We start from the raw sequence: 230,686 nt of genomic DNA, 5'->3' as shown, positions 1-230,686 counted from the left end.
TATAACTCCTCATGTTCCCGAATTGTTTTAATTCTTTCCAATCTTTCCGAAGCCAGCGAACTGGTTTCGTAGATTTTGACGAGCAGCATAAAGTACGAGAGCAACAGTGGGCCAAACACCAGTCCCAATATACCAAATAAAGGAATACCAATAACCACGCCAATTACCGTAATTATGGGATGAATATTTCCAACTTTTTTGGCAATCATGAAACGCAACACATTATCGATGTTAATGATAACCACAAAACCGAAGATGAGCATGGCCCAGGCGGCAAAATTATTACCGTTGGCCATTTGCAACAGGGCGGCCGGCACAAACACCACCGGCGGACCCAAAACGGGCACAAAAGAAATAAAAGTGGTAACCACGCCCCAAAACAACGGGTCTTTGTAGCCCAGCACGTAAAACGACAAGCTGACCAGCGAGCCCTGCACCAAACAGATGAATCCCTGCCCCACTACATTGGCATAGGTGGTATTGCGCATTTCTTCGGCAAAGCGTTGCGCATTCTGCTCTCTAAACGGGGCATATTTGATTAGCGCCCGCTCAAAGGTTTCGCGCTCTACTAGCATGAAATAAAGAATAAAGTACATGAGCAACAGGCCCAGCACCGTGTTAAAAATACCCGAAATAAGCGATGGGAAAAGCCCTGTTGCCCAGGCTCCCGCTTTTTTGAGGCCGTCTTCAATAATCACCTGCACGTTTTCCTCTACCGGTAAAAGATGTTTTACCTTATACAGGATGTTCTTGAAATAAAGCTCGTCGTTTCGCAGCTCTGTTATTTTCTCAATCACCATGCTGCTTAATGCGTAAAAAGGCAACACCAGCACAACCAGCGACAGAAAGAGCAGGAGAATGGCCGTAAAGCTCTTGTTCCAGCCCCTTACTTCGGCCAAATAGATATAGCCTGGGCGCAAAATGGTATAAAGCACCAAAGCGCTTAACAAGGAACTAAAAATGCCGAGCAGGGAATAGGCAATTAAACAGCCCAGGGCAATAATAATGACCAGGTTGATGTTATTGCGCTGTTTGTAGTTAAATAAAGACATATAGAGCTTTAGCGGTTAAAAGCAATAATAGCAAAAGCCCCCAAAATGTTTTTAGAATCTTTAAATTTAATAGGCCAAGGCCACAATTAGCCTAGTTGCCCAGATCTATCGCCTTCATTTTGTTGTAAAGCGTTTTGCGGTCGATATTTAAAAGCTTGGCGGCTTTGGTTTTGTTAAAATTCACTTCGCGCAGCACATTTAAAATGGTTTCGTACTCTGCTTCGAGTGCGGCATTTTTCAAATCGCGGGGCCTATTGGTTCCTGCCGAACGGATAATGGTGTTCTCTACGGCATTTTCGATAGCAGTGGCCTTGGCGTAGGTAGAAATCTCCAAAGGCAGTGCCTTGAGCTGGATTTCTTCGCTTTCTGTAAGCAAGGTGGCTCTTCTTACCACATTTTTAAGTTCGCGCACGTTACCGGGCCAGTTATAGGTTAAAATACATTCTTCTACCTCTTCCGAAAAGCGCTGCACGTTGCGATTAAGCTCGGCATTAGCCTGCGCCAAAAACGTGTTGGCAAACACCATAATGTCGGTACCCCTTAAGTGCAAGGGTGGCAAATGGATAGAAAATTCGTTAAACCGATGGTACAAGTCTTCCCTAAAACGGCCTTTTTGGATAGCTTCGCCCAAGTTTTCGTTGGTTGCTACGATAATGCGAACATCCAGGTCGATTTCCTTGGTGCTGCCAATACGCTTGATTTTACGTTCCTGTACTGTTCTTAGCAGGGCTGCCTGGATGTCGTAAGAAAGGTTACCTACTTCATCCAAAAACAAGGTGCCTCCATTGGCCATCTCAAAATGGCCTATCTTGGTGTAGAGCGCTCCAGTAAACGAGCCTTTCTCGTGACCGAAAAACTCGCTTCCCGCCAATTCTTTGGTTAACGATCCGCAATCCATGGCAATAAACGGCTTGTCTTTTCTCGGGCTGTTCATGTGGATGGTTTTGGCCACCGATTCTTTTCCCGTACCGCTTTCGCCGGTTAGGATAACACTATAGGAAGTTGGGGCTACCAACATGATCTGACGCATCAAGTCTCTCGAAGCCGCACCTTGGCCCACCACAAATTCGCCGGTTTCGGCTTGTATCTGCTTGTTATTGCTTTTGTCTTTCTTGTTTCCGGTTTCAACAGGATCGTTGGCTGCTGCATTCAAGGCAATCTGCGTTTCGATAGCCTTATTAATCGTATTGAGAATCTCGTCGGGATAAAGTGGTTTGGTGATATAGTCGTACGCCCCCAATTTGATCAGTTCTACAGCCAGCTTGATATCAGAATAGCCGGTAATGATAATCACACCGGTTGTAGGGTATCTTTCCTTGATTTTGATGAGCATTTCCTTGCCGTCTGTATCCTCCAAGCGATAATCACACAGCACGAGGTCAAAACTTTGCTTAGAAAGATAGTCCATGGCAGAGGCACCACTGGTAGCAGTTTCTACGGCAAATGAATTTCTGGTTAAGAATTTAGACAGCAAAAGGCCTATATTAACCTCATCATCAACAATTAATATTTTTTTCATACGAAATATGCGCCAGTCAAATAATAGCTAAATATAGCTAAAAAATTACTGTGGGAAATATTTTCTACACCATTTTTAAGTTTTTTTACAATTAATTCACAGCGGGAATTTTTTTCTCGTTTAAATTAAAGTTATTTTTCCTTTAAGTTAAAAATCAGGCAATTGCAAAAAATATTGTCTTAAAAAAAGAAAGCCTGCCTGCATTTCTTGCAGACAGGCCATAACTTTGGAGCGGCTCTTATTTACCGCTGAAAACAGGTTTTCTTTTTTCTAAAAATGCCGTTACGCCTTCTTTAAAATCGGCCGTACCAAAGCATTTGCTAAATTCTTCTATCTCTACCTGAAAGCCATTGCCTGTTTTGTTACCACCTGCCGCATTGATGGCTTTAATGGCACTGGCCACGGCCAATGGAGCCCTGAGTTTGATTTTGCCTAGTATTTCTTCGGCTTTGGCTATCAGCATAGTTTGTGGAACGACTTCATTTACCAAGCCCATTTGCGCCGCTTTTTCGGCGGTAACCATATCGGCAGTGGCGATCATTTCCATAGCCCTGCCTTTGCCCACCAGTTGCGTTAATCGTTGCGTACCGCCATAACCCGGAATAAGGCCTAAAGTAACTTCAGGCAGACCCAATTTGGCATTTTCGCTGGCAACGCGTATGTGGCAAGCCATGGCCAATTCCAAGCCGCCACCTAGTGCAAAGCCATTGATAGCCGCCACTACCGGTTTCGGACAGTTCTCGATGGCATTGAATACATTTTCCTGTCCTTTTTGGGCCAGTTCTTTGCCCTCGGCCAGGTTATAGTTTTGAAATTCGGAGATATCCGCACCCGCGACAAAGGCCTTTTCGCCTGCACCAGTTAGCAAAACACCACGCACTTCTGGATTCGAAGTAGCATTGGCAATGACATCGGCAAGCTCGGCTAGCACTTCCTTGTTTAGTGCATTGAGTTTTTGCTCGCGGTTGATGGTCACGTAAAGTATATTTTCCTTGATTTCGGTTAACAGTTGTTGATAGGTCATAACTTAAAAATTTCGATGGGTAACTACCCAGTTTTCAATATATTGAACGATGCTTGTCATGGGGGTGCCGGGGGCAAACAACTCGCCCACACCTATTTCCTGGAGTTTTTTCATATCGGCTTCCGGGATAATGCCTCCACCGGTGAGCAACACATCGTTCAGTTCTTTCTTTTTCATGATTTCTACAATCTTCGGAAAAACGGTCATGTGCGCTCCCGAAAGAATCGAAATCCCGATGGCATCTACATCCTCTTGCAGGGCTGTATTCACCACCATTTCAGGGGTTTGGCGCAAGCCGGTATAAATCACCTCCATTCCGGCATCGCGCAGGGAAGTAGCAATAACCTTGGCGCCACGATCGTGCCCATCTAAGCCTACCTTTGCCACTAAAACACGGATGGGCCTATTCAATGTCTTGTTCATATTTGATTGTAAAATAGGATGTAAATGTAAAGAAATTAGCCGTTTTATTCATTAATCCTTGCAAACAAGCTCAAAAAATAGCCCTATTCTTCGTAACTTTGACATTTAAGATAGATAATTTTATGAGTGAAGAGAAATCATTAAACTTTATTGAAGAGCTAATAGAGAATGATTTAAGCAGCGGCAAATACAAGACGTTGGTTACACGTTTTCCGCCCGAGCCTAATGGATACCTGCATATTGGCCATGCCAAAGCCATCTGCCTTAATTTTGGGTTAACCCAGAAATACGGTGGCTATACGAATTTGCGTTTCGACGATACCAACCCGGTAACGGAGAAAACCGAATACGTAAACAGCCAGCAGGAAGATATCCAATGGTTGGGCTTCCAGTGGAAAAACGAACTGTATGCTTCTGATTATTTTGACCAGCTGCACGGCTTTGCTGTAAAATTAATTGAAAAGGGCCTGGCTTATGTAGACCATAGCACAGCCGAAGAAATTGCTGCCCAGAAAGGCACGCCTACCGAACCGGGAACGCCAAGTGCCTACCGCGGCCGCAGCATCGCTGAAAACCTCGATTGGTTTGCCCGCATGAAAAACGGCGAGCTGCCCGATGGCGCCTGTACCTTGCGTGCCAAGATCGATTTGGCGAGTTCGAACATGCTGATGCGCGATCCGATCATTTACCGCATTAAACATGCCCACCACCACCGTACCGGCGATGCCTGGTGCATTTACCCAATGTACGATTTCGCCCACGGCCAAAGCGACAGCATCGAGCACATTACACACTCGATTTGTACCCTGGAATATGTGGCACACCGTGAGCTGTACGATTGGTTTATTGAGCAATTGGAGATTTTTCCATCTAAACAATATGAGTTTGCCCGTTTAAACCTCACCTATACCGTCATGAGCAAGCGCAAGCTGCTGCAATTGGTTAACGAAGGTTTGGTGAGTGGCTGGGATGATCCACGTATGCCTACCATCAGTGGTCTGCGCAGACGCGGCTACACGCCAGAGAGTATCCGCGAGTTTTGCGAACGTATTGGCATTGCCAAGCGCGAAAACCTGATCGAACTGAGCTTATTGGAGTTCTGCATCCGCGAAGATTTGAACAAACGCGCCAACCGGGTGATGGCGGTGTTGGATCCGATCAAATTGGTGATTACCAACTATCCGGAAGGACAAGAAGAAATATTGATCGGCGAAAACAACCCTGAAGCAGAAGATAAAGGCGGTACCCGTGAAATTCCTTTCAGCAATGAATTATGGATAGAGCGCGAAGACTTTATGGAAGAACCTGCCAAAAAATGGTTCAGGCTGGCGCCAGGCGCTACGGTAAGGTTAAAACATGCCTATATTGTACAGTGCCATGACTTTAAAAAGGATGAAAACGACAACATAACCGAGGTTCATTGTACTTATATTCCAGAATCGAAAAGTGGTGCCGACACCAGTGGCATCAACGTAAAAGGTACCATCCACTGGGTGAGCACCAAACATGCACATACCGCAGAGGTTCGTTTGTACGACAGGCTGTTTACCGTGGAATCGCCAGATAGCGAGGAAGGCGATTTTAAGGACTACCTGAACCCGAACAGCATGGAAGTGATCAAGGCCGCTTATATCGAACCTTATTTGGCCAACGCGACCACCGGGTTGGGCTATCAGTTCATCCGCAAGGGTTATTTCAGCTTAGATAAGGACTCGACGCCAGGCAAGCTTATTTTTAACCGTACAGTTGGCTTGAAGGATTCGTTTAAGGTGAAGTAATGCGAATTGAGTATAGCGTAGTGCGATAAACGTTTGGTAACTTGCGTTGAACGTTTTATAGACAATAAACAAAAAGCTCCCGCCAAATTTGGCGGGAGCTTTTTTCTAAATTAGACTGGCTGAGGACACAACAAATCTATACACGGTTATTTATGTTAAAATTGAGCAATAGATCCCTCGGTGAAAAGCGAAAAACGAACTGGCTTACGAGCTATATATACAATTAATATCTCAGCTATATTCTCTTCCCCAACACAGAGATTACTTCAAAAGGCCTATAATAGATTAGTTCTTTATTAACGCAACATGAATATAAAAGTTAATTATAGCCGGATCGGCAATATTGGTAATCTCAACTAGTGAATCGACATTTAATCTTGTCCTAATTGCTATCATTTTTTCTTGTTATACACTAGATTCCTTAAACTTGATATCGGCACACATCTTAGGGTCATTTGCGTTTTCTAGTAATAATCCTACGGAGATTTTTTTAGACTTGCCAGCTTGAAATGCAGCAATTATCAAATTTGATATTTCCTATTACCTAAAGAAATACAGAATAAAAATTATTTTTATCTAAGGTATACCAATTACCATTTATATAGTAATATTTATCTTTCTCAATAACAACAATGGGGCAATTATTTTTTAGATATTTCTTTTGATTATTCTGATTATTTAATTCGCTAAATGTATAATATCCAACTACGTTTTCGTAGTTACTATAAAATACTCTATTTTTTTTATCGAAGAATAGATATTTAATTTTATTGTAACTATAATTAACCCTAGGATTGTTATCGGTTTTTTTTTCGCTATGGACATTTATGGTCAACTTATACTTGTCTATATTGGACCCTGTTAATCTAACGCCTAGCTTAAAAAGAGAATATTCACTTGGTTGATTTTTGACATTAGAAATATTTCTCATGTCATACCTTCTAAAGGATTCGACGTGGAGTGCTTGTCCAAGTTTGCCATTATAAACACACAGCCATAACTGTTTCATATAATCTTGATTAGACCCGATTCTTTTTACATAATTCACTTTCAAAAACACTCTATTTACAACTTCTGCACTTTCTAATGCTAAATAATTGTTTATCAATATTGTATCTTTCCCATAACTAATCGTCAGCATTCCACTGCCTGGTTCATAATAAAGTTCGATTTTTACTTTGTCTCCTTCAAAAGAATCTAGAGAATAAGATTGTGCTCTTGAAAAGGTAATCGTAAAACATAGACTAATCAATAATAGAATTTTTATTTTTATCATAGTGTTAAAGATTTCTAACTATTTGTTCGTAAAATTAAAATATGTTGTATTTCTCCCTACAGTTGTAATATATAACTCTCCTCTATCAAGAGCTTGAAAATTTTGATCTTTAGCTCTATCCTTCGCTGATTTAGGCGTAGCGCTCCATTTTATTGCCCCATTAGAATAGTCTACTTTGCCCCAAGCATAATAAGCCTGAAGTGCTCCCTGAATATACGGCAGGCTACTTTCCATAATTTCATCTATTCTCATTCCTATAACCATCTTAAATTCGTATTGGTTAGGGTGGTTAAGTATTTGGTAGTTCCCCTTAACCGTTCCTCCAAGGCCTTTTGAGCGTATTGAAACAGCCTTCCAATCAGGATTATTTAAATCTGTCTTAGCCCTAACCATTCTATTTATCATAGAACTTGCAATGTTTCTCGAATCAATACGACTTCCAGCTGCTTCACCTGATGCTATTGCAATAAACTCTTTTAATCCAACCGGATAAGCAACGGCTCCTTCGATGGTTGTATAATTATACCCACTTTCATCTAGGGACGCAGAAAACTGAGCAGTAATTAACCCAACTGAGCCATTGTTATTATACACCATCTGAAAGCCCTCTTGGTATCCTAAACGGGACCAGGCTTGATATATTTGCCGAACTCCACCCCCAGAAACTAAAGCGTCATGCTTCCCATCAAATGCACTAGATAAGAAATCTCCCCAAAAATTCGCATAAGCCCCTCCACCAAACGATCCGGGCGCATACAATTCTCCTCCCCAATCTTGATACCCCATTGCTATTCCAGCCCTATAAGAAGCGCTTCCATCCCATGCATTCCAATCGCTCCTCCCAATCCCGTCACTCCAAGCGTTTCCAGATCCAGCTCCAATTCTTCCATATCCCCCATGCATACCGCCGTAGCTTTGTGTTATTGGGTCAACTTTATCACCCAAAGGATCATTAAACATGATAGGGTTATTTAGCGCATAATTAAAGGTACTCAAACTTTCGCTTGCCTCTGCTATAGGATCTACTCCTACAAATCGACCTAAAGCGGCATCGTACATTCTATAAAAAGTCTGTTGCAGGTCGGGCAAATCGGCAAAATCGTCTTGCCATTCGCTACCGCTATTGTATAACTGTTTATTTGCCATAGTTGGCAATACATTGCCCGGCATACTCAAGCCAAATGGGTAGTAGCTGTTCTCTTGCCTTACCAAGGCTGTACCGCCGTTGTCTTCAAAACTTACCCTCGCATTACCCTGTTGGTCCTTAATGACGTATTCGTTTACCAAAGTTCCGCTACTGTTTCTCACACGCCCTTCTGTCATTCCAAAATAAGCCAAAGTGCCATTTTCATAAACAAAGCCACCGATATAGTCGGTTGTCTTAACCAGACCTCCATTGTCAAAGGCCTGCTTACGCAACAATGTACCGTCTGAAGCATAACTATAATCGATGTACCTGTTAGTGGCCGTCGTAATGGTAATGCGTTCGGTACGGTTGAGTGTGTTATAGCTTAAAGTCAACCCCTTCTTAGGGTCGGCAGCCAAATTGCCATTGGCATCATAGCTGTAAGCTGTGCTTGAACCCGTCAAGTTTTTAAAACCAAATAGACCGTAGCTCCCACCTGAGCCATCGCTTACATTATCTAGCTTATTGCCATCGTAGCTATAGTTAAGGTCGTCAACTGCTGTAGCTACCCCGCTTAAGACCGCATTTCGTTTCAAGGTTAAAATGTTGCCATTTTCATCGTAACTGATGCCCTTTTCGTCAAAAGCTCCTGTATTGCCCCAACTTCCTGTTCCACTTCTATCTGCATAATTCGCATTTTTCAAGCGCATCAGCTTGTCATAATCAAACTTATAGCTTCTTTCATTGCTTGTTGTTACCCCCGGCGCATTCGTTTTCCATTTAATGGCCGAGATCAAGCCATTATAATAGGCCGTATTGCCCAAACCGGCGTCAGCTGTATGATATAGGATATTCATTCCAAACACATCGTTGGTATCGTCATTATCATCACCAACCGAAAGTGTACTGTTGTTGATGCTGGCCAACTGACCGCGAATGGTGTAGCGATAGTCGACAGATTGCAAATAGGTGCCCGAAGAGATACTCGCAGAAAATATCGAGCCTTGTGCCGCTACAAAACCGTCTGATAGGGTAATGCTATTGGTAGCTTGAATATTACTTGTATTTCCGTTAGCCACACTATTATTCTGATCAAGAACTACATCTGCTTGAAGGCTTGAACCTGGGTTGGTATTGTGTAGTTTTTTATCAACCAATTGGCCTAGCTCGTTATATTCATAAGCGGCCACTCTGATAAAACTCCCACTATTATATTTTTCATCAACGGTTTTTACCCTGCCTACGTGATCATAGGTAAATTCGCTGAAAACAGTAAGCGTAGCACTAGTAGCCTGAATTGATTTGGTTCTAATGGTTTTCCCTGTAAAGTCGGGCACTATGGTTTGGCTACTGGCAACAGTGCTATTCAACTGATTATTTCCTTGGCTTTGAATCACATTACCACGCTTATCATAAAATACAATTGAAGTTAACCATACATTAGATAAGCCATTGCCAATGGTCCTTTTTCTCGATATGGTTAACAGACCACGGGTACGGTCGGTGGCTGTTCCTTCGCCAACCAATCCTTGTGTTTGGTAACTGTAATCGGCAGTCCCATTGCCATCCAAATCGTAATCATCAAAATAGCTGTAGGCCAAAGGCTCAATGGCAGTGGTAGGAAAGGCTAAATTGGTGTAATAACCTGTACTAGCTACACCATTGCGGTCTTCGAAGTAAGTGGCATAGCTTTGATTATTTACATGATCTTGCATAGCCGAACGACCGATATTGGTAGCATCAGTATAAATCCCTTGACTGATGGCCACACCTTTACTATCGTACTTGATATAGTTCCATTTATTAGTAGTGCGTAAATTAGCATCTTGAGCCAAAATTAAGCGATCAAGTGGATCATAAATCAAATAGGCTACTCCACCCCCAGGAACCGTACGCTCTACTTGGCGACCTTTAAAATCATATACGTACTTGAAGAGTAATTTGTCTACAGCTATTTGTAAAAGACTGTAATTCCCTGTGCTCTCCATTGCCTTTATTGCCTTTGGCGGTACTGCATAAACTACTTGTCCAACATCATTGTATACATAATAAGTTTCTGTATACGTTGTTCCGCCCTCATTCAGGTATTGTTTCTTCAGAACTGTTTGGCCACTGTTATTTGCATACACAATAGTTTGATTCTCTTCTTCGTCTGTACCTATGCTTACATTCAAGGTTCCTGCATCGTAAACTCCTGCATAGGTACCATCGGCATTCCAGCGCCTAATGGTTTCTGTGCTTAGATTGGTCCGCTGTTCGTAACTCTTGTAATGTTCCGTTGGTTGAAAACCACTACCTACCGAACCTTGCCTTAACAAGCGTTGCAACGGGCTGTTATCAAACACCTGCTGGGCATACGGAGCTGCATCTGTAGCATGTTTTTGGCCCGTAGTATTATAAAAAGAGCCTTGTTCTGTAATGGCGTTATCGCGATAAGTACCAGATGCAGTGTTAGAAGCATAGGGCAAATAGTTTATCGTTTGTCTGCCCAAGGCATCGTACGCCATTGGCTGAATAATATCCTTTTGATTAGGACTCGCTCCAACGGCCACACTTTGAATAGGCCTGCCCAAGCCATCAACATACATACGGTTGGTGTTTCGGTCGGTTTGCCCTAAAGAAAACACTTGTGCACTTGTTGTTGCACCTGGCACTTTAATTATATCTTCTTGTACAAAACTGCGTTGGGCTGAAGCTTCATTTGAAAAACAGGCCAAAGAACCCATCAGTATCAACACTATATATCTTTTCATGAGAATCGTTTCAATTTTTAAATAACAACATCAACTTTATTGGACTTCTTCTATTACACATTCGGTAGTACTTGTAGTAAAGTAATATTGACGCCCTGGTAATATATTTAGGCTAAAAGTAGTGCTATGTGAACTAGACGATGATGGGAAACAATTTTCCAGTTGATAACCTGATCCAGATGTATTGTAAAGCGCATAAACATATTTTTTATAGCCGTATGGATTACTGCCCGCATTATAAGGATTATCTGTAGTACTAAATTGGATAGAATAAGTTCCCGGAGCTACGCTCGCCGTAGCATTCCAAAGAGAACTTCCAGAGAAGGTATACATTAGCGATCCTCCTTGAAAAAAGGACAATGTAATTGGGCCAGCTCCACCAATAACTGCGGCTGTATTGTTTGTATTTACTGTGACTGATTGAGTAACTGTTTTAGTGCCCAATAGCTCTGAAGACTTGGTAAGTGTAATTGTATAAGTGCCTGTATTAGCATAAGTATGATTAATTTGGCCAATTAAAGCGCTGGTACTTTGTATAGGTGTTCCATCTCCAAAATCCCAAGTATATTTTACGACATCGTCCGTGCTAACAAGACTTCCCCCATCATAAAGTGTTGCCTCGGCTCCTGCTAAAAGATTTTCATACCCACGTATCCAAGCACTAAAACCACCCACTTCACTACCTCTTACATAAGATTTTTTGAGTACAATGTTCTTATCTTGGTCAAGTACATGCTTAACCCTTCCTCTACTGTCATATTCAAAATATTGAGAAACTCCGTTTGAATTGGTTTCGGCTGTTTTCAGAAAAGAGCTCGGATCATAAGCCATTGTATTCACTGATGCATCAGATGGGTAAAACAACACATCATCTATAAGAATACTGGCATCACTTTGAAATTTCGCAGTAAATGCATCTGACATGGCCACAACAGGCACTTTAATTTCATAATATTTCCAAGCACCACTTGTATTTGTAAAAGGTAAGTTATAGGTAAGCGTGCTACTTGAGCTGTTAGTTAAAGAAAGTGTAATATTTCCAGTTGAAGATGAATTGATCCAAATGGAGAAAATATAATTCTTGCGTGTAGGCGCTTTTGTGATATTTCTCGTAAAATAATTGGTTGGGTCTATAGACAATGACGATGTTCCTGAACGTTTATTGGTGCTGAAATTAGAAGTACCGCTATTTACAAACTTATATTCCGAGTAAATATCATCAAAATCATTATAAGCTACTTCCTCTATAGCTGCATTTGAAAAAACAGCAGTAGGGCGCGACATTTGAAGATTTGTAATGACAGCATTTACGTTTCGATTATTGTCGTCGCTAGTAAGTAACTGACCATAATGATTATAGCTTTGAAAATTCTCTTTCACTAGGTATCGGCTATCGTTGGAGAAGGAACCGCCAGAGGTATTGGATGGAACAAAATCAGCCAAACCTGAGGCACTTACCAAAGCAAGGCGTTGCTGAGGAAGATTTAGCGTAGGAAAACCGCCAAATATCCATGGTTTCAATTTTATTAAAGAGGCAGAAATGGTTTTATTTTGACCACTCCTTTCTATTTGGCTATAAGTCTCAATTGGGAAATTAACTCCTTTTTGCTGTAAATTATATAAGGAAATAGTCTGCTGATCTGATGCAGAAGCTGTGCTATAATCTTTAATATATTTAGTGTATACTCTTGAAATACTTCCATCGCTATTGGTGCGCTGTATCAATGTTGGCTCTTTATGTACACTACTTGCATAACTATAATTGGTACTTGTCTGGTTATATTGAGTAATAGATGGCGCATCGTAAACAATATTGCTTTCTGTTTGTATCAAATTACCTACCGAAGAATAGATGCTGTACTTGGCATAGGCCTTAACGGTTACATTATCATCAAACTTTAACGCATTGATAATCAAAGGAGAACCACTACGCATATAATTATAGGTCGATTCAGTTACTTTATTACCACTTTCATTATACTGAATTACCTTGCTCAATAAACCGCGTTCAAAATCAAAATTAGTATTAGGCACAAATGGATAGGTGTTCACCTCATTACTTGTAAACCCTCCAGAAACTGAGACAGGACGGGCTATATTGACAATAGTAGGCATCCAATCTGGAGCAGCACTAGCATCCCAATAGGTTGCTGGAACTTTGTATTCGAAGAGTGTACTTCCTTCGCCTGTTCGTGCTACTTTTACATGAGAATAAACAATGGCATTGTCTTCTTGAGAAATATTCTCTTCTAAACGCACTATCGAATTCTGCCACTGCGACTCTGTAGTACCAGACCCTACATAAGGCCTTGTGAAAGTCAATAACGGAAGCGCAATAGGTTTACCGCTTGACAGTCCAGTAGAAGGGTTTATATAACTATAGTTTGTTACTCTATTATTTGCCGTACTGATACCGTCATAATCGATCAGTTGCTTTACCCTTATGCCCCCGCCAACAGTTACTCCACCAGCTGTAGGATCGTAATAATCTCTTGGCTCATAAACAATCGTTGTACTTCCCCCATGCTCATAGTTTATCTTTTTAAGCGAGCCATTTATAATAACCGAGGCATTCACATAACGATCGAAACCTGTTACGCCATAAGGGAAACTAGAACTAGCGCTTCCTGTTGGCATATTGCGATAGTGCTCATACCCAACATTTCCAGGGTTAATATAAACATTGGGCAAAAGAGATGTGGCACTAGTCGCATTGTTATAATAACCCCATAAATCAATTTCTTTAGATAGAGAATCTGGTAAGGCAATATTATAGCCTTCTAACCCATAGTAGTCAAAGCTTAAAGGATTATCTCCACCAACGCTATTTAAAAAAGATTTATATTCGGTAGCGCTTCCTATTCTTTGTGCATCGGTATAACCCAAGCTAATGGTTTTGCCTTGAGCAACAATAGAAGTAACCATAGAAACCGAAGATGGGTAAGCCTTCCTATAGGTAAAATTCGCTATGGGATAATCGTTAGCCTGTATCTGGAACAGATTTATTTGATTTGTCCCAATTGAATAGGTAAATGGGTAAGTTGGTGTAGTATTAGTGCCTTCGAACATGGCCATACGATCAGTAGAGGAAACTGCACCCGATGCTTCTTGATAGAATAAGTCTATGTTGTTTCCATTAATATCAACTATGCTACTGAGTTTCCATGCGCTTACATAAGTAATTCCGTTTTTGTACTGTTCGTATTCACGTTTAAAATACTGGATGTTACTTGGAGTAGAGCTCAGTGACATCTTTCTTGTAATCTCTAGGGCACTAAAAATATAAGTTGTCCCTGTCGCTGTAGTAATGGTAAAGCTCTTTATTCTTCCGTAGCTATCCCATGTATTAGGCACTGTAGTCTCTATTTCATAGGTAACCTTTATATCTTGATAGGGAATAGTACGAATATTATGATCACTGTCGAAAACTAGCTTACAGCTTAACCCGGGAGCATTTACATAAAAAATATCAGGTTCTGTGTCGGAGAAATCTGAAAAATTGGCCGAAAGATAGGCAAGATCAGCGCTTTCATCTGTAGTGGTAGCAGGGTTATTATCGTTGGCAATATTAAAACTATTAATCTTGCTTCCATTGGTATTGTAAATCCACCCTAACCTAACGGCCGTAAAGTTATCTTGTTTTGTATCGTCAGGAATGCCTCGCACTTGCCTAGATATTTGTCCGCCAGCAAATAAATTCCAGCCCATACCTGCAGAGCCTTCCACGTCTTTCACACGTATTCCTCCTCCATTATAGCTAATCCCTATTGGCATTGATATTCCACCATACTGCAGGCTTACTAATGGAATGGACAAGTTAGCTGAGCCAGAAAAGTTGTCAACAGAAACACTTTGTGCATTTACAGTATTATAAAAAAGTGCACTTGATAGTATTACCGATAGAATCGGCAAGAAGATTTTTTTCATAAATAGCGTTAATTTCGAAACGTTAAGTTATTTCCAATTTTAAAGAACCTTTTTCACTTAAAAAAATTTTTGGCCCAATAGTCATTTTCGCAGGACGAACATATCAGATTTCAGGATGAACATGCGTTTTGGAAGGATATTACGAATCACAAAAAGAGACATAAAAGTCTCTTTTTGCCAAAGGGATTAAGGAAATTCTGCGCGAAACGACTCTATGCGGGCAATGGATACTTTCTATCATACAAAACTCTCGAGATGTATTGATAGGAGTACTACAAATACTTCTTATACACATTATACAAAATCAGCTTATCTGTATCGGTCAATGTTTGCGAGATATCGGTCTGCACAAAATGGATCTTAAATGCCTCGATGGCATAGTTGAGGTTCTTGACGTTATAGCCGATAATCCGCAAGGCATTGGTTGTATCAAAGTCGGCAGGTGGTAGCTGCAGCACATCATCGTACCAATAGCCGAATCCCTTTTTGGCCAGGGTTTTCCACGGGAAGTTTTTAGGATCGTTTTTGCGACCTGGGGCGTAATCGGCGTGACCGATAAAATTAGCCGTCGGGATGTTATATTTCTTTTTCAAGGTAGCCAGCAAAGCACACAAACTATTGATCTGCGCATCGGTAAATACATCGGTAGTACCGTTGTTGTCTAATTCAATGCCTATAGATGAAGAGTTCAGATCGGTATCATTGCCCCACTTGCCTGCTCCGGCATGTTGCGCGCGCAGGTAATCATTTACCATGTGCACCACCTTACCATCCCTGCCTACTACATAATGCGCACTTACCTGGGTCCGGGCAATGGTAAAGGTTTTGAGCGTTTGCTCGGTAGAGTCTTGTGCGGTATGATGGATCACCACGAAATTGGGCTTACGCATCCCCATGTTTACGGTACCTACCCAATATTGCTGTTGGCTATTAAGCGAGTCTATCTGCTGGTTTACCGGTGGCGCCGCTTTAATGACTTTGGAAAAATCTTTGGCCATATTTTTATAAACCTTGTCTGTGGCGGCATATTTGCTGCTGCTGCAGTTGGTTAGCAAGAGTACACCGGCAACAAGGGCTGCTGCTTTAGCATGGGTTGGTCTGATCAACATCTTTTGTATTTTAAAGAGTAAGAATGAGTTAAGTGCCCGCCATTAAATCTAAATTACGCAGGCTTATATTTTTTGCTAATTTAGTAGATTGATATAAAACGACGAACATTTTTTACCAAACGATAAATCGTATGCGGATTAAACCTATACATCAAACCATGGGCCTATTGTTGGGCCTTTCTATAGCTACTGGCCTTACTGCCTGCAACCAGACCGAAAAAGCTGGAACAGACCAAAGCGCCAACAAGGCCAAAGATACCCTGCAGGAATATGTAGACCAGCGATTAGCGGGTTATGAGCGGGTAAAATTAACCACTAACCTCAATCAGTTGAGCGCCAACGAACGCCAGGTATTGCCTTTGCTTATCCAAGCGGCAGAAATTATGGACGACCTGTACTGGAAACAAACCTATCCGCAACGCGATAGCCTGCTCAATACCATCAAAGACCAAAAAACCAAGGATTTTGTATGGATCAACTACGGCCCTTGGGACAGACTGAACGGCGACAAGCCTTTTGTGGCTGGCGTGGGGCCGAAATCTGAAACGGGCACTTTCTATCCGGCAGGCATGACCAAAGAGCAGTTGGAAAAATCGGATGTGAAAGACAAGTTTGGACTTTACTCGGTCATCAGAAAAGAAAAAGGCAAACTGATTTCGGTTCCTTACCACGTTGTTTTTGCTGCTGAACTGCAAAAGGCAAGCGCCTTGCTGAAACAGGCCGGCCTGATCACCACAGATCCTGGCTTAAAAAAATACCTAAACCTACGCGCCGATGCTCTGGTAACCGACGATTATACGGCCAGCGACTATGCCTGGCTGGATATGAAAACCAATGGTCTCGACATCATCATCGGTCCGATAGAAAATTATGAAGACAAGCTGTTCAATGCCCGCGCCGCTTTCGAATCGTATGTATTGGTTAAAGACAAAGCCTGGAGCAAGCGCTTGGCCAAATATGTCAAAATGCTGCCCGAGCTACAAAAGGGGCTTCCGGTTGCCGACAATTATAAAAAAGAGGTGCCAGGAACCGATTCGGAACTGAATGCCTATGACGTGGTTTACTATGCCGGCGACTGCAATGCGGGCTCTAAAACCATTGCGGTAAACCTGCCCAATGATGAAACGATCCAGCAAAAGAAAGGCACCCGCCGTTCGCAATTGAAAAATGCCATGCAGGCCAAATTCGATAAGATCCTGGTGCCGATAGCCAAAGAGCTGATTGACAAGGACCAACAGCAATACATTAAATTCGATGCCTTTTTTGCCAATGTGATGTTCCACGAAGTGGCACACGGGTTAGGCATTAAAAACACCGTTAACGGCAAAGGCACGGTACGCTCGGCCCTGAAAGAGCAATATTCGTGGCTTGAAGAAGGCAAAGCCGACATTTTAGGCCTTTACATGGTTACCGGCCTGTTAAAAAAAGGCGAACTTACCGGCGATATCAAGGATTATTACACCACTTTTATGGCTGGCATCCTGCGCTCGGTACGCTTTGGCGCTTCGGAGGCCCACGGAAAAGCCAACATGCAATGCTTCAATTTCTTTAAGGAAAAGGGAGCCTTTGAAAGATCGGCCAATGGCACCTACCGTGTAAATTTCGACCAATTTGCCAAAGCCATGAACGAGCTGAGCGCTTTCATCATCAAGCTGCAGGGCGATGGCGATAAGAGCGCCGTAGAAAAAGCCCAAAAAGAAAAAGGCATCATCCAGCCCGAACTACAGGCCGACTTGGATCGCCTGAGCAAAAAAGGCATTCCGGTCGACTTGGTTTTTGACCAGGGCGCCGATGTTTTAGGCATGAAATAGCCAAAAAATATTTCTTCAATAAAGGCCTGTGTAGTTGAACTATACGGGCCTTTTTCGTTTAAAGAAATTTCTAAATCTAAAAAAAAGCCGATTTTCTTGTAACCTTTTAAACTTTGGGCTCGTCTATAAGACAACAAACTATAAAAAGAGCCTCCGGCTTTTTAAACTAAATTAAAATTTATGGCAGGAGAAAAAATTGCGCGAGAGCGCAACAGGATTTTTTTGCCCTATTTTTTGAACCTTAAACAACACAAAATGAAAACTATTTACTCTCTATTCCTTGTTTTACTAAGCTTTTGCTTGGGTAATACCCTGCTGGCGCAGGAAAAGCCTGCCCAAGGCACCATTAACGGAACCATCCTCGACGACCAGAACAAACCGGTTGATTATGCCACGATTGGTCTTTTTAAAACTGCCGATTCGTCGCTGGTTAAAACAGCATTGACCACGCCCGATGGCAAATTCCAATTCGCTAACATCAAACCAGGCAGCTATTACATCAAAACCAATATGATGGGGTTCGAAATTTACAAGGGAAAGCCTTTTAATGCTCCGGAGAGCGTGCTTAACCTCGAAAACATCCACCTCAAGTCGAACAGCAAAACGCTCAATGCGGTAAGCATTACTACCACCAAGCCCTTAATTGAAAGAAAGGCCGACAAATTGGTAATGAATGTAGAAAATAGCACGGTAGCCGTGGGCTCAAATGCTTTGGAAGTATTGCAAAAAGCTCCTGGCGTAAGCGTTGACCAAAACGACAACATTTCGATGCAGGGCAAACAAGGCGTATTGATTATGCTCGACGGCAAACAAACCTACATGAGCAATGCCGATGTAGCCAACCTGCTCAGAAACATGCAAAGCTCTGAACTGGAAACCATCGAGCTGATTACCAACCCATCTTCAAAATACGATGCTTCTGGCAATTCTGGCATCATCAACATCAAAACCAAGAAAAGCAAAAACGGCGGCACCAACGGCAACCTGAACTTAACAGCTGGCTACGGCAAAAACCTGAGAGGCAATGCGGGCATCAGCCTTAACCACAGAACCAAAAACGTAAACGTATTCGGCAACTACAACTATGGCCAGCAAGGCAGAGACAACCTCATTACCATCGACCGTATTTCTAACGGAACGCCCGACACCTATTTTATGCAGGTTGGCGAAATGTATCGTAAAAACCACAACAACAACTTTAAAGCAGGCGTAGATTTCTTCTTAGACAAAAAGAACACCTTGGGCGTGCTGGTTAATGGATATTTTAACAATGGAAGGGAATTTGACAGCAACAATACCATTATAGGCCCTTCTTTTAATCAAATAGATTCGACCTTGGTTGCCAAAAGCCTTCAGACCAACAAATACAACAACGTTTCTTATAACCTGAACTATAAATCTATTTTAGATACCGCCGGCCAAGAGCTTTCGGCAGATTTAGATTATTCGAGATATAATGGCAACGAAGGTTCTATGTACGATAATACCTATCGATTTGCCAATGGCAACCTGATCAGACCTACCGAATACACCCGCAACGGAACCCCGTCCAACATCCAAATCAAAGCCTTTAAATTGGATTATACTTTGCCCATCAATAAAACCATGAGACTAGAGGCTGGTGCCAAAAGCAGCTGGGTTAAAACCGACAACAACCTGATTGCCGAGGCTTACCTGAGCAACGCCTGGACAAACGACGTGCGCCGCAGCAACCGCTTTATTTACGACGAGAACGTCAATGCTGTTTATACCAACTTTAACAAACAGTTTAAAAACACGACCGTACAAGTAGGTTTAAGAATGGAACAAACCAATTCTAAAGGTAACCTGATCACTACCAACAATGTTGTAGAACGCAGCTATTGGGATTTCTTTCCAACCTTTTTCCTGCAACAAAACCTGTCTGAAAACAACCAGGTTGGCTTCTCTTATAGCCGCAGGATAGATAGGCCAAGCTACGATGCCCTTAACCCTTTTGTTTACTATCTTGACCAGTATACCTACAACAAGGGTAACCCGTTCTTGAACCCGCAATACACGCACAGCTTTGAATTATCGTACACCTTTATGCAAAAATACCTGCTAAGCTTGAGCTATAGCCGTGTAAACGATGTAATTACTGAAGTGCTTTTGCCAGATGCCAGTCAAAAAGCATTGTACCAAACCAATGCCAACCTGGCCAAAAACATTACCTATGCCGCGAACCTGAACGTACCGGTTAAAGTGGCTAAATGGTGGAGTATGAATAACAACCTGAATGTATTTTACCTCAGCTTTAAATCGCCCGACCTTGCCGGACAAGCTTTGAGCACAGGCAAAACCTCGTTCCAATTCAAATCGCAGCAAAGTTTTATCATTATGGATGGCTTGACCGCCGAACTATTCGGCAGCTACGAATCGCCGTTGGATTATGGTACGTTGAGCCTCGGCTCGCGCTATTCGGTTGATGCCGGCATCAGCAAATCGTTGTTGAAGAAAAAAGCCACTTTGAAATTGGCCATGAGCGATGTATTCAACATTTACGAAACCAACCTGAAAAGTGCCTATCCTGGCTTAAAATACAGCGTTTACCAGAAAAATGAAACGCAGATTGGCAAAATCAGCTTTACTTACCGTTTTGGAAAGAATGAAATCAAACCCGCACGCCGTCGTTCTACCGGTACAGAAGACGAGCAAGGCAGGATGAAGAACTAACATTGAGCTAATCTCACTTCGAACAGGGCAATCTACCTAACGGTAGGTTGCTTTGTTGTTTAGTGCTGGGCGGCAAGTATTAAGCGTGCTGCGAATAGCGCTAAGGATTGATCATAGTGGCACGACCGAAGCCACTTCATTCGGGACAGCTTGCCCGCGTTCGGCAGGTTGCTCTATTTGCCGATATAATTGCCTACTATTTCTTCGAGCGCCTCGATATCAAAAGGCTTGGGCAGATAGGTATCGGCACCGGCTTGTTGCGCCAGGGCCTTTACATCGTTGTTGGCCGAGAAATAAATCACGGGAATATGCTTGAGGTCGGGATGGTTTTTCAGTGCCTGCGTAGCTTCTATACCGCCTATATCGGGCAGCCAGTTGTCCATGAAAATCAAATCGGGCATGAAGGCCCTAACCTGATCTACAATATGGTTCGAACTGGCCGAAGTCTTGATTTCGTAGCCTGCATCTTCCAGAATCAGGGTACAAAGTTCCAGAATATCTGTGTTATCGTCAAAAATAAAAACCTTTTTATTCATCGTTTCGAACGTTTTAAGCCAGCGAATTTATGTAAGCGGCCATTTCCTCTATTTTTAGTATTCGGTTTACCTCGGCCCTTGCAATAGCCTGTGCAGGCATGTAATCTACCTGTGCGCTTTCCGGGTCTTGCACCGCTGTTTGTCCGCCATAACTGTTTACGGTAATCAATCCGTTTACCCCATCGGCATTAGAGCCTGACAGCAACAAGCATACCAAACCTTCTTCGTACACTTCGGCCGCCGACTGAAAAGTAACATCAATAGAAGGCCGTGAATAGTTTATTTTTTCTGAATAGTCTAAAGAAAAAGACCCATCCCTTTCAATCAGCAAATGATAGTCTGAGGGAGCCAAATAAACCGTTCCGACCATTATTTTTTCCTTTTCTTCGGCTTCTTTAACCTCAAGCTTTGTTTTTTTGGAGATCAGGTCGGCCAGCAGAAAATCTGTTCCCTGTTTGCGGTGCACCACAATTATAATGGAAAAAGGCAGGTCTTCCCTAAGGTCGGGGAAAACCCGGAGCAACACTTCAAGGCTGCCTGCCGAACCTCCAATAACCAATGCCCTACAATTCTTCATCAACGTATAATTTGTTTTTAGCTGGTTTTCCTCCATATTTTTTCGGTGCCCAGTCTTTTGTAGTGTTTGCTGATGGGCGAAAAATCTACCGTTTCTTTGGTGCCCAAGGCCAAATAGCCTAAATTATCCAAACTGCTATCGAACAGCTGCAACACCTTATACTGCAGTTCTCGGTCGAAATAGATGAGCACGTTACGGCACAATATAAGCTGAAATTCGTTAAATGAGTGATCAGAAACCAAATTATGGGTAGAAAAAATCATTTTTTCCTTCAAATCGCTATCAAACTTGGCTAGCGAATAATTGGCACTGTAATAGGATGAAAAATCCTGTGGCCCGCCAGAGGCAATATAATTTTCGGAATACTGTTTCATCTGGCTTAGCGGAAAAAGGCCTTGTGCCGCCTTTTCGAGCACCGTGGGATTGATATCTGTAGCGTAAATCAGCGATTTTTGCAAGAGGTTCAGCTCTTTGAGCAGAATGGCAATCGAATAGGCCTCCTCGCCGGTTGAACAACCCGCCAGCCAAATGCGGATAAAGGGATACGTGCCCAAATTAGGCAACACTTCGGTACGCAAGGTGCGGTAAAACCCAGGATCCCTGAACATCTCGGTTACGTTTACGGTAATCTGCTCTACAAAACGTTTAAAATAGCCGTTATCGCTGATGATCCTATACCTGAATTCGGCAAAGCTCACCTGCTTGTCTAACCCATACAGCCGCAATACCCTTCTTTTAAGCGATGCCCTCGAATAGCCGGTAAAATCATAGCCGTACTGTTCCAAAACATCACCAATCAGGATTTCTACCTGTTCGTCGGATATGGCAGTTAACTGAGCCACTAGATGTATTTTTTTAATAGCATAATCAATTCGTCTACATTTACGGGCTTTGAAATATAGCCGGTTGCACCGGCATTGAGGCAGCGCTCCCTATCGCCCAGCATGGCCTGCGCGGTAACCGCAATAACAGGGATGTTTTTTAAGGTTTCGTCTGCCTTCATTTTGGCCATGGCCTGATAGCCATCCATATCGGGCATCATCATATCCATCAGCACCACGGCAATGTCGCCGTCGTTGGCCATCATATCAAAACCTTGCTGGGCACTGCTGGCCGCCACACAATGATATTTTTTTGCTTTTAGAACAGCCGTTAATGCAAATATGTTTCTGCTATCGTCGTCAACGATGAGTATTTTTTTTGTCCTTGTATCCATAAAATCCTAGAACACTATTTTATGCTTTATCATATAACCAAACCCTTAACAAAGAAATCAACTGATCAACATCAACGGGCTTCGAGATGTAATCGGAGGCTCCGGCAGCGATGCATTTTTCGCGATCGCCCATCATCGCCTTGGCGGTTACCGCCAAAATCGGCAGCTGTTTGTAGCCGGCCATGGCCCTAATGGCCCTGGTAGTTTCATAGCCGTCAAGTTCAGGCATCATCATATCCATCAGCACTACATCTACCTTGGGGTTTTCGTCCAGCACCTTCAGGGCTTCCTTGCCATCAATTGCCGGCAATACTTTCATCTGGTGCTGTTCCAAGGCTTTGGTTAGCGAGAAGATATTACGCACGTCATCGTCGGCAATGAGCACGGTCTTGCCTTTAAGCACATCGTTTAAGCCGCCCAGGTTATCTTTGAGCAAGGGTTTTTGTTGTTTTTCTTTTTGTTCTACCAGGTGCAGAAACAACCCGGCTTCGTCTAAAATCCGCTGGTAAGAATGGGCGGTTTTAACCACGATGGAATCCGCATATTGCTTGATGCGGCTTTCTTCGCCTTTGGAGAGGTTCTTACCGGTAAAGATAATGATCGGCAGGTTTTCCAGTCCGTCGTTCTTTTTAATGGTTTCGAGGGTTTCATAGGCATTTTTATCAGGAATACCCATATCGAGGATAACGCAGTCTACTTCTTTTTTTTGCAGCGCCTCGATGCTTTCGCTCACATTCCTGGCAACCATGGTTTGGATGTTAGAGTTGCTCAGGAAGTAACTCAGCGCCTTGGCATGCTGTTCGTTTTCTTCAACTATAAGCACTTTTTTGGGATAACGGCTCAGCGCATCTTCCAGTTTTTCAAAAATCTGTTTCATGTGCTCGAGCGCCACGGGCTTGTTAATGAAATCGACAGCGCCTTTCAGCAGGCTTTCTTTTTTAACCGAAAGCGACGACATGATGTGCACCGGGATAGGCCTTGTTACAGGGTTCGATTTCAGCTCTTCCATCACCTGCCAACCGTCTTTGATCGGCAATTGGATATCGAGCAAAATAGCCAGCGGGTTATACTGGTTGGCCATTTCTATGCCTACATCGCCCCTAACGGCCACAATGCCTTTGTAGTTGCGTTTACGGGTAAAATTGAGCAGGGTTTTGGCAAAGGCGGTATCATCTTCAATGATCAGGATGACCTTGTCTTTTTCACCGATGCTGTTGCGGTCGTCGGCTACTTCGCCTGGTATCAAATCAACGGTATAGTTTGGCAAAGGGGCCACCACAGGCTCCACATACCTAATTTTATCCTGGCTTTCGCGGTTGGCCAATTGCTCTTCCAGATAGGCCTCCTTATCTACGTAGTTGAACGGGATGGTCAGGGTAAATTCGCTGCCCACGTTTTCTTCGCTTTCCAAGTAGATATCGCCACCCAGCAATTTAGCCAGCTCGCGACTGATAGAAAGCCCCAGGCCGGTACCGCCAAATTTGCGGCGGGTAGAGCCATCGGCCTGCTGAAAGGCTTCGAATACCATGCCCAACTTGTCTTTGGCAATGCCAATTCCGGTGTCTTTTACCTTAAAAACAAGGGTTTTATAGTTGAGGTTTGCCGATACGGCCAGGCTTACCTTCCCTTCGTTCGTAAACTTTAGCGCATTGGAGAGCAGGTTTTTCAAAATCTGCTCCAAGCGCATTTTATCGGTTTCGATAATGGCGGGCACCTCTTTTTCAACCTGTATTTCGAGGGCCAGTTTCCTGTCTTTGGCAATAGGCATAAACAAGGCGCGCATATCGGTAATTACTTCTTCTGTTTGCACTTCGGCAATATCGAGGTCCATTTTACCGGCTTCGATTTTAGAAAGATCCAGGATTTCGTCGATTAGGCTTAAAAGCCCTTGTCCCGAGCTTTGGATAACCGAGGCATATTCGGTGTATTCTTTGTCGAGCTCCTCGTTGTCGGCCATGAGCTTAGAAAGGAGCAGGATAGAATTTAAAGGCGTACGCAGTTCGTGGCTCATGTTGGCCAAAAATTCTGATTTATAACGGGTGCTTTGCTCCAGTTCTGCTGCCTTTTGCTGGATGTCGAGGTTGCGTTCCTGGATCAGCTGGTTCTTTTCTTCGAGCAGGCTGGTACGCTCTTCCAATTCCTGGTTGCTTTGCAGCAGTTCTTCCTGCTGTACGCGCAGCTCTTCTTCCGAGGCTTGTATTTTCTGTGTCTGTGCTTCCAATTCGGCATTTAAGCCTTCGAGCTCCGAATGCTGGGCCTGTAGTTCTTCGGCTTGGGCCTGGGTTTCCTCTAAAAACTCCTGCAACTTTTTGCGGTTCTGCGCTACATGAATGGCCGTACCGATGTTGCCCGAAATGCTGTTTAAAAACTCCAGTTTACGGGGCGTATAGGCATTTAAGGAAGCCAATTCGATTACACCGATGAGTAAGCCATCGCGTTGCAGCGGAAAGGCCACTACGTTTTTGGGCTTGGTTTGGCCCGTAGCGTAGCTAATGGTAATCTCGCCTTCCGGAATTTCGTCGAGCAAAATGAGCTTGCCCATTTCCATGCACTGGCCAATCAATCCTTCGCCCATGGCAAACTGCTCTTTCATTTCGTTGCCCATTAAGGCGTAGCCTCCGGTGAGGTATAGTTTTTTATCGTCTTCTACAAGGTAAAGGGCCGCTACATGGCTTTTGGTATGTTCTACAATATTGATGAGCATATCGTTTGCCAAGGTTCTGATGTCTTTTTCGCCTACCATTTGATCGTTCAGCTTGGCAATACCCGACTGCAGCCATTCTTTGTCTTCTAAAAGCCCAAACGAATACTGCAGCGCTTCGGCCATATTGTTGAGCGAGCCGGCCAAACTGCCGAGACCATCCTTAGTAGCATCGTCCATCCTGATTTTATAGTCGCCTTTAGAAATTTGTTGGGCTATGCCCTGGATTACGTTGATCCTTTCGGCGGTTTCGTAATTGATGGTCTGCAGTTCCTGTTGCAATAACTGGCGCTCGTCGAAATCCGAAGCTACCTTTCTGTAAAAGAAAATGGTAATGAGCAGCGAAAGAACGGCGGCCAGAATAATGAGCAGCGGCGTATACCCCGCCAAGGTATTCATATCGGCGGTACGCGTGTTCAAGAGACGTCTTTCTTCGGCCTGCATATCTTTAATGATCTGCCTTACACTGTCCATGTACGATTTGCCGTCGAGCAGGTTTTTTTCGGTAACCGTACCCCCATTCATTTTTTGGTCGACGGTTTTTTCGAGAATGGTTAGCCGAGTATCCAGTATCTGTTTCAGTTCGCTTAATTTGCGTTGCTGGTAACTATTGTCTTTTGTGGTTTCTTCCAGTTGCTTAAACAGGGCGTTTACCTTTTCTTTGGCACCCATATAAGGTTGCAGGAAAACCTGGTTATTGGTTAGCAAAAAGCCTCGTTGGCCCGTTTCGGCATCTTTAAGGGTAGAGATGATGTTGTCGAGGTTGTTCATGACCTCGTTGCTATGAGACACTAAATCCGATGACTTGATGAGATTCCTGATGCTCACGTACGAAGCCAAAGAGCTCAGGATGAGAATAAGCAGCGACAGGCCCAGACCTAATCGGAGGTTACTTTTAAGAGATAATTTCATTAAATAGTAGTTTTAGCATTAAACTTCGGTTGTTGAATCGACAGGTATGATAAAGTAAAACTCTGATCCCGCTCCATAGGTGCTGTTCACGCCCACTTTTCCGCCATGGCGCCTGATAATTTCGGCCGAAATGTAAAGGCCGATGCCCAAGCCTTGAAAGCGCTGCGAGGTTTCTTCTACCCGGTAAAACTTATCGAAAACGTGGGGCAGCTGCTCGGGCGAAATGCCAATGCCCGAGTCTTTGACGGCTACATAAAGCGATCCTTCGTTTACATTTACCGTTAAATGGATCTCGCTGGTTCCGGGCGAATATTTGATGGCGTTGGTAAGAAAATTGACCAGCACCTGCTCAATACGCATCTCGTCGCCATAGATTTCGCAACTTGCACTTCCCTTTTTGTGCACCTTAAACTCTGGGTTCGATTGGTGCATGACTTCAATCACGTTGTCGATGAGGCAATCGATGGCAAAATGCTGCTTATTGAACTTGAGCTTGCCACTTTCGATTTTAGAAATATCTAAAAGGTCGGCAATAAGGCCATTGAGCTTTTCGAGCTGTACCTGAGCCTTGCCCAAATGCTTTTTAACGGTTTCGATATCGCCTTTGTTTACGCTGCGCTCTAAAAGCTGTACATAGCCTTTTACGCTGGTAAGGGGCGTTTTGAGTTCGTGACTGGCAATGCTGATGAATTCGTCTTTTTTGCGTTCGGCCTCTTTCCTGAACTCGATTTCTTCGAGCAGCGATTCCTGCATTTCGTTCAGCTTCCTGCTCTGCTCGTAAATACGGTAAAAGGTTTTTACCTTGAGCAGCAACAGGTTCATATCAACCGGTTTGGTAATGTAATCTAGCCCTCCAGAAGAGTAGCCTTTGGCAATAAATTTGAACTCGGTATTCACGGCCGACAAGAAAATAATGGCAGTTTCTTTGGCCTTGCTGTAGCCCGATATAGCCTCTGCCACTTCGAAACCATCCATACCTGGCATCTGCACGTCTAAAATAATGAGCACATAAGAGTTTTTGAGGACTTTTTTAAGTGCTTCTTCGCCAGATGAAGCGGTATCGATTTCAAAATGGTGTTTTTCCAGAACCTTTTTTAAAGAAATCAGGTTCTCTGGCGTATCGTCGACAATAAGGATCATTCCCAAAAATAGTTAAAGCTTGGCAACATTTGTTATGGTATGGTATTGATTTTTTAAGAAGACCAATACGAATAAAAGAGAACAAAAAACAAATGAGATTTGTTTGGATGGATTTGTAAAATATTTTGTCGGCCATCCTTTAACCTATGCGAATTGTTTTTTAGCCTTAACAGATGCCCCGTTTGCAGGTTTTACAGGTTGGGCGAATTAAAGGTATCGCCCTGTTTCATATCGCCGGTATCAAAGCCTTTTTTAAACCAGTACATCCTTTGTGCCGATGTACCATGGGTAAAAGCATCGGGGACCACTTCGCCCTGGGCCTGTTTTTGGAGCTTGTCGTCGCCAATGGCGTTGGCCGCGGTCAAGGCTTCTTCCAAATCGCCGGGATCTAAGCGAAAATCTTTCAGGTTTTGGGCGTGATGTGCCCAAAGGCCGGCGTAAAAATCAGCCTGCAGCTCTAGCTTAACCGAGAGTTTGTTGTATTCTACTTCGCTCAGTCTTCTTCTGGCCTGCTCCATTTGAGCCGACACGCCCAATAAGTTCTGAACGTGATGGCCAACTTCGTGCGCAATGACATAAGCCTGGGCAAAATCGCCAGCCGCGCCGAAACGGTTTTTCAGTTCGTCGTAAAAAGAAAGATCGATGTATACTTTATGATCGCCTGGGCAATAAAACGGGCCCACAGCTGCCGTGGCTCCGCCACAAGCAGATTGCACGGCCCCATCAAACAGCTTGAGCTTCGGATATTCGTATTGCAAACCCATGGCAGCAAATTCCTGATCCCAAACCTGCTCGGTCGATTCCAAAACGCCTTTCACGAATTTCTTCTGTGGGTCGTCAGCCTTTCCTGTTTGTTCTGTAGGTGTTGTTGCGGGCATCTGGCTTACCAGCCCCGTTAAATCCTTGCCAAATAGCAAACCCAGGATTACAATAACAATCCCCACGCCGCCACCCAAGGCTACACGGCCGCCACCGCCTCTACCATCTTCAACATTATCGCTTCCTTTACCGAACCACTGCATAATTTCTGTTTTAGGTTAAAAAAATAATGAAACAATTTTGATACCAATTTACTGATTATATCTATATCTCAAATACAGTTAGCCTCAGCGATGCAGATTTTAAAAGACCGCCTTTCCAACGGCCTATTTAAAGTTCAGTTTTTGTAGCTGTGGCTAACAATACATAACAAAAACGGCCCCAACCTCAGTTAGCGCCGTTCCGTTCATTTTTAGCGGTTTAATCGACCAGTTTGATTCCAAATCGGCCACCCCAAGGATCACCAATGGTCATTGCGGTCCACCTGTCCATTTCCATGTTTTTTGATCCTTGCCCAGTCCATTTCATGCCGCCCATAATTTTGCGCTGCTCTTCTTTAGTCAAAGCGGTTAGGTTGCTGGCCAGCTTTTCGAATTTATCGTCTTTGCTTTTCATCATTTTAGGGTTTAAGTGGTTAAACATATACCCTTACCTAACAATCGATCGGCGTTTTAAGTTTTAGGCGAAAGTATTCTACACAGTTTAACTAAATGCTTCCACGCCTAGCGCTATTCTTTTTTGTGTTTCGGCTTTGCCCAATACGTTGGCGATATCAAATACGCCCGGACCAAACTTACCTCCTACCAGCATGATGCGCAAAGGCAGCATCAGTTCGCCGGGTTTAAATCCCTTACTTTCGGCCAGGCCCTTAAATTGGGCCTCCCAATCTGTAGCTGTGGCCCCGTCTTGTAGCCCTGCAGCAAACTCTTGGAAAAATTCGCCTTTTGCTGCCGACCATTTTGGTTTTACCGATGCCACATCATACGCAGCTGGAATTGCAAAAAAGTATGCGGCCTGCGAAGCAAAATCGCCCAAAAGCGTACAACGGTCTTTCACCATATCGATCACTTTAAGCAGATAAGCATTGTCAGCCACCTCAATGCCCAAGCTTTGCAAGTCGGTTTTAACGCTTGGCGCCAAAACTTCGGCACTGGCGGTTTTGATCCACTCGTGGTTATACCATTTGGCTTTCTCGAAATCGAATTTGGCCCCGGCTTTGCTGATCCTGTCTATCGAAAACGAAGCAATCAGTTCGCCGAGCGTAAAAATTTCCTTGTCGGTGCCATCATTCCAGCCCAACATCGCCAAGAGGTTGACGAAGGCTTCGGGCATGAAACCCATTTCCTTAAATCCCTTGGTTACATCGCCGGTTTTTGGATCGGTCCAGTTCATGGCATATACCGGAAAGCCGAGGCGGTCGCCATCGCGCTTGCTCAGTTTGCCATTGCCATCGGGTTTTAAAATCAATGGCAGGTGCGCCCACTGTGGCATACTGTCTTTCCAGCCCAGGTATTCCCACAGTAGAATATGGATCGGCGCCGAAGGCAGCCATTCTTCGCCCCTAAAAGCGTGGCTTATTTCCATGGCCTTGTCGTCAACAACTACAGCCAAATGATAGGTAGGCATGCCGTCGGCTTTCAATAGTACCTTATCGTCGACCAAATTGGTATCAAAGCTCACTACGCCACGAATCATGTCGTTAAAAGACACCTGTTCGTTGGCCGGCATTTTAATGCGGATGGTATGTGGCGTGCCGCTGGCCAGCAACTCGCTGGTTTCGGTTTGCGAGAGCGTTAGCGAATTGCGCATTTGCATACGGGTTTGCTGACCATACAAAAAGTTAGGTTGCGCACTGCGCTTTTCGTTAAGTTCTTCGGGTGTATCGAAAGCATAATAGGCATAGCCGCTGGCCACCAATTGCTCGGCATACTGCCTGTAGCTGGGCTTGCGCTCGCTTTGGCGGTAAGGTCCAAAAGCGCCGGGGTTCTGCGGACTTTCATCGGGCGTTAGGCCACACCAGTTGAGGCAGTTGACGATGTATTCTTCGGCGCCCTCTACAAAACGGGTCTGATCGGTGTCTTCAACGCGCAGGATGAAGCTGCCATTGTGCTTTTTAGCAAACAAATAATTAAATAAAGCTGTGCGTACGCCACCCAAGTGCAAGCCACCTGTTGGGCTTGGTGCAAATCTTACTCTAACTTTCTTTTCCATTACAGCGCAAAGATATATTTTTTAGTCCGTTTACGTTTCTGTAGGTATATTTTTGATTGCTATTTTGTAATTTGCCTCCACTCCCATATGAACCCGTATCAAAAAAAGCGCCGCTGGAAATTGTTTCTCCTTATTTTTGCCATTGTAATTGGCGGAGCCTCTGTGGTTTATTCGAATTTTTTCGTGAAGAAAATGGAGCGCGAAGAAGCGGCACAGTTCCAATTGCGGCTCAAGGTACTCGAACAGCAGATGCGGGTATACGAAAACGAGCGGCTGACCGGCATTTTTGAAACCATCAAGAAAAACAATACCATGGACATCATCATTACCAAAACCGATGGTTCCATTTACCTTTGGTATGGCCTTGATACCACCAAAACCCTCTATCCGGATATCAAAACCAAGGAATACGATTCGCTTTACTTTGCCAAGCAGTTGGCTAAAATGAAGCGGCAGCACAAGCCTGCCATGATGAAAGACCCCGACGATACGCCCCTGATTGCATATTACAAGGACTCCTTTATCTTAACCCAGCTCAGGTATTTCCCTTATATCCAGCTAGGCGTAATCTTTCTCTTTCTATTAACAGCCTACGTGGCTTTTAGCTCGGCCCGCCGAGCCGAACAAGACCAGGTTTGGGTAGGTTTGGCCAAAGAAACCGCCCACCAACTGGGCACGCCCATTTCTTCGCTCATGGCCTGGGTTGAGCTCATCAAATCGAAATTTGACGCCGAAGACGATGCCCTGATTGCCGAAATGGAAAACGATATCCACCGGCTGGAGATTGTGACCGACCGTTTCTCTAAAATTGGCTCGAAACCCATCCTCGAAGACCATATCGTGTATATCGTTATTCAGAATTTTGTGGATTATTTCAAGATCCGCACTTCCGATAAGATCAACTTTGCGGTTATCGGCGATAAACAGGTAAGGGCCATGCTCAGCATCCCCTTGTTTGACTGGGTGATTGAAAACCTGCTCAAAAATGCCGCTAACGCCATCGAAAACGAAGGCAACATTACCATTAACATTATCGAAAACCTGGCTAAGGAGGAAGTGTTTATCGATGTAACCGATACCGGCCGGGGCATTCAGCGCTCGAGGTTCGACACCGTTTTCCAGCCGGGCTATACCACCCGCAAAAGGGGCTGGGGCTTGGGCCTTTCGCTAACCAAGAGGATCATCGAAAACTACCACCGCGGACAGATTTTTGTAAAGGAATCGGAACTGGGCAAGGGCACCACATTCAGGATTGTATTAAAAAGCAGCATAACTTATGAACCGACCACAAACACAGGAATACCCCGAGTGGTATGACAAATACATCAGCCTGGTAGCGGGAGATGTAATCGAGATTTTGGAAAAACAAGTAACCGAATTTTCAGACTTCATCAACAGTTTGGTGGGCAAAGGCGATTATGCTTATGCGCCAGGCAAATGGACCATCAAAGAGCTTATTGGCCACATTATCGATACCGAACGCATCATGGTGTTTAGGCTGTTGTGCTTTGCCAGAGGCGAAAAAGCGAGCATTCCCGGTTTTGACGAAGACGAGTACGTAGCCGCCGCACATTTTAACGACCGCAGCTTGCTGAGCCTTTCGGAAGAGTTTTCGCTCTTGCGAAAATCAAACCTCTACCTCATTAAATCCCTCAACGACGAAGAACTGGCCAAATCGGGCACTTCTAATGGCAACAGCATGACGGTAAAGGCTTTTGTTTATGTTTTGGCTGGCCATATCATGCACCACGTTAACGTCATTAAAGAACGCTACCTATGATCTGGTTTAAGGAATTTACGCCAGCCATGCTCAACGATAGGCCCAAAAACCATATCGGGGCCTTGTTGGGCATCGAGTTTACGGCAGTTGGCGATGATTACATTGAAGCAACCATGCCTGTTGACGAGCGCACACATCAGCCCGCAGGCATTTTGCACGGAGGCGCATCGGTAGTACTGGCCGAGACCTTGGGCAGCATTGCTTCGTACATGTGCATTGACCCACAGCAACAGATTGCCGTTGGTTTAGAGGTCAATGCCAATCACCTGCGTCCGGTAAGTTCGGGACTCGTCAAAGGCATTTGCAAGCCCCTGCATATCGGTGGCAAGACCCACATTTGGGAAATCAAGATGTACAACGACAAAGGAAAAATGAATTGTGTGAGCCGCTTAACGGTAGCCATTTTGCCAAAGCCGTTGTAGTAAAATTATTTAGATCCAAATTACAGGCCATTGGCCAAAACCAATGCCGCAATATCCCTGGTTACCTGTGTTGGCGAGTTGCATTCGCAATTGCTTAAGCCGATGACATAGATATCTTTGCTTGGCACATAAACGCCCATGGTTTTGAAACCGAAAACGCTGCCTCCATGCTCTCTGGTAGGCGTTCCATTTATAGCTTTCAAATGCCAGCCATAGCCATAGGCAAATTCTTCGCCATTGTTCAGTTTGTATTTGGAAAAAGCCAGATTAGCGGTACTGGCATTGAGCAACAGGTTTTGGCGCAGCGCATTTTGCCACAGCAACATATCGTCTACGGTAGACATCAGGGCACCCGACGAGAAAGGGATGCTGAAGCTGATCGTTGGTTTATTGAGGTACGTTGCCCCTTTTTTGCGATAGCCATAAGCTCTTTTGTTAATTACAGCAACATCGCTCGCGTAGCGCGAATGGCTCATGCCCGCCTTGTCGAAAATATGCTTTTGGATATAATTTTCGTAGGTTTCGCCCGAAATCAATTCGATGATATAACCCAAAACCACATAGCCCGAGTTGTTGTAGTCGAATTGCGCGCCGGGTGCGAAATCAATGGGTTCGTTTTTAAAGAAATCGACCATTTCCTTGGGCGACAAGTCTTTTTGCGCAATGCTATTTAGCGATTTCATTTTGGTAAAATCCTTAATCCCCGACGTATGCGTCAGCAATTGGTGGATGGTTATTTTATCGCCATCGGGATAATCGGGAATATATGCCGAAATAGGTACGTTGAGCTTCAACTTTCCCTGTTCGGCCAGCTGCAGGATGGCTACTGCAGTAAATTGCTTGGTCATTGAGCCCAGCTGAAACACATTATCGGGCGTTAAATCAACTCCCAGTTCTACATTGGCCTTGCCAAATGCCTTCCGGTAAATAGGCTTTCCGTTTTTAGCCACCAGCAAAGCAACCCCTGGACCGTTTTTATCTTGGAAAACGCTGGCCAGCAAGCTGTCTATTTGTGTTTCTAGCTTTTGCGCCGGCGCCAGCAGCGGGATGAATGCCATCAACAGCAACACCCAGATTAGTTTAAAATATCTCATGTTTGGGATAGTGGTTTACAAAAAAGTCCGATAATTGTTTTGATTATCGGACTCTCCATTTTAAGTTTTCGGTTATTTCTGCTCGTCGAGCCATTTCTTTTCAATGGCATAGGAAACAATCAGGCCCAAGCCGCCAAAGATGCCAAGACAGCCAAAATAAATGGCTACGGCCTGTCCTTCTTCGTTGTGGTTCATATTGCCGCTAAACATGCCTCTCGACAAGAACAAGGCAACAATCAGCCCAATGCCTAAGCCCACCAGCAACAACCCGAATTTTAAGCTCAAAAAGGGCTTTGGTGTAGCTTTGTGAATGCCTGGATCGATGCCACGCTCAATCATGGCCATTTTTTCCTTGTTAGAAAAATACCTGATGCCGAATACCATTGCAAAGGCACCTAAAAAAAGTGATATTGGGATTAACTCTTCCATAATTTTATTTCTTTATTCGATTTATAATCTTTTAATTCTTGAACCGTGTTCTGCATACTATGACAACATCCTTTTTTTTTAGGTTACACCCTTAGCGAAAAAATTTTCATCATTTGTTATCTTTAGCCAATGCAAGCCGAATTAGCGCCAATTACAGCCAAGATAAACAGCATCTATCCTTTGCCCCAGGCAGAGCTGCAGCTGCTTATCAATTCGCTAGAGCGTGTAACCTATCCTAAAAACCAGCTGATTATTTGCACCACCAAAGTAGAAAACCACCTCTATTTTATTGCCAAAGGCATCGCGCGCGCCTATTGCCATACCGAAAATCAACAAGTTACCTTTTGGTTTGGCCAAGAAACAGACCTGATTCTTTCATACCATAGTTACATTAACCAGCAGCCGGGCTACGAAAACATAGAGCTGCTCGAAAATGGCATATTGTACCGCATTTCAGACCAGGCTTTGCAAAAGCTTTACCAAAACCATATCAATTTGGCCAATTGGGGCCGCAAGTTTGTAGAGCTGGAACTGATCAAGACCGAAGAAAGGCTCATCAACCGCCAATTCAAGTCGGCTGCCGAAAGATACCAGGAGCTGCTGGCGCAAAGCCCAAGCCTGCTTAAGCGTGTTTCGCTTAAGCACATTGCTTCCTACTTGGGTGTTACGCAGGTTACCCTAAGCCGGATCAGGGCCGAGCGGTGAGTGATGGTTGCGGGACTCGAGTTATGGGTTATGGGTTACGGGTTATGGGTTATGGGTTATGGGTTACAAGCCAAGTTAACTGAAAACGGCTAACCGAAACCTGTCAATTGAATTATTTAACATTTGTTAAAGGATGCCCGTTTGGAGATGCCGACCTTTGTCAAAAAAAAATACACAATGAGTTGGTTCTATTTAATTATTGCTGGCCTGTTAGAGATCGGCTTTACGACCTGTTTAAAATTATCAGACAATTTTACTAACCTGAAATGGGGCGCAGGCTTTTTGGTTTGCGCAGTAATGAGCTTTGTTTTTTTGAACAAGGCAACCGTAACCCTGCCTATGGGTACGGCCTACGCGGTATGGACGGGCATTGGCGCCATCGGTACCGTATTGGTGGGCATTATCTTTTTTAAGGAATCTTATAGCTTCTGGCGCATCTTCTTTTTAACTACCCTCATCATTTCTATTTTGGGCCTTAAGTTTTTTGCTGAAGCCAAAGCCTAATATTTTTGTAAATTGCTGTAACCTGTCGGCAAAACATCGCGTCATAGCCGATAACGTATGCAGCAAAAGGAAACAGATTTAGCTTTAATCAATGCCGTTCTGGCGGGTAACACCTCGGTTTATGCCGATTTGGTGAAACGCCATCAGCGCTTTGTGTTTACCTTGGCGCTGCGTTTTGCCAAGAACAGGGAAGATGCTGAAGAAATTGCGCAAGACTGTTTTGTAAAAGCCTATAAGGCACTGGGTACGTTTAAGCAAGATTCGAAGTTTACGACTTGGCTGTATACCATTACCTACACTACCGCCATGACCTTTTTGCGCAAGAAAAGACTGGCAACCAGTTCGATCAACGACGAAGAACAAGCATTTCAGGTGGCCAATAGCGATGCCAGTTTCGATGCCAATCTGGTTGAAAAGAAGTCGAGCTATGTGTACCTGAACCAGGCCATCGACTTGTTGCTGCCCGACGATGCCGCCATTATTACCTTGTTTTATAAAGGCGAGCAGAGCTTGGAGGAAATTGGCCAGACCCTGCACATGGAAGCCAACACCATTAAGGTTAAGCTGCACCGCGCCAGACAAAGGCTAAAGGAAAAATTACAACATTTGTTAAAAGACGAAGTTAAAGAGCTGATATGAATACAATAGAAGAACAACTTTGGAACTACATCGACAATAACTGCACGACCGAAGAACGCGCAACTGTTGAAGCCAGGCTGGCCTTGGACAAAACCTACCAGCAAGTTTATCAGGAATTGTTGGCTGTACACCACGAATTGGGCATGATGGAATTAGACGAGCCCTCAATGTCTTTTACGCGCAACGTGATGGAACAGGTAAAACTTGAGCCTAGGCCCATCGCCTTAAAAACTAAGGTAGACCAGCGTATCATCGGCTTTATCGGGGCATTTTTTGTGCTCTCTATTTTAGCCGTATTTGTACTGGCCATTGCCAACAGCAAAACAAGCTTTGATTTCACCTTGCCCAAGTTCAACTGGAATCTCGGTGCCGGCAAACTGGCCAACCCCACCGTCTTAAACGTATTCCTTTTGGTTGATCTGGTGCTGGCTTTGATTTATATCGACAGCCTGCTCAGGAAAAAAAGGACACAAAAAAAGGGAGTTTAAGCTCCCTTTTTTTATCGATTCCTATTTAGAAATTTTATTTTTTGAATAAGATAGGCAAGCTTACCTGCGTAGTGTCCCAAGCCATAATCAGGTTGGCACCGTCGGTACGATCGGTAAATGTCATCGAAAAAACCTCTAAAGGCTTCTCTAGTTTGGCTATCGGTACCTCTACCCTTACCACGTCTTTGCCTTGGTCGTAGGTAAAAGCACCCCACCTATCCGTTTGTTTGTTTACAATAATGGTCCATTTGTCTTTGCTCGGAATAGCGAAAAGGCTATAACGGCCTTTTTTTACCTTCTTGGTGCCAATGGTTACGTTCTTATCGAAATAGATTTCGGTGTTTTCATTGGCGCCCAAGCGCCAAACCTTGTCAAACTGCTCTAAGATGCCGAAAATCTCTCTTCCTTTTTTCTGCGGGCGAGAATAAAGTACCTTGATCACAGGCATCGAATCATCTTTAACCTTGGTGGCATTTAACGGATAGTAGAGCGCATCCATCGGACTATCGTCTGGTTTCGGAAACTTAATCGCTGCTTCCTGCGCATTTGCTGCAAAACCGAACAATGCCAGGCATAGGCATAAACTCCATTTTTTCATACTCATTGGTTTTTTTTGCGGAAGACTAGTATTCGCGTCCTTTTACAATTTTATTCAGGAATAAACCTGCGAAAATCAGGCCTAAGATGCCACCTAAAAGGATCCAGCCCAAGCTAGTGGTTACGGCAATTACAGCCAACATACCGGTTAATAAACCTAAAACGTAGTAAACCCACTCAAAACTGTTTTTATTTTCTTCTGTGCTCATTTTGCTATTATGATTTGCGCCAAAGGTAAATATTTTATTTTAAAATTTTTGCGCTGTTTGTGGCTCCGTTCTTAATAAATCGTTGACCCTGACCATTTCATAACCTTGTTTTTTGAGGTATTTAATCAAGTTGGGCAACTGGTTATAGAATTTGTCTTTTCTTCTCGGATCAGTTCCGATATGCAACAATAGCATAAAGCCGTTCAATCCGTTGGCCTGTTTTTGGTCGTAATCTACAATAGATTGGTAAATTTCCTCGCTGCTCCGGTAGGATTTGCCCATTTCGGGATAGGTATAATCGGCATTAGAACGGGTTCCGGGCGTAAAGTTGACTAATTGCAGGCCCATTTCGCTGGTCCAGTTGGTAATGGTTTCATTGTACCACTCGTAGGGAGGCAAAAAGAAAAGCGCTTCTTTCTTTGCGATCCCGAATTTCGCCATGGCGCTGTAATTGGCCATCAAATCAGCTTTAAACTGGGGTTTACCAACTAATAGGCTATCTCTTTTGTTCCAGTCGTTGTACAGCAAGTGTTCGTTAGAATGAGCACCCAAGTAATGTCCACCTGCTTTGAGTTTCGTAATAAGTGGCGCAAAAGCCGGGTTGCGGTAAAACCTGCCCGTCAGAAAGAAAGAGCCCTTAACCTTGTTTTGCGCCAGCGTTTGGGCAATGCTTTGGCCTCCGTCGGCAAATTCATCGCCGGTAAAAACCAATGCCAATTTCTTTTGGGCGCTGTTGCCTCGAATAATAGCTCCATAAGATTTGGCAACCTTCGGTTTTGCGACTTCGGCCTTCGAATCGAAAGCGGCCAGCAGGTAAACCAAGGACGCCGTGCCATCCATGGTAGGTTCGTTGGTACTGTAGTCGCCATAATCGTCGTGGTAGACGGCCAAATCGCTCTGAAACTCGGCATATTCGTCAGGCTCACCCAGTTGTATGCCAATCAGGCTTTTATAGATATTGGTATAAACCGGGCCGTCTACCAGGCCGCCATCAATCGGATATTGTTTAAGGTGGGTAAAGGCCGAATGCGGATCAACGGGCGTATCGCCCCAGCTGGGCAAACCATATACCATGCTTGTTCCCCAGGGATTGCAGCCCAACAGCCAGTCGAAATTAGCCTGCTCCAATGCCGAAAAGCTCGAATCGCCACTCAATTCCCTATACCAAAAACACTGCATGGCAAAAGCCACGGTCAGGTTGTTGCTGCACCAGATAAAAGGCACGCCCCGGTAAAAGGCGTTTTGCCTGGCCCTGTTCCATACCTGCTCAATGCCTTGTTTGTAATAACCGATAAGCTGCTGCTTGTTACGTCCGCTACTTTGCTTGGCTAATTCATAATGCCCAATGTTTATAAAAGGGTACCATTGGTAATGCTTGGCGGTATCGGCTTTGAGCCAAGGCGTAACGGGTTCTTGTTTGGCATAAAAAAAGGCCGAATCTAGCGTGCCTTTGCCCTGCTTGGGCCTGTATAGATCGGCAACTTCAGGTTGGGGTTTCAACATGGCCAAGGCCAATTCCATATCGTCAACCCAATTGTCTTCGGCGTAAATGTAGGGCGATTTTACAGAAACCGTTTGGGTTACGCCCTTTTTGCGCAAGGCAAACTGGTAAGCGCTGTTCGACTTGGCATGAAGCAATGCTGAAAAATTGATATTCAAAGGATAAAAAACCTGGCTACCCAGCGCAAAGGCACTGGCAAATTTGGCTGCCGTAGAACTGGTACCGGTAGTATTATTCATGAACTTGCCCCTTTGTTGAGGTTCGCCGTCAATAAAATACAATGGGCGTTCAAATCCTTTCCCATATTGGCTGTCTTCCTTGGGGATGCGCATGGTGAGGTGGTCGCGGTCGTCGGCCAGCTGGTTAAACATCACCTGGGCCGAAGGGTGCATTTTCAATAGCCAGTCGAGTCCCCATTTCGCTTCATCGAGCACATCGGGCAAGCCGTTTTTGCCATCCAAACCATTGGCCTGTTTCTCATCGCCAAAAGCCTGCGGAAAATCGCGATAAGCCATCAGCAGATGGTAGGTGGCATTAGCCGAAGTAGTCGAATACTGCAGGTAATCGCTGGCATCGTGCCAACCGCCCGAGGCATCAACATGCGTACTGTCTTTGATTCCGGCCTTGGCGCCGTAAAGCGCAAAGCCATCGTGTGTGTGGCAGCTGTCTCTTAAAAAAGGATTGAAACCGCTCCGTTGCTGGCGCAGGTAGCGCAGAGCGAAATCGGCCGTGTGCCGATACACCTCGTTATTGATGATTACCGTAGGCGAAACGATCGTTCCTACCCTGATCAAATAGCGCCCCGGCGTTTTAAAATCCGAAAAATCAAGCCGTGCTGTACTGGAAAATGGACCATAGGCGCCAAATTTGGCAATTTTGGCAGATGAAAAAACCACTTGGCCACTCCGCTCGTCAAGCAATTCGAAACCATTAGGCGGCAACTGTTCCTTGCTGGCCCAAACAGCTACTTTGACTGCATTGGGCAAATAGCCCAGCAAATTGATGCGCACCCAGGTCTTGGGGTCGTCTTTTGTTGCTTTTTTACCGCTAAACGAAAGCAGCAACAAGCCAACCGTCGTTAAAAAGAACAATAGGATAATTTTTTTTCTCATCGCAAAACCCTGTTTTATGCATGGGCAGGGCATTAAAGGTAATGAATTATCATCCATTTGTAAAACAGGAGCAAGTAGATTTGGAAATTAATCAATCGATTGATTAATTTTGCTGCGTCAAAACAAGAAATGGAAAAAACAGATAAAAGAACTGATATCCTGAGGGCGGCCGAAAAGCTATTTGCCGAGTTTGGCTACGAGGGGACTTCCACCCGTCAGATCTCGAAGGAATCGGGCGCCAATATGGCGATGATCAATTACTATTTTGGTAGTAAGGAGGGGGTTTTCTTGGAAATTATGGAAGATCGGATTTCTGGTTTCAAATCGCAGCTCAATTTGATTGCCGAAGAGCAGATACCGGCCAAGGAAAAACTGCTGAAAGTGGTAGAACAATACACCCACCGTATTTTTTCTAATGTGTGCTTTCATAAAATGATGCACAGAGAACTGTCGCTCACGCAACGCCCCGAAATGTTTACGCAGATCAAGGAGGCGATGGCACAAAACCTGAACGTGATCGAATCCATCATCAGCAGCGGCATCAAAGAAGGCCATTTTAGACCGGTAGACGTGCGCATGAGCATTGTCAGCATCATGGGCACCATCAGCATGGCGGCTACATCGCCCAACAAAGTAAATCCGGATATAGATTTCGACATCAAAAACGACGAACAAAGAGCCCAACTTGAAAAGAGATTGGTAAACCATTTAAAAGATCTCATCATTACCCATTTAACAATCCCAAAAAATGATAAACAATAAATTCAAAATCCTGATTGCGACGTTACTACTACCCGCGGCTTTACAGGCGCAATCGCTCAGAAAGCTCAGTTTGCAGGAGGCTATCGATCTAGGCGTAGCCAATAGCAAAAACCTGAAGCTGGCGCAAAACAAAATAGACGAATCCGTGGCTAAACTGGCGATCATTAAAGACAATTCGCTGCCTACGGCTACGGCCAGCTTTTTGTATAACCACGCCGAAATCCCGACCAATACCCTCAGCATTGGGGGCGGCAACCCCATCCATTTGCCTAACCGGGCCGATGCCTTTGTAGGTACCGCAGCCGTACAAGAATTGGTTTATGGCGGTGGCAAGTACAAATTGGCGCAAGAATCGACCAAGCTTTTAACCGAGGTGGCCAAATTGGATGCCGATAAAAGCAAGGAAGAAATCAGCTACGCGGTGATCAACACCTATTTTTCGCTGTACAAGGTGATGCAGAGCAAAAAAGTAGTGGCCCAAAACCTAGAAGCCATTGCCAGTCAGCTGAAACAGGCCCAACGCTTTTTTGAGCAGGGCATTGTAACCAAAAACGATGTGTTGAGGTTCCAGTTGCAACAAGCCAACGTCTCTTTAACCGATATGGAAATTGAGAACAACCGCAAAATCATCAACTACAACCTCGATATTCTGCTAGGCTTACCCGAAGATACCGAGATTGCCTTGGGCGAAACCGAACTGCCTTTGCAAAACGTAGAACCTTTGTCAAGCTACATCAGCTTGGCCATGGCCAACCGCCAGGAACTGCAGCAACTAGACCTGCAAAACAAAGTAGCTGGCGTGAATATCAAATCGATCAAAGCCAATACATTGCCAACCGTTGGCGTAGGTGCCAATCTGTATTACATTAACCCGAGCGGCAAATTTATTCCGCCAGCAGAGCAGTATATCATGCCGGTTACCGTTGGCGCTACCATTTCGTGGAATGTAGCTTCGTTGTGGACCAACAAGAACAAAATATCGGAGGCCAAAATCCAGCAACAGGAAATCGGCATACAGAAAGATATTTTGAGCGATAACGTGAAAACAGAGTTGAACAAAAACTACCAGAACTATAAACTGGCCGTTCAGAGGATCGGCGTGTTGGAAACTTCTATTGCCCAAGCTACCGAAAACGACAGGTTACTGGAATCGAAGTACAAAAACAACATTGCTTCGGCTACCGACAGGATCGATGCCGAAACCTTGCTTTACCAAGCCAAAATCAACCTCGAATTGGCCAAGGCCGATGCCCGTTTGGCTTATTATACCTTATTAAAATCAACAGGAAAAATTTCTCAATAAAATCTTAACCCAACAAATAATGACAACACCGAAAAAAAAGAAAAACAAAGTTATTCCCATTATACTTGGCGTACTGATCTTGATTGGTGCCATATTCGGAATTAACGAATACCTGTATTTCAGCAAACACGTGGATACAGACGACGCCCAAATTGATGGCGATATCAGTCCGGTGGTAGCCCGCGTTGGCGGCTATGTAAAGGACATCAACTTTGAAGAAAACACAAAAGTTAGCCAAGACCAGGTTTTGGTTACCTTAGACGACCGCGATTACAAAATCAAGGTAGAGCAAGCCGAAGCTGGCCAGGTTGGTGCCCATGCAGGTGTTGGCGTATCGCAGGCGCAAATTGTAGCCACCCAAGCCAATACCAGTACGGCCAAGGCCAATATAGAAGCCGCCAGGGTAAAACTGGCACTAGCCCAAAAAGACTACGACCGTTATGCCAATCTGATTAAAGATGGCTCGATTACGCAACAGGCTTTTGACCAGGCTAAAGCATCGAAAGAAACCGCACAAGCGGCCTATACCGCTGCCGTAGACCAGTACAACGCCGCCGTTAAGCAAGTGGGAACTACCCAATCGCAATTGAGCGTAAGCAGCTCGGGTGTTACCCAACGCCAATCTGATGTAGATTTTGCCAAACTGCAATTGTCGTACACTCAAATCAAAGCGCCAGCTACGGGTATCGTTTCTAAAAAGAATGTGCAAAAAGGCCAGTTGGTACAAGCCGGACAGTCGCTGTTTGCCATCGTTAACGAAAACAGCCTGTACGTAACCGCCAACTTTAAAGAAACCCAGCTAGAAAAGCTGCACTCGGGCCTAAAAGTTAAAATCGTTGTGGATGCTTATCCGAAAGACGAGATTGAAGGCGAGGTATACAATTTTGCCCCAATTACAGGCGCAAAGGGATCGCTTTTGCCTCCAGATAATGCGACCGGCAACTTCGTAAAAGTGGTACAAAGGGTACCTGTAAAAATCAAAATCCAAACCAAAGACAAAGCAATTTTAGAAAAACTGCGCCCAGGCATGAGCGTTAAAGTTTCTGTGTCTATTTAAAAAATCATCAGATGCCTGAAGTAGGTTTAAAAAAATGGGTAATTACATTTACCGTGATCACGGCTTCCTTGCTGGAGCTGATTGATACCACGATTGTAAACGTAGCCATACCCCAAATACAGGGTAACCTGGGCGCGACGCTTGAAGATGTGGCCTGGTTATCTACAGGATACGCTGTTGCGAACGTTATCGTACTGCCCATGTCGGGTTGGCTGGGCAGCCGCTTTGGCCGAAAAAATTATTTCCTCACCTCGATTATTGTTTTTACCATTGCTTCTTTCCTCTGCGGCAACGCAACCTCGTTAGAAGAACTGGTGCTTTTCCGTATCCTGCAGGGCTTGGCCGGCGGGGGTTTGATTTCTACCGCACAGGCTATTCTTTTAGAAACCTGGCCTAGAGAAGACGTGGGTATTGCCACGGCCTTGTTTGGCTTGGGCGCCGTTGTGGGTCCAACCGTAGGTCCAACCATTGGGGGCTATATTTTAGAGGTAAGCGACTGGCCTTGGATCTTTTACGTAAACATTCCCGTCGGCATACTGGCCGCCTATTGTACGTACACCTTTGTCAAGGCTACGCCTAAAGACGGTAAAGGCCTTCCGGTCGACTGGTGGGGCATTGCCTTGCTGGCTATTGCGGTAGGCAGTTTGCAAACCGTACTGGAAAAAGGCGAGAGCGAAGATTGGTTTGCCACCCCTTATATCATCGTATTAAGCGTTACTTCCGTACTGGGGCTGCTCTTGTTCATTTGGCGCGAACTGAGTACGAGCCATCCGATCGTGAACTTTAAGATTATGCGGCACCGAAGCTTTTCTATCGGCATGTTCACGTCCTTTATTTTGGGTTTTGGTCTGTACGGTTCGGTATTCGTGTTTCCGGTGTTCTGCCAAAACTTGTTGGGCTTCTCGCCACTCCAAACCGGCGAGCTTTTGTTTCCGGGTGGTTTGTGTACCATTGCCATGATGCCTTTTATCGGTATGTTCCTCAAAAAGGGGATTCCGGCACAGTTCATGGCTACCATCGGCATGTTCCTGTTCTTCGTTTTCTGCGATATGTTAAGCAAATCGACCTTGTCATCGGGAACCGGACAATTCTTCCTGCCCTTGGTGATCAGGGGTATCGGCATGGCCTTGTTGTTTGTGCCTTTAACCACTTTGGCCATCCAGGATTTGAAAGGTCCTGAAATTGGACAAGGTTCTGGTTTGAACAACATGATGCGTCAATTGGGTGGTTCGTTCGGTATTGCCGCGCTAACCACTTTGATCCATACCCGTCAAGGTTTCCACCGAAATAACCTTTTAACCAACGTCAACGAATACAATCCTGCCTTTACCGATCGCCTCAATGGCTTGATCCATACCTTTATGGCTAAAGGCGCGAGCTTTTTAGATGCCAAATTAATGGCCATGAAAGCCATCGAAGGTGCCGTTGTTAAACAAACGTTGCTGTTAACCTACAGCGATGCCTATTGGGTAGCTGGCATGATCCTTTTATGTTCAATTCCTTTACTGTACCTGCAGAAGTTCAAAAAGAACGTAGAAGTGCCTACAGATGCCCATTAATAAACAAAGCCGGTCGATTGACCGGCTTTGTTTTTCCCAAAAAATTAACAATTAATTACAAAATTTTTCTTGCGAGAAATCTTGCTGATACTTTTAAAAGATTTGATTAACCTTTAATAAGATACAAGGTACGGATTTTTTACATAAGTCCAAAATTTATCCTGGTCATCTTTTTCTGATTTCCGATTTTTTTTGTTCATAAGGTCTAATATGCGTACCTTTTCAGCATGCAAGCACTTCAACCTACCAGTCAGCGCGAAACAATTTTTAACAACGAAGTTATTTCCCGCTTCGAATTATACAATAGTTTATTCCTTACCCTTCCTTTTTATAAAGTAAAAGATACGGGCACCTTATTGCCCTTGTTTATCAAAAGTTGCGAAGATGGCGTAAAAAACCACGAAACGCCACAAAAGCTTATCGAAGAGTTCTTTGCCAAGTATACGCCCAACACCAATCCTCAGGACATCATCGACCTGCTGTTCAGGTTTATCCAGTACATAGAGCGTCAGGTTGTGCTTTTTGATGCTGTGGAAGACGCTTCTTTCAACAAGCTCAACGTAGCCGACGAGCAGACTTCCTTAAGGGCGCTGTTCCTCAAAGCCAATGACGATAAAAAACTGCACCGCAAGGTTGACCACCTGATTGAAGAATTTTCGCTGCGCCTGGTGCTTACCGCCCACCCTACCCAGTTCTATCCGGGCAGTGTGCTGGCCATTATCAACGACCTGACTACCGCCATCAGAAGCAACGATATCAGCACCATTAACCAGTTGTTGCAACAGTTGGGCAAAACGCCGTTTTTTAACAAGAAATCGCCAACCCCTGTTGATGAGGCCCTGAGCCTCGCCTGGTATCTCGAGAACGTGTTTTACTTTGCCGCCGCCAATATCCAGGCGGGCTTGAACCAGCTGTTGAGCGAATACCATATCGATCCCAAAAAAGTAATCGAACTGGGCTTTTGGCCAGGTGGCGACAGAGACGGCAACCCTAACGTGCACCCCGAAACTACTTTGCAGGTTTCGCGTATGCTGCGCCAAATCCTGTTCCGTTGCTATTACCGCGATTTCAGAAACCTGAAACGCCGCATCACTTTTAGGGGCGTTGAAGACCATATTGCCACCCTGCACGATGTGCTGTACAAAAACGCTTTCGACAGCAATATTGAGCTGAAAGATATTTCGCCATTCATTATCGAAAACCTCAACAAGATTAAACAAACCCTGGTTAGTGACCACGGTGGCTTGTTTAGCGATTTGGTTGACGATTTGCTGCGCAAGGTAGAACTGTACCGAAGCCATTTTGCCTCGCTCGACATCAGGCAAGACAGCCGCATCCTGCGCAAGGTACACGCCTATTGCCGCGAGCAAAAGCCCATTAATTCTTTGTTCAGCAAAGATTACGACCAACTGCCCGAAGCTGAAAAACTAAAGGCGCTTACTTTTAAAAATGCCAAGATCATTTACAGCGGCCAGCAAGACAACCTGATTGAAGATACCCTGCAAACGATTGCCCAGTTGCAACAGATGCAGGCCGAGAACGGCGAAGAGGCCTGCCATCGTTTCATTATCAGCAATTGCCAACAGGCCAGCGACATTTTGCAGCTGATGGAACTGTTTTTATGGAATGGCTGGGAAGCCGAAACGCTGACTATTGATTTTGTGCCTTTGTTCGAAACCGTAAACGATTTGGCCGGCGCCGGCGAGATTATGGAGGCGCTTTATACACACCCTTTTTACCTACAGCACCTAAAACGTCGCGGAGGCAAGCAAGATATCATGCTCGGTTTCTCTGATAGCACCAAAGATGGCGGTTATTTAATGGCCAATTGGTCAATCTTTAAAGCCAAAGTGGCCTTAACCAAGGTATCAGAAGAACATAACATTAAATTGGCTTTTTTCGATGGCCGTGGAGGTCCGCCTGCACGTGGCGGAGGCAAAACCCATCGCTTTTATGCCTCAATGGGCAAGGAAATTGCCAACAAGAACATCCAGCTGACCATACAGGGGCAAACCATCAGTTCCCAGTATGGCTCGGTAGACAGCGCCGCCTTTAACATCGAGCAGCTCATCAATGCGGGCATCTCGTCGGGTGTAAAAGAAAAGCACAACGTATTGCTAGATAAAGCCAACTACAACATTTTAGACAGCATGGCCAAAGACAGCTACGATGCCTTTTTGGCTTTGCGCCAGCATCCTTTGTTTTTGCCTTACCTCGAAACCCTATCGCCGTTGAGCTTGCTGTCTAAAATCACCATCAGCAGCAGACCTGTCAAAAGAAATGGCGGCGAAGCCCTCAAACTCGACGATTTAAGGGCTATCAGCTTCGTAACTTCCTGGAGCCAGCTGAAACAGAACATCCCGGGATTTTATGGCGTGGGAACGGCTTTGAAAAACCAAGAAGATGCCGGTAACTGGGAACAGGTCAAAAACACTTATCAGGAATCGGGCTATTTCAAAACAATTGTCGACAACTGTATGATGTCTATGAGCAAATCTGATTTTGCCATTACCGCCTATCTGGCCAAAGACAAAAAATTCGGTGAATTTTGGAAGGTATTGCACAACGAATTCGAATTGAGCAAGAAAATGCTCCTCAAACTTTCGGGCCACCATGCCTTGATGGAGAATTATCCCGTTGAGAAGCGTTCTATTGCCATTAGAGAGAAGATTATACTGCCCTTGGTGCTGATCCAGCATTTTGCCCTAGAGAAGCTCCAGCACGACCTAAACGACGAAAAAAGACAAGCCTACGAAAAGCTGGCCATCCGTACGGTTTATGGTATTGTAAATGCAGGACGGAATTTGGCCTAATTTGAGGTGGATGTAGGGAAGGCCGAGGGCGGGAAGGTCTATAAAGAAAAACACCAACAATTAAAGCCAACATGGCGAAGCCTTCAAGACTTCGTAAACGCCCTAGTGCAAGTTTCAACAACAAAGCAAACCGTAACAATAAGTTAGTAAATTTATCTTATAGTTAACCTAAAACTATAAACTGATGAAACCCTACAAATTTTTGATCGCCGTTGTGCTATTGCTTTTATGCCTAACCGATATTGCCTGGTGGTTTACGATTACCGATCGAGAGATAAGCTATGAAGCGATGCAGGCCTCTTATCTTTCTATTTTTCCGCCATTTTTACAAAGCCTCTCCTTACTTACCTGGCTCATGATAGCCTTCCTGGTTATCGCAGCTGTGTTTTTTATGCAGTCGAGAAAAGAGAAAGGCCTAAAACTCGTAGCCAATGGCGGCATGATCTTGAGCTTTATCCTGGCCTTTTGGCAATTGTTTTCGCTCATGTAGCTTTAAGCCCGTATCTTTATGGGACAAGCCTAAACCATGGAACTGAACTGGACCTATAAAAATTTTGACGACTTAAGCGTCGCCGAACTATATGCCATTTTACAACTGCGAAGTGAAGTTTTTGTGGTTGAACAAAATTGCGTTTACCTCGACCTTGACAACAAGGATAAAAAATCAATCCATTTAATGGCTTGGCAGGACGATGATTTGGTAGCTTACACGCGTTTGGTGCCTCCCGGTGTTTCTTTTGCCGAAGCCAGCATTGGCCGGGTAGTTACTTCGCCACGCCATAGGGGCACGGGCATTGGCATCGAGCTGATGCAAAAAAGCATTGCGCATTGCCTAGCCACTTACCAAACCCAAAGCATCAAAATCGGCGCACAGCTTTATCTTCAAAAATTCTACACCAACCTGGGCTTTGTACAAAGCAGCGAGCCATACGATGAAGATGGCATTCCACATATTGAAATGATACTTTCAATGGCTTAACCTGTTCGATCAACATTTACAGCGTTTTTAAACGATGTAACCTCCATCACCGTTAAAATCCCTGGCATTTTGTTGGTATTCTTCGCCAACGGTTTAAATAGCCCTCTGCTTGTTGGTGATGAACACCAATCTGTACGGCGCGCATAAAAAAGGTCCAATCCTCACGGATCGGACCTTTACGGGACAATACAAAAATCTTTATTTGTCTATAGATCCCATTACACGTTGTGCAAAGGCATTTAGGGCATCTTTTTCGGCCATGCCTCCTTTTACCTGTGCATGTACATCGAGTGCGCCACAAATATTGGTGATCAGTTCGCCCGCCACATCAATCTCTGCTTCGTGTACGCCCCTAAACTCGCAGAAAGCTTCTAGTACTTCTAGGGTAGCCTCCAACTGTTCAGGGCTGCTGCTTTGAAACAGCTGTCTTATCACTGGAACTTTCATCTCTTCTTATTTTATCTTGTCGAACAACTCGGTTAAAACTTCCGCTTTATTGGTTTGTACCTGCCCTACCAAAGCTCCGCCATCAAAGGCTGCGAAAGTTGGCAAGTTATCTACATTGGCCAATTTGCGCGATTCTGGTAGTTTTTCAGCATCAACAATCAAAAAAGCAACGTCTTCGTTTTCGGCCGCCAATTTTTTAAACTTAGGTTTCATGATCCTGCAGTTGCCGCACCAAGACGCCGCATACTGAACCATCACCTTTTTGTTGTCGGCTACGTATTGCTGCAAATTATCTTCTGTTAATTCTAAAAACATGTGATCTGATTTAAATTAGTTAGCGCTTAAGTACTCGGCTACGCCAGTTCTGTTGGCGTTCATGGCTTGCTTGCCTTCTTCCCAGTTTGCCGGACAAACCTCGCCGTGTTTTTGTACGTGGCTATAAGCATCGATCAAACGAAGATACTCTCTAACGTTTCTGCCCAATGGCATATCGTTTACGCTTTCGTGGAATACTTTACCAGTTTCGTCGATCAGGTAAGTAGCTCTGTAAGTTACGTTCGAACCTGAATAGGTTTCGTTGCCTTCCTCATCGTACTCTACCTCTTGATCTAAAATACCCAAGATGTTGGCCAAATGCCTGTGGGTATCGGCCAAAAGCGGATAAGTTACGCCTTCGATACCGCCATTGTCTTTTGCGGTATTTAACCAGGCAAAGTGCACTTCGTTGGTGTCGCATGAAGCGCCAACTACCATGGTGTTTCTGCTTTCGAACTCAGGCAAAGCTGCTTGGAAAGCATGTAGTTCTGTAGGGCAAACAAAAGTAAAATCTTTAGGATACCAGAATAATAAAATCTTGGTTTGTTTATTTACCGCTTCTTCAAATAAGTTGATCTTTAAATCGTCTCCCATTTCTGAGATCGCATCGATACTAACGCTCGGGAATTTTTTACCTACTATTGCCATAATTTTTGGTTTTTTCTAAAATTTGATGGCGCAAAGGTACGGCTATTCGGCTTCAAAAACAACCAAGTTCGGCTTATTGTACATCTATAATATTGATGGCCATATAGAGAGAAACTATATGGCCATCATAACAAATTAGAGCATGTCTATTTTTTCAAAATGCCATTTGAAGCACAAACAATCTATCGGCATTTTCTTCCCCTGCCTATTCCAAACGAGACAGAAGGTGAGGATTATTTCTTCAACGTGCTTTCAAACAGCTTGAAAATACGTTTGTATTCGTCGGTCCAGCTGCTCGGCTCAACAAAGCCATGATCTTCTACCGGATAAACCGCCAGCTCCCAATTGTCTTTACCCAACTCGATCAGGCGTTGGCTCAGGCGAACAATATCCTGAAAATGTACGTTTACATCAACCATGCCATGCAGCATTACCAAATCGCCTTTCAATTTATCAGCGTAGTAAATCGGCGAGCTGCGCTTGTAGGCCTCCGGATCGTTGAAAGGTTCGTTCAGGATGTTTGCGGTATAACCATGGTTGTAATGCGCCCAGTCTGTAACCGAACGCAAGGCCGCTCCTGCCGAGAAAACCTCCGGTTCCTTAAACATGCCCATTAAGGTGATGAAACCTCCGTACGAGCCTCCGTACAGGCCTACATGCTTAGGATTGACGCCATACTTCTCTACCAGCATCTTCACGCCGTCTACCTGGTCGGTTAAATCCTTGCCGCCCATGTTGCGGTAAATACCCGTGCGGTGATCACGGCCATAGCCCGAACTTGCGGTATAATCGATATCAATTACCGTATAGCCATTATCGGCCAACAGGTTATTGAACATGTATTCGCGGAAATATTGGCTCCACCAGTAATGCACGTTCTGTAAATAACCTGCGCCATGCACAAATACCACTGCTGGCTTGTTAGGATGCGGATTGGTGGCTGGATACACCCTGGCATACACGTCGGCACCATAACGGTTCTTAAACGAAACCAGATCTGGCTGGCGCCATTTGTAGCTGTCGAATTCGGCACTTGTTGATTTGGTGATCTGTACCGCCTTGGCGCCTGGTTTGTTTGGCTGGATGTACAGTTCCCAAGGCTTGTCCATGTACGAATAGTTGATGGCAATCCATTTTTCATCAGGCGACATGGTAATCTCGTTGCCACCTTTCATCGAGGTAAGCTGCACCAAATCGCCACCATTTACGCTCAGCTTATAGAAATGGGTAATGCCCGGGTGTTCTTTGTTGGCTGTGATGTAAAAAGTGGTTTTATCTTTCGAAAGGTCAACGCGCTGCACTTCCCACTTGCCAGAAGTGAGCTGCTTTTTCTCGCCCGTGGCCACGTTGAATGTATACAGGTGCGAATAGCCCGTCGCTTCGCTTTGGAAATAGAAGCGGTTGTTGTCTATCCATTGGATGCCGCGGCCTATGCCTGGCCCGCCGATCCAGGCTTCGTCGCGCTGACGATCAATGATGCTCACGCTACCGGTGGCGGCATCGAGTTTCAAAATCCAAAGGTCTTTGTTGTCTTGCGCATCGGCCACAATAACTGCGGTAGAACCTGTTTCGTTCCAGATTGGCGCGCTCAAACTCACTTTACGGTCTTCGTTCTTTTTGGTGCGCTCCTCCAGTTCTTTAGGATAATCCTTTACATAATCAGGTAAATCTTTAATGCCTGGTATTTGAGCGGTTTTTACCGTATAAACACTGTCTTTATCGGTGTTGTAGATAAAAGTTTCCGATACATTAAGATTTTCGCCCACCTTGGTGCGCCCCGGAATATCTTCGGTATAGCCCGAAGCAGTAACATAGTTGGGCACAATGGTGTTGTGGTTGGTGGTTGGCGTAGTTAGGCGATAACTTACGTATTTGCCATCGGGACTTACCACAATGGCCGAAAGGAATTTATCTTCTAAGTAAACTGGTTTCATAACGCGCTGGCTGGCATCGGCACCACCAAAAGCACGACGTGGCCCGCCTCCGTTAAGCCCTCCCCTTGGGCCTTGCTTGTTTCTTTTTTTGATGATGTCGAACAAATCGGTCTGCTCGTTTCTGAGCCAGGTATCCTGAACACTTGGTGCCGTACTACCTGGTGTGCTACCCGGTGCACCCGGCCCCGGCCTTTTGCCTTTTACAAAATTGGTAAGCTGCTTCAGTTCGTTTGTTGCCATGTTGAGCTGGAACATATTGTCGCCACGCTGAAACACCACATCGTTGTTGTACAGAAAACGGGCGCCATTTTCACGCTCTACCGTGTTGGTCAGCCTCGATTCCTTTTTGGTTTTGAAGTTATAGAAATAGATGTCGCCACCCTTTTCAGACAAGCCCAGCGACTTGTCTTTGTTGTAGGCATAATTGGTCTCGGCCGCTTTTTCGGCCGCGTTGTCTTCGGTAGGCTCTGGCTTGTTGGTTAATACGCTGACCTTATAAGACTGGTCTTTTTCCTTGTTTTCGGGGTTCCAGCTAAAGAAAACGGTTTTGCTATCGGCCGACCAGCGGTAATTGCTGGGCGAAGTGCCCATCCATTTAGGATCGCGCATGATTTTTTGCACGGTTAACGGCGCCAATTGCTGTGCCTGTGCGATGGCCGCGCCCGATAGTAAAAAGAATACGAAGTACTTTTTCATTTTTATTTTTTTGTGCCCCAAGCCGAACTTAACCTGGGGCGTTGATGCTTAATTTGACTTGCTGGCTACACCGCCTTTTTTGCTGCTTACGTTTACGGTAAATTTGCTGCCACCTTTGACCAGCCAGCGCACGGTGACATAAGAATTGCCTGCAATGTTGCCTACCTTGATGTTGGCCGGATCCAGTTTTTGTTCGGTGGTTATTCCCAAATCGCGGTTGTTGACCACCATGCCCGCTACTACGGTTCCGCCGGTTAGCGAAATGATGTCAGGGGTTTCGATGTTGTTTTTCACATCTTGACTCGAGTGGGTAGGAATCATCCTTTCGTTGCTTACAACAGCCGTTACTTGTGTTAATCCGCCACCAATTTCTTTCACCTCAATTTCGCCGACACTTAGCTTAGGCGTATTGTAGGCATGAAAAATACTGAAGGCCATGTTGCGGTGCGCATCGCTTTCGAGCAGGAAGCCCGGATGCAAACGGGTATAGGTTTTCTTGAACCCACCGATTTCGATATCTCCATATTGCGGATGTTTAAACGGATGCCAATCTACGAAGGCATCTTTCATCAGCAGGTCTTTATCGAAGCTGTATAGCTGCGCCTGACTGTCTTCGCCATCGGTTTTGTTGTACATCGAATAGCCTGTCCACAACTCGTTAGAGAACGTGTAGATGCCACGTCCACCGTAAAACCAATCGAGTTCGCCACCAAAAACCGAATACAGGTCTTTGTAAACCACCAAATACTTGTAACCCGGCAACATTTCTTCGCCTTTTTTGCCCAAGGCATCGTATACGCGAACATCTAAGGCATTGTAGGTGTCTAAATCTTCCAAAGCGCCTGGCCCTCTCAAAATCATACCGCCATTGTTGTGGTACGACTGTGCGGCGGCGATGTTCGGATGTTTCATCACAAAATCAACAATAGCCCTGTTTTCAGGTAAAGAGAAAGGATATTTGTAGGCTCCGCTTTGGATGTAATTAGGTTGCCAGTTCCAGCCCCAATCGCGGTTCGGATCGTAGGCCCCTTCGCCGTCTTCGTTTACGAAACCATCGCCATCGTTGTCAATTCCTTCCGAACCCAGAAGTTCATAAAAATCGCCTTTTTCGTCGTTGCCTACCATAATCATGCGGCGCGGATCGCTTGGATCTACCTTGAAACGTCCGGTTGGGCTTTTGCGACGCATCATGACAATGTGGCCATCGCCATCCAAATCGTCGAAACCGTCTTCATTGGTAGCCCCATCACGGTCGTTATCGATTGGAATCATGCCCGAGCGTGGCGAGTGCGCCGTATTAGCCTGGTGAATGAAGTTATCCCTTGCATCAGGATTGATGGTTGGCGCAATATAAAATGTTTTATCAGCCAGCAGCGATTGAATGGTTTTATTGCCGGCATTGAACATCTCGGCCAGATACCAAGCAGTGTACAAGGCAAATTCGCTGCCCTGTATTTCGTTAGAGTGGATGTTGCCATCGATGTACATGGCCGGTTTTTTATCGGCGTTGCCTACTTTGGTATCGGTAATGGTCATTACCCAAAGGTCTTTGCCCTGAAACGATTTGCCCATCGATTCGAGCTTAACCAGGTTAGGGTGCGCCGCGGCTAGTTTTTTGCAGATATCGGTAATGGCCGCATAGTCGTTATAGCGGTTCCAGCTTACCATTACTTTGGGATTGGGTGGCGTACCTACCGCAGCCAATATATTTTCGGGTTTTTGAGCCCTCGAAACTCCGGCGCACAAAATCATTGCAGCCAGAAGAATAGTTTGTTTAATTCTCATTGTGTTTTGATTATAGTGCTACCTCAATTGATTTGCTGCCTGTGGTTGGACTGCCGGCATCGATGGTTACCTTGCCTGTACCCTTAATTAGCCAGGTCAATTCCTTAAAATCTTTACCGGCTATGCTTTCCAGCGTTTGCGACTTACGGCCGCTTACCACGGTTTGGTTGGCATTGGTATTTACTTTTACGGCAATTTTTTTGAGAAAGTAACTGCGATCGCCCACTTTGGTATAGGTTGGCAAATCGCCATTGTTCATCACCTTTAGGGTTACGCGGGTTAAGCCATCGGCTAATTTTTCGGTTTTAAGGCCAATCAGTTCAAGCTGTGGCGCCATGGCGGCCAAGCCAATCAGGAAATCGGTGTGCTTGCCCACAATGCCATCCACCATTTTGTAGGGCGGATTGTTGAGCACAAACGGATCCAGGCCGCCTACTTCAACGGTCTGTCCCGGAAAATCAGGATGTTGAACCGCTTTCCAAGGCGTAAAGGTATCGGTAATGCCTTGGCTGGCTGCCCAACGCAGGTAGGAAGCTACGGCATCGTCATTGGTTAGTTTCTTTTCTTTTTTAGCCGAATCGGGGGCTACTTTCGGCACCCACCATCCCGGTGTGCTGAGGCTCAATCTGCCATAATGGAAATAGGCCCATTGCGAAAAGTCGCCGCTTTCGGCCTGTGTTTTCGGGGCGTCTTTGGTTTTGGTGATTTTATTGTAACGCTCCGAAACCAGCGCGTTGCTTTTCACATCGGCATCGAACCAGCTGGTAATTACGCGTTTGGCTACTCCGGCAGGGTTAAAAGTTACCGGGGCCGAAAGGTTGTTTACCGGACCGAAGGTAACTACAGCGTATACATTAAAAGCGTCGAACAGGAAATCGAACAAAGCCCTGTTCTCTTTTTCTGAAACGGCATATTCGCCGGCGCCCGGAATAAAGTTTTTGTAGTTGTAGCTTGAGTTTTTGTTGAAATGTACTCCTCCCTCGCCATCTTCGTTAAAATCGCCGTCTTTATCATTATCGATACCTTCTGGCAACAGGATGTACTTGCCGTTTTCGCCTTTGTTGGGGTCGGCCAGGATCAGCGAGCGCTGATCGTCTGGATTAAGTTTGTACTTGCCGGTTGGGTCTAGCACGCGCATCCAGGTAATTTTGCCGTTGCCATCCAAATCGTCAACATCGTCTTCGTTCAGTTTGCCATCGCGGTCATCGTCGGTTTTGGTGGCATTGCCACTGCGCTCTGATCTGACCTTAGCAAAATACTGCTCGGTTGCATCGGGGCTCATGTTTGGAAAAACATAGAAGGTCTGTTTGTTCAGCAGGTTTTTGATGCTATCTGTTTGGGCCGCTGCCATTAGTTTTTCGGCAAAGCCAATAGCCATTTCAACACCCAAGAGGTGCTTGCCTTCTACGCCGCCAACTACGGCAATAGCAGGTTTCTGATCAGCCTTTGCGCCACCAATGGTGAGCATCCAGATGTCTTTGCCACCTGCGGTTTGGGTTAGCGATTTCGATTTAACCCATTGCGGGTATTTTTCGGCCAGGGCTTTAACCCTTTGGGCTAAACGGGCGCTGTTGCTGTAATCTTGTTGCTGTGCGAGGACAGGGCACAGCAAAGCCAGAAAAAACAGTTGAAAAAGGTAAAGTTTCTTCATATTTGTTTGAGGTTATGCGTGCAATTTATAGAAAAAAGCATTGACCTAACCTAAAGTACGGCAAGATTTTACAAATGTTACAGTGTGGCTTTTCTAGCGCACCACTTTGCCTTTGGGATCTACGTTTACATTAAATGGAGGCATGTAATCCTGTAGCAAAACTGCAAGCTCACGCCGACTGATCTGCCTGGCCGGATCGAGCTTGGTTGCGAATTTATAAGTGGCATTCCATTTTTTTTCTAATTCTTTTTTGGTGGTTTCTGGCGATTTATTGCCCACGTAGCAAATCATTTCGATGGCGCCGCCGATGGTTAGCTGGCTGTTCTTGTAATCGTCGAACCAGATTTGAGCCTTGTAATAGAAATCCTTGATCGGCTGCTTCACTTCTTCGGTACCAACCAAGTTATCAGGCAAAAACTTGGCGCCCGTGCTTCCAATCCCGGCTTTGATTACACCTGTGAGGCCTACCATCTGGATGGCTTTCCAATTCGGATCATCATTTTTGATGTCTTCGAAGGGCATCAGGTTTAATTTGTAGCCGATGAGTTCGCCTTGAATCTTTTTTAAATCGGAAAGCGAGGTTTTGGTTTTGAAAAACGCCGCATAGGCTGCGGTTGCACCACCGGCCTGTCCGAGCAGCATACTTTGCTCATCCTTCATCCAAATCAGGTTTTCTTGTTGCGGAATCAGCAACTGATAGAGCGAAAAAATATGAGCCGTATTATCGCCAAGGCTTTTGCCAGCGGCTATATTTGTTCGGTAAATGGTGTTCGAATAGTCGAGTTTTTCCCAATATTGGGCCGGAGCCGTAATTTTAAGTGCATCATTAAGTTTTGCATCGCCTGGATTGATGAGTACTTGTGGTTTTAGCGTGCGTCCATCGCTGAGCTTAAAGTACCAGTTATTGCCAGAACGTTCGGCTTTGGTCCACATCACGTTTTTGATTACCGTTAAATTCTTGATGCTATCTGTCCATTTAATCAGCACCTCGTTGGCGGTTTGCTTATCAAAAGCAACAGACTGGGTGCTGTCTGTTATTTGTTTGGCTATACGCAGTTTTTTAAGGAAAGTGGCTTGAATGCCCGAGCTGAGGTCTGCTCCGATTGGCGAAATATCAAAACCTCCGGCCTGTAATAAAATGGTGGTTTTTACGCCCGAATTGGCCGATTGTATGGCTGCGGCTACTGCAGCATTTCCATTGCCAACTACCAATACACCTGGCTTTAGCGTCTGTGCTTTTACGGTAGTGGTGGTGATCAGCAGGCCAAAGGCAAAAAATAAAAGTTTCTTCATGCTCAAAAGGGAGTGTATTATTTATGCAATATGCTGTAATAAGATGTATTTTTCATGAATTTACTGATCGTTTAACTATATTTAACAATGTCAACCCCTAGCTGTAAGGTATGATGCACCAAAAAATCGATTTTGTTTTTGAAGCACAACAAGTGTACAAATATACGCTTAGAAAGCAAAATGCGGCCTCGCGAATGGCCAAACTTAAACTGCTGAAAGAAGCCATCGCAAGGCATGAAGACGAAATTAACCTGGCCCTGCACAAAGACCTCAGAAAAAGCCAGTTCGAAACCGCCGTTACCGAGCTCCTTTTCGTTTATGGCGAGCTCGATTTTGCCATTAAAAACCTTCGCGATTGGATGCGCCCCAAACGGGCAGGCAAAACCCTGAGCAATCCTTTTTCAAAAAACAGGATTTATTACGAACCCAAAGGCGTTTGCCTGATTATGGCGCCATGGAACTATCCTTTTCAATTGACCATGAGCCCGCTCATTTCGGCCATTGCCGCCGGTAACTGCGTGATGCTGAAGCCCTCCGAAATCAGTCAGGCAACCAGCGCCGTTGTGGGCAAGATCATCGCCAGTGTTTTTGACGAGCAGGAGGTAGCTTGCTTTGAGGGCAATGCCGATTTGGCTACGGCGCTGCTCAAACTCCCTTTCGATCATATTTTTTTTACCGGGAGCACGGCCATCGGCAAAATTGTGATGGAAGCCGCCGCCAAAAACCTGTGTTCGGTTACGCTAGAACTGGGGGGCAAATCGCCTACGCTTATTGACCGTGAGGTTGACCTGCCAAAAGCCGTAGAGAAGATTGCCTGGGGCAAACTGATCAACAGTGGCCAAACCTGCATTGCACCCGATTACGTTTTTGTTCCCCAAGAACGGGTTGACGAATTTATTGGCCTGTACAAAAGCGCCGCCGAAAAGCTGTTTTTCAAAAGTCAGGCGCAAATTGAGCCCCGGGCTTATGCCAAGATCATTAGCCCCAAACACTTTAGTCGTTTAAAGCACCTGGTTGACGAAGCCGTTGAAAAAGGAGCAAGAATTAATTGGGGAGGTACTTTCGACGAAAAAAGTCAAACCATTTATCCCGTGCTGCTCAGCCAGATACCAGCCAACGCACAAGTAATGAAAGAAGAAATTTTTGGCCCGGTCCTTCCTATCATCGCTTACCAGGATATTGACGAGGCTATGGCGCAGCTTAACGCAAAAAGCAAGCCTTTGGCCCTCTACATTTTCAGCAAAAACGCTAAAAACATTAAAAAAATCATTAAAAACACCAGTTCGGGTGGGGTTTGCGTAAACGATGTGCTGGTTCATATTGCCAATCCCAAACTGCCTTTTGGCGGGGTAAACAGCAGCGGCATAGGCAGCAGCCATGGTGTTTTCGGATTCAGGAATTTTTCGCACGAACGGGCTGTGGTTTTTCAGTCGAAGCTCAATTTTAACCGTATGGTTTATCCGCCCTACCAAGGGAAGGAATGGCTGCTTAAACTCTTACGGAAAATTATGTAATTTGGCTTTATGCAAGATTTGGAGCTCCTCAGGTATCCCATTGGAAAATATCTGCCACCAACCACAATAAACATTGGACATATTCAGTTATGGATAGAAGATTTGATCGAATTGCCACAATTGATTGCACAAGCCACCATTCATTTAAGCGAAGAAGAGCTCGAAACCCCTTATCGCCCTGACGGCTGGACGGTTAGACAGGTGGTGCATCATTTGGCCGATAGCCATATCAATGCCTATACGAGGGTAAGGCTTACGCTAACTGAAGATGATCCAACCATCAGGCCTTATTTTGAAGAGCGTTGGGCCGAGCTGCCAGATGCCAAAAATGGCGATATCCAGCTGTCTATTGCTCTTTTAACGGCCATCCATCAAAGATGGGTTGTGCTTTTAAAAACCTTGTTTCCTGAAGATTTCGAGCGGCGCTATTTCCACCCCGAATCCAAGCAACAGCATACATTAGGCTACCTGATAGGCAATTATGCCTGGCATGGCAAACACCATTTGGCCCACATTGAAGCGGCCTTAAAAATTAACCATCAACAAAATATAAACCGATGAAAAAAAGTTTTTCTCTTGCCCTTATCGCATTAGGGCTTTGCATTGGCCAGCTTGCCGCTGCGCAAACACCTGCGCTAAAGCAGTTTAATTTTATGCTGGGCTATTGGCAAACCAAAACACCTAAAGGCAAAATAACCGAAAACTGGCAAACAACGCCCGAAGGCCTGACTGGCAAAAGCTACCGCCACGACCTTAAAGGCGACAGCACGATGATGGAAAGCGTGGAGCTTAAAAAAGCTGGAAACGATATTGTTTTTGTCGTTACCGGAATGGAGAAAGACAATGAAGGAACCACCAGCTTTAAATTGGTTTCGGGCGCCAAGAACCGCTTTGTTTTCGAAAACAAGGCCCATGATTTTCCGCAGCGCATTGTGTACGAAAACCAGGGAAAAGATAAGCTCCTGGCCTGGATTGAAGGCAGCGTAAGCGGCAAGCTGATCAAGTCTGAATTTAACTACAAAAGGAAGAAATATTAACGATAAGACTCTTTCATGGTCTGTGTCTCACAGACCATTTACATTATTTATTCCAATCTATCACCACCTCTTGTGCTTCGCATGAGGTGTAGAGGCAAAATGCCTAATCGGCAACCGACATCACAAATCTTCCTTAGTAGCTCAACGCCAATCCGGCTCCAAAACCCATATCGCTGTCGTAGTGTGCACCCACAGCGATATTCTTAGTGGCAATAAAACGTAGGCCACCCATGTACTCTTTATCGGTGTTGATCATAAAGCTTGCCCTCAAGCGTTTAGAAACCGGAATATCTTCGCGCATCAGCTGCAAACGTACATTGCCATCGTGGTACACTTCGGCCCTGGCCTGCAACAGCATCGGCAAGGTATATTGAACCCCGAGGCTCACTACCGCCCTGTTGTCTTTGGTGTTCTTTTGGCCAAAAATATTTTTTTCCTGTTCATCTTCGCCCATGCGTCGATAGCGCCAATCGAAGCCAACAAAGGGCATCAGCCATTGCATGCGGTCAAGATAGCGGCCAATGTGGGTTTCGGTTTCGAAGCCGTGCATTTTGTTATAGCCCAAGCGCCATTCGGTACTGATGTTCCAACGGGTATTGGCCAACATGGCCATACCATCGTTGCCGTTGCTGGCAAAATCGTTTTCGGCCATGAAATGGAACATCCGGTCGTCGGCAAAAAGCTTGCGCTGCGCCAATTTGGGGTTTGGTATTTCCGGATTAGGTGGCGAGTTTTCGTAGCTAAAAACCCGTCCCATGCCACTCATCATGTGGTACAAAATATGGCAGTGGAAAAACCAGTCGCCACTTTCTGAAGCCGCAAATTCGATGGTATCTCTTTCCATCGGCATAATATCGAGCACGTTTTTCAACGGTGCATATTCGCCTTGCTTGTTCAATATCCTGAAATCGTGGCCATGCAAGTGCATCGGATGCCGCATCATGCTGTTGTTGTAGAGCACAATACGCACGTTTTCTCCTTTTTTAATCAAGATCCTGTCTGCTTCGGAAACCGTTTTATTATCCATGGTCCACACATACCTGTTCATGTTGCCAGTGAGCTCGAATTTGAGCTCTTTGGTAGGCCCTTTGGGCAAGGTAGTTTTAACCAGCGACCGCAGCATTTCGTAATTGAGCGTAACGATGTTCGAGTTGCTCATAGGCATATCCATGCCTTCCATATCGTGTCCGGCCATGGGTTCGTCCATTTCGGGGTACATTACGGTATTCATGTCCATGATTTGATTCTGCATTTTCATGCCTTTCATCTCGATCATGTTGCCGTTCATGTCCATCATGTCGTTCATCATTTTCATCCCTTCAAAATACTTGAGTTTAGGCATTTTTTGGGCGCTTATTTTTTCGCCCTGCCCTAGCCAAAGCGAAGCCGATTTGGTGCGGTCTTCGGGGGTAACCAAAAACTCGTAGCTTTTATTTTCGGGTATGGTTACCACCACATCATACGTTTCTGATACGGCAATGATCAAGCGGTCTACCTCAACCGGTAACACGTCGTTGCCATCGCTGGCCACTACGGTTATTTTACCACCGGCATAACTGAGCCAGAAATAGGACGATGCGCCGGCATTGGCAATGCGCAGCCGCACCTTATCTCCAGCCTTAAAGTTTTGGGCATTAAACTGTGGCTGTCCATTGATCAGAAAGCGATCGTAGTAAACATCGCTTACGTCCATGGCGTTCATGCGTTTCCATTCGTTGGTCACTTTCGTACCAAAATGACCTTCTCTGATGGCTTCGGCATAGCTTTGGGTGGTTCCTTTTTTAATGGCAAACCAGTCTGTGGCATTATGCAGGCCACGGTCTATCTGCTCGGGCTTCCTATCGGCCCATTCGCTCAGCACTATCGGGAGGGTCGGAATATCGGGTTCTTCGCGCTTGTTCAAAATCATGGCGCCATACATGCCTATCTGTTCCTGCAATTCGGTGTGGCTGTGGTACCAATGCGTGCCGCTTTGAATGATCGGGAACCTGTATACATAAGTGCTATGAGGCTTAATGGGCATTTGCGTTAAGTTGGGCACGCCATCGTAGCGATTGGGCAAAAACAAGCCATGCCAATGCAGCGACGTTTCCTCGTCGAGGTTGTTGTGCACATAGATTTCGGCAGTATCACCTTCGGTAAAGGTTAAGGTAGGCATCGGGATGCTTCCGTTTACGGCAATAGCGCGCTTAGGCTTGCCGGTAAAATTAACGATGGTATCGGCCACATACAGATCATAACGAACAGTTCGAGGCTTATTGGTGCTTTTAGCCGTTTTAAAGGTCAGCGGTGCCGAGACCATGGCCTTTTTTTCCGTCTTTTTTTCGGGCACCAGCTTCATGCCACACTTAGGGCATTTGCCCGGTTTTTCTTCCCTAATTTCGGGATGCATTGGGCAGGTATATATTTCTTTTTCTTGTGCAAAGGCTTGTTTGACCATCGCAAAAATGCTGATCATACAGATTAAGCTTAAAAAAACGAGCTTTTTCATAGGCAATTGAACGCGCAAGATCGACCTGCCGCTAGGGTTGTTAGTTAATGGTATCGGTTATTTTGCCACAGGTAAGCATGCTTTTCCCATAATATGGATTTTTGATGGCTTGTTCGCTGCTTAGCCAGTACATTTTTTTCATGGGGCAATATTCTTGGTAAATGGGCTGGGCCGACAATTTGATAGCCTTGGCCAAAGCATACAGGTTAGCAGAAAAAGTAGCGAAATGATCCCGCTGATGGACAATGTCCTTGCTTTCTGAAATATGTTCGGCATCAAAAGCCAGCTTTTCCTTCAGCGTTAGAAAGGCTTTTCGGTTGGGCTCGGCCAGGCTTTTACCATCGATGGTCTTAATCGTAGTCAAAAATTCGGTTGCTTTGGCTCCGGCCTCGGTGGCATTACCGTTTACCAGGGCATCTTTAACGCCATAGTAGCTGGCTAGCAATTGGGCGGGTTCGTTTTTAACCTGTGCAAAAGCACTAATCAAGGCCACGCCTATTAATGCCAAGGTTAATGTTAGTTTTTTCATGATTTTATGTTTTGGGTTATGAATTTGACTAAATCCGAGCCTAAATTGGCTTGCTAGAAGCAATAGCAGAAACTTGGTATTTGGAACTGGCACCACCAAGAGCTTCCTGCAGGACGTCAAGACCAATAGGCCTATCCATGGTTATGGTAGCCGTGTTGTCGGTTTTAGAAACTTCTACTTCGGTAATTTCGGGCAACAAAAGCAGGTTGCTTTTTACTTTATTTTCGCAATGCGAACAGGTCATGCCTGTTACTTGATAGGTATGTGTCATTCTTTATTTTTGATAGACAAAATTACCTACAAGCCAAGCCTTTGCTGTTATATCCTGACCAAAAAGATTTATATAATTACAGGTGTTTAAGCGCCAATTTTTACCGAAGTCATGGTTAGTGAACCCCCTACGGCCTTGTCGTTGAACAGGCTTGCTTCTTCGTTTGCCTGTTGCAGGCCCAAAGCATACATCAAAGGCAGGTAGTGCTCGGGGGTTGGGATGGCCAATAAGGCCGCGCTGCCCATTTGTTGGTAATTGATGAGCGGCTTATGGTCTCTGTTCAGGATCAGCGATTTGAATTTTTCGTCCATTTCCAAAGCCCAATCATAGCCGCCGCCATTGATCATTTCCCAACTCATCATCCTCAAGTTGTGCACCATGTTGCCGCTGCCCAAAATCAACACCCCTTTACGTCTCAACGCAGCTAATTCTTGGGCTAATTCATAATGGTAGCGGGCATCTTTGGTATAATCGATGCTGAGCTGCAGGACTGGAATATTGGCTTCGGGATACATGTTTTTGACCACCGACCAAGCACCGTGGTCCAGGCCCCAATCGTGGTCGAGAATTACCGAGGCTCCCTTGATCAATTCGGCGGTTTCCTGCGCCAATTGCGGATTGCCGGGAGCCGGATATTGCACATCGAACAAAGCCTGCGGAAAGCCCCCAAAATCGTGGATGGTTGGTGGAAAATCCATCGCAGTAATCCTCGTGCCACGGGTAAACCAATGCGCCGAAACCACCAATACAGCCTGTGGCACGGGGATATTTTTTGCTATTTCGGCCCATTTGGCACTAAACTCATTTACTTCTATCCCGTTCATGGGCGAGCCATGCCCCATAAAAAGTACGGGCATCAGTTCGGTTGCGCTTAATCCGGAAGTGAAGTTTTTAAATTGGTTTAATGTGTTCATGGACTTAAAAATTTAGGGCTTATTTTGCCTGTACAAATTCGAGGTTCAACGTAATCTTTACGTCTTTGGCCACGCCAGCACCTGTTGGATCGTATTTAATGTTATAATCCAAGCGGTTGATGGTGGTTGTGGCCTGAAAACCTAGCTTGGTGTTTCCTTGCTGGTCTTTAGCAGTGCCACCATAATTCACCCGAAAATCTACGTCTTTGGTCACATCCCTAATGGTCAGCTTGCCCTTCAGTACATAGTTGCCGGTTGTTTGTTTCGATGATTTTGTGGACACTTTTTTAAACGAAGTGCTCTCAAAAGTCATTTTCGGGAATTTCTCGGCATTGAAGAAATCGTCGGTTTTCAAGTGGTTGTCGCGCATTTCCACGCTGGTGCTGATGCTGGCCACATCAACCGTAAAGTTGATCTTGGCATCGCTAAAATCGGCTTTGCTGGCCGTAAAAGAACCGTCGAATTTTTTAAACGAACCTTCTACAAAAGAAATGCCCATGTGTTTAACGTCGAAGCCTACAAAAGAGTGCATCGGATCTACCGTGTATTTGGTTTGGGCAAAAACAGCCATGCTGATGCTGCTCGCCACTAGAAACAGGAATAACTTTTTCATTGTATTTGAGTTTATGTTTTGAGTAATAAACAAAAGTACAACCTGTTATGTTCGTTGTGGTTGACCTATGGTAAGAAAACAAAAACCCTAGATTTCGTCTAGGGTTCTGCGCGATGCCTGTTGAGACTGCTTATAAGCCGATGGCGTTTGCCCGCTTATTTTCTTAAACTGGGCCGACAAATGCGCTACGCTGCTGTAATTGAGCAGGTAGGCCATTTCGCTTAACGAGCTTTCGCCATAGGTAAGCAGCTCTTTTACTTTCTCTATCTTTTGCTGGATTACATATTTTTCGATGGTATTGTGCTCCGTTTCAGAAAACACCGCGCTTAGCGTGCCGTATTCTATGCCCAGCTTTTGGCTCAGGTAATCTGAAAAGTTAACTTTTAAAGGTTCGGTAGCATAATGCACCTGCTCAATAATTGCCGTTTTGGCCTGCTCTACCAATTGTTTCTTTTTATCGGCCAGCAGCTCAAAGCCAAATTTGGCCAATGCCTCGGCAATCGTGTTTGTTTGTGCCTGCGTCAAGCTTTCCTGCGAGAGCTCTACTTCGCCCAAATTAACGGCAACAGGGTTAAAGCCCAGCTGTTCGAGCTCGGCCTTAACCACCATTTTGCACCGGGTGCACACCATATTTTTGACATGCAGTACCATCTACTTTTTGGCAATAGTTTCGGTTACTTCGCCGCAATCGTACATTTTGCTGCCGTAAAACGGATTTTGCACCGCTTCTACTTCGTTTAGCCAACTTCTTTTTACCATCGGACAGTATTGTACATAAACCTCATTGCTATTTAAATTTACGGCTTTTACCAGTTTAATCATGGCCGAAGAAACATTTTCGAAGCTTTTTCTTTGAGCTTTCAGGTCTTTTTCGGCGACCATCGGAGCTGCGTATTTCTTCAGTTCGTCGCTCTGTTTTTTCCACTCGGCCTGTTGTGCAGCAGGCAACGTTTTTACCGGAAAAGCGGCCAAGTTGGCCAACAGGCTTTTGGCGCCCACGCCAGCTTTGGCCACATTATCGGTAGCCAAGGCATTTTTGGCCTCGAAATAAGCCTGCAGGGTTTTGCCAAAGGCCGTTTGGGTTGCGGTTTGTGCCTGAGCGGCGAAGATTGTTACGCTGCATACAGCGATCATTAAAAATACTCTTTTCATTGTTGTTTATTTTAAGACGTTAAAAAAATTAAATTCTACCCTGGCCATATACATGTTTTTAAGGTACCTGTTGTCGAGGTTACCGGCAGCCTGAAAGCGGTAACCCAGGTCGATACGCGTTTGGCTGTTGAGGATGAGCTGTACCGCCGGGGCCAAATCTACATAAGAATGGCCGTTGCCCGGATTGGTTTTGCCCAAAACTTCCAGGTACAGGTTAAAGTTGGGCTGCTTATAGTTCTTGTACACCACAGGCAGCAACAAATAGCCCGACGAAAGGCTGTAGTTGAGCATCTGATCGGGTGCGGGCATGCCAGCCACCTGCTTGCTGGGCCTATCAAAAGCCTGGCTATAGCCCAAAGTGGCCGAAAGGGCCAGTTTATGCAACAGTTGGGTAAAAATCAGGCCGCCTTGCCAGCCGCTGTTATCGCCTTCTAAGTTGATATCTTCGGTAAATGTTGGCCTTTTGCTGGTGCTGATTCTGCCATAAGCGGCCGCGCGGAAATGGCTGTGGGCATCGTCGAGCGACAAAAACCTGTATTTGGCGTAAAAACTGCCTCCTTCTAAACGGTAATTGCCGTCCATATCAGACAGAAAGCCTTGGGCATGGAACATCAGGTTCTTGTTGAAACCCAACATTACCTCGCCTATGGTACGGCTTCTGAAATCGGGACTGAACATACCCTCGTTGGTTAGCCTTACGCCGATAGACTTGGCGGGCATATTGCTGGCCGGTTCAGTATAAACATATAACTCTTGTGCAAACAGGCCCTGTGCACTGCATAGGCAAAGCACAGCAAAGATGATTTTCTTCATCATGCCCAATTAAATGCTAAGGTGGTAAATCCTGGTTTTTTTGCCGTTAACCACCCCCATGCCACTGGCATAAGAATCGAACTTAACCGTACTGGCTTTTTGTTTGAACGCGCTGTTCGAGATAAAGTTTTTGTCGATTATGCTAACCTTAACCGGCCCATTAAGCACCTTGCTTTTGGCATTGGCAAAACGATAAACATTATTGCCCACAATGGCTTGTCCGTTATCGTCTATCTGCGCCTGGTTAAAATTGATGGTGGCTTCTAATTTTCCAACCGAAAAGCCTGCATCCTGAACCTTTTTGTTCAATTGGTCAAAGCTTACAGCCTCGCCTTTTTTAAAGGTCAATACAAAAAGGTTTCTGTTTAAGTCGGGCGTTACCTCGCTGATGTATGGCAGGGTACGCAATGATTTTTCGGTAGCCTGAGAGCACATAGAGCAGGTTAATCCGGTTACCTGCATCTCTACGTTGGTAATTTGTTGGGCCGATGCTTTGTTTATCGCCAAAAGCATCAAAAAAGCGATCGTGATTTTAATCGTTTTCATGTCTGAATTTTTATAAATGAACGGTAATACATCATCTCCCCATGGGGAAATTAATAAACCTACCACGGCCATGCCGTTGCAGGTCGGGGTTCATTTAGGCTAATTCCTGAAAACGCAGTTGAGCAGATGCAGAGAAATCCGCGTGGATTTGGGTGGCGCCTTGTTTTCTACCTTATTGAAGAAATTGGGAAAGTACGGCCTGAAAAAATCGGCCAATCGTTGGCCAAGAATGGTTTCTAAGCTAAAAAGCTTAGGCCATTTAAACGAGCTTTCGGCTTTGTGGTTGTCTTTTACCTTAACTTCTACCTTGGTATTCTTGCAGCAGCCGTCGTCTTTTTGGGTTACCGGTTCGGCTTTGCAGTATTGGCAGGCCACCTCGTTGGTAAACATCGAAACCGATGCCAGTTTGCCCCCGCAAAAGTGCATGCTCAAAGCCACGCCAATTACGCTGCATACGTAAAAGACGGAAAGACCAAGGGCAAGTTTTTGCTTCAGCTTCATGGCAGCAAAGCTATAGATAAATTTTTGAAACCAATGGGGAATAATTGTTAAAAAATGGTAAATATGGTTTGGTGCACTTATTTTGATTATTTTTAAACAACAGATTAACAGCTATTTAACTTACACCTTGACGCTTTAAGCAATGCATCCATCTTTCCAACATTTCAACCTTTCAACATCAACAATAAGCCGAACTAGCGAACCAATTATTTAATTTTATAACTTAGCGCCAACCAAGTCCAAACATGAAAAAGCTTTTTACCTTTTTGCTTTGCCTCTGCTTTGCGCAGGCTTTTGCCGCCAAGCCCAAAAACCAATATATTAGGATAACCACCGCTAAAGGCGAGTGCATCATCAAATTGTACAATGAAACGCCTTTGCACCGCGATAATTTTATCAAACTGGCCAAAGAGGGCTATTACAATGGCACCTTGTTTCACCGGGTTATCAAAGCCTTTATGATCCAAGGTGGCGACCCCGATTCGAAAAATGCCAAGCCTGATTCGCTTTTGGGCAACGGCGGTCCGAAATATACCATACCCGCCGAATTCCGCGACAGCCTTTTCCACAAAAAAGGCGTTTTGGCGGCCGCCAGGGAAGGCGACAACACCAATCCGGAAAAAGCATCCAGTGGCAGCCAGTTCTACATTGTACAAGGCAAGGTTTTTACCGACTCGATGCTCAACGTGCTCGAAGAAAAACGACTGAAATTCAAAATCCCAACCTGGCAACGCGAAGTATATAAAACCATTGGCGGCGTACCGCACCTGGACCGTAACTATACCGTTTATGGCGAAGTGGTTAAAGGCCTGGAAATGGTCGACCAAATTGCCGAGGCTGTTACCGACAAGAACAATCGCCCAAAGGAAGATATCAAAATGACCGTTTCGGTACTTACCAATCGCGAAGCCAGAAAGCTTGAAAGAAAGCTGGCCAAAAAGGCCCGCCAAAAGAATACATAATACATGAAAATCATTTCCTATAACGTTAACGGCATCAGAGCCGCTGCCACCAAAGGTCTTTTCAACTGGCTACAGGCCACCGATGCCGATATGGTCTGCCTGCAGGAAGTAAAGGCCCTTCAAGAGCAGATTCCGGATATTTTAGCGCTCATTGAGCAGCTGGGTTATCATCATTACTGGTTTCCGGCCGAGAAAAAAGGCTATAGTGGTGTTGCCATCCTCACCAAAATTAAGCCCAACCACATCGCCTATGGCTGTGGCGAAGCCTGGATTGATGCCGAAGGCCGAATTTTAAGAGCCGATTTTGATGATTTTTCGCTGATGAGCCTCTACATGCCCTCGGGTTCGAGCGGCGATGAAAGGCAATTGAAAAAATACGAATTCATGCGCTTTTTCGATGTGTACATCGACGAGTTGCGCAAGCTCCATCCCAATTTGATCATTTCGGGCGATTACAACATCTGCCACAAACCTATTGATATCCATAACCCTAAGTCAAATGCCAACTCGTCGGGATTTTTGCCCGAAGAACGCGAGTGGATGGAACTGTTTATGAACAATGGTTTTATCGATTCGTTCAGGCACTTTAACAAAGACCCGCACCACTACACCTGGTGGAGCTACCGTGCCGGTGCACGTGGCAAGAACCTGGGCTGGCGCATCGACTACCATTTGGCTTCGCTGCCGATGGAGCATCGTTTAAAAAATGTAAGGATTTTACCCGATGCCCTGCATTCAGACCATTGTCCGGTTTTATTAGAAATTGATTGATAAACAGGCGGGCTTACTGCCGGCTACTTGATCCTACGTTATGCTGATTACAAACATTAAAGGCCTGGTTGGCGTTCATCCCAAAGAAAAGCTGTCGCTCCGCGGACAAGAGCTGGCCGATTTGCCCGTTTTGGAAGATGCATGGATCCTGTTAGAAGACGGCTTAATCAAAGATTTTGGCACGATGGATTCGATTCCGGCCCAAATCTCAACCCTCCCGTCTCAAATCTCGGCAAAAGGCCGTTACGTTTTCCCTTCCTGGTGCGATAGCCACACGCATATTGTTTTTGCCGCTCCACGCGAAGAGGAATTTGCCCTCAAAATTGCCGGAAAAAGCTATGAGGAAATTGCCGCTGCTGGGGGAGGAATCCTCAACTCTGCCCGCAAGCTACAGGATGCCAGCGAAGACGATCTTTTTGAAAGTGCCAGTGCCCGGTTGCGCGACATGATCAAACAAGGCACGGGTGCCGTAGAAATCAAGAGCGGCTATGGTTTGAGCGTGGCCAGCGAACTGAAAATGTTGCGGGTCATTCAGCGTTTAAAGCAAACTTTCCCTATTCCGATCAAAGCCACTTTATTGGCGGCGCATGCCTATCCGCAAGCCTATAAAAATAATCATACCGGCTATATCAGGCTCATTATCGAAGAATTGTTGCCTGCCGTAGCCAAAGAAAACCTGGCCAACTACATGGATGTCTTTTGCGAGCAGGGTTTCTTTTCCATCAGCGAAACCGACGAATTGCTCAGCGCAGGTGCCCAGTATGGCCTCAAACCCAAAATACACGCCAACCAGCTTTCGGTTTCGGGCGGGGTACAAATCGGTGTACAGCACCATGCCGTATCGGTCGACCATTTGGAAGAAACCGATGGTTCGGTACTGGCTTGTTTATCGAGCAGCGACACCATCGCTACCCTTTTGCCTTCGTGTTCTTTTTACTTGGGTATTCCGTTTGCCAATGCCCGAGGCTTGGTCAATGCCAATGCCATTGTGGCTTTAGCAAGCGATTATAATCCAGGTTCTACCCCATCGGGCAATATGAATTTTGTGGTTTCGTTAGGGTGTATCAAGCTAAAACTACAGCCACAAGAAGCCATTAATGCCTGTACCTTGAATGGCGCAGCAGCAATGGAAATGAGCCACGAACTGGGCAGTATCGCCTTGGGCAAAAGGGCCAATTTATTCATCACCAGGCCCATGCCTTCCTTAGCATTTTTGCCTTACAGCTTTGGTCAATCACAAGTAGAAACGGTTATTTTAAACGGAGAGGTTTACCATGGATAGACTCCGGATCTATACGCAGGGCGATATTCTGGAGCTGGTAAATACCCGTCACGGCGAAACCAAATTGGGCGAAAAAGTACAGGTCTATCATCATGACCATCGCGAAACTGCCCCGGAAGATGGCATCACCTTAACAAGCCTCAAAAATTCTACGGCCAAATTTGTGTTGCTGGGCATCCCCGAAGACATTGGCGTAAGGGCAAATTATGGAACCGGCGGCACAGCCAGCGCCTGGCCAGCAGCCTTGAAAACCCTGCTTAATATCCAAAGCAATCCGTTTTTAAGTGGCGAAGAAATTTTGGTGCTTGGCCATTTTGATATAGCCGAGCCCTTGGATCAATTGGTAACGGCGTTAAGAGGCAAAACCGTAGCGATAGACCTTTTGGTTTACCCTGTAATCCAGTTGATTGTGGCGGCCGGTAAAATTCCAATTGTGATTGGCGGAGGCCACAACAATGCTTTTCCTATCATCTGGGGCGCTTTTTTAGCGCAACAACAAGCACTTAACGTGGTTAATATCGATGCCCATGCCGACTTGCGAAACACCGAAGAAGGCAGGCACAGCGGCAACGGCTTTAGCCATGCCCTAGCCAATGGCTATTTAAACCAATACCGCATTTTTGGCCTGCACCAAAACTACGTAAACAAAGCACTGCCAAGCCATATAGCAAACAGTAGCAACCTAAAAGCACGTTATTTTGAAGATCTGTTGCAAAGCCCGTCGATCTGCCATGAATGGCAATCGTTTATCGAAGACCTCGATACGCCATTAGGTCTCGAGATTGATTTAGACAGCATCGAAAACGTATTGTCGAGCGCCAGCAGTCCGTCTGGGTTTGCCCTGAACGATATTCGCCGCATGCTTTTACACAACCGCAAAAAATGGAGCTATTTGCATATTTGCGAAGGAGCCACTAAATTGGCCAACGGCCGCGAAGATTTAGGCACCGGTAAAACCATAGCCTATTTGGTGACCGATTTTATTAAAAACTACCTGAACAGTAACGTTTAACCTGATATACATCACCTATGAAAAAAATCATCCTGGCCTTTGCTTTTGCAACGGCCTTAGTTGGGCATGCCTTAGCCCAGCAAAAAACCATGTACACCAAGCCCAACGTCATTTACATTTACGCTGATGATTTGGGCTACGGCGACCTGAGTTGCTACGGCGCCACCAAGCTCCATACGCCTAACCTTGACAAGCTGGCCAAGCAGGGGCTGCGTTTTACCAATGGCAATGCCACTTCTTCAACCTGTACGCCTTCTCGCTATGCCTTAATGACGGGCCAATATCCGTGGCGCAAACAGGGCACAGGGGTATTGCCCGGCGATGCGGCCCTGATTATTCCGACAGACAAAATGACCCTGCCCAAGGTATTCAAACAAGCAGGATATGCCACCGGCATTGTAGGCAAATGGCACCTTGGATTAGGAACGCAAGTGGCCAAAGACTGGAACGGCGAGATCAAGCCAGGTCCAAACGAGGTGGGTTTCGATTATTCCTTTATTTTTCCGGCAACGGCCGATCGCGTACCTACCGTATTTTTAGAGAACCAAAAGGTATTGGCGCTCGACTTGAAAGATCCAATTGAGGTGAACTATAAAACCAAGGTGGGCAATGACCCAACGGGTAAAGAGCACCCTGAGCTGCTTAAAATGAAGTCGTCGCCAGGCCAGGGCCACGATGCCACCATTGTAAACGGCATTGGCCGCATTGGTTTCATGAGTGGTGGCCAAAGGGCGCGTTGGGTTGACGAAGAGGTATCGACGACCTTTTTATCCAAAGCCAAAAATTTCATCGCCACACATACGGCTAAGCCGTATTTCCTTTATTTCTGCTTAACCGAGCCTCATGTGCCGCGCATGCCTGCCACCATGTTCAAAGGCAAGAGCGGCTTGGGCTACCGTGGCGATGCCATTCTGCAGCTCGACTGGACCGTAGGCGAAATCATGAAGCAAGTGGAAGCAAGCGGACAAAGCAAAAACACGTTGATTATTTTCAGCAGCGATAACGGCCCCGTATTAGACGACGGCTATCAAGATGAGGCTGTAACCCAACTTAACGGACATACGCCAACAGGGCCTTTAAGAGGGGGCAAATACAGCTCGCTGGAAGCCGGAACACGGGTGCCTTTTGTGGTAAGCTGGCCAGGCACGGTTAAGCCCGGCGTTTCTGCGGCCATGGTTTGCCAAATGGACCTGATCGCCTCTTTTGCCAGCCTTCTTCATGTGAAAATACCTGCCGGCGAAGCCACAGACAGCGAAAACACACTAAACGCCCTTCTGGGCAAAAGCGACAAAGGGCGAACCACTTTGGTTAAGCACTCCCGTTCACTATCATTGGTAAAAGATGGCTGGAAATACATTTCGCCAAATAATGGGCCCGCTATGGATAAGCTGGTCGATATCGAAACAGGCAACTACCCTACGCCACAACTTTACCATTTAACAGAAGATATAGCCGAAAAAAGCAACCTGGCTGAAAAGTATCCTGAAAAAGTAAAGGAATTGGCCGATTTGCTCGAAGCGATTAAAAAGAAGCCCTAGGCTTGCTACACTTGCGGAGTTTTAGGGATTTCGCAAGTGTACGCTATTGCCCAATAATCACAACAATTTAAAGCTCTTCTTCCTCGTAACGCTCGGCGGCTTTCATCATGATTTCCATGTCGGCCTTTTGCTGGGCGTTAAGCGGCTCTTCCTGCTCCTGCATTTCGAAAATGGTGATCATGGTTTCTTCGTACTGCTTGGCAGAGGTAATTCTAAAGTCCTTTTCCATGGTTGTTAAGCGTAAAGTCGATAATTCGGTCGGGGGTAATGCATTTATCCAAGCGGATATCATTCAAATGTACATCATTAATTTGTGCTGCCGCATCAAAAAAAGATAATCCTATTTTTTGGGTATCTAAATTTTCCAAAAAGCGGTCGTAAAAGCCCTTGCCATAGCCCACGCGGTAGCCTCGCTCGTCAAAAGCCAGCAAAGGCACCAGCACCATATCGGGCGTTCCTTCAAAAGCATCGGCATTTTGAGGCTCGGGAATGCCAAACCGGTTAAGGGCTAAATCAGACTGGCCCTGGTAATGGAAATGGCTCATCAGGTTCGATTCGAAATCGGCCTTGGGCACAATTATTTTTATCTCCGGGTGTTGGCGCCGCAACCAATCGATCAACGGCCAAGTATTGGGTTCTTTATGCCTGAGGATGGGCAAAAAGATATGAAGACTTTTTACGTTGGAAAAATCGAGTGTTTTAAAGCGCTCCAACAGCTTTTTGTTCAATTCGGCGAGCTCTTGTTCGCCTAGCGAATTTCGTTGCCGTAAGGCTTGTTTGCGGAGGTCGGCTTTGCGCATGGCGATGGATGTTTGGGCCAATATAAAAAAAATATGGCTTCGGGAACCACTCCGAAGCCACAATCAACCTAAACCTAAAACTAAACTATGAAAATTTATTATTTTACTCTTTCAATATAGTCTCCTGTGCGTGTATCAACCTTAACTTTGTCGCCTTGGTTAATAAACATTGGGACTTTAATTTCTACCCCTGTTTCTACAGTTGCGTATTTCATCGCGTTGGTAGAAGTATTGCCTTTTACTGCAGGCTCAGAATAGGTAATTTCCAACTCCACGTTCGAAGGCAATTGCGCCATGATTGGCTCGTCGCTTTCAAAGGCTACGATTACGTTCAAGCCTTCTTTCAAGAACTTTACCCCTTCGCCAAATAAGAACTTAGGCACGGTGTATTGTTCGTAACTGGTGTTGTCCATTACCACCAACGAATCGCCATCTTCGTAAAGATATTGGTAGTCGTTGGTTTCCACACGGCAAATCTCCACCTCTTCGTCAACACGGAAACGGTACTCTACCGATTTTCCTGTTTTAACATTGCGCATTTTAGCTTGATAAAAAGCTCTTAAATTGCCCGGCGTACGATGAATAAATTCTTCTACTTGTACCAAATCTCCGTTGAAGCGAAGAATGTTGCCGTTTTTAATGTCTGATGCTTTTGCCATTTGGTTTGAAATTGCGCCTATTCCTATGTCGCTTTTTCGTGGCGCAAAGGTATAGACTATTTTTTAATTATACAATAGTAATTTTAAAATATTTTTTAATGTTGCTTTTAAACAGAAATAGGCCATTTTTTGACCGAAATTTCTAAGGTAAAAGTATTTATTTATCGGTAATTATAGAACATATTTTGTCATCTTCTTCATCCTGTCCGGCTTACTTATAATCTGTAATGTTTAGCCGATGCTCGCAAAAATCGTATTCGTGAGCCTGGTTGGAACCGATAACCGTAATCCTGTTGCCGGCAAAACGGCCCATCAGCTCATGATACCAGGCCACCCCCTGCTCGTCGAGATTGGAGGTAGGCTCATCTAAAATCAAGATCGGCGTATCGGCGCAACAGGCCAAAGCCAGCTTGGTGCGTTGCTTCATGCCCGACGAAAAATGCTTCAGCGCCTTGTCTTTGGCTTTTTCGAGCCCCAAAATGTCAATCAGTGCCCTGGAATCGAGGCCTTGGGCGTAGTTTTTAAACTGGAAATGAAAGTTGATGGTTTCGGTTAGGCTAAACTCCTCTACCAAGTCGAGGTAAGGTCCGGCAAAGCTCAGATGCTGGTACACTTTCTCTACCGGCGTATCGGGGTTGCTGTATTTCAATTCGCCTTCCGATGGCGTAAGATTGCCCAGCAAAATACTCAATAAGGTCGACTTTCCAGAGCCATTGGGCCCCAAAACCGCATATTTTTGACCCAAAACAAAGCGATAATCTACATTTCTGAAGATCCATTCCTTGTTAAAGCGCCTGCCAATATGATCGAGCTTGATTTCCATTAATGATTTACGCCGGGATTGGCAAAGCTTTGAGCAATTTAACCGCTGGTTCCGAAGCCTCTCATTACGCCGCGGTTCGAGTTGCGGATAAAATCAACGATTTCATCGCGGATTTCGGTTGGCTGAAACTCGGCTTCAATAATGTCTAATGCCTTGGTTACGTTGTTGTTCTTTACAAAAAGTACGCGATAAATTTCTTGTATCTCGTTTATTTTTTCTGGCGAGAAACCTCTGCGACGCAAGCCTACCGAGTTGATACCCACGTAAGATAGCGGCTCCCGTGCGGCCTTTACATAAGGGGGAACATCTTTACGCACCAACGAACCACCGGTTACAAAGGCGTGCGAACCCACTTTTACAAACTGGTGGATGGCCACCAAGCCTGCCAGCACCACATAATCGCCAATGGTAATGTGTCCGGCCAAGGTAGTACTGTTAGAAAAGATACAGTTGTTGCCTACTTCGCAGTCGTGTGCAATGTGCGAATAAGCCTGAATCAGACAGTTGCTGCCAATTACCGTTTTCCATTTGTCTTTGGTGCCGCGGTTAATGGTTACGCATTCGCGAATGGTGGTATTGTCGCCGATTTCTGCAGTGGTTACTTCGCCGGCAAACTTCAAATCCTGCGGAATGCCCGAAATAACCGAGCCCGGGAAAATACGGCAGTTTTTACCGATGCGCGCACCGTCCATAATGACTACGTTAGACCCAATCCAAGTTCCTTCGCCAATTTCTACGTCTTTATGAATAACCGCAAAGGGCTCAACAACTACATTGTCCGCAATTTTTGCTTGGGGGTGTATATAAGCTAGAGGTTGTATCATTATGCTGTTTCGCTGTCTTTAACTTTTACTATTTGGGCCATCATTTCGGCCTCTACTACTACTTTATCGCCAACCATGCCTACGCCCTTCATTTGGGCAATGCCCCTGCGCATGGGCTCCATCAGGTCGCACCTGAATATTAGGGTATCTCCAGGCAATACTTGCGCCCTAAAACGCACATTGTCTATTTTAAGGAAATAGGTTAGGTAGTTTCTTGGGTCGGGCACGGTGCTGAGCACCAAAATGCCACCCACTTGAGCCATCGATTCGATTTGTATTACCCCTGGCATTACCGGTGCACCCGGAAAATGCCCTTTAAAGAACTCCTCGTTCATGGTTACGTTCTTTACGCCAACCACGTGGGTTTTCGAAAGCTCTATAACTTTATCCACAAACAAGAACGGCTGCCTGTGCGGCAGGATATCCATTACCTGTACCACATCAAAAATAGGCTTGGTGTTGGGATCGTATACTTTTTGTATTTTTTTGCCTTTTTCCTTTTTAATGGCTGCCTTAATCCTTTTGGCAAAGGCAACGTTAGCGGCATGACCTGGCCTGGCCGCCATGATGTGGCCTTTCAGGTGAACGCCTACCAAAGCCAGATCGCCAATCATGTCTAACAGTTTATGACGGGCAGGCTCGTTTTGGTAACGGAGCTCCATGTTATTTAAAATACCTTGTGGCGCTACTTCGATGGCTTTTCTTTTAAAGATGGTGGCCAAATGGTCGAGCTCCTCGCGGGTTACCTCCTTGTCAACAATAACGATGGCATTGTTCAGGTCGCCTCCTTTAATCAAGTTATTTTTAAGCTGGTACTCCAGTTCGTGCAGAAAGCAGAAGGTACGGCACGAGGCGATTTCCTTCTTAAACTCGGCAATGCTCGAGATCCCGGCGTGCTGGCTGCCCAAAACCGGCGAATTGTAGTCGATCATGCAGGTAAAACGGTAATCGTCAAGCGGCATGGCCACAATTTCTACCTTTCTGTCGGCCTCGGTATAGGTAATGTTATGTGGAATGGTAAAATATTCTCTGTCGGCACTTTGCGAAACTACGCCCACCTCTTCCAAAGCCTCGATAAACTGAATGGCGCTTCCATCCATAATCGGGGTTTCGGGACCGTCGAGCTTCAGCAACACGTTGTCTAGGTCCATGCCCACCAACGATGCCATAACGTGTTCTACGGTACTTACGCTTGCTCCGTTTTGGCTAATGGTAGTGCCACGGGCCGTATCGGTTACATTGTCGCAGTCGGCTTCAACAATCGGCTGACCTGGAAGGTCGATCCGCTGAAATTTAAACCCGTGGTTTTCTGGAGCGGGACAAAATGTTAACGTCACATTTGCACCAGTATGCAAGCCTACGCCTTTAACTGATATTTCGCCCTTTATCGTCTTTTGCTTAACGTTCATTATCTATTCTGTGTTGTCGTAATCTGTTCGATGAGCGCATTAAGTTCAGCAATTTTGGCCTCTAATTCGCGTACCCGTTTTTCTACCTCGGGCAGCTTCTTAAATATAACGGTAGAACGCATCCATTCTTTTAACGGCTGCGCCGGACTTCCGTGCCATTGTTTATTGTCTTCTGTATTGAAATTGATCCCGGCTTGTGCACCCACTTGTGTGCCTTTGCCCAAATTCAAGTGGCCCGCAATGCCTACCTGGCCTCCGATTACCGAATTATCGCCAAGTTTGGTGCTGCCCGAAATGCCGCTCTGTGCCGCCACCACCGAGTGTGCGCCCACATCAACATTGTGCGCAATTTGGATCAGGTTGTCGAGCTTGGCGCCTTTACGGATAAAGGTAGAGCCCATAGTGGCCCTATCTATGGTGGTATTGGCCCCAATTTCTACGTCATCTTCAACCACTACATTGCCAATCTGGGCAATTTTATTGTAAGTACCATCGGGCTGGGGCGCAAAGCCAAAGCCATCGCTGCCAATTACCGCATTGGCATGAATGGTTATGCGATTGCCCAAAATGGTACGGTTGTATATTTTAACGCCGGGATAAAGCATTACATCATTGCCAATCTGGGTGTCGGCACCGATATAAGCCTGGGTATAGATTTTGCAGTTATCGCCAATCACCACGTTTTCTTCGATGGTACAAAAGGCCCCGATATAAACGTTCTTGCCAATTTTTGCCGAAGGATGTATAAAACAAGGCTGATCGATGCCTGGTGTGGTGCGGTCTTGGTTAACTACTTCGTTGTATTTTTCTAAAAGGATAGAAAAAGAGCTGTAAGGATCCTTTACCTTGATCAGCGTACAATTTACGGGCTGCGCGGGCACAAAATCCCTCGATACGATCACTACAGAAGCCTGTGTAGTGTACAAGTAGCTTTCGTACTTGGGGTTGGATAAAAAGCATAGCGAACCAGCACCTCCACTTTCTATTTTGGAGAGCTCTTTGACCGTAGCGGTCTCATCTCCTTCAATAGTTCCATCTAAAAATTCGCTTATCTGCTTGGCAGTAAATTGCATCTTACAAAGTTAAATGTTAAATTGATATGAACAAATAAACAACGGCTGTTAATTGTTACAAGGATAAGACAAAAACGGCTTTTGCGCCCTTTAATTTTGTTAAAAAATGCTAAATGCCTCTCACGTAACAAAGAATATGTTTTTTTACCGTCTTATCCAAAGATTCTAAGTTAGATAAATCCGAGGCTTTTGCAATATCAACCAGCTCATTATTCTTCATCAGGATGTTAATATTGCTATTGCCTGCGTTGTAAGCTCTGTTTCTGATGGTATCGGTAAATACAAAATAGGCTACGTCGTCTTCGTCTACATGCAGGGCCAGCATGGTTTTATCGGCCAGCGCGGCTATCCTTTCTGGAGCAGGCTCGGCATTGCTGATCTCTACCTTATACAGCTTGCGGGCATTGAGCATTTGACACAAACGCGACAAAATCGGGTCGTCGTGGTCGGCCCAAACCTTTACCGAGGCGTAGATATCCTGGTCGTCGAGCTTGGCAAACTGCTGCAGATGGGTTTCGTCGTCAAAGAAGTTGAGTTCGGTAATATCGTTCTGCAGAAAATGCTGCAGCGCCGGCGTGGCAAAAAGCTCGACCCCGCCAGAAGCCAGCTCTTTGGCCCTTTCCAAGATCTTTACCAACAGCTGTTCGCCGGCAATGACGGTTTTGTGCAGGTAAACCTGCCAATACATCAGCCTGCGGGCAATCAGAAATTTTTCGATCGAATAAATGCCCTTCTCCTCAATCACCAGCTGATCGTCAACCACGTTGAACATTTTAATGATGCGGTCGAAACTGATCACCCCTTCGCTTACCCCGGTAAAAAAGCTGTCGCGGTTCAGGTAATCCATGCGGTCGAGGTCTAACTGGCCAGAAATCAGCTGGCAAAAGAAGCGGCGGTGGTATTTGCCCCTGAAAATATGGATGGCGGTAGTGAGCTGCCCGTCAAACTCCTCGTTCAGCTGGTCCATCATCAGCATCGAAATATCTTCGTGCATCACGCCGGTAATGAGCGTATGCTCCAGTGCATGCGAAAAAGGACCGTGTCCTATATCGTGTAGCAAAATGGCGATGGTGGCGGCCTCTTCCTCTTCAAAACTGATGTGATGGCCCTTGCTGCGCAGCACTTCTATGGCCAGGCCCATCAGGTGCATGGCGCCCAACGCGTGGTGAAAACGGGTATGCAAAGCGCCGGGATATACCAAGTGGGTCATTCCCAATTGCTTGATGTACCTGAGCCGCTGAAAATACGGATGGGAAATGAGGTCATAAATCAACGCCGATGGGATGCTGATGAAGCCGTACACCGGGTCGTTTATTATTTTCTTTTTATTCAATTCTCAAAATTAAATTATACGGTACAAAAATTGCTATTTTTATCGATAGTAAAAAGCCTAGCGCTTTGAATGGAATTAATTTACATAAAAAACAGATATAATGCAGGAAACCAAAATTCTATGGGCCGACGACGAAATCAACTTGCTGAAGCCACACATTCTGCTGCTGAACGAAAAAGGCTATCAGGTAACTACGTTTACCAATGGCAACGATGCGCTGGAGGCCTTTGGAAAGGAACATTTCGACCTTGTGTTTTTAGACGAGAACATGCCTGGAATGAGCGGATTGGAAACGCTTTCTGCCATCAAAAACATCCGGTCTGATGTGCCTGTGGTACTGATTACCAAAAGCGAAGAAGAAAACCTGATGGAAGACGCCATCGGTTCGAAAATAGACGACTACCTGATCAAGCCGGTTAATCCGAAGCAGGTTTTGCTCACCATCAAGAAAATTATCGACAACAAACGCCTGGTGAGCGAGCGTACCTCATCGGCCTACCAGCAGGATTTTAGGCGTTTGGGCATGACCTTAAACGACAAGCTGAGCTATGAAGAATGGGTAGAGGTTTATAAAAAATTGGTTTTTTGGGAACTGGAACTCGAAAAGCTCGACGATCCGCAGATGCATGAGATTTTGACCATGCAAAAATCGGAGGCCAACATGCAGTTCTCTAAATTTATTGAAAACCATTATTTGGATTGGGTAAACGGCAAGGGAAACCCGCCATTGTTATCCAACGAGCTGCTGAAAAAGAAGGTTTTTCCGCTCATCAACAGCACTACCCCCGTGTTCTTTATTTTGATAGACAACCTGAGGTACGACCAATGGAAAATCATCAATCCGCTGATTACCGAATATTTCCGCCTGGATGAAGAAGATACCTATTCGAGTATTTTGCCTACGGCTACCCAATATGCCCGTAACGCCATTTTTTCGGGCCTCATGCCTTTAGAAATGGAGAAGCGTTTTCCGGCATTGTGGCAAAACGACGACGACGAAGGGGGCAAAAACCTGCACGAGGAAACGTTTTTGGGCGAGCAGATCAAGCGCAGCCTGCGCAAGGACTGCAAATTCAGCTACCATAAGATCCTGACTTTCGACCAGGGGAAAGAGCTTACCGAACAGGTAAACAACCTGATGCAAAACGAGTTTAATGCCCTGGTTTACAACTTTGTGGATATGCTTTCTCATGCCCGCACCGATATGCAGATGATCCGCGAGCTGGCCAACGACGATGCAGCCTACCGTTCTTTGACCTTGTCGTGGTTCGAGCACTCGCCTTTGCTAGACCTGCTTAAAAAAATCTCTCAAAAACGGGTAAAACTGATCATTACAACAGATCATGGTACCATTAGGGTAAAGCATCCGAGCAAGGTAATCGGCGATAGGAATACCAATACCAACCTGCGCTACAAACAGGGGCGCAACCTTAATTTTAATCCGAAAGAAGTGTTCCTGATCAAAAATCCGCACGAGGCGCAATTGCCGAAGATCAACATCAGCTCCAACTATATTTTTGCCAAGGAAGACCAGTATTTCGTTTACCAGAACAACTACAACCAGTTTGTGAACTATTACAACGAAACCTTCCAGCACGGAGGCATTTCGCTGGAGGAGATGATCATTCCGGTTGTCACGTATAGTTCGAGGTAATCCTATCTTATTCTACCACCTCAGACATCTTAGATTTCTGAGGCGGTAATATTATCTTTGCTGCATGAACACTTCCATTACCATCGATAGCATTAACGAATTGGGCATCGTAGCCGAGCAATTGCTCGGTTTTGCCAATGGCGAGCGTTTTTTTGTTTTTGAAGGCGATATGGCCGCAGGCAAAACCACTTTCATCAAATCGCTTTGCCAGGCCCTGGGCATAACCGATGTGGTGAGCAGCCCTACATTTTCTATCGTTAACGAATACGAAAGCCCTGCCGGGCCGGTTTACCATTTCGATTTTTACCGCCTAAAAAACCTGCAAGAGGCTTTCGACATCGGCTACGAAGAGTACTTTTACAGCGGCAGCTATTGCTTGGTAGAATGGCCACAAAAAGTAGCCGAGCTTTTGCCCGATCGTTACATCAAGGTGGCCATCTCCATTACGGGCAGCGAGCAGCGCCACTTCGATTTGGAGCGCATAGGCGCCTAAAACCATTGCCGGTTTTGTCAGGGGTAACTCTTTTCTATGTATTTCATTGTGAGCTATTCGCAGATTTTGCGTAACTTCAAGCACCTAAATAAAAAACTACCCAACTTATCATGGCTACAGGATTACGTGAAGGCATGGCTGCCATAGCCCAAAGAGGCTTGATGCAGCCCCAGGAGTCAATGTTAGAAACCAACAAGAAGAGCAACAGTTTATACATCGGTATCCCCAAAGAAATTTCCTTTCAAGAGTGCAGGATAGCGCTTACGCCCTTATCGGTAGCTCTTTTGGTAAACAATGGGCACCGGGTGGTTATCGAATCGGGAGCCGGCAACGGCGCCAACTTTACCGACAAGGATTATAGCGAACAGGGCGCACAGATTTCGTTCAGCAAGAAAGACGTGTACGCGGCCGACATCATCGTTAAAATAGCCCCGCCTACTTTAGAAGAAATCGGGTTGATGCACAAAGGCCAGACCTTGATTTCGGCCCTGCAGATCGGCACGCTTAAAGAGGCCAATCTCAAGGCCATCCTCCATAAAAAAATCAATGCGCTTTGCTTCGAAAACCTGCGCGACGAAGGCAATGTGCTGAGCGTGGTGCGCGCCATGGGCGAAATTGTAGGGTCGGCTTCTATTTTCATCGCCGCAGAGTACCTGAGTTCGGCATTTGGCGGCAAGGGCCTGATGCTGGGCGGCTTTACGGGTGTACCACCTACCGAGATCGTGATTTTGGGTGCCGGAACCGTTGGCGAATATGCCGCGCGCACGGCGCTTTCGCTGGGTGCAGAGGTGAAGGTTTTTGACAGTTCGATATTTAAGCTCCGCCGTTTGCAGAACAACCTGGGCAGCCGCGTTTTTACCTCGGTTATGCAACCCATTGTGCTGGCCAAGGCCATTACTACCTGCGATGTGGTAATTGGCGCCATCCGTTCGCAGCACGGCCGCAGCCCCTGCTTGGTGATGGAAGAAACCGTTAGCCGCATGAAACCCCATTCGGTGGTGGTAGATGTGAGCATTGACCAAGGTGGCTGTTTCGAAACCTCGGAAGTAACCAACCACAAAGACCCGGTTTTTATCAAACACGACGTGATCCATTACTGCGTGCCCAATATTGCCTCGAGGGTGCCCCGCACGGCATCTTATGCCCTAACCAATATCTTTGCCCCTATTTTGATCGATATTGGCGAAATGGGCGGCCTGATGAACATGGCCTGGAACAGGCCCGGCATCCGCGAAGCGCTGTACTGCTACCAGGGCCATTTAACCAATAAAGACCTGGCCAATATGTATAATTTGCCGTTCAAGGATCTGGAACTGCTTGTGGTGGCCAATCAATAATTATGAAACGACTTTTATCGCTGGCCCTGGTGGCCGCCTGCTTAAGCTCCTGCGCCCAAAAGAATGCGCAAAACCCCTACGGCCTGGCCATTGTAAGCAATTACAAAACCTACAAGGCCGATTTAAAGGCCCACCCCAACAACGAGCTGGTCGAAATCAAGAAGGCCATCCCATCGGTGGTACTCGATATCAGGTATGCCACTGCCAACAACTTCATGCAACAGGTAATGTACAAGCAGGCCCGCGCCTTTGCCCGCAAACCCGTGGTTGAGCAACTGAAAAAGATACAGGCCATCCTCAACAAACAGGGCTATGGCTTAAAAATATTCGACGGCTACAGGCCCTACGCCATTACCATGGCCTTTTACCAGAAGGCCAGCGACAAGAACTTTGTGGCCAACCCCAACAAAGGCTCTAAGCATAACCGCGGCTGCGCGGTAGACCTGACCATCATAGACCTGAAAACTGGCAAAGACGTACCCATGCCAACCCCTTACGACAGCTTTGCGCCCGAAGCCGCCCCGCACTACCAGAAGCTGCCTGCCAACGTAATTAAAAACCGCGATTTTTTGATTGCCACCATGCAGGCCAACGGTTTTAAGGTTATTTACAACGAATGGTGGCATTTCGATTTTAACGGCTGGCAGGAGTATGATTTGATGGATATTCCGTTTGAGCAGCTTTAAGCCGCGTGCACAACCGGCCACAACCGTGGTGCCGTCTGTTTGGTTTCGCCAAACCCAATCTGCTTACCCTTAATAACCTGGGCATTACCCGAAATTATTTGTTCATAATCTTTGCTTTTTTGGATTCTTTTTAAGTTTTATATAGCTTGGAATTTAAGTAAAACAAACGCTCAACTATAAAGCTCTTGATTAGATTCATAACAATAAACGAACTTAAAGAACTTCTTGATGAATTTCTAAACCGCTGGCCAATCGATAAATTAGAAGCTCTAACTCTGCAAGAGTATGTAGGCGTTAATAACAAGGACACCTTTTGCCAATGGGTTGAAACTAGAACAAGGATGTTGGGAAGCATAAAGGGTCTAACATCAATTAAGTTTGGGATTTACGAAAGGACAAATTCTGCTAAAACCCCAAAAAATTATAAAAACGATGAAAAATACTCTTGGTTAAAAGCTTATGGTAACGACAGAAAAACTGCTTTTGACAACGTAAAAAGAGACATCATTAAAGTCATAAAGCTCTCTGAAATTGGCGGTTTTGACCAGATCGATCATATACGTCTACCTGACCTATTTAAATGGAAAGTAGCTTTTTTATATTCTAATGAAAGACTCATCCCGATTTATAAACGCGATGTTTTATTTAAGATCGCAGATTATTTTGGTTTGCAGGTAGGCAAGAGCACTACTATCTCGGAAATACAGACATTAATGATGATGAATAAGCCCGCGCACTTGGATGTGTATGCTTTTATGCGAAAGCTTTATGACCAGTTTGGGGACAGGAAGGAAAGAAAAGAAATTATCGCGAACACAAGCACGCGAATACCAAGAACAAAAAGACGAGCAACAGGAACAAAAGACATAGCTCCACAGGTGAGAACCGTAACCCGTTCTTACATCGCAGAACAACGACATAATAAAATTCAGGAAGCACTTAAAGCTCAATTAATAGAGCAATTTGGAGAGGAAAATGTCCTGTTGGAAGAAAATCATGTCGATGTAAAGCTAATCCAACCGGATTTTATTTCGTTTTACGAAGTTAAATCCTCTCCTTACGCATCACAATGTATAAAGGAAGCACTAGGACAAGTCCTATTATATTCGTCCAATGATGAAGACAAGAGGAAAAAAAACCATATTGTTGTAGGTCAGTATCCTGCTACAGCCAATGATGAAAAATATATTAACTTTCTAAAAGAAAACCTAAAGATTGATTTTGAATATCTAAACGTGGAAATCATATAATAGATATATTCCGGGGTTTTTACTTAGATCAACTGAGCATTAAATAATTATCTTATTAACCACTACTTTTGTCCAAACTTTCTCGTTATTTGATATAGGCAACCGCCTATTCATTAACCATGTAGAGCCTAGCATCCTTAAAGCCAAAAACATAAAAGCCTCATGCAATGCAAAAACAAGCTTTTTAGACTTAAATAATGAGATCCCTAATATCCTCATAGTTTGTTTGCTATGGCTTTTCCTTCCTCAGAATTCTTCAATCGGTTAGATAAGCTATTGTAATACGAAGCACAATCTATACCTGCGCCCATGCTGGTTTTGCTAATGTTGATTAAAACCCTGAGGTATAGCAGCGAAACAGGCGAATCGGGGTATTTTAAAAAGAACTCGCCATAGTTTCTTTTGCTATTGGCAAGGTACATGTCGTTAAGGGCCTTGTTTAAAGGACCGCCCGTTACAACAGCTTCTTTCATGTTTTCGGTAGCCACATAAACATTAACCGAATCCTCTATGGCTAAAATCTTTTCGTCAAATATTCTTTCGGCTTTTTTTTCGAGCAGGGTGTTATAATTCATTAAAGAATCCATGCCAAAAAACAGGCTGGCTAAGGTCAGCTCCTCGTATCTTACGGCGTTAAACCTGAAATGGCTAAGCACTACAGGCGCTTTTAGCATGATGTTCTTTTTTGAATTGTACAGGTAGGCATATTTGTATGGCAGGCTCTTGTTTACCGTTCCGGCAATCGTACAGCCTGTAGCCTGGCCATACAGGCTACAGGCCGTAGCAAATACCATCATTATGGTTAAACCAATATTAGGCAGGGTTTTCGTCATAATACTTTATGCACAAATCATAGTATACGTCCATCTGGATCACGTCGGCATTGGCATCGCCGGTAGGTTCAAGGCTTGCTGCTTCCTGTAGGCATTTGGCCTGTGCCCAGGCAGGGCATCCGCCACCCGTTGCGTTTTTAAGCTCGGCTTTGCTGAGCAATGTTAGGTTTTTCATTTGATTGATTTATGGGTCTGGCTGTTTTTTTACCACGTAAAAACATAAAACGGCAAGCTTTTACAACACCTTGCGCCGGTTGTTTAGGGATGACGCTTTTTATCCATTAAAACATATCGTTTTTAAAACAGCTAAAAAAGGCAGGTCAGCAACCCTAGGGACGCGAGGTAAAGCCCAGCCATAGATCTTGAATAAAATCAAAAGGGATAATTGAAAATACAAATAATACTTTGTATCCGTTTAGCCAGGCCTAAAATGTAAAAAGATAGAGCATTTTAAATGCGCACCCAGCCCCTTTTAAGGCACCGGCACACAAGATTCACTATTAAAATCATGAAAAAGGCTTTTTTGACCTGAAAACGCGATTTTAAGTCCAAACTAAGCAGCTCCGAGTACCGACAAAGCTCCATTGCGATGCCTCAAAGAAACGCTGCGGGTACGCCGCGTGTTGTTGCGTACCCGCAAAGACGTTTTGTCAACCCGCAGCGTGCAATTGCGTGCAAACAATGCCATGCAGAGAGTACGCAACACCTTATCGAGTGTCCGCAGTGCGATTTTGAAGGTACGCGGCGCCACATCGAGGATACGCGATGAAGCGATTAAGCCCCTAAACACCCAAAGTTTTGACCGCCTTAGACACCTAAGAACAGCTAAGACTTGAGCAATAGAAGGCTTCACTAAGGTGTCTTAGGTGGTGAAACCAGGGCGTTGGCTCCAATCAGGCCAAATTTACAACGACTGAAGTAACGGTTTTGACCACCTCAGTCACCTAAGAACGGCTAAGTATTGAACAATATGTTTAGCTAGAACCAACGCAAAAAAACAACACCAGCTCAAACAATGGCTAAGGCGTCTTAGGTGGTGAAATCAAGGCGTTGGCCCTAATCCGACTGGGTTTACAACGAGTTATGATTTGGGTTTAGTGGCAGGCTCCTGTTGGGTATGATGCGCGGCTCCGTAATGATCTACGCTCACATCGGCCTTATCGCCTTTAACCGTCAGCGAAAAGATATAGTCGTAATCATCATCGGTAAGTTCTTTTATCGGCCGGGTGCCTCCAAAGGCCTCGATCAGCTCCAGCACGGTGTTAGAATGGCCCACAATCAGTATTTTTTTGCCCTTGGCATTGGCCATCAGCTGCTTGGCCAGTTCTTTCTGGTAGTTTGGGCTATAGGTTTTAAGCGAAATGCCTTGCCTATCGGCCAACTGAAAAGCGGTTAGTTTGCTTCTTTTGTAGCCCGTTGTAAAAATCGAATCGAGTTTCTGGCCCTTTAGGTACTTGAAAAGGTCGTCTGCACGCACCTTGCCTTCGGGCGACAAATCCGGATCATTGTCTTTCGGGTTGTCGGTCAGTTTTTCGGCATGCCTAACAATCCATACTTTCACTGTTTTTTGCGCGCTCAGGTTCTGTTGTCCCAACAAAAGCGCCAGAAATACCAATACAAGGGTTCTCATCTTCAAAATTATAATGCGGTTATCAATTCTTTTAGGTCTGTTTCGCTGTGCCAGCTGCTCAGCACGATCCTGTTGATGATTTCGCCATCCTTATCGGGATAGGGAAACGAGGAAATCAGGATGTTCTTGGCCAGCAACCGTTGGCTAAGGTCTGCATTTTTGCAGAAAAAAACAGGAAAATCGGGTATAAAATGCCAGCCTTTTTTACCGGCCAGCGCCGTGGCCATGCGTTTAGCAAGTACTTGGAGCTTGTCGAGTTCCGCTGCATAAAGCGCGTCGGCCTGCATCAGGGCAAAAAGCCCGGCGGCGGCAGGCGGCGAAGCCCCCAGAAATTCGTTACTCTGCTTCAGCTTACCAATGGTTTTTTCAGACCCCAAAACCAATCCCGCATCTACGCCCAATGCCTTGGCCATAGATGCCACCACAACCGTTTCTACGTGTTTGGCTGTGGGCAGGGCCGAAAAAGCGCCCAGGCCCTTGTTATTGAGCCCCAGGCCATGCGAATCATCAACAATGAGCAGCACTTGCTTTTGTGGGTCAATCTGCGCTACAAACGAAAAATCGTAAATCTCCGGAAAGAGGTTGTTCATCGAGTTGCTGATGAGCACCCAACGCTCCTGTTCGCTCTGGTTAATGGTCTCGATTAGCGTTTGGGCCCAGGCGCCAAACGAGGTTTCGGCCGTTCGGGGTTCTTCGGCCAGCCACAAAGCCGGATGGCAGGCCGGCGCATAGCAAACCGTACCCCAGCTGCTCAGGTTCTTTACCGCCAGCTGCGCGGCCAGGTAGCCGCTCGAGCTCACCAAGGCCGCTTCGGCGCCGAATTTTTTAGCCAGGTGTTTTTCGGCTTCGTCGTAAATGCCCAACTGGATGTTGTTGTTTCGGCTGGTGCCGTTGTTCAGGCCAAATTGCTCAAGACCTTTGATGTAACTGCGCAAAAAGGCTTCGTTTTTCGGGATGCCCAAATAGGCCGTGCCCCCAAAATAGAGATAGCTTTTTCCGGCAACCGCTATCCTGGGCGCCAATGAGCCCTGTAACTGGTTAAACGTTGGTTGGTTAGACATTAATAGCTTCTTCCCAATTGGTCGTTGGCCGCTTTGATCAAAGAGTTGGCATTGTTCGTATCGAACGAAAACTCCCAAAACATGATGCCGTTGGCGCGGTCTTTGGCCAGCTGCGCTTTCTGTTTTACCAAATTGATGCCGTTAAAATAATAATCGACACCAGCTACCTTGCCCTCATTGCCGTTTACATCGACCCCGGCAGCCTCGATATCGCGATAGCCCTTGGCCGCGTTTTGCACGTTTTTGCCATAAGTTGGAATGCCTACAACGGCTTTTAGCCTGTCTAGGCCTTTTACGTTCAAGTATTGGTCTAAACTGGCCACGCTCATTTTGTACGAGGCGTGCTGGTAAGGATCTGAAGTATCGTAACCGATTCCGTCGTACTGCATGATGTTGAAGAAGTCTACATATTGGAATACCTCTGGCTTGATGCCTTCTCTAATTCCTCCGGAATATACTGCCGGGGTAACCGCAGCACTTAAAAACTTGTTGATTTTGTGCAGCTCGGCAGAAAGCTCCTTCATGAGCAATACAAAATTATCTGCCGATGGCGCAGTACCGGAGGTGCTCGGGTATTCCCAATCGATATCGACCCCGTTAAGGCTGTTGTTTTTGGCAAAATTAACCACGTTGGTTACAAACTTGGTCCTTGCCGTGGCCGTACTGGCCATGGTAGCAAAGCTGGCGCTGCTGCCCGAAACCGAGATGCCCACTTTTACGTTGTTGGCCCTGGCGCGCTGCATTACTGTTTCGAAGCGTGTGGGCTGCGAAAGCGGCTTTAACGTACCATCGGCAATGGCATCGATTTCTAAAAAGGCGTAGAACAGATGGGTAATCATCTTGTACTTGCTCATGTCTACCGTTTCTGGGTCTTTATAGCTCGGCATATAGGCCACGATCTTGAAGCTGTTGTCGGGCACATAGGGCGTTGGGGTTACCGGCGTAGTATTGTTGTCGGGGTTTGAAGGCGTGCTATCATCGCTTTTCTTACAGGCGCCGAACGCCAAAAGGCCCAGGGAACAAATGAGGAGTAGATTTTTTAATTTCATGCGGTTACTTCAATTGGTTCTTAAAAAACTCAAACTGCTGGCGGATAGATTTTGCCCAGTAGGCCTTGTTATGCGCTCCCGGCTGAGAAATGTAGGTGGCGTTTAACTTCAGGCTGTCGCACTTCTGCTTCAGCTCGTTGTTAGAGGCATAGAAAAAATCGTTGGCGCCGCAATCGAAAATAATGGGCTTGGCATTGCCTTTTAGTTGCCCGATATTGTCGATAACGGAATATTTTTTCCAAGCTTCGTCTGTTGCCGGCGGGTTTCCCAGTAAATCTCCCAAGCCAAACTTACCAAATCCATCTGATAATTTAATGCCCCCACTGGTACTGCCTGCTCCTGCAAACAATTCGGGCCGCCGTATAAACAGGTGCAGGGCTCCATGCCCGCCCATGCTCAGGCCAGTTATGAAGACGTTTTGTGTATCTGTTTTATACTTTTTTTGAATGTCGGGATACAGCTCGTCGAAGAAGAAGCTTTCAAACTGCCAGTCTTTTTTTATCGGACTATTGAGGTACCAGCTGCTGAACAGGCCATCGGGACAAATTAGGATAAAACCGTATTGGTCGGCATATTTTTGGGCATCCATAATGTTGTTCCACTGCTTGTAATTGCCCGAATAGCCGTGCAGCAGGAAAATAACCGGAAACTTATCCTGTTGCTTGTAATTTTTGGGCTTAAACACCCAGGTCGTATCCGCCTTGGGCAGGTTCTTGCTCTGGTAAATAAGCTGGTCTTGTGCCGAAGCACCAAGCCCCAGCAGCAGCAATAGGCCCAGTAAATGGTTTTTCATCATTTCAGTTCTTAAAAATTATCATGGATATAGGTCATCAGCCGTACCATTTCGTTCCTCACCTCTGACGTTGGCTGTACAAAATTATTGTTCATGAAAGAAAAAATAAGTACCCTGCCCTTTTGGGTTACCACATAGCCGCTTTGGTTGTGGTTGTTTGAGAGACTACCGGTTTTGCCAAACACAAAGGGCTTGTCGGTTTTGGGGTAGGCATTTTTCAGGGTTCCCGTTTTGCCCCCTGCGGGCAACAGGCCAAAGAGCCTTTCCTTGTTGTTTACTTCGGTATAAATAAGCTCCAATAGCTTCACCATGTCTCTGGGCGTAAACAAATTGCCTCTCGATAGGCCCGAACCATCTACCCATTTCGGTTTATCTGGCAGGCTGGTTAAATAGTGCTGTTCGATGTAGGCAATGATTTTGGCCGTATTCAGTTCTTCGCCAACCTGATTGGCATAGGTAAGCAGCAGCTGTTCGGCAATAAAGTTATCGCTGGGCTGCAGCATTTGCTTAAACACCGAATCGCTTTTTACGTTGTAGATGGTTTGGGCATTGGCCGGCATCTTGAAGTTGATGATGCCCACATACTTGTGCAGCGTATCGGCCAAAAGGTTTACCGTGGTTGCGGTACTCACCTTAAAGGGCACTTGCTGGGCCGTTTTGGTGGTTATGGGTACTTTAGGATAGGTGAAATGGTTGCTGTTAAAATCACGGGTTACCTTAAAAGCCTTGGCCTGGCTTGCGCTGTCTGCGGCGAAGCAGCTGGCAAAGATTTGGGGCGTGATGTTAATCTGGCCATTGGCCGTTGTGCTAACCAGCACCATGTTATCCATCAGAGGCAATTCGTTAATTTCGGCCTGGTAATATTCGTTGTAATCGTCCCATTGCCAGCCGTTGCCGTAAAAATTGCCGGTATACCTGCCCGGGGCGAAGAACAGTTTTTTGCTGCTGTTTTTTAAAAAATTGTAGGCCTTGGTGCCTTTCAGTTGCGAGTGCAGGAAAGAAGGGTCGCCGGTTCCCCAAAAAATAAGCGAATCTCCCCTTTCTACATAACGTAGCGAGGGAATGGAATCGGGAGCCATTTTCAGGCCCGCATAAAAAGTAAAGAGTTTGGTATTGGAGGCTGGCGTAAAATACTTATCGGCATCTTGCTGAAAAAGCAGCTCTTTTTGATCTATATCGTACAAAGCAAAGCCCACCTGGTATTTTTTGATCAATTGGGAATGCTGGAATTCTTTTTTTACTTTCCTTGAAATCATCCGGTTTGGCGTGCAGGCCAATTGGCAGGCAACAAAAAAGAACAAGAGGCAGGTAAGCAGCTTTAAACTGGTTTTTTCCATTAAGTATTGGGCTATAGCAAAAATGTGCGTCCTAATTTATTAATTTAGTTTTATGAAATATTGGCATCGGGCAATAAAAATATACCTACTATTTGCTTTTTTTGGCTCAATTGTACTGCAAACCTTGTTGGCAGATGCCTGTTATGCCCAAAATTTTGTTTTTGAAGGGAAGCGCAAAAAAGACGCCTTAACCTTTGAGCAAATCAAGAATCTGATTGTAGTGCCGCTCTACCTCAACGGCAAAGGCCCTTACAATTTTATCCTCGACACGGGCGTAGGTTCGCTGATCATAACGGATCCTGGGTTATTGGATACTTTACGGATCAAAAACCCCAGAACCATTAAAGTGTATGGCTTTGGCCAGGGCGAAGAAATTGATGCTTTTTTAACCAACGACGTCGGCGTAAAGATTTCGGAGGCCAGCGCCGCACATGTGCCAACCGCCATTTTAAAGAAGGATATTTTTGACCTTTCGAGTTATTTGGGGCAAAAGATATATGGTTTGATCGGCTATCCGTTTTTCAACAGCTTTGTGGTCAAGATAAACTACAGCACCAGCAGGCTTAGCTTTTCGCTACCCAGCGCAAAAGTGAAGAAAAGAGGACATCAAATTCCGATATTCATCGAGAACAACCGGCCTTATCTTTTTGCCGATCTGGAAGATGCGCACAAACGGCCATTTAGGGTAAAACTTATTATTGACTGTGGCGCCAGCCATCCCTTATCGATGTATGCCTTGGCGGGCAAACCCTTTCCGATACCCAAAGACACCATTTCGGCCAATTTGGGAGTGGGCTTAAGCGGGGTGATCAATGGCAGCATGGGGCGGCTCTCCTCGCTAACCCTAGGCAAATATTCCTTTAAAAACATCCTTTCGGGCTTTCCGGCCTACGAAGCTTTGGCCAAACAGGTGGGCTACGACAAAAACGACGGCAATTTGGGGGCCGAAGTGCTCAAACGCTTCACCGTGATTTTCGATTATCCCAACCTTTCGATGTACCTCAAACCCAACTCCAACTACAGCACTCCTTTCGAACACGACATGTCGGGCATTGAGGTATACATGGACCCCAACAACAAAAAGCATGTTTTTATAGGCCGCATCGAACCCGGATCTCCTGCAGAAAAGGCTGGGTTTTTAGAGCAGGACGAAATTGTTTCGCTGAATATGCGCTTTATCCAGGAGTATTCGCTGGAAGATATTTCGAAGCTCTTCAAGTCTGACGACGGCCGTACCATTTTGGTAGAGATTGTGCGCAACAACCGAAACCTCATCAAATTGCTCCGACTGAAACGAAGGATTTAGTTTTGTCATCGTAGTGTAACATTCGCCTTTCACGATTTCCTTTGCAAGGACACAATTCTATTTTAGCCTTTTATCACCAAACTAACTTTTTATAAAACATGATCAAAAACCAAAACTTATTAGCGGCAGCTAGTTTGTTTTTTTTATGCGCATTGGGCAGCACCGCCAGCTTTGCGCAGCAAAAGAAAACCACTACACCTCCATCTACCGCAGCACCGGCCGCAACAACACCTGCGGCTCCCCCTAAAAAAGAGGGTATCAAGCCTTTTGCCGAGGTTATTACGGCTAAGGCCAAAACCAAAAGCGGCTTATTTAAAACGCACCGTTTAGACGATAAATGGTATTTTGAAATCCCTGATTCGATTTTAAACCGCGAAATGCTCGTGGTAACCCGCTTGGCCAAAGTACCTGCAGGCGTTAAAGTTGGCAACCAGCAATATGGCGGCGAACAACTGAACGAACAAGTTTGGCAATGGGAACGTCGCGGCAAGCAGATTTTTATCCGCGTACCGAGTTATGCCATCAGGGCCGAAGAAAATACCGACATGTACCAGTCGGTTAAAAATTCGAATCTTTCTACCATCCTGGCTTCTTTCGATATCAAAGCCTATAACAAAGACACTACAGGCGTGGTTATTGACGTAACCGATTTCTACAATGGTGATATTTTGGCCATCGGCGCCAGCGATGCCTTGAGAAAAGCCTACAAAACCACGGTTTACGACAATACCCGTTCTTATATCGACACCATCAAAACCTATCCGTTGAACATTGAAGTGGGAACGGCCAAAACCTACCGTTCGGCCGAATCGCCAATCGACAACAGCATTGGTGCAGTTACCTTCGAGTTCAACACCTCGATGTTATTGTTGCCAAAAACACCGGTTAAGCCTCGCTTTATGGATGCCCGCGTAGGGTTCTTTGGCCAGTCGCAGATTGATTTCGGTACCGACGCCCAAAAGTCAGAACGTACCGCTTATATCCACCGCTGGAATTTGGTGCCTAAAGATACCGTGGCCTACAAACGTGGCGAACTGGTTGAACCAGTTAAGCCGATTGTGATCTACATCGATCCGGCTACGCCTAAAAAATGGGTGCCATACCTGATTGCGGGTATTAACGATTGGCAAAAAGCTTTTGAGGCCGCGGGCTTTAAAAATGCCATTATTGGCAAGGAAGCGCCAACGCCTCAGCAAGATCCTGAATTTAGCGTAGACGATTCGCGTTACTCGGTAGTGCGTTATTTCGCTTCTGATATTCAGAATGCCTACGGTCCGCATGTTGCAGACCCACGCACCGGACAGATTTTAGAGACACACATCGGCTGGTACCACAACGTCATGAGCTTGTTGAGAAACTGGTTCTTCGTACAAACCGCGGCCATCAATCCAGAAGCCCGCAAAGCCAAATTCAGCGATGCGCAAATGGGCGAATTGATCCGCTTCGTGTCTTCTCACGAAATTGGCCACACTTTGGGCTTGCCGCACAACTTTGGTTCGAGCTACGCTTATCCGGTTGATTCGCTGCGCTCAAAAGCCTTTACCGATAAATATGCCACTGCACCTTCTATCATGGACTATGCCCGTTTCAACTACGTGGCCCAACCTGGCGATGGCGTGGTAAGAATGTACCCAGGCATCGGCGAATACGATAAATGGGCTGTTAAATGGGGCTACACTTGGTTTCCTGGCAACTTGACCGCTCAACAGGAAAAAGACAAGTTAGATGTATGGACCAAAGAAAAAGCAGGTAATCCGATGTATTTCTATGGCCGCCAAGGCAATGCCTACGATCCGCGCGACCAAAGCGAAGACTTGGGCGACAACGCCATGAAAGCCAGTGGCTATGGTATTGCCAACCTGAAACGCATTTTGCCTAACGTAGAAAAATGGACTTTCGAAAAAGGCAAAGACTTTAGCAACCTGAGCGAAATTTATGGCGAAATTGTAGGCCAATATAACCGTTACATGGGCCATGTTACCTACAATGTGGGTGGCTTGTACGAAAACTTCAAAACCTACGACCAAGCTGGTGCCGTTTACAAATACCTAGACAAAGCAAAGCAAAAAGAAGCCATTGCTTTCTTGAACCAACAATTGTTTACCACGCCGTTATGGCTCATCAACAGCGAGCAATTGAACAAATTCGATAATGGTGCTATGCTAACCCGCATCAAAGGCGTACAAACCGGTACCATCAACAACATCTTCACTTCGTCGAGGTTGCTGCGCATGTTGGATAACGAAGCCAAAAACGGAGCTACTGCTTATACCATTCCTGAGTTGTTTACCGATTTGCGTGGTACTATTTTCGCTGCTGGCAGACCAGATGCCTTTAAACGCAATTTGCAAAGAGGCTATATCGATCGTTTGGGAAGCTTAATGGTTGATGCCCCTGCACCGCAAGGCCTGCCTCCAGGCTTTACCTTTACCCCGGTAAACATTTCGGTAACCGATATCAGACCTTTGGTTAGAGCCGAGCTTAAAACCTTATTGGCTACCGCAAAAGCCCGCGGCGTTGCCGGCGATGCCAACACCAAGGCACACTACGAAGATCTGGCCGTTAGAATTAACGACATTTTGGATCCGAAAAAATAATACCAGCAAAGCCCCGAAAGTTTCGGGGCTTTTTTATTTTAGTACCATGCTTAAATCCTTCCTATTTTCCCTGGCCTTTGTTGTCTTCGGCCACGTTGCCTTGGCCCAAAACGCCGATTCGCTGACCCTGGTTAAAGCCAAGTGGCAAAAAAAGCGCATTGCGCCCAAAACCAGGCTCTTTACCTTCTATTTTAAGCAAAACAGTCTTTTTCAGGCTAACGAGCAGCTTTCTTTTGTCGAGGTAAAAAACAGCAAAAGAGCCCCGCTTTTTGCCTTTGGCGGCGAGCCCAAAGAGCTTAAAACCACATCCACGTTTGGAAGAGCCAATCAAGCCATTGCCGCTATTAACGGTACTTTTTTCGACGTAAAAAATGGTGGGTCTGTAGATTTCATCAAGGTTAACGGGCAAGTGATTAGCCCAAACCGCTTGGAAAAAGGCAATAAAAGAGCCCGTCACCAGCAAGCCGCCGTGGTGATAGCAAACGGCAGGCTCAGCTTAAAAAAATGGGATGGAACAAGCAACTGGGAAGAGACGCTAAGCGAAAACGACGTGATGCTCAGTGGCCCGCTTTTGCGGCTTAACCAAATTGACGAAAGTTTGGATACCGCCGCCTTTAACCGCTTGCGCCATCCCAGAAGCGCCATTGGCCTTAAGCCCGACGGCACCGTGCTGCTCCTGACCGTAGATGGCCGCCACGAAAATTCGGCCGGCATGAGCCTGTTCGAGCTGACCAAGGTCATGAAATGGCTGGGTTGTACCAGCGCCATCAACCTCGACGGTGGCGGTTCCACTACCTTGTGGTTGGCCGATGCGCCCGGAAACGGCATTGTAAACTTCCCTTCCGACAATAAAAAGTGGGACCACGAGGGCGAAAGAAAAGTAGCCAATGTGATTATGCTTAAACCTAAAAAATAAGTTATTAGGTGTATTTTACGTTAGTTGGGAAAGGCTTTCCCAAAACTATGATATATTTGCCTCCACAATCTGGTGCCCTTTAAAATGAAGTCGAAATACCTTTTAGTTCCCGCTTTTGTTTGTTCCCTGTTTTTCCTGGCCTGCAATTCTGATTCGAAAAAGCAAGCTACAGACGGTTCGAAGTCCGGACAGCAAACCGAAGAGCTCGGCTTTAGCGACGTAAACGGCATCCGGTTCTACGAGGTAAAACGACGCTTTAAAAACGGCCTTTCCTTTAACAAAATCGGCTTTCAGCAGGAGCCCACCTGGATTATCCAGTTTAAGGCGCCCGATACCATGCTAGCCTACAGTCCCGAAAAAAAAGGCATGGAAGCTTTTTATCTGCAATTTGACCATGGCAAGGTATACAACTTTGCCCGCGAATTTTTCAGGGCCATTACCATTACCAAAGACAGCCTGGTTTTACAGCGACTGCAGGTTGACGGACGCGTAATTGCCGGCGACGACGATGAGCGCTCCGACGTTTTCTGCACCTATTATACCCGCGATTATATCGAAAACAAACTGCATACAACAGTTGGCGAACTGCAGCGCCCTACCAGGGCCGATACGCTCTTTATCAAATCACTGGCCGAAAAGGCCGCTAAAGATCCCGCCAATCCAGAAACCGCATTCGCCGCCCGGCAACCGGTGGACTTTAAGCCTAAAGGGCCTTATGTTACAGTAGAAAAAATAAGCAATGTAGACCCGCTCAATAACAGAACGCTCTCTTACGATTACCTTTACCCAGAATACCGTTTGGTTATCGAGAAATCGTATAAAGCCTTTGCCTACCGTTTCTCGGTAGTGGTCGATACCAAGGGCAAATTAACGGTTAACCGCGTAGAAGGCGTGATGAAAGAAGACCTCGAGCCAAGAAAGCGCCTGATCCAAGGCATTTTAGATGTTTATGTGCGCAATCTTTACCAGATAAGCCCTGGAACGACGCTGGGCATACCCCATTCTAGCGAAATTACCCTTAACCTGGTGGGCAAACTGGCGAAATAATCTGTTCTATTTTTTGACCATATTGCTCAAACATTTGTTTTGTTGATTTTTAACTGTACCTTGCAGCTCATTTAATTACAATACAATGCAAGAAGGAACAGTAAAATTTTTCAATGTAACTAAAGGTTTCGGCTTTATTATCCCTGCAAACGGCGATAGCGAAATCTTTGTACATTCAACAGGCCTTATCGACGAAATTCGTGAAAACGACAAAGTTCAATACGACGTTGAAAACGGTAGAAAAGGCTTAAACGCCGTTAATGTGAAAGTAATCTAATTATTATCATATTTTACCAAAAAAGCCCCGGCAAATGCCGGGGCTTTTTTATTGCTGGATTATTTTCTACCGCTGGTAAACCCTCACGTAATCTATCTTCATGCTTGCCGGAAAAATAGATTCGTCTATTCCCTTGGCGCCACCCCAGTTGCCTCCTACCGCTACATTGAGCAATACGTGGAACTGCTGGTCAAAAGGCCAATCGGCCATGCCCTTGCCACTGTTTTTAAAGGTCAGGTATTTCTGATCGTCGATAAAGAAATCGATACGGTCGGCAAACCACTCGATGGCATAAACATGGTACTGCGTATAAATATCGTTTACTTTTAGCGCTTTGCCTACCTGGGTACCTTTAACATGGTTAAACGCTTCGGTATGTACGGTTCCGTGCACCGTATCAGGCGCATAACCTACGTGCTCCATGATGTCGATTTCGCCACTTTTTGGCCAGTTTCCGTACTTCCAGTCGGTAGGCAGCATCCAAATGGCCGGCCAAATCCCTCTGCCTTTTGGCAAGATGGCGCGAACTTCTACGCGACCGTATTTCACGTCGAATTTGTTTTTGCTCACCAACCTGGCCGAAGTAAACTTCATTTGCTCTTGATCGGCTTTGCGCGCAGTAATATTCAACGCCCCTTTTTCTACATTGGCGTTCAGGGTATCAGCCTTGGTATAAAATTGCTTTTCGTTGTTGCCCCAACCGGTACCTCCTACATCATAGCCCCAATTATGCGAATCGGGTAATCCTTTGCCGTTAAACTCGTCGGCCCACTTTAACTTCCAGCCCTTAGCTACTGGTGTTTTTTTAATGGTTTCGAACAATAATTCTGGCTCGTTGGTGGTAATGTAATCCACTTCATTGGCCAATAGCCATTCCATTTCAGGAACCGTATTTACCGTCCAGGCGTTAATGGTCAATCCGAGTTTTTTGGAAGGCTCGAACCAGTTGTTTTTCTGAAAAACCGAATAGTGATAATCAGAGCCGGCAAAGCCGTCGGCTTTTAGCTTTTCAGGCGCTACTTCGCCAGCTAAATAGGCAACTTTGGCGTTTGGCATGTGTTGGATAATGTAGGTGCAGATGTCGTAACCAAAGCTGATGTACTCTACCCAGACTTCGGCTTTTAGTTTTTTAATGAGCTGCAGGGTGCTTTCGGTCAAAAACATATCGCGCTCTTTGCCCATATTCTGTGGTTTAATTTCTAGAATAAGCTTGGTTTTCTTTTGGGCCATTCCCACTTTGAGGTAATTCTCCAAGGTAGGGATTGATTCGCCGTTGGAAAGCTTCTTGCTCAGCAATTGCGCATAAGTAGATTTTGAAATGGGCATACCCAAAAAATTAGGGTCGTGGTTGACAACCATTACGCTATCCAAAGTCATGTGCACATCAAACTCGGAACCAAAACATTGGATCCGGATGGCTTCTTTAAGCGAAGCGATAGAGTTTTCGGGCAGGCCGTTCTTCTTCCAGGCGCCGCGGTGGGCAATTACCTGGTTTTTGTTCCAGCTGGTGATGGCCTTTTGGGCGATGGCCTGTGTTGAAATCATGGCGCTCAGCAAAATTACAGTTGTAAATCGTTTCATTTGTGTAGTTTAATCGACTAAAAGTAGAGATTTGAGACCAAAATTGTATTGATTTTTTGTTAACTTATCCCTGTCAATTTTAAAACTATTAAATTAGGGCAATTATTGGCCAACCAGCACACATTTTTTACCTTAATTTTCGTTAACAACGATATGGGCACCAGCTACGATCTGCTGATCGACAAGATCAATGAGTTTACGCGCAAGTTTTACCTCAATCAGCTTTTGCGTGGAAGCATTTATGCGGCGGCCAGCATTTTGGGGCTTTACCTGATGCTGTTTGTGTTGGTTTACTATGCCCACCCTGGTGTTGGTGCCAAAACGGCGCTCTTCTTTTCTTTTGTGCTGGTTGCCTTGGCCATTATTGGCTTTTGGATTGTGAAACCGGCACTGGCTTACCTGAAGCTGGGCAAAACCCTAAGTTTGGAACAGGCTGCCGGCCTGATTGGCAATCATTTTTTTAACGTAAAAGACCGCCTGCTCAATACTTTGCAACTCAAGGCGCTCGCCGATACTTCGCCACAGCAAAGCCAATTGATCTTGGCCGGAATTGACCAAAAGATAAACACCCTTAGGCCTATTCCCTTTGCCAGCGCCATTAACCTGGGCGAAAACAAAAGACACATCAAATACATCCTGATTCCTTTGGGCATCATCATGGCCATCGGCCTCATTGCGCCGGCCGTACTGCGCGAAGGAACCGATAGCTTTATCCGCTACAACCAGGAAATTTTGCCCAAAGCACCTTTTGATTTTGTAGTGGCCAACAAAAGCCTTACCGTTACACAAGGCGATGATTTTAAGGTGCAGCTCGAGCTTAAAGGCGACGAATTTCCGCAAGATGTTTACATCGAAGACGGGCCCAATACCTATAAACTGGAAAAAGAAAACATCAGCCATTTCAGCTATACCTTTAAAAACCTGCAAAAAAACAAATCTTTGCGCTTTTTTGGCGGTGGTTTTAACTCGGCTACCTTCGTGATCGAAGTCAGGCCTCGTCCATCATTGCTCCAAATGAGCGCCCAGTTGCTTTATCCGGCCTACCTGCAACGCAAAAACGAAACCCTGAACAATGTAGGCGACATGCTCATTCCCGAAGGCACCAAAGTGATTTGGCAGCTGCATACCGAAAACAGCGACGAACTTTCTTTTATGTTGCAAAACCAGGTCTTTAACCTCAAGGTAAACGATAATGCGGCCAACTTTGCCTCGGTAATCCGCAAAAACAGCGCTTACCGCGTAGTGCCCAAAAATGCCTTTGTCAGCAACAGCGATTCGCTTAGTCACCAAATCAACGTAATTGCCGATCAGTTTCCGAGCATTTCGGTTGTCGAAACCCCGGATTCGCTGAGCAGCAAGGCGCTTTATTTTTCGGGCAGCATTGCCGACGATTATGGCTTTTCGTCGCTTAAATTCAAATATAGCATTAAGGAAAATGGCAAAACCGTGAGCGAGCAAAGCAAAGCGATTACCATCAAAAACAACCAAACGGAAAACGCCTTTTTCTACCTGTGGAATTTGAACGATAGCAACACCAAACCAGGGCAGCTTATCGAATACCACTTTGAAGTTGCCGATAATGACGGCGTAAACGGCGCAAAGGTTTCCAAATCAGAGATCAAAACCTACCAGGTGCCTACCCAGCAACAACTGGCCGAAAAGCTGGCCAAAGGCAGTGAAACGCTCAAGCAAAAAATGGAATCGACCATCAAGCTGGCCAATACCATCGAAAAAGACAGCAAAAAACTGAGCCAGAACCTGCTCGATAAAAAACAGCTTTCTTTTGAAGACAAAAAGCAGATCGAACAATTGCTCGACAAGCAAAAACAACTGGAGGAAGCCGTAAAGGATATCAAGCAGCAGAACCAGAAAAACACTTTCGAAAAACAGGAAAATAATGCCTTGAACGAAGAGCTGAAGGAAAAGCAAAAGCAGATAGACAACCTCTTCAACAACGTGCTCGATGAGAAGACCAAAGAACTATTGCAAAAACTGCAGCAGCTGATGGAAATGAACAACAAGGACCTGACCCGTGACGAGCTTTCGAAAATGCAAATGGACAACAAAACCCTCAAAAACGAGCTCGACCGCATTTTGGAACTTTACAAGCAACTGGAGTTTGAGCAGAACTTGCAGAACAAAATAGACCGCTTAAACGAAATGGCCAAAGACCAAAAGGAACTGAGCCAGCAAAGCAAGGATAAAAACAGTTCGCTCAACGATGTTAAAGACAAGCAAGACCAATTGAATAAGGATTTTAAAGATCTGCAAAAAGAACTGAAAGACTTGGCCGCCAAAAACGAGCAGCTCGACAAGCCCAACAACTTTAAAAATCCCGAAAAGGAAACCAAACAGATTGAGCAGCAACAACAAGACAGCCAAGAGCAACTGAACAAAAACAACCGCCAAAAAGCTTCCGACAGCCAAAAACAGGCGGCCGAGCAAATGCAGCAACTGGCCCAGCAAATGAAAGAAGACCAGCAACAGGGCGAAGAAAAGGAATCGAAAGTGAATGCCCAGGAATTGCGTAAACTGCTGGAAAACTTGCTTAACACTTCTTTTGAACAGGAAAAAGTGATGCTGGCCTTGAGGCGGATGAATAGCAACGATCCTTCGTACACCACCAATGTACAGCAGCAGAATACGATTAAAGACAACATGAAAACCATTGCCGACAGTTTGCATTCGCTCAGCAAGCGCGTACCGCAGATTGAAAGCGTGGTAAATGCCGAGGTCGACAAAATCAACTTCAACATCGGCAAGGCGCTCGAATATTTGGGCGACAGGCGTACGCCCGAGGCCAATCGCTCGCAGCAGTTTGCCATGACTTCGCTCAACAACCTGGCGCTTATGCTTAACGAAGCCTTAGACCAGCTTCAAAATGCCAAAAAGAACGGCAAATCTGGCGGCAAAGGCAAGCAAAGCATGCAACAGCTGCAACAAATGCAGGACGAGCTGAACAAGAGAATGCAGAATGCCCGCGAAAAAATGAAACGCGAAGGCAATATGGGTACCGTGCCCAAGGGCCAACAAAGCGAAGAATATGCCCGCATGGCCCAACAACAGCAAATGATTAGGGAAGCCCTGCAAAAAATAAACAAAGAAGAAAACAAGGATGGCAAGGGCAGCATGGGCAATCTGAACCAAATGGTGCAGGACATGAAAAAAACCGAATCGGATTTGGTAAATAAGCAAATAACCGAAGAAACCATGAACAGGCAGAAGAACCTGACGGTTAAACTGCTCGATGCCCAAAAAGCGCAGCGCGAACAGGATGAGGATTCGAAGCGGGAAAGCAATGTTGGCAAGGATTTTCCGCCGTCGTACAAACAGATGATGGACAAGTTCAAAAAGCAGCAGCAAAGCGAAACCGAACTGATCCAAAAATTGCCGCCAAGCTTGAACTACTACTACAAAAACAAGATTGCGGAATATTTTAAATTGCTAAATTCGCCGAAATAATTATCGTCAATGCAATCCCGAAGTGGGCAAAGTGCTCATTTTGCAATGGCGAGCATCAAGACAGGAGCAAATGGCAAAAATCAATTTCTTTACCGAAGACATCACGTATACCCTTAAACAGAAGACCCTGATTAGGCAATGGATCGAAGCCACTATTGTGAAAGAAGGCTATCAATTGGAGGAGCTCAATTTTATTTTGTGTTCTGACGCGTATTTGCTGCGTATAAACCAAGATTACCTTCGGCATGACGATTATACCGACGTGATTACTTTCGACAACTCAGAGGCCTTAAAAACGATTGTTGGCGACATCTTCATCAGCTTGGAACGAATCCGCGAAAATGCATCGGCTTTTAACGCCAATGTAGTGGATGAGCTTTGCCGGGTAATGATACACGGAACTTTGCATCTTTTGGGCTATAAAGACAAAACAAAAGCCGCCAAAACATTAATGACGGCCAAAGAAGACGAGTACTTGGCCAAAAGGCCTTAAAACAAAAAGGACTTGCGAAGTTTTGAATACCTCGCAAGTCGCTCAAGCCCTTTGGCCTTCTTACTTTCAGCCTTCAGCCTCTTAAGGCACCAGCCAAACATAAAGCAGGTAGCACAACAACAGGCCAATGATGGCCGAAACCAGGCCAGAAACCCGTTTCTTTTTCAAGAACAGCATCAGGATAAGTCCGGTTAACGAAACCAGCGTTAAAAAAACCGCCGAAATATCGATTACCCAGCCCCAGCCCGTTCCCGAGTCACGGCCTTTGTGCAAGTCGTTCATAATGGCCACGATGCCCATCTTGATTTCTGAAAGCTCGTAAGTGCCCTTTTCACGGTCAATAAAGGCATCGGCCGAATAAGCCGGGCCCTTAAACGTAACCGTTACCTCCGAATCGTCGATCCTGAATTCGCTTACTGCACCTTTTACCTGGTGTTTGTTGCGCATCCACTCTACGATTTCGAGCTTGGCCACCTTGTTGGTATCAGGGTTATTGACCCATTTTGCATCCAGTTTACCTTTCAGCTTGCTTTCAATTTGCTTATCGCCACCAAGCCAACTGGGGTGGTTCAGCGTTAAACCAGTTACGGCAAAGAAAAGCACGATGGCAAAACTGACCATCGAAAGGTAGATATGCAGCCAGCGCGAAAGCTTGGCTACATCCTTTTTTGCACTTTTTCCCGATTTTTGGGCAACCGTCTTCTTGGAAGTCAGCGCCCTTGGCGTTGGATTATTTTTTGTAGAAGTCAAAAGTTACGTTTGAGATTTCAACATTGCCTTCTGCCGTGGCTTTCTTGGCGGCTTTCTTTAATTCCATTGGCTGACGAAGGATCTCGTCTGTACCGTGTTCTTTAGAGGTTTCGATAATGATGGTGTACTTGCCTTGCGCTACATAGTTGCCTTTGTCGTCTTTACCGTCCCATTTAATGGTGTATTTGCCTGGAGAACGGGTTGCTCCGGTTACCGAAGCAAAATTGGCCTTGTCGGCTTTAAAGCTTTCGCCATTGATGCGGTACCAGTTTTTTAAATCGGGTACCCATTTGGTTTTGTTATACCATAAAGCCAAATTGCGAACCGCCTCTTTTTTCTCATTCTCAACCCAAATAGCGGCAAATGGCCTATGGCTGTTGCCTTGGATGGCATTAAACTCGAAATTGATGGCCAATTCGTAATTAGGGTCCCATGGCTTGTCTTTTCCATAAGCAACCGGAGTTACGTTATTGGTTTTGCTTGCTTTAACCGTTGGATCAACCAAAGCAGCCCAACCCTCGCTTTCTATGCGTTTGCCATCTTTGGTGATGATCAGATACTCTGCATCCTTTACGGTTCTGGCCAAGGCCTCGCTTTCTTTAACCGACAACACGTTAAATGCGGTTGCCAAGGCCCCGGCATCTGTTGCGTTAGGCGCGATAACGGTAGCGCTGATTACGCCTTCAACCGGTTTGCCTGTACGCGGGTCAACAATATGCGAGTACCAGTGCTTGCCAATCTGCTCGCCTCTGCGGTAATTACCACTGGTAGCTACGGCCCTGTTGCTAACCAACAAATGGGCTAAAGGGGCGTCGTTTTCGGCGTTGGCCAAGGGATTGGTTACATTTACATGGTCTTTTACATCGCCTTTAATTACCAAATCGCCACCAATGTTTACCACAACGGCATCAACTTTGGCTCCAGCCAGGGCGGCATCGCAAGCCAAATTAATGATGTAGCTTTTGGCAAAGGTATTCATCACTAAAGGCACATTGCTCAACCGTGTGGCCGTTAGGTTTTTGGCATCAAGTGTATAATGAGCCTGTTGCATGGCCGCCACCGCCGCGCCGATTTCGGCTTTGCTAGGCAACTGCTGTTTTTTAGCCGCATCGCTCCACAATTTGCCAGCTACAGCCGCCGAAGCATCAAGGGCCCCGTTGGTACGCGATTTCCAGTCGGCAAACAGATTCAACATGTCAAAAAGCTCTTTTGAAACTTTTACGGGCTTGTTCAAGTCCTGTTTCATCCACTGACTGAACTCGCTATTTGTATCGTAGGCACTAAAAATAGCCGAAAGGCGGTTGATTTCGGCTAAAGCAGCCACTTCTGCCTTTTCGGCTTCAGCTTCCGAAGTGCTGGTCATCTTAAATTCTAAAGATGTTCCCAATACATTTTCGTAATGCGAAACATACAGCTGCTGGTTGTTTTTTTTAGGGCCTTTGGTAAGAGGCTGTCCGCCAATCATCAAAAAAGCCATGCAAAGAGAGGCAAATACTTTCATATCGTTATTAAGTTTAATTCTAAATAATGTGCAAATGTAAAATCTAAATCTGAATTTATGCTTTTTAGGACTGTATTTTTTACATTAAGGTTTAAACAGGGCGATAATTAAACCATTTTAGGCTTTGGCAAATGCGAGGGCTTCCTTAAATGATTCGAAGATCAGCTGGTTGCTTCTCCTCAGCAGCGTTAGATTGATTTTGATCTTGACCTGGCCATCTTCTTTAGGCATGCCAAATACAATATTATGCTCCGTCCGCAGCCGCTTGTTTAGTTTCTCTGCATCAATCCCCTTTTCTAGGCTTACGTTAAAAAGATTTGTTCCGTTGGTCAGCGCATTTACTTTCATTCCCTTTAGGTTGTTGAGCAAGACAAACAGTTCTTTGGCCTTTGCCTTGATTTGCTGCATGTCCTCGTCGATGGTATTTAAATGGTGCAAGGCAATGGCAGCGCTTGGCCAATTGGTAAAAACACCGCCGCCATGAATTTTAATCAGGTGGTGCATTTGGTTTATCAGGGCTTTATCGCCACACAAAACCGCGCCTCCCGTAGCGCCCAGGTATTTGTAGAGGCAGAGGTAAACAGTATCAAAGTAAGATGCGTATTCCTTTACTGTCGAGTTGGTAAAAGCCGTGGCCATGTGCAGTCTTGCTCCGTCCAAATGCATTTTATAGCCTTGTTCTTTGCAATAGGCCGAAATCCGTTTGATCTCTTCCAAAGGAAAAAGCTGGCCTTCGCATCTTCTCACCGGCGTTTCTATCGATACCGCCCCTACACCGCCCACAAAATATTCGCCCTGCTTATGGTAGGCGATGGACTGCTGAAGTTCTTCTAACGTAAAATAGGCCCTTTCTTTGGCCAAGGGGATGAGTCTTTTGTTGAAAAGGGTTTGCGCAGCATCGCCTTCATCACGGTAAACATGACTGGTTTCTTGTACAAAAGCCTTGGTGTTTTGGCCACAGAGCACGCTAATGGCCAATTGGTTAGCCAAGGTTCCACTAGGCAGGTATACAGCGGCCTCTTTTCCGGTAATGGCTATAAATTTCTTTAGCAGCGAGTCTATCGTACCTCCTTCGGCATAGCTATCTCTTTCAATAGGATTGGTGCTATTGATTTCCTGCAATTTGGCGATTAGGTCTTCGGGCCGATAAAAAATACCGTCGTTGATGAAGTAAACCGCTTCCGAATCCTTAGAAAACCGCTGAGGGGTTGAGGCTATTGCCTGAAAAGGGATGGCCGGAGCCAGCAAGGGCAAAGCCGAAAGGCTGGAGAGCTTTAAAAAATCGCGACGCTTGAAATTTGACATGCCAAAGGGATTGTTGGTTTCGATAAATTTGGGTTTTTCTTTTTTTAATTCCAAAAATGCTGTTGGTGCTTCTTTAATTAACCCGATTAGGCATAAGAGTTCGTGTTTTTCGTTAACCTCACCTCCTTAGGGCTTTATCTGTTCTTATGGAAAAGCTTCCTTTGGCATTTTGTCTGCCTTTGGACCGGTACTTTATATTTGCCTCCATATTTTACGCTAGCAGGAGTCCATCCCGTTCAATCCAAAAGATGCGCCAGCCTGAATCAAAGCTTAGGCATGATGATACTTTTATATCTCCAACACCTCAATCTTAGGTCTTATAGATGATCATTAGTCAAAGACCCTCAGGCTAAACAACTGATTAACAAAGACATTTCGCTGACAATTCTGAGAGCGTTTATCTCTCCTCCCCCTCTTTTCGCCGAAAAATTTAATGCCTGTTGGTCGAAAAATTACAGGCGTTCGTCGAGAGTTACCCCTCGCTGGTATAATACGGGCATTTCTGGTGCAACCTTTTTAAATTCTTGCAGTCTTATTTACGAAACCAGCCTGATAGGGGCGGTTCAAAAAACCCAAAAATTAACAATTATATCAACAACGATTTTAAAAAAATAAGAATATGAAAACTGCTATCAAAACTTTATTCGCCATCGCTTTAACCACCGTATTATCAACTACAGTTGCTTCAACCGTTAAAGCTGCCGACAACAATACCATTACCGTATTATCGGAAGTTAAAAAAGTAAACAAAATCAACGTATCTGGAAACGTAGAAGTAATCCTGGTACAAAGCCCTAACGAAAGCGTAAAGGTATACGACAACTACTATGCAAAAAATGCATTGGTACAACAACAAGATGGCGAGTTGCGCATCAGCTCGTTCAACAAAGAAACCTTAACTGTTGTGGTTTATGTAAGCAATTTGTCGACGATTACAGCTTCTGATAACGCAAAAGTGAGCACCTATGGCAAATTCAATACCTTGAGCTTAGAGGTTAACCTAAAAGACAATGCGGTTGCCAATTTGAATACCAACACCATCAACCTGAACAGCAACTTGAGCGGACAAGCCAACCTAACCTTGGCTGGTTCAACTTCGGCCTACAATGCTACAATGGGCAGCGTGGCTAAGGTAAACCTAGATCAGTTTGCTGCCGAAAGCACCAGCATTCAATCGCAAAATGTAGTGGTGGCCAAAACTGTTGCCACACTCAACGATATTGAAACCGCTGATTTAGTTACCCTATAAAATTCATAATCCATCATAAATTTAGTTTAGTTTTTAGTTTAGTTAAGTAAAAAAGCGGATGGATGTCCGCTTTTTTTATGCCTCCTCTCTTCATCCAGCCATTTTGCCACAAATAATGCCTATCTTTAGCTATTTTGTTTCTATTCCCAACTAACCAGGTAGCCATGAAATTTTCTTATTCGCTTAAACAAAAAACCAAGATTGCCCTGTTGCTTTTCTGCATTATGGCCTGCACCATTTTAATCAGGGTATTGGAAGATAAGAGCATTAAGGACATGGGGACTTCCTTTGTTTCGATGTACAACGACCGCTTGGTACCGGCTACCGACCTGTTTATGGTGGCCGAAAAGGTACATGCCAAACGACACTTATTGGCTAGCCATACGGCCATGGATCTGCAACAGTCCAAAAACATAGACCAAAGCATTGATTCGCTACTGGACAAATATGCCAAGACCTTCTTGGTTAAAAGCGAAAAAAGCCAGTTGCAAAACCTTAAAAACAGCTTGGCGCAAAGCAGGGCGATAGAAAAACGATTAGTAAACCCTAAGGTTGATCCTTCTGATCTCGAATTGGCCAAGAAATCCTATGCACAGATTTCGGCACAGCTGTTAGCCCTCACCCAAATCCAAAACAAGGTTGGCAACGAACTGATGACCGAATCAAAAGAGATTTTAACCGGAAGCCAGTTCTATTCTGCGGTTCAGCTTGCCTTGGCCATCGTCATCGGTATTTTGATTGTGTCGATTATTTTTGCTTCGAATGTGTTGAAGGTAAACCAAGAGAAGTTTAATTTGAATTAGGGCCTTTGGTTGGATTATGGCTAAAATCCAGTTTTTGTAAAGTATATCGTAACAAACAACTATTCAGCAATTTTATAATAAGTATTTACAAATATTATAAATGAGCGAAAATACGCCAGCAAGAACAAAATAAATCCAGTACCTTTTGTAAGATGACCACCCATCATTTACCGAGAACTTTAGCATTATGCCTAAGAAGATCATCAAAAAAGGACTAAGGAAGGCTAGTAAGATTGAAAAATTCATGCTATCATTTAATCATAAAACCTATGCTTCATTAAGTCAATGATTAGGCTTAAGTCTATGCACTAAAGATAGTCATTTCACTTCTTTTTGTCACTCATCCCTCCTATTTGTCCAGAACAATCATTATCAGCACCATAGGCCGATTTTATTGATTACTTTTGCAGCAATTTTTAATCCGATAAACCGTTACAAAAGACTTTGAGTACACTAATCGCAGCCGAAGGCCTTGGCCATGGCTATCACCAAGAATGGCTTTTTAAAAATCTTACCCTGGGCATCAATGCAGGTCAGCGCGTAGCGTTGGTTGGCATTAACGGTGCTGGCAAAAGTACGCTCCTTAAACTGCTGGCCGAGCGCTTCGAACCGCTGGAAGGAAAAATAGTAAAAAACAAATCTGTTAAGATCGGATTCCTCGATCAAGAACCCGTTTTTCCAGAAGGCTACTCGATCAGCGACTTTATTTTCTCTATGAATAACAAGCAGCAACAGTTAATTAGAGAATATGAAGAATTAATTGAACAAGAGCATCCTAATGAAGAAAAGCTCAATCACTTATATGGTGAACTAAGTGAGCATAATGCTTGGGAATACGAACACCAAATCAAGACGATTTTAAGCAGAATGGGCATCAACCATCTGCAGCAAAAAATAAATACCTTGTCTGGTGGACAGAAAAAACGTTTGGCTTTGGCCAAATTGCTCATCGAAGATCCTGAAATCTATGTTTTGGATGAGCCAACCAACCATTTGGACATCGATACCATCGAATGGTTGGAAAAACTGCTGACTACCGGAAGCAAAACCATTTTGTTGGTTACGCACGACCGCTATTTTTTGGATAATGTTTGCAATACCATTGTAGAACTCGACAGAGGAAAAATATTTAACTACAACGGCAATTATGCTTATTTTTTGGAAAAGAAAGCTGAAAGAGAAGCGGCAGACGAAAGCACCTTTCAAAAGAACAAAAATTTATTAAAAAAAGAGCTGGAGTGGATGCGCCGGATGCCGGCTGCCCGTACCACCAAATCGCGCTCAAGAATTGATGCCTTTTACGACTTGGAAGAAAAAACCAAACAGCGTGCAGACAACAAGCAAGTAACGTTGAATGTCAAGATGTCGAGGCAAGGGAGCAAAATTTTAGAGCTAGAGCATATTGCACAATCTTTTGGCGACAAAAAAATCATCAACGATTTTTCTTATACCTTTAAAAGGGGAGATCGGATTGGCCTAGCCGGGAAAAACGGTACTGGGAAATCTACCTTGCTTAACATCATTACCAATCACCTCCAGCCTGAAAAAGGAAAAGTTGATATTGGCGAGACCACGGTTTACGGCTATTACAAACAGGGCGGTTTAGCTTTCAATGAAAAAGAGCGGGTGATTGATATTGTCAAATCAGACGCAGAATACATCAAGATGGCCGATGGCCAAACCATTTCGGCCTCTGCCCTACTTACCCTGTTCTTATTTCCGCCAAAAAAACAACATGGCCTGGTCGAAAAACTAAGTGGTGGAGAGAAAAAGCGTTTACATTTAATGAAGGTCTTGATGCAAAATCCAAACTTCCTGATTTTGGATGAGCCGACCAATGACCTCGATATTGATACATTGAACGTATTGGAAGAATTTTTAGAAAACTTTCCAGGTGTACTGATCTTGGTTTCGCACGACAGGTATTTGTTAGATAAGATGAGCGAGCAATTGTTTATCATGGAAGGCGATGGCGAAGTAACCATTTACAACGGAAACTACTCAGAGCATCGTTTGAGTTTAGAGGTGGCCAAAGACGCTACGCCTAAAAAAACAAAACAAGAAAACATACCCGCTCCTATTGCGGTGGTCGCCAAAAAATTAAGTTTCAAAGAGCAAAAAGAACTGGAAGATATTGAGCAGGAAATGGCGAAGAAAGAAAGCAGGATTGCTGAGTTAACCAAAACACTGGATGAAATAAACAGTGCTGATTATTTAAAAATTCAAGAAGTTTCTCAAACCATAGCAAAAATCAACGAAGAGCTCAATCCCTTGATGGAACGCTGGATTGAGCTTTCCGAAAAAACAAACTAAGCATGAGACCATCAGATTTAATTGCTACCATAGGCGTAAGCCTCCTACTAATTGCCTTCTTTTTGCAAAGCCTGAAGCTAATCAAAGCAGAAAGCTGGAGTTATGGCATATTAAATCTGTTGGGTGCAGGCATTGCAGGATATGCTTCTTGGCTGATTTTCTTTATGCCTTTTGTGATTTTAGAAAGCGTTTGGAGCGCTGTCGCGCTCTACGGACTTTTTAAATTATTTGTCAAAAAGAAAAGTTCCACGTGAAACAATGGATTTTTCTGCTTGAATTTTGATTAATTTTGTACTGTTTCACGTGAAACACAAAAATAAATAGATGTTTAAAGAATACGATGTTATTGTTGTGGGGGCTGGCCATGCCGGTTGCGAAGCCGCTGCTGCCGCCGCAAACCTAGGATCGTCGGTGTTATTGATTACCATGAATATGGAAACCATTGCACAGATGAGCTGTAATCCGGCTATGGGCGGTGTAGCCAAAGGACAGATTGTTAGAGAAATTGATGCTATGGGTGGTTATTCGGGTATTATAGCCGACAAAACCACGCTCCAATTCCGCATGCTCAACAAGTCGAAAGGACCTGCTATGTGGAGCCCAAGGACGCAAAATGACAGAAAACGCTTTGCCGAAGAGTGGCGCCTAGCGTTGGAAAGAACACCAAACGTAGATTTTTGGCAGGAAATGGTGGGCAGTTTATTGATTAAAAACAATACCGTTGTTGGCGTGAAAACAGCCCTTGGCGTAGAAATTTACGGCAAAGCTGTTGTGTTGACCAATGGTACTTTTTTGAATGGCATTATCCATGTTGGCGAAAAGAAATTTGGAGGTGGGCGCACAGGCGAGAAAGCGGCTACTGGCTTAACCGAGCAATTAACCGAATTAGGTTTTGAAGCCGGCCGGATGAAGACTGGAACCCCTCCCCGAGTGGATGGCAGGTCGCTTGATTATACCTTAATGGAAGAGCAATGGGGCGACGAGAATCCGGGGCGTTTTTCTTATACCAATGTAGAAATTCCAAAAGATCAACGTTGCTGCTGGATTACTTATACCAATGCCAATGTACACGAAACGCTCAAAGAAGGTTTCGAAAAATCGCCCATGTTTACTGGCCGAATCAAAGGTCTGGGCCCTCGTTATTGTCCATCTATAGAAGACAAAATCAATCGCTTTGCTGAGCGCGAAAGGCACCAGATCTTCGTAGAACCAGAAGGATGGAACACCTGCGAAATCTATGTCAATGGTTTCTCTACCTCCCTACCCGAAGATGTACAATATAAGGCCTTAACCCAAATCCCAGGCTTCGAAAAAGCCAAGATGTTCAGACCGGGCTATGCCATTGAATACGATTATTTTCCGCCTACCCAACTCTCCTTGACTCTCGAAACCAAATTGATCAGCAATTTGTTCTTTGCCGGCCAAATTAATGGAACTACAGGCTATGAAGAGGCTGCTAGTCAGGGGTTTATAGCCGGAATCAATGCCCATCAGAAAGTAAATGACGCCCACGAGCTCATTATGAAGCGTTCCGAGTCTTATATCGGTGTTTTGATTGACGATTTGGTTACCAAAGGTACGGAAGAACCTTATCGGATGTTTACTTCGAGGGCCGAACACCGTTTGCTCCTTAGACAGGATAACGCCGATATCAGGCTCTCCCCTATTGCCCATAAACTTGGCCTCATCAGCGACGAACGCTTGGCCATTGTTAACCAAAAGATAGCCAACGCCGATGCCATCGTTGCCTTTACCAAAGAGCAAGCCGTACAAATGAGCGAAGCCAACAGCCTGCTCGAAAGCTTAGGTACAGCGCCGCTTAATCAAAATGTAAAACTTTTCAGTGTGTTGAGCAGACCTCAGGTCAGTATCGAAGACATCAGAAAAGTAAGTTCTTCGTTTGATCAACTTTTAAATAACTTTGATCAGGAAACGGTTGAACAGGCAGAAATCAAAATCAAGTACGAAAGCTATTTTGAAAAAGAAAACGAGATTGTAAACAAAATGCAGAAGATGGAAGACAAATCCATCAACCCTGATTTCGATTACAACCAGCTGGTTTCACTATCCAAAGAGGCGCGTGAAAAGTTGTTGAAAATCAAACCGCGAACTTTAGGACAAGCTTCTCGCATTTCTGGCGTTTCTCCTTCGGATATTTCGGTTTTAATGGTACATATCTCGAAATAATCGTAAATTGATTGATAATCAACTATTTAATTATAAAATTACAGACTTCATTAAAAGCGATATAAGCGATTTTTAAATATTTTTAATATAATCGTTCCAAAATGAGGTAAAAATCAACAGAGGTCCTATAAATGCCGAAAAACGCAAAGCATTCAAAAAATCAGATTTTATACCTGGGTATTTTTCTAACTTCCCTTATTTTGGGCTGTGCCACCATGAGAACTCCTGAAGGTGGACCCAGAGATAAGAATCCACCCAAGGTTTTGAAAATGGAACCAAAAAATTTGACCACCAATTTCAACACCAAGAAAATCGTAATAGAATTTGACGAATACATCAAACTCAACAACGAGTTTAAGGAATTTTCGATTTCACCCGAACAGGAAAAACCACCGGTACTCAAAGCCAAGCTCAAGCGCCTGGAAGTTACGCTTCAGGACAGTCTCGAAAAAAACACTACTTATACCTTAAATTTTGGTAAGGCTATTACCGATGTAAACGAAGGAAATATCCTGAAGAATTTTACCTACGTGCTTTCTACCGGTCCTACCCTTGATTCGTTGAGCATTAGTGGCAAGGTAAGAAATTCGCTCACCGGTGCGCCCGAAATAGATGCTACTGTTTTTATTTTTCCTTTAGAACGCGATAGTTTATTTGGCAAAAAGAAACCTTCTATTTTTACCGCCACCGACAGTAGCGGCAACTATAAACTAAACAACCTTAAAAAAGGATCATATAAAATCTACGCACTAAAGGAAAAAAGCGGTGACAGGATTTACCAGCAACTTAATGACGAAGTTGGTTTTATCAAAACGCCTTTGGTATTGGATAAAAACAATTTAGATAGCATCAACCTCCAAATATTTAAGGAATTGGCCGTTAATTTTAGGGTGCTGGATAAAAAGCTAAACAACGACGGTAGCATCAGCATGACTTTTAACCAGCAACTCAAAAAGCCCGAGCTTACTGTAACCGAGCCTGCCAATATAGACCTCAATAAGAAGGTAAAATTTAACAAAACCAACGACTCAGTTAAGGTTTGGCTTACCGATATGGGTTTCGATTCGGTTAAGATTGCTATTAAAGATGAAGGCAAATTACTGGAAACCGAAAAATTTACCCGTGGAAAAAGGGATACCTACAGCCGAAGCATACAGGCTACAGACAATTTGGAATCCAATTCACTTAATCCTTACAAGCCTTTGCAGCTTCATTTTAACCTACCTATAGAGAATATTGATATTAGTAAGGTAACTTTATTGGAGGATTCTATTCCGCGCAAAGGTTTTACCCTTACCAAAGACAGTACCGATATATTAAGCTATAATGTGGGCTATAAATGGCAGAAGAAGGAAGAATACATATTGGTATTTGCCGAGGGCGCCATTACAGGTATTTTCAATACCAAAAACAAGGAAATAAGAAAGAGTTTTAAGCTTGGCAGCGCTGATGATTATGGCACTTTAACCTTAAAGGTAGAAGTTCCAGACACCTCAAAAAACTATATATTACAGCTGGTTAACGAGAAAAAAGACCAAGTAGTGTATAGCGAAAGCCTGCGCCAGAACAAGACCGTTATTTTCAGCAAATACAGACAAGGCATTTATTACATCAGGGTAGTTTACGACACCAACAAAAATGGCATTTGGGACACCGGAAATGTATCGAAGGGCCTGCAACCAGAAAAAATTTGGTACGAACCCCAAGAACTTTCCATTAAAGCCAACTGGGACCGCAATGCCGTAGTAACCATTCCGAAAGAATAAATAGGTTACCTGAACCAGTCTGAATACATGATATAATTATCTGGTAATTTCTTTAATAAAGCCTTTTGCTCATCGGTAAGAGGCTTTATCTTTTTGGCAGGCATGCCTGCATACAAAAATCCGCTTTCGCAGATGGTATTTTCCAAAACCACTGCTCCTGCGGCTATAATGCAGCATTCTTCAACCACTGCATGGTCCATTACAATAGCTCCCATACCAATCAGCACATGGTCTTTTACCTCACAGCCATGAACAATGGCATTGTGGCCTACTGAAACCCTGTTGCCAATGTGCGTACTTGCCTTTAAATAGGTGGCATGGATAACAGCTCCATCCTGTATATTGGTGTCGTTGCCTATGGTGATGGTATTTACATCTCCCCTGATTACGGCATTGAACCAAACCGAGCAGTTATCGCCCATGGTTACATCGCCAACTATGGTGGCATTAGGTGCAATAAAACTGTTGTCGCCCCACTTCGGGTGGATATCTTTAACTGGTAAAATAACTGGCATTTGTTGTTGGATTTGAGATGTGAGTATTAAGCTATGATAACTGAAAATTTCGAGCTGAAAACTGCAAACTAAATAATTGTATCCACCAATTGATCGGCATGATACGGGTAATCGGTGGTATAATGCAATCCCCGGCTTTCTTTCCTGGCCTTGGCCGATTTGATGATCATATAGGCCACCTGGATCACATTGCGCAGTTCGCATAGCTTAACGGATACCTTGTTGGCCTTATAAAATTCTTCTGTTTCTTCAAACAAGAGATATAAACGACGCATAGCACGATCTAGCCTAAAATCAGAACGCACAATACCCACATAATCGCTCATGATCTTTTGGGTTTCGCGCAGGTTGTGCGTTACCAAAATATCTTCGTTTGATTGGGTTACGCCATGCGCATCCCAGTCTGGAATATTGTCTGGAATTACATTATTTTTATAGTTCTCGATGGCCGATACAAAAATGCGATGTGCAAAAACCGTAGCTTCTAACAATGAATTGGATGCCAATCGGTTAGCACCATGTAATCCGGTAGACGATACTTCTCCACAAGCATAGAGGTTATTGATCGATGATTTTCCATATTCGTCAACCATAATGCCACCACACATGTAATGCGCCGCAGGAGTAACCGGAATAAAATCTTTGGTCATGTCAATACCAATCGACAGGCATTTGGCATAGATGTTAGGAAAATGGGTCAGAATATCTGCCTTTTTTCTCATGGTAATGTCCAGGTATACAAAATCATCGCCCGATTTTTTCATTTCGGCATCTATGGCACGAGCTACAATATCGCGTGGAGCCAATGAACCCCGTTTATCATACTCATACATAAATTCTTCGCCATTTCTTCTTCTCAATACGCCACCAAATCCACGAACCGCCTCAGAAATCAGAAAGGAAGGATATTCGCCAGGATTATACAAAGCGGTGGGATGGAACTGTATAAATTCCATGTTTCTGATCTTACCTTTAGCCCGATAAACCATTGCCATGCCATCGCCTGTGGCTATAACCGGATTGGTGGTAGTCGAATATACATGACCGGCACCACCCGATGCCATTACCGTAACACTTGCCAATATCTTTTCCACATCGTTAAGTTCTGTGTTAAAGGCATATATACCGTAACAGTTAATATCTTCACTGCTCTTATCCACATGCACACCCAGGTGATGTTGGGTAATCAGCTCCAAACAGAAGTAATGTGTTAATATCTCTATGTTCTTATTCTCGTGTATTTGCTTCAATAAAACACTCTCAATTTCATAGCCGGTAATATCTTTATAGTGCAAAACCCGATGTTCGGAATGTCCGCCTTCCTTAGCCAGATCGAAGAAGCCAGAAGTATTTTTATCAAAGTTAATCCCGTAATCTATAATCTCTTGGATGCGTTGCGGACCTTCTTTCACCACGATTTCCACAATCTTTTCATCGCACAATCCATCGCCGGCAATCAGGGTATCTTCTATATGTTTTTCGAACGAATCGGACTCGTCAACTACCACTGCCACACCGCCTTGAGCATATTTGGTATTGGATTCGTCTTCGTTTGATTTGGTTACGATCAGTACCTTTCCATACTGCGCCGCCTTTAGGGCGAAACTCAATCCGGCAATGCCCGATCCGATCACCAAAAAATCTACTTTCTTCATTAAATTAACGTTATTCAAGCAATTGTTAACAATTTCAACATTAATGTTGGTAGCCTGTCTAAATAAAACCAACAAAATTATTTGGATGTTTAAAGCTAAGGCAAAATCGCAATTTGACACAATCTTTTGCATAATTTTTGAGCAGCTTTATATAGTTTATTAACTTTTTACACACCCGTTAAGAATACACATTTTAATATTGATAAATTTATAGGTCTAAAAATACCACACTGAAAATCAAGCTCTAATTAAAATAAAAAAGCAGGATAAATGTTGGTAAGTATGTGATAAGTTATTTTCGACAAGATTTTAGGAGAATTTCTTCACAATACCAACATCCTAATAAACAACAAGATTCTTTTTATAAAAAGTAATTATGATTTATTGATGCGTTGAAAGCTGCGTATCTTTGGGTTCGATTAATGGCAGCAGGAGTAAATGACAGCATGAATGAATGAAACAAATTTTGGATAAAAATCATTCGGAATTCAATCATTCAACAATTAAAAACAAAACAATGGATATTATAGAAGAACTGAGCATCAAGGGCTTTGTAGAAGAAGAGATAGATCCAACGCTTGATCTTTTTGAAGAGATTGAGAAACTGAAAAAGGAAAAAAATGCCATTATATTGGCACATTATTACCAAGAACCTGATATACAGGATATTGCCGATTACATTGGCGATAGCTTGGGCTTGTCGCAGGAAGCAGCGAAAACCGAAGCCGATGTGATTGTGTTTGCGGGGGTTCATTTTATGGCTGAAACTGCCAAGATCCTATCGCCCAACAAAAAGGTTTTATTGCCCGACTTAAAAGCAGGTTGTTCTTTGGCCGACAGTTGTCCGCCGCACCTGTTTAAAAAATTCAAGGAAAAATATCCCGATCATATCGTCATTACCTATGTAAACTGTACGGCAGAACTCAAAGCCTTGAGCGATATCGTTTGTACATCAACCAATGCGGTACAGATTGTAGAAAGCTTGCCTAAAGACCAGCAGATTATTTTTGGTCCGGATAAAAACTTGGGGGCCTGGGTGGCAAAGAAAACCGGTCGCAATTTGGTATTGTGGAACGGAGCCTGTATGGTGCACGAAATTTTCTCGAGAGAAAAGATTACCAAACTTAAAGAGCGCCATCCTCATGCGCAGTTTATTGCCCATCCGGAGTGTGAAGAGGCTGTTTTGGCTATGGCCGATTATATCGGATCGACTACCGGATTGCTTAAATATGCCATTAACAGCGATGCCAAAGAGTTTATCGTAGCTACAGAGAGTGGCATTATCCACCAAATGGAAAAGGCCTGTCCGGATAAAACCTTTATTCCGGCACCGCCAAACAATACCTGTGCCTGCAACGATTGCGCGTATATGAAAAGAAATACACTCGAAAAACTGTATTTGTGTATTAAAAATGGCTTGCCAGAGGTAAATGTTCCGGCCGATATTATTGTGGAGGCTCGTAAACCGATTGAAAGGATGTTGGAAATTTCGGCCAAGCTGGGATTGTAATACCGTATTGTTAAGAAAGAAAAAATTATGTTTGAAAATAAAGAGCGTACCGATATTGCCGAACTGGGTGAATTTGGATTGATCAAGCACCTGACTCAAAACTTTAAAATACAGCACGAAAGCAGCGTTAAAGGTGTGGGCGATGATGCCGCTGTGCTCGATTTTAGCGATCAGCAGGTCTTGGTTTCTACCGATCTGCTGTTGGAAGGCATCCATTTTGACCTGGCCTATGTGCCACTGATCCATTTGGGTTACAAAGCCGTACAGGTAAACCTGAGCGATATTTATGCCATGAACGGCGTAGCTACCCAGATTACGGTTTCTATCGGCATTTCGAGCAAATTTCCTTTAGAAGCGGTAGAAGATATTTACAAAGGCATTGAACTGGCCTGCAATAAATTTAACATCGATTTGATAGGTGGCGATACTTCTTCGAGCAAGCAAGGGTTGGTGATTAGCATTACCAGTATCGGACATGCCAAAAAAGAGGATATCTGCTATAGAAACGGTGCGCAGGAAGGCGATTTGCTATGTGTATCGGGCGATTTGGGTGGTGCTTATGTAGGTTTGCAGATTTTGGAGCGTGAAAAACTTATCTTTTTGGAAAATCCGCAGATACAGCCCGATTTGGAAGGCAAGGATTATATCATTGAACGCCAATTGAAGCCAGAAGGCAGGCGGGATGTGGTTGATTTATTGGCCCAGCTGAAAATCAAACCTACGTCGATGATTGATGTATCTGATGGCTTGGCTTCTGAAATTTTGCATATCTGTACCCAGTCTGATAAAGGCTGCACCATTTACGAAGACAAATTGCCTATTGATCCGGTAACTTACGAAACCGCCCGAGAATTGGGCTTGGATCCGACGGTATGTGCCTTAAACGGTGGCGAAGACTACGAGTTGTTATTCACCATCAAACAAGCTGATTACGAGAAAATCAAAAACGATGTGGATATCAGTATTATTGGACACATCACCGACAAAAATTCGGGTTGCCGGATGATTTCAAAATCGGATGTAGTTCACGAATTGAAAGCCCAGGGCTGGAATGCTTTTAAGAAATAAAGCGCAATTTGTTATTTTTTAACAGGTATCAACCGAATCAATGAGCGTATTATTCAAAAAGCATAAAAACTTGATTCCCCTTATTATTTTAGGGTTATGCTGTATTTATACTTTCCTGAATTCTTATTTCAATAGCTATGAAGCAAGTGACGGTTCAGTTTATTTCTATTCGCTCAAACTGGAGCATTATTTGGCTTTAGCGGCACTTGTTATTGATTTTCTGGTCTATTTCCTTTGGAAAAGCTATTTCAGATATGTGGTCATTCTTACACTTGTGTTGGGTTTGTTCAATGTATTGATCTATTTGCCTATCAATATTAACATTGTTTTTATTGTCTCTTTTCAGGCCCTTTCTTTTATGATGGGCTTGTTCTATATTTTTTTGAACTATGGCTCTATCTACAAAAAAGGGATCTCGAAGGCTGAACAAATAGATATGGGCAAGATTGAAAAATTGAAACTTAAATATCTTGAAATGACCAATGAGGAATTAAAGGAAATTAATGAAGATAAGAGATTTACAGCCGAAGCTAAGATGGCAGTTGAGGAGGTAATTAAGGAGAGAAAGAAGGTTGAAAACGATAAGATTACAAATGATTTTTTTAGCTAAAAGCATTTAAAAATCTATATGGCCTTTAGTATTATTATATTAAGATCTAAATCATTGAAAAAGCTAATCAACCTGGTTTGTTTACTGTTAACTGTAAGTCTGACCTCGGCACAGACTCCTTTTGTACTGGGTAAAGTTGAAAAAATCAAATCGACCTTGCTTAAGGAAGAAAGAACCCTGAATATTTATCTGCCTGAAGGCTACAATGCAAAATCACTCGAAAAATATCCTGTAATTTATCTTTTAGACGGATCGGCTAATGAAGATTTTATCCATGTAGTTGGCGTAGTCCAGTTTTTGGGCATGATCGAATTTATGCCTAAAGCTATTGTGGTAGGCATTGCCAACGTAGATAGAAAGAGAGATTTTACTTTTCCCACTACTGTAAGCGAAGACAAAAAGGATTTTCCAACCACGGGAAGTTCGGCTGCCTTTATTGATTTTTTAGCCAAGGAACTGCAGCCCTTTATCGAAAAAAGGTATCGCGTAGGTAATAAAACCCTCATTGGCCAATCGCTGGGTGGTTTGTTGGCTACCGAAATTTTCTTAAAAAAAACCGATTTATTCGATAATTACATCATTGTAAGCCCGAGTTTATGGTGGGATAAAGAATCGCTGTTAAACCAGGCGCCTGGTTTATTGGCTAAGCAGGTTGATGGCAAACAGGTGTATCTGGCTGTAGGCAACGAGCATAAACAAATGGTAGCCGAAGCCGAAAAATTTGGAAATTTGCTTAAGAAAGCAAAGGTCCACTCAAAGTTCGAATACCTAGAAAAGGAAGACCATTTAACCATTTTACACCATGCAGTTTACAATGGTTTACAAGTTTTATTTCCCCAAAAAACCAATTAACTTAATGGTCTGTTGTAGGATCATTACCTAAAAACCTGGGATCGATTTGTTTGCCAGATTTGGTTTTGGCACCTAGTTTCTTGATTTTTTCGGCTTTACCAATCAGGTTACCACTGCCATATTGCAGTTTTTTAAAGGCATCTTCATGAGCCTTTTGGGTCAGGTCTATATGTTTGCCTATTTTTTCCATATCGGCCAAAAAGCCAACAAATTTATCGTAAAGTGCACCGGCTTCTTCGGCAATTTCAAAAACGTTTTTGTTTTGGCGGTCTACTTTCCAAATGCTGGCAATGGTACGCAAAGTAGCCAACAGCGTGGTCGGACTTACAATGACCACTTTTCGGTCCCAGGCATAATTGAACAATTCGGTATCGGCTTGTAGGGTCACGCTAAACGACGATTCGATTGGCATAAAGAGCAATACAAAATCAGGAGAATTGATTTGATAAAGGTTTTGGTAGTTTTTGCCGGCCAATACATCAATATGGTTTTTGATAGAAAGCAGGTGCTGCTTAAGGCTGATTAATTTTTCTTCTTCGCTTTCGGCATTCACTAAACGCTCGTAGGCAACCAACGAAATTTTAGCGTCTACAATCAAATGTTTTTCGTCGGGCAGGTCAATGACCACATCGGGTTGCAAACGCGCGCCTTCGGCGCTATTTAGGCTTGCCTGGATGCGGTATTCCCTATCCTTGATGAGGCCCGAACGTTCCAGGATCCTTTCGAGGATAACCTCGCCCCAGTTACCCTGTCTTTTATTGTCGCCTTTGAGGGCTCTGGTTAGGTTGTTGGCATCGCTTTGGATCTGTTTACTCTGATCCATCAGCTGAAAAATAACGCCTTTTAAATGGTTTCGTTCGGCCGCTTCGGCTTGGTAAACCTTATCTACTTTTTCTTCGAAGGATTTGATGTTGGCTTTGAGCGGATTTAAAATGGTATCGAGGTTGATTTGGTTCTGTGCAGTGAACTTGGCTGTTTTTTCGTCGAGGATTTTATTGGCCAGGTTGGCAAATTCCAAGCTGAATTTTTGTTGCAGCTCTTCCAGGTTTTTGCCTTGTTCGGCCAGTTTATCGCGGTAAGAATGAGCTAAGGCTTCGGCTTTGATAAAGTTGGCTTTTTCTTCGCTGAGGCGCTCACGCAAGTCGTTGTTTTCGTCTTGCAGGCGCTGGTTCTCCGTCTTGAAAAAATTCAAGGTTTCATTGGCTTGTGTATTCGGTTTTTTGAATAAAATAATAAATAATACGATTAGAATTACGACCAATAAAGCTATACCTACAAGTTCCATTTTGCTAATATTTTTATCAAAATTATGAAAATAAAAATAATTTTGCTAATGGATTACTATCGGATAATTACTTAACTATTGACAGATTTGCTTTGTATATTAGTCCATAAAAATCAACGCGATGAGATTGATATTTGGTTTATGTATTTTGATATTGGTTTCGTCTGCTGTTTTTGCGCAAAGACGGAAGGAGCCACCACCTGTAGGTGAAACCCCATTATCGGCAAAATACATATTTGGCAAAAAATATAACCTGAGTTTTTCAAAACGTTTGTTGAAATATCCATTCAATAAAGCTACTCAAATCCAATTGGTTTCATTTAACGGAAATGGCGGTCAGAGGCAACCCCAAGACAAGATTAAGGAGGATATGCCACAAATGTGGATGAATATTTGTACCAAACCATTTCAAGAGCGAAAAACACTAACGCTTAGGCAAATAGATAGGTTATCAGCTATTATATATAATTATGGTTATATCAAAGCACCAGAAATTGTAGAGCTAACTAAGTGCTATGAACCTAGAAACGGTATTCTCTTTTTAGATGTTAATGGTAAGGTATTCGAATTTATAGAAATCTGCTTCAGTTGCCGATATAATATACTGAGTTGGGGAAAAATGGGAAATGAAGATTTTGAAAGGCCTAAATTCGATCTTATTAAAAATTTCTTTACATCGGTGGGTATTGAATATGGAATTACTAAAAAGTTCAATAACCAAATGATCGACAATTGATGGCTGTTAATCTTTTTAAGCACCAAATGCATAGCGTTCAGACCTCAAGAAAATTAATGGGATAAATCCGTGGCTATCCAAATAGATTAAAGACTTTGCAACACCAGGGCAGCAGCCTCCTGTCCGGTTTGGGTACCTATGGCAATGCCCATACCGTTGCAGCGCACCGCGCAAAATACATTGGGTTTTACTTCTTCAATAATAGGCGATAGCTCCGGGCCAAAAGCCATAATGCCACTCCATTTGTATTCGAGTTCGAAAGGGGTGTCGGGTAAGATAACTTCTTTGAGCAGCTTCTCTAGAGCTTCTTGAACCAAAGGCGTTTCTCCAAAATCAGTGGTTTCTTCAGCTTTGAAATCAAGGTTACGCCCACCGCCCAGCAATACCCTGTTGGCGATATTTCTGAAGTAGTAAAAGCCCTTATCATAATGGAAGGTTCCTTTAAGCTTCAGGTTCGGAATAGGCTGGGTTACTACAACCTGCCCGCGGCCGGGTACCAAGGCTAAATCTGGCCAAAGCGCCTTGGCAAAGGCATTGGTACACATTAGTATTTTTTTGCTTTTAAATTGGCCTTGATTGGTTTGGAGCACGACATGGCTGGCTTCATGTTCAATCGAGTTGACGGCGCAATTGTTCAGCACCGATATGCCCAAGGAATTGGCTAGGGCCAACAGAGATTTCATCATCATGCCTGGATTAAGTTGCCCCTCGAGCTTGTTTTCGATAAATAGGCTTACATCTTTCAAACCAAATATGCCAATTTTACCATTGTTAAGGCCAAATACGTCACTTTCTAGGACAATATCTTTAATTAAAGCATTAAAATGGCTTATTTTTGATACACAATTGTTGGCCAGTTGTTGTTGACTGGGCATAAATAATTCGTAACCCCCAAAGTTGTAAAAATCAAGGCTTTTGTCGCCTAACAATTTACGCAGTTTCAAGAGGCCCTGCCACCGCTTGGCAATGAGTTGGTGCAGGCCATCGGTACCACTAAGCTTTTCTTGTTCAATGAGCTCAGAAATGCTTCCGAAGCAGGCAAAACCAGCATTTTTGGTGCTGGCTCCACTAGGTAAAAAACCGCGTTCCAATACCAGTACACTAAGCCCAGGTTGTGCGGTTTTTATGGCAATGGCAGCATTTAAACCTACTATGCCACTGCCTACTATCACGATATCGGCATGGAAGAAATTTTGCTGTTCCCAGTATGATAAGCCCTGCTGCATCATTAAATGTAATGTAAATTTTTCATGATGCTTAAATATGGGAACGCTTTTTGTTTTAAGCAAGCCGAAACATACATATAGCGATATGGGAACCTATTTAATTTTAATCATCCCGGTACTGTTATTGAGCATGTTTGTGCAGTGGCGATTTAGGAATAAATTTTCAAAATATGCCGAGATGCAACTCAATTCGGGTTTATCGGGAAAAGAAGTGGCTGAGAAGATGTTGGCAGATAACGGCATCTACAATGTGAAAGTGATGAGTTTGGAGGGACAGTTAACAGACCATTATAATCCTGCAAGTTATACCGTAAATTTAAGCACCGACGTTTATTACGGACGGAGCGTAGCCGCCGCTGCTGTGGCGGCCCACGAGTGCGGACATGCGGTACAACATGCCAAATCATACCACTGGCTACAGTTGCGCTCCAATATGGTGCCTGTAGTGAGTATTTCATCAAACCTTTTGCAATGGGTATTATTGATCGGCGTTTTGCTGATTGGTTTTACCGGAAATCCGATTGTACTGGGTATAGGGGTAGCCGGATTGGCTATTGTAACGCTGTTTAGCATTATTACCCTACCTGTAGAATTTGATGCCAGCAATAGGGCGTTGGTGTGGCTAAAAAACAACAGCAGCGTTATGTACACCGACGAGGAAAACGTACAGGCAAAAGATGCACTTTGGTGGGCGGCCATGACCTATGTGGTTGCGGCGCTAGGTGCCCTGGCCAATCTTTTGTACTACGCATCGATGCTGTTTGGCAGAAGCAGGGAATAGCATTCAAGCACAATGAAACTGAAGAAGGACGGCAAATGGCCGTCCTTTTTTTTGCGCCTTCTTTTTTAAATTGATGAACAAAAGATCGATTTTTGGCTAACAATTTGTCGGCAAGAATCTATCTTAGTCATCAATCTACACCAACGAAACAAAAAAGAGCATGCAGCATATCATTAACCAGGTATTTGAAATAGAAAACAAGATCAAGGAAACCGACAAAGCGCTGTTTACGCGTAATTTTGAGCGGCTGTATCACGAGTTTGAACAAGAGGGCTTCATGGTCATCAATCCGTTGGGGCAGCGCTACGATGAAAGAGATGTAGCTATAGAGGCCAATATTCTCAACGAAAACGGAAGCGACCTCAAAATAACCAAGGTGCTTAAACCAACCATCTATAAACAGGAAGGAACGCACAGGGCGTTGGTTCAGAAGGCGGTTGTAATTGTAGAATAAGGCTATGGAAAACATCAATTTTGGCATTGACTTGGGAACAACCAATTCGGGAATCGGAAAATTCGAGTCGGGCAAGGTAAATATCTATAAAAACCCGGTCGGATTTAGGGAAGTGCTGCCTTCGGTAGTAGCCTATAGAAACGGAAGGATTTTGGTAGGAGACAAGGCCAGAGAGCTGACCACCATGCAGCCCGAACACGTTTTTTCGAGCTTTAAGCGGAAAATGGGCAGCGAGCACAACTATTTTGTTTCGGCCATTAACGAAAATAAAACAGCGATCGATTTTTCGGTATTGGTACTGAAAGAACTGCTCAGCTTTACAGGCACGCCAAAACCAACAGCTGCGGTTATTACCATACCCGCGTCTTTCGGAACGGTACAATCCAACGCCACCAAAACGGCGGGCTACCAGGCAGGCCTGGAAGAAGTGGTGTTGCTGCAAGAACCCATAGCAGCCTGTTTGGCCTATGCCAATACCCAAAACCTATCGCTTGATCAGGAAAAAAAATGGCTGGTGTACGATTTTGGTGGCGGTACCTTTGATGTGGCCCTGGTTAGGATAAACCATCGCGAACTAAGGGTGCTGGATCATGAAGGAAACAACTTTTTAGGAGGCCTTGATATAGACAACCTCATGCTCGAGCATTTATTTTGCCCAGTACTAGAGCAGAAAATGGGCATTACAAACTTGTGGAAACAGATGGTGGGTGCCGATGCGCCTTATTACAAGCTGTTTGTAGAACTACTTTACAAAGCCGAAGAAGCCAAGAAGGAACTATCGCTAAAAGAAGAGGTTTTTGTGGAGCTCGATAGACCTGACGGTTTTATCGAATTTTCGATTAGTCGACAGGCATTCAACCAGTTGATCAAACAAAAAGTAGAAGAAACAATTAAGCTTACCAAAAGTCTGTTGGCAAAAAACCAAATTGAAGACGGTGCCATAGAACGCATTGTTTTGGTGGGTGGTACGACCTACATTCCCTATGTAAGGGAAACCCTGCAGCAGCAGTTCAACACCATTGTCGATTCGAGCATCGATCCCTCTACGGCCATTATGGTGGGCGCCAGCTACTATGCAGGCACTAAAAACAGACAACCAAAGGAAATCAAGACCGAAAGCCCAACAACAGCTCCGGCCGTTCCAGCCCAAGAAATAAAGCTGGTTTACGAAGTGAACTCGCAAGACGCGGAAGAACTCGTTACCGGTGTACTGGCCAACAACTTTTCGGGATACTACCGGCTAACCCGCACCGACGGCGGATTTGATACCGGACTGATTGCCTTTCATTCTAAATTCAACGAGTTTGTTAAACTGGTTCCCAAAGCCATCAATCAGTTTCAGTTGAGGGTTTTTGATAAATACCAGCAAATGGTGTTGGAAAAAAACGATATCAGCATAAACCATGGCCTTTACAATATTTCGGGCCAGCCTTTGCCTAATGATATCTGCCTCGAAATAGATGATACCATCGGAACAACTTACCTCGAGCGCATCTTCAAAAAGAACGACACCTTGCCTCTTTCCAAAAGAATATACAAAACCGCGTCTAAAACGATCATGAAGGGATCTGGCGAGCAATTGGTAATCAATGTGGTTGAGGGTTTGGCCACCGCATCGCCAGCTAGTAACGTGTGTATCGGCTATATCGAGATTTCTTCGGAAGAGTTGCCGACCAACCTGCTCAAAGGTACAGACATCGAAATCAATTTTAAGGTCAGCGAATCGAGAGACCTGATCATTGATATTTTTATTAGTTCCATTGGCCTCGAAATCAATCAGGTTTTCAATGCCACAAGCAGGCAGGTTTCGGTACGTAAAATTCAGGCCGAACTGGAAAATGCCCTGCAAAAAATAGAACGTGATGGGCCAGACCTGATCGATACCGATTCGATGGCCCAAATGCTCGAAGAGCTGCGTATCACCATTATCGAATTGTTGGAGGAGCTGATCCACCTGGAAGACGACTTTATAACCGATAAGATCTATAACTTGGATGAGCGCAAAATCAAATTGCTGCAACAGGTAGACAGCTTGCTCAGAAACAAGGAGCTTTATGTGGAAATAGAGGAATACCAGAGCTTGAAGGCTTATATCAGAGAGCACCTGTTGTTGAAACCAGATTTAAAAATAGACCAGGTTTTTCAAACAGCCATTAAAAACGAAGCTCAGTTTTTAAACTCAGGACAGCTTTCGCTGATCAAGGCCAAAATCAGGGATTTGCATCGCTTGGTCAGGGAAATATACTACCAAAACGACGATTCCTACATCGAGCTGTTTTATCAGTATGCCTATATCGATGCAGACAACTACCAAGATACAAACAAGCTGAAGGTGCTTATTGAAAGAGGCCAAAACGCTTGTACCAAGAAAGATTATGCCGAAGTAAAAGCCATTATTTTGCAAATGTATAACCTGTTGAAGGTCAAACCCGAAGATTCGCTCAAAGACCAGAATGGCACGCTTGGCCTTAAATAGGCTAACGGATATTTCTGCTGGCCAAACGGGCGATTGCAATAACAATGGGTACGAATATACTTACGCCACCCACCCCTGCAGCCATTAAAATAATGATTAAGATGGCGGCTACGATGTAAGAAACAAAGATTATGGTATGGTTATCGCGGCCACTGCTGGTGCTTGGGCCCATCGAAGCCCATTTGAGCGCCACCGGCTGATTATTGGCCAGGGTAGCCTGTAAATCTTCCGAATGGGCATTATAATAGGTAAGGGCATAAAGCACCTCGCCAAGCAATTTGAGCCTTTCTATGGAGGTTTCCTGGTTTTGGTAGATGGCATTATTGATTTCGAGGATATCCTGGTCGAAATAAGAAGGATCTACGATACTCAGTATGCCATAGTAGCCGGCATCTCTGCAAAAGCGATTAAAATCTATGAAGGAAACAAACTGATGGGTATAAATGGCTTGTATAATCGATTTGTTTTTAAGCGTTAAAAGTTGCCGGATGTTTTCACGGGTCGAATCCTGCACCAAAAAAGAATAATTGATGAATAGGCTCTTCAGACTAAACCAGGCACCTGCCCGTATACATTCCCTCAGATAGCCTTCCACGTTGGAAGCAAAGGTTTCGGCAAAGCTGTTCAAGGTTTCTTCGCTAAGGCCACGGCGGTCGAAAGGCGCAAAGTTGATTGTTTCGCCCTTGGCATTCAAAATGGTCCGAATGGTTTTGTTTTGGAAAAAAACAGCAAATTTTCCGCCGTCTTTTCTCAAAAAATCCAGCAGCTGCTCTACATCATTGATGTTGATGTGGTTGTTGAGCTTGATTTCGGCCTTTAATATTTTCTCTAGCCTAATCACATCGCTTTCTTGGTTCAAGTCCAAGTTGGGCATCTGTTTTCGGGCAAGATCTAGGAGTTCGAACTGGATCACGTTAATGGCAAATGGTTACCCTAAAGGTATCAAAAAAGGGGTTAACCAAAAGGGTTAAAGGAAAATAAGGGTTAGTTGAGTTTGTAGGGAACGATAAGCTGAAATTCTGGAATATCAACGTTAAAGCTGGTATTGTCAAAAAGACGGTTCATCACGTAGTGGCCGCGCATGCTGCCCATATCTGTTTTCAGGTTGCAACCTGATACATAGGCATAGCTTTGGCCGGGCTCGATCACAGGCTGTACGCCTACTACGCCTTCGCCATCTACTTCGCGCAAAGTACCATTCGAATCGAAGATGATCCATTGACGGCGCATCAACTGGATGCCATAGTCAGACAGGTTCTCTATCTCGATGCGGTAGGCGAACATGTAATGCTCGTTGGCTGGATTAGAGTGCTCATCTTGATAAATGGTATCTACCGAGATTTTTACGCCTTGTGTGATTGCTGTAACCATGACTAAAATTAAGAAATGCAATTCAATAATCAAGCCATTTCTACAAAAGGCATGTCATTTGCATATTTTTCTGACACTTCGTCCAAAATGGCATGAATGGTGTCGATATTTTCTTCTTTGACCAACTGCATCCGGTAAGGTTTAAAATCGGGCAGGCCTTTAAAATAATTGGCATAATGTCTCCTCATTTCGAATACGCCTACTTTTGGTCCTTTCCATTCGATTGATTTGTTGAGGTGGGTGCGGCAGGCCAGCATCCTTTCATCGAGGGTTGGGCCGGGCAAAAGCTGGCCGGTTTTGAAAAAGTGCTTTACTTCCCTGAATATCCAGGGATAGCCAATAGCCGCACGGCCAATCATAATGCCATCTACTTCGTATTCCAGGCGCCAGTTGGCGGCTTTTTGTGGACTGTCTACGTCGCCATTGCCAAAAATAGGGATTTTGATACGCGGGTTGCGTTTTATTTCCCTGATCAAAGTCCAATCGGCCTCGCCTTTGTACAATTGCGCACGGGTACGTCCATGTATGGTCAGGGCCTGTATGCCTACATCCTGCAGGCGTTCGGCCACTTCGTAAACGTTTTTGGTATTATCGTCCCAGCCCAGGCGGGTTTTTACGGTAACGGGCAAATGGGTTGCCTTGACTACGGCTGCTGTCATTTTTACCATCTTGTCCACATCCTGTAGCAAGCTGGCTCCCGCGCCGCGGCAGGCAACGTTTTTAACAGGGCAACCATAGTTGATATCCATCAGGTCGGGTTTGGCCAGGGTCGCAATTTCGGTAGCTTCGCGCATGCTCTCGATGTCGCTGCCAAAAATCTGGATGCCAATGGGCCTTTCATATTCGAAAATATCGAGTTTCTGACGGCTTTTGGCGGCATCGCGGATAAGCCCTTCAGAAGAGATGAATTCGGTGTACATCAAATCGGCACCGCCCTGTTTGCATACGTAGCGGAAAGGTGGATCGCTCACATCTTCCATAGGCGCCAACAACAAGGGGAACTCTCCTAAATCTATATTTCCTATCTTTACCGACATTTGTCTATCTTCAACTAATTTTTACAAAGGTACAAACTTTGTTTTTAATGCGCTTTTAACAGCCAAATACTTGAGCATCTTTACATTGAAATGGATTTTATAAAAGAAACGGCCACAGAGAAGCACCCATTTGTACAATTGGTGTTTTTGGGCTTGCTAGTTGGGATGGGGTTCATTGCCTGCATTGTGGTTAGCGTACTCATTATTTATATTGGCTATGGCTCCGAGTCGATGATGGCTATATTTAGTGGCCAGCTGGATTTAAATGGAAGCGTGAATGCGACTAAAATATTGCTAACCGCACAGCAGCTTTTTTTCTTTTTGGCTCCGGCACTGATGCTGGGGGTAACAGAAGGCAAAAACCCTAATCGGTTTTATGGCACTACAGCCCCCAAGATAAATTGGCTGAGCCTTGTTTTTTTGATCATGTTGGCCGCTGTGCCTTTTATGGGCTGGGTAACCGAGCTGAACCAAAAGATGCATCTTCCAGTGGTGCTAAAAAAAGTTGAAGACTGGATGCGCTATTTAGAAAACCAAGGCGAGGAAACGACCAAGGCGATTTTAAAAATGTCATCAATAGGCGCACTTTTGGTCAACATCACCGTAGTAGCCCTCATACCGGCCATTTGCGAAGAATTTATTTTTAGGGGGGCTTTGCAGCGATGCTTTTTGCGCTGGATTAAAAATCCGCATGTGGCCATTTGGATCTCGGCGGCCATTTTCAGCACCATCCATTTTCAGTTCTTCGGCTTTTTTCCGAGGATGTTTTTGGGCGCTATGTTTGGTTATATCTATTGGTGGACCAAAAGCATTTGGTATACGGTTTTTGCCCATTTTTTAAACAACGCCTATGCCGTTTGCGTGGCGTTTTACATGCAAAAAAACAATTTGCCCATAGATCGGGATGATACCGCTGGACTGCCCTGGTATTTGGCCTTGATTAGTCTGGCATTAACCGTAGCTTTGTTCGGCTATTTAAAACAGCAAACCAAACCCAAAGAATCGACAGTAGGCATTGAGCCACATCCTAACCCTTAATTTATACCGTTTTAACTTTTATGAAAACCCGGGCCATTACCGCTTTTTTCTTTACCATCGTGATGTTAGGCTCCATTTTTTTGGGCGCCTATACCTTTACCTTTTTCTATTTGGCCTTGAGTTTGGTGGCTTTGCTCGAGTTTTATAAACTGGTTAAGATAGGGGGGATCAGGCCCCACCGGAACATGGGCGTACTGGCGGCGGCAGTTATTTTTGGCCTTACGGCTGGCTATCATTTTTTCCAGTATGAACTGAAATATCTTCTGCTCATTGTGCCGCTGCTGTTTTCGATCTTTATTGTGGAGCTCTACAAAAAGAACAAAATTCCCTTTGCCAATATATCCTATACTTTTATTGGTTTTGTTTATGTAACCATACCTTTCTGCTTCTTTTATTCGCTGGGGTTTCTCAACGATTTTAACCACTACAATTTCCATTTGCCCCTGGCCTTTTTATTGATGCTTTGGGCCAGTGATACGGGCGCCTACCTGTTTGGGATGAAATTTGGCAAGCACAGGCTGTTCGAACGCCATTCGCCCAAAAAATCGTGGGAAGGCTTTTTTGGAGGCTTGTTTACCAGTGTGCTGGTTTCTTATGTAATCTCTACCCAATTTACCGAGCAGGCCAGTTGGGTCTGGGCGGGCATGGCGGTACTTATCGTATGTTTTGGTACTTTGGGCGATTTGGTTGAATCGATGCTGAAAAGAAGTTTGGACGCTAAGGATTCGGGCAGCTTTTTGCCGGGCCATGGGGGCTTTTTAGACCGCTTTGACGGACTTTTGATTGCTGCACCGGTAGTATACGTGTACTTGTACCTGATTTTGTATTAAGTAGGGCCGCTCTTGTAACAAAATCAATAGCTGCGAGCCTACCAAAGCCCAAGCGAGCTATATTTAACCAACAAAACTAATTTTATGGCAAAATTTCATCTTCGTGGCTTAGGGCTGCTGCTGTTGCTTTTTAGCGTGCAAATAGTAGGGGCAAAACAAAAAATTTCCAAGAAGCAGGAAATTGTTACAGGTGCAGACCAAACCGAAAAATATTTGCCTTACCTCAAGGGAAAACGGATTGGACTGGTTGCCAACCAGAGCTCGATAATAGGCAAGAAAAGCAGCGTAGACAGCTTATTGAGCCTTGGAATTAAAATTGTAAAAGTGTTTGGCCCCGAACATGGCTTTAGGGGTAATGCCAGCAATGGAGCGGCGGTGGGCAATGAGAAAGATGCGAAAACCGGCCTTCCGATCATCTCTTTGTATGGCCGAAATGAGAAGCCTACAAAAGAACAGCTGGCAGATATAGACTTGATGGTATTTGATATCCAGGATGTGGGCTGCCGCTATTACACCAATATCAATACGCTCGAGCATGTAATGGAAGCCTGTGCAGAAAACGGCAAAGAACTGCTCATTCTCGATAGGCCCAATCCGAACGGCTATGTGGTTGACGGGCCAGTAATGACCGAAGACAAGTACAAATCGGCCATTGGAATACATTACACCCCCATGACCCACGGGATGACTATAGGAGAGTTTGCACAATACCTTAACGGCGAAGGCTATTTGAAGGAGAAATGCAAAATCAAAATCATAAAAGTTGCCAATTATAACCACAGCATGCCTTACGTGCTGCCGGTTAACCCCTCTCCAAATTTGAATACGCAACAAGCCGTGATGCTTTTTCCAAGCTTATGCATGTTTGAGGGAACGGCGATCAATGAAGGCCGCGGAACTTATATGCCCTTTACCATTTTGGGCGCACCTGCACTAAAGGGCAAGTATTCGTTTTCGTACAAACCGGTTAGTATTGCCGGAATGAGCGAGCGGCCAAACCACAAAGACACGGTTTGCTATGGCCTCGACCTTCGCAACTACGACATCGGCATCTTAAGGAAAAGCCGTAAGCTTAATTTAAAATGGCTGATAGAGCTCTATAAGGCCTATCCAGACAAAGCCAATTTCTTTGGCAAAGAAAGAGCGAATGGGGTATCTCCTTTCGATTTGCGCATAGGTACAGACCAGCTGAGAAAACAGATTATAGCGGGAATGTCTGAAGCCGAAATCAGAAGAAGCTGGGAACCGGGATTAGGAAAGTTCAAGACAATACGCGCAAAATATCTCTTATATCCAGATTGATTTATCGGGCAGCTTAGGCCAGGTGGCACCATTGTGCGCAACATTCTTGTAACAAATCAATCGCAGCAATACGTTCAAGGCCAAAGCAGTTTATATTTGATATAACTAACAAAACTTAATTTATGGCAAAATTTTACCCGCGTAGCCTGTGGCTGTTGGCCTTGCTTTTTAGCGTGCAAACCGTCTGGGCACAAACCGTTCCTACGCCGAAATCTCATTTTGGCTTTGACATTGGCGACGATTACCAGCTGGCCAATTACACCCAAACCGAAGCTTATTTTAAAAAATTGGCCGCCAGCTCCAACCGTGTAAAGCTGGTTGATATCGGCAAAACCGAAGAAGGAAGAAGCCAATACATGCTCATCATTACCTCGCCAGAAAACCAAAAAAACCTGGAGAAGTATAAAGAAATTTCACAAAAACTAGCGCATGCCGAAGACTTGACCAAAGACCAGGCCAAAGCCCTGGCGGCCGAAGGCAAAGCGGTAGTATGGATTGATGGCGGCTTGCACGCCAATGAAGTGGTTGGTGCACATCAGCTCATCCAAATGGCCTATAACCTGGCCAGTCGTACCGATGCCGAAACCACCAAGATATTGGATAAGGTAATTGTATTGATGACCCACGCCAATCCTGATGGACAAGAGCTGGTGAGCGATTGGTACATGCGCGAAAAAGACCCTAAAAAACGTTCGATCAACGGCTTACCCCGCTTGTACGAAAAATATGCCGGGCACGATAACAACCGCGATTTTTTCATGCTGAACCTGAAGGAAACGCAAAACATGGGCCGTCAGTTGTTTGTTGAATGGATTCCGCAGATCATGTATAACCACCATCAGGCTGGTCCTGCAGGTACTGTGGTAGCAGGCCCTCCTTACCGCGATCCTTACAACTATGTATTCGATCCAATTATTTTAACCAGTATCGATGCCGTGGGCGCAGCCATGCACAACCGCATGAACGTAGAAGCCAAGCCAGGCTATACCCAACGTGGCGGATCGGTATTTTCTACCTGGTATAACGGCGGTTTGCGCACCACGACGTATTTCCACAACATGATTGGCTTGCTGACCGAAATTGTAGGCAGTCCAACCCCTTCCGATATTCCATTGGTGCCTTCTCGCCTGTTGCCAAACGGCGATTCGCCAAACCCGGTCCTGCCGCAAAAATGGTATTTCAAAAACTCGATCGACTATTCGATTTCGTTGAACTATGCGGTATTGAACTATGCGCAACGCTACGGCGACGAATTGTTGTACAATATTTACCAAATGGGCCGCAACTCTATTGAGCGTGGCGGCAAAGACACCTGGTCTTTCTCGCCCAAAAAGATCGATGCCATTAACGAAGCCTATCAAAAAGATAAAAAAGCAACAACCACGGGTCCTGGTGGCGAGTTCAATCGTGGAGGCATGCCGATTAAATACTTGGATACGGTTATGAAAGCGCCTAAAAACAGGGATGCAAGAGGCTATATCCTTTCGGCCGACCAACAGGATTTTACAACAGCCATTCGTTTCTTAAACGCGCTGATCAGGACCGGGATTCGTGTGCAAAAAGCCACGGAACCTTTTACGGTAGCTGGCAAATCCTATCCGGCAGGTTCTTATGTGGTAAAAACCGATCAGGCTTTCCGTCCGCATGTTTTGGATATGTTTGAGCCACAAGACCATCCTAACGATTTTAAATACGAAGGAGGCCCCCCAATTGCGCCTTACGATGCGGCAGGCTGGACCTTGGCTTATTTGATGAATGTGAAATTTGATCGTATTCTGGAGCCTTTTGATGGCCCCTTTGAAAAACTGCCTTATGGCGAACTGATCAAAGCTACGCCAAAGGCATTGCCAAGCGGCAGCGGCTATGTGTTGAGCGCCAAGGCCAACGAAAGTTTCTTGGCGGTAAACGAACTATTAAAAGGCGGCGCCGAAGTATACAGAAACACAGCCGACGGTTCTTTCTACGTACCGGCATCGGCCAAGGCGAAAAGCATTTTGGATAAAGCGGAACATGGCTTTGGCATGCGCGTAATGGCGGCTCAAAAACCAGCCAAGGCGGTAAAAATTGCCCCTGCCCGTATTGCCCTTTGGGACACTTACGGGGGCTCTATGGATTCGGGCTGGATCCGTTTCATTATGGAACAGTACCATTTTGATGCAACGGTTATTTACGCACCAGACATTGATGCGGGCAACCTGAAAGATAAATACGATGTCATTGTTTTTGTTGATGGTTCTATCCCGGCCTTCAATCCAAATCCGGCCAATGCCGGCGGAAGAGGCTTTGGCCCGGCACCAGAAACCGTTCCCGCAGAATATAGAGGCAGAATTGGAAGGATGACGCAAGAAAAATCAATTCCGCAACTGAAAAAATTCTTGGAAGCCGGTGGCGATATCGTAACCATTGGCAGCGCTACGAATTTGGCAAACCACCTCGAGCTGCCGGTTCGCAATGCGATTGTAGAATTGGTTGGCGGTGTAGAAAAAAGACTGCCTGCAGAGAAATATTATGTGCCAGGAAGCGTGTTGAATGTGGCATTAGATAGCAAGCAACCTGCCAATTGGGGCATGGATAGCACCGCTGATGTTTATTTTGACAACAGTCCGGTGTTTAAATTAAGTGCCGACGCCGTTTCGAGTGGAAAAATCAAACCATTGGCTTGGTTTGCCAATGCCACACCATTGCGCAGCGGCTGGGCCTGGGGCCAAAGCTACCTGCAAGATGGCGTAACCGCTTTCGAAGCCGATTACGGCAAAGGAAAACTATTCGCCTTCGGACCAGAAATCACCTTCAGGGCTCAAACCCACGGAACATTTAAGTGGATGTTTAACCAGTTGTATAAATAATTTGCTGGTAGCGTTACCCATAAATGGAATAAAAAAGCTCCCGATTATTTTGGGAGCTTTTTTGTTTTCTTTTGGTGATTTTTACCCCCTGCTTACCATTTCCCCAAAGGCCTGTTGTACCTTTGTATCATGAAAGTAGAAATCTGGTCAGATGTGATGTGCCCGTTTTGCTATATCGGCAAGAGGCACTTTGAAGAAGCCATGCAAAGCTTGCCTTTTCGAAAGGAAATCGAGGTAGAATGGAAAAGTTTTCAGCTTAATCCCGAATACCAAAATACCAATAACGAAGACCTGTACAGTTACCTGGCCCGAAGCAAGGGCATGAGCCGCGAACAGGCGCAAGGCCTAACCGTTCAGGTGGCCCAAATGGCCAAAAACGCCGGACTGGATATAGACTTCAACGCTAATATTCCCGCAAACTCATTTAAAGCGCACAGGTTGATTCATTTTGCGGCGAGCCAAGGTTTGCAAGACCAAGCCGAAGAAGTGTTGTTTAAGGCCCATTTTATCGATGGCTTGGATGTGTCAAAAGACGAGGTGCTGTTGGCCATTGGTCAAGAATTGGGTTTGGACGAGACTTTGGTAAAAGGCGTTCTGGAAAGCGATCAATATGCCGAAGCCGTTCGTTACGATATTTATGAAAGTCAGCAACTGGGCGTTAGGGGCGTTCCGTATTTTGTATTAGACCGTAAATATGCGCTTTCTGGCGCACAGCCCGTACCTACATTTAAAGAGGCATTAACGCAAAGCTTTAACGAATGGAAAGCTGCCCAACCACAAACTCAACTCACTTCCCTGAACAAAAACAATGATGCCGTTTGTGACGAGGACGGTTGTGAGATAAAATAACATTTAAGCATTCCTGCGAAGCTTTTAACACTTCGCAAGAATGCACTTTTATTAAGGGCTATCGATTTGTGCCAATGGCCAAATTTATTGCTTCAGCGGTTGCAATAAATATTCCAGTCCGTTGGCTTTGATTTCGTACATGGTGGCCAGTAACTGGCCCAGTTTTCCGGCCGGAAAGCCTTTTTCCCGGTACCACACCAAATAGGGCTCGGGCAGGGAACAGATTAGCCAATCCTTGTACTTTCCGTAAGGCATTTTAACGCGGACCAGGTCTAATAAGATTTGAGAATCCATATTTGGTTAGGTTGATTGTTTTCGAAGTTTTCAAAGCTCCGAAGACGGTTGCTACAAAATCATTTCCAACATTTCAATCGCCTCATCAACATTATTGATGTTGTCGAAAGAAATGCGCAGGGTATCTTTTACTTCTTTGAGGTTGCACAGGCGCGGATGCAGCTGTGCAAAGGCCAAAACCTTGTTGAATATTTCAGAATCAAAAAAGGGCGATTGTTTGTCGCTTACAAAATAGCCGCGCAAAATGCCTTTTTTATAGCTCAGCTTTTCGAATCCCAGTTTTTTGCCCACCCATTGCAGGCGCAATACCTTGGTCATCCCTTTTACAGGCGCAGGTACTGGTCCAAACCGATCGTGCAGTTCTTGTTCAAAAGCATGGAGTTGTGCATCGGTTTCGAGTTTGGAAAGCTCGGTATACAAGTTGTAGCGCTCGGTGATATTGGTCACGTAATCATCCGGAATATGCAGTTCCAAATCGGTATCTACTTGGGTAAAGCTTACAAAAGGACGCTGCGGTTCGTCTTTAAACAAATCCTTAAACTCGGCATCTTTCAGCTCCTGAATAGCTTCGTCTAGAATCTTGTTGTACATTTCGAAGCCAATTTCAGCAATAAAGCCGCTTTGCTCGCCACCCAACAAATTGCCGCTGCCCCTAATGTCCAAATCCCTCATGGCAATGTTAAAACCGCTGCCCAGGTCAGAAAATTCTTCAATGGCGCTTAGGCGTTTACGGGCCTCGTTGGTTAATGTCGACATTGGCAAGGTTAACAAATAACAGAAGGCCTTTTTGTTCGATCGGCCCACGCGTCCGCGCATTTGGTGCAAATCGCTCAGGCCAAACATGTGCGCATGGTTGATGATAATGGTATTGGCATTCGGAATATCCAAGCCCGCTTCGATAATCGTGGTGGCTACCAACACGTCTTTTTCACCATTAATGAAATCGAGCATCACATCTTCCAGTGCGTCGCCGTCTAGCTGTCCGTGTGCAATGCCGATACGCGCCTTCGGCACCAGTTTCTGGATCAGCCCTCCCAGTTGCCTCAAATCGTCAACACGGTTGTGGATAAAGAAAACCTGTCCGCCACGATCCAATTCGTACTGAACGGCATCTTGGATCAGCTTGTCGTTAAACACATGCAGTTCGGTGTTAACAGGTTGCCTGTTGGGCGGTGGCGTGCTCATGATCGACAAATCCCTCGCGCCCATCAGCGAAAAGTGCAGGGTACGTGGAATAGGCGTTGCGGTAAGGGTAAGTGTATCTACGTTGACGCGCAGCGACTTCAGCTTTTCTTTGGCGGCTACCCCAAATTTCTGCTCTTCGTCTATCACCATCAGGCCCAGGTCTTTAAACTTTACATCCTTGCTCAACAAACGATGTGTACCAATTACAATGTCTACCTTGCCTTCGGCCACACGGGCCAAAGTATCTTTAATCTGTTTGCTGGTTTTAAAGCGGTTGATATAGTCGACCGTACAAGGAAATTCCTTTAACCTCGACGAAAATGTTTTGAAATGCTGCAACGCCAAAATGGTAGTAGGCACCAACACGGCTACCTGCTTGCCATTGGCTACGGCTTTGAAGGCGGCGCGTACCGCAATTTCGGTTTTGCCAAAGCCTACGTCGCCACAAACCAAACGGTCCATAGGATGCGGGGCTTCCATGTCTTTTTTCACGTCGCTGGTGGCTTTTACCTGGTCTGGGGTATCTTCGTAAATGAAAGAAGCCTCCAATTCGGTTTCTAAGAAGCCGTCGGGCGCAAAAGCGGTACCCGATTGGGCCTTGCGCATGGCGTAAAGCTTGATCAGGTCGCGGGCAATGTCTTTAACTTTTTTTTTTGTGGTTTTCTTGAGTTTGTCCCAGGCCTCGGTTCCCAATTTGTTCATTTTGGGATGCGTACCGTCTTTGCCGCTAAACTTGGCAATACGGTTAAGCGAGTTGATGTTCACGTAAAGCAGGTCATTGTCGGCATACACCAAACGGATCATTTCCTGTATCTTGCCGTTAACCTCTACTTTTTCCAGGCCTGCATATTTGCCTATGCCGTGGTCTATGTGGGTTACAAAATCGCCGGGCTTCAGCTCGCGCAGGTCTTTGAGGGTAATGGCCTGGCTCCGTTGGTAGCCCTTGCGGAGCTGGTATTTGTAGAAACGATCAAAAATCTGATGATCGGTATAAAAAGCCATTTGCTGCCCCAGGTCTACAAAGCCTTCGCGCAACGGAATATTAACCGGCGTAAACTTTGCCGTTTTATCAATATCATCCAAAATGGCATACAAGCGTTCGGTTTGCTTGGTCGAATTGGTGAAGATAAAATTGTGGATATGGGCCTTCTCGTTTTCCTTCAGGTTGTGGATCAAGAGATTAAAGTCCTTGTTAAAAGAAGGTTGGGGCTTGGTATCGAACTGGAAAACAGAATCGGTTTGGTAAAAGAACTGTTTGCCAAATTCGACCACCGAAAAATCCTGGAACAGATCGGCCAGCATCTTTTCGTCGGAAAAAGAAAACTTGGGGTCGAGCCAGTTCGGGTTCTGCTGCTTTTCGGGCATGGAAAGCGCCTTCCAAAGCTCATTGGCTTTCTTGTAGCCGCTTTTCACCACATCCAAAGTCAAATCAACATCCTTAAACCAAAGCTGGGTGTCTTTTTCAATATAGTCGAGCAGACTGATGTTGCTCTCGGTTAAAAATTTGGCTTGTACATTGGGTACAATGGTGAGGGTTTTTACATCGCCTACCGAAAGCTGGCTGTCTATTTCGAAGGTGCGGATGCTTTCGATGTCGTCGCCAAAAAATTCGATGCGGTAGGGCAGTTCGTGGGAGAAAGAAAAAATATCTACAATGCCGCCACGGATGGAGAATTGTCCCGGTTCGTACACAAAATCGGATCTTTCAAAATCGTATTCAATCAAAAACTCGTTGATGAAATCGATGCTGAGCTTGGCACCCAAGCTGATTTCCAAAGTGTTTTTTTCGAGAATGGAACGGTCAATTACCTTTTCGGCCAAGGCCTCTGGATAGGTGACTACAATTTTGCCATATTCAGACTGGTGGTTCAGTTCGTTCAGCACCTCGGCCCTGGCCAATACGTTGGCCGTATCGATCTGGGTAAATTCAAACGGTTTGCGAAAAGACGAAGGGAAAAGCAGTACATCTATGCCGAAAATGCCTTCTAAATCGGAAAGGAAATAAGCCGCTTCTTCGCGGTTGGGCATAATAAAAAGCTGGGGTTTGTGTAGCAAAAAGTAGGTGGCAACGGCAATTACGGCATCGGCAGAGCCCACCAATCCCTTAAGTTGGGTTTTGCTGCCCTTGCCTTTGTTGAGCGATTGCGCCACAGCTTGCACACGCTCGTCGGTTTTGTATCTGTTGATCAGGTCGCGGATGTTCACTATACAAAGATAAGCATTTGCAAATGTCCACCCGCTAAATTCTGTCGAAATGACAATTGGTACAACTTGAGGCTTAGCGCTTTTGGGAATAAGCCCTCCGGTGTTTCGAACAAAAGGATTAAAAGGCCAAATAGCCCGGGCCTAAATTGTTTCTTAGCCTGCATTTGCCAGTTTGTCGGGTAATTTTTAGCGTTGGTCGAAATCAAAATGCGCATCAGTAACAAACCTAGTACCTTTATATCTAATTATTAAAACAAGGAAACATGAAGTATATTCGCAGCTTTCCGGTAGAACTGGTGTTTTGGGTGTTGGCTTTAGTATTGCTAGCAACGGCTAATCCTCACGAGCATCATTTCAGCCTTTGCCCACTGGCAAATTTAGGCATAACCTGGTGTCCGGGTTGTGGCTTAGGAAGGTCGATAACCGCATTGTTCCATGGAGATGTGAATGCAAGCTTAGCCCAACATTGGTTTGGCATACCTGCCCTGCTCTTGATCGGCTACCGCATTTACCAGCTCAGTAAACAATTATTTAAAAAGGAATTTAAATTAAAATATTAGGAGGATAAAGCTATGTTTGACGCACAATTTATGGCATTACCGGGTATCACCCCTCAAGAATATTCATACTTGCAAACTGCAACCAGTGGTCTTGACGAACAACAAGTACGCACATTTTTAATGATCTACTCAGGCAAGAGGAAAAATCCAAGCGATATGTTGCTCTTCTGTGTGATCGGTCTTTTCTTGGTTCCCGGCCTGCAACGTTTCATCGTTAACCAAATCGGGATGGGTATCCTGTACTTGTTAACCGGAGGTTTATGTTTGATCGGGTCGATTGTAGACATCATCAACCACAAAAGCCTGGCTTTTGAGCACAACCAACGCATGGTATTCGAAAGCTTGCAAATGGTAAGAATGGGCGGTTTTAAACAATACTAGGCCACCACTACCCGTATAAAAATCCTTGTAGGTGCAAATCCTGCAAGGATTTGCTATTTTTATACCATGAAGTTAGCCGTAATTACCAATTACCTCGAAAGCCTGGCCCCGCTCAACTACCAGGAAGATTATGACAATTCGGGCCTTATTGTAGGCCATCCCAACGATGAGATACAGGCGGCGCTGGTGGCGCTCGATTGTACCGAACAGCTTGTAGACGAGGCGATTGCACAAAATTGCAACCTGATCATTACGCACCACCCCATTGTCTTTAAAGGGCTTAAAAAGCTGAATGGCAAAACCTATGTAGAACGCGTGGTACTCAAGGCCATTCGGCACAACATTGCCCTATATGCCATCCATACCAATCTAGACCACATGGCTAATGGTGTGAATGCGCGGATTTGCAAACAACTGGGCATCCAACAAGCAAAAATCCTGTCGCCAAAGGGAAACCTGCTTAAAAAACTGGTCACTTTTTGTCCGGAGGCACAAGCAGGCCAGGTACGCGAGGCCTTGTTTGCTGCGGGTGCAGGCCATATTGGCAACTACAGCGAATGCAGCTTTAACGGTGCCGGAACCGGAACCTTCAAGGCCGGGGAAGGAAGCGACCCCTTTGTGGGCGAAAAAGGCCGTCAGCACCACGAGGCCGAAATCAGGATCGAAACGGTTTTTAAAGCACAGGACGAGCGCAAAGTGTTGCTGGCCCTGCTCGAAAGCCACCCTTACGAAGAGGTAGCCTACGATATCTACCCCATAGCCAACAAGCTCGAAACCGTAGGTGCAGGGATGGTAGGCTGGTTGCCACAAGAGATGGAAGGACAAGATTTTTTGGCTTTGGTTAAAGACCGCATGCAGGCCAAAGTAATCAGGCATACTGCCTTGTTGCCTAAAAAAATAAAAAAAGTGGCCGTGTGTGGCGGATCTGGCAGTTTTTTGCTGAAAGAGGCCATAGCCGCTGGCGCTGATGCCTTTATCACAGCCGATTTTAAATACCATGAGTTTTTCGACGCCGAACAACACCTGGTTATTGCCGACATCGGACACTATGAAAGCGAACAATTTACATCTAATTTGTTGATAGAGAATATTCAAGAAAAATTTCCTAACTTTGCAATCCGTTTAACGGAGCATAACACAAACCCCATAAATTATTTCATTTAATGGAACAAACAGTAGAGCAAAAGCTAAAAGCTTTATACGAATTACAGAATCTTCACACCAAGATTGATAAAATCCGTCAGATTAGAGGCGAGTTGCCTATGGAAGTAGCTGATTTAGAGGATGAAGTAGCCGGATTAGAAACGCGTATACAAAAAATCAAAGCTGAATTAGACGATACTGAAGATGCAATCGTAACCCGTAAAAACATGATCAAAGAAGCGCAAAGCTTGATCAAAAAATACGAAGCACAATTAAAAGACGTAAAAAACAACAGAGAATACGACGCTTTAACCAAGGAAGTAGAAATCCAGAACCTGGAAATACAGGTTTGCGAGAAGAAAATCAAGGAGCATGGCTTCGAAATCACTTCTAAAACCGAAGTTTATGAGCAAGCCCTGGCTAATATCGAAGCTAGAAAAGGCGATTTGGACGTAAAGAAAACAGAGTTGGAAACCATTACTGCCGAAACTGAAAAAGAAGAGCAGGCTTTGTTGAAAAAAGCAGAAAAAGCAGAAACCCAAATCGAAGAACGTTTGCTAACCGCTTACCACAGGTTGAGAAACAATGCGGTTAACGGTCTGGCTGTCGTAACTATTGATAGGGATTCATGTTCAGGTTGTTTCAACCAAATTCCGCCTCAGCGCCAATTGGATATCCGTCAGCGCAAAAAAGTAATCGTTTGCGAGCACTGTGGCCGTATCTTGGTTGATGAAGCATTGACCCACGAGCTTAGTGAAACAGAAGCATAACAAAATAGGAAAAGGCCGGATGAAAATCCGGCCTTTTTTGCAATGCAAGATTTGCCCGTACCTAGAAAGATTTAAGTTTGTTTTGTTCACAAAAACATCGGCGGTTTTTTAACGTTATATAAAATCAGTAACTTAAATTTTTAAAGACCAACGGCAATCTATGCTTAAACCCGTACGTATTAAACGCTTTATCCAATATCTCTTTCTTTGCTGCTGCTTGGCAGTTCCAAACCTGGCCCTGGCCAACTTCGATTTTAATGCCAACTGCCTTAAGGCCTACCAAAATATTTTTGAGCTCAAACTGGCCACTGCCCGCCAGCTGATTGCCAACGAGAAAAAGGTGCACCCGAACAATTCCATTGTGCCCTTGCTGGAAAACTATGTAGATTATTTTTACCTCATTACTACTGAGAGCAAGACCGAATTTGAGCGGCTCGAAGCCAATAAAAGTTCCCGCATAGACCAGATTAGCGACGATGATAAAACGTCGCCTTATTATTTGTATGCCCAGGCCGAAATCAATTTGCAATGGGCGCTCATTAGGGGAAGGTACGGCGCTTATTTAACGGCGGCCCGAGAGATAAACCGAGCTAACGGCATGTTGCAAGACAACAGCAAGAAGTTTCCTGGCTTTCACCTCAATGGCAAAGGACTGGGATTTATCAATGCCGTGATTGGGGCCTTGCCCGATGGCTTTTTGAAATCGACACTTTCTACCTTTGGCTTAAGGGGCAATTTGCAGCAAGGCTTAAGCATGCTCGACAAACTGGCAGAAAACCTGCCTAAATCGTCGTATGAGCCATTTTATGAAGAAACCGTGTTCTACTACGCCTATGTGCTCTCCGATGTCGCCAGAAGTCCGCAGGCCTATGCCAAAACCATGAAGTATACCGCGCGCATTGCCGACAGCAGCTTGCTCAAGGCCTACCTGCAAGCTTATGTATGCACCCGCAACGGACATAACGACGAGGCCATTGAAATATTGGCCAATAGGCCTACTGGAGCTTATTACCAGGCTTTTCCTTATTTGGATTACCTGATGGGCATTGCCAAGCTCAACAAACTCGATTATAGTGCCTCGGCTTCCTTCGATCGTTTTTTGCAGACCAATAAAGGCGTAAACTACATCAAGGATGCCAATCTGCATTTAGGCTGGATTGCGCTGTTAAAAGGCGACGATGCAGGCTACAATGCCTATGCGGCCAAGGCCAAATCAAGTGGTTATACTTATCAGGAAAGGGACAAGCAGGCCCTGAATGATGCCAATGCACCGGTTCCAAACAAAAACCTGCTCAAGGCCCGCCTATTGTTTGATGGGGCCTATTTGAGCAAGGCTGCCGAACAACTGAGTAGTACCACTGCCGACGATTATACCTCGCCAAAAGATAAAGCAGAATATTATTATCGCCTGGGGCGTATAAACGACGACCTGGGCAAGGATGAATTGGCGCTTGCCAATTACCAAAACGCCATTAATGTAGGCAAAAACCTAAAATACTATTATGCGGCCAAAGCGGCCATCCAAATGGGAAAGATCTACGAAAAAAGCAATCCCGCTAAAGCCAAGGCCAGCTTTAATACAGCTATCGGCATGAAAAACCACGAGTACGAAAGCAGCATCGAAGCAGAAGCCAAACAGGGTTTAAAAAGATTGGGAAATTGAGCAAGGCCTGCAAATTTTTAACGTTGTAGGTATGCTTTGAGAATGTGCCTGCCAAGTATTTTAGAACCGATACACTACGGCATTAATGTGCATTCCTGCTCCAACCGACGCAAACACGGCGTATTCTCCGGCTCTGGCCTGGTAGCCTTCTACCTTTCCGTTCACCACCAGATCGATAAGGGTTGGGATGGTGGCTACAGAACTGTTGCCCAGCCATGAAATCGTCATGGGAACAAGGTTTTCGGGCACTTCGTCTAATCCATAAAGCTTAAACAGCCTTTTCATAATGGCGTTGTCCATTTTGCCATTGGCCTGATGAATGAATACCGTTTTAATGGCTGATAAACCTATGCCGGCCTTGTCTATGGCTATTTTAACCACTTGCGGCACATTGATTACCGCAAATTCGTAGAGCTTGCGCCCGTTCATTTTAAGGTAAGTATTGCCGTTCTTTTCGTCGGGATTGTTGCTACAGCCCATGGTAAGTAAGGACGCATAATTGGCAAAGGTTTGGCTTTTATGGGCGATAACGCCTAGAGGCTCATCAGAACTGCGGGCTTCGAAAATAACTGCGCCCGAGCCATCGGAGAAAATCATGCTGTCTCTGTCGTGCGGATCGATGATTCTCGAAAGCATTTCCGAACCAATAACCATTACTTTTTTGGCGTCGCCGCTCCTGATCAGGTAATCGGCTTGTATAACGCCTTGTACCCAACCCGGACAGCCAAAAATAAGGTCGTAGGCCACGCAATCCGGATTTTCGATCTGTAGCTCCAGCTTGACCTTGGCGGCCAAAGCCGGGAGCATATCCATGCGGTTAGAGGCTAATTTAACATCGCCAAAGTTGTGTGCAAAAATGATTTGATCTAACGATTCCTTGTCGATGCCAGCCGCGGCAATGGCGCGCTTGGCCGCTACTGTCGCAATATTGCTGTTCAGCAGGTGCGGATCGGCATACCTGCGCTCAACGATTTCCGTAATTTCACTAAACTTGTTAATGATTTCGGTGTTTTCCTTGTCCAGCTTTATGCCTTTGTCGAAAAAAGATGACTCCATGAAATGATCACCCGAGATGATATTTTCTGGAATATAGCTGCCTGTGCCTGTGATTACCGAATATGTTTTGTTCATCTTGCCAAGTTTATACCCTATACCGATTTGGTATTCAGTATAAAAATAGTATTATTTATTTAAAATAAAAATTTTTCAGGAAAAATCGTCAATCAAAAATACAAATAGTTCTTTTGGGCCATGCGCGCCAAGGACCAGTGTTTTTTCAATATCTGCCGTTCGGCTTGGTCCGGTAATGTTGCTTATCATAGAAGGAAGTTGGTTGCCATATTTGTCTTTCAGCAGCTTGAAAGCATCTTTAAGGTCTAACACCAGCTGGCCGGTTCTGGCAATTACAATGTGATGATGAGGGAAAATGCTCAGCCGTCGTCCGGAGGCCTGTTGGTTGCTCAGCATAACCGATCCGTTTCGGGCCACGAGAGCTTCGCAAAGGGTAATGCCTACTTCGGCCAGTTCAAAGTCTTTGTCGGTTTCGTAAAAAGGGAATTCGTAGTGCCTTAACAAGGCTTGCAGTTCGGGTTCCCAGCAATAGATTTTGCGCCAATTGAAACGATCGGCCAATTCGAGAATATTTTCGATAAAATCGACCCCGTTTTCGCAAAAAACAAAATTGCCCGACACGGCGGTGAGCTGCTCGGCAAACAGGATTTCCAGTTCTTCGGTATTAGACTTGTAAAGAGGATTTTCTTCTAAATTAGGATAAGGATTGTCCCGCTTTTCGAGCAGGGCCTTTCTAATTTTTTTCAGCATCAATTCCTTCGGCGTAATATTCTCTTTCATATCAGACAATCCAAATGTAATTAACTTTTCTTATAAACAAAGCAGCAACCTTAAACTATAAGGTTGCTGCTCTATTGTATGGCTGAATAATTGTTTATTCTTCTGTTTTTGAACTAGGCTCGAGTGGCGTAACATTGCCTTGCACCAAGCCTTCAGAAACAGGTAGCGGATTGTCGGTACCGTTTACAAACTCGTCGTAAGTTGTTCTGCTATCAAATGGACGTTTGCCCAAAAGCTCTTCCAAATCGGCTTGGAAAAGGATTTCTTTTTCCAATAGTTTTTGAGCCAGTTTTTCCAGGCCTTCCCTCTTTTCGAGCAAGAGGTTTTTGGTACGCTCGTAAACTTCGTTAGAAAGGGCACGAACCTCATTGTCGATCATTTCGGCCGTTTTATCAGAGTATGGCTTATCGAAATTGTATTCGTTGTGCGGGTCGTAGAAAGAGATATTACCCACGTTTTTGTTCATGCCATAGATTTTAACCATGCCATAGGCAATTCGGGTAATGTGTTCCAAATCGCTCAGCGCACCGGTCGAAATCTTGCCAAAAATAATGTCTTCGGCTACACGGCCACCCATGGTCATGCACATATCGTCCATCAGTTGTTCGGTGGTATACAAGAACTGCTCTTTAGGCAGGTATTGCGCATAGCCTAGGGCCGCAACCCCACGTGGAACAATGGAAACCTTTACCAATGGGTTGGCGTGTTCCAGGAACCAGCCTGCGATGGCGTGGCCGGCTTCGTGGTAGGCCACAATTTTTTTCTCTTCTGGAGAGATGATTTTGTTTTTCTTTTCTAAACCACCAATTACACGGTCAATCGCATCTTGGAAATCCTGCATATCAACCATTTCCTTGTTTCGGCGTGCCGCAATCAAGGCGGCCTCGTTACAAACGTTGGCAATTTCTGCACCCGCAAAACCAGGCGTTTGTGCCGACAGTTTTTTGGCATCAACCTCTTGTGCCGTTTTAATTGGTTTTAAGTGTACCCTGAAAATCTGCTCGCGGCCAACCAAGTCTGGCTTGTCGATAGAAATTTGCCTGTCGAACCTTCCTGGACGCATTAAAGCCGAGTCTAATACATCAGGACGGTTGGTTGCGGCCAAGATGATAATTCCAGAATCGGTGCCAAAACCATCCATTTCTACCAATAACTGGTTCAGGGTGTTTTCGCGCTCATCGTTGCCGCCCATCATGCTGTTTTTGCCACGGGCCCGGCCAATGGCATCCACCTCATCGATAAAGATGATACACGGAGCCTTGTCTTTGGCTTGTTTAAACAAATCGCGCACACGCGAGGCACCCACGCCCACAAACATTTCTACGAAGTCGGAACCCGACAGCGAGAAGAAAGGAACCTGGGCTTCGCCGGCAACGGCTTTGGCCAATAGGGTTTTACCGGTACCCGGCGAACCTACCAAAAGCGCACCTTTCGGGATTTTACCACCCAAATTGGTGTATTTTTTAGGATTTTTTAAGAAATCTACGATTTCCATTACCTCTTGTTTGGCTTCTTCTAAGCCGGCAACATCGTTAAAGGTGATGTTAACCTGGCTTTCTTTGTCGAACAGTGTAGCCTTCGATTTTCCGATGTTGAAAATCTGGCCGCCGCCACCACCGCCGCCACCGCCCATGCGGCGCATCATGAAAATCCAAAGTCCGGCAAAAAACAACAGTGGCAAAATGATATTGAGAAAAATAGTGCCCCATGGATTTGATTTCGAAGTAGCCGTAATGGTAATCTGATCATCAGGAGACAGGTTTTTTTGCGATTCCTTCAAGCTCTCGCTCATTGTTTTCGAATCGGTCATCACCAATTTAGCAATCGGTCCGCCTTTAGAAAGCTGCAGCGCATTGTTGTTAAGGTATTTTTTATACTTTGGATCTTTGTCCTTTTCTGGCTTGAGGTAGATTTCGCCGGTATACGTTTCTCCATCCGACGATTTATAGCCCACAATTTGCTTCACATCGCCCGGAATGAGCATGTTTTGCTCGAATTCCTTGTATGGGATGGTTTTTACATCGTTGGAAGAGAACAGGAAATTAACAACAACAAGACCGATAATAATGGCCGCATAAACCCAGAAGATATTGAATTTGGAGCCTTTTTGTGGTTTCTTCGGAATATTAGGAACTCGCTTAATCTGTTTTGGATTGTCTGTATTTTGGTTTTCTTTCATTTTTACATTAGTGTTAAGTTAACGGCTATGCGCTCTTGTAAGAGGTGGTTTCTGCATCGCCCCATAAGTCTTCGATGCCATAGAAATCGCGTTTTTCAGTTCTGAAAATGTGCACTACGACATCAAAATAGTCGAGGATAATCCATTCGGCATTATCCAAACCCTCTTTGCGCCAAGGGTTCAACTGCGTTTGTTTATAGATTTCATCCTCAACGCTATCGGCAATGGCTTTTACCTGGGTCGAAGAATCGGCATTGCAAACAATAAAATAATCGGAAACCGAACTGTTCAGTTCTCTAAGATCCAAGCGCACAATATCGTTCCCTTTTTTTTCCTGAATGCCATGGATAGCTATTTCTGAGAGGTATGTAGAAAGATTTGCGGTTTTCTTTTTTACCATTAAAAATTTTTACTTTTGATTAGCAACAAATATAACATCAACACTTGCAAAATAACACTTTTTCAACATTATTTGTTGGTCAAAATCTTATCAAATTATCGGCGGTTGATTCGACCAATAATTTTCTGAAAAATCTAGTGTCAAATTCCGAGCCATTAGCAGAAGGTACTGTAATTATGGCAGAGAATCAATATGCCGGACGGGGCCAGCAACAGAATGCCTGGCATGCCGAGCCCGGAAAAAACCTAACTTTCAGTGTTTTATTGAGGCCCGGCTTTTTGCCCCTGGATAAGCAGTTTTTGCTCAACATGGTGGTTAGCGTGGCTGTAAACAGGGTTTTGTTGGCTTATGTGCCATCGGGCATGTGCATCAAATGGCCCAATGATATTTACTATTTTGACCAGAAACTGGGTGGCATACTGATTGAGAATACCATCGTGGGCAGCACCATAAAAACTGCCGTTATTGGCATAGGCCTCAATGTAAACCAGCAGGTTTTTGCGCCAGCACTGAGTCAACGTGCTACTTCTCTGGGGCAAATTTTACAACAAGATGTGAATTTGGACAGATTATTGTCTGAAATTTGCAGCGAACTGGAAAAACTATATTTGCAGCTTAGGGCAGGCCATTATACCGAATTGAGGCAAACTTACGTTGATAGGCTATACAGGTTTGACCAGCGGGCTAACTACCGCCAAAATGGCGAGGTTTTTGAAGGAACGATCAAGGGCATCAGCGACCTGGGGCTGCTGCGCTTGGAAAAAGAAGGCCAAATGGTGGAATATAATTTTAAGGAGATCGAATTTTTAACCCATATATAAACAAATGAAAAGAATAGCTTTAGTATTAACATTATTATTTTTTAGCGTTGCCGGAGCATTTGCGCAACTAGAAAACCCCGTAAGCTGGTCGTACGTGGCCAAAAAAACAAGCAAAACCGAAGCCACGGTTTATTTAAAGGCCACAATTGATGAAGGATGGCATATCTATTCGCAAAACGTAAAGGCGGGTGGACCTACCAAAACCGTTTTCACCTTCAGCCCATCAAAAGACTATACCCTGGTTGGCAAGACTATGGAGCCTAAACCGATTAGCACTTATGAAAAAACTTTCAAGATGAACGTGGCTTATTTTGAGAACGAAGTCGTTTTTCAGCAAAAGGTAAAACTGAACAAGGGCGAAACCGTGGTCAAAGGAAAACTGGAGTTTGGCGTATGTAACGACAAGCAATGCCTGCCTCCTGCCGAAGTAGCCTTTAGCATACCGGTAAAATAAACCATTAAAAGAAATTAAAGAGCCTTGAAGTTTTTCAGGGCTTTTTTTGTTTGATATAATCCAATGAAGAAACTGATATTGGGATTGATTTTGATCCTTGGTGCCAGCTCGAGCGTATTGGCACAGCTTGAAAAACCAATAAGCTGGTCGTACCGCGCCCAAAAAACCGGAGCGCATGAAGCCACGCTTTACCTTAAAGCCCGCCTGCAGCCTAAATGGCATATTTATGCACTCAATCCGAAACCGAGTCCAACCCGCACCTTTTTTACTTTTGTACCCGCTAAAGATTATACCCTGATTGGAGCTACCCAGCAGCCCAAGCCAACAGTTAAATACGATAAATTTTTAAAGGCCAACCTTGGCTATTTTGAAAAAGAGGTTGTTTTTGAGCAAAAAATCAGGCTCAACAAAAGGCAAACTACCATTAGGGGCAAAGTAGAATTTATGGTGTGCAGCGACAAGGCTTGCCTGCCTTCTGACGAGCTGATGTTTAGTATCCCAGTTAATTGATAGTATTTATTGAAAGTAAAATAAGGCATTTGAGGTAAGTACCAAAGATGTCAAATAAAAAAATATCATTAACTTCACGCCTTTTAAAAACACACCAAAGCACACTAACCTTTGAGAATTTAATCGATATCACCATGAAAAAATTAAGCTTGCTGCTGTTCCTTATGGCTTCCTTTTTAGTAATGAGCCCTAACCTCGGCTATGCGCTCAAACCGCAAACAGACACAACGGCCAACAGTGCACCCGACGATTTGCAGTTTACCACGATTGGGTCTAAGGAAGATAGCATAAAGAATAATATCAAAGCAGATACCGTTAAAAAGGATTCGGTAAGTACGGCAAAAGCTCCAGCCACTTCAGTTAAAAAAGAGGCAAAGCCCAAAACACTTTGGCAAACCTTTATTGAGGGTTTGTTTGGTGGATTCTTGGCGTTTCTAATGCCATGTATCTTTCCCATGGTTCCACTCACAGTAAGTTATTTTACGAAAAAAGCGGGAAGCAAGAAAAAAGGCGTTGGCTTGGCTATTATTTATGGCCTTTCTATCATCGTTATTTATGTGGCTTTTGGCTTGTTGATTACTATCTTGTTTGGTTCGGCAAAGCTGAATGAATTAAGCAGCAGCGGCCTATTCAATATTCTGTTTTTTATATTGCTTGTTGTTTTTGCCATTTCCTTTTTTGGTGCATTCGAGATTACCTTGCCAAGTTCTTTCGTTAATAAGATTGACGCAAAGGCCGACAATAGCAAAGGTTTGGGTGGTATATTCTTTATGGCGGCTTCTTTAGCTTTGGTTTCGTTCTCTTGTACCGGACCAATTATCGGTACGCTATTGGTGCAAGCAAGTTCAAAAGGAGAAATATTGGCACCTGCCGTTGGTATGTTTGGTTTTGCCTTGGCTTTGGCCCTTCCGTTTACCTTATCGGCTATATTCCCAGGCTTTTTAAATAGCATGCCAAAATCTGGAGGCTGGCTGAACAGCGTAAAGGTTTGTTTGGGCTTTTTAGAGCTGGCTTTGGCCTTGAAATTCCTGTCGGCAGCAGATTTGGTTTGGCACTGGGAGTGGTTCGACAGAGAAATCTTTTTGGTATTGTGGATCGTGATTTTTGCCATGATGGGCTTCTACCTGCTGGGCAAGCTCAAATTTTCACATGATAGCGACCTGCCGTATGTCAGCGTACCAAGGTTATTATTGTCGCTAGTTTCAATAGCTTTCGCCATTTATTTGGTGCCTGGCCTTTGGGGTGCTCCGGTAAAAATATTAAGCGGATTGGCACCTCCGATGAATACCCAGGATTTTATCTTGACTGCTGGGAGCTCAGGTTCTGCTAGTTCGGCCTCGGTGGGTTTCCCTAAAAAGGTAAAATACGATGATGTATTGCATCCGCCGCATGGTTTCAATGTGTTTTTTGATTTGGATGAGGGAATTGCTTACGCTAAACAAGTAAATAAGCCAATTATGCTCGACTTTACCGGCCATACCTGCGTCAATTGCCGCAAAATGGAAGACGAGGTTTGGGTCGATGCCACAGTAGGCAAGCTGATTAAAGAAAACTATGTGCTGATCCAACTCTATGTAGACGAGCGGAAAATAAAAATGCCCGCCAATAAAAATCACTATTCTAACTATTTGAAAGGGAATACGGATGATTTGGGCAGATGGAACCAAGATCTTCAGGCAACTAAATACAATGCAAACGCACAGCCATTTTATGTATTGGCCGACCATGATTTAAATCCATTGGTTGAACCCCAAGGCGCTAATTTTAATGCCAAGGAATATGCGGCATTCTTGCAGAGTGGCTTAGACAATTATAAGCCGAGCAAATAAGAAACATACATGAGTAACATCAAAAATATAGGAATACTAACTTCCGGAGGAGATTCTCCCGGAATGAATGCCGCCATCAGGGCGGTGGTAAGAGCGAGCTTATACCATAATTTAAGGGTTACTGGCGTAATGCGGGGCTACGAAGGACTTATCCAAGCCGATTTTATGCCGATGGACGGCAAGTCGGTGGCCAATATTATCCAACGGGGAGGCACCATATTAAAAACCGCCCGTAGCGATGCCTTTAAAACCAAGGAAGGTCGCGAGCTGGCCTATAAGAATTTGGTGGCAAGCGATATCGATGCGCTGGTGGTCATTGGTGGCGACGGAACTTTTACCGGTGCCGATCTTTTTTCGAGAGAATTCAGTTTTCCGGTGATTGGTTTGCCTGGCACTATTGATAACGACTTGGCTGGAACCGATTTTACGATCGGCTACGATACGGCCATTAACACCGTGGTCAATGCGGTTGATAAGATCAGAGATACCGCCGAGTCGCACGACCGGTTGTTTATTGTAGAAGTAATGGGTCGCGATTCGGGATTAATCGCCTTGCGCAGTGGTATTGGTGTAGGTGCTGAAGCCATCCTTATTCCGGAAGCCAAAATTGGTGTAGAAGACCTGATGAAAAGGTTGGAGCATGGCCGTAAGGACAAGGCTTCTAAAATTATTATTGTTGCCGAGGGCGACGAAGCCGGAGGTGCTTACAACGTAGGCGAGGCGCTGAAGGCCAAGTTTCCGAAGTATGATATCCGTGTTTCGGTATTGGGTCATATCCAGCGTGGTGGCAAGCCAAGCTGCATGGACCGCGTATTGGCAAGTCGCCTGGGCGTGGCGGCGGTTGAAGGCTTACTAGAAGGCAAGACCGATGTAATGGCTGGCCAGGTTAACAAGGAAATCGTATTTACCCCGTTTTCGCACGCCATCAAACATATCGATGCAGAAAAAATAACGCCAACCTGGTTAAAATTGGCAGAAATCCTTTCGCTATAAAAAAACTAGCCACAGATTAACAGCTGAGATGCATTCAAGTCTGTCAATCTGTGGCCTCTTTATTTTGTAGTGGCTGCGCTTTGCAGAAAACGCCCAGCGCAATCCCAAACACTTTGCGCTAATCCTCCAGCACAACGGCGGTGCCGCTAGCAGTAACCATCAGCATGCTTCCACCGCTTCCAACGGTTTCGTAATCGAGGTCTACACCAATAATGGCATTGGCACCCATGGCTGCCGCATATTGCTGCATTTCGTTTACGGCTGTGTTTTTGCCTTCGCGCAACACCTGCTCGTAGGACCCCGAACGGCCACCGACAATATCGCGGATACCCGCAAACAAATCTTTAAAAATATTGGCGCCAATAATGGTTTCGCCACTTACAAGACCAATGTACTTTACAATTCTCTTGCCTTCAATTGTATTTGTGGTTGTGATTAACATTTTCTTTTAGGTTTTATATTTCGATGCTTAAAGCGCATAAATGTTACAAAGCAGGATGAGTAAAGCATGGGCCCCGATTATCATCCGAAAAAAGATTTATGCAAATTGATTTGGTTTTGCATCCATACTAAAAATGCAAAGCCATGAAACTATTTAAACTTTTTCTCCCCCTTGTGCTGCTCGCCTTACCAATTTGGGCATTGGCTCAAATGCCGATTCTGAAAACAGGTACGGCAACAGAACAGCCGGTTACGCTAAAAAAACTGGATATAGCCGTACAATTGGTGGGTAATATTGCCACAACCACCATGACCATGACCTTTTACAACAGCAGCAATCGCGTTTTAGAGGGAGAACTGACCTTTCCGATGCCCGAAGGCGTAACAATCAGCCGCTATGCACTCGACATTAACGGAAAGATGCGCGAAGCCGTACCTGTAGCCAAAGCCAAGGCCACCGAGGTTTTTGAAAGCATTGTACGCCGAAGGGTTGACCCGGGTCTGCTCGAACAGGTGGAGGGCAATAATTTCAGGACAAAGATCTATCCTATTCCGGCAAACGGATCAAGAACCATTACCTTGGGCTATGAAGAAGAGCTCAAGCTTGGGGTAAACAGCACCTTGCGCTATCACCTGCCTTTGGCTTATCCAGAAAAAATCGCCGAATTCTCATTAAATGCAACCATTTTCGAAAGCATAGCCAAGCCCGAGTTTGTCGAGCAGCCCGATGGCAGCCTCGATATTAAAAACATGGACAATACCTATATCGCTTCGCTAAGGAAAACCGATTTTATTTCGAAGAAAGGCTTAACCATCAACCTGCCTAAAAAAGCAAGTTTACCTGAGGTGCAGTTGCAAAAGGCCAGCAGCGGTTATTACTTCCTGGTCAATGTTTTTCCGAAAGCCGCCAGCAGGCCGCACCAATGGAGCAACGAAATCGGCCTGATTTGGGATTGCTCGCTAAGCGGGCTACAACGCGATTTGAAAAAGGAAATAGAGCTTTTAGATCTGCTTGTCAAACAACGAAAAAACCTCACTATCCGCTTGGGCTTGCTGAACAATACCTTTAGTCAGGCAGGTACCTTTGTTATTACCAACGGCAATTGGGATGTGCTAAGAGAGCGACTGGACAAGATTGTTTATGATGGCGCGACCGATTTTAGCCACATCAATGCGAAAGTTTTGCCGGCCGGCGAGTATCTGTTTTTTACCGATGGGCTTTCAACTTTCGGGAAAAATAAGGTTGCGCTTCAGCAGCCTGTTCATGTAGTTAACTCAAGTTTAAAGGCCGATTACAGCACGCAACAATACATTGCATTGAAAAGCGGAGGCAAGTTTGTTAACCTCAATGCCACGAGCACAAAAGATGCCTTTGAGCAGCTAAACGAAGACCAGTTGCAGTATTTAGGCATTAAAAACAACCTAGAAGTACGTCAAACCTATCCTTCGCTGCCGGTAAATGCCGGCGGACATTTGGCCGTTGCCGGAATATTAAGCGAATACAGCACCAAGATCATCCTGCAGTTTGGCTATGGCCGTTCAGTAGTAAGCGAACAGGAAGTGCGCCTCGACCCCAATATGCAACCCTTAAGCCGCGTAGAAGTAAGCAGAATTTGGGCGCAGAAAAAAATTGCCGAAATGGACATCCAATATGAAGCCAATAAAGACGAAATCAGTAGCTTAAGCAAACAGTTTGGCATTGTAACCCGGAATACCAGCCTCCTTGTGTTGGAAACCTTAGACGATTACCTGAGGTACGACATTACGCCGCCTGCCGAACTTCGCAAGGAATTCGATTTGGCAACAAAACAAAGAAGGCAATCGATTTTAGAGCGAAGAACAGACCTGATTAATGGCGCGATAGCCATGAGCAAAACGCTTAAGGAATGGTGGAATACCGACTTTACTCCGAAAAGGAAACAAGATCAGTTCAAGTTTCCGCAGCCGGTAGTGGTCGAAGAAAGGGTGAGAGAAGCTGCGGTAAGTGCACCAAGCCCGGCCCGAAATGAAAGGCAAAGGGCCGATGCTGTACAAGCAGAAGAACTGCTGAAAAATAACAGTCTTCAGGAAGCGATGATTACCTCAACTGCCCAAGCGCAGGCTAAACGAATGACTACCTACGCAGCTTCTTCTGTAACAATATCAACAAGCGGGGCCTTACAGGGCAAGGTAGCGGGCATGGAAGTTACAAGAGATAAGTCGCAGGCATTTGAGCAGCAACCCGTCATTACGGTCAAAGAATTTAAAAGCGATAAAGATTACATGAAGGCTTTAACCGGCAAGCCGGCAGCAGCCTATCAGAAATATTTGGGGCTTAGGGAGCAATACCTGCATACGCCAACTTTTTATTTCGATGTGGCCAATTGGTTCTATCAACAGGCTGATAGTGTAAGGGCGCTGCAGATATTGAGCAACATGGCAGAACTAGAGCTTGAAAATGCCGATTTGTACAAGGTAATGGCCTATAAACTTAAACAGACCCATAACTATACCGCCTCGCTTTTCATTGCCGAAAAGGTGTTGCAATGGCGGCCAATGGATGCGCAAAGCTATCGCGATTATGCGTTGGCGTTAGAAGATGTGGGCCGTTATCAGGAAGCGCTCAACAACCTGTACAAAGTGCTTACCCAAAGCTATAACATGCAATCGGCCGATAGGGATGAAGGCATTGAAGAGATCATTATTGCCGAAATCAACCACCTGATTACAAAATACGGCAAGCGGCTAGATACCAGGCAAATTGATAAAAGACTGATCCAGCCTTTACCGGTTGACATTAGGGTGGTGCTCAACTGGAACAAGAACGACACAGATATCGATTTGTGGGTTACCGATCCCGATGGAGAAAAATGTTATTACAGCCATCCAAAAACTGAAATCGGAGGCAGAATGAGCAACGACTTTACCGATGGTTATGGCCCGGAGCAGTTTATGCTCAAAAAAGCCATCAAAGGAAAATATAAAATAGAGGTAAACTACTTTGGCGACAGGCAGGTTAGCCTAAGCGGACCAACAACGGTGAGCGCCGAGATCTATATCCGCTATGCCACAGGCAAGGAAGAGCGAAAGATGATGGTATTGCCCCTGGAGTCTAGCAACAGAAACGGAAACCTGGTTGGAGAATTTAGTTTTTAAGGTGAGGGGAATGGCCAGAGGGTTATTTCTGGCCATTTTTTAAGCAACAGCCCAGCCGTAATCCTACACGTCAAACAAAGGCCTTTATAAATGGACCAGCGAACTACTGAACCAACAGTTTATCCAAAACCTGTTGCCAGTTGTCAACCCGTTCGTAATCTGTTATTAAAAGGTTGTGAGGCGAAGTGAACAAAAGCGGGCGCCCTTTAAAATCGATAAAATTCTTGATCCGGTCGTCGATCATCACATCTACATTTACGATTTTGTCGCCACAAAAAATAATGTTCCTCCAGCTGATGAATGGAAAATGCTCCTTAAGCCAGTCGAGTTTGTCTTCTAAGGAATTACGAAACTCCATCGCCGCTGAAACAATATAGACCTCGTGCTGTTCCTGCAGTTTTTTGACGGCTTCTACACTCCTTTCAATAACGGGCAAATTCCTGAAAAAGCCTTTTTCGTTGATGTAATCGAACCATTTGTTGTTGATGTGCGCAGGTACATGGTGGTAGATTTCGTTGCCGGCATCTAATTTCAGGTCGAGCGGAATGCCGTAGTCGCGGTTGTAGAGTTCTATAAATTTGTGGATGGGGTCGGCTAGGACTTCGTCCATGTCTATGGCTATCTTCATGCTTCAAAGATGCCTAAAACCCATTAGAGTATTGTTAGCTGAATTTAAAATTTGAGCTTTGCGCCGTACGCAGAGCGTATGGCTCAGGCGGCCATTAGCCTCATCACTTGCCGGATTTCGACTAATTGACTAAAAGCTTGTTAGTTATTGGGATTTTACTTACCTTTGCCTCCCCGCAAGCACGGTGCTTCCGGGAACTATGTTGAATACATAAACTTAAAAGAATGGCAACCAAAATCAGATTGCAAAGATTCGGTAAAAAAGGGAAACCTTTTTTCCACGTGGTCGTAGCGGATTCTCGCTCACCAAGAGATGGTAAATTTATTGAGCGTTTAGGTTCTTACAACCCGAACACCAATCCAGCCACCATCGAAATCAATTTCGAAAAATCATTAGACTGGGTAAACAAAGGTGCACAACCTACTGATACTGCCCGCGCTATCCTTTCTTACAAAGGCGTTTTGTACAAAAAACACTTAGAAGGTGGTGTTAAAAAAGGCGCTTTAACCCAAGAGCAGGCAGAGGCTAAATTTGCAGCTTGGTTAGAGGCTAAAGGTGGTAAAATCGAAAGCAAAAAAGAAAACTTGAGCAACAGCAAAAACGAAGCTAAAAAAGCAGCCCTAGCTGCCGAGGCTAAGAAAAATGCTGATCGCGCCGCCGCTATCGCATTGAAAAATGCACCAGTAGCAGAAGAAGTTGTTGAAGAAGAAGTAACAGAAGAAGCTCCTGTAGCTGAAACTGCAACCGAAGAAACTCCAGCAGCTGAGGCCACTCAAGAAGAAACAAAAGAAGAAGACAACGCATAAGCATTGTCCAATTCTGATAGATAGCGAAGAACTGCAAAGTCCTTCGCTATTTTTTTAACCCCCTATACCATCGCTATGTTAAAAGAAGAGGCGTTTTATATCGGCTACATCACCAAAACCAAGGGTTTAAAAGGCGAAGTGCAGCTTTATTTCGAGTTTGAAGATTATGAGCAGCTGGATCTTGATGTGCTGTTTGTTGAAATGAATGGCAAGCTGGTGCCCTATTTCGTGGCATCGCATAAGTTGCAGGCCAACCAAACCGGTACTTTTTATTTTGACGACATAGACCATATAGACAAGGCCCAGCCTTTGGTAAAGAAAAAAGTTTACCTGCCACTGAGCAAAAAACCAGAGCGTGAAGACGATGAGTTTTACTACACCGACCTGAAAGGCTTTATCGCTATTGACGAAACGCTTGGCGAGTTAGGCGAGATTATCGAGGTAAACGAATATCCGCAACAATTTGTGGCTACCGTACACTATAAAAACCGCGATGTGCTGTTTCCGCTCAATGAGGATTTCATTCTGGAAATAGACGATGAGGAAAATACCCTGCATCTCGACCTGCCAGAAGGATTGCTGGATATTTATTTGGGTAATTAAAACCCTGCGGCTATCTTTAAGCATGATGAGATGTGTAATCGCATTTGCTTTGGTGGCCGTTTTTTGTTGGGGTTGCGGCAGCAACGAGAACATGAAGCGCATTACTTTGGATTCGCTGGTTGAGGACAAACCGGCTCCCCAACCCGTGCCGCCTAAAGACAGCGTGGCTGTGCAGCAACAGCCGGGTTCGCCGGCAAAAGATTCGGTTATGCTGGTGGCAGGCCGGGTATTGCAAAGCCTCAAAAACAAAGATTACCGTTCGTTTGCCAGCTATTTCCACCCTAAAGATCCCGTGCTCTTTTCGCCCTATGGCCATATCAATATAGCCAACAGTAAGAAGCTGCTGGCGAAAGACTTTCTCGAATCCATTGAAAAAAACTGGACCCTTACCTGGGGCGTTTATGACGGTACCGGCGAATCGATGAAGCTTAAAGTAATTCCTTATCTCGACAAGTTTGTATACGATGCCGATTACCTCAGTAGCGATCAAGCAGCTTTCGACCAGGTGATCAAGAAGGGAAACGCCTTGAACAACATTTCTGAAGTTTACCCTGGACTTCATTTTGTGGAGTACCACACCAAAGGTGTTGATCCAAAATACAACGGCATGGACTGGCGCAGCCTGCGGTTGGTCTTCAAAATGTACAATAACGAATATTATGTAGTGGCCATTATCCACGATCAGTGGACGATTTAAGGCAGTTTTGTAAGATGTTCTAATTTTTTTGTAAAATAAACTTGACATTTATGTCAATTATGCTTTACATTTGTTCAAGCATGCTTGATATAATTGTTGTTTAACCGCTAAAAAATTAAAATCATGAAAAGTAAATATCTGTTTCCAACATGGGGTAGCTGGGTTGGATACGTGCTGGCCATACCTGGCTTTGTCTTAGGCTACTTTAACATCATCCAGCAATACGAAATTCCGGGCTTTGGGCTGCGCCTGCGCGAAACCAATCGAATATTTACGCCCGCCTTCGAAAACTTTACCAACGAGCTGGCCATCTTGCTGGTTATCGTAGGCCTGTTGCTCATTGCCTTTTCTAAGAGTAGGAAAGAGGATGAACTCAATGCCAGGCTTAGGCTCAACGCCATGTATTGGGGCGTAATGGCCTATTATTTGCTTTATCTTGTGGGCTTGGTTTTTAGCATGAGCATTGCCGAAATTCCGTTTATTGGCGACCACGCTTCCGAGCTGAACCTCTTCACGCCACTGGTTATTTTTATCGGCAGGTTTTATTATCTTAAATATTTTAAAAAAGAAAGCTACCTGATCAGCGAGCCCCGGTTTTTGCCCCATCTGCCTTTTAAGCCGGTAGGTGTGGTCCTTTCGTTAGTTTGTTTGGTCTTGACTTTTGTGTTTGTTTTTAGTTTGGACGATGAAAAATGGGATCCGGTAAAACAGGTTAATTACTTGGGCTTGGTAATCGGCTTATTGCTCTGGGCCTTTTCGCAGCATAAAAAAGAAGACGAAATGCTGATGCAGCAACGCCTGGAAAGCCTGCAGTTGGCGGTTTACATTAACTACGGATTGTTGCTGGTGGCCAATGTGCTGCTCTATTCGTTCAGCTTTTTATATTTTATGCTATTTGCGCAATTCTCGCTGTTGCTTTATTTTGTGCTCAGAATGGAGTACGTCAATTATAAAAATAACCGATTGTTAACTGCTGCCGAAGGAGGAATGAGCTATGAAAAATAACATCAGGGTACAACGTGCCATCAAAAATATTACCCAGGCCGAACTGGCTGATTTGATCCAGGTTTCGAGGCAGACCATCAACACCATCGAATCGGGCAAATACGTGCCGTCAACCGTGCTGGCCTTAAAAATGGCCAAGGTGTTTGAAAAACCCGTGGAAGAGATTTTTGAACTGGAAGATGGCGATTAGTTAGTCCGAAGTTTTTTGGCCGATAGCCTATTGTAGGCAGGTTTCAGTTGCCGATGTTTCAATCAGCCATTCTTTCTCTTGAGGTGTTGTCAATGAGCTAAAGAACAAACGAACGAACACAGCCCTTGCGAAGTTTTGAAACTTCGCAAGGGTTAATTTCTTACCTTTGCCCTATGCGTTTTGATATCATTTCTGTACTGCCCGATTTATTGACCAGCCCTTTTGCCCATTCTATTCTGCAGCGTGCGCAAAAAAAAGGCATCGCCGAAATCGTGGTGCATAATTTAAGGGATTACGCCACCAACAAGCAAAAGAGCGTTGACGATTATCCTTATGGCGGCGGCAGCGGCATGGTGATGAGCATTGAGCCTTTTGCCGGCTGCATAGAAAAACTGCAGGCCGAAAGGACCTACGACGAAATAATTTTTATGAGTCCGGATGGTCTAACGCTGAACCAAACCATGGCCAACGAGCTGTCGATAAAGGGAAACATTATCATTTTATGCGGCCACTATAAAGGCATAGACCAGCGTATCAGGGATATTTATGTAACCCGCGAAATTTCAATTGGCGATTATGTGCTTTCTGGTGGCGAACTGCCGGCTGCGGTTTTGGTTGATGCGGTAACCCGCTTAATTCCGGGCGTGCTGAACGATGAAACCTCGGCCCTGTCAGACAGTTTTCAGGGCGAATTGCTGGACGCCCCCATCTACACCAGGCCTGCCGAGTGGCGTGGACACAAGGTGCCAGAGGTGTTGCTGAGCGGCCATGAAGCCAAAATTAACGAGTGGCGCCACGAAGAGGCCCTGAAGCGTACCGAACAGCGCAGGCCCGACCTGTTGAAATAAGCCTCCAAAAATGTGGAAAAACCACAATTTGTTAGAAAATAAATTATTTTTAAACTTCGCTTTTATTTTAAAAATAAAATGCCTAATATTGCAATCCGATTTTGAAGAACCAAAAATCGGCTTAATAGCTTAAAATCATGGATTTAGTAAAATTTGTAGAAGAGCAGGTAATCGCGAAAAAAGAACTTCCTTCTTTCAAGTCAGGAGATACAGTGAGTGTTCACTATAAAATTCGCGAAGGAAATAAAGAACGTATTCAGATTTACCAAGGTGTTGTAATCCAACGCAACAGTGCTGGCGCAAACGAAACGTTTACTGTTCGTAAAATTAGTAATGGAGTAGGTGTTGAGCGTATCTTCCCGGTAAACTCTCCAAATATTGATAAAGTGGAAGTTAACGGTTACGGCAAAGTACGTAGAGCTAAATTGTTCTATCTACGCGAACTAACCGGTAAAGCAGCCCGTATCAAATCTTTAAGAAAGTAATATTTTCTATAAAAAAATATAACCTTCACGATTAGCTTCGTGGAGGTTTTTTTGTTTATATCTTTGCCCCACCAAATTATAAATCGAAATGAACCTTCGAGAGTGTTTTTGAATGCTCCCGATAGCTTCATCACTGTTAAAACCAAGATTACACAGATGAAAGAACTGTTAAAAAAGTATGAAGAGAAACAACCAGAAATTGTTTTCGAATGGAAAGATAAAGAATCGGAAGCCGAAGGATGGGTAGTGATCAACTCTCTGCGTGGCGGTGCGGCCGGTGGCGGTACGCGTATGCGCAAGGGCTTGGATAAACGTGAAGTAGAATCGTTGGCCAAAACCATGGAGGTTAAGTTTACCGTTTCTGGTCCGCCAATTGGCGGTGCAAAATCGGGCATCAACTTCGATCCGGCCGATCCGCGTAAAAAAGAAGTCTTGGAGCGCTGGTACAAGGCCGTTATGCCCCTGCTTAAAAACTATTACGGTACCGGAGGCGATTTGAATATAGACGAGATACACGAAGTAATCCCTATTACCGAAGGCTACGGCCTATGGCACCCGCAAGAGGGCGTAATCAATGGTCACTATCAGGCCAGGGAAAACGAGCGCATCCACCAAATCGGCCAGTTGCGCTATGGGGTTTCTAAGGTGCTCGAAGATTTAGAGTACACGCCCGACATCAAAAGAAAATACAAAGTGGCCGATATGATTACCGGCTATGGCGTTTCTGAATCGATCAGGCATTTTTATGAGATTTGGGGTGGCCATGTGGCAGGCAAGAAAGCCATTATTCAGGGTTGGGGCAACGTAGCGGCTGCAGCCGGATACTACCTGGCGCAACAAGGCGTTAAAATTGTGGCTATCATCGATCGCGTTGGCGGTTTGATCAGGCCCGAAGGCTTGAGTGCCGAAGAAGTGAAAACATTGTTCAATACCCGGGTAAACAATACCTTGGTGGCCGATAATCTGATTCCTTTTGCCGAAGCAAACGAGCAGGTATGGAACGTTGGAGCCGAAATATTCGTGCCTGCAGCGGCCTCTAGGCTGGTGCAGCAAAGCGAAGTAGATAAAATGATTAAAGGCGGCTTGGAAGTAATCGCCTGTGGCGCCAATGTGCCTTTTGCCGACAAGGAAATTTTCTTTGGCAGCATTATGGAGTATGCCGACAACAATGTAGCGGTAATCCCCGATTTTATTGCCAACTGCGGCATGGCCAGGGTATTTGCCTATCTGATGCAGCGTAACATCGAAATGAGCGACGATGCTATCTTTTCTGATGCTTCATCGGTAATCAACAATGCCTTGAAGGCTGTTTACGCCACATCTAACAAAAAAACAAATTTATCGAGCACTGCATTTGAAATTGCATTGAAACAACTAGTATAATGAGCAGCGAATTTTTTGGACAGGTTTTTTGGGGCAATACCATTCAGGCTTATTGCTTATTTGGTGGCATACTTTTGCTTGGACTGCTTTTTAAGCGGATAGTTTCGAGGTTTTTAAGCCAGCTCCTATTTAGGCTGTTCAAAAAATTTGCCGACGATGTAAAGATGGACACCTTTATTGGTCTCCTGCTAAAGCCGATCGAAACCTTTATTACGCTGGCTTCGCTTTACCTGGCGGTTAACCAATTGAAGCACCCGCTCGATGTGGTGTGCTGGCATTACCATAAGGTGGTAGATAAGGTTAAGGTGGCACAGGAATTTACCCTGGGCGAACTGTTCGACAAGATCTTCCTCTTCCTGATCATTATGGCTTTCTTTTGGATCGTGCTGAGGCTGATCGATTTTGTTGCCCATGTGCTTATGTACAAGGCCATGAAATCGAACAATAAAGCCGACGACCAATTGGTGCCTTTCTTGAAAGAGCTGTTTAAGTTTATCGTTTGTTTTATCGGCTTCTTCGTGCTGTTGGGTTATGTGTTCGAAGTGAATGCATTGAGTCTAATTACCGGTTTGGGTATCGGAGGTATAGCCATTGCTTTGGCCGCCAAGGAAAGCCTCGAAAACCTGATCGGATCGTTCACCATTTTTATGGATAAGCCTTTTACCGTGGGCGATTTGGTAAAAGTAGACGGTGTTGAGGGAACCATTGAGAAGGTAGGCTTTAGAAGTACGGTATTGCGCAGTACCGATAAAACAACCATCGTGATACCCAACAGGGCAATGATTGATGGCGTGCTCGAAAACATGACCCGACGCAATTACCGTAGGGTAAAATTCAACATCGGCATAACCTACGAAACCGATTCGGAAATGATTAAAAAAATTGTGGATGATATCAACCAGTTTTTGGCCGATAATCCTGATACTTCCGACGGAGTTGCATCATTTGATAGTTTTGGCGATTCGGCATTGAATATCCAGGTGCTTTACCTGGTACAGAATATCGATTTTAACGCCTACCTCAAAATCAAGGAAGCGGTGAATTTTAAGCTGATTGAAATCGTGCACCAATATGGGTCTGATTTTGCCTATCCTACACAACGTACGGTAAGCGATACGCCCAAGCCACAAGCTTAAGCACCCGCGGTTTTGTGTTCTTTATCGCGAGGAACACTAATGTGAACGATGGACTTCATCTATAGAAATCCTGTAATCTGTAGCTAACTATTTGCAGGCCAAAGGTTTTGCAACGGATGGTGTATTTGTTGATATTCTCCGCCAACAATAAAAACAATCCTAAAGTGCAAGATCAGAGGGCTCCACTGCGGCTATTCGCTACAGAAATTGGGGAGGTTAACTGCCGAGTTTTTCGAGCAGGGCTTCTACCATCTTTTGCAGCCGCTGGATTTCGACATCTTTCTGCTCCAGCATTTTGGCGTAAAGCTCCTTATTTTCCGACACAATGGTGTCAACATGCCCTATAGCCTGTTGCGTTCCCTGATTCGACTGCAGGTTGATAATAGCTGGTTGTTGACTCAGGATATCCATAGGCGAAACGCCCAGAATGGTCGCTATTTTCTGTAAAAGCTCCGTAGATAATTTTGTCTGATTAGTTTCAATCCTTGAATAAGAGTTTTGGGCCATGCCTAATTTATCTGCCATGTACTCTTGAGAGTAGCCTCTCATTTCTCTGATCATACGTATTTTAAGACCAACCATATCTTGTATTTTTTCTAAAATTAGCAATTTATTGGATAATCTATCCATAAAACGGATAGCTTTTTAGAAAATTCTTTCCAAACTTTAGGACACTTCTGTCCCCGCATCCCGGCAGCGCAAAAATTTACTTTTTCAACCTATTGTCTTATTGCTAAAGCACCCAAGCAACCTGGTGTAATGAGGTTGCATTTACCAAATATGACAAACATGAAAAGGACAAAAACTGTAGGCGCAAAGCCTGGGCAAGGCAAGGCCTTAACAAGAAGCGAAATGAAAAACATTTTAGCGGGAACAGTACCGGGCGGAGAAGTGGTATGCTTTACCGCCGAAAACTGTACACTGTACATTGAGGAGCTCCGGAAGAATTATCAAGGCCAGTGTTCAAACGGATCGGGCACGCTCGACTGTGGCTGCGCGGTTATCGTAAACGGAACGACCTACCGCACCAATACGGGCCATACCATGTGCAGAGGCATCATCTAAGGCATCAAAATTACCCATCTGCCTGTCGGAAATGATAGGCAGATTTTAAACGATATGACATGAGGTTTTTGCTTAACCTGTTGCTTTGTATTTTATTGTTGGGTTGTAGGCCAAGTACGCCCAAAATGGTTTTAGACATACCCGAGGCAAGCGCCTTGCCTTTAAAGGCCATCCTTTGGAAACTTCAACTGACAGACAGTGGCTGGCAGAAGGTCAGGTTCGATTCGATGGCCGTTACCCGGAAGCCTTTCGATTGGCAGCTCAGACATTCGCAATCGTTTATCGCCAACCTTACGCTTTATAATGCCAAGGGGAACATCGTTGGTTTTACCGGCGACTTTATCTATTCTGATGCCGTTTTAAGGGTAAAGCCCTTGCCCAACGAGCAGCCAATTCAACTCAAAGGATATGAAAACGCAACATCAATGACGGTTGAAGGCGGCGAAAACCATTTGCTTGACGCAAAGGGATTCATGGCCAAACCAGATTTTATACCGCTTGACCGGGCTGTAGACATTTTGGAAAAAGCAACTCCAATCTCCCCAAAAACACGGTCATTGCAAGAAAGGTGGGAAGCTTATCAACGTAGAACCTATGCCGATGTTGTAGCGCACCGAAAAGCTTACTACACGCTCTATCGGTTGACCGACCTCACACATGCAATTCCTTATCCGCTAATTGAAAAATATTATAAGGCGCTCGACCCATCTTTAAAGAACACCCCCGAAGGGAATTATGTCCTTGGGTTGATCAATAACTCCAAAATGATCGAGGCTGGAATACTCCCTGGTTTTGAGGTGCTCGACAAAAGCAGAAAACCGCATCGTTTTACAACTTTGCTAACCAAGAAATATTACCTGCTTGATTTTTGGGCAAGCTGGTGCAAACCCTGCAGGGCACAGTTTCCAGAACTCCGCTCTCTTTATCAAGCCATTGACACCAACAAGCTGCAACTCATTTCTATCAGCATCGACAAAAACGATAGGCATTGGCAACAGGCGCTACAAGAAGAAAAATTGGCCTGGCACAACTACCTGCAAAAGGATGCGTCGCTCCAAACGAAACTTTTGATCTCTTATGTTCCACAGAATATCTTGCTTGACGAAAACGGAAAAATTATTAGCAGGAATATAAACTTGCAGGACTTCAAAAAATTCCTAGCCTCAAAAGGCTTTTTGAAAAAAAGATAGCAGACCTAAATGCTGGCTCTATAAGCCTGATTGCAAAAGCTCTTAACCTGTGCGCAAAATTGCCATGACGAAGAAAAAACTAATCATACTCGGCCTATACCTTTTGGGCTTGTCGTTTTGCCTGGCATTGCTGGCCCTGCTGCGCTATTACCTGCGCACCGGAAAATGGCATTGAGTAAAAACAGGCAATTGCAACTTGCCTTTTTATTGTCTAGCCAAGTAGCTTATATTTATGCAAAACCAAACTCTTCGCTATGTTAAAAAAGTCGACTTTATTATTCCTTTTTGTTTTTTTCGGTTCAATTACCACGCTCTTGGCCGCCGATGGCAATGTAGCCAATACGGCTATCGGCAACGGAATTGGCATCGGTAGCGCCTTGGCTGTTGCCATTTGTTGGACAAGGACCAATTCGGTGTTAACCGCAGCCTTAGCGGGCCTTTTCGGCTGGCTTTACGTGATCTATTACCTGATTATCCGAAATAACGAATAAGGGCATTAATCTTCGTCCTCTTCTTCGGGTAGTTCTTTATAGGCCTCTATGCGTTTGCCTATTTCGTTGATTTCAGGATTTTCTTCAAACAAAGGGGTTTCGGTTTGCTCGTCGAGCTTTAGCCAGATTGATTCGGTGTCTTTCTGGATCTGTACATACATTTTCCCGTTTTTAAAAATGGTGTAGGTGTTGTTTCCTTCCGGAAAAACCGCATAACTGGTATTTCCGATCTCTATATCAAATGGTTGCATAATCTTAGTTTTTTAAGGCTTTGAGCTGTTCGATAAAGCCGACGAACTTTTTGCTGGCATAATTGGCGGCGCCTTCGCCCCTATAGCTCAAACGTCCTTTTTTGTCGAACACCACGGTAGTTGGCAACGCTCCTTTAAACAAGGTTTCGGGCAAGTTGCTGGCAAAGTTGTACACAGGCAAAGCATATTTTTTGCGGTCCATGTAGGCCTGCGATTTTGCAAAGTCGCTATCGGCATCCACCAGCAAAAAGACCACTTCACTATCGTTTTTATAGTGCTCATAAAGCTTGTTTACCGAAGGCATTTCGGCTAGGCATGGCGGACACCAGGTAGCCCAGAAATTAAGGAAGATAACCTTGCCTTCCAAATCGGCCAGGCTCAGCGTTCTTCCTTTTGCATCTTTAAACCGAATGCCCGATAAATCGGCCTTTGCGGTAACGGGCTTGGCCGCTACTTCCGGATTGTATAACCCGATTTCCATCAGCCCTCTGATTACAAGCGCTTTTGCCGAAGGCACAAAAAGCAACAAGGCCAATAAACCAATAAACAGGCCATTGATTATATACTTTTTTATCGCAACAGCTTTATTTTTCATCCTTGCAAATATAACGATTATTCGATTGGCTTATTTTGAGCCAAATTGCTGCAAATTGAGGCTTAGGTTAAACGTAAAATAGCGGGTAAGCTGGTTAGACCTGCTGTCGACAATCGAGTTGCCTGAAACATAACGCGACAGGTTGTTGCCTTGCTTTAGCAAGTCGTAGCCCTGTATACTAATGGTAGCCGATTTCTTTTTAAAAAAGGCTTGGCTGATGCTGGCGTTAATAATCAGCGGATTGTTATTGCCCAAAGCATAGCCCGAATTGATCCTTTTAGAGCCGTTTAAGCCTACATTCAATCCCTTAAACAGGTTGGCGCGTGCAGTGAGGTTAAAAAACCAGTTCTCGATGTTTTTAATGTTTTGTTGCTGCAACGAATAGTTATTGGTGCTCAGGCTATAGCTTACGCTTCCGCTTGCCGAGAACTTCTTGCTATTGTAGCCGGAATTAAGGGCTTGGCTAAAATTAACGCCGTGGTTAAAGAGCTTTACGTTATCGGTAAACGACACATTTTGCGAATAGCCCACGTTGCCTCTGAGGCCAACATTGTATTTCCGGTTGCCAAAGGGAAGGGTAAGCGCGTAGTTCCCATTTACGTTGTAAGTTCCGTTGGTGTTTTCGTAGTGGGTTTCCTGTTTTAGGCTATTCAGGGTATCGCGCCGCAAAATTACGTTGGTTACAATCTGGTTCTGCACGGTAGAAGCCCCAATGCCCAACTGTAGCGATTTGCCGGTTTTTAAGCCTACCAGGTTATAATTCATGTTGATGGCATGACTGAAAGACGGCTTGAGTTCGGGGTTTCCGATAACTATGTTTTGCAGGTTCTGTGTGTTTTTTACCGGTTGCAGCTGATAGAAGCCCGGCGCCCGGCTGCTGCCATTGTAATAGGCCGAAAACGAGTTGGAGGGCGATATGCGGTAACTTACGTTAAGGGTAGGCGAGTAATTGAGCGTGCTATTGCTGATGCGTTCGTTACGGTCTTCGTATTTGCCCCTCATCAAGTTGGGCTGTGCGTTAATGCCCAAGTTGTAGCTCAGTTTCTTGGCGTTGTAGCTGTAGCTGATGCCTGCACTCTGCGTGATATTGGTAGAATGGTAGCGATTGCTGAGCGTATCAACATAATGCGAAATACCTTGCGCATCGGTTACATAGGTAAGCAGCGAATTTTCGACATTGCCTACCGAAAAATTGTAGGATATGTTCAGGTTTCGCGAAGCTATGGTATCTTTTTTCCCCAAGGTTTGGCTAAAGCTCAGGCCCCCGCCTAAATTGGTACTTTTGTTCTGGCTATCTATCAACCTATTTAAAATCGAGTCTTTAACCATAGCGCTGCTATTGGGGTCGTAATAAGTGGTGTGGCTGTTGATTTGCTGATCGCTGCTGGTAACACCCCGGCTAAAATTAAAGTTAAAGCTCACGTTATTCCTACTTTGCTTAAAACGTTGCGACCATGAGCCGCCGACATTGATATTCGGCGTACGGCTAGAAGATCTGTTTTCATCGTTCAGGTCTTGTTTTACGATGCCGCTTTGCCTAGAAAAGCTTTGACTATTGCTCGCTCCCTTGTTTTGAGACAAGCCAAGGTTAATGACGAAAAATCTTTTTTTGGTAGACGACTGTATGCCCCAGGCGAGGCTATTGTTGTTGCTTTTGTTATTGCCGTTGCTTCCTGTCTGATTAAAAATCGTACCGAGGGTATTCGTGGTCTCAATCAGCGACTCGCGTTGGCTATCGCTTTGCATATTGCCAAAATTATAATTGAGATTGCTGTTGATGTTCTTGCCAATCTTGTCAAGATAACTGCCATTGGCGCTGCTGTTTTTGCTGCTTCCCGCGCCGTTGTTGGCCTTGTTAAAGCCGCCATTAAAGCCAATTTGCGTTTGGTCTCTCCAGATATTGCTGTTGAGCTTTGCCCCGTACTGGCTGTTGGTGCCACCAACGGTACTTATGGTGCCAAATACACCTTTGTCCATACCCGGCTTGGTTACAATGTTGAGCATTTTGATAGGTTCGCCCACCTTGATGCCCGTAAAATTGGCCTGATCGCCATAATCGTCTATCACTTGTATTTTGGCCACGATGCTAGCCGGTAGCTTGCTGATAAAATCTTTAACGTTATTGGTAAAGAAATCTTTGCCGTTTACCCGGAGCTTGGTCATTTCCTTGCCCATGGTTTTTACATTGTCGTCGCCGTCAACCTCCATGCCCGGCAATTGCTTTAGCAGCTCGGTCACCCGATCGTCTTCCATTACATTAAAAGCGGCCGCATCGTACTCGATGGTATCTTTCTTGATCCGAATGGGCTGGGGCTGGGGCCTGATGACAACCTCCTTGAGCATTTCGCCCGCATTTTTGAGTGTAACAGGCGCTAAAGTCGTGGTCTTTTCTTTGAGTTCGTGCAATGCCCCATAGCGCTCGTAACCGATGATACTGATGTTGAGGGTTACTTTGGAGGCCTTGATATCCTTAAAACTAAAACGACCGTCTTTGTTGCTGGTGGTTCGGAGCGTATCCGCACCTGCGATCAGCAGGATATTGGCTTCGCCGATGGGTTTGCCTGCCGTATCGATGATGCTGCCCCCGAGCTTGTGCAAGGTTTGGGCCCTTAATTGGGAGAGGCCACAGCTCAATGCAATCGATAAAATTAAGACAAATCTGAAAAGGTGCATTGAGGCTTAAGGCAATAATCAAAACAAACTTAATGCTTAGTTTCAACTAAAAAAATAGCTTTCACCAATTTTAACATTAGTCCTCAAAAATTAAAAGGCCACAAGCCAGGGTTCTTCGGTTCGAGCCTGTAGCTTGCGGCCAAGAAAAAGGCTTCCGAACTAGTGGGAAGCCTTTGGTGAACTATTTGTGTGTAAAAATAGTGGCACCGAATACGGTTGGGCCATCAACAGATGCCTTTAGGCCCCTGGCATAAATAGTATAGATTTTGCCACTCTCTACGTTGATATTGGTTAGCGTAGCCAAAACAGCACCTGTAGCCTTGTTTTTAATGTTGAAGGTTACAGAAGCCGCCGCATCAACCGCCTCGAAAGTACTGAATTCCTTGAAGGCTTTATTGGTCGCCAATGGATCGGCTTTGCCAACGATAGCCAAATCCAAGGGATCAGAATCGGGGCTTAAATTCACAAAACGAACTTTTGCCTTTCCGGTTGCTGGCGTAGTCAGGTCGTCTTTCAACAACAAGAGCTTCACATTGTCTAGTTTATCAATAACGAAAAGCGAATAGCCGAACTGGGGTTCCATGCTGATTACCTCGGTTCTTAGGTTTAGGCCGCTTCCTTGTTTGGAAATGTCAACTTTTCGGTTGCCAGAATAGGCATTTGCATAATCCCATTTGTCGAGGTAGGCAAAATTGTTATTGGTTACCTTGCCATTATCGATAAAAACATCCAGTTTTTCGTCAGTAGGCACAGCGTTGATGAGGCTTAAGCCCGAAAGCTGTACGGGCGTAGACTTTATCTTTGAACATGAAGCGAAAGCAATAGAGAGCGCAATAGCGGCAATGATAACTTTGTAATGGAGTAATTTCATAATTAAATTTTAAGGTACTTGTACATATTGGTTAATGGCCATTAACATATTACCAACCTATACGGCGCCAATGGGCCAAACGCTACAAGCCCCTTATTTTTTATGAAATTTTTGGCTAGGCTCTTTTAAGGGTAATAACCGTTACCTCTGGCCAAATGCCCACGCGTCCCGAAAAACCGATAAACCCAAAGCCTCTGTTTACGTTCAGGTATCTTCCGTTTTCTGCTTTGATACCCGCCCAATGGTTGTAGCGGAATTTAACCGGGCTCCATTTGATGCCAAAAGCCTCGATGCCAAACTGCATGCCGTGCGTATGTCCGGCCAAGGTTAGCTGTATTTTTGAGGGATTGTTTTTGACCTGTTGCTCCCAATGCGACGGATCGTGCGAAAGCAGTACCTTAAATTCGGTGGTGGTGGTTTGCTCCAGTGCCTTTTGCAGGTCGCCACGCTCGCCAAAACCGAGCCCCCAGTTTTCTATGCCCGCCAAAATAATGTGCTCGCCTTCTTTTTGCAAGATTACGTGTTCGTCGAGCAACAAACGGAAACCCAATTCGGCATGGTATTTTTTCAACTGCGCCAGATTTGCCCTTTTAGCCTCATCGCTTGGCCATTTTACATAATCGCCATAATCGTGGTTGCCCAATACCGAGAACTGGCCGTAGCGTGCCTTGATTTGCGAAAAATGACCAATCCATGGCTTGATTTCTTCGGCTTTGTTGTTAACCAGGTCGCCGGTAAACACAAATAAATCCGAATCCTGTTGTTTAATCAGGTCGATACCCCTTTGCACGGCGGCCTGGTTTTTAAAGCTGCCCGCATGTACATCCGAAATCTGGGTAATGGTAAAGCCATCGAAAGCCTTGGGCAAATCGTTGAAATGCAAAGTATGATGGATTACCCGATACGCATATTTGCCCCGTAGCATTCCGTAAACGAACAAGAGCACACTTAAACCGAAAAGCACCAGGCCAAAATCTACCCAATAAGGATTTCTAACCGGCGCCAAAAACCGGTGGTTGCCAATGAGATGAACCGTACCTGCCAACAGCCGATAAACATCGCCAAACAGCAATACCACGGCAAAGAGCAGTTCGCTTACCAAAAGCACCAAAAAAGCATGTGCCGAAATTTTGAAGGCCGTACCCAGTTCTCTGCCACGGCTGTAAAAAATAGAACCCGCCAAGGCAAGGGTTACAACGACTACGACCGACCAAAAAATGGCCAATACGTAATACGGAACCACCAGCCTCAAGCCCTCCGTTACGTAGGCGTTTAACAAGGCAAAAACAAATAAAAATATGGCTATGGGAGCGAATTGAAGTCTTCTTCTCATAAAAAGGCATTAAAAAGCGAAAGGGTGTTTTGATTAAAACACCCTTTCTTATTTCGGTTATTAGATCAGCTCTACGCTGCGGTTAACAAAATCTGTCAATTCTGCTCCAGTAAGCATGCCTTGCGAAAGCAGGGCCAAGTCTACAGCCTGTTTAGCGTATTTGCTTTGCTCTTCTTCATTGGTTGTGGCCAAAATCTTGCCTACCAATTTGTGGTTGCCGTTAATGGCTACCTTATAGCTATCGGGCATGTTGCCATAAAAACTCATGCCTCCGCCCATTTTGGCCATATCTTTCATGCGGCGCATAAATTCGTCCATGGTAATGGTTACCGGCGCGTCGTCTGGACTTAAGCCTACCACTTCTACGCTGAAGCCTGGTTTTACAATGGCTTTTTCGAAAATGGATTTCACCTGGGCCGACTGCTCATCGCTCAATACTGATTCGTGCAGCTCGTCTTTTTCAATCAGCTGGTTGGTTACACTGGCGTCAACACGTTTAAGCAAGGTTTTTTCCAGTTTTTGCTCCAGGCTGCTTACAAAATGGCCATCGATAGGCGAATTCATCAGCAACACGTCGTAGCCTTTTTTATTGGCGGCCTGGATAAAACCGTCTTGTTTATCAGGATCGGTAGTGTACAGGTAAACCAACGAACCGTTTTTATCGGTTTGCTCGGCCTTGATTTTTTCCTTGTATTCTTCTAGGGTAAAGTTCTCATTTTGTGTATTGGTCAACAAAGCGAAATCTTTGGCTTTTTCGTAGAATTTCTCTTCGCTGATCATGCCATACTTCACAAAAAGACCGATGTTGCTCCATTTTTCTTCGTAGGCCTTACGGTCTTTGTTAAACAGCTCGGCCAGTTTATCGGCTACTTTTTTGGTGATGTAGCTGTTGATCTTTTTCACGTTGCTATCGGCTTGCAAGAAGCTTCTCGACACGTTCAACGGAATATCCGGCGAGTCGATTACGCCATGCAGCAACATCAGGAACTCTGGCACGATGTCTTTTACTTCGTCGGTAATAAACACCTGGCGGCTGAACAGCTTGATTTTGTTGCGTTGCAGATCGAAGTCGTCTTTTACCTTAGGGAAATAAAGCACCCCTGTTAGGTTAAACGGATAGTCTACATTCAAGTGGATCCAAAACAAAGGCTCTTCCGAAAAAGGGTAAAGCTGCTTGTAAAAATCGAGATAATCTTCGTCTGACAAATCTGCAGGCGCTTTGGTCCAGATCGGATTGGTGGTATTGATAATGTTGTCTACCTCAACCGATTTGTATTTGGTTTTGCCTTCTTCGTCCTGTCCGTCTTCTTCTTGTGTGGTTTTGGTGCCGAATTTAATTGGCATTGGCAAGAATTTGGCGTATTTATCCAAAATCTCCTGCAGCTTGTGTTCGTGTAAAAATTCCTCCGATTCGCTGTTGATGTGCAAAATAATATCGGTACCCCTGGTGGTACGGTTACCGTCGGCAATCTCAAATTCGGTGCTGCCATCGCAGGTCCATTTGGCCGCGGCTGCACCTTCCTGATATGACAAGGTTTGGATTTCAACCCAATCGGCTACCATAAATGCAGAGTAGAAGCCCAAACCAAACTTGCCGATAATTTCATTGGCATCTTTGGCGTCCTTAAATTTCTCTACAAACTCGCTGGCGCCCGAAAAGGCAACTTGGTTGATATATTTTTTGATTTCTTCGGCAGTCATGCCCAAGCCATTGTCGCTAATGGTAATGGTTTTGGCTTTTTCGTCAAGCTTTACTTCTACCAGAGGTTCGCCTAGCTCGCCATTGTACTGGCCCAAGGCCGCCAATCGTTTTATTTTTTGTACCGCATCAACTGCGTTAGAAACCAATTCCCTTAAAAAGATCTCATTATCCGAATACAGGAATTTCTTGATGATCGGGAAAATGTTCTCCGTGTGTATGGAAATATTTCCTTTTTCTGTTGTCATATTTTAATTTCTAATTTTTTGATTATATCCTTACCCATCAAGCCCTGTTCCAAAATGTGAAACAGGTCAAAATGACAGCGAATACGGTAAAACCTGTCAAACATCCTGCCGACCAAAACCTTGCTCAACAAGCGTTTATGCCCGGAAAGGCTACTACTTTAGGTGTAAAAAGCATAATCATTTGCCAATTGCGCTTAATTTTAAATGCAGGCTTCTGGTTATCTTGTATACCTCTAACCAAATCATCAAGCCATGAAAAGAAAAACACTGTTATGCCTGCTTTTTGCGATAGCCGTTTACACCGCCGCATTTTCGCAACAAAAAATAGGGACCGAAAGCCCTGAAGCTAAAATAAAAAGAATGGAATGGTGGACCGATGCCCGTTTCGGCATGTTTATTCACTGGGGTTTGTATGCCTTGCCGGCGCGCCATGAATGGGTAAAAAACGCCGAACGCCTCACCAACCAAGACTACGAAAAATATTTTCAGCAATTCAACCCCGATCTTTTTCAGCCAAAAGTTTGGGCCAAGGAGGCAAAAAAAGCAGGGATGAAATATGCGGTACTCACGACCAAGCATCATGAAGGTTTTACCCTGTTCGACAGTAAATTTACCGATTATAAAGCCACCAATACGCCGGCCAAAAGAGATCTGGTCAAAGAATTTGTAGAGGCCTTTAGGGCCGAAGGCATTAAGATAGGTTTTTATTACTCGCTGATCGATTGGCATCACCCCGATTTTACGATAGACCGGATGCACCCGCAAAGACTGGTTAAGGAAAGCGATAGTGGCTATGCTGCCCTAAACAAGGGAAAAGATATGGCCAAATACCGCAAATACATGTACAATCAGGTTACCGAACTGTTGAGCAATTATGGAAAAATAGACATCCTTTGGCTCGATTTCTCCTATCCGGGAAAGTACGGCAAGGGCAAGGACGACTGGGGCTCGATAGAATTGCTTAAACAGATCAGAAAATTGCAACCGGGTATCATTGTCGACAATCGTTTAGACCTGAAAGCGTATGAAGACGGACAGGATTTTGAAACACCCGAACAAGTGGGCACCAAAGAGCTCGAAAAATACAGGGGAAAGGTGTGGGAAACCTGCCAAACCTTTTCAGGCTCTTGGGGCTATTACCGCGACGAAAACACCTGGAAAACCCATCGCCAGTTGTTAGACCTGCTCATTACTTCGGTAGCCAATGGCGGCAACCTGTTGCTGAACGTAGGGCCTACTGCCCGTGGCGAGTTTGACTATAGGGCCACCAATGCCTTGGATAGTTTAGGCTCTTGGATGCATGCCAATTCCAAATCGATTTACAACTGCACCTTCGCGCCAAACGAATTTAAGGCGGTTGAAGGCACCAAACTTACCTATAACAAAGAAGCCAGAAAGCTGTATGTGCATTTATTCGATTATCCGAAAGATGGCAATATGGTGTTGGAGGGCTATAGAGACAAGGTTGCGTATGCCCAATTTCTGCACGACAACTCAGAGCTTCAAACCGACCTGAACAAATCGACCGCTAGCAACCTGGTACTTAAGTTGCCCAAGAAAAAGCCCAATTTCGAAATCCCCGTTATTGAGCTGACTTTAAAATAAACCGACCTAATATCTTAACATATCCAAGGGAATATTTTCGATAATAGAAAATATTCCCTTTTTGTTGCTTTACCGAATTCCTGAATTTTTGATTATACTTACACTTGCATGAAACAACAACTTAAAGTAATCCAACTGATCCATACCGCTTTTTGCGTGGCTGTATTTACATTTGGCCTGATTTCTTTTTTTATTATTCGACAGGAAATCCATTTTGAAGTACCCAAAACACTGGAAGATCTGGTTTTTCCTTTGATCAGCATTTTGGGCATTGTCTTTGGAAGCATTTTGTTCAATAGGCACTTGGGCAACATCAACTCGCCCGAAAACAACGGCTCGAAACTGATACAGTACCAAACTGCTTTTCTAATAAAATGTGCTTTTTTCGAAGCTGGGGCATTGGCCAATATCGTGGCCTTTATCATGGCCGGAAATGCCTTCTTCATGATTTTTGCTGGCCTGAGCTTTCTTTTTCTGGTCATGAGCAGGCCTACTGCCAGCAAGGTAGCCGATACCCTAAGTTTACAGGATACAGATATTTTATAACTTAAATTGCCGTAGCTTTGCGCCTTCAATGGAATATAATGTTCATACTTTAAGCAACGGCATCAGGCTTTTGCACGTTCCTTCGGCATCACCGATTTCTCATGCCTGCATTATTGTCAATACGGGATCGAGAGATGAAAGCGATGCGCAAATGGGCCTGGCCCACTTTATCGAACACCTGATTTTTAAGCGGACCGAAAAACGCAATACCAACCAGATCTTAACCCGGCTGGAAAGCGTGGGTGCCGACCTGAACGCTTATACCACCAAAGAATACACCTGCATCCATGCCTCTTTTCTGCATCCCTACCTCGACCGCACTTTAGAGCTTTTTAACGATATCGTTTTCCATTCTACTTTTCCAGAAGAGGAAATAGAGAAGGAAAAAGGCGTCGTGCTCGACGAGATTACTTCGTACCTGGACCAGCCCGAAGAAGCCATTAACGACGATTTTGAAGACCAGCTTTTTGCCGGACACGCCTTGGGGCGCAACATCCTAGGTACTCCTGATACCGTAAGCGCACTAAGCCAAAAAGATATCCATCATTTTATCCGCCAGCATTACCGTACCGACCAAATTGTAGTAGCCGTTTTGGGCAACTATAACCTTACGAAGGTGGTTAAGATTGGCACCAAGCATTTCGAAAGCGTACCTGCAAATACTGGACAAAGCAACCGAATGGCTCCACAGCAGGCGCTGGTGCAAAACCTGGTGTCTAACAAGCAGATTATGCAGGCGCACTGCATGATGGGCATACAGGCCTATTCGCTGCATCACCCTTATAAAACCGGGCTTTTGCTGCTCAACAACATTTTGGGCGGTACCGGCATGAGCTCTATCCTGAATCTGCAGCTGCGCGAAAAACACGGCATCGCTTATACCATCGAAACCAATTACAGCCCTTTGAGCGATACCGGAATTTTTGCGCTTTATTTTGGCACCGACAAAGAAAAGGTTGACAAAGCCCGGAGCCTTATTTTTAAGGAATTTAGAAAGATAAAGACCAATCCCTTTACCGAAATCCAATTGCACAAGGCCAAGAACAAGTTTATCGGTCAAATTGCTTTGGGCGAAGAAAACCGGATCGGATTGATCATTTCGATGGCCAAAAGCCTGATCGACTATGATCGGATTGACAGCCTGACTACCGTTTTTCAGAAAATCAACGCCGTAACCACTGCAGATATGCAAAACATTGCCAACGAGATGCTGGACGAAAAGAACCTGAGCTCGCTTGTTTTCTATCCTGTCGACTAGTTTCATTCAGACGGAATACAGTATACTCAATTATGATGGGCACCATGCCATTAGGGCTGACGCTCCCGAATACCATATAAAATCTTTTTCGTATTTTTGCAACATGAAATTACCTATCGTAGCCTACGGAGACCCTGTTTTAAAGAAAGTTTGTACGCCAATAGACGAAACCTATCCTGATTTGCAAGCGTTGATCAGCAATATGTTCGACACGATGTACAATGCCAATGGCGTAGGCCTGGCCGCTCCACAAGTAGGTTTGGCCATCAGGCTGTTTGTTGTTGATACCCGTGCCGACGAAGACGAAGAGCCTTTCAAAAAGGTATTCATCAATGCCGAAATTTTAGCTGAAACCGGCGAGCCTTGGGCTTTTAACGAAGGTTGTTTAAGTATTCCCGAAATCAGGGAAGACGTGATGCGCAAACCTAACATCCTGATCCGTTACTACGACGAAAACTGGCAGTTGCACGAAGAAGAGGTAGGCGGATTTCCAGCTCGTGTAATCCAGCACGAATACGACCATATTGAAGGCAAGTTGTTTACCGATAAGCTGAGCTTGTTGCGCAAACAGTTGTTAAAAAGCAAGCTGGAAAACATTTCGAAAGGCAACGTACGTACCGACTATAAAATGCGTTTCCCTAAGCAAAGCAAGAAAAGGTAGAGCTTAATCGGTAGCTAAGTCGGCATTGCGCCAGTAAAGAAGTGCCTAACACAGGCCATCAAGGTTTTAGTAAGCTTTGGGCTCGCGCCTAGCAAGCAGCCATTCTCCTTCTTGGCAAGGTGGGACTAATCATCCCCATAAAAAAATGCGTTTATTTATCTTCGCTGCGAGCCTTGTCGCCGGCAAAGATTTCCTGCATGAGCCTGCCCCAGGCAAAAGGATTAAGCAGTGGATTGGTTTGGCGCATGTTGGCATTCACCATGCGGTCGAAGTTGTAGCGGTAGTTACTGTTGCTAACTTCCTGTGCATCTCTTGGCAAAGTAAGGGTCATGCCCCTAATGCTGGTCCTCGACAGGTTTTTCTTAGCAATAGCCATATCGTCATCGGCTACCTTCATAGACAGAAAGTCTTTGGTAAATTCTTCTACCGTAGCCCATGGGTTTACACGTACGGTTTTTAAATACACAATTTCCGATTTCATCTTGATCATCGCCGTGTATTTATGGTCGGCTATTTCGGTAGGCAACACAAAGGTCTTGCTGGTAAAGCCTACGGCCGAAAACAGCAGAGTATCGCCTGGATGGACAATAAAAGAAAAATAGCCCTGGTAATTGGCAGCATATTTCTGCTCTTTGTTGCTCAGGTTGGTAATGGTCACATAAGGTACAACAGAATTGCTGTCAGCCTCGGTAATAATGCCCGAAAACTGCACCAGTTTATTGCTTTTGCCTCCGTCTTGCGCAAAAACAGCGGCCGAAAACAGCAATAATATGATGGTTAGACAGTACTTCATTTTACAAAAATACGTGTAAAAGGCTTATTGGCTAGTTAAAATGTGTTAAAAAACTATTCCTGTTCGGCCAAATCAATAGCCACAACACTTTTAATTTCTGGCACGGCTTTCATGATCGCTTGCTCAATGCCGGCTTTCATGGTCATAAAACTCATTTTGCAGGAGCTGCAATTGCCCAACAACCTCAATTTTACGACATGTTCCGGCGTAATCTCTTCTAAGGCAACATTTCCTCCATCGGCGATTAAATAAGGCCTAATGGTTTCTAATGCTTGCTCTACTTGTTCCGTTAAACTCATCTTATATTTTTTAAAGTATAAAAATAGTAAATTTTTAGCAATTCGCCGCTTGTACGTTGTGTATAGAAACCTGCTGTGCCATTTTGCCTGCAATTTCGCTAAAGGCCAAAGCTACTGGGCTTTGCGGGTCTGTAGCTATCGGTTCGCCGTTATCGCCGGCAGCCGCTACGCTTTGCACCAACGGAATTTCGCCCAAGAAAGGTACTCCGTACTGTTCGGCCAATGCTTTGCCACCATCTTTTCCAAAAATGTAGTATTTGTTCTCAGGAAGCTCTGCCGGTGTAAAGTACGACATGTTCTCGATAACCCCCAATACCGGGATGTTAATGCCAGGCATCCTGAACATGGCCAGCCCTTTTCGGGTGTCGGCTAGGGCTACCTGTTGTGGCGTAGTTACAATAACCGCACCCGCTATCGGGAAGCTTTGGCTGATGGTAATGTGGATATCGCCGGTTCCTGGAGGTAAATCTACAATCAGGTAGTCCAATTCGCCCCAATCGGCATCGTTAAACAGCTGCTTAATGGCATTGGAAGCCATTGGCCCGCGCCATGGCACCGGCTGGTCTGGATCGGCAAAAAAGCCCAAAGAAAGCAACTTGATGCCATATTTTTCGATCGGTAAAATCAAAGTCTTGCCATTTTCGACTTCCCGTGCGCTTGGCTTGGCTCCAACCAGCCCGAACATAATCGGCACCGAAGGCCCGTAAATATCAGCATCAATCAGTCCAACCTTGGCACCGTCTTTGGCTAAGGTAACTGCCAAATTGCTGGCCACGGTTGATTTGCCGACGCCGCCTTTGCCCGACGAAACCAAAATGATATTTTTAATGGCGTTCAATTGCGTGGTATCTAAAGGTTTGGTAACCCTGGCCGTAATGTTGATATTGATTTCGGCATCGGGCGTAACAAAATGTTTAATGGCATTGATACAGGCATTTTTCAGCATGTCTTTCATCGGACAGGCCGGGGTAGTCAGCTCTAACGTAAAGCCTATGGTTTGACCTTCGATTTTCAGGTCTTTGATCATGTGCAACGTAACCAGGTCCTTTTTCAGGTCGGGGTCCTCTACATGTCGTAAAGCGGCTAAAACCTGCTCATTGGTAATTATCATCCCCAAAATTAACAAAACATAGGCATAAATAATTTGTGATAGGCCTTTTTGTTGTAATTTTAACACGAAATAAACATTTGCCCAAGGCGTTTGTTTAACAATAATTTCTACATTAGTTTATGCAATTCCCTCAAATTAGAATTCCTAAAAAATATATCAAGATTGGCGCCTGGGTTTTGGGTGTTTTTGCATTGGTTCTTGTTGCATTGGGTGCGGTGGCCTATGGCAAGCGGGAGGCGTTGCTCAAAAAAATGATGGCCAAGGCCATTGCCAAAGCGGATAAGGACTACGGACTGGAAATCAAAATCGGATCGGCAGGCTTTAGTGGCCTAAGTGCCGTACGCATGCAGCACATTTCGGTAGTGCCCAAAGACCGCGACACCTTGGCCACCATTAACGATATTACAGTGGGCGTGAAGCTCTTTCCCCTTATTTTTGGCAACGTAAAGCTGTCTGAAATCAACCTCAGCGAAGGCAAGCTCAATGTGGTGCTCAAGGATTCGCTTACCAACCTCGATTTCATCCTGAAAAGAAAAAAGAAGGACAGTACCAGCAACTCGAATAAAGTAGCCCTCAGCGATTTGGCCAGCAACCTGCTAAACGAGGTCTTCTATAAAATTCCCGACGACATGCAGCTGAAGAACCTGATGATGCAGCTGAACGACAACGATACCGCTACACTCAAATTCCTTACCACTTCGGCTACCATAGATGGTGGCGAGCTCAAATCGAACATTACCGTAAACGATACGGCGGCTACCTGGCACATCAACGGCAAACTGAACCCCAGCAGAAAACGCCTCAACATTATGCTTTATGCCGATGGCAAAAAAGTAGAACTGCCTTACATTGAACGAAAACTGAGTACCAAAATCAACTTCGATACCGTAAGGACCGAGATGAAGGAAGCCGATTTTAGCGGTGGCGACTACAAAATATCCGGATCTTGGAGTGTCAAAAACCTACTGATCAACCAAAAACGCATTTCCTCGGCCGACATTATCGTGCCGGATGCCAAAATTGATGCCGATATGCTGATTGGCGACAACTTCCTTTGCCTGGATAGCACTTCTACAGTTTACCTGAAAAAGGCTTCCATCCATCCTTTTCTCAAATACACCTTGTCGCCCAACAAAATTTACGAGATGAAGCTCAAGGCCGAAGAACAGGATGCCCAGGCTATTTTCGATTCTTTTCCATTGGGATTGTTCGAATCGCTAGAGGGCATGCAGGTGCAAGGCAAATTGCGCTACAACCTCGATTTTTACCTCGATACCGCTATTCCAGACAGCGTAAAGTTCAACTCTACGCTCACCCCAACCAATTTTAAAATCGTGAAATGGGGCAAAACCGACCTGCAGAAAATCAACAGCGATTTTGTGTACACCCCTTACGAATACGGCAAGCCGATGCGCAACATTACCATTGGCCCGTCTAACCCCAATTTTACACGGCTGGATGAGATTTCGCCCAATTTCAAAAATGCCTTGCTTACTTCTGAAGACCCGTCGTTTTTTAGGCACCATGGCTTTGTGGAAGAATCCATCCGCAAATCCATCGCTGTAAACTTTAAGGAAAAGCGCTTTAAACGCGGTGGCAGTACCATTTCTATGCAATTGGTGAAAAATGTTTTCTTGAGCAGGCAAAAAACATTGGCCCGCAAAGCGGAAGAGATTTTGATTGTTTGGCTGATTGAAAACAACAAGCTGGTGAGCAAGCAGCGCATGCTCGAGGTTTATTTCAACATTATCGAAATGGGCCAAAACGTGTATGGAATTGGCGAAGCTTCGAGGCATTATTTTGGCAAGACTCCTGCAGAACTTAGCATAGGCGAAGGCATTTTCCTGGCCAATATTGTACCGAAGCCCAAAGTAGCTTTGTATAAGTTTATGAGCGACGGAAGCTTAAAAGGCTATTTGTTGCCTTATTTTAACTTTATTGGAGGCACCATGGCCAGAAGAGGGCTAACGCCAGCCGATACCAGTGGCTACGGTTTTTACAACGTTCGCCTGCGTGAGGGCTTAAGGCAGTATTTGCTGCCTGATTCGACGGTTGTTGATACCACTGCTGTTGATGCCGACGAAGACGGCATGTTACCGCCGGCCGCCATGCAAGACAAAGGCAAAAGCTTGTTCGACCGTTTGTTTGGTGGCAATTCGGCCAAAAAAGATACCGCGGCGAACAATAAAGCCATGATTAGACCCGATACCGTTAAAACCAAAAAACAATTGCGCCAAGAACGTCGTGAACAGCGCCGAAAGGAGCGCGAGCAGGAAAAGGCCAAAGAAAATGGCGCTTCTTAAACCCAGATGAATAAAATACAAGTAAACAACAAAGACTTCGAAATCTTTCTCGAAAACGATGCCATTGGCAAACGGACCCGCCTCATTGGCATACAGCTGAACCTGGATTACGAAAACCGCTGTCCGGTTTTTATAGGCGTGCTCAATGGCAGTTTTTTGTTTATGGCCGATCTGCTGAAAGAAATCGATATTGCCTGCGAGGTCAATTTTATCCGCGTAGCTTCTTACCATGGAACCGAAAGCAGCGGAAAGATCAAGGAAACCTTTGGCCTGCCCAGCGACTTGGAAAACCGCGATGTTATTTTGGTAGAAGATATTGTTGATACCGGATTAACGCTGCAGTACATCCTGGAGAAGGTTTACGCACAAAAGCCAGCATCGGTAAGTATCTGTAGCCTGTTGCTTAAGCCTGCGGCACTCAAAGCCCCCATAGCAGAACTGAAATACGTGGGTTTCGAAATACCCAACGAATTTGTAGTGGGTTATGGGCTCGATTACGATGGGCTTGGCCGAAACCTGAAAGACATTTATAGAGCCATATAGATTGGCGATTGTAGATTTTCGATCGTAGATTGTGTATGCTGGACCACTTAAATTGTAAATCTAAAATCGTAATTCGTAAATTCCCGCTTTTTTTCCGAGTTTTGCCATATTAAACCCCAAAACAATGACCATACACAAAGAAGGCTATACCAGCATTGCGTTAACTGTTCTGTTTATCTTTTTGCTCAACGCCTTTGTTGACTATAAATTTGCCGATTTAACCTGGCTTCGCTGGCTGATTTACATCGTGTCTTTTGCCCTCTTCATTATCGTGCTGCAGTTTTTTAGGAACCCTAAAAGAACGTTTACCAATGGCGAAAACCTGGTGATATGCCCTGCCGATGGTAAAGTAGTGGTTATTGAGGAGACCGAAGAAGGCGAATATTTCAAAGACAAACGCCTGCAGGTTTCTATTTTCATGTCGCCGGTAAACGTACACATTAACCGCAACCCGATTTCGGGCGTTGTGAAGTTTTTCAAATACCATCCGGGCAAATATTTAGCCGCCTGGAACCCCAAATCGAGTACCGAAAACGAAAGAACCACCGTAGTGGTTGAACATAAAAACGGCACACCGGTATTGTTTAGGCAAATTGCAGGCGCATTGGCCCGACGCATTGTATGGTACGTGAAGGAAGGCGATCAAGTGGTGCAAAACGAGCAGTTTGGCTTTATCAAATTTGGTTCTAGGGTCGACATTTTCCTGCCTATTGGCACCAAGGTAAACCTGCAGCTGGATCAAGTGGTAAAAGGCGGTATTACCGTATTAGCCGAACTTAGCTAAACCTAACCCGATGAAAAAAATAGCCCTAGCTTTGTTAATGACGGTCGCAGGTTTTGTTGCCCAGGCGCAAACCAAGGCTCCAAAAGCCACTCCCGTTAAAAAGGAAGCCTGTTTAAGCAAAGGCAAATCATGTTGCAACGACAAAGCGCTTTCGGCCTTGAGAAGACCCGTTGCCAAACCTGCCATGAACATTACAAATACCGCCTCGTCAAGTCTTGTCAAAAAGCGGCATAAGTAAAAAATAAAGCATCTTGCCTCATCCCGCCCAGGTTTCTCTATCCAGGCTTCTGTAATGGATGGCTTCGGCGAGATGTTGAGTGTTGATCTGTTCGCTTTCGTCTAAATCGGCGATGGTTCTGGCCACCTTCAAAATACGATCGTAGGCCCTCGCCGAAAGCCCCAGTTTTTCCATCGCCATTTTAATGAGGTTTTGCCCGGTTTCGTCTATCACACAAATTTGCCGCACCATGTTCGAGCTCATTTGTGCATTGGCATGCAGATTTTTCTGGTTTTTAAAGCGTTCGCCCTGGATGGTTCTTGCGTTGATTACGCGTGACCTGATCTGTTCGCTTTTTTCGGTTTTTCTATTGGAAGCAAGTTGCTCAAAATTAACCGGGGTTACCTCCACATGTAAATCGATGCGGTCTAACAAGGGACCGGAAATCTTGCTTAGGTATTTCTGTACCACACCCGGAGCACATAAGCATTCCTTATCTGGATGATTGAAAAAGCCACAAGGACAGGGATTCATAGAAGCCACCAGCATAAAGCTGGCAGGATAGGCCACGGCAAATCTAGCCCTTGAAATATTTACCATTCGATCTTCTAAGGGCTGACGCATTACCTCGAGTACGGTACGCTTAAATTCGGGAAGTTCGTCTAAAAAAAGCACGCCATTATGAGCCAGTGAGATTTCGCCCGGTTGCGGATTTATACCACCACCCACCAAAGCCACATCAGAAATGGTATGGTGAGGTGCCCGGAAAGGGCGCTCGGTTAAGAGGGCCTGTTTGGCTGTGAGCTTGCCTGCTACCGAATAAATCTTGGTGCTTTCTAAGGCTTCCTGCATGCTTAAGGGGGGCAGGATGGTTGGCAGGCGTTTGGCCAGCATGGTTTTGCCGGCGCCAGGCGGTCCAATTAAGATGACGTTATGCCCGCCCGCGGCGGCAATCTCCAAGGCACGTTTAATGTTTTCCTGTCCCTTTACGTCAGAAAAATCATGCTCATAAGCATTGGTTTCGGGAAGAAACTCTTTTGAGGCATTTACAATAACCGGTTGGGGAGCTGATTTCTCATTGAAGAAATCTATGACGTCTGATAAGGAGGCCATGCCATACACGGATAATTGGTTTACAATTCCTGCCTCGCGCGCGTTAGCCTTGGGAAGGACAAAGCCGGCAAATCCGTCGTTTAGGGCCTGTAATGCAATGGGTAAAGCCCCTTTGATGCTTTGTAGGGCGCCATCTAAAGAAAGCTCGCCCATGATGAAATATTGGTGCAGCTTGGTGGCGTTTATCTGGCCGGAAGCCGCTAAAATGCCTATGGCAATGGGCAAATCGTAGGCTGAGCCTTCTTTCCTGATATCGGCTGGAGCCAGATTGATTACGATTTTTTGTCGAGGCATGCGATAGCCGGCCGTGCGTATGGCGCTTTCTACCCTAAACAAGCTTTCTTTAACGGCATTATCAGGCAGGCCTACCACAAAATACTGCGTGCCACTGTCTATGCTTACCTCGATGGTAATGGTGAGGGCATCAACCCCGCAAACGGCGCTTCCATAGGTTTTTACGAGCATAATCTTGAAACTAGACAATGCTTTGGCCATTTGCAAAAAGCAAACGGCTTATTTGAAAAATTCAATTAAGGGCTAATTTTTTTAATTGGAGAGGGCGTAGTTTTTCGCTTCTGGAAAAGATAGTCTTTGCAAAAACTCTCGGTAAAGAGCCGAGCTAAATTACCTAATCGTTAACAGTTAGGCTGTCGTTGTTGCCTTACGTTTTACGAAAACATAGTAAATAACTAGATGTAAGATAAAACTGGCGGAACTAATCGCTAAAAGAACGGTGCTGCCGTCTTTTATAAAAGCAATAAATCCCATGATAAAAAAAATGGTAATTGCTACCATAGCAATATACACTTTGTACTTTAGGTATTTAATCATAATTATAGATTTATGTATTTCATTTTATATAACCGGTAAACATGCAAGAATAGATACACCTAAACACACTTCAGGAGCAACCGTACATGCGATAGTACAAACTAGATCACTTCCACAATGCTTTATAATAATACATTCTAAACATTTATAATAAGAAATCCCTTTTTTGAAGCAATCTTCGCCACTCTCACCGCCACCTCCTGGAACTACCAAAGATGTATTATTTGCTTCGGCACTAAATAATTGAAAACCAGTTGATTTCTGCATTACATTTTCATCACTTGACACTTCAAACTTGGACAAATTAAATTTATTATCCAAGTCAAACTGCATAATTAATTCGTTCTCGGAATTGGTGAAGTTGTAATGTTGCACGTTGTTTGTTACTTGATTTACTATAATTTTTGTCCAAATAAAAGCCCGATTATTCTGGTAAACGTTTAAGAAGCCCCTCTCTGCTCCGGATGTGTATGGAATAGTAATCATGATGATTTTACTGTCAACAATAGTGGTTTTTTTCACGTTGTTTTCATCTAACACAAAATTGTTTTTTTCAACATATTGATTCCATTTATCATAACTTCTCAGCATTTCAAGATAGTCGTTCTGATAGCTAATTAGATATGTACTTAGAATCCGCTCTTGTATGTCGATGGAATTAGGGTTTTTTGTCGCTTTAGAATTGTCATCGATTCTTTTGTAGATTAATTTTTCAGCATTCCTGTCTGAAATCGCGTCAGTATGGCTTTTACATGCGGTGAGACCCATAGAGCCTACTGCAAAAAGCAGTAGGGCTAATAGTTTTTTTTTCATGATTGAGTTTTTGTTAAGTTTTTAATAAGGTTTTTATCAAAAATATAATGACAGACATTGGTAAGAGAATTTTTTCATGAATAGGCATATTCAACGACCAAACGCGGTTATTGTACGCATTACCCTTGCAATAATTTCATCACCCCATTTCTATAAGCCTCGCCTAATGGAATTTGAATGCCATTTTTAAGTGTTATTTGATTTGCTTCAAGGGTTTTAATAGCGCGGATATTTACAATGTACGCTCGATGTACTCGGATAAATGCTTTTTCAGAGAGTCGTTCCTGTATCTTTTTAATACTCATATTAATAACGACCTTTTCATTTATCAGGTTTATACATGCGGAATGCTCGTTTGCTTCAATATGGGTTACTTCTCCTAATTCGATCTGGATGATCTTTCCTTTTAATCCAGGATTTACGAAAAGCTGAGCCTTGTTTATTTCTTTTTGCTCATTAGGGTTCGATAAAACTTTTCCTCGTATTTTGTTCGCACATTTTAAAAGTTGTTCAAACGTAAATGGTTTCAAAAGAAAATCTACTACATCTTTTTGAAAGGCCTGAAGTGCATACTTTGAATGTGACGTTATAAAAACAACAATAATGCTTTTATCTAGCATATCAATGACATCCAAACCAGAAAGTTCTGGCATCTCAACATCCAGAAAAACAATGTCCGGCTTTTTCCCTTTGTTGATTTCATCAATCGCTATTAGTGGATTAGTATGGTATCCAATCATTGTAAGGAATGGTATTTTCTCAATGTATTTAATGATTGCATTAATGGTGTGCACATCATCATCTATGATATAAGAGGTCATTTTAGATATGTATGTTAGATAATTTATATTCGACTATCGACAAAAAAATTAGAATAAATTTTAATAGAGAGATAAATATGTAATCGTAATATCATAAACAGCGCTTCCATAGGTTTTACGAGCATAATCTTGAATCTAGACAATGCTTTGGCCATTTGCAAAAAGCAAACGGCTTATTTGAAAAATTCAATTAAGGGCTAATTTTTTTAATTGGAAGGAGGGTGTTTTTTCTTTTTGGGAAAGCCGGCTAATCATTCCCTATTTAGCCACAAGGATTTATAGAAGTATTTATATGAAGTATTCTTGATATCTTCAAATGAGGTTATGATGTTGATGACGTTCGGATCTATTTCATCATAATCATCCTTTAGAGGTTGGTGATTTACAAAAGCAAGCAAAAGAGGCTCCATGTTAAGCTCCTCGTAAGCTTGTAGCAGGTGGTTGCCTTCAACAATAAAGTAATAGCCATAGAGTTCTTGCCCACGATATTGTTTGGAATAAAGATAAACATTGGGTGTGGCGCCATTTAAAATAGCCTCTTTTAATGCATTGACCTTTTTACGGTCCAAATCATTAGCCGATTTAGTGCAAACTACGATGGTTTCTTGTTTTAATGGAGTTCCGCATATCAGCTCACATTCACCATTGCTTTGAAGCTGGTATTTTATAAAATCACTGCTATTGATATGCGTAACATAATATTCTCCAGATTCGAAAGAGGCCAATACATCTGCTATGCTTGTGGAGCTATTTTCGTAGAACTTGATTTTTTTCGAATTGATGACCTCATCCAGTTTGCCTAGCGCTAAGTTGATGTTCGAGTTGCAATTGATATAATAATCGTTTTCCACTTCTTGGTGAGGACCGGCTACCACAATACAGCCTAACCTATTCTCAAAGTATAGCGATATGGTTGTGCCATCATATCGAATTTTAATCAAGCTATTTCCTTCAATATTGTAAATAATCATTTTACTATAATTTTGGACCTGCGGATTTTAACCTAAAATAGCTATTCGAAAGCTTTGATGCAAAAACAAAACCCCCAAAGCCTAGCCTTGAGGGTTCGTTTCGTGTTTTTTAGCTAAAAGTCTAGCGCTGCGGCATTTTAGGCATGTTGCGCATCATTTTGGCAGCGGCGGCCGGGTTAGAGAATTGTTTCATCACCTTGCGCATGTCTTCAAATTGTTTAATGAGCTTGGTTACATCTTCTACCTTGCTGCCCGATCCTTTGGCAATGCGTAGCCTGCGGCTTTGCTGAATGCTATCTGGGTTTTCTTTTTCGAATGGGGTCATCGATTGGATGATGGCCTCCACGCCTTTAAAAGCATCGTCGTCTATGTCAACGTTCTTCATCATCTTGCCTACCCCCGGAATCATGCCCATCAAATCTTTCATGTTGCCCATTTTCTTGATTTGCTGGATCTGGTTGTAGAAATCGTTGAAGTCGAATTTGTTCTTGCGGATTTTCTTTTGCAGTTCGGCGGCTTCTTTCTCGTCAAACTGCTGTTGTGCACGTTCTACCAACGAAACCACGTCGCCCATGCCCAAAATACGTGAAGCCATCCTGTCTGGATAGAACACGTCTAAAGCTTCCATCTTTTCGCCGGTACCGATAAATTTGATCGGTTTGTTCACTACCGATTTGATCGAAAGTGCCGCACCGCCACGGGTATCGCCATCCAATTTGGTAAGCACCACACCGGTAAAATCCAGTCGGTCGTTAAAAACCTTCGCCGTATTTACGGCATCCTGACCGGTCATGGCATCTACCACGAATAGGATTTCGTGGGGCTTGGTTTGGGCCTTTACTTCCGAAATTTCGTTCATCAGGCTTTCGTCAATCGACAAACGGCCGGCGGTATCGATAATGATGACGTTATTGTTGTTCTTTTTACCTTCGGCAATACCTTCTAGGGCAATGGCAATTGGGTCTTTCGATTCTTTGTTGGCATAAACCGGCACGCCAACCTGTTCGCCCAGTACCTGTAACTGGTCTACCGCCGCAGGGCGATAAACGTCGCCGGCTACCATTAAAGGCTTTTTACCTTTGCTTTTAAGGTGCAGGGCCAATTTTCCGGTAAAGGTGGTTTTACCCGCACCGTTTAAACCGGCAATTAATATGATGGTAGGGTTGCTCTTCAGGTCAAGATCGGTTACCTCGCCGCCCATCAAGGCCGTCAATTCGTCGTTCATGATCTTGGTGAGCAACTGGCCCGGAGAAATGGAGGTCAGTACGTTAGCACCAAGCGCTTTTTCCTTCACCTCGTCGGTAAAGGTTTTGGCTGTTTTATAATTTACGTCGGCATCTAGCAAAGCTTTCCTGATTTCTTTCATGGTTTCGGCCACGTTGATCTCGGTAATGCTTCCTTGTCCCTTTAAAACTTTAAACGCCCTGTCTAGCTTGTCCTGTAAATTTTCAAACATAATTGGTTACAAATTTTTGTAAATGCAAAGATATTGTTTTTTTGCCTAAAAGCGAGCCCAATCGTAATTGCAAGGCAATTTTCCATCCTGATTTTCAAAAATCCGACGCCACAAAAATTAAATGCAACATAAAAGTTACACAAATACTAATCGATTAGTTTGTGTATTAATCAATTAGTAGTACATTCGCTTATCAATTTTTACAACATGATCAAATTAGCAAAAAGAGAAGAGCAGATTATGCAGGTGTTTTGGGAAGTAGAGAAGGCATTCATCAGGGATATCATCCCTTTGTTGCCCGATCCTAAGCCCCATTACAACAGTGTAGCTACGATGGTAAAAATTTTAGAAGAAAAAGGCTTTTTAGGCCACGATGTGGTAGGCAATATGTTCTGTTATTTTCCGGTTATCGGTAGGGAAGAGTACCAGAAGCATGCCCTTAAAGACGTGGTGAGCCAATACTTCGACAATTCCTATCCGCGCATGCTGGCCTTCTTTGCCAAGGAGCAGAACTTGTCTGACGACGAATTAACCGAAATTGTTAACCTCATTAAATCGAAGAAACCATGATGTTCTACGTGTTGAGTGTGGCCCTTATCTTGGCGGGCTGCCTGGTGTTTTATAAGCTGTTGTTGCAAAACGAAACCTTTTTTCCGCTAAACAGGTTTGTGCTGCTCATTTGTTTGGCACTTTCTTTTGGCCTGCCTCTAATTCCGGTACCGCAGCAATGGTCGTTCAGAAAGGCGAATGTAGAGGTGCCCGCTGTGATCGATAACAGTAGGGTGCCTGCGGTAGACGTACCGCAACCTACGCCAACTGTACAGCCCAAGGCCACCATCAGCACGGGCAACGAACAGCAAGAATCTTTCTTTAAGGATATCTCCCTGCTAAAAGTGCTTTTTTGGGCCTATTGGCTTGGCGTTATCGTATTTGCGGTCAATTTCCTTTTTCAGCTCTGCGTTTTGCTTTATCGCGTCTATTCGAGGCCGGTAATTAGAGACGGCCGTTTCAGAATTGTAGAGCTGGCGGGCAACCAGGCGCCCTGCTCCTTTGGCAACAACATCTTCATCAATCCCGAAAAGTACGATTGGGATACCTACAACCAGATTATCCTGCACGAGAAAATCCATATACAGCAAGGACATAGCTATGATATTTTGATCGCCGAGCTGGCTTTGGTTTTTCAGTGGTTTAACCCCTTTGCCTGGATGTACCGCAAGGCCATGGAAGACAACCTCGAATTTTTGACGGATAACGAACTGCTGGCCAACTCCGATATTGAGCCAAGCAGCTATCAGATGAGCCTGGTAAAGGTTTCGGCCCCACATTTTCCGGCTAGTTTGACCACCAACTACAATCAATCCATTCTTAAAAAAAGATTAGTTATGATGAACGCAAAAAAATCTAACGTAAACTCTACGTGGAAATACTTATTTATTGTACCATTATTATTGGTATTTGTGGCTTTCCTGAACGAGCCGAAGGCTTATGGAAAGAATGACGCACAAAGAAAAACCGCCGAAAGATTTCGATTGATCGACAATGAAGGCACTTGGTTTGCCACCATCAAAGGCGACAAAGTAAACATCCGTTTCGAATCAGACGAAGACGGCAAGAATATCAGCAATCATACCTTTTCGCTGGCAGACCTTAAAAACCTGCCGCGTGGAAGCGAAGGCTCCTTTTCGATTACCCGTGATGCCGGCACGATGAACTTTACCGGAAAATTTGAAAACAATACCGGCATGGGGTCTTACAAATTTAGCCCAAATGCAGATTTTACCAGTTTCCTGACCAAGGAGGGCGTAAGCGGAATCAGAGAAAAAGATAACTTGGTGTTTTTCCTGATCAATGTGAAACGAGGCTATGTTACTGCGCTTAAAGGCTTGGGCTACAACCAGGTTTCTAAAGACAACTTGATTCCCCTCGTGGCTTTAAACGTAACACCCGAGTACATCCAGTCGCTAAAAAAGGCAGGCTTGTCTGACGTGAGCTTGGGCGAATTGATCCCGCTAAAAGCGTTGGATGTTGATGCCGACTTCATTAAAGGAATTAAAGATGCGGGTTATAGCAAAATAAGCGCTAACAAGATGGTCACCTTTAAATCGCAGGGCATTGACGGCGCCTACCTGAAAAGTGCAAAAATGGCAGATGCCGAAAGCCGCGAGGCAGATGCTGCCGACAAGGTGAAAAGCAAGATTGAAAAAGCCAGCGAAAAAGTCAGCGAAAAAACAATCGGGAAAGCAACCCAAAAAGCGGCCAGAACCGACGAAGATGACGAACTGGGTAAACTGATTGCCAGAAAAGTAATGAGAATTACGCCAGAATATGCCAAAGGCTTTACAGACAAAGGTCTTAAGGTATCTGACGAAGGTCTGCTTTCGATGAAAGCACTCGGCGTGACGCCAGAATATTTCGAAAGCTTCAAAACAGCAGGCCTTAGCAACTTAACAGCCGAGCAAGTAACATCGCTTAAGGCTTTGGGTGTAACGGCAAGCGATTTTGAAGAGTTCAAGAAACTGGGTTTCAAGAACATTACCATCGAAAATGTGCTTTCGGCCAAGGCAACTGGAACCTCGCCTACATTTGTGGCCTCGATGAAGAAGAAAGGACACAACTACAGTTCGATAGAAGACTATGTTAAAATGAAGGTACTCGCTATCGATTAACCTAATCTAATAAACCAAACCAACGATAAGCCCGCTGTTTTTGATGCCCTTGCGCATCAGAAACAGCTATGGGCAAGCCCTGTCAAATGAGGTCGGAATCTATCCGCTTGATGAGCTGAATAGCCTTTGCGCGCCCGACCAGAAAACACTAAAACCCATTCGTAAACCAAAGGCTAAGCATGCAACATTTGCTTAGGCAGGATATCTTTTGCCCTAACCAATCCCTATTGAAATGAAGAATGCCCTATTCTTTTGCCTTTTATCCCTATTCGGTATGGCCACAGTTCAAGCCCAACTAGTTAGAATAAGCGGAAAAATTGTAGCCAACAGCAGTCAGCAAGGCCTTGATTATGCCTCGGCCGCCTTGGTACGCCTGCCCGATTCGGCCACTGTAGGCGTACAGTATAGCAACGCCCAGGGCATTTTCGAATTTAAGGAAGTAAAGTCTGGCCAATATTTTATAATGGCTTATTACCTGGGCTACGAAAAGGCTAAATCGGCTGTTTTTACCGTAGTCAATGCCGATTTGGAATTGCCAATCTTGCGGTTAACCAGCAGTACGAATACACTTAAAGAAGTAACCATCAAAGGAAACAAACCCCTAATAGAAAGAAAGATAGATCGTATGGTTTTTAACCTCGAAAGTTCGATCGCTGCCAAAGGCACAGACCTTACCCAGGCCTTAGCCTTAACACCGATGTTGCGGGTTGAGGAGAGTGGCATTTCCATTGTAGGCAAGGGTGGCGTATCGGTGATGATTAACGAACGCATGGTGCCGCTTCGTGGCAGCGACCTCATTAACTATCTCAAATCGCTGCGGTCTGACGATATCGAAAAAATAGAAGTTATTACCACGCCCCCGGCCAAATACGAAGCGCAAGGCAACAGCGGGTTGATCAACATCGTGATGAAAAGCAATCCCAGCCTCGGATGGAGCGGCAATTTTAGCCCGTCGTTTATACAGAATAGCTATTCCGGTTTTGCCAACAACTTCAACCTCAACTACCAATCGCAAAAATTGGCCAGTTCGGTGAAGCTGAGGCAGTACCACAGGCCGGCGCATATCGACGAGCAGACCGATAACATCGGCGTCAATTCGATATGGAGCCGCGATCCGAGAAAAAGCGTTGCCGATGGCATAGGTGCTAACCTGAGCCTCGACTACAAAGCTGGGAAAACTACCAATTTGGGCCTGATTTATGATGTAAGCAAAACCAGTTCGGATATGGATATCGACAATGTTACCATTTATCAAACCCGTGGCCAAACCGATTCGGTGCTCCGTACGGTTTCGCATAACGAAAACCCAAACCTTACCCATACGCTAAGCCTCTACTACGATCAGAAACTGGATAGCTTAGGCAAGAAACTAAGCACCAGCTTCAACTATTTTGCCAACGCCCCCGAAACCACCAACAGCTTTCAAACCACTTCCGATCAAACCGGGCAAACCAATCGCGTGCGCAACTTTAACGGCACCCAGTACCGTGTTTGGTCGGCACAAAGTGATTTGAACCTGCCCTACAAATGGGTCCTGCTTGAAACAGGCTTAAAGTTTACCAATTTTGACCAGGATGCCGAAACGGTTTATGCCAATTTTGTTCAAGACGTTTTTAGGCCAGATCCCTTGAGAAGCAATGCGTTCAACTATAACGAAAAGAACTTAGCAGGATACATCAGCCTGCAAAAGGCGCTCAGTAAGAAGTGGGAGGCCAAAGCCGGGCTTCGGTATGAATATACCTGGGTTGATGGCTATTCGCCCACCCTTGATTCGCGGAGCAAGTCGGAATACGGCAAACTGTTTCCAACGGCTTACCTCAGCTATAAGCTCGATAACAAGAACACCTTTTCCATCAATTATTCGAAGCGCATCAACAGGCCAAGCCTAAGGGCGGTTAATCCGGCTAAATGGTACTCTAATCCTTATACGTATTTTACCGGGAATCCCTATTTGAAGCCTTCTTACAACCACAACCTGGAATTTTCGTATATGCATGGCAACTTTTCTTTTACGGCCTATGGCCAAAAATTGGTGAATGGCTATGCCTATGTCGTTGAGGTTAAAGAAGCCCTTAAAGTGGTTAATGCGTACAATTACCTTACGCAATACAGCACCGGGCTAACGGCAAGCCTTAACCAGAAATTTTTTCCCTGGTGGGAAAACAGCAGCTTTGCCTCATACAGCTACTCCAACTCAAAGTCTGCCCTTTCACAGGTGCTTACCCAAAACGGATCGGCCTTTTCCTACAGCATCAACAATACGTTTAAAACCAGCAAGCAAACTTCGGCATTCGTCAATTTTAGGCAATCGCTCTCTTCCAGGCAAAATAATATGTACAGCCAAGGACGGACGGTACTTTCGGCGGGAGCTAGGGTAGCCTTTGCCGATAATAAATTTCAGGTGAACGCTTCTGTTAACGATATCCTGAAAGGCGATTTAGAAAGAAACAGGCTGTACTATACCGATGCAGTGCAGTATGGCCGTACCTATTATGATACCCGCATGCTTAACCTGAATGCAACCTACACTTTCGGCAAATCAAAAGTGAAGGGCAGCCAAAAGCAAATTAACTTTAAAGAAACACAAAGAGCGAATTAATAGCGCTGAGAGCTATACGCTATAAGATAACGCAACATATTTTTCCTTTAGTGCAACATTCGGCACCTTAAGGCCGTCTTATCAACACCATATCAAAACCAAATGAAACTACGATTAACATTCCTAATTATCATATGCTGTAGCGTTGTCGCTTTTGCGCAAAATGTACAGCCCATCAAGAAAAAACTACAGGCCAAAAGAACTGCCATAAGCCCCAAAATTGACGGCTTGCTAAACGATGCGGTTTGGGAGGGTGCACCAATTGCTACAGATTTTGTAGAAAACAGACCCGTGCCCGGCCGTATAGAATCAAAAGAAAAAAGAACCGAAGTAAAAATCCTGTACGATGACTACGCCATTTACGTGGCTGCGCGCATGTACGACAAGCGCGACAGCGTAGTGCACGAGCTGGTATCGAGGGATAACATTGGCAATGCCGATTTTATCGGCGTTGTTTTCGACACCTTTCTGGATGGCGTAAATGGCAACGGATTTTATGTAACCGCGGCCGGCGTACAGTTTGATGCCAAGTATTCGCTTATTGGCGATGAAGATGCCAACTGGAATGCCGTTTGGGAAAGCGAGGTGAATATTGACGACAACGGCTGGACCGCCGAGTTTAAAATTCCCTATTCTGCCCTGCGCTTTTCGAGTAAAGACCTGCAAAACTGGGGCCTTAACTTGGTAAGAAAGCGCACCGGAGCCAATGTGCAAACCTTTTGGAATTTTGTAGATCCAAGGGTAAGCGGCTTCATTAACCAGGAAGGTGTTTTAGAAGGCCTGCAGGGCATCAAAGCACCTTTGCGCCTCTCTTTTTCGCCCTATATTTCTACCCTGGTTAGCCATTATCCCTACAATGTACCGGGTGTTAAGAACACGCAGACTACTTTTAACGGTGGTATGGACGTGAAATATGGCATCAACAAGAGCTTTACACTCGATATGACCCTGATTCCCGATTTTGGACAGGTGCAAAGCGATAACCGCATCCTGAATTTAACACCCTTCGAGGTGAAATTTAACGAAAACCGCCAGTTTTTTACCGAAGGAACCGAGCTGTTTAACAAAGGCGATTTGTTTTACTCGAAAAGGATTGGATCTATTCCTTCTTATGTCGACCTTAGCGATTTGAAGGCCGGCGAGAAAATCGTGAAGAATCCGCAGGAGGCCAAAATCATCAACGCTACCAAAATATCGGGTCGTACGGCTGGTGGTTTGGGGCTGGGCATATTCAATGCCGTAACCAACAGCATGTATACCGAGGTAGAAGATGCGCAGGGCAACAAGCGCAGCTTCAAGAGCCAGCCTTTAACCAATTACAATATTTTTGTGTTAGACCAATCGCTAAAAAACAACAGTTCTGTTAGTGTAATCAACACCAATGTATTGAGGCAGGGCAATGCCTACGATGCCAACGTAAGTGCATTTTTGTTCAACATCAGCAATAAAGACAATAAATATTTTGTAAGTGGCGCAGGCAAGATGAGCTATGTTACCGAGGCGCCTACAACGGCCGACCGTACCGGCTACAGCTATAATTTTAGCATGGGCAAAAAGAGCGGAACAGTTACCTACGATTACCAGCAGGAATTTTCAGATACGCGCTTTGATCCATCGGATATGGGCTTTTATACCAACAACAATTTCTTTGATCAAAAAATAACCGCCCACTACGATACCTACAAGCCTCATTCTTGGTACAATAAATGGCTCAACTATTCGAGGGTTTCCTATTCGAGGAGGTTTAAGCCAGGCGATTACCAGAACCTGAGCATCGAGGGCGGTCCTTACATCGAGTTTAAGAACTTTTGGTCGGCAGAGCTTAACCTCTATTATGCGGCAACTGGCAACGACTTTTATGAAGCCCGCAACGGACAGGTTTACAAAACGCCATCACAGTTCAAATACAGCGTATTTATCAATCCAAACCGGGCCAAAGCCTATAATTTTGGGGGCAATGTGCAGATTACCAAGGTTAATCTGTTTAAGGGCGGGAACTACAATTTCTACTTCTTTCAGAACCTGCGGGTAAACGATAAGCTGGCTTTTGGACTGGATCTTAATTTTGCGCCGAGCTATAATGCCGTCAATTGGGTAGCCGCGCAGGGCGCGCAAGCCATTTTTTCGAGGTACAACAGAAATACCGTCGAAAATTCGATGGATGCCAAATACAGTTTCAGCAATAAAATGGGCATCAACTTAAGGGTAAGGCACTATTGGTCTGACAGGCGCAATAAAGAGTTTTTTGTGCTGAACAGCGCCGGCCGATTGGATGCCTACAATGGCCCTGCCCTGCAAAATGTAGACCGCAATTACAACGTATTTAACATCGATCTGGTTTACCAATGGGTGTTTGCGCCGGGAAGCGAGCTGAGCATCACCTATAAAAATGCGGCCGAATCGAACGAAATGTTCTATACTGCCCGTTATGGCCGCAATTTCGACAAGATTTTGTCGGGCCCGCAAAACAACAGCCTATCGGTTAAGGTGCTCTACTATATCGATTACCTCAACCTGATCAAGAAGAAAAAGCATAACTAAAACTATCTGGGGAAGGTAAACATGAGCCCAAGGGCGAGTGTTTGGCTTCCCTGTATTTTAAGGTCGGTATCCCTGTCGTATAAGCCCACTCCGGTTAGCGAAACGTTGATATAACGATTAACCTTGGCCATGATGTTCACGTCTAAACGGTGGTCGATGTGCCCAAAATTATCATAAGGAATAAACATATTGTACCGGGTTTTAAGCATAATGTTGGTAAACACCTCTTTTTCAAAACTGCTTACAATCTGAAAGGCCAGCTCGTTTCTAAAGTTTTTGCCTTTTTCTACCCCAAAGTTATTCGGGTTGGTGCGCCAGATGGCTGTGTCGAGCACAAAGGTTTGTCGGGCAGTACCTGTACCAATTCGGGTTGAGAAAAACTTGTTGGGCTTGTACTCAAAACCGATGGATTCGGTGAGGTAGCCCGGCGACATAAACTTAGACAGGAGGTTTTCTTTTTCGTTGCCCTGTGCATCCTTGCTGTAGGAGAAGCCCTTGTCAAACTGCGATTCGAAATTGATGGAACCGAAGAAATACCAGTTTTTAGAAAGCTGTATGGCCGCTTTGTTATCCCAGTAAATACGGTCGGTAGTTTTCTTTTGGAGCTGGGCCTTGTTTTTTACCTTGCCGTATTGCAAAATGACTTCGCTTACATAGCTGTAGCTTTCCTTGCTGTACTCGGCCTTATAGTTTACCAATCCGCCAATGGCCAAAGAGTTTACGCCCCCGCCTTTCCAGTTGTCGCTGAAGGCCGCCTGGTTGATGTTGATGCCCACCGAAGTCTTGGTTTTCCAGTAGTTTACCTTTGCATTAACCAAAGCCGGCTTAAGCACTACAGGCTGAAACTGAAGGATTCCCATGCGCGAAGGAAGCGGACTGCGCTTTAGCCTAATATCTAAATCTTTGGTAGAAATAGGAATGGTGTCTGTCTCTTGGGCCACAGCAGGAAACGAAAGGATAACGACAAATAGTAGGCTAAGTAGTGTGTTCTTCATTGTTTTACAAAGAAAAAGAAAAATAACAGCTAATAAAAGTTTTTATGGCGATTGCTTTGAGGGGTAAACCGAAATGAAGCTGTGCCAAGGCCGGAAAGCGGTGAACAAAATCGTTTGAGTAACCCACCAGGGAATAGACGACCATCAGAATCGATTTCTTTTGTAACCACAATGATGCAGAGCTTAAGGCACCGGATTTTGTGGCGCTGCGCTCATCCATAAAGTGACTATAATAAGCAATGACTTGAGCGGTTAGCTCAAAAACCTGAGCCAGCTATAAAGCTTTCGCCGCTTCAAATAATCAAAATCGAGTTCATTGGCAAAAGCTTCGCGCTCAAAACAGATCTGTAGATAAGCCTGGCGATGGTTGCGGAAACGCAACAGGTTAACAAGGTAATTGAGCAGGTAAACTACATAAAAAGGGATAACCAATAGTTCCAGCTGCTGCTTAAGGTGGATCTGCTCATGGTTGATTAACGATTTGTCGGATTTTAGCACATGGCTTTTAACCAGGATGAAAGGGAAAAGCGCCATGCCACTGGCGGGCAATTTTGACCAAACAACAATCCGGGGTCTCATGGATTGGTCTGTAAGCTCAGCCTTGGCAGTTTGGGCAACCTAAAAGTTGCCGGATTGCGCTTGTACGAAGCATAACTGTTTTTGATAAACTGCACAAACGAATAGTCGGATGCGGTAAGCACAAACTGGTAGGTTGGACGGTACTGCACCATAAAGTCGTTTAAATCAGCGTCGCCGATGCCGGTAACTGCTTTTACATAATCAGGCCTAAAGCGGTAATCGATAATGGCTTCGTGGTAGTCGCGCTCTAAAATGGCCTGTAGCCTTCGCGCATTACGTCCCTGGCGGCTCAGCAGGTTATAAATTACATCAATACTCAAACCCGCACCCGATGGACCTAAAGAAAAAGGATCTTTGGTGCTGCCTCTTTGTAGGGCAGATTTATATTCTTTCAGGTTTTGGTTGTATTGTTCCTGCGGCGTTGGTTTTTTGCCTACGATCTGTACCTCTTTGAGCTTAATGCTGAGCGATTTGAGCTGAAACACAATGGCGCTTTGGCCTTTGTATATCACCGTGTCCATGGCATAGCCACTTAAGGCCGCAAAAAGCGTATCGCCTGGTTTTATGTTGGCTGTAAACTCTCCCTTGGTGTTGTTGTAAATGCCTTCGTCTGAACTTGGGTTGTAAATGTATACCTTGGCCAGTCTCAATTTGCTGTCCTGATCAACCACAAAACCCTGTACGGGCTTGTTTTGGGCAAAAAGCCTTGCGCTGCACAACAGAAGAAGTAAGACAACCGAAAATCTCATGGTTTAACAAAACTACAATTTATGCTAAAAGTTTTATTTGCTCTTAACATTATTTAACTACCAAAAGTTTTTGTCCAACCTTGATGTTGTTGTCGTTCAGTTTGTTTAAGGCCTTCAAATCGTCAACCGTCAACTTGTACATTTGCGCAATCCTGAACAAGGTATCGCCCTGCTTAACCACATAATAGCTGTCGGTGCTGGTTGGTTCCGGCGTTGGCGGGTCTTTGGGTGCCACATCAACAGGGGTGAATTTCTTTTTTTCAAGCGGGATATTGGCGTTGATTTCGGTAAATACCCGGTCTTCGCGGTTAATTTTTTCCCTTTCGCTTTCAGGCTGATCGTACTGGTACAGTTTGTACTTCTCAATGGTGGTAATCAGCATGTCGGGGTATTTCGGATTGGTGGCGTAGCCAGCGGTTTTAAGCCCCAAGGCCCAGTTTTTATAATCGTTTTTGTCCAGCTCGAACAAGAAGCTGTAGCGCTTCCGTTTTAAAAATTCCGAGTGGTCTTTGTACGATTCGCGGGCGTCTTTATATACCCTGAAACAGTCGTTGGCTTGGTCGTCGTCTTTGTAATAAGCCTTGCCCCGCCAATCGGAAGTACATTTGATGCCGAAATGGTTGTTGGCATACTTGGCCAAAGAACTGTTGCCGCTGCCCGATTCGAGGATGCCTTGGGCCAAGGTAATGCTGGCCGGAATACCGTAGGCATTCATTTCTTCGATGGCTACACCTTTAAAGGCCTCAATATAGCTCAGCGTAGTATAATTGCTGAAATTTGGATTTTCTTTGTTGGCGGCTTTCTCGATTTGCTTGTTGTTGCGGCTGTACTGTCTGGATTTACAGGCGCCCAACAGCAAGGTGGCAATAGCCAATAAGAGGATGGTGTTCTTCATTAACGTTTAATTTTTTGCCCCGGTTGCAGGGCTGATGACTTGAGACCGTTTTTTTGCAGGAGCGCAGCTGCCGTAGTGCCCCAGCGCTCGGCCAGTTTGTTTAAATTGTCGCCTTTTTTAACCGTATAGGTTTTAGATGGGCTAGACCCGCTGCGTTTGGCGCTTTTTGCGGTGCGCGTTTTGTTGGCCGGTGTGGTGATTATCGGATCGGGTTGCTCTTCATAATCGTCGGGGCGCTCGTCGTAAAGGTAAAGTTCATATTTTTTAATCAAGCCAATTACCTGCGAGGCCCACGAGCGGCTGTGTGCATAACCTCCCCTTTGAATGCCCCGTGCCCAGTTTTTATAATCGTATTGGTCGTATTTCTCAAAGAGCACGTCGAAATAAGGTCTGCTGTGCAAAAAAGAAACAAAATGATTGTATGACGAATCGACCGTTGGGTAATCGCGGTAAGAAGAACGGATTTCGGTATTGCTGTTGGCACCTTTTACGCCAAAATGGTTGTTGAGGTAGCGGGCAATCTTGCTTTTGCCGGCGGCCGATTCGTGGATGGCAACCGCCAGGATGATGCTGGCGGGCAACTGGTGTTCGCGCATCAGCTCTTGTGCATGTTCCACGTGTTCGGCAATATAATCTTCGGTTGATTGTGCTTTGCCAAAAAATGCCGATAAGAGCAACAGGCATACCATAAGGATTTTCTTCATTGTTAAATTGTTTGATTAAATGTTAGCCAACGCTAACCGTCAATTGACAATTGCCAACTCGAATTATTTTTTTCTGATCACAAACAGTCCGTCGCGAACGGGGAGGATTAATTTTTCTACCCGTTGATCCTTCGCAACTTCGTCATTAAAATTACTAATGTTTTTGGTGTCTTTGTCTTGTGCGCCACCCAACACTTTTCCACTCCACAGCACATTATCCACAATAATAATCCCGCCGGGCCTTACCCTGTCGAAAATGAGCTGGTAATAGGTGCCATTGTTCTTTTTATCGGCATCAATAAATACCAGATCGAAAACCTCGTCGATATGCTGTAAGCTTTGCTGGGCATCGCCGATGATGTATTTAATCTTTGGGTTTAAGGGCGATTTGGCAAAATTGCCACGCACCATGTCTTCGAGTTCGGCATTGATGTCGAGGGTATAAATGAGGCCGTCGTCGGTTAATCCTTCTGCCAGACACAGGGTGGCATAACCCGTAAAGGTGCCGATTTCCAAAATCCTTCTGGCGCCGATCATCTTGCTCAGCATGCTCAGCACGCGTCCCTGGTAATGTCCGCTCAGCATGCGTGGCATCAGGACCTTTAAATGGGTTTCGCGGTCTATATGCTGTAAAAGCGTGTCTTCGGGCTCTGCATATTTTAACAAAAGGCTTTGTAATTCTTCGCTGATCATTGTGCTTATAAACGGTGTTGTTCCATAAAATATTGCAGAATTATGGTGGCCGAGATGGTGTCTACCCGTTCCTTGTCCCTTCTATCGCTTTTTTTGAGTCCGCTTTGCATAATGGTTTGATGCGCCATTTTGGAGGTAAAACGCTCGTCGATCCAATGTTGCGGGATTCCCGGAAAATTCTTCTTTAAAATGGTGGAAAAGCCTTTTACGTGCTGCGCCGATTCAGAAGGCGTGCCATCCATTTGTTTGGGGTCGCCCAGTACAAAGGCCTCTACCTGCTCATGGAGCATGTATTTTTTCAGGTAGTCTACGACATCTTTCGGGTGAATGGTGTCCAACCCTGTTGCAATCAGCTGCAGGGGATCGGTTACGGCTATGCCGATACGCTTGGTGCCATAATCAAAAGCCAGGATACGTGCCATATTCTGGCCAAAGATAGCGATTTATCTCGAGAGCGCCTGTGGCGACTGGTGTAGGAAATAAGGTCCTTTGTCGGAAGTCTAAGCCCAATGTCGTTGACCATCGGCCATAGACAATCGACTTTAGACCTCCGGACTCCTCCTGCTAGGTCCCCGCCCTGTTGATTTCATCGCTGGCCCCGCCTGCCGAACGCTTGGCGGCTTTTAACGGTTTGCCGAAACGATAGCTAAATCCAACGTTCAATACTTGGGTGTCCCGCCATAAAATAAAATACTCGTTGGCACCCGGAAAATCGGTTAAGCCTTCCATCGATTGGGTATGGAAAATATCACGTGCGGTAAGCCTCAAGGTGCCGTTGCCCTTGAATAAGGTTTTAGCCAGGCCCGCCGATACCTGCCCGGTTGGCGAAAGCAGCTCCTGCAAATCGTTGCGTGCCTTGGTGGTGTAAAAGCCCGAAAGTTCGGCATTAAGCGTTTTGCTGATCCTGAACTGGTTGTTCATGCTGTTGTGCAGCTGTTTTACCGACGATTGGTAGTTTACCTGTTGGTAGCCACTCAGTTTTTTGTAGTTGAAGTTGCTTTGTGCGGTTAACGACCACCAGTTGAATGGCGATACCTGAAGCGTTATCGCTACGCCCAAATTGTGCATTTGCCCCACGTTGCCATCGGTGTACACCAAGATGTCGTCGCCCTCGGCCAAAAATAATTGCGAGAAATAATTTTTAATGCCGCTATAGGAAACCGCCGTAGTGAGCAGGTTTTTGTACGAATGGCTCAGCTCGAAATTCCAGGTGTATTGAGGCAAGAAGAACGGATTGCCTCGCTGATAGGTGTATTTGTTGATGATAAACACAAAAGGATTCAGCTTTTGGTAAGGCGGGCGGTCAATCCTGCGTCCTGTGGTCAGCGTAAAGGCGTTTGACGAATCGGCTTGATAAGTAAGATAGCCTGAAGGGAAAAAGTCTTGATAGGTTTTGGTAAAACGGCTTCCGGTTTTTATCGCGTTGCCCAATTGATCGGCTACATAATGCGTATTTTCATAACGGAGCCCCAGTTGATAGCTCAAACGGCCCACCTTGTGCTCGAGGCTGCTGTAAACCGAGTTGATGTTTTCCTGGTATTTGAAATGATTGCTTTTATTGAGGTCTGCCTCCCAGTTGCCATTGCGCAGCAATTCGTAGTTGGCCTGGTTGTCGGTGCTGATGTTCGACGACTTCGCCCCCGCTTCAAGCTTGGCGTTCTTACCGAGTTGTAAAACATAATCTGCCTTGGCCGAAAAAATATGGAGCTTAGAAGGAATGCTGCCCCTTGATCCCTGATTGTAAGCCACGGACCCGGTACGGATGTTGTTGAAAAACTGGTTGTTGTCAATAGAATAGCCCAAATAATCTACATCAAAGCCAATATCCTGCGTTTTGCTGATGTTGTGGCGGGCATATACATTAACGGCGCCATTTTTAAGACCGAAATCGCTGGTGCCAATGGTGCTGATGGCCGAATCGGTAACCTGTTTGCTCATCCAGGTAGCCACAGCAGTACTAATACCCGTACGCGAAACCAAATTGCCGGTTAAAGTAAGACCAATCGTTGTACGGTCGGAGGCAAAAAAGTCGACCCCTGTTTTAAGCAGGTGCGGACTGTTGGTGCTTTTCAGATACGAGGGCTGGTCGAGCGCCGAAGTAACCGTTCCCTGGTTGTCGAAGTACTGGCGATACGCATAAATAGAAGTGTAGCCTTTGTAATAGCCATAGCTGTAATTTACGAAAGTATTGACCTTCCCCGAGCGCAGGTTAAGCAAAAGCGAGTTGTTGCTTTTCAGGTATTTGCCTTGGCCCAGGTTAATGGCGATGTTGCCGTTAAAGCCCTCCTGCTTGTTTTTCTTGGTTTTGATGTTGATGATGCCCGCATTGCCGTTGGCATCGTACTTGGCCGAAGGGCTGGTAATCAACTCGATCTGGTTTACCTGCGACGAGTTCATGCCGCTGAGCAGGTTGTTCAGTTCGCTGCCCGAGAGGTAGGTTGGTTTATCATCAATCATCACCAGCACGCTGGGTTTGCCCTGCAAGCTGATGCCACCGTTTTTATCAACCATTACTCCCGGCGATTTTTCGAGTACCTCTAGCACTGTAGTGCCGGCATTGGTTACTGCGGCATCTACATTCACCACGGTTTTGCCCTGGCTGCGTTGTACAAAAGGCTTGCGCGATGTAATGGTTACTTCTTGCAGATTTTTGGTGCTTGTGCTCAGGTTAACGGTTAAGGTTTGCGTACCCGGCAACTGAAATGTAGCGCTGTTTTTGTTGCCAAAACCTACTGCCACAACGGTAGCATAATATGGGCCTTGGGCAATGGCGTAAAACTCGGCTTGGCCTTTTTCATTGCTGATGGCCGCTTTAACAAGGGCTTTGTTAGCGGCCTTGTGCAGTTCTACCGTAGCATTGGCAACAGGTTGCCGTTGTTCGTCTAGTACCGTAACCAATAAGGTTGGAGCCGGGTTCTGTGCATGTAGCTTAAAGCCTGCCATGAGGCAAAGCCATACTAAAAATAATTTGCGGGTTGGTTTCATTTGTTTGGTTTGTTGTTTGGTCAGGATTCCTGGCAATTGGCGATAATCCGTTGCATCAATTGCTTCATCTCTACGATGCTTTGTTGGTCGATGTTTTTTAAGGCCTTGGTTCTGTTTTGGATAGCGATTTCGTTTACCTTTTGGGTTACCTGATAGCCACTATCGGTTAAGGTAAGCGTTACCCGCCTGCGGTCTGAAGGATGGGCCTCTCGTACCAGATAGCCCGCGGCAACCAGCAACTGGATAATGCGCGTAATGGAAGCATTGTCCTTAAACACAATTTTGCTGATGTCGTTCTGCGTAATGGTGGGGTTTTCGGCTACGCTTTTTAAAATGAGCCATTGGTCTATAGTAATGTCATAGCCCGCCTGGCGTACGTTGCGCTGCGCAAACTGGTTGTAGGTTCTAAAACACTTGTCTAAAGTGTAAAGCATCGTGTCGTTGAGGTTTTCCATAATGCAAATATATGTATGCCAAATCAATTATTGATATATCAATTAAATTTTTACAATACCAAAGGCTTGCGTATAGCGGAGTGCGTATTGAGTTTAGGGAGCAGGCCTAGAAGCGCATTACGCAATACGCACTCCGCTATACTCGGTACGCATACCAATCTCACATCTCCTGCCCCACATCTCAAATCTATTTCTTATTTTGCACCAATGCAGTTCAAAGAGATTATCGGACAGGAAAACATCAAGCAACAACTCCTGCAAACCGTTGTAGAAAACAGGGTGAGCCATGCGCAGCTGTTTTTGGCGCCGGCAGGAAACGGAGCCCTTTTGCTGGCCATTGCCTATGCCCAATACATCAACTGTCAAAACAGAACCGCTACCGATAGCTGTGGCGAGTGTGCTTCGTGCCGCAAGTACGAAAAGTATATCCACCCCGATTTGCATTTCTCTTACCCGTTTTTTGCTTCGAAAGATGTCAAAACCGCAGTCGATGTGCTCGACGAGTGGCGCAGTTTGTTGCTGGAAGAGCCCTATTTCGACCTGGATATTTGGCGTTCTAAATTAAGTGCCGACAACAAGCAGGCCAATATCAATATTGCCGAGTGCCACGATATCATCAAAAAACTAAGTTACAAGGCATTTGAGGCAGATACCAAGGTGCTGATCATGTGGTTGCCAGAGTTTTTGGATAAAGAAGGAAACGCCTTGCTGAAAATTATCGAAGAACCGCCTGCAAACACCCTTTTTATTTTGGTGGCGCAAAACCAGGAACAGATTTTATCAACCATATTATCGCGGACGCAAATTGTGAAGATTCCCAAACTGGCCGACGAAGTGGTAGAAAACTACCTCATCAACAAGGCGCAGCTCTCTGCACAACAAGCCATCGAATACAGCTTTCTAGCCGATGGCAACCTGATTGAAGCCAATGCGCTGCTCAACGATGTAACCAACAACAATGCAGGCCTGTTTGCCGAATGGCTAAGGCTGGGCTTTGGCAACCGCGTACCGGCCATGATTGCCTTTACCGATACGGCTGCCGGCTGGGGAAGAGAGAACCAAAAGAATTTTTTAAAGTACGGCATCAATTTTTTACGCGAGTGCAGCTTGCTGCTGAGCGGGGCCTACGAATTGGTTAAATTACCGCCACAGACGCTCGAGGTGGCGCAAAAGCTGTCGGAAAAGGTACTGGATCTGGCCATGGTAGAGGCCTTGATTAACGAATTGGAACAGGCGCATTACCACATTGAACGCAATGCGAATCCGAAAATTCTGTTTTTAGATGTATCTTTACAATTAGTTAAAATAATAAAATTTAAAACGCTCCCTCAGGGGACTCAATATATATACAACTAATATGGGATGTGGAAGTTGTTCAACAGGAGGCGGTTGTGCCCCTGCTGGCTGTAAAAGCAATGGCTCTTGCCTAACGGGCGGCTGCCAGAAAATGGAAGTACACGATTGGCTGTCTAACATGGACATGCCTGCTAACTATATACCTTTTCAAGTAATTGAAGTGAAGTTTAAGGGCTCCAGAAAAGAGTTTTTCTTAAACAGCGACAATATTTACCTTGAAATAGGCGAGCTGGTGGCCGTTGAAGGACCAACCGGAGGCTACGATGTAGGCCATGTTTCGCTAACCGGCGAATTGGTGCGCATGCAGATGAAACGCCGCAAAACGCATCTAGACCAAGTTACCCGAAAAGTATACCGCAAGGCCACTGAAACCGATGTAGAGAAGTGGAAACTGGCCAAGGAAATGGAATGGGAAACCATGCACAAGGCCCGTACCTTGGCACTTGATCTGCGTTTGTCAATGAAAATTAGCGACGTAGACTATCAGGGCGACAAAACCAAAGCCACCTTTTTCTATACCGCCGAAGGCCGTGTAGATTTTAGGGAACTGATTAAAAGAATGGCCGAAACTTTTCGTATAAGAATTGAAATGCGCCAAATCGGGATGCGCCAAGAAGCCGGTCGTTTGGGTGGCATTGGTTCTTGCGGCAGGGAATTGTGCTGCTCTACCTGGCTCACTAACTTTAAAACGGTATCAACCGCTGCGGCCAGATACCAAAACCTATCGTTAAATACCTTAAAACTGGCCGGACAATGTGGCAAGCTGAAATGCTGCCTTAACTACGAGCTAGATACCTATTTGGATGCGCTTAAGGATATTCCAGACCGCATCGAATCGCTGCACACCGAAATCGGTGTAGCCCGCCACCAAAAAACCGATATCTTCAAAAAACTGATGTGGTTCAGTTATGCCAATCAGGAAGACTGGATCCCGCTCAAGGTAGACCGTGTAAAAGAAATCATGGCCATGAACAAGCGTGGCGAAAAACCGGTTAATCTAAAAGAAGAAGCCGTAGCGCTAAAACCAGCCGCGGTAGTAGAGAAAGTATACGATTACGAGAACGTTGTTGGCCAAGACAGTTTAACCCGTTTAGACGAGAAAGCCAGAAACCGCAACAACAACCGTAACCGCAACAAAAACAACAAAAGCGATCAGCAGCGTGGCCAAAATCAGAACCAAGGTCAGCAGGCCAAGGCGCAGCAACAAGGCAACAAACCTGCACAGGGCAAAAACCAGCGGCCTAAGCAGGGGCAACAGTCGCAAAAGCAGCCGCAAAGCCCTAAACCTGTAGCAGAAGGTGGTGCAAACCAGCCACAAGCGCAGCAACAAGGCAATCGCAATAACCGCAACCGCAATAAGAACCGTAACAAAAATAAGCCGAACAACCCGTCGGGAACCCCACCAAAAAATGAATAAGCTTAATTCTGTCTTCCTGTTTTTGGTCGCTTTGACCATGTTTTCGGGTTGCATGAACAATGAAGTACTCGATGTAAATCAAAGTGTTGCCGACAATAGCTGGGCTTATGCCAAAAGTTTGAAGGCCACATTGGAGGTGAAGGCCGCAAACCAACCTTACCAAATCAGGTTCAGGTTGCGCCATACCACAGACTACCGCTATGCAAACCTCTACGTGGTGGTGCATTTGAAAGGCAGCGGACTGCAAAAAAGCACACGCTACCAATTTAAGCTGGCCAAGGCAGATGGCGAATGGCTTGGCCAGGGGTCGGGAGCTATTTATACCCATACTTTCCCTTTGTTCAGCAACTTGCGCTTTCCAAAAGCCGGAAAATATGAAATCGAGATAGAGCAGAATATGCGCGATAATCCTTTGTTGGGCATTAGCGATGTTGGCTTGAGCATCAGCAAGCAGCAGTAGCCATAAAGACCGGTAAGATTATCGAAATTTGCCATTTAAGGGAACAAAAAAAATAACAGATGAAGAGATTAGTATGGGCATTGAGCCTGTTTTTAATGACTGCATTTGCCAATGCGGCCGAAATTAATTTTATGGATAATCCGGCCTGGAACACGGTGTTGGAAAAAGCCAAAAAGGAAAACAAAATGATTTTTTTGGATGGCTATGCCACTTGGTGTGGCCCTTGCAAAACCATGGATGCCGAAACCTATAAAAACCAGGCGGTAGCCGATTATTTCAATGCCAATTTCATTAATGTTAAATACGACATGGAAAAGGGCGAAGGCCCAAAACTAGCCGAGCAATACCAGGTTACGGCCTATCCGAGCTTATTGTTTATCAATGCCAATGGCAATATCCTGCACAAAGGCGTTGGCTTTCACGAAGCTGCGGATTTTGTAACCTTGGGCCAAACTGCCAAAAACCCGGAAACGCAGTTTTTTACGCTAAAAAACAAGGCCATGGAGCTGAGCAATGCCCAGTTTGTAAAATTTGCAGCCATGGCCGCCGAATTTGAAGACGAGGACTTTACGCAGATCAGCAACGATTACCTGGCCAAACAAGCCGATATTTTAGGCAATGCCGACCTGATCGACCTGGTGATGAACCATATAGAAACCCTGCCCGACGAAAAGTCGTTGGCTTACATTATTGCCAACAAAGACAAGATTGTAAAAGGAGGCAAATATACCGCACAAGATGTGGAAGAGCGCATGATTGGCCTTACCTTGGGTTATGCCGTTTCCGGAGCCATCCAGGGCGATTCGGAAGAGCCCGATTTTGCGGCCGTAAAAACGGTACTGGATAAATACATTCCCGAAAAATCGTTCTTTATCTATCATTTTTTCCAAACGCAGTATTTCTTAAACAGCAAGAAAACCGACGATGCGATTAAGGAATTCAATATCCTTTTAGACAATACCCCGGCTAAGGTAGACTTTGAACATTTATGCAATGCCATGATGACCTTTGGTCCGGTATTGGCCGAAGAAGGCAAGCTGGCGCCGATGCTGACCAAGTTCGAAAGTATCGTCCTGCCGGCAAAAGATGCCAAGAAGGCCTACCTTAAAGATTATGTAAAGGCTATTCTTTTTATCAAAGCCAAGGATTTTGAGAAATTCAAAGCCCTAGCTAACAGCATGATTGCCAATCCTGATACACCCGATGCCATTAAAGAAGACCTGAAAAGCGCTTTGGCCCAGATCGGAAAAATGTAGAAACGCACTTTCGAAGTTATCATGAAACACCTGCGAAGTTTTTAAAACTTCGCAGGTGTGCTTAAAGTATATTCTTTTAAAGCAAAGGCAACAATTGCTCTAAGGCCATGCCTCTGCTACCTTTTAGCAAAACCAGATTGTCTTTAATCGGATTGGCCTTGAGGTAAGCCGATGCTTCGGCCGGTGTGCCAAAAAACTGTCCGCTATAGCGGTCTTTTAGTGCATAAAAATATTTGCCAATAAAAACAACATCTTCTATTTCCAACTGTGAGGCCAGTTTGGCCACTTTTTCGTGTTGTGCAGCCGATTCTTCGCCCAGTTCGAACATATCGCCAATAATGGCCGTTTTGTGCGGGGCGCTCAGTGCTTTCAGGTTATGCAATGCGGCGCTCATGCTGCTGGGGTTGGCGTTGTAAAAATCGCAGATAACCGTATTGTTGTCGGTTTTGGTTAATTGCGAACGGTTGTTGGTGGGAAAGTAATGGGCCAGCCCGTTGTTGACCTCTGCGGCGGTTAGCCCAAAAAAATGTCCAATGCAAATGGCGGCCAATATGTTCTCAAAATTGTAGGTTCCGGTTAAGTTGGCTTTGGCCTGGTGGCTTTCGTTGGCCGTATGCCATTCCAGTTCAATCAGCGGATCGCTATGCAACAATTGGCCGGTAACGCTGTTGCCTTCTTCCGTGCCGTAATAAACAACCTTATTCAGTTCGGCCCTTTCGCTCATTTCGATGAGGTAAGGATTGTTGCGGTTAATAAAAGCAAAGCCATGTGTTTTTTTCAGGTAGGCATAAAGCTCGGCCTTGCCCTTTTTCACACCTTCAAAGCCTCCAAATCCATCTAAATGCGCCATACCGACATTGGTAATGAGGCCATGGGTAGGCTGGGCAATTTCGCACAGCATGGCAATTTCGCCCTGATGGTTGGCGCCCATTTCAATAACGGCCATTTCAGTCTCGCGCGTTAGCGACAAGATGGAAAGCGGTACACCGATATGGTTGTTCAAATTGCCTTTGGTGGCAAAAGTATGATACTTTTCGGCCAAAACAGCCCTGATGAGCTCTTTTGTGGTAGTTTTGCCATTGCTGCCGGTTAGGCCAATTACCGGAATTTGGAGTTGCCGACGGTGGTGTTTGGCCAAATCCTGCAAAGTGGTGAGCACATCGTTTACCAAAAGGCACCGTTCGTTGGTGGCATAAGCCTCATTGTCAACAATGGCAAAGGCCGCGCCCTGTTCCAAGGCCTGCTGGGCAAACACATTGGCGTCAAAATTTTCGCCTTTTAGGGCAAAAAACAAGCATCCTGGGCTAATGTTGCGGGTATCTGTACAAACGATGGGGTGTTGTAAATAATATTGGTAAAGCTTTTCGATATGGACCATTGCAAGCGGATAAGTTGAGGTAAAATTACAAATGCAAAGCTAAAAAAAGCATTCTTTTTAGTATTATTGATTATTAATCACCATCATATGAAAAGATCGCTACTCTATTTATTGCTGTGCTGTTTAGGTGTTTCAAGTGCAATGGCTCAAACACCATCGCCCGACGAATTTTTGGGTTATCCCTTGGGCAGCCACTTTACCCCACATCAAAAGGTTGTCGATTATTTCAAAAAAGTAGCTTCGCTCAACAAAAACATCAAGCTGCAAACCTATGGGAAAACCTACGAGGGACGCGAACTGTTGTTGGCGGTTATTTCCGATCAAGACAATATGGATAAGCTGGAGCAAATCCGTACCAATAACCTTAATTTTTCGAGCATTACCAAAACACCAGCCAAAATGAGTAAGCAACCGGCTATTTTGTGGCTGAGCTATAATGTGCACGGCAACGAGGCCAATTCGACCGAAACCTCTATGCGGGTGTTGTATACCTTGGCCCAGGCGGCAGATGGCAAGGTGAAAGATTGGCTAAAAAATACGGTAGTGATTATCGATCCCTGCTTAAATCCTGATGGCAGGGAGAGGTATGTGAGCTACTACAACATGGTAAGTGGCAAAGTGCCTAATCCAGATCCTTCGGCCAGAGAACATAGCGAGCCATGGCCTGGGGGTAGACCCAACCACTACTATTACGATCTTAACCGCGATTGGGCCTGGCAAACGCAGGTTGAAACCAAGCAAAGACTGGTGGCTTATCACCAGTGGATGCCACAAGTGCATGTCGATTTTCACGAACAAGGCTATAACGAACCGTATTATTTTGCACCGGCGGCAGAGCCGGTTCACCAGGATATTACGCCTTGGCAAAGGGAGTTTCAGGTTATTGTAGGAAAAAATAATGCCAAGTATTTCGACGAAAACGGCTGGCAATATTTTACCAAGGAGCGTTTCGACCTTTTGTACCCTTCTTATGGCGATACCTATCCGCTGTATAATGGGGCGATCGGCATGACTTATGAGCAGGGCGGAATCAGGGCCGGCTTGGCGGTGGTTACTGCCGATGGAGATACACTGACGTTGAAAGACAGAATAGACCATCATTTTACCACTTCAATGGCTACACTGGAAACGGTATCGGCCAATACCGAAAAACTGATGAGCGAGTATAAAAAATACTTCGAACAAAGTGCCAGCAATCCGCCAGGCGCTTATACCACCTACATTGTAAAGGCCCAGAATATTTCGCGTTTGCGCAAACTGGCCGATTTGCTCAAAAATAACCACATTGCCTTTGCCTTTGGCGCCGAACGCACGCTGAACGGCTATAACTACGAAACCCAAAAAACCGAGAGTTTTAAGGTTGAGCGCAACGACCTGATCGTAAACCTGCAGCAGCCCCACTCGGTAATGGCCAATGTGCTTTTTGAACCGCAAACCAAGGTAACCGATTCGAATACTTACGACATTACGGCTTGGGCCTTGCCTTACGCCTATGGCTTAAATGCCTATGCTGTTAAAGAAGCGGTAACAGGAAGCTTTAATTTTATAGAAGAGAAAAAAGAAACCTTACCTAACTTGGCTAAGCCTTACGCCTGGGTTATTCCATGGAATTCGGTAGCCGACGCACAGGTGCTTATTGCTCTGCAAAGGCAAAAAGTAAAAGTGCGGATAGCCGAAGAAGGCTTCACCATTGGGGGCAAAGCCTACCCGGCAGGCTCCTTGCTGGTTTACCGCAATGAAAACGAACGCAACATGAAAGATTTTGGCAGGTTTTTAACCGAAACGGCCAAAGATTTTAACATAGCCTTTTTTCCGATTGCCAGTGGCTATGTAGAAAAAGGGAAAGATTTCGGATCCTCGGTTTACCGCCTGCTGGCCGTACCTAAAATTGCGGTAGTGGCCGGACAGGAAGTTTCATCTGGTGGCGTAGGCGAAGTTTGGCACTTCTTTGAGCAGGAACTGGGCTATCCGATTACGATGATCAGCACGCAGTCTGCCGCTTATTTAGACCTCAATAAGATCAACGTACTCATTATGCCCGATGGCTCTTATAACGATAAAATGGCCGAACAGTTAAGCAACTGGCTCAATGCGGGAGGCAAACTGATCTTAATGGAAGACGCCATTACTTCGTTGCTGGGCAAGAAGCCTTTTGAGATCAAGAAGAAAGAATACACGAAAAAAGACGAAAAAGAAGGTAACGAGCGCAGGTATGCCGAAAAAGACAAAGACGACCTCGAAAATGCCATTCCGGGAGCCATTTATAAGGTAAGCCTTGACCAAAGCCATCCCTTGGCCTTAGGCTTGGGCAAATATTACTATACCCTAAAAACCGACGAAAAGATTTACGAGCCCTTAGAAAACGGCTGGAACGTAGGTACGTTAAAAGCCAACAGCTACATGGCTGGCGTAGCCGGCGAGAAAGTGAAGAAAAAGCTCAATGCCGGTATGCTTTTCGGGGTACAGGAAGTAGGCCGAGGTACCGTAGTGTACCTGGGCACCGATGTGCTTTTCCGCTCGTTTTGGGAAAACGGAAAACAACTGTTCACCAATGCCCTGTTTTTGGTAAACTAGGTTAAATCGCGTCAAAAATCCCTTTTTCTCCCGCCGGGCAGGCGGGAGCGCTTTACCTTAAATAAACCGACAGATTTTGCAGGCCAGATTTCGTGAAGAAACTCGCCCCTATATCCTTTATGCCCGTTTCAGGGTAAAAAAGGCTGTTGTAACTTGTTTAAAAAGAGCGGGATGCGCCTTGTGCCAAAATCACCTTTGTTAAAGTTTTGTTAAGAAAACCGACGTGGTTGCGCTACTTTCATGGCATCCAATTCGGAAAATTTTTAACTAAAAACTATTCTTTATGAGAAAACTTTTACAAAGTTTGTTTCTTTTGATGCTGTTTGCCCTGACGGCAACGGCGCAAAACAAAACAATAACAGGACGGGTTCTTGGAGCGGCCGACGGCTTGCCAATTCCCGGTGTAAGCGTTAAAGCAGCAGGCACTAATATCGGTGTCCAAACCAATGTGGAAGGCCGTTATGTTCTTTCCATCCCATCTTCGATAGAATCTATTGAATTTTCTTATTTGGGCTTCTTAACCAAAACAGAAGTAGTTGGCAACAGAACAACCATCAACGTATCGCTCGAGAGCGACGAAAAATCGTTGCAGGAAGTCATCGTAACAGGTTATGGAAGTGCCTCGCGAACAAAAGTAACCGGAGCCGTGGGCAAGGTTACCTCTGAGAAGATCAATGACATTCCGGTAGGATCTATCGACCAGATTTTGCAAGGCCGGGTACCGGGCTTATATGTCACTGCCGGATCTGGCCAGCCAGGCTCCAATGCCCGTGTAACCATTAGGGGTATCGGCTCTATCAATGGTTCTACGCAACCTTTATACGTGCTCGATGGAATTCCAATTGAAACTGGTGTTTTTTCTACGATGAACCCTGCCGACTTCGAATCGGTTACGGTGTTGAAAGATGCTTCGTCAACGGCCATCTACGGATCAAGGGGCTCGAACGGGGTGATTGTAATTACTTCTAAAAGAGGTAAGGCAGGCAAGGTTGTTTTCAGTGCCAATACCCAATTCGGCTTTTCTAACCGCACCAGTCCGAAATTTGAAATGCTAAATACCGCACAGCGTTTGCAGTTTGAAGAAGAGGTAGGCTTGGAAAATAACCTGACCTTGGGTCCGGGCTGGTATCTTTCGGCAAAAAATCCGGCCAATGCAGGCTTGAGTTCGGCCGAAAAAGCAAGAAATGCGCAGATGCTCGATAGTTTGTCGAGAATTAAATCGCCTTACTTGGACATATTCTTTCAAAAGGGCAAGTTCCAAGAACATGAAGTGAACGCCAGTGGTGGCAATGAGAATTTTAGGTTCTATTCTTCGGCCAATTATTACAAGCAAGAAGGTATTGCCGTGAGGTCTGGCATAGAGCGCTATTCGTTCAGAACCAATGTAGATTTTAACCAGGGAAGATTGTCGGGTTCGGCCAATGTGAATGCCGGTTTCAGCAACAGTTCTTTGATTGAGCAGGAAAACAGCACCAACGGAAACAACCCGTTTTCGGCAGCCTACTATTCATTGCCTTACGAACTGCCTTATGTTAACGGTAAATTAATTACGGCTTATAATGCGGCTACCGCACTGCCTCCAGGATACGAATTGCTGGATACGAGAGAGGGCGCAACCGCACTCGATGCTTTGCTGAATTCGCAAAACAAATCGAACCAAACAAAAGCAGGCCTCAGCACCAATTTAAGGTACAGGATTACCAATGATCTTTATGCCAAAACCACATTTGGTATCGATTATAGAGAAACCAACGGTATCAGAACTACCGTTCCTTTCTCTGGCTATTCGGCGGCATTCGGCTTTCCGGGCAACCAAGGCCGGTATACCGAAGCTTATACCAGAAACCTGCAACTTACTTCTACCAGCGGTTTAACCTTTGCCAAAACGCTTAACGAGAAGCATGATTTTGAGGCCCAGGCCTTGTTTGAAATGAACAGGGTGAAGTTTAAAACCTTGTCTACTACAGGTTATGGTATCAATCCGAAGCTGCAGGGCACGCCTGCCGGCGTAACGCCAGGCTCGGCGGCCAATTTGTTTATCCCGCTCTTAACCGGAAACCGCTCGCAAAGTTTGTTGGCCTCTTTTATTTCGAGCGCCAGGTATACCTATGACGATAAATACACCGTTACCGGTAGCTATCGTTACGATGGATCATCAACCATTCCAAGTGCAAACAGGTACAAAGGCTTTTGGTCGGTTGGTGCCAGCTGGAATGCCAAAAAAGAAGACTTCATCTCTAAAATCGATTGGCTAAACGAATTGAGGGTAAGAGGAAGCTACGGCTTGACGGCAGCGCCTTTTATTTCCGATTTTGGATATTTCCAAACATATGGCAATACCAGGTACGGAACCTCAACCGGTATCGCCCCAACTTCGCCGGGCAACCCAGAATACGATTGGGAGTTCCAAAAACAACTTGACTTGGGCGTAGATTTCTCTGTTTGGAAAAATAGGGCGCGCTTTGTATTCGATTGGTACAACAGAAATACCTTTAATTTGTTCATCAGCCAAAGCTTGTCGTCAACATCTGGTTTCGGATCGCTAAACGTTAATGCCGGCAAAATGCGCAACAGAGGTATTGAGGCCGACGTGCAGGTAGATGTGGTTTCGCAAAACGACTTGAGGGTTACCTTGGGTGCAAACTTTAACTACAACAAAAATGAGATTACCGACCTTGGCCAAGTAAACGAATTTATCTTGGGAACCAGTATCGTGAGAAAAGGCCTTCCTTTTGGATCGCATTATCAGGTAAAATATGCCGGTGTGAATACCCAAACCGGCGAGCCGATGTTTTATAATCTCGACGGTACCATTACCACCAACTACAATGCCGCTACCCAATCGCAGGCTACCTTCGGAACCTACCAACCCGTATTTCAGGGCGGTTTTAACTTGAGCGCCAGCTACAAAGGCTTGTATTTCGATGCCTTCTTCTCGTTTGCAGATCAGGTAACCAGGTTCAACAACGAGGATTTCTTTACCCAAAACAGAACCTTCGCCACTTCAAACGTATCTACCCTGGTTTTAAAAAGATGGAGAAAACCGGGTGATGTAACCGATGTGCAATCGATCAGCTCGGTAAGAAGATTTTCTTCTGCCGACCTACAGGATGCTTCCTACATCCGTTTCAGGAACTTTAACATTGGCTATGCCTTCCCTAAAAAGCTGATGAGCAAAATCAAGTATGCTTCTGGCATCAGGGTATTTGTACAAGGACAGAACCTTTATACCTGGACCAAATGGAGAGGCTTTGATCCGGAAGATAACAATAACATCGCGGCATTCGAATATCCAAATGCCAGAACTTATACGCTTGGTCTGAAAGTTGATTTTTAATTTAAATAGCATGAAAATGATAAACATAAAAAAATACTTTATCCTCCCGGTTCTCGGAGTGGCCTTGTTATTGCAGGGTTGCGATAAAGATCTAGATTTAAAACCCACCGATTCGATTACCGGAGATATTGCATTTACCGCTGTGGCCGATTTGGAAAGTGGCTTGGTAGGCGCCTATGCCGCTTTAGGGAATAACGACATCAACTTGTCTAACTACCTGTCTGACGAGTCTTATTACCCGATTGAAAACAATACGGGTAGGGGTGCGATCCAATACCGGTGGGAATACGATTCTAGCGATGGTACGTTGGCCAACAATTTTGTAAACCTTTATGCAACCATTAACCGCGTAAATCAGGTGCTGATTGCGTTCGACCGTGTTCAGGCTACTTCTGCCACCGAAACCGCCACCAAAAACAAGGTGAAGGGCGAACTCTTGGCGCTACGGGCCTATGCACATTTCCAGTTGCTCAAATCTTATGCTTCGGGTTATAACGGAACCGATTTGGGCATCGCCTACATCGACGAAAAAACAGCTGGGGTATTTATCAAGCCTTCAAGGCTAAGCGTAGCCGAGTCGTTTGCAAGAATTGAAGCAGACCTGACAACTGCCAAAGGATTGATCCCGACTTCTTTTACCGATAATACAAGGATTACCAATAAAGGCGTGGCCGCCATTCAGGCCAGGGTTTATTTGTACGAGCAAAAATGGGATTTGGCCATTGCGGCAACCACCGAAGTGATTAATGCCATTCCGTTGGCAACCATCGCCCAGTTTCCTAATATTTGGACAGATGCCGGCAACAACGAAGTGGTTTGGAAACTGAAACGTGTGAGTGGCGATGCCCGTATCGGCGATCTTTTCGCTTCAACGGCAAACGCAGTAGAATTCGCCGCCTCGCCCAAAATCATTGCGGCCTTAACGGCCACTACGCCGCTTGTTGATGTGAGGTTTGCCAATTACCTGAAAATTACGCCAGGCCGGGGAACCAACAAAACCCCTAACCTGATTTCAAAATATTATGGCGGCAACAGCGCAACCAGAAACCTTGCCGACATTAAATTGTTCAGAACCTCCGAAATGTACCTGATCAGGGCCGAAGCCTATGCCGAAAAAGAAAATTATCTGTTGGCCGTTGGCGATGTGAACACGCTGAGAAGAAACCGTATTACCGGCTATGTTGACCTGGCCACTTACGCCGATAAACCATCGGCAGTTGCCGACGTTTACCTGGAGCGCTTCAGGGAACTGGCATGGGAAGGCCATCGTTATTTCGATTTGAGAAGAAGAGGCTTGGCAATTGACCGTTTGCCTTTGGCACCAGACGACAACAGCGGCGGGGCCGTAAACCTAACCTCGGGCAAAAAACAATATTTCATGCCAATTTCTACGGCAGAGATTTTGGCCAATCCAAACTATACCCAAAATCCGGTTTGGAAATAATATAAACAACAAAGCAAAAGGGTTTTAGGCCATGGCCTAAAACCCTTTTTTGTAAATAATGGAACTGCTTTTAGCAGGTTATGCGCCGTTTTTTCGTAACTTACTTTAATGAAGCGATTTTTATGTTGGCTGTAATGAAAAAGAAAATTTTAATAGCTGTTGCGGTGTTGGTTAGTGCGGTATTGGGCGCAAAGGCACAAACAAACATCGGCTACCTGAAGGATGTAAGCGGCAATACCGTAGAGCTGAGGACAAAGACCGAGCTGGTTGGCGATCCCTACCTCACCAAAGACTGGAGCAGGGCAATCATTACCACCACCGATGGCAAAAAGTATCAAGACGTTCCCATCAAATACGACCAGATAGAAAATGTATTGTATTTTAAAGATACCGAGGGAAACGCCAACAAGTTTGTTGATGCGGTTAAAGAATTTGTTTTGGTTGACGAAGGCAATGCCATTTACCGCGTATTTGCTGCGGGGAACAAGTTTTTTTATCATATTTTATACGATGGCAAAACGAAATTCGTACACCGCGACGCTAAATACCTCAAAGAAAATAGGGAGTATAACTCTGCCATTACCACCCAAAAAGTAGCTTCGGCTAACAAATACTATATCGTAAGGCCAGATCATAGCATGGAAGAAGTGAAGCTGAACAAAAAATCGATATTGGCCGTACTGGCAAACAAGGAAGCCGAATTGACCAAATACGTTAACGAAACAAAACCAGATTTAAGCACCGTTGAAGGCGTTAAGCAGTTGCTGGCTTTTTACGACCAGCTTTAACCTCGATTGTAAATAGATACCCACAAAAAAAGCCTGTTGTTTACAGGCTTTTCTTTTTTAAAAAGGTTGTTATTTCTTGTCGATACTATATTTTCCGGGACCAATAAACAACAGGCTGAAAAATACAATGGCCAGTTCTATGGCATGCGAAGCATCGCCCAGGCCCTGTTTTGGGTCAGACAGGTGAACCAGTGCCGCAATAATCATGGTAAACACCAAAAGCATATTTACCGGACGGAACAACAAGCCCAATATCAGCAGAAAACCGCCAAAAGTTTCGGTAGCAGCGGCCATAAAGCCCCATAGCACCGGTGCAAAATCAACGCCGATCAATTTCATGCTGCCCCCAATTTGGGTCCAGGTTTCTTGGCCGCCCCCTATTTTGGGGTAGCCGTGTATAATCATCATCGTGCCGAGGCCAAGCCTTAAAAGAAGAAGTCCGGTGTTGCGGTATTTACCTAAATTGTCGAAAACTGCCATTTTTTAAAATTTAAATTGAACGTTAGGGTGATCTATGCGTAAAGATACATTTTTACCCAATACCATGGCACGGTTGTCGTTGATATGGCCCGTCGGAAAATCGAAGCAAACCGGATAACCGTACTCCTTAACCAGCTCCCAGATTACTTCTTGCGGGCTTTGCCCAAAAGGAATGCTTTCTTCGGCTACCTCATTAAAAGCCCCTACCACAAGGCCTTTGAGCCGGCCCAGTTTGCCTTTGCGCTTTAAGAGCCGCATCATCCGGTCTATGGCATATTCGTGTTCGCCAACATCTTCTATAAAAAGGATTTTGTCGGTATAATCCATTTCCGAAACCGAACCTTCTACGGCGATGAGCAACGTGAGGTTACCCCCAATCAGCTGGCCCTCAACTTGTCCGTTGCGGCCTTTAAAACTGCTGGTGTAATGGTATGCCACAGGTTGGCCAAAGAGCGAATTTTTAAGGCTTTCCAATGCTTCGGGTGTGCTGTCGGCAAAAGTATAAGGCATTTGTGCGTGGATGCTCTGCATTTGCAACTGGGCAAAGGCATGCGATAAGAGCACGGTAATGTCGCTAAAACCGACTAGCCACTTGGGTTGTTGCAAAAATGCCGTAAAATCGAGCTCGTCTATAATGCGGAGCGTGCCGTAGCCGCCTCTGCCTGCAATAATGGCTTTGATGTTGGGGTCGTCGAGGTATTTTTGCAGGTCGTTTTTGCGCAGCTCGTCGGTGCCGGCAAATTGGTGGTAGCCGGCATTTACCGTTTCGCCCAATACCACCTCAAGCCCCCAGTGCTGCAAAATAGCAATGGCCTTGTCAATAGGCTTGGGCAATTTCTTGGCGGGGCATACAATTGCAACCTGATCTCCTTTTTTTAAATACGGTGGCTGTTTAATCATGGGTAAAACACTTATCTTTGCCAAAATAAATAAATAGTTTTGGATAACAGTAAAATTAAAAGATATACCGTAACGGCAGCTTTGCCTTACACTAATGGTCCGGTGCACATTGGCCACCTGGCGGGCGTTTACCTGCCGGCCGATACCTATGTGCGTTACCTGCGCTCTAACAAAAGAGACGTCAAATTTATTTGCGGTTCTGACGAAAATGGCGTGCCCATTACCCTGAAAGCCAAAAAAGAAGGCATTACGCCACAAGAAGTGGTAGATAAATACCACAAGATTATTGGCGATTCTTTTAGGGATTTTGGTGTTTCTTTTGATATTTACCATCGTACCTCATCGCTAACGCATCACCAAACCGCCTCAGCCTTTTTCGAAAACCTGTATAAAAAAGGCGTGTTTACCGAAGAGGTTACCGAGCAGTATTACGACGAAAAAGCACAAACGTTCCTGGCCGACAGGTACATTACTGGTACTTGTCCGAAATGTGGCAACGAAAACGCTTACGGCGACCAATGCGAAAACTGTGGCAGCACCTTGAATGCAACCGACCTTATCAATCCAAAATCTACTTTAAGCGGAGAGCCTCCCGTACGCAAGGAAACCAAAAACTGGTTTTTGCCATTGGATAAATACGAAGATCAGTTAAGAACCTATATCGAGAGCCATAAAGAATGGCGCCCCAACGTATACGGCCAATGCCAAAGCTGGCTCAATGCCGGTTTGCAGCCACGCGCCATGACCCGCGATCTGGATTGGGGCGTTAAAGTGCCTGTTAGAGGCGCCGAAGGCAAAGTGCTGTACGTTTGGTTCGATGCTCCTATCGGTTATATTTCGGCCACCAAGGAGCTTTGTAACTATCCGAAACTGGATGTATGGAATCCTAAGGCCGAAGAATACTATATCCGCCAGTTTGAAACAGACAAATGTGGCTGGGAAGAATACTGGCAAAGCGAAGACACCAAATTGGTGCATTTTATTGGCAAAGACAACATCGTTTTCCACTGCATCATTTTTCCGGCCATGCTGATGGCGCATGGCGGTTATATCTTGGCCGACAATGTGCCCGCCAATGAGTTTTTAAACCTGGAAGGACAAAAAATATCGACCTCTAAAAACTGGGCAGTATGGCTCAACGAATACCTGGTCGATTTTAAGGACAAACAAGACGTATTGCGTTATGTTCTGACGGCTACTGCGCCAGAAACCAAAGACAACGATTTTACCTGGAAAGATTTTCAAGCCCGCAACAACAATGAACTGGTGGCTATTCTGGGCAATTTCATCAACCGCGTAACGGTACTGACCCAGAAATATTTCGATGGCAAGGTGCCTACGCTGATGGAAGTAACCGAGCAGGACCAGGCGGTAATCGACGAGTTGAAAACCTATCCGGCAAAAATCAGCGCTTCGATAGAAAACTACCGTTTTAGGGAAGCTTTGGCCGAAGTGATGAATGTAGCACGCTTGGGCAACAAATACTTGGCCGAAACCGAGCCATGGAAAGTGATCAAAACCGACGAAGACCGGGTGCGTACCATTTTGAACATCAGCTTGCAGCTTGCGGCCAATTTGGAAATCCTGATTGAACCTTTCTTGCCTTTTACGGCCGACAAGCTGATGAAGATGCTGAACTACGGAGGCCATACCTGGGAAGATGCTGGCTCGATCCACTTGCTTAAACGTGGCCATCAGTTAAACGAGCCACAGCTCTTGTTCAGCAAAATAGAAGACGAGGAAGTACAGGCGCAGATAGACAAGCTGAACAACAGTAAAGCCGCCAATGCACAGGCAAGCGCTACGGTTGCACCAGCCAAGGATAACATCAATTTTGATCAGTTTGGCGCCATGGATATCCGCGTAGCAACGATTATAGCGGCAGAGAAAGTAGAAAAAACCAAAAAGCTGCTGAAATTAACCGTCAACACCGGCTTAGACGAACGTACGGTGGTTTCGGGCATTGCCGAATACTACCAGCCCGAAGAAATTATTGGGCAACAGGTAAGCCTGTTGGTTAATTTGGCACCACGGGAAATCAAAGGAATTGTTTCGCAAGGCATGATTTTAATGGCCGAAGATGCCGAGGGGAAGCTCACTTTCGTGGCGCCTACAGCTCAATTTGGCAATGGCAGCGTAATCAAGTAGGTCGATTTACGATTTTGGATTTAGGGATTGCGGTTGATAATCCGGCTGGGAAAACTTGGCAGCTGGGTTTTATCGGCTTTTTTAGAGGACTGTACCATCTTTACGCCAAAGAAAAGCAATAAGCCGGCAGGGACAGCAAAAATAGCTTCAAAAACCAAAAAACTGGCGATGGTGGCAAATCGTTCCATGTTGGAAGTCATTTGCCCAAGCTTGGCCAGATCCGGTTTAGCGATTACAAAAAATATAAGGCCACAGAAGATGCCCAAAATGCAGGCAATGATAATGAATAAGATGCCGAGCGTTTTTTTCATAGTCAAATATAAAATGGTGCAGGAATAGTTTCAACTAAATTGCTGATGCATCTGATAATTTTTATATTTGTGCGCTTGAAAGTGATTGATGATCAAAAATCGTAAATCCACAACCTGAAATAAGACTGGTCCTGTAGTTCAACGGATAGAATACCTGCCTGCGGTAGGCAGGGAAGTTTCCTAAACTTTAGCGATGAGCATTTATACTGTGTATGCAATCAAAAGCGAAATGGATGGGCGAGTTTATGTTGGGTTTTCTTTAGACGTAGAAAGAAGGCTGAAAGAGCATAACGCGGGCAAAACAAGGTCAACAAAAGGTTACAGGCCTTGGCGGTTGATTTATACAGAAGAAGTAGAAGGCAGGATAGTTGCCAGAAATAAAGAAAAGTATTTTAAATCCGGAATTGGTAAAGAATTTTTAAAATCTTTGTAAACATATTGGTCCTGTAGTTCAACGGATAGAATAGAAGTTTCCTAAACTTTAGATATGAGTTCGATTCTCGTCGGGACCACTGCAAAAAAAGCCTTTAAACAATTTGTTTAAAGGCTTTTTTAATGTCGCGTCATTTATTCTCCTAGCCATTAACAGGCTTATCATCGGCAAAGTAAAAAATATTGCCGTTGTTGTCTACTACGGCAAATTGCCTCAAGCCCCAAGGCATCATTTGGAGCGCCCCATTCGGGTGGATCAGGTTTAGTGCCTGGTATTCTTGATAAAGCGCTTCGATAGCGGTTACATAAATATAACAGCCCATGTTGCGGCCAGCTTCTGGGTCTTCGCACCGAAACAGATGAACATGAATGCCGTCGCGTTCAAATATCAGGTAGCCATTGTTGTTGGTACAAAAGGTAAAACCCAATTGTTGCGTATAGAAGGCTATGGTTTGAGCTTCGTTAAGCGAGGCTAGTATGGGGGTCGAACGTTTGAACATTGCAGGGGGTTTAATTGTCGTTAAAAACTGTTTTGGCCCGTAAACCTGAACCAATTAAAATCGGCGTAGCCTTGCTCTCCTTCTTTCTTGGTGCTGTAATTGAACAGGGCAAAACGATTGGCGGTCCAGTCATATCCCAAGGCCATCTTCAGTTTGTTCCCAAAGGAAATAAAATTTTTGCCGTCTAAGCTATAGAAGAATGAGGCTAGAAAATCGGTATGGGTTAAGTTGGCCTTTATCCAAAGCTTACGTTGAGCAAAATTAGTGATGCTGTCGATCGTTTTTCCATTATTTACCATGAGTAAGGTTTTTTGATCACCCTCTTTTCGAACAGCAATATAAGCGTATGGCGACTGAAAAATACCAAATCCGGCTATATTTCCATCTTTCAGGCCACTGATGTCCAGCTCCACAGTACCTTCCGAAAAGGGCCCTTGCACCCTTTGGGTAAGCGTATTGCGTGCTGTTGTGAGCTCTTTTGCCAGCGAGGCATGCAAACGCATATAGCCTTTTCTTTCTTTTAAAGACCACTTATCGTGATCCGGATTGTGGTTCCATTGCCATTGAAGCCCAAGCGTTGCTTGATTAAATTCATCTGATGTTGCAGGCACGGTGATGGGATAGGTTTTCCCCACATTGGGCTTTTGATAATTCGTAACTCCTTTGCCATCTATGCCCAGCATAGGCCAGCCATCTACCCAGGTAACGGGTTCTAAATTAGGAGTACGGCCAATTGGTCCGCGGTCTTGCATAATCATAAACCACCAAGAACCGTCTTTGAGCTGCACCATTCCACCCTGATGCAAGCCGTTGCCTGGATAAGTATGGTCGTCGTTAATGACAACTTTTGATTCGTAAGGCCCATAAATATGGTCTGACCTTAAGCAAACCTGCCTGCCTTTTGTACCTCCGGTAGTGCTTAAAATGTAATATTTTCCATTAACCTTATAAAGGTGCGAACCCTCCAAATAGGGGTAGTCTCGGTTATTGTAAATTTCCTTTTGTGGTGTTTTTACCGATTTGGCATCCGCATTTAGTTCGGTAATGTATAGCTTTTGCTGACCATGGGCTACATATACCTTGCCATCATCGTCAAAAAACAAACCCGGATCATACAAATATTCAGGGAAAATGGTCCTCGTCCACGGGCCCTTGATGTCTTTCGCTGTGCAGATCGAAAAATGGCCCTTTTCCTTGTCCCAATTTGGCGTACAGAACCCTATATAAAACAATCCATTGTGATGCCGGATGGTGGCTGCCCACGACCCCCGCAAGTATCTGTTGCCATTCTGCAAATTATAGCGAGGATCTTCATCGTATCTGTCAACAGCATAACCAGCCATTTGCCAGTTTACCAAGTCATTTGATTTCAAAATCGGACAGCCGGGTACATAATGCATGCTCGTTGTAACCAAATAGAACGCATCGCCTACCCTAATGAGATCCGGGTCGGGCCAATCGCCCCAAAGCAAGGGATTTTTAAAATTGCCATTGCCCAAGTCTGGCGCCCATTGATTGGAGCTAGCTTGAACTTGCGCTTTACTAGGCAAAAAAGCCAATAAGCAGCAATAGATAAGCAGAAGTTTGGTTTTTGCGTTCATCGGTAGATAGGTATTGTACAATAAAAATAACCAATTTATGCAGAACCTATTTAACAATGCGGGCAAGATTAAATTTATTTCCCTTTCAAAGCCTTGTGGTATTCGCCCAGGCACTGATCCAGATCCTGCCCTTGCTGGTGGATACAGTCGCAAAAAATAAGGCAGGCCTGTGGGTTGGCGCTCCCCTTGCATTGTTTTTCGCAATCGCTTAAGGTATTGCGGGGCTTAAGATCGAAAATGTTCGTCAAAAAGAACCCCACAAGCACAACGGTTGCCATTGAGCCAAAAAAGAAAGCCGTTGGAAATTTGCGGGTAGTAACGCTTGGCGGTGGCAGATACTGTTGGATGGTGGTACGTTTAAAAGGGAAAATAAGCTTGAGCCGATCGTAATACCAACCAAGAAGATAGAGGTTGGCCAGCACCATAAATGGCGAAGAAAGCAATGAACCATCAAAACGCACCGCCAGAGAAAGGATGCAGATGTTCAGGATGATCGGAAAATAGAGCAGTGCACCCAGCAAAGCCGTCCGGGGAATTAGCAACAAAACGGCTGCCATTACCTGTGCAATGCCAATAAAGGTGTAATAATAACCTGTGTGGTGGAGCGCCTCCAGGTAATGGCCCATGGGATGGTTGTTAGACAAAGAAGTGAAGCGCTCGCCCATAATTTTGACCAATCCCGATGGGATAAAACCAGCGGCTAGGGCAAGGCGACAAAAAATGGCAAAACGGCCAAACCAAATGTTTTGCTTTACTTGGGCATGAAGCCGGTCGAGGGTAGCTGAAATGTTCATAAAAGCGTTTGGATAACTGTTTTTCTTGATGTTGAAGGATAAGCATAGCCGTCTAGTGCCTTAATTTCTTCTTTATAGGCTACCGGCAGCAAGGCGTTTTTAAGGACTGGCTGCAGTCCCACCCAGCGGCTAATTTTGTATGAACCGAGCATGACGGCCGCCAAGGGATTTTTCCCGAGCCCCAATAATTCGTTTACCTG

The 230,686-nt window shown here is 44.9% G+C and carries 207 protein-coding genes and 1 tRNA gene (2 of these 208 cut by a window edge); 102 read left to right on the top strand and 106 right to left on the bottom strand.

Annotated features, from left to right (window positions below; genetic code table 11):
• The 4 genes from AC6H1S_RS19200 to AC6H1S_RS19185 form a co-directional block, all read right to left on the bottom strand.
• On the bottom strand, window positions 1-1,052 hold the 5' portion of the coding sequence (locus AC6H1S_RS19200) for an AI-2E family transporter (RefSeq protein ID WP_497564660.1). The gene continues 1 nt to the left of window position 1, outside the view; only the first 1,052 of its 1,053 coding nucleotides appear in the window; its start codon is at window positions 1,050-1,052; only part of the stop codon is in view: it crosses the left edge, with 2 bases visible at window positions 1-2.
• Window positions 1,053-1,143: 91 nt separating this feature from the next.
• Window positions 1,144-2,571 (bottom strand): sigma-54-dependent transcriptional regulator, encoded by a 1,428-nt coding sequence (locus AC6H1S_RS19195; RefSeq protein ID WP_199137629.1) that lies wholly within the window; start codon window positions 2,569-2,571, stop codon window positions 1,144-1,146.
• Window positions 2,572-2,809: 238 nt separating this feature from the next.
• Window positions 2,810-3,595, bottom strand: coding sequence for an enoyl-CoA hydratase/isomerase family protein (locus AC6H1S_RS19190; RefSeq protein WP_199137627.1), 786 nt, complete (start codon window positions 3,593-3,595; stop codon window positions 2,810-2,812).
• Window positions 3,596-3,598: 3 nt separating this feature from the next.
• Window positions 3,599-4,018, bottom strand: a complete 420-nt coding sequence (locus AC6H1S_RS19185) for a cobalamin B12-binding domain-containing protein (RefSeq protein WP_199137625.1) — start codon at window positions 4,016-4,018, stop codon at window positions 3,599-3,601.
• Window positions 4,019-4,140: 122 nt separating this feature from the next.
• Here AC6H1S_RS19185 and AC6H1S_RS19180 point away from each other — a divergent pair, with 122 nt between their 5' ends.
• Window positions 4,141-5,796 (top strand): glutamine--tRNA ligase/YqeY domain fusion protein, encoded by a 1,656-nt coding sequence (locus AC6H1S_RS19180; protein WP_199137623.1) that lies wholly within the window; start codon window positions 4,141-4,143, stop codon window positions 5,794-5,796.
• A gap of 544 nt (window positions 5,797-6,340) precedes the next feature.
• On the opposite strand, the gene AC6H1S_RS19175 is transcribed toward AC6H1S_RS19180, so the two are convergent.
• The 4 genes from AC6H1S_RS19175 to AC6H1S_RS19160 all read right to left on the bottom strand — a co-directional run bounded on the left by AC6H1S_RS19175 (window position 6,341) and on the right by AC6H1S_RS19160 (window position 15,987).
• Window positions 6,341-7,072, bottom strand: coding sequence for a hypothetical protein (locus tag AC6H1S_RS19175; RefSeq protein ID WP_497564659.1), 732 nt, complete (start codon window positions 7,070-7,072; stop codon window positions 6,341-6,343).
• Window positions 7,073-7,090: 18 nt separating this feature from the next.
• Window positions 7,091-10,951: a DUF6443 domain-containing protein gene (locus AC6H1S_RS19170; protein ID WP_497564658.1), complete on the bottom strand. Its 3,861-nt coding sequence runs from the start codon at window positions 10,949-10,951 to the stop codon at window positions 7,091-7,093.
• Between the two features lie 36 nt (window positions 10,952-10,987).
• A complete protein-coding gene (locus AC6H1S_RS19165) occupies window positions 10,988-14,878 on the bottom strand; it encodes a PKD domain-containing protein (RefSeq protein WP_497564657.1) in 3,891 nt (1,296 codons plus the stop codon).
• A 272-nt stretch (window positions 14,879-15,150) separates the two neighbouring features.
• Window positions 15,151-15,987 (bottom strand): N-acetylmuramoyl-L-alanine amidase, encoded by an 837-nt coding sequence (locus AC6H1S_RS19160; protein ID WP_199137175.1) that lies wholly within the window; start codon window positions 15,985-15,987, stop codon window positions 15,151-15,153.
• A gap of 131 nt (window positions 15,988-16,118) precedes the next feature.
• Between AC6H1S_RS19160 and AC6H1S_RS19155 the strand changes: the two genes are divergently transcribed.
• Window positions 16,119-17,798 carry a DUF8614 domain-containing protein gene (locus AC6H1S_RS19155; protein ID WP_497564656.1) on the top strand — a complete coding sequence of 560 codons (1,680 nt, stop codon included), beginning with the start codon at window positions 16,119-16,121 and terminating at the stop codon, window positions 17,796-17,798.
• 255 nt (window positions 17,799-18,053) lie between these two features.
• The gene (locus tag AC6H1S_RS19150) at window positions 18,054-20,492 is read left to right on the top strand and encodes a TonB-dependent receptor domain-containing protein (protein WP_497564655.1); all 2,439 of its coding nucleotides are present in this window, start codon (window positions 18,054-18,056) and stop codon (window positions 20,490-20,492) included.
• A 173-nt stretch (window positions 20,493-20,665) separates the two neighbouring features.
• Here AC6H1S_RS19150 and AC6H1S_RS19145 read toward each other — a convergent pair whose 3' ends face one another.
• The 9 genes from AC6H1S_RS19145 to gltX all read right to left on the bottom strand — a co-directional run bounded on the left by AC6H1S_RS19145 (window position 20,666) and on the right by gltX (window position 30,604).
• Window positions 20,666-21,028, bottom strand: coding sequence for a response regulator (locus AC6H1S_RS19145; protein ID WP_199137181.1), 363 nt, complete (start codon window positions 21,026-21,028; stop codon window positions 20,666-20,668).
• A gap of 13 nt (window positions 21,029-21,041) precedes the next feature.
• Window positions 21,042-21,605 carry a chemotaxis protein CheB gene (locus AC6H1S_RS19140; RefSeq protein WP_199137183.1) on the bottom strand — a complete coding sequence of 188 codons (564 nt, stop codon included), beginning with the start codon at window positions 21,603-21,605 and terminating at the stop codon, window positions 21,042-21,044.
• A gap of 17 nt (window positions 21,606-21,622) precedes the next feature.
• Entirely contained in the window at window positions 21,623-22,447 is an 825-nt protein-coding gene (locus AC6H1S_RS19135) for a CheR family methyltransferase (protein WP_497564654.1), read from the bottom strand.
• Window positions 22,447-22,821 carry a response regulator gene (locus tag AC6H1S_RS19130; protein WP_199137187.1) on the bottom strand — a complete coding sequence of 125 codons (375 nt, stop codon included), beginning with the start codon at window positions 22,819-22,821 and terminating at the stop codon, window positions 22,447-22,449. Before AC6H1S_RS19130 ends, AC6H1S_RS19135 begins: the two co-directional genes overlap by 1 nt.
• Before the next feature lie 19 nt (window positions 22,822-22,840).
• Window positions 22,841-26,434, bottom strand: a complete 3,594-nt coding sequence (locus AC6H1S_RS19125) for a response regulator (RefSeq protein WP_497564653.1) — start codon at window positions 26,432-26,434, stop codon at window positions 22,841-22,843.
• 18 nt (window positions 26,435-26,452) lie between these two features.
• Entirely contained in the window at window positions 26,453-27,574 is a 1,122-nt protein-coding gene (locus AC6H1S_RS19120) for an ATP-binding response regulator (protein ID WP_199137191.1), read from the bottom strand.
• 191 nt (window positions 27,575-27,765) lie between these two features.
• Window positions 27,766-28,596 carry a KPN_02809 family neutral zinc metallopeptidase gene (ypfJ, locus tag AC6H1S_RS19115; protein WP_199137193.1) on the bottom strand — a complete coding sequence of 277 codons (831 nt, stop codon included), beginning with the start codon at window positions 28,594-28,596 and terminating at the stop codon, window positions 27,766-27,768.
• A 217-nt stretch (window positions 28,597-28,813) separates the two neighbouring features.
• Window positions 28,814-29,011, bottom strand: coding sequence for a hypothetical protein (locus tag AC6H1S_RS19110; RefSeq protein ID WP_497564652.1), 198 nt, complete (start codon window positions 29,009-29,011; stop codon window positions 28,814-28,816).
• Window positions 29,012-29,095: 84 nt separating this feature from the next.
• Window positions 29,096-30,604 (bottom strand): glutamate--tRNA ligase, encoded by a 1,509-nt coding sequence (gene gltX / locus AC6H1S_RS19105; protein ID WP_497564651.1) that lies wholly within the window; start codon window positions 30,602-30,604, stop codon window positions 29,096-29,098.
• A gap of 87 nt (window positions 30,605-30,691) precedes the next feature.
• On the opposite strand from gltX, the gene AC6H1S_RS19100 reads away from it, so the two are divergent.
• Genes AC6H1S_RS19100 through AC6H1S_RS19090 form a run of 3 tightly spaced genes read left to right on the top strand, consistent with a single transcriptional unit; the run spans window position 30,692 to window position 32,806 of the window.
• Window positions 30,692-31,921, top strand: coding sequence for a sensor histidine kinase (locus AC6H1S_RS19100; protein ID WP_199137199.1), 1,230 nt, complete (start codon window positions 30,692-30,694; stop codon window positions 31,919-31,921).
• Window positions 31,881-32,384, top strand: a complete 504-nt coding sequence (locus tag AC6H1S_RS19095) for a DinB family protein (protein ID WP_497564650.1) — start codon at window positions 31,881-31,883, stop codon at window positions 32,382-32,384. Before AC6H1S_RS19100 ends, AC6H1S_RS19095 begins: the two co-directional genes overlap by 41 nt.
• Window positions 32,381-32,806, top strand: a complete 426-nt coding sequence (locus AC6H1S_RS19090; RefSeq protein ID WP_497564649.1) for a hotdog fold thioesterase — start codon at window positions 32,381-32,383, stop codon at window positions 32,804-32,806. Before AC6H1S_RS19095 ends, AC6H1S_RS19090 begins: the two co-directional genes overlap by 4 nt.
• A 20-nt stretch (window positions 32,807-32,826) precedes the next feature.
• Here the strand turns inward: AC6H1S_RS19090 and AC6H1S_RS19085 are convergent, their stop codons facing one another.
• Both AC6H1S_RS19085 and AC6H1S_RS19080 read right to left on the bottom strand, forming a co-directional pair.
• Window positions 32,827-33,900 carry a serine hydrolase domain-containing protein gene (locus AC6H1S_RS19085; protein WP_497564648.1) on the bottom strand — a complete coding sequence of 358 codons (1,074 nt, stop codon included), beginning with the start codon at window positions 33,898-33,900 and terminating at the stop codon, window positions 32,827-32,829.
• Between the two features lie 72 nt (window positions 33,901-33,972).
• Window positions 33,973-34,329: a DUF6249 domain-containing protein gene (locus AC6H1S_RS19080; protein ID WP_233165647.1), complete on the bottom strand. Its 357-nt coding sequence runs from the start codon at window positions 34,327-34,329 to the stop codon at window positions 33,973-33,975.
• 129 nt (window positions 34,330-34,458) lie between these two features.
• Here AC6H1S_RS19080 and AC6H1S_RS19075 point away from each other — a divergent pair, with 129 nt between their 5' ends.
• The 4 genes from AC6H1S_RS19075 (at window position 34,459) to AC6H1S_RS19060 (ending at window position 36,665) form a co-directional block, all read left to right on the top strand.
• On the top strand, window positions 34,459-35,034 hold the full coding sequence (locus tag AC6H1S_RS19075) for a Crp/Fnr family transcriptional regulator (RefSeq protein ID WP_497564647.1): 576 nt from the start codon (window positions 34,459-34,461) through the stop codon (window positions 35,032-35,034).
• A 177-nt stretch (window positions 35,035-35,211) separates the two neighbouring features.
• Window positions 35,212-35,538, top strand: coding sequence for a DMT family transporter (locus AC6H1S_RS19070; RefSeq protein ID WP_199137209.1), 327 nt, complete (start codon window positions 35,212-35,214; stop codon window positions 35,536-35,538).
• Between the two features lie 57 nt (window positions 35,539-35,595).
• Entirely contained in the window at window positions 35,596-36,177 is a 582-nt protein-coding gene (locus AC6H1S_RS19065) for an RNA polymerase sigma factor (RefSeq protein ID WP_497564646.1), read from the top strand.
• A complete protein-coding gene (locus AC6H1S_RS19060; protein ID WP_497564645.1) occupies window positions 36,174-36,665 on the top strand; it encodes an anti-sigma factor family protein in 492 nt (163 codons plus the stop codon). The genes AC6H1S_RS19065 and AC6H1S_RS19060 overlap by 4 nt, the downstream gene beginning before the upstream one ends.
• 34 nt (window positions 36,666-36,699) lie before the next feature.
• Here AC6H1S_RS19060 and AC6H1S_RS19055 read toward each other — a convergent pair whose 3' ends face one another.
• From AC6H1S_RS19055 to AC6H1S_RS19045, 3 genes are read right to left on the bottom strand one after another with little or no spacing between them, the layout of a single operon-like run.
• Window positions 36,700-37,263 carry a DUF2911 domain-containing protein gene (locus AC6H1S_RS19055; protein ID WP_199137215.1) on the bottom strand — a complete coding sequence of 188 codons (564 nt, stop codon included), beginning with the start codon at window positions 37,261-37,263 and terminating at the stop codon, window positions 36,700-36,702.
• Window positions 37,264-37,288: 25 nt separating this feature from the next.
• A complete protein-coding gene (locus tag AC6H1S_RS19050) occupies window positions 37,289-37,471 on the bottom strand; it encodes a hypothetical protein (RefSeq protein ID WP_199137217.1) in 183 nt (60 codons plus the stop codon).
• A gap of 39 nt (window positions 37,472-37,510) precedes the next feature.
• A complete protein-coding gene (locus AC6H1S_RS19045) occupies window positions 37,511-40,084 on the bottom strand; it encodes a bifunctional glycoside hydrolase family 9 protein/polysaccharide deacetylase (protein WP_497564644.1) in 2,574 nt (857 codons plus the stop codon).
• Between the two features lie 129 nt (window positions 40,085-40,213).
• Here AC6H1S_RS19045 and AC6H1S_RS19040 point away from each other — a divergent pair, with 129 nt between their 5' ends.
• From AC6H1S_RS19040 to AC6H1S_RS19010, 7 genes are all read left to right on the top strand, one after another.
• Entirely contained in the window at window positions 40,214-40,846 is a 633-nt protein-coding gene (locus AC6H1S_RS19040; protein ID WP_199137221.1) for a TetR/AcrR family transcriptional regulator, read from the top strand.
• Window positions 40,833-42,149 carry a TolC family protein gene (locus tag AC6H1S_RS19035; protein ID WP_497564643.1) on the top strand — a complete coding sequence of 439 codons (1,317 nt, stop codon included), beginning with the start codon at window positions 40,833-40,835 and terminating at the stop codon, window positions 42,147-42,149. The genes AC6H1S_RS19040 and AC6H1S_RS19035 overlap by 14 nt, the downstream gene beginning before the upstream one ends.
• 19 nt (window positions 42,150-42,168) lie before the next feature.
• A complete protein-coding gene (locus AC6H1S_RS19030; protein WP_199137225.1) occupies window positions 42,169-43,206 on the top strand; it encodes an HlyD family secretion protein in 1,038 nt (345 codons plus the stop codon).
• 11 nt (window positions 43,207-43,217) lie between these two features.
• On the top strand, window positions 43,218-44,765 hold the full coding sequence (locus AC6H1S_RS19025; RefSeq protein ID WP_199137227.1) for a DHA2 family efflux MFS transporter permease subunit: 1,548 nt from the start codon (window positions 43,218-43,220) through the stop codon (window positions 44,763-44,765).
• Window positions 44,766-44,992: 227 nt separating this feature from the next.
• On the top strand, window positions 44,993-47,578 hold the full coding sequence (locus AC6H1S_RS19020) for a phosphoenolpyruvate carboxylase (RefSeq protein WP_497564642.1): 2,586 nt from the start codon (window positions 44,993-44,995) through the stop codon (window positions 47,576-47,578).
• Between the two features lie 184 nt (window positions 47,579-47,762).
• Window positions 47,763-48,068 (top strand): hypothetical protein, encoded by a 306-nt coding sequence (locus AC6H1S_RS19015; RefSeq protein WP_199137231.1) that lies wholly within the window; start codon window positions 47,763-47,765, stop codon window positions 48,066-48,068.
• 36 nt (window positions 48,069-48,104) lie between these two features.
• Window positions 48,105-48,557 (top strand): GNAT family N-acetyltransferase, encoded by a 453-nt coding sequence (locus AC6H1S_RS19010; protein WP_497564641.1) that lies wholly within the window; start codon window positions 48,105-48,107, stop codon window positions 48,555-48,557.
• 198 nt (window positions 48,558-48,755) lie between these two features.
• On the opposite strand, the gene AC6H1S_RS19005 is transcribed toward AC6H1S_RS19010, so the two are convergent.
• From AC6H1S_RS19005 to AC6H1S_RS18975, 7 genes are all read right to left on the bottom strand, one after another.
• A complete protein-coding gene (locus AC6H1S_RS19005) occupies window positions 48,756-49,004 on the bottom strand; it encodes a DUF6952 family protein (RefSeq protein WP_497564640.1) in 249 nt (82 codons plus the stop codon).
• Window positions 49,005-49,010: 6 nt separating this feature from the next.
• Window positions 49,011-49,319, bottom strand: a complete 309-nt coding sequence (locus AC6H1S_RS19000) for a thioredoxin family protein (RefSeq protein WP_497564639.1) — start codon at window positions 49,317-49,319, stop codon at window positions 49,011-49,013.
• Between the two features lie 15 nt (window positions 49,320-49,334).
• The gene (locus tag AC6H1S_RS18995; RefSeq protein WP_497564638.1) at window positions 49,335-49,967 is read right to left on the bottom strand and encodes a peroxiredoxin; all 633 of its coding nucleotides are present in this window, start codon (window positions 49,965-49,967) and stop codon (window positions 49,335-49,337) included.
• A gap of 233 nt (window positions 49,968-50,200) precedes the next feature.
• On the bottom strand, window positions 50,201-52,597 hold the full coding sequence (locus tag AC6H1S_RS18990) for a S9 family peptidase (protein ID WP_497564637.1): 2,397 nt from the start codon (window positions 52,595-52,597) through the stop codon (window positions 50,201-50,203).
• A gap of 48 nt (window positions 52,598-52,645) precedes the next feature.
• Window positions 52,646-54,382: a M14 family metallopeptidase gene (locus tag AC6H1S_RS18985; protein ID WP_497564636.1), complete on the bottom strand. Its 1,737-nt coding sequence runs from the start codon at window positions 54,380-54,382 to the stop codon at window positions 52,646-52,648.
• A 10-nt stretch (window positions 54,383-54,392) separates the two neighbouring features.
• Window positions 54,393-56,033, bottom strand: a complete 1,641-nt coding sequence (locus AC6H1S_RS18980; RefSeq protein ID WP_497564635.1) for a M14 family metallopeptidase — start codon at window positions 56,031-56,033, stop codon at window positions 54,393-54,395.
• Between the two features lie 93 nt (window positions 56,034-56,126).
• Entirely contained in the window at window positions 56,127-57,326 is a 1,200-nt protein-coding gene (locus tag AC6H1S_RS18975; RefSeq protein WP_497564634.1) for a hypothetical protein, read from the bottom strand.
• Between the two features lie 110 nt (window positions 57,327-57,436).
• Here AC6H1S_RS18975 and AC6H1S_RS18970 point away from each other — a divergent pair, with 110 nt between their 5' ends.
• The 3 genes from AC6H1S_RS18970 to AC6H1S_RS18960 are packed head-to-tail and all read left to right on the top strand — an operon-like array spanning window position 57,437 to window position 59,877.
• Complete coding sequence (locus AC6H1S_RS18970; protein WP_497564633.1) at window positions 57,437-58,840, top strand: aldehyde dehydrogenase family protein; 1,404 nt, start codon at window positions 57,437-57,439, stop codon at window positions 58,838-58,840.
• Window positions 58,841-58,849: 9 nt separating this feature from the next.
• On the top strand, window positions 58,850-59,401 hold the full coding sequence (locus AC6H1S_RS18965; protein WP_497564632.1) for a YfiT family bacillithiol transferase: 552 nt from the start codon (window positions 58,850-58,852) through the stop codon (window positions 59,399-59,401).
• Complete coding sequence (locus AC6H1S_RS18960) at window positions 59,398-59,877, top strand: DUF6265 family protein (protein WP_497564631.1); 480 nt, start codon at window positions 59,398-59,400, stop codon at window positions 59,875-59,877. Before AC6H1S_RS18965 ends, AC6H1S_RS18960 begins: the two co-directional genes overlap by 4 nt.
• 133 nt (window positions 59,878-60,010) lie before the next feature.
• Here the strand turns inward: AC6H1S_RS18960 and AC6H1S_RS18955 are convergent, their stop codons facing one another.
• From AC6H1S_RS18955 to AC6H1S_RS18910, 10 genes are all read right to left on the bottom strand, one after another.
• Window positions 60,011-62,335, bottom strand: coding sequence for a multicopper oxidase domain-containing protein (locus tag AC6H1S_RS18955; RefSeq protein ID WP_497564630.1), 2,325 nt, complete (start codon window positions 62,333-62,335; stop codon window positions 60,011-60,013).
• Window positions 62,336-62,408: 73 nt separating this feature from the next.
• A complete protein-coding gene (locus AC6H1S_RS18950; RefSeq protein ID WP_497564629.1) occupies window positions 62,409-62,897 on the bottom strand; it encodes a DUF3347 domain-containing protein in 489 nt (162 codons plus the stop codon).
• 40 nt (window positions 62,898-62,937) lie between these two features.
• Window positions 62,938-63,168: a heavy-metal-associated domain-containing protein gene (locus AC6H1S_RS18945; protein WP_497564628.1), complete on the bottom strand. Its 231-nt coding sequence runs from the start codon at window positions 63,166-63,168 to the stop codon at window positions 62,938-62,940.
• A gap of 86 nt (window positions 63,169-63,254) precedes the next feature.
• Window positions 63,255-64,082: a 4,5-DOPA-extradiol-dioxygenase gene (gene ygiD / locus AC6H1S_RS18940; protein ID WP_497564627.1), complete on the bottom strand. Its 828-nt coding sequence runs from the start codon at window positions 64,080-64,082 to the stop codon at window positions 63,255-63,257.
• 19 nt (window positions 64,083-64,101) lie between these two features.
• The gene (locus tag AC6H1S_RS18935) at window positions 64,102-64,695 is read right to left on the bottom strand and encodes a YceI family protein (RefSeq protein ID WP_199137258.1); all 594 of its coding nucleotides are present in this window, start codon (window positions 64,693-64,695) and stop codon (window positions 64,102-64,104) included.
• 87 nt (window positions 64,696-64,782) lie between these two features.
• Entirely contained in the window at window positions 64,783-65,346 is a 564-nt protein-coding gene (locus tag AC6H1S_RS18930; RefSeq protein WP_497564626.1) for an AraC family transcriptional regulator, read from the bottom strand.
• Entirely contained in the window at window positions 65,347-65,847 is a 501-nt protein-coding gene (locus tag AC6H1S_RS18925) for a DUF3347 domain-containing protein (RefSeq protein WP_497564625.1), read from the bottom strand.
• Between the two features lie 6 nt (window positions 65,848-65,853).
• Window positions 65,854-66,663, bottom strand: coding sequence for a hypothetical protein (locus AC6H1S_RS18920; RefSeq protein WP_497564624.1), 810 nt, complete (start codon window positions 66,661-66,663; stop codon window positions 65,854-65,856).
• Window positions 66,664-66,669: 6 nt separating this feature from the next.
• Window positions 66,670-67,206 (bottom strand): heavy-metal-associated domain-containing protein, encoded by a 537-nt coding sequence (locus tag AC6H1S_RS18915; protein WP_199137266.1) that lies wholly within the window; start codon window positions 67,204-67,206, stop codon window positions 66,670-66,672.
• A 99-nt stretch (window positions 67,207-67,305) separates the two neighbouring features.
• Window positions 67,306-67,707 (bottom strand): HYC_CC_PP family protein, encoded by a 402-nt coding sequence (locus AC6H1S_RS18910; RefSeq protein ID WP_441339457.1) that lies wholly within the window; start codon window positions 67,705-67,707, stop codon window positions 67,306-67,308.
• Between the two features lie 245 nt (window positions 67,708-67,952).
• On the opposite strand from AC6H1S_RS18910, the gene AC6H1S_RS18905 reads away from it, so the two are divergent.
• Genes AC6H1S_RS18905 through AC6H1S_RS18885 form a run of 5 tightly spaced genes read left to right on the top strand, consistent with a single transcriptional unit; the run spans window position 67,953 to window position 73,272 of the window.
• Window positions 67,953-68,669 carry a peptidylprolyl isomerase gene (locus tag AC6H1S_RS18905; protein WP_497564623.1) on the top strand — a complete coding sequence of 239 codons (717 nt, stop codon included), beginning with the start codon at window positions 67,953-67,955 and terminating at the stop codon, window positions 68,667-68,669.
• A gap of 3 nt (window positions 68,670-68,672) precedes the next feature.
• Complete coding sequence (locus AC6H1S_RS18900) at window positions 68,673-69,440, top strand: exodeoxyribonuclease III (RefSeq protein ID WP_199137272.1); 768 nt, start codon at window positions 68,673-68,675, stop codon at window positions 69,438-69,440.
• 40 nt (window positions 69,441-69,480) lie between these two features.
• A complete protein-coding gene (gene hutI, locus AC6H1S_RS18895) occupies window positions 69,481-70,722 on the top strand; it encodes an imidazolonepropionase (RefSeq protein WP_497564622.1) in 1,242 nt (413 codons plus the stop codon).
• On the top strand, window positions 70,715-71,734 hold the full coding sequence (locus AC6H1S_RS18890) for a formimidoylglutamase (RefSeq protein WP_497564621.1): 1,020 nt from the start codon (window positions 70,715-70,717) through the stop codon (window positions 71,732-71,734). The genes hutI and AC6H1S_RS18890 overlap by 8 nt, the downstream gene beginning before the upstream one ends.
• A 17-nt stretch (window positions 71,735-71,751) precedes the next feature.
• On the top strand, window positions 71,752-73,272 hold the full coding sequence (locus AC6H1S_RS18885; protein WP_497564620.1) for a sulfatase family protein: 1,521 nt from the start codon (window positions 71,752-71,754) through the stop codon (window positions 73,270-73,272).
• A gap of 67 nt (window positions 73,273-73,339) precedes the next feature.
• On the opposite strand, the gene AC6H1S_RS18880 is transcribed toward AC6H1S_RS18885, so the two are convergent.
• The 8 genes from AC6H1S_RS18880 to AC6H1S_RS18845 form a co-directional block, all read right to left on the bottom strand.
• Window positions 73,340-73,501, bottom strand: a complete 162-nt coding sequence (locus AC6H1S_RS18880; protein ID WP_199137280.1) for a hypothetical protein — start codon at window positions 73,499-73,501, stop codon at window positions 73,340-73,342.
• Complete coding sequence (locus AC6H1S_RS18875) at window positions 73,485-74,072, bottom strand: 5-formyltetrahydrofolate cyclo-ligase (protein ID WP_497564619.1); 588 nt, start codon at window positions 74,070-74,072, stop codon at window positions 73,485-73,487. Before AC6H1S_RS18875 ends, AC6H1S_RS18880 begins: the two co-directional genes overlap by 17 nt.
• A 98-nt stretch (window positions 74,073-74,170) precedes the next feature.
• Complete coding sequence (efp, locus tag AC6H1S_RS18870) at window positions 74,171-74,731, bottom strand: elongation factor P (RefSeq protein WP_199137285.1); 561 nt, start codon at window positions 74,729-74,731, stop codon at window positions 74,171-74,173.
• Window positions 74,732-74,942: 211 nt separating this feature from the next.
• The gene (locus AC6H1S_RS18865; protein WP_497564618.1) at window positions 74,943-75,554 is read right to left on the bottom strand and encodes an ABC transporter ATP-binding protein; all 612 of its coding nucleotides are present in this window, start codon (window positions 75,552-75,554) and stop codon (window positions 74,943-74,945) included.
• Between the two features lie 38 nt (window positions 75,555-75,592).
• Window positions 75,593-76,378, bottom strand: coding sequence for an acyl-ACP--UDP-N-acetylglucosamine O-acyltransferase (lpxA, locus tag AC6H1S_RS18860; RefSeq protein WP_199137289.1), 786 nt, complete (start codon window positions 76,376-76,378; stop codon window positions 75,593-75,595).
• Entirely contained in the window at window positions 76,378-77,787 is a 1,410-nt protein-coding gene (locus AC6H1S_RS18855) for a bifunctional UDP-3-O-[3-hydroxymyristoyl] N-acetylglucosamine deacetylase/3-hydroxyacyl-ACP dehydratase (protein ID WP_199137291.1), read from the bottom strand. The genes lpxA and AC6H1S_RS18855 overlap by 1 nt, the downstream gene beginning before the upstream one ends.
• Entirely contained in the window at window positions 77,787-78,860 is a 1,074-nt protein-coding gene (gene lpxD / locus AC6H1S_RS18850) for a UDP-3-O-(3-hydroxymyristoyl)glucosamine N-acyltransferase (protein ID WP_199137293.1), read from the bottom strand. The genes AC6H1S_RS18855 and lpxD overlap by 1 nt, the downstream gene beginning before the upstream one ends.
• Before the next feature lie 109 nt (window positions 78,861-78,969).
• Window positions 78,970-80,193 (bottom strand): HD domain-containing protein, encoded by a 1,224-nt coding sequence (locus AC6H1S_RS18845; RefSeq protein ID WP_497564617.1) that lies wholly within the window; start codon window positions 80,191-80,193, stop codon window positions 78,970-78,972.
• A 100-nt stretch (window positions 80,194-80,293) separates the two neighbouring features.
• Between AC6H1S_RS18845 and porX the strand changes: the two genes are divergently transcribed.
• The 5 genes from porX (at window position 80,294) to AC6H1S_RS18820 (ending at window position 85,613) form a co-directional block, all read left to right on the top strand.
• Window positions 80,294-81,847, top strand: a complete 1,554-nt coding sequence (porX, locus tag AC6H1S_RS18840) for a T9SS response regulator signal transducer PorX (protein ID WP_497564616.1) — start codon at window positions 80,294-80,296, stop codon at window positions 81,845-81,847.
• A gap of 64 nt (window positions 81,848-81,911) precedes the next feature.
• A complete protein-coding gene (gene tsaE / locus AC6H1S_RS18835) occupies window positions 81,912-82,340 on the top strand; it encodes a tRNA (adenosine(37)-N6)-threonylcarbamoyltransferase complex ATPase subunit type 1 TsaE (protein ID WP_497564615.1) in 429 nt (142 codons plus the stop codon).
• A 110-nt stretch (window positions 82,341-82,450) separates the two neighbouring features.
• The gene (locus AC6H1S_RS18830; protein WP_199137308.1) at window positions 82,451-83,677 is read left to right on the top strand and encodes an alanine dehydrogenase; all 1,227 of its coding nucleotides are present in this window, start codon (window positions 82,451-82,453) and stop codon (window positions 83,675-83,677) included.
• Between the two features lie 2 nt (window positions 83,678-83,679).
• Complete coding sequence (locus AC6H1S_RS18825) at window positions 83,680-84,363, top strand: M15 family metallopeptidase (RefSeq protein WP_497564614.1); 684 nt, start codon at window positions 83,680-83,682, stop codon at window positions 84,361-84,363.
• 185 nt (window positions 84,364-84,548) lie between these two features.
• Window positions 84,549-85,613 carry a hypothetical protein gene (locus AC6H1S_RS18820; RefSeq protein ID WP_199137312.1) on the top strand — a complete coding sequence of 355 codons (1,065 nt, stop codon included), beginning with the start codon at window positions 84,549-84,551 and terminating at the stop codon, window positions 85,611-85,613.
• Window positions 85,614-85,828: 215 nt separating this feature from the next.
• Here AC6H1S_RS18820 and AC6H1S_RS18815 read toward each other — a convergent pair whose 3' ends face one another.
• The 7 genes from AC6H1S_RS18815 to AC6H1S_RS18785 form a co-directional block, all read right to left on the bottom strand.
• Window positions 85,829-86,410 carry a hypothetical protein gene (locus AC6H1S_RS18815; protein WP_497564613.1) on the bottom strand — a complete coding sequence of 194 codons (582 nt, stop codon included), beginning with the start codon at window positions 86,408-86,410 and terminating at the stop codon, window positions 85,829-85,831.
• Between the two features lie 16 nt (window positions 86,411-86,426).
• Window positions 86,427-86,621, bottom strand: coding sequence for a hypothetical protein (locus tag AC6H1S_RS18810; RefSeq protein ID WP_497564612.1), 195 nt, complete (start codon window positions 86,619-86,621; stop codon window positions 86,427-86,429).
• Between the two features lie 906 nt (window positions 86,622-87,527).
• Window positions 87,528-88,076 (bottom strand): SixA phosphatase family protein, encoded by a 549-nt coding sequence (locus AC6H1S_RS18805; RefSeq protein WP_497564611.1) that lies wholly within the window; start codon window positions 88,074-88,076, stop codon window positions 87,528-87,530.
• Window positions 88,077-88,084: 8 nt separating this feature from the next.
• Window positions 88,085-89,137: an aminotransferase class I/II-fold pyridoxal phosphate-dependent enzyme gene (locus AC6H1S_RS18800; RefSeq protein ID WP_497564610.1), complete on the bottom strand. Its 1,053-nt coding sequence runs from the start codon at window positions 89,135-89,137 to the stop codon at window positions 88,085-88,087.
• Complete coding sequence (locus AC6H1S_RS18795) at window positions 89,137-90,186, bottom strand: glycosyl hydrolase family 18 protein (protein ID WP_497564609.1); 1,050 nt, start codon at window positions 90,184-90,186, stop codon at window positions 89,137-89,139. Before AC6H1S_RS18795 ends, AC6H1S_RS18800 begins: the two co-directional genes overlap by 1 nt.
• A 4-nt stretch (window positions 90,187-90,190) precedes the next feature.
• Window positions 90,191-90,979 carry an alpha/beta hydrolase gene (locus tag AC6H1S_RS18790; protein WP_497564608.1) on the bottom strand — a complete coding sequence of 263 codons (789 nt, stop codon included), beginning with the start codon at window positions 90,977-90,979 and terminating at the stop codon, window positions 90,191-90,193.
• An 11-nt stretch (window positions 90,980-90,990) separates the two neighbouring features.
• Window positions 90,991-92,316 (bottom strand): D-alanyl-D-alanine carboxypeptidase/D-alanyl-D-alanine-endopeptidase, encoded by a 1,326-nt coding sequence (locus tag AC6H1S_RS18785; protein WP_497564607.1) that lies wholly within the window; start codon window positions 92,314-92,316, stop codon window positions 90,991-90,993.
• Between the two features lie 52 nt (window positions 92,317-92,368).
• On the opposite strand from AC6H1S_RS18785, the gene AC6H1S_RS18780 reads away from it, so the two are divergent.
• The 5 genes from AC6H1S_RS18780 (at window position 92,369) to AC6H1S_RS18760 (ending at window position 98,459) form a co-directional block, all read left to right on the top strand.
• Window positions 92,369-93,622, top strand: coding sequence for a retropepsin-like aspartic protease (locus AC6H1S_RS18780; RefSeq protein WP_497564606.1), 1,254 nt, complete (start codon window positions 92,369-92,371; stop codon window positions 93,620-93,622).
• A gap of 98 nt (window positions 93,623-93,720) precedes the next feature.
• Window positions 93,721-96,219, top strand: a complete 2,499-nt coding sequence (locus AC6H1S_RS18775; RefSeq protein WP_497564605.1) for a zinc-dependent metalloprotease — start codon at window positions 93,721-93,723, stop codon at window positions 96,217-96,219.
• A 46-nt stretch (window positions 96,220-96,265) separates the two neighbouring features.
• Window positions 96,266-97,135, top strand: a complete 870-nt coding sequence (locus tag AC6H1S_RS18770) for a phosphodiester glycosidase family protein (RefSeq protein WP_497564604.1) — start codon at window positions 96,266-96,268, stop codon at window positions 97,133-97,135.
• 84 nt (window positions 97,136-97,219) lie between these two features.
• On the top strand, window positions 97,220-98,182 hold the full coding sequence (locus tag AC6H1S_RS18765; RefSeq protein ID WP_199137335.1) for a hypothetical protein: 963 nt from the start codon (window positions 97,220-97,222) through the stop codon (window positions 98,180-98,182).
• Between the two features lie 85 nt (window positions 98,183-98,267).
• On the top strand, window positions 98,268-98,459 hold the full coding sequence (locus AC6H1S_RS18760) for a cold-shock protein (RefSeq protein WP_199137337.1): 192 nt from the start codon (window positions 98,268-98,270) through the stop codon (window positions 98,457-98,459).
• Window positions 98,460-98,525: 66 nt separating this feature from the next.
• On the opposite strand, the gene AC6H1S_RS18755 is transcribed toward AC6H1S_RS18760, so the two are convergent.
• The gene (locus AC6H1S_RS18755) at window positions 98,526-100,040 is read right to left on the bottom strand and encodes a family 16 glycosylhydrolase (protein ID WP_497564603.1); all 1,515 of its coding nucleotides are present in this window, start codon (window positions 100,038-100,040) and stop codon (window positions 98,526-98,528) included.
• 105 nt (window positions 100,041-100,145) lie between these two features.
• On the opposite strand from AC6H1S_RS18755, the gene AC6H1S_RS18750 reads away from it, so the two are divergent.
• Together AC6H1S_RS18750 and ybeY are read left to right on the top strand one after the other, a co-directional pair.
• A complete protein-coding gene (locus tag AC6H1S_RS18750) occupies window positions 100,146-103,502 on the top strand; it encodes a coiled-coil domain-containing protein (RefSeq protein WP_497564602.1) in 3,357 nt (1,118 codons plus the stop codon).
• A 70-nt stretch (window positions 103,503-103,572) separates the two neighbouring features.
• Window positions 103,573-103,995: an rRNA maturation RNase YbeY gene (gene ybeY / locus AC6H1S_RS18745; protein ID WP_497564601.1), complete on the top strand. Its 423-nt coding sequence runs from the start codon at window positions 103,573-103,575 to the stop codon at window positions 103,993-103,995.
• An 81-nt stretch (window positions 103,996-104,076) separates the two neighbouring features.
• Here ybeY and AC6H1S_RS18740 read toward each other — a convergent pair whose 3' ends face one another.
• The 3 genes from AC6H1S_RS18740 to AC6H1S_RS18730 form a co-directional block, all read right to left on the bottom strand.
• Window positions 104,077-104,745: a PepSY-associated TM helix domain-containing protein gene (locus AC6H1S_RS18740; RefSeq protein ID WP_497564600.1), complete on the bottom strand. Its 669-nt coding sequence runs from the start codon at window positions 104,743-104,745 to the stop codon at window positions 104,077-104,079.
• A complete protein-coding gene (locus AC6H1S_RS18735) occupies window positions 104,726-106,246 on the bottom strand; it encodes a DUF2271 domain-containing protein (protein WP_497564599.1) in 1,521 nt (506 codons plus the stop codon). The genes AC6H1S_RS18740 and AC6H1S_RS18735 overlap by 20 nt, the downstream gene beginning before the upstream one ends.
• 117 nt (window positions 106,247-106,363) lie before the next feature.
• Window positions 106,364-107,551 (bottom strand): threonine aldolase family protein, encoded by a 1,188-nt coding sequence (locus tag AC6H1S_RS18730; protein ID WP_497564598.1) that lies wholly within the window; start codon window positions 107,549-107,551, stop codon window positions 106,364-106,366.
• 619 nt (window positions 107,552-108,170) lie between these two features.
• On the opposite strand from AC6H1S_RS18730, the gene AC6H1S_RS18725 reads away from it, so the two are divergent.
• The 6 genes from AC6H1S_RS18725 (at window position 108,171) to AC6H1S_RS18700 (ending at window position 115,869) form a co-directional block, all read left to right on the top strand.
• The gene (locus tag AC6H1S_RS18725; protein ID WP_497564597.1) at window positions 108,171-108,800 is read left to right on the top strand and encodes a GIN domain-containing protein; all 630 of its coding nucleotides are present in this window, start codon (window positions 108,171-108,173) and stop codon (window positions 108,798-108,800) included.
• A 164-nt stretch (window positions 108,801-108,964) separates the two neighbouring features.
• Entirely contained in the window at window positions 108,965-109,603 is a 639-nt protein-coding gene (locus AC6H1S_RS18720; RefSeq protein WP_497564596.1) for an MCP four helix bundle domain-containing protein, read from the top strand.
• A gap of 444 nt (window positions 109,604-110,047) precedes the next feature.
• The gene (locus AC6H1S_RS18715) at window positions 110,048-111,916 is read left to right on the top strand and encodes an ABC-F family ATP-binding cassette domain-containing protein (protein WP_497564595.1); all 1,869 of its coding nucleotides are present in this window, start codon (window positions 110,048-110,050) and stop codon (window positions 111,914-111,916) included.
• A gap of 2 nt (window positions 111,917-111,918) precedes the next feature.
• On the top strand, window positions 111,919-112,170 hold the full coding sequence (locus tag AC6H1S_RS18710) for a CBU_0592 family membrane protein (RefSeq protein WP_497564594.1): 252 nt from the start codon (window positions 111,919-111,921) through the stop codon (window positions 112,168-112,170).
• Window positions 112,171-112,240: 70 nt separating this feature from the next.
• Window positions 112,241-114,103, top strand: coding sequence for a tRNA uridine-5-carboxymethylaminomethyl(34) synthesis enzyme MnmG (gene mnmG / locus AC6H1S_RS18705; RefSeq protein WP_199141462.1), 1,863 nt, complete (start codon window positions 112,241-112,243; stop codon window positions 114,101-114,103).
• A gap of 131 nt (window positions 114,104-114,234) precedes the next feature.
• Entirely contained in the window at window positions 114,235-115,869 is a 1,635-nt protein-coding gene (locus AC6H1S_RS18700; RefSeq protein WP_497564593.1) for an Ig-like domain-containing protein, read from the top strand.
• 5 nt (window positions 115,870-115,874) lie between these two features.
• Here AC6H1S_RS18700 and AC6H1S_RS18695 read toward each other — a convergent pair whose 3' ends face one another.
• The gene (locus AC6H1S_RS18695) at window positions 115,875-116,384 is read right to left on the bottom strand and encodes a gamma carbonic anhydrase family protein (RefSeq protein WP_497564592.1); all 510 of its coding nucleotides are present in this window, start codon (window positions 116,382-116,384) and stop codon (window positions 115,875-115,877) included.
• A gap of 68 nt (window positions 116,385-116,452) precedes the next feature.
• Window positions 116,453-118,039 (bottom strand): L-aspartate oxidase, encoded by a 1,587-nt coding sequence (gene nadB, locus AC6H1S_RS18690; protein ID WP_497564591.1) that lies wholly within the window; start codon window positions 118,037-118,039, stop codon window positions 116,453-116,455.
• 517 nt (window positions 118,040-118,556) lie between these two features.
• Here nadB and nadA point away from each other — a divergent pair.
• Genes nadA through AC6H1S_RS18670 form a run of 4 tightly spaced genes read left to right on the top strand, consistent with a single transcriptional unit; the run spans window position 118,557 to window position 122,079 of the window.
• A complete protein-coding gene (gene nadA, locus AC6H1S_RS18685; protein WP_497564590.1) occupies window positions 118,557-119,549 on the top strand; it encodes a quinolinate synthase NadA in 993 nt (330 codons plus the stop codon).
• Between the two features lie 27 nt (window positions 119,550-119,576).
• The gene (gene thiL / locus AC6H1S_RS18680; protein ID WP_497564589.1) at window positions 119,577-120,617 is read left to right on the top strand and encodes a thiamine-phosphate kinase; all 1,041 of its coding nucleotides are present in this window, start codon (window positions 119,577-119,579) and stop codon (window positions 120,615-120,617) included.
• A gap of 40 nt (window positions 120,618-120,657) precedes the next feature.
• Entirely contained in the window at window positions 120,658-121,227 is a 570-nt protein-coding gene (locus AC6H1S_RS18675) for a hypothetical protein (protein ID WP_497564588.1), read from the top strand.
• Window positions 121,228-121,281: 54 nt separating this feature from the next.
• Window positions 121,282-122,079: an alpha/beta hydrolase gene (locus AC6H1S_RS18670; RefSeq protein ID WP_497564587.1), complete on the top strand. Its 798-nt coding sequence runs from the start codon at window positions 121,282-121,284 to the stop codon at window positions 122,077-122,079.
• 1 nt (window position 122,080) lies between these two features.
• On the opposite strand, the gene AC6H1S_RS18665 is transcribed toward AC6H1S_RS18670, so the two are convergent.
• Window positions 122,081-123,364: a DNA recombination protein RmuC gene (locus tag AC6H1S_RS18665; protein ID WP_497564586.1), complete on the bottom strand. Its 1,284-nt coding sequence runs from the start codon at window positions 123,362-123,364 to the stop codon at window positions 122,081-122,083.
• Between the two features lie 121 nt (window positions 123,365-123,485).
• Here AC6H1S_RS18665 and AC6H1S_RS18660 point away from each other — a divergent pair, with 121 nt between their 5' ends.
• Window positions 123,486-124,100: a hypothetical protein gene (locus tag AC6H1S_RS18660; RefSeq protein ID WP_497564585.1), complete on the top strand. Its 615-nt coding sequence runs from the start codon at window positions 123,486-123,488 to the stop codon at window positions 124,098-124,100.
• 86 nt (window positions 124,101-124,186) lie between these two features.
• On the opposite strand, the gene AC6H1S_RS18655 is transcribed toward AC6H1S_RS18660, so the two are convergent.
• Window positions 124,187-125,329, bottom strand: a complete 1,143-nt coding sequence (locus AC6H1S_RS18655) for an NAD(P)/FAD-dependent oxidoreductase (protein ID WP_497564584.1) — start codon at window positions 125,327-125,329, stop codon at window positions 124,187-124,189.
• Window positions 125,330-125,411: 82 nt separating this feature from the next.
• On the opposite strand from AC6H1S_RS18655, the gene AC6H1S_RS18650 reads away from it, so the two are divergent.
• From AC6H1S_RS18650 to AC6H1S_RS18640, 3 genes are all read left to right on the top strand, one after another.
• Window positions 125,412-126,107 carry a zinc metallopeptidase gene (locus tag AC6H1S_RS18650; protein ID WP_199137942.1) on the top strand — a complete coding sequence of 232 codons (696 nt, stop codon included), beginning with the start codon at window positions 125,412-125,414 and terminating at the stop codon, window positions 126,105-126,107.
• Between the two features lie 160 nt (window positions 126,108-126,267).
• On the top strand, window positions 126,268-126,561 hold the full coding sequence (locus tag AC6H1S_RS18645; protein ID WP_199137940.1) for a hypothetical protein: 294 nt from the start codon (window positions 126,268-126,270) through the stop codon (window positions 126,559-126,561).
• Between the two features lie 4 nt (window positions 126,562-126,565).
• Window positions 126,566-129,037 (top strand): Hsp70 family protein, encoded by a 2,472-nt coding sequence (locus AC6H1S_RS18640; protein ID WP_497564583.1) that lies wholly within the window; start codon window positions 126,566-126,568, stop codon window positions 129,035-129,037.
• Window position 129,038: 1 nt separating this feature from the next.
• On the opposite strand, the gene AC6H1S_RS18635 is transcribed toward AC6H1S_RS18640, so the two are convergent.
• From AC6H1S_RS18635 to dusB, 3 genes are all read right to left on the bottom strand, one after another.
• Window positions 129,039-129,911, bottom strand: a complete 873-nt coding sequence (locus AC6H1S_RS18635) for a hypothetical protein (protein WP_199137936.1) — start codon at window positions 129,909-129,911, stop codon at window positions 129,039-129,041.
• 110 nt (window positions 129,912-130,021) lie between these two features.
• The gene (gene apaG / locus AC6H1S_RS18630) at window positions 130,022-130,408 is read right to left on the bottom strand and encodes a Co2+/Mg2+ efflux facilitator ApaG/CorD (protein WP_199137934.1); all 387 of its coding nucleotides are present in this window, start codon (window positions 130,406-130,408) and stop codon (window positions 130,022-130,024) included.
• 29 nt (window positions 130,409-130,437) lie between these two features.
• Window positions 130,438-131,445 (bottom strand): tRNA dihydrouridine synthase DusB, encoded by a 1,008-nt coding sequence (gene dusB / locus AC6H1S_RS18625; protein WP_199137933.1) that lies wholly within the window; start codon window positions 131,443-131,445, stop codon window positions 130,438-130,440.
• Window positions 131,446-131,535: 90 nt separating this feature from the next.
• Between dusB and AC6H1S_RS18620 the strand changes: the two genes are divergently transcribed.
• From AC6H1S_RS18620 to AC6H1S_RS18600, 5 genes are all read left to right on the top strand, one after another.
• Complete coding sequence (locus AC6H1S_RS18620; RefSeq protein WP_497564582.1) at window positions 131,536-132,483, top strand: CPBP family glutamic-type intramembrane protease; 948 nt, start codon at window positions 131,536-131,538, stop codon at window positions 132,481-132,483.
• Between the two features lie 20 nt (window positions 132,484-132,503).
• Window positions 132,504-133,313: a phosphatidate cytidylyltransferase gene (locus tag AC6H1S_RS18615; RefSeq protein ID WP_497564581.1), complete on the top strand. Its 810-nt coding sequence runs from the start codon at window positions 132,504-132,506 to the stop codon at window positions 133,311-133,313.
• Window positions 133,314-133,397: 84 nt separating this feature from the next.
• Entirely contained in the window at window positions 133,398-134,615 is a 1,218-nt protein-coding gene (locus AC6H1S_RS18610; protein ID WP_497564580.1) for an exo-beta-N-acetylmuramidase NamZ family protein, read from the top strand.
• A 122-nt stretch (window positions 134,616-134,737) separates the two neighbouring features.
• Entirely contained in the window at window positions 134,738-137,461 is a 2,724-nt protein-coding gene (locus AC6H1S_RS18605) for a M14 family metallopeptidase (RefSeq protein ID WP_497564579.1), read from the top strand.
• A 129-nt stretch (window positions 137,462-137,590) separates the two neighbouring features.
• Window positions 137,591-138,310, top strand: coding sequence for a DsbA family oxidoreductase (locus AC6H1S_RS18600; protein WP_497564578.1), 720 nt, complete (start codon window positions 137,591-137,593; stop codon window positions 138,308-138,310).
• Window positions 138,311-138,394: 84 nt separating this feature from the next.
• Here AC6H1S_RS18600 and AC6H1S_RS18595 read toward each other — a convergent pair whose 3' ends face one another.
• Window positions 138,395-138,604, bottom strand: a complete 210-nt coding sequence (locus AC6H1S_RS18595) for a DUF3820 family protein (RefSeq protein WP_497564577.1) — start codon at window positions 138,602-138,604, stop codon at window positions 138,395-138,397.
• 51 nt (window positions 138,605-138,655) lie between these two features.
• A complete protein-coding gene (mfd, locus tag AC6H1S_RS18590; RefSeq protein WP_497564576.1) occupies window positions 138,656-141,994 on the bottom strand; it encodes a transcription-repair coupling factor in 3,339 nt (1,112 codons plus the stop codon).
• A 263-nt stretch (window positions 141,995-142,257) separates the two neighbouring features.
• Between mfd and AC6H1S_RS18585 the strand changes: the two genes are divergently transcribed.
• The 5 genes from AC6H1S_RS18585 to AC6H1S_RS18565 all read left to right on the top strand — a co-directional run bounded on the left by AC6H1S_RS18585 (window position 142,258) and on the right by AC6H1S_RS18565 (window position 146,511).
• Window positions 142,258-142,554, top strand: coding sequence for a DUF2752 domain-containing protein (locus AC6H1S_RS18585; protein WP_497564575.1), 297 nt, complete (start codon window positions 142,258-142,260; stop codon window positions 142,552-142,554).
• Between the two features lie 30 nt (window positions 142,555-142,584).
• Window positions 142,585-142,935 carry a TM2 domain-containing protein gene (locus tag AC6H1S_RS18580; protein ID WP_233165702.1) on the top strand — a complete coding sequence of 117 codons (351 nt, stop codon included), beginning with the start codon at window positions 142,585-142,587 and terminating at the stop codon, window positions 142,933-142,935.
• Window positions 142,936-143,001: 66 nt separating this feature from the next.
• Window positions 143,002-144,099, top strand: a complete 1,098-nt coding sequence (locus AC6H1S_RS18575; protein WP_199137915.1) for a Nif3-like dinuclear metal center hexameric protein — start codon at window positions 143,002-143,004, stop codon at window positions 144,097-144,099.
• On the top strand, window positions 144,099-144,848 hold the full coding sequence (locus AC6H1S_RS18570) for a zinc ribbon domain-containing protein (RefSeq protein WP_199137907.1): 750 nt from the start codon (window positions 144,099-144,101) through the stop codon (window positions 144,846-144,848). Before AC6H1S_RS18575 ends, AC6H1S_RS18570 begins: the two co-directional genes overlap by 1 nt.
• A gap of 160 nt (window positions 144,849-145,008) precedes the next feature.
• Entirely contained in the window at window positions 145,009-146,511 is a 1,503-nt protein-coding gene (locus tag AC6H1S_RS18565) for a tetratricopeptide repeat protein (protein WP_497564574.1), read from the top strand.
• A 60-nt stretch (window positions 146,512-146,571) separates the two neighbouring features.
• Here AC6H1S_RS18565 and AC6H1S_RS18560 read toward each other — a convergent pair whose 3' ends face one another.
• The 4 genes from AC6H1S_RS18560 to rsfS form a co-directional block, all read right to left on the bottom strand.
• Window positions 146,572-147,642, bottom strand: a complete 1,071-nt coding sequence (locus AC6H1S_RS18560; RefSeq protein WP_199137904.1) for a 3-oxoacyl-ACP synthase III family protein — start codon at window positions 147,640-147,642, stop codon at window positions 146,572-146,574.
• A 75-nt stretch (window positions 147,643-147,717) separates the two neighbouring features.
• Window positions 147,718-148,362 (bottom strand): LutC/YkgG family protein, encoded by a 645-nt coding sequence (locus tag AC6H1S_RS18555; protein ID WP_199137902.1) that lies wholly within the window; start codon window positions 148,360-148,362, stop codon window positions 147,718-147,720.
• Window positions 148,363-148,456: 94 nt separating this feature from the next.
• Window positions 148,457-150,541: an ATP-dependent zinc metalloprotease FtsH gene (gene ftsH, locus AC6H1S_RS18550; protein WP_199137900.1), complete on the bottom strand. Its 2,085-nt coding sequence runs from the start codon at window positions 150,539-150,541 to the stop codon at window positions 148,457-148,459.
• A 25-nt stretch (window positions 150,542-150,566) separates the two neighbouring features.
• Window positions 150,567-150,941, bottom strand: coding sequence for a ribosome silencing factor (rsfS, locus tag AC6H1S_RS18545; protein WP_199137898.1), 375 nt, complete (start codon window positions 150,939-150,941; stop codon window positions 150,567-150,569).
• A 44-nt stretch (window positions 150,942-150,985) separates the two neighbouring features.
• Between rsfS and AC6H1S_RS18540 the strand changes: the two genes are divergently transcribed.
• From AC6H1S_RS18540 to pfkA, 5 genes are all read left to right on the top strand, one after another.
• Window positions 150,986-151,762: a biotin--[acetyl-CoA-carboxylase] ligase gene (locus AC6H1S_RS18540; RefSeq protein WP_199137896.1), complete on the top strand. Its 777-nt coding sequence runs from the start codon at window positions 150,986-150,988 to the stop codon at window positions 151,760-151,762.
• Window positions 151,763-151,766: 4 nt separating this feature from the next.
• Entirely contained in the window at window positions 151,767-152,216 is a 450-nt protein-coding gene (locus AC6H1S_RS18535; RefSeq protein WP_497564573.1) for a protein-disulfide reductase DsbD N-terminal domain-containing protein, read from the top strand.
• A gap of 63 nt (window positions 152,217-152,279) precedes the next feature.
• Entirely contained in the window at window positions 152,280-152,726 is a 447-nt protein-coding gene (locus AC6H1S_RS18530; protein WP_497564572.1) for a protein-disulfide reductase DsbD N-terminal domain-containing protein, read from the top strand.
• Between the two features lie 134 nt (window positions 152,727-152,860).
• Entirely contained in the window at window positions 152,861-154,555 is a 1,695-nt protein-coding gene (locus tag AC6H1S_RS18525) for a protein-disulfide reductase DsbD family protein (RefSeq protein ID WP_497564571.1), read from the top strand.
• Window positions 154,556-154,564: 9 nt separating this feature from the next.
• Entirely contained in the window at window positions 154,565-155,548 is a 984-nt protein-coding gene (gene pfkA, locus AC6H1S_RS18520; protein WP_199137888.1) for a 6-phosphofructokinase, read from the top strand.
• 118 nt (window positions 155,549-155,666) lie between these two features.
• Here the strand turns inward: pfkA and AC6H1S_RS18515 are convergent, their stop codons facing one another.
• On the bottom strand, window positions 155,667-155,990 hold the full coding sequence (locus AC6H1S_RS18515) for a heavy metal-binding domain-containing protein (protein WP_199137886.1): 324 nt from the start codon (window positions 155,988-155,990) through the stop codon (window positions 155,667-155,669).
• 143 nt (window positions 155,991-156,133) lie between these two features.
• Between AC6H1S_RS18515 and AC6H1S_RS18510 the strand changes: the two genes are divergently transcribed.
• Window positions 156,134-159,124 carry a DUF2135 domain-containing protein gene (locus AC6H1S_RS18510; RefSeq protein WP_497564570.1) on the top strand — a complete coding sequence of 997 codons (2,991 nt, stop codon included), beginning with the start codon at window positions 156,134-156,136 and terminating at the stop codon, window positions 159,122-159,124.
• Between the two features lie 103 nt (window positions 159,125-159,227).
• Here the strand turns inward: AC6H1S_RS18510 and AC6H1S_RS18505 are convergent, their stop codons facing one another.
• Window positions 159,228-159,752, bottom strand: a complete 525-nt coding sequence (locus AC6H1S_RS18505) for a 5' nucleotidase, NT5C type (RefSeq protein WP_497564569.1) — start codon at window positions 159,750-159,752, stop codon at window positions 159,228-159,230.
• Between the two features lie 224 nt (window positions 159,753-159,976).
• Here AC6H1S_RS18505 and AC6H1S_RS18500 point away from each other — a divergent pair, with 224 nt between their 5' ends.
• The 9 genes from AC6H1S_RS18500 to AC6H1S_RS18460 all read left to right on the top strand — a co-directional run bounded on the left by AC6H1S_RS18500 (window position 159,977) and on the right by AC6H1S_RS18460 (window position 166,905).
• Window positions 159,977-160,558, top strand: a complete 582-nt coding sequence (locus AC6H1S_RS18500) for a 30S ribosomal protein S16 (protein WP_497564568.1) — start codon at window positions 159,977-159,979, stop codon at window positions 160,556-160,558.
• A gap of 75 nt (window positions 160,559-160,633) precedes the next feature.
• Window positions 160,634-161,161: a ribosome maturation factor RimM gene (rimM, locus tag AC6H1S_RS18495; protein ID WP_199137880.1), complete on the top strand. Its 528-nt coding sequence runs from the start codon at window positions 160,634-160,636 to the stop codon at window positions 161,159-161,161.
• Window positions 161,162-161,183: 22 nt separating this feature from the next.
• Window positions 161,184-161,858 (top strand): hypothetical protein, encoded by a 675-nt coding sequence (locus tag AC6H1S_RS18490; protein WP_497564567.1) that lies wholly within the window; start codon window positions 161,184-161,186, stop codon window positions 161,856-161,858.
• A 123-nt stretch (window positions 161,859-161,981) separates the two neighbouring features.
• A complete protein-coding gene (locus AC6H1S_RS18485; RefSeq protein WP_497564566.1) occupies window positions 161,982-162,863 on the top strand; it encodes a hypothetical protein in 882 nt (293 codons plus the stop codon).
• The gene (locus tag AC6H1S_RS18480) at window positions 162,853-163,053 is read left to right on the top strand and encodes a helix-turn-helix transcriptional regulator (protein ID WP_199137875.1); all 201 of its coding nucleotides are present in this window, start codon (window positions 162,853-162,855) and stop codon (window positions 163,051-163,053) included. Before AC6H1S_RS18485 ends, AC6H1S_RS18480 begins: the two co-directional genes overlap by 11 nt.
• Window positions 163,054-163,226: 173 nt before the next feature.
• The gene (trmD, locus tag AC6H1S_RS18475; RefSeq protein ID WP_497564565.1) at window positions 163,227-163,901 is read left to right on the top strand and encodes a tRNA (guanosine(37)-N1)-methyltransferase TrmD; all 675 of its coding nucleotides are present in this window, start codon (window positions 163,227-163,229) and stop codon (window positions 163,899-163,901) included.
• A gap of 137 nt (window positions 163,902-164,038) precedes the next feature.
• On the top strand, window positions 164,039-164,386 hold the full coding sequence (rplS, locus tag AC6H1S_RS18470; RefSeq protein WP_233165698.1) for a 50S ribosomal protein L19: 348 nt from the start codon (window positions 164,039-164,041) through the stop codon (window positions 164,384-164,386).
• Window positions 164,387-164,542: 156 nt separating this feature from the next.
• The gene (locus tag AC6H1S_RS18465) at window positions 164,543-165,769 is read left to right on the top strand and encodes a Glu/Leu/Phe/Val dehydrogenase dimerization domain-containing protein (protein WP_199137873.1); all 1,227 of its coding nucleotides are present in this window, start codon (window positions 164,543-164,545) and stop codon (window positions 165,767-165,769) included.
• Window positions 165,769-166,905, top strand: coding sequence for a mechanosensitive ion channel family protein (locus tag AC6H1S_RS18460; RefSeq protein WP_199137872.1), 1,137 nt, complete (start codon window positions 165,769-165,771; stop codon window positions 166,903-166,905). The genes AC6H1S_RS18465 and AC6H1S_RS18460 overlap by 1 nt, the downstream gene beginning before the upstream one ends.
• Window positions 166,906-167,121: 216 nt before the next feature.
• On the opposite strand, the gene AC6H1S_RS18455 is transcribed toward AC6H1S_RS18460, so the two are convergent.
• The gene (locus tag AC6H1S_RS18455; protein ID WP_199137871.1) at window positions 167,122-167,535 is read right to left on the bottom strand and encodes a helix-turn-helix domain-containing protein; all 414 of its coding nucleotides are present in this window, start codon (window positions 167,533-167,535) and stop codon (window positions 167,122-167,124) included.
• A gap of 159 nt (window positions 167,536-167,694) precedes the next feature.
• Here AC6H1S_RS18455 and AC6H1S_RS18450 point away from each other — a divergent pair, with 159 nt between their 5' ends.
• The 3 genes from AC6H1S_RS18450 to AC6H1S_RS18440 all read left to right on the top strand — a co-directional run bounded on the left by AC6H1S_RS18450 (window position 167,695) and on the right by AC6H1S_RS18440 (window position 169,651).
• Window positions 167,695-167,970 carry a hypothetical protein gene (locus tag AC6H1S_RS18450; RefSeq protein WP_497564564.1) on the top strand — a complete coding sequence of 92 codons (276 nt, stop codon included), beginning with the start codon at window positions 167,695-167,697 and terminating at the stop codon, window positions 167,968-167,970.
• 59 nt (window positions 167,971-168,029) lie between these two features.
• Complete coding sequence (locus tag AC6H1S_RS18445; RefSeq protein ID WP_497564563.1) at window positions 168,030-169,160, top strand: TlpA family protein disulfide reductase; 1,131 nt, start codon at window positions 168,030-168,032, stop codon at window positions 169,158-169,160.
• 254 nt (window positions 169,161-169,414) lie between these two features.
• Window positions 169,415-169,651, top strand: a complete 237-nt coding sequence (locus AC6H1S_RS18440; protein ID WP_497564562.1) for a hypothetical protein — start codon at window positions 169,415-169,417, stop codon at window positions 169,649-169,651.
• 5 nt (window positions 169,652-169,656) lie between these two features.
• Here the strand turns inward: AC6H1S_RS18440 and AC6H1S_RS18435 are convergent, their stop codons facing one another.
• The 6 genes from AC6H1S_RS18435 to htpG form a co-directional block, all read right to left on the bottom strand.
• Window positions 169,657-169,902, bottom strand: a complete 246-nt coding sequence (locus AC6H1S_RS18435) for a hypothetical protein (protein ID WP_497564561.1) — start codon at window positions 169,900-169,902, stop codon at window positions 169,657-169,659.
• Between the two features lie 4 nt (window positions 169,903-169,906).
• Window positions 169,907-170,497, bottom strand: a complete 591-nt coding sequence (locus AC6H1S_RS18430; RefSeq protein ID WP_199137865.1) for a TlpA family protein disulfide reductase — start codon at window positions 170,495-170,497, stop codon at window positions 169,907-169,909.
• A gap of 30 nt (window positions 170,498-170,527) precedes the next feature.
• Complete coding sequence (locus AC6H1S_RS18425; RefSeq protein WP_497564560.1) at window positions 170,528-173,095, bottom strand: TonB-dependent receptor; 2,568 nt, start codon at window positions 173,093-173,095, stop codon at window positions 170,528-170,530.
• Window positions 173,096-173,351: 256 nt separating this feature from the next.
• The gene (locus AC6H1S_RS18420; RefSeq protein ID WP_497564559.1) at window positions 173,352-174,041 is read right to left on the bottom strand and encodes a DUF4397 domain-containing protein; all 690 of its coding nucleotides are present in this window, start codon (window positions 174,039-174,041) and stop codon (window positions 173,352-173,354) included.
• A gap of 115 nt (window positions 174,042-174,156) precedes the next feature.
• Window positions 174,157-175,374, bottom strand: coding sequence for a metallophosphoesterase (locus AC6H1S_RS18415; RefSeq protein ID WP_497564558.1), 1,218 nt, complete (start codon window positions 175,372-175,374; stop codon window positions 174,157-174,159).
• Between the two features lie 60 nt (window positions 175,375-175,434).
• Window positions 175,435-177,321: a molecular chaperone HtpG gene (gene htpG / locus AC6H1S_RS18410; RefSeq protein ID WP_497564557.1), complete on the bottom strand. Its 1,887-nt coding sequence runs from the start codon at window positions 177,319-177,321 to the stop codon at window positions 175,435-175,437.
• Between the two features lie 252 nt (window positions 177,322-177,573).
• Between htpG and AC6H1S_RS18405 the strand changes: the two genes are divergently transcribed.
• From AC6H1S_RS18405 to def, 4 genes are all read left to right on the top strand, one after another.
• Window positions 177,574-178,926, top strand: a complete 1,353-nt coding sequence (locus tag AC6H1S_RS18405; RefSeq protein ID WP_497564556.1) for an alpha-L-fucosidase — start codon at window positions 177,574-177,576, stop codon at window positions 178,924-178,926.
• Window positions 178,927-179,034: 108 nt separating this feature from the next.
• Window positions 179,035-179,472: a hypothetical protein gene (locus tag AC6H1S_RS18400; protein ID WP_497564555.1), complete on the top strand. Its 438-nt coding sequence runs from the start codon at window positions 179,035-179,037 to the stop codon at window positions 179,470-179,472.
• A 28-nt stretch (window positions 179,473-179,500) separates the two neighbouring features.
• Entirely contained in the window at window positions 179,501-180,730 is a 1,230-nt protein-coding gene (locus AC6H1S_RS18395) for a M16 family metallopeptidase (RefSeq protein WP_497564554.1), read from the top strand.
• Between the two features lie 103 nt (window positions 180,731-180,833).
• Window positions 180,834-181,391 carry a peptide deformylase gene (gene def / locus AC6H1S_RS18390; protein ID WP_199137854.1) on the top strand — a complete coding sequence of 186 codons (558 nt, stop codon included), beginning with the start codon at window positions 180,834-180,836 and terminating at the stop codon, window positions 181,389-181,391.
• A gap of 151 nt (window positions 181,392-181,542) precedes the next feature.
• Here the strand turns inward: def and AC6H1S_RS18385 are convergent, their stop codons facing one another.
• The 3 genes from AC6H1S_RS18385 to AC6H1S_RS18375 are packed head-to-tail and all read right to left on the bottom strand — an operon-like array spanning window position 181,543 to window position 183,594.
• On the bottom strand, window positions 181,543-182,184 hold the full coding sequence (locus AC6H1S_RS18385; protein WP_497564553.1) for a peptidase associated/transthyretin-like domain-containing protein: 642 nt from the start codon (window positions 182,182-182,184) through the stop codon (window positions 181,543-181,545).
• Window positions 182,185-182,237: 53 nt separating this feature from the next.
• Entirely contained in the window at window positions 182,238-182,483 is a 246-nt protein-coding gene (locus AC6H1S_RS18380) for a NifU family protein (protein WP_199137851.1), read from the bottom strand.
• 34 nt (window positions 182,484-182,517) lie between these two features.
• Window positions 182,518-183,594 carry an Mrp/NBP35 family ATP-binding protein gene (locus tag AC6H1S_RS18375; protein ID WP_497564552.1) on the bottom strand — a complete coding sequence of 359 codons (1,077 nt, stop codon included), beginning with the start codon at window positions 183,592-183,594 and terminating at the stop codon, window positions 182,518-182,520.
• Between the two features lie 119 nt (window positions 183,595-183,713).
• On the opposite strand from AC6H1S_RS18375, the gene AC6H1S_RS18370 reads away from it, so the two are divergent.
• The 4 genes from AC6H1S_RS18370 (at window position 183,714) to AC6H1S_RS18355 (ending at window position 187,462) form a co-directional block, all read left to right on the top strand.
• Entirely contained in the window at window positions 183,714-185,897 is a 2,184-nt protein-coding gene (locus AC6H1S_RS18370; protein ID WP_199137847.1) for a transglycosylase domain-containing protein, read from the top strand.
• Between the two features lie 6 nt (window positions 185,898-185,903).
• The gene (hpt, locus tag AC6H1S_RS18365) at window positions 185,904-186,440 is read left to right on the top strand and encodes a hypoxanthine phosphoribosyltransferase (RefSeq protein WP_199137845.1); all 537 of its coding nucleotides are present in this window, start codon (window positions 185,904-185,906) and stop codon (window positions 186,438-186,440) included.
• 124 nt (window positions 186,441-186,564) lie between these two features.
• On the top strand, window positions 186,565-187,224 hold the full coding sequence (locus AC6H1S_RS18360) for a phosphatidylserine decarboxylase family protein (protein ID WP_199137843.1): 660 nt from the start codon (window positions 186,565-186,567) through the stop codon (window positions 187,222-187,224).
• A gap of 10 nt (window positions 187,225-187,234) precedes the next feature.
• On the top strand, window positions 187,235-187,462 hold the full coding sequence (locus tag AC6H1S_RS18355) for a hypothetical protein (protein ID WP_497564551.1): 228 nt from the start codon (window positions 187,235-187,237) through the stop codon (window positions 187,460-187,462).
• A gap of 18 nt (window positions 187,463-187,480) precedes the next feature.
• Here AC6H1S_RS18355 and AC6H1S_RS18350 read toward each other — a convergent pair whose 3' ends face one another.
• The 5 genes from AC6H1S_RS18350 to ffh form a co-directional block, all read right to left on the bottom strand.
• Entirely contained in the window at window positions 187,481-189,019 is a 1,539-nt protein-coding gene (locus AC6H1S_RS18350; RefSeq protein ID WP_497566032.1) for a YifB family Mg chelatase-like AAA ATPase, read from the bottom strand.
• A gap of 390 nt (window positions 189,020-189,409) precedes the next feature.
• Window positions 189,410-190,198 carry a hypothetical protein gene (locus AC6H1S_RS18345; protein ID WP_497564550.1) on the bottom strand — a complete coding sequence of 263 codons (789 nt, stop codon included), beginning with the start codon at window positions 190,196-190,198 and terminating at the stop codon, window positions 189,410-189,412.
• A gap of 119 nt (window positions 190,199-190,317) precedes the next feature.
• Window positions 190,318-191,019, bottom strand: coding sequence for a LytR/AlgR family response regulator transcription factor (locus tag AC6H1S_RS18340; RefSeq protein ID WP_497564549.1), 702 nt, complete (start codon window positions 191,017-191,019; stop codon window positions 190,318-190,320).
• A 251-nt stretch (window positions 191,020-191,270) separates the two neighbouring features.
• Window positions 191,271-191,990 (bottom strand): hypothetical protein, encoded by a 720-nt coding sequence (locus AC6H1S_RS18335; protein WP_199139919.1) that lies wholly within the window; start codon window positions 191,988-191,990, stop codon window positions 191,271-191,273.
• Between the two features lie 121 nt (window positions 191,991-192,111).
• The gene (ffh, locus tag AC6H1S_RS18330; protein WP_199139917.1) at window positions 192,112-193,446 is read right to left on the bottom strand and encodes a signal recognition particle protein; all 1,335 of its coding nucleotides are present in this window, start codon (window positions 193,444-193,446) and stop codon (window positions 192,112-192,114) included.
• Between the two features lie 207 nt (window positions 193,447-193,653).
• Between ffh and AC6H1S_RS18325 the strand changes: the two genes are divergently transcribed.
• From AC6H1S_RS18325 to AC6H1S_RS18310, 4 genes are all read left to right on the top strand, one after another.
• Window positions 193,654-194,016 carry a BlaI/MecI/CopY family transcriptional regulator gene (locus tag AC6H1S_RS18325; RefSeq protein WP_199139915.1) on the top strand — a complete coding sequence of 121 codons (363 nt, stop codon included), beginning with the start codon at window positions 193,654-193,656 and terminating at the stop codon, window positions 194,014-194,016.
• Window positions 194,013-196,115 carry a M56 family metallopeptidase gene (locus AC6H1S_RS18320; RefSeq protein WP_497564548.1) on the top strand — a complete coding sequence of 701 codons (2,103 nt, stop codon included), beginning with the start codon at window positions 194,013-194,015 and terminating at the stop codon, window positions 196,113-196,115. Before AC6H1S_RS18325 ends, AC6H1S_RS18320 begins: the two co-directional genes overlap by 4 nt.
• Window positions 196,116-196,347: 232 nt before the next feature.
• A complete protein-coding gene (locus tag AC6H1S_RS18315) occupies window positions 196,348-198,714 on the top strand; it encodes a TonB-dependent receptor domain-containing protein (RefSeq protein ID WP_497564547.1) in 2,367 nt (788 codons plus the stop codon).
• A 102-nt stretch (window positions 198,715-198,816) separates the two neighbouring features.
• Complete coding sequence (locus tag AC6H1S_RS18310; RefSeq protein WP_497564546.1) at window positions 198,817-201,255, top strand: DUF5916 domain-containing protein; 2,439 nt, start codon at window positions 198,817-198,819, stop codon at window positions 201,253-201,255.
• 2 nt (window positions 201,256-201,257) lie between these two features.
• Here AC6H1S_RS18310 and AC6H1S_RS18305 read toward each other — a convergent pair whose 3' ends face one another.
• The 10 genes from AC6H1S_RS18305 to AC6H1S_RS18260 form a co-directional block, all read right to left on the bottom strand.
• Complete coding sequence (locus AC6H1S_RS18305; protein WP_199139909.1) at window positions 201,258-202,250, bottom strand: DUF3078 domain-containing protein; 993 nt, start codon at window positions 202,248-202,250, stop codon at window positions 201,258-201,260.
• Window positions 202,251-202,254: 4 nt separating this feature from the next.
• The gene (locus AC6H1S_RS18300) at window positions 202,255-202,470 is read right to left on the bottom strand and encodes a hypothetical protein (RefSeq protein WP_497564545.1); all 216 of its coding nucleotides are present in this window, start codon (window positions 202,468-202,470) and stop codon (window positions 202,255-202,257) included.
• Between the two features lie 32 nt (window positions 202,471-202,502).
• Window positions 202,503-202,829 carry a hypothetical protein gene (locus AC6H1S_RS18295; RefSeq protein ID WP_497564544.1) on the bottom strand — a complete coding sequence of 109 codons (327 nt, stop codon included), beginning with the start codon at window positions 202,827-202,829 and terminating at the stop codon, window positions 202,503-202,505.
• Window positions 202,826-203,578, bottom strand: coding sequence for a hypothetical protein (locus AC6H1S_RS18290; protein ID WP_497564543.1), 753 nt, complete (start codon window positions 203,576-203,578; stop codon window positions 202,826-202,828). Before AC6H1S_RS18290 ends, AC6H1S_RS18295 begins: the two co-directional genes overlap by 4 nt.
• Window positions 203,579-203,627: 49 nt before the next feature.
• Complete coding sequence (locus tag AC6H1S_RS18285; protein WP_199139895.1) at window positions 203,628-204,473, bottom strand: glucosaminidase domain-containing protein; 846 nt, start codon at window positions 204,471-204,473, stop codon at window positions 203,628-203,630.
• On the bottom strand, window positions 204,473-205,177 hold the full coding sequence (locus tag AC6H1S_RS18280) for a glucosaminidase domain and LysM peptidoglycan-binding domain-containing protein (protein ID WP_497564542.1): 705 nt from the start codon (window positions 205,175-205,177) through the stop codon (window positions 204,473-204,475). The genes AC6H1S_RS18285 and AC6H1S_RS18280 overlap by 1 nt, the downstream gene beginning before the upstream one ends.
• Before the next feature lie 63 nt (window positions 205,178-205,240).
• Entirely contained in the window at window positions 205,241-205,870 is a 630-nt protein-coding gene (locus AC6H1S_RS18275) for an O-methyltransferase (RefSeq protein WP_497564541.1), read from the bottom strand.
• A 5-nt stretch (window positions 205,871-205,875) separates the two neighbouring features.
• On the bottom strand, window positions 205,876-206,292 hold the full coding sequence (gene ruvX, locus AC6H1S_RS18270) for a Holliday junction resolvase RuvX (protein WP_199139889.1): 417 nt from the start codon (window positions 206,290-206,292) through the stop codon (window positions 205,876-205,878).
• A 142-nt stretch (window positions 206,293-206,434) separates the two neighbouring features.
• Window positions 206,435-208,855 (bottom strand): outer membrane beta-barrel protein, encoded by a 2,421-nt coding sequence (locus tag AC6H1S_RS18265; protein ID WP_497564540.1) that lies wholly within the window; start codon window positions 208,853-208,855, stop codon window positions 206,435-206,437.
• A 20-nt stretch (window positions 208,856-208,875) separates the two neighbouring features.
• Window positions 208,876-209,310 carry a MarR family winged helix-turn-helix transcriptional regulator gene (locus AC6H1S_RS18260; protein ID WP_199139885.1) on the bottom strand — a complete coding sequence of 145 codons (435 nt, stop codon included), beginning with the start codon at window positions 209,308-209,310 and terminating at the stop codon, window positions 208,876-208,878.
• A gap of 207 nt (window positions 209,311-209,517) precedes the next feature.
• On the opposite strand from AC6H1S_RS18260, the gene AC6H1S_RS18255 reads away from it, so the two are divergent.
• The 4 genes from AC6H1S_RS18255 to AC6H1S_RS18240 are packed head-to-tail and all read left to right on the top strand — an operon-like array spanning window position 209,518 to window position 213,799.
• The gene (locus tag AC6H1S_RS18255) at window positions 209,518-210,666 is read left to right on the top strand and encodes a DNA polymerase III subunit (RefSeq protein WP_199139927.1); all 1,149 of its coding nucleotides are present in this window, start codon (window positions 209,518-209,520) and stop codon (window positions 210,664-210,666) included.
• A 1-nt stretch (window position 210,667) separates the two neighbouring features.
• Window positions 210,668-212,083 carry a PSP1 domain-containing protein gene (locus AC6H1S_RS18250; RefSeq protein WP_497564539.1) on the top strand — a complete coding sequence of 472 codons (1,416 nt, stop codon included), beginning with the start codon at window positions 210,668-210,670 and terminating at the stop codon, window positions 212,081-212,083.
• On the top strand, window positions 212,076-212,543 hold the full coding sequence (locus AC6H1S_RS18245) for a gliding motility lipoprotein GldH (RefSeq protein WP_497564538.1): 468 nt from the start codon (window positions 212,076-212,078) through the stop codon (window positions 212,541-212,543). The genes AC6H1S_RS18250 and AC6H1S_RS18245 overlap by 8 nt, the downstream gene beginning before the upstream one ends.
• A gap of 59 nt (window positions 212,544-212,602) precedes the next feature.
• Entirely contained in the window at window positions 212,603-213,799 is a 1,197-nt protein-coding gene (locus AC6H1S_RS18240) for a thioredoxin family protein (RefSeq protein WP_199139880.1), read from the top strand.
• A 76-nt stretch (window positions 213,800-213,875) separates the two neighbouring features.
• Here AC6H1S_RS18240 and AC6H1S_RS18235 read toward each other — a convergent pair whose 3' ends face one another.
• A complete protein-coding gene (locus tag AC6H1S_RS18235) occupies window positions 213,876-215,177 on the bottom strand; it encodes a UDP-N-acetylmuramoyl-tripeptide--D-alanyl-D-alanine ligase (RefSeq protein WP_497564537.1) in 1,302 nt (433 codons plus the stop codon).
• Window positions 215,178-215,264: 87 nt separating this feature from the next.
• Here AC6H1S_RS18235 and AC6H1S_RS18230 point away from each other — a divergent pair, with 87 nt between their 5' ends.
• The 4 genes from AC6H1S_RS18230 to AC6H1S_RS18215 all read left to right on the top strand — a co-directional run bounded on the left by AC6H1S_RS18230 (window position 215,265) and on the right by AC6H1S_RS18215 (window position 223,320).
• Window positions 215,265-217,751, top strand: coding sequence for a M14 family metallopeptidase (locus AC6H1S_RS18230; protein WP_497564536.1), 2,487 nt, complete (start codon window positions 215,265-215,267; stop codon window positions 217,749-217,751).
• A gap of 283 nt (window positions 217,752-218,034) precedes the next feature.
• Window positions 218,035-221,088 (top strand): SusC/RagA family TonB-linked outer membrane protein, encoded by a 3,054-nt coding sequence (locus tag AC6H1S_RS18225; RefSeq protein WP_199139874.1) that lies wholly within the window; start codon window positions 218,035-218,037, stop codon window positions 221,086-221,088.
• 16 nt (window positions 221,089-221,104) lie between these two features.
• Window positions 221,105-222,532, top strand: a complete 1,428-nt coding sequence (locus AC6H1S_RS18220; protein ID WP_497564535.1) for a RagB/SusD family nutrient uptake outer membrane protein — start codon at window positions 221,105-221,107, stop codon at window positions 222,530-222,532.
• 134 nt (window positions 222,533-222,666) lie between these two features.
• Window positions 222,667-223,320: a hypothetical protein gene (locus AC6H1S_RS18215; protein ID WP_199139870.1), complete on the top strand. Its 654-nt coding sequence runs from the start codon at window positions 222,667-222,669 to the stop codon at window positions 223,318-223,320.
• Window positions 223,321-223,389: 69 nt separating this feature from the next.
• Here the strand turns inward: AC6H1S_RS18215 and AC6H1S_RS18210 are convergent, their stop codons facing one another.
• Both AC6H1S_RS18210 and AC6H1S_RS18205 read right to left on the bottom strand, forming a co-directional pair.
• Complete coding sequence (locus AC6H1S_RS18210; RefSeq protein WP_199139868.1) at window positions 223,390-223,800, bottom strand: DoxX family protein; 411 nt, start codon at window positions 223,798-223,800, stop codon at window positions 223,390-223,392.
• Window positions 223,801-223,803: 3 nt separating this feature from the next.
• Window positions 223,804-224,700 carry a S66 peptidase family protein gene (locus AC6H1S_RS18205; RefSeq protein ID WP_497564534.1) on the bottom strand — a complete coding sequence of 299 codons (897 nt, stop codon included), beginning with the start codon at window positions 224,698-224,700 and terminating at the stop codon, window positions 223,804-223,806.
• A gap of 39 nt (window positions 224,701-224,739) precedes the next feature.
• On the opposite strand from AC6H1S_RS18205, the gene metG reads away from it, so the two are divergent.
• A complete protein-coding gene (gene metG, locus AC6H1S_RS18200) occupies window positions 224,740-226,848 on the top strand; it encodes a methionine--tRNA ligase (protein WP_199139864.1) in 2,109 nt (702 codons plus the stop codon).
• 20 nt (window positions 226,849-226,868) lie between these two features.
• Here metG and AC6H1S_RS18195 read toward each other — a convergent pair whose 3' ends face one another.
• Window positions 226,869-227,159 carry a hypothetical protein gene (locus tag AC6H1S_RS18195; protein ID WP_497564533.1) on the bottom strand — a complete coding sequence of 97 codons (291 nt, stop codon included), beginning with the start codon at window positions 227,157-227,159 and terminating at the stop codon, window positions 226,869-226,871.
• A gap of 193 nt (window positions 227,160-227,352) precedes the next feature.
• Here AC6H1S_RS18195 and AC6H1S_RS18190 point away from each other — a divergent pair, with 193 nt between their 5' ends.
• Both AC6H1S_RS18190 and AC6H1S_RS18185 read left to right on the top strand, forming a co-directional pair.
• Window positions 227,353-227,592, top strand: a complete 240-nt coding sequence (locus AC6H1S_RS18190; RefSeq protein WP_497564532.1) for a GIY-YIG nuclease family protein — start codon at window positions 227,353-227,355, stop codon at window positions 227,590-227,592.
• 7 nt (window positions 227,593-227,599) lie between these two features.
• Window positions 227,600-227,671: transfer RNA gene (locus AC6H1S_RS18185), tRNA-Arg, on the top strand.
• Between the two features lie 63 nt (window positions 227,672-227,734).
• Here AC6H1S_RS18185 and AC6H1S_RS18180 read toward each other — a convergent pair.
• From AC6H1S_RS18180 to AC6H1S_RS18165, 4 genes are all read right to left on the bottom strand, one after another.
• Window positions 227,735-228,091, bottom strand: coding sequence for a bleomycin resistance protein (locus AC6H1S_RS18180; protein ID WP_497564531.1), 357 nt, complete (start codon window positions 228,089-228,091; stop codon window positions 227,735-227,737).
• Window positions 228,092-228,111: 20 nt separating this feature from the next.
• Complete coding sequence (locus AC6H1S_RS18175; protein ID WP_497564530.1) at window positions 228,112-229,692, bottom strand: glycoside hydrolase family 43 protein; 1,581 nt, start codon at window positions 229,690-229,692, stop codon at window positions 228,112-228,114.
• 74 nt (window positions 229,693-229,766) lie between these two features.
• Window positions 229,767-230,486 carry a hypothetical protein gene (locus AC6H1S_RS18170; protein ID WP_497564529.1) on the bottom strand — a complete coding sequence of 240 codons (720 nt, stop codon included), beginning with the start codon at window positions 230,484-230,486 and terminating at the stop codon, window positions 229,767-229,769.
• Window positions 230,483-230,686: the final stretch of an oxygenase MpaB family protein gene (locus tag AC6H1S_RS18165; RefSeq protein WP_497564528.1), read on the bottom strand. It continues 621 nt past the right edge of the window; 204 of the gene's 825 nt are visible here — the last part of the coding sequence; the start codon falls outside the window, past its right edge; it ends in the stop codon at window positions 230,483-230,485. Before AC6H1S_RS18165 ends, AC6H1S_RS18170 begins: the two co-directional genes overlap by 4 nt.

This window comes from Pedobacter sp. TM02, assembly GCF_059705275.1.
The sequence above is the reverse complement of the archived record's forward strand: the minus strand, read 5'-3'. Positions and strand labels throughout refer to the sequence as shown.

Bases quoted from the DNA above. Each gene is read 5' to 3' on its own strand.
- AC6H1S_RS19195 (WP_199137629.1), bottom strand. From the start codon at position 2,571: ATGAAAAAAATATTAATTGTTGATGATGAGGTTAATATAGGCCTTTTG.
- AC6H1S_RS19190 (WP_199137627.1), bottom strand. From the start codon at position 3,595: ATGACCTATCAACAACTGTTAACCGAAATCAAGGAAAATATACTTTAC.
- AC6H1S_RS19185 (WP_199137625.1), bottom strand. From the start codon at position 4,018: ATGAACAAGACATTGAATAGGCCCATCCGTGTTTTAGTGGCAAAGGTA.
- AC6H1S_RS19180 (WP_199137623.1), top strand. From the start codon at position 4,141: ATGAGTGAAGAGAAATCATTAAACTTTATTGAAGAGCTAATAGAGAAT.
- AC6H1S_RS19175 (WP_497564659.1), bottom strand. From the start codon at position 7,072: ATGATAAAAATAAAAATTCTATTATTGATTAGTCTATGTTTTACGATT.
- AC6H1S_RS19170 (WP_497564658.1), bottom strand. From the start codon at position 10,951: ATGAAAAGATATATAGTGTTGATACTGATGGGTTCTTTGGCCTGTTTT.
- AC6H1S_RS19165 (WP_497564657.1), bottom strand. From the start codon at position 14,878: ATGAAAAAAATCTTCTTGCCGATTCTATCGGTAATACTATCAAGTGCA.
- AC6H1S_RS19160 (WP_199137175.1), bottom strand. From the start codon at position 15,987: ATGTTGATCAGACCAACCCATGCTAAAGCAGCAGCCCTTGTTGCCGGT.
- AC6H1S_RS19155 (WP_497564656.1), top strand. From the start codon at position 16,119: ATGCGGATTAAACCTATACATCAAACCATGGGCCTATTGTTGGGCCTT.
- AC6H1S_RS19150 (WP_497564655.1), top strand. From the start codon at position 18,054: ATGAAAACTATTTACTCTCTATTCCTTGTTTTACTAAGCTTTTGCTTG.
- AC6H1S_RS19145 (WP_199137181.1), bottom strand. From the start codon at position 21,028: ATGAATAAAAAGGTTTTTATTTTTGACGATAACACAGATATTCTGGAA.
- AC6H1S_RS19140 (WP_199137183.1), bottom strand. From the start codon at position 21,605: ATGAAGAATTGTAGGGCATTGGTTATTGGAGGTTCGGCAGGCAGCCTT.
- AC6H1S_RS19130 (WP_199137187.1), bottom strand. From the start codon at position 22,821: ATGGATACAAGGACAAAAAAAATACTCATCGTTGACGACGATAGCAGA.
- AC6H1S_RS19125 (WP_497564653.1), bottom strand. From the start codon at position 26,434: ATGAAATTATCTCTTAAAAGTAACCTCCGATTAGGTCTGGGCCTGTCG.
- AC6H1S_RS19120 (WP_199137191.1), bottom strand. From the start codon at position 27,574: ATGATCCTTATTGTCGACGATACGCCAGAGAACCTGATTTCTTTAAAA.
- ypfJ (WP_199137193.1), bottom strand. From the start codon at position 28,596: ATGCAGTGGTTCGGTAAAGGAAGCGATAATGTTGAAGATGGTAGAGGC.
- AC6H1S_RS19110 (WP_497564652.1), bottom strand. From the start codon at position 29,011: ATGATGAAAAGCAAAGACGATAAATTCGAAAAGCTGGCCAGCAACCTA.
- gltX (WP_497564651.1), bottom strand. From the start codon at position 30,604: ATGGAAAAGAAAGTTAGAGTAAGATTTGCACCAAGCCCAACAGGTGGC.
- AC6H1S_RS19100 (WP_199137199.1), top strand. From the start codon at position 30,692: ATGAACCCGTATCAAAAAAAGCGCCGCTGGAAATTGTTTCTCCTTATT.
- AC6H1S_RS19095 (WP_497564650.1), top strand. From the start codon at position 31,881: ATGAACCGACCACAAACACAGGAATACCCCGAGTGGTATGACAAATAC.
- AC6H1S_RS19090 (WP_497564649.1), top strand. From the start codon at position 32,381: ATGATCTGGTTTAAGGAATTTACGCCAGCCATGCTCAACGATAGGCCC.
- AC6H1S_RS19085 (WP_497564648.1), bottom strand. From the start codon at position 33,900: ATGAGATATTTTAAACTAATCTGGGTGTTGCTGTTGATGGCATTCATC.
- AC6H1S_RS19080 (WP_233165647.1), bottom strand. From the start codon at position 34,329: ATGGAAGAGTTAATCCCAATATCACTTTTTTTAGGTGCCTTTGCAATG.
- AC6H1S_RS19075 (WP_497564647.1), top strand. From the start codon at position 34,459: ATGCAAGCCGAATTAGCGCCAATTACAGCCAAGATAAACAGCATCTAT.
- AC6H1S_RS19070 (WP_199137209.1), top strand. From the start codon at position 35,212: ATGAGTTGGTTCTATTTAATTATTGCTGGCCTGTTAGAGATCGGCTTT.
- AC6H1S_RS19065 (WP_497564646.1), top strand. From the start codon at position 35,596: ATGCAGCAAAAGGAAACAGATTTAGCTTTAATCAATGCCGTTCTGGCG.
- AC6H1S_RS19060 (WP_497564645.1), top strand. From the start codon at position 36,174: ATGAATACAATAGAAGAACAACTTTGGAACTACATCGACAATAACTGC.
- AC6H1S_RS19055 (WP_199137215.1), bottom strand. From the start codon at position 37,263: ATGAAAAAATGGAGTTTATGCCTATGCCTGGCATTGTTCGGTTTTGCA.
- AC6H1S_RS19050 (WP_199137217.1), bottom strand. From the start codon at position 37,471: ATGAGCACAGAAGAAAATAAAAACAGTTTTGAGTGGGTTTACTACGTT.
- AC6H1S_RS19045 (WP_497564644.1), bottom strand. From the start codon at position 40,084: ATGAGAAAAAAAATTATCCTATTGTTCTTTTTAACGACGGTTGGCTTG.
- AC6H1S_RS19040 (WP_199137221.1), top strand. From the start codon at position 40,214: ATGGAAAAAACAGATAAAAGAACTGATATCCTGAGGGCGGCCGAAAAG.
- AC6H1S_RS19035 (WP_497564643.1), top strand. From the start codon at position 40,833: ATGATAAACAATAAATTCAAAATCCTGATTGCGACGTTACTACTACCC.
- AC6H1S_RS19030 (WP_199137225.1), top strand. From the start codon at position 42,169: ATGACAACACCGAAAAAAAAGAAAAACAAAGTTATTCCCATTATACTT.
- AC6H1S_RS19025 (WP_199137227.1), top strand. From the start codon at position 43,218: ATGCCTGAAGTAGGTTTAAAAAAATGGGTAATTACATTTACCGTGATC.
- AC6H1S_RS19020 (WP_497564642.1), top strand. From the start codon at position 44,993: ATGCAAGCACTTCAACCTACCAGTCAGCGCGAAACAATTTTTAACAAC.
- AC6H1S_RS19015 (WP_199137231.1), top strand. From the start codon at position 47,763: ATGAAACCCTACAAATTTTTGATCGCCGTTGTGCTATTGCTTTTATGC.
- AC6H1S_RS19010 (WP_497564641.1), top strand. From the start codon at position 48,105: ATGGAACTGAACTGGACCTATAAAAATTTTGACGACTTAAGCGTCGCC.
- AC6H1S_RS19005 (WP_497564640.1), bottom strand. From the start codon at position 49,004: ATGAAAGTTCCAGTGATAAGACAGCTGTTTCAAAGCAGCAGCCCTGAA.
- AC6H1S_RS19000 (WP_497564639.1), bottom strand. From the start codon at position 49,319: ATGTTTTTAGAATTAACAGAAGATAATTTGCAGCAATACGTAGCCGAC.
- AC6H1S_RS18995 (WP_497564638.1), bottom strand. From the start codon at position 49,967: ATGGCAATAGTAGGTAAAAAATTCCCGAGCGTTAGTATCGATGCGATC.
- AC6H1S_RS18990 (WP_497564637.1), bottom strand. From the start codon at position 52,597: ATGAAAAAGTACTTCGTATTCTTTTTACTATCGGGCGCGGCCATCGCA.
- AC6H1S_RS18985 (WP_497564636.1), bottom strand. From the start codon at position 54,382: ATGAGAATTAAACAAACTATTCTTCTGGCTGCAATGATTTTGTGCGCC.
- AC6H1S_RS18980 (WP_497564635.1), bottom strand. From the start codon at position 56,033: ATGAAGAAACTTTACCTTTTTCAACTGTTTTTTCTGGCTTTGCTGTGC.
- AC6H1S_RS18975 (WP_497564634.1), bottom strand. From the start codon at position 57,326: ATGAAGAAACTTTTATTTTTTGCCTTTGGCCTGCTGATCACCACCACT.
- AC6H1S_RS18970 (WP_497564633.1), top strand. From the start codon at position 57,437: ATGATGCACCAAAAAATCGATTTTGTTTTTGAAGCACAACAAGTGTAC.
- AC6H1S_RS18965 (WP_497564632.1), top strand. From the start codon at position 58,850: ATGCAAGATTTGGAGCTCCTCAGGTATCCCATTGGAAAATATCTGCCA.
- AC6H1S_RS18960 (WP_497564631.1), top strand. From the start codon at position 59,398: ATGAAAAAAAGTTTTTCTCTTGCCCTTATCGCATTAGGGCTTTGCATT.
- AC6H1S_RS18955 (WP_497564630.1), bottom strand. From the start codon at position 62,335: ATGATCAGCATTTTTGCGATGGTCAAACAAGCCTTTGCACAAGAAAAA.
- AC6H1S_RS18950 (WP_497564629.1), bottom strand. From the start codon at position 62,897: ATGAAAAAACTAACATTAACCTTGGCATTAATAGGCGTGGCCTTGATT.
- AC6H1S_RS18945 (WP_497564628.1), bottom strand. From the start codon at position 63,168: ATGACACATACCTATCAAGTAACAGGCATGACCTGTTCGCATTGCGAA.
- ygiD (WP_497564627.1), bottom strand. From the start codon at position 64,082: ATGAACACATTAAACCAATTTAAAAACTTCACTTCCGGATTAAGCGCA.
- AC6H1S_RS18935 (WP_199137258.1), bottom strand. From the start codon at position 64,695: ATGAAAAAGTTATTCCTGTTTCTAGTGGCGAGCAGCATCAGCATGGCT.
- AC6H1S_RS18930 (WP_497564626.1), bottom strand. From the start codon at position 65,346: ATGGTACTGCATGTCAAAAATATGGTGTGCACCCGGTGCAAAATGGTG.
- AC6H1S_RS18925 (WP_497564625.1), bottom strand. From the start codon at position 65,847: ATGAAAAGAGTATTTTTAATGATCGCTGTATGCAGCGTAACAATCTTC.
- AC6H1S_RS18920 (WP_497564624.1), bottom strand. From the start codon at position 66,663: ATGATGAAGAAAATCATCTTTGCTGTGCTTTGCCTATGCAGTGCACAG.
- AC6H1S_RS18915 (WP_199137266.1), bottom strand. From the start codon at position 67,206: ATGAAAACGATTAAAATCACGATCGCTTTTTTGATGCTTTTGGCGATA.
- AC6H1S_RS18910 (WP_441339457.1), bottom strand. From the start codon at position 67,707: ATGAAGCTGAAGCAAAAACTTGCCCTTGGTCTTTCCGTCTTTTACGTA.
- AC6H1S_RS18905 (WP_497564623.1), top strand. From the start codon at position 67,953: ATGAAAAAGCTTTTTACCTTTTTGCTTTGCCTCTGCTTTGCGCAGGCT.
- AC6H1S_RS18900 (WP_199137272.1), top strand. From the start codon at position 68,673: ATGAAAATCATTTCCTATAACGTTAACGGCATCAGAGCCGCTGCCACC.
- hutI (WP_497564622.1), top strand. From the start codon at position 69,481: ATGCTGATTACAAACATTAAAGGCCTGGTTGGCGTTCATCCCAAAGAA.
- AC6H1S_RS18890 (WP_497564621.1), top strand. From the start codon at position 70,715: ATGGATAGACTCCGGATCTATACGCAGGGCGATATTCTGGAGCTGGTA.
- AC6H1S_RS18885 (WP_497564620.1), top strand. From the start codon at position 71,752: ATGAAAAAAATCATCCTGGCCTTTGCTTTTGCAACGGCCTTAGTTGGG.
- AC6H1S_RS18880 (WP_199137280.1), bottom strand. From the start codon at position 73,501: ATGGAAAAGGACTTTAGAATTACCTCTGCCAAGCAGTACGAAGAAACC.
- AC6H1S_RS18875 (WP_497564619.1), bottom strand. From the start codon at position 74,072: ATGCGCAAAGCCGACCTCCGCAAACAAGCCTTACGGCAACGAAATTCG.
- efp (WP_199137285.1), bottom strand. From the start codon at position 74,731: ATGGCAAAAGCATCAGACATTAAAAACGGCAACATTCTTCGCTTCAAC.
- AC6H1S_RS18865 (WP_497564618.1), bottom strand. From the start codon at position 75,554: ATGGAAATCAAGCTCGATCATATTGGCAGGCGCTTTAACAAGGAATGG.
- lpxA (WP_199137289.1), bottom strand. From the start codon at position 76,378: ATGATACAACCTCTAGCTTATATACACCCCCAAGCAAAAATTGCGGAC.
- AC6H1S_RS18855 (WP_199137291.1), bottom strand. From the start codon at position 77,787: ATGAACGTTAAGCAAAAGACGATAAAGGGCGAAATATCAGTTAAAGGC.
- lpxD (WP_199137293.1), bottom strand. From the start codon at position 78,860: ATGCAATTTACTGCCAAGCAGATAAGCGAATTTTTAGATGGAACTATT.
- porX (WP_497564616.1), top strand. From the start codon at position 80,294: ATGCAGGAAACCAAAATTCTATGGGCCGACGACGAAATCAACTTGCTG.
- tsaE (WP_497564615.1), top strand. From the start codon at position 81,912: ATGAACACTTCCATTACCATCGATAGCATTAACGAATTGGGCATCGTA.
- AC6H1S_RS18830 (WP_199137308.1), top strand. From the start codon at position 82,451: ATGGCTACAGGATTACGTGAAGGCATGGCTGCCATAGCCCAAAGAGGC.
- AC6H1S_RS18825 (WP_497564614.1), top strand. From the start codon at position 83,680: ATGAAACGACTTTTATCGCTGGCCCTGGTGGCCGCCTGCTTAAGCTCC.
- AC6H1S_RS18815 (WP_497564613.1), bottom strand. From the start codon at position 86,410: ATGATGGTATTTGCTACGGCCTGTAGCCTGTATGGCCAGGCTACAGGC.
- AC6H1S_RS18810 (WP_497564612.1), bottom strand. From the start codon at position 86,621: ATGAAAAACCTAACATTGCTCAGCAAAGCCGAGCTTAAAAACGCAACG.
- AC6H1S_RS18805 (WP_497564611.1), bottom strand. From the start codon at position 88,076: ATGAGAACCCTTGTATTGGTATTTCTGGCGCTTTTGTTGGGACAACAG.
- AC6H1S_RS18800 (WP_497564610.1), bottom strand. From the start codon at position 89,137: ATGTCTAACCAACCAACGTTTAACCAGTTACAGGGCTCATTGGCGCCC.
- AC6H1S_RS18795 (WP_497564609.1), bottom strand. From the start codon at position 90,186: ATGAAATTAAAAAATCTACTCCTCATTTGTTCCCTGGGCCTTTTGGCG.
- AC6H1S_RS18790 (WP_497564608.1), bottom strand. From the start codon at position 90,979: ATGAAAAACCATTTACTGGGCCTATTGCTGCTGCTGGGGCTTGGTGCT.
- AC6H1S_RS18785 (WP_497564607.1), bottom strand. From the start codon at position 92,316: ATGGAAAAAACCAGTTTAAAGCTGCTTACCTGCCTCTTGTTCTTTTTT.
- AC6H1S_RS18780 (WP_497564606.1), top strand. From the start codon at position 92,369: ATGAAATATTGGCATCGGGCAATAAAAATATACCTACTATTTGCTTTT.
- AC6H1S_RS18775 (WP_497564605.1), top strand. From the start codon at position 93,721: ATGATCAAAAACCAAAACTTATTAGCGGCAGCTAGTTTGTTTTTTTTA.
- AC6H1S_RS18770 (WP_497564604.1), top strand. From the start codon at position 96,266: ATGCTTAAATCCTTCCTATTTTCCCTGGCCTTTGTTGTCTTCGGCCAC.
- AC6H1S_RS18765 (WP_199137335.1), top strand. From the start codon at position 97,220: ATGAAGTCGAAATACCTTTTAGTTCCCGCTTTTGTTTGTTCCCTGTTT.
- AC6H1S_RS18760 (WP_199137337.1), top strand. From the start codon at position 98,268: ATGCAAGAAGGAACAGTAAAATTTTTCAATGTAACTAAAGGTTTCGGC.
- AC6H1S_RS18755 (WP_497564603.1), bottom strand. From the start codon at position 100,040: ATGAAACGATTTACAACTGTAATTTTGCTGAGCGCCATGATTTCAACA.
- ybeY (WP_497564601.1), top strand. From the start codon at position 103,573: ATGGCAAAAATCAATTTCTTTACCGAAGACATCACGTATACCCTTAAA.
- AC6H1S_RS18735 (WP_497564599.1), bottom strand. From the start codon at position 106,246: ATGAAAGTATTTGCCTCTCTTTGCATGGCTTTTTTGATGATTGGCGGA.
- AC6H1S_RS18730 (WP_497564598.1), bottom strand. From the start codon at position 107,551: ATGTCAAATTTCAAGCGTCGCGATTTTTTAAAGCTCTCCAGCCTTTCG.
- AC6H1S_RS18725 (WP_497564597.1), top strand. From the start codon at position 108,171: ATGAAAACTGCTATCAAAACTTTATTCGCCATCGCTTTAACCACCGTA.
- AC6H1S_RS18720 (WP_497564596.1), top strand. From the start codon at position 108,965: ATGAAATTTTCTTATTCGCTTAAACAAAAAACCAAGATTGCCCTGTTG.
- AC6H1S_RS18710 (WP_497564594.1), top strand. From the start codon at position 111,919: ATGAGACCATCAGATTTAATTGCTACCATAGGCGTAAGCCTCCTACTA.
- mnmG (WP_199141462.1), top strand. From the start codon at position 112,241: ATGTTTAAAGAATACGATGTTATTGTTGTGGGGGCTGGCCATGCCGGT.
- AC6H1S_RS18700 (WP_497564593.1), top strand. From the start codon at position 114,235: ATGCCGAAAAACGCAAAGCATTCAAAAAATCAGATTTTATACCTGGGT.
- AC6H1S_RS18695 (WP_497564592.1), bottom strand. From the start codon at position 116,384: ATGCCAGTTATTTTACCAGTTAAAGATATCCACCCGAAGTGGGGCGAC.
- nadB (WP_497564591.1), bottom strand. From the start codon at position 118,039: ATGAAGAAAGTAGATTTTTTGGTGATCGGATCGGGCATTGCCGGATTG.
- nadA (WP_497564590.1), top strand. From the start codon at position 118,557: ATGGATATTATAGAAGAACTGAGCATCAAGGGCTTTGTAGAAGAAGAG.
- thiL (WP_497564589.1), top strand. From the start codon at position 119,577: ATGTTTGAAAATAAAGAGCGTACCGATATTGCCGAACTGGGTGAATTT.
- AC6H1S_RS18675 (WP_497564588.1), top strand. From the start codon at position 120,658: ATGAGCGTATTATTCAAAAAGCATAAAAACTTGATTCCCCTTATTATT.
- AC6H1S_RS18665 (WP_497564586.1), bottom strand. From the start codon at position 123,364: ATGGAACTTGTAGGTATAGCTTTATTGGTCGTAATTCTAATCGTATTA.
- AC6H1S_RS18660 (WP_497564585.1), top strand. From the start codon at position 123,486: ATGAGATTGATATTTGGTTTATGTATTTTGATATTGGTTTCGTCTGCT.
- AC6H1S_RS18655 (WP_497564584.1), bottom strand. From the start codon at position 125,329: ATGATGCAGCAGGGCTTATCATACTGGGAACAGCAAAATTTCTTCCAT.
- AC6H1S_RS18650 (WP_199137942.1), top strand. From the start codon at position 125,412: ATGGGAACCTATTTAATTTTAATCATCCCGGTACTGTTATTGAGCATG.
- AC6H1S_RS18645 (WP_199137940.1), top strand. From the start codon at position 126,268: ATGCAGCATATCATTAACCAGGTATTTGAAATAGAAAACAAGATCAAG.
- AC6H1S_RS18640 (WP_497564583.1), top strand. From the start codon at position 126,566: ATGGAAAACATCAATTTTGGCATTGACTTGGGAACAACCAATTCGGGA.
- AC6H1S_RS18635 (WP_199137936.1), bottom strand. From the start codon at position 129,911: ATGCCCAACTTGGACTTGAACCAAGAAAGCGATGTGATTAGGCTAGAG.
- apaG (WP_199137934.1), bottom strand. From the start codon at position 130,408: ATGGTTACAGCAATCACACAAGGCGTAAAAATCTCGGTAGATACCATT.
- dusB (WP_199137933.1), bottom strand. From the start codon at position 131,445: ATGTCGGTAAAGATAGGAAATATAGATTTAGGAGAGTTCCCCTTGTTG.
- AC6H1S_RS18620 (WP_497564582.1), top strand. From the start codon at position 131,536: ATGGATTTTATAAAAGAAACGGCCACAGAGAAGCACCCATTTGTACAA.
- AC6H1S_RS18615 (WP_497564581.1), top strand. From the start codon at position 132,504: ATGAAAACCCGGGCCATTACCGCTTTTTTCTTTACCATCGTGATGTTA.
- AC6H1S_RS18610 (WP_497564580.1), top strand. From the start codon at position 133,398: ATGGCAAAATTTCATCTTCGTGGCTTAGGGCTGCTGCTGTTGCTTTTT.
- AC6H1S_RS18605 (WP_497564579.1), top strand. From the start codon at position 134,738: ATGGCAAAATTTTACCCGCGTAGCCTGTGGCTGTTGGCCTTGCTTTTT.
- AC6H1S_RS18600 (WP_497564578.1), top strand. From the start codon at position 137,591: ATGAAAGTAGAAATCTGGTCAGATGTGATGTGCCCGTTTTGCTATATC.
- AC6H1S_RS18595 (WP_497564577.1), bottom strand. From the start codon at position 138,604: ATGGATTCTCAAATCTTATTAGACCTGGTCCGCGTTAAAATGCCTTAC.
- AC6H1S_RS18585 (WP_497564575.1), top strand. From the start codon at position 142,258: ATGAAGTATATTCGCAGCTTTCCGGTAGAACTGGTGTTTTGGGTGTTG.
- AC6H1S_RS18580 (WP_233165702.1), top strand. From the start codon at position 142,585: ATGGCATTACCGGGTATCACCCCTCAAGAATATTCATACTTGCAAACT.
- AC6H1S_RS18575 (WP_199137915.1), top strand. From the start codon at position 143,002: ATGAAGTTAGCCGTAATTACCAATTACCTCGAAAGCCTGGCCCCGCTC.
- AC6H1S_RS18570 (WP_199137907.1), top strand. From the start codon at position 144,099: ATGGAACAAACAGTAGAGCAAAAGCTAAAAGCTTTATACGAATTACAG.
- AC6H1S_RS18565 (WP_497564574.1), top strand. From the start codon at position 145,009: ATGCTTAAACCCGTACGTATTAAACGCTTTATCCAATATCTCTTTCTT.
- AC6H1S_RS18560 (WP_199137904.1), bottom strand. From the start codon at position 147,642: ATGAACAAAACATATTCGGTAATCACAGGCACAGGCAGCTATATTCCA.
- AC6H1S_RS18555 (WP_199137902.1), bottom strand. From the start codon at position 148,362: ATGAAAGAGAATATTACGCCGAAGGAATTGATGCTGAAAAAAATTAGA.
- ftsH (WP_199137900.1), bottom strand. From the start codon at position 150,541: ATGAAAGAAAACCAAAATACAGACAATCCAAAACAGATTAAGCGAGTT.
- rsfS (WP_199137898.1), bottom strand. From the start codon at position 150,941: ATGGTAAAAAAGAAAACCGCAAATCTTTCTACATACCTCTCAGAAATA.
- AC6H1S_RS18535 (WP_497564573.1), top strand. From the start codon at position 151,767: ATGAAAAGAATAGCTTTAGTATTAACATTATTATTTTTTAGCGTTGCC.
- AC6H1S_RS18530 (WP_497564572.1), top strand. From the start codon at position 152,280: ATGAAGAAACTGATATTGGGATTGATTTTGATCCTTGGTGCCAGCTCG.
- AC6H1S_RS18525 (WP_497564571.1), top strand. From the start codon at position 152,861: ATGAAAAAATTAAGCTTGCTGCTGTTCCTTATGGCTTCCTTTTTAGTA.
- pfkA (WP_199137888.1), top strand. From the start codon at position 154,565: ATGAGTAACATCAAAAATATAGGAATACTAACTTCCGGAGGAGATTCT.
- AC6H1S_RS18515 (WP_199137886.1), bottom strand. From the start codon at position 155,990: ATGTTAATCACAACCACAAATACAATTGAAGGCAAGAGAATTGTAAAG.
- AC6H1S_RS18510 (WP_497564570.1), top strand. From the start codon at position 156,134: ATGAAACTATTTAAACTTTTTCTCCCCCTTGTGCTGCTCGCCTTACCA.
- AC6H1S_RS18505 (WP_497564569.1), bottom strand. From the start codon at position 159,752: ATGAAGATAGCCATAGACATGGACGAAGTCCTAGCCGACCCCATCCAC.
- AC6H1S_RS18500 (WP_497564568.1), top strand. From the start codon at position 159,977: ATGGCAACCAAAATCAGATTGCAAAGATTCGGTAAAAAAGGGAAACCT.
- rimM (WP_199137880.1), top strand. From the start codon at position 160,634: ATGTTAAAAGAAGAGGCGTTTTATATCGGCTACATCACCAAAACCAAG.
- AC6H1S_RS18490 (WP_497564567.1), top strand. From the start codon at position 161,184: ATGATGAGATGTGTAATCGCATTTGCTTTGGTGGCCGTTTTTTGTTGG.
- AC6H1S_RS18485 (WP_497564566.1), top strand. From the start codon at position 161,982: ATGAAAAGTAAATATCTGTTTCCAACATGGGGTAGCTGGGTTGGATAC.
- AC6H1S_RS18480 (WP_199137875.1), top strand. From the start codon at position 162,853: ATGAAAAATAACATCAGGGTACAACGTGCCATCAAAAATATTACCCAG.
- trmD (WP_497564565.1), top strand. From the start codon at position 163,227: ATGCGTTTTGATATCATTTCTGTACTGCCCGATTTATTGACCAGCCCT.
- rplS (WP_233165698.1), top strand. From the start codon at position 164,039: ATGGATTTAGTAAAATTTGTAGAAGAGCAGGTAATCGCGAAAAAAGAA.
- AC6H1S_RS18465 (WP_199137873.1), top strand. From the start codon at position 164,543: ATGAAAGAACTGTTAAAAAAGTATGAAGAGAAACAACCAGAAATTGTT.
- AC6H1S_RS18460 (WP_199137872.1), top strand. From the start codon at position 165,769: ATGAGCAGCGAATTTTTTGGACAGGTTTTTTGGGGCAATACCATTCAG.
- AC6H1S_RS18455 (WP_199137871.1), bottom strand. From the start codon at position 167,535: ATGGATAGATTATCCAATAAATTGCTAATTTTAGAAAAAATACAAGAT.
- AC6H1S_RS18450 (WP_497564564.1), top strand. From the start codon at position 167,695: ATGAAAAGGACAAAAACTGTAGGCGCAAAGCCTGGGCAAGGCAAGGCC.
- AC6H1S_RS18445 (WP_497564563.1), top strand. From the start codon at position 168,030: ATGAGGTTTTTGCTTAACCTGTTGCTTTGTATTTTATTGTTGGGTTGT.
- AC6H1S_RS18440 (WP_497564562.1), top strand. From the start codon at position 169,415: ATGTTAAAAAAGTCGACTTTATTATTCCTTTTTGTTTTTTTCGGTTCA.
- AC6H1S_RS18435 (WP_497564561.1), bottom strand. From the start codon at position 169,902: ATGCAACCATTTGATATAGAGATCGGAAATACCAGTTATGCGGTTTTT.
- AC6H1S_RS18430 (WP_199137865.1), bottom strand. From the start codon at position 170,497: ATGAAAAATAAAGCTGTTGCGATAAAAAAGTATATAATCAATGGCCTG.
- AC6H1S_RS18420 (WP_497564559.1), bottom strand. From the start codon at position 174,041: ATGAAATTACTCCATTACAAAGTTATCATTGCCGCTATTGCGCTCTCT.
- AC6H1S_RS18415 (WP_497564558.1), bottom strand. From the start codon at position 175,374: ATGAGAAGAAGACTTCAATTCGCTCCCATAGCCATATTTTTATTTGTT.
- htpG (WP_497564557.1), bottom strand. From the start codon at position 177,321: ATGACAACAGAAAAAGGAAATATTTCCATACACACGGAGAACATTTTC.
- AC6H1S_RS18405 (WP_497564556.1), top strand. From the start codon at position 177,574: ATGAAAAGAAAAACACTGTTATGCCTGCTTTTTGCGATAGCCGTTTAC.
- AC6H1S_RS18400 (WP_497564555.1), top strand. From the start codon at position 179,035: ATGAAACAACAACTTAAAGTAATCCAACTGATCCATACCGCTTTTTGC.
- AC6H1S_RS18395 (WP_497564554.1), top strand. From the start codon at position 179,501: ATGGAATATAATGTTCATACTTTAAGCAACGGCATCAGGCTTTTGCAC.
- def (WP_199137854.1), top strand. From the start codon at position 180,834: ATGAAATTACCTATCGTAGCCTACGGAGACCCTGTTTTAAAGAAAGTT.
- AC6H1S_RS18385 (WP_497564553.1), bottom strand. From the start codon at position 182,184: ATGAAGTACTGTCTAACCATCATATTATTGCTGTTTTCGGCCGCTGTT.
- AC6H1S_RS18380 (WP_199137851.1), bottom strand. From the start codon at position 182,483: ATGAGTTTAACGGAACAAGTAGAGCAAGCATTAGAAACCATTAGGCCT.
- AC6H1S_RS18375 (WP_497564552.1), bottom strand. From the start codon at position 183,594: ATGATAATTACCAATGAGCAGGTTTTAGCCGCTTTACGACATGTAGAG.
- AC6H1S_RS18370 (WP_199137847.1), top strand. From the start codon at position 183,714: ATGCAATTCCCTCAAATTAGAATTCCTAAAAAATATATCAAGATTGGC.
- hpt (WP_199137845.1), top strand. From the start codon at position 185,904: ATGAATAAAATACAAGTAAACAACAAAGACTTCGAAATCTTTCTCGAA.
- AC6H1S_RS18360 (WP_199137843.1), top strand. From the start codon at position 186,565: ATGACCATACACAAAGAAGGCTATACCAGCATTGCGTTAACTGTTCTG.
- AC6H1S_RS18355 (WP_497564551.1), top strand. From the start codon at position 187,235: ATGAAAAAAATAGCCCTAGCTTTGTTAATGACGGTCGCAGGTTTTGTT.
- AC6H1S_RS18350 (WP_497566032.1), bottom strand. From the start codon at position 189,019: ATGCTCGTAAAAACCTATGGAAGCGCCGTTTGCGGGGTTGATGCCCTC.
- AC6H1S_RS18345 (WP_497564550.1), bottom strand. From the start codon at position 190,198: ATGAAAAAAAAACTATTAGCCCTACTGCTTTTTGCAGTAGGCTCTATG.
- AC6H1S_RS18340 (WP_497564549.1), bottom strand. From the start codon at position 191,019: ATGACCTCTTATATCATAGATGATGATGTGCACACCATTAATGCAATC.
- AC6H1S_RS18335 (WP_199139919.1), bottom strand. From the start codon at position 191,990: ATGATTATTTACAATATTGAAGGAAATAGCTTGATTAAAATTCGATAT.
- ffh (WP_199139917.1), bottom strand. From the start codon at position 193,446: ATGTTTGAAAATTTACAGGACAAGCTAGACAGGGCGTTTAAAGTTTTA.
- AC6H1S_RS18325 (WP_199139915.1), top strand. From the start codon at position 193,654: ATGATCAAATTAGCAAAAAGAGAAGAGCAGATTATGCAGGTGTTTTGG.
- AC6H1S_RS18320 (WP_497564548.1), top strand. From the start codon at position 194,013: ATGATGTTCTACGTGTTGAGTGTGGCCCTTATCTTGGCGGGCTGCCTG.
- AC6H1S_RS18315 (WP_497564547.1), top strand. From the start codon at position 196,348: ATGAAGAATGCCCTATTCTTTTGCCTTTTATCCCTATTCGGTATGGCC.
- AC6H1S_RS18310 (WP_497564546.1), top strand. From the start codon at position 198,817: ATGAAACTACGATTAACATTCCTAATTATCATATGCTGTAGCGTTGTC.
- AC6H1S_RS18305 (WP_199139909.1), bottom strand. From the start codon at position 202,250: ATGAAGAACACACTACTTAGCCTACTATTTGTCGTTATCCTTTCGTTT.
- AC6H1S_RS18300 (WP_497564545.1), bottom strand. From the start codon at position 202,470: ATGGATGAGCGCAGCGCCACAAAATCCGGTGCCTTAAGCTCTGCATCA.
- AC6H1S_RS18295 (WP_497564544.1), bottom strand. From the start codon at position 202,829: ATGAGACCCCGGATTGTTGTTTGGTCAAAATTGCCCGCCAGTGGCATG.
- AC6H1S_RS18290 (WP_497564543.1), bottom strand. From the start codon at position 203,578: ATGAGATTTTCGGTTGTCTTACTTCTTCTGTTGTGCAGCGCAAGGCTT.
- AC6H1S_RS18285 (WP_199139895.1), bottom strand. From the start codon at position 204,473: ATGAAGAACACCATCCTCTTATTGGCTATTGCCACCTTGCTGTTGGGC.
- AC6H1S_RS18280 (WP_497564542.1), bottom strand. From the start codon at position 205,177: ATGAAGAAAATCCTTATGGTATGCCTGTTGCTCTTATCGGCATTTTTT.
- AC6H1S_RS18275 (WP_497564541.1), bottom strand. From the start codon at position 205,870: ATGATCAGCGAAGAATTACAAAGCCTTTTGTTAAAATATGCAGAGCCC.
- ruvX (WP_199139889.1), bottom strand. From the start codon at position 206,292: ATGGCACGTATCCTGGCTTTTGATTATGGCACCAAGCGTATCGGCATA.
- AC6H1S_RS18265 (WP_497564540.1), bottom strand. From the start codon at position 208,855: ATGAAACCAACCCGCAAATTATTTTTAGTATGGCTTTGCCTCATGGCA.
- AC6H1S_RS18260 (WP_199139885.1), bottom strand. From the start codon at position 209,310: ATGGAAAACCTCAACGACACGATGCTTTACACTTTAGACAAGTGTTTT.
- AC6H1S_RS18255 (WP_199139927.1), top strand. From the start codon at position 209,518: ATGCAGTTCAAAGAGATTATCGGACAGGAAAACATCAAGCAACAACTC.
- AC6H1S_RS18250 (WP_497564539.1), top strand. From the start codon at position 210,668: ATGGGATGTGGAAGTTGTTCAACAGGAGGCGGTTGTGCCCCTGCTGGC.
- AC6H1S_RS18245 (WP_497564538.1), top strand. From the start codon at position 212,076: ATGAATAAGCTTAATTCTGTCTTCCTGTTTTTGGTCGCTTTGACCATG.
- AC6H1S_RS18240 (WP_199139880.1), top strand. From the start codon at position 212,603: ATGAAGAGATTAGTATGGGCATTGAGCCTGTTTTTAATGACTGCATTT.
- AC6H1S_RS18235 (WP_497564537.1), bottom strand. From the start codon at position 215,177: ATGGTCCATATCGAAAAGCTTTACCAATATTATTTACAACACCCCATC.
- AC6H1S_RS18230 (WP_497564536.1), top strand. From the start codon at position 215,265: ATGAAAAGATCGCTACTCTATTTATTGCTGTGCTGTTTAGGTGTTTCA.
- AC6H1S_RS18225 (WP_199139874.1), top strand. From the start codon at position 218,035: ATGAGAAAACTTTTACAAAGTTTGTTTCTTTTGATGCTGTTTGCCCTG.
- AC6H1S_RS18220 (WP_497564535.1), top strand. From the start codon at position 221,105: ATGATAAACATAAAAAAATACTTTATCCTCCCGGTTCTCGGAGTGGCC.
- AC6H1S_RS18215 (WP_199139870.1), top strand. From the start codon at position 222,667: ATGAAAAAGAAAATTTTAATAGCTGTTGCGGTGTTGGTTAGTGCGGTA.
- AC6H1S_RS18210 (WP_199139868.1), bottom strand. From the start codon at position 223,800: ATGGCAGTTTTCGACAATTTAGGTAAATACCGCAACACCGGACTTCTT.
- AC6H1S_RS18205 (WP_497564534.1), bottom strand. From the start codon at position 224,700: ATGATTAAACAGCCACCGTATTTAAAAAAAGGAGATCAGGTTGCAATT.
- AC6H1S_RS18195 (WP_497564533.1), bottom strand. From the start codon at position 227,159: ATGAAAAAAACGCTCGGCATCTTATTCATTATCATTGCCTGCATTTTG.
- AC6H1S_RS18190 (WP_497564532.1), top strand. From the start codon at position 227,353: ATGAGCATTTATACTGTGTATGCAATCAAAAGCGAAATGGATGGGCGA.
- AC6H1S_RS18180 (WP_497564531.1), bottom strand. From the start codon at position 228,091: ATGTTCAAACGTTCGACCCCCATACTAGCCTCGCTTAACGAAGCTCAA.
- AC6H1S_RS18175 (WP_497564530.1), bottom strand. From the start codon at position 229,692: ATGAACGCAAAAACCAAACTTCTGCTTATCTATTGCTGCTTATTGGCT.
- AC6H1S_RS18170 (WP_497564529.1), bottom strand. From the start codon at position 230,486: ATGAACATTTCAGCTACCCTCGACCGGCTTCATGCCCAAGTAAAGCAA.